Source organism: Flavobacterium sp. LC2016-12, assembly GCF_015351595.1.
Taxonomy (GTDB): domain Bacteria; phylum Bacteroidota; class Bacteroidia; order Flavobacteriales; family Flavobacteriaceae; genus Flavobacterium.
Genome location: NZ_JADKPT010000006.1, coordinates 57,672 through 288,357, shown reverse-complemented (window position 1 = coordinate 288,357; position 230,686 = coordinate 57,672). Strand labels below are relative to the sequence as shown.

Sequence of the window (230,686 nt, the reverse complement as noted above, 5' to 3'; positions counted from 1 at the left end):
AATTACCTCAATTCCACGAAATGGATTATAATGTGAATCGAAAATCAATGCCTGTAATGGCTCATCCACATTTCCTTTTGGAGCAGGAATTTTTTCGATGATGGCCGCTAAGATATTCTCAACACCAAAACCTGTTTTTCCAGATGCATGAATAATATCTTCTAATTTACATCCTAATAGATCGATAATATCATCACTAACCTCTTCTGGGTTAGCACTTGGTAAATCAACTTTATTCAAAACCGGAATAATTTCCAGGTCATTTTCTAAAGCTAAATATAAATTCGAAATCGTTTGTGCCTGAATACTTTGTGCAGCATCAACAATCAAAAGTGCCCCTTCGCAAGCTGCAATTGATCGTGAAACTTCATATGAAAAGTCAACGTGACCAGGAGTGTCAATTAAATTTAAAATATATTCCTCTCCTTTATAAGTATATTCCATTTGTATGGCGTGACTTTTAATGGTGATTCCACGCTCGCGCTCCAGGTCCATGTTGTCAAGCAATTGTGCTTTTTCTTCACGAGCTGTAACGGTTTGTGTAGCGCCCAATAATCGGTCTGCCAATGTACTTTTACCGTGGTCAATGTGTGCAATAATGCAAAAGTTACGTATCTTCTTCATTTTATTATTTCAATTCTCTTGTGCGAGTTTTAGTAATTTCCGGATATAAATTTGCCCTGTAGCAATTGCGTTAGAGCATGTTATTAAGGCGCAAAGATAGCGCAAAGTTTTGGATTCTGGAATGTAGTTGTCTGATTGTTGGATTCTCTAATTCAAAACAGTCTTTAAAATTCAAAATTAAATCCTTTTTGAGTCAGTTTCTTGTAAATATCAGGATCAAATTTGTACAATTTTGCGGCTCTGTGTGAGACATCCTGTTGTTTTTCATCTAAGGCAACCAATAATTTCATGTGCAGGATTTTTCGGCGGAAATTTGATTTTTCCAATTCAATTCCTAAGATTTCTTCATATAAATGCATCAACTGCAATAAAGTGAATTTTTCAGGTAAAAGATTGAATCCGATGGGCGCCTGACGAACGCGATTTTGAAGTTGTAGTAAACTGAAGTTTAAAATCTCGTTGTGGTCAAATATTAGATTCGGAATTTCATTTATCCTACACCATCTTGCCTCCTTTACAGCTAAGCTGGCTTTAACATCGTAATCTTCCTGATTAACAAGAGTATAATATCCAATAGTTACGATACGACGATCTAAAACCCTTTTAGGATTTGTAAATGCCTTTAGTTGCTCCAGATAAATATTATCAAGAGTCGTAAGTTCATAAAGAATTCTATGTGCGGCATCATCGGCACTTTCTTCTCTGTTCAGCCATCCACCAAGCAATCCCCAGTTTCCTTCGCTTTCTCCACTGGCATGCTGTACCAAAAGTACTTCAAGACTTCCTTTTTTAAAACCAAAAATCACACAGTCAATTGAAATCCCATCAACTGCTGGTGCCGAACTATGTAAAACATTGTCAATTTTAGAAATTTCTTTAGGATGTAATGATTTCATTCTTTGCTTGTATAAGCGTGTTATTAAAATTCAAAATTGAAACCTTTTTCAGTTAGTTTATTATAAATCTGCGGATCAAATTTATATAATTTTGCCGCTCTATGCGAAACATCTTGTTGTTTTTCATCTAAAGCAACCAACAATTTCATATGCAGAATTTTTCTTCGGAAATTTGATTTGTCCATTTCAATCCCTAAAATCTCTTCATATAAGTGCATTAATTGCAGCAGTGTAAATTTTTCCGGCAGTAAATTAAATCCAATTGGTGCCTGACGAACACGGTTGCGGAGATGCTTTAAGCTATAAGAAAGAATTTCGTTGTGATCATAAATTAAATCCGGAATAGCATCAATTTTATACCATTTGGCATCGGCCGCCGTAAAACCGGCTTTAATATTATAGTCTTCTCGTTTTACCAAAGCATAATAACCGATAGTGATAACACGTCGCAGCGGAAAACGATCCGGATCTCCAAAGGCTTTTAGCTGCTCTAAATAAATATTATCAAGGCCCGTAAGTTCATTCAGTAAACGATGTGCTGCATTATCGGTACTTTCTTTTTTATAAATCCACCCTCCGGGAAGACCCCATTTTCCTTTACTGATTCCTTCGCCATGCTGAACTAAAAGAACTTCTAAACTTCCTTTATCAAAACCAAATATGACACAGTCAATCGTGATCGCATTCATTGCGTTCTGTTCACTTTTAATGATTGCGTCGGCAGTTATATTTTTATCCATGTGCGATAGAAATTTCGACAAATTAAACAAATAAAATGCATAAGTGTCTTTGTTAATTACTTAATATTTTTTTAACATAGTAAAAATCTGATATTCAATTGTTTGAAATTCGGATAAAATGGAATTTAAAATTCAGAATTCTTTAAATGATTGATTATCAAAAATCTAATCCAGTATTTTTTTGATATTATTTATTCCATTTAGAACTATAAACTTATCAGATCAGTAAAATTGAATCTTCATAAATCCGAATTAGAAAAAAATAACCTTAATATTTTGCTAATATAGAAAAAAAGTTTTACACTTGTAGTCAAATTTACCATAAGATAAGTTCAAATTGACTATAAGTTTTAAAAGGACAATTTTAGAAGTAAAAAAATCAGTCAGAAATAGGCTATGAAGTAAGATATTTTTGGTTGTCAAACTCAAGAACACTTTAATCTGATATAACTGTAACTAACTTAATTTAACCAACTTTTATTTATTATGAAAAGCAAAAATTGTATTAAAACAACAATGTCCTCGTTTTGTACGGCACTGTTGTTTAGCTTATTTATGATACAGTCGGGCGTTGCACAGGCGCAATCCCGAGCTGTAAGTGGAATTGTGACATCGGGCGTTGACGGAATGGGGATTCCAGGCGCGAGTGTTGCAGTACAAGGAACGAAAATCGGTTCCTCAACCGATTTTGATGGAAAATATAAAATAGAAGCAAAAGCCGGTGATGTGCTGGTATTCTCTTTTATTGGATTTAAAAGCCAAAAAGTAACAGTAGGAACGCAGCAAACTGTTAATGTGAAGTTGGAGGAAGAAACTGCAGAACTTAAAGAAGTAGTAGTTATAGGATATGGCTCGCAAAAGAAAACGCTTGTAACCAATGCTGTAACGCAGGTTAGCGGTGAAAATCTTGCCAAAACAAATACTACAAATGCACTTCAGGCACTTCAGGGACAGGCAGCCGGACTTCAGATTACTTCTACTTCAGGACAACCGGGAGAAGGTTTGAATGTGGTTATCAGAGGTGCTGGTTCGATTGGAGGCAGCAGTCCGCTTTATGTTGTTGACGGGATATTGACAGGTGATATTTCTTATTTGAGCAATTCAGACATTGAATCGATTTCTGTTTTAAAAGATGCGGCTTCAGCTGCGATCTATGGTTCACAAGCTTCAAACGGAGTTATTTTAGTGACAACAAAAAAGGGCAAGAAAGGTGCTGCAGGACAAATTACATTTGATCAATACTATGGAGTACAGTCTGTTGCAAGAAAAGTAGATTTGCTTGATGCAACTGAATATGGTATCATTTTAAATGAAGCTGCAGTAAATTCAGGTAAATCTCCCTATTTTACAAATGATCAAATTGCAGCATTAGGATCAGGAACAAACTGGATGGATAAAATGTTTACTGATAATGCAGCTACTAAAAACTTCGCTTTTGGAGCATCAGGTGGTTCAGATACTTCTGTTTACTCGACTTCATTGTCTTATTTAGGACAAGAAGGAATTGTTGGAGGAAAAGATTTGTCGAATTATGACCGTTATAATTTCAGATTCAATTCAGAACATAAATTGTATAAAGATGTCGTTACTATAGGAGAAAATTTAAGTTTTGCCTACATCGACAAAAACGGAATTGGTGTTGGAAATCAATACAGCAACTCTTTGAGAAGTGCATTTCAGGTAACACCATTATTGCCAATGTATGATGCAAACGGTAATTTTTACGATACTACCAGTAACAATGAGCCTTGGTTAACGGGTGTAGCAAATCCTTATGCTTTGATGACTTACAATAATCAAAATGAAAGTAACAATCAAAAATTATTAGGAAATGTTTATCTGCAGATTCAACCGATAAAAAACCTGACACTTAGAACAACTTTGGGTCTTGATTATAATGTTAGCGAAGGGCATTCTTACTCTCCGGTATATCAATTGTCAATTTATGCGAATAGTGCTTTTGACAGAGTTAATCAAAACATGTTTAAAAGTAAAAGTATCAACTGGGATAATTTACTAACGTATAAATTTAATGTGGCTGATAATCATCATTTTGAAGCTATGGCTGGTACTTCTTATATTAAATACGATCAAAGTTCTATAGAAGCAGCCAATGCAGATTCTGTTTTTAATGATTTAGAGCACGCCTGGATCGATAATACTACAAATAAGGATGGTGCAAGAATGTCAATGAAAGGAAGTAAGTTTGAGAATATATTAATGTCTTACTTTGGAAGATTAAATTATAACTACAAAGAGACTTATTTATTAAATGCTACGCTTAGAGCAGACGGTTCTTCAAAATTTGCTCCGGGAAATCAATGGGGTTACTTTCCATCTGTATCTGGTGGTTGGGTAGTTTCAAACGAAGAGTTTTTAAGAGATTCAAAAGCACTAAACTTCTTTAAATTAAGAGCAAGTTGGGGTCAGGTAGGAAATCAAAGTATTCGTTCTTTCCAATATTTAGCGCTTGTAAAATCAAATACTACTAACTATAGTTTTGGTGATGAAGAAGGAGTTTTAACACCAGGAAGTTACCTTCAAAACATAGCAAATCCTAGTTTGAAATGGGAAACTTCAGAACAAATTGACCTTGGTTTTGATGCCAGATTTTTAGACAATGCGTTAAGTGTAAATTTTGATGTCTACAAAAAAACAAACAAAGACTGGTTAATTTTAGCTCCAATCCTGGCAACTGCAGGTGCTGATGCTCCATTTATTAATGGTGGTGATGTGGTGAACAAAGGGGTAGAGTTAAGCTTAAATTACCAAAATAAAATTGGAGATTTTAATTATACCATTAGTGCAAACGGTGCTTATAATAAAAATGAAGTGGGTAAAATTCCTAATGCAGATGGAATCATCCACGGTTTAAGCAATGAGCTTTATGATAATGCCGGTGAATTCTACAGAGCGCAAAACGGATTCCCATTAGGTTATTTCTGGGGATATAAAACAGGAGGAGTTTTTCAAAATCAGGAACAAATCAATAATTATAAATCAGCTAACGGTGTAGTGTTGCAGCCAACTGCAGCTCCGGGTGATCTTATTTATCAAAATGTTAATGGAGATGATAAAATAGATGCATCTGATAAAACAAGTATTGGAAATCCAAATCCTGATTTTACTTTTGGTTTATCAATCTCAGCTAGTTACAAAGCTTTTGATTTCTCAGCTATGGGTAATGGTGTTGCCGGAAACCAAATCGTACAATCTTACAGAAACCAATCAGGTGCTTACGGAAATTATACTTCTGCAATATTAGACCGTTGGCATGGAGAAGGTTCTTCAAACACAACACCGAGAGTAACAGAAGACAACAGAAACTTTACTCAATTTTCTGACTTATATGTTCAGGATGGAGATTTCTTCAGAATCAGTACTATTACATTAGGATTTGATTTAGCAAAAATGAAACAATCAAAACCATTTTTTGCAAGCCAGTTTAGAATGTATTTCTCGGTCTTAAATCTTTACACTTTTACAAAATATGATGGTATGGATCCTGAAATTGGATTTGGTTCTTCAAATAATGACCAAAAATTTTCATCAGGTGTTGACGTAGGGTATTACCCAAGACCAAGAACATTCATGTTGGGATTAAATGTTAAACTTTAATAAATAAAAAAATGAAAAATACATATTTATATATTTTCTGTTTTAGCTTATTGTCTCTGGGTTCTTGCAGTTTAGAAACAGAGCCTTTAACACAACAAACAGATACAAATTTTTACAAAACTAAAGATGATGCTTATGCTGCTTTAGTAGGATGTTATGATGGTATGCAAGTTGCAACTGGTGCTTCTGGTTTGGGAGTTCCTGTAATTAGTGAGGTAATGTCAGACGATTGTTTTGGCGGAACTGGTGCCTCAGATGGTTACAACTACGCAGCTATAGATGAATTTGATATCACGCGTTCTCCTTCAGATGTAGACTTGTTAAACAATAACTGGATAGCGTATTATAAAGCGCTTTATCGTTGCAATGTTCTTCTAACTAAAATGGATCAGATTGAATGGGATGGAGACACTGCATTGAGAAATACTTACGAGTCTGAAACCAGATTTATCAGAGCTTATCTTTATTTTGAAATGGTACGTTTATGGGGAAATATTCCTTTACTAACAGCGCCTTCAACGGATAATATTCCACAGGCAAATCCGGACGAAGTTTATAAAGTGATCGCACAAGATTTGGTTTTTGCTTCAGACAATTTACCTTCAGTAGCCTACAATGCTACAACAAGCGGACGTATTACTAAATGGGCAGCAAAATCATTACTAGGACGTGTCTATTTATACTATACAGGTTATTATGGAAAAGCTGATTTAGCTGGAGTAGTTACAAAAGCTCAGGCTTTAGGTCATTTAGAAAATGTTATTGCAAATAGCGGACATGGTTTATTGGCTGATTTCTCAACGCTTTGGCCAGCAGCTTCTGTTGACAAATATGCAGGTGAAAGCAATAAGGAAAACGTGTTTGCTATAAAATATACTTTTACAAGTGATTATAACGGAAATACAGATGGTAACCATTGGTTAGTAATGTTTGGAATGAGAGAATACTCTTCTTACCCTTACGGACGTGGTTGGGGAGTTACAGTAAATTCTAAATTATGGGATGCTTACAATGCCAATGATACAAGACGTGTTTCAACTATGATTGGAATTGAAGAAGAAGATATTGATTTTGATAAAATAAACAGCCAAAGAGAATACACGGGTTACTACAACAAAAAATATGCTCCAATGGTAGACAAAGATGGAAAAGATCTTCCGTTAACTATGGGTAGCCAGTTTTGGGATATTAGTCAATTTCAGGATTATGTGGTGTTGAGATATGCTGACGTATTGTTAATGGCAGCCGAATTAGGAAGCGGAAATGCTCAGGCTTATTTTGATGAAGTAAGAAAAAGAGCTTACAAAGAGAGTTTTTCAACTTTACCTGTTACTGCTGAAAATATTTTGAAAGAAAGACATTTAGAGTTTGCACTTGAAGGTGTTAGATATTGGGATTTATTACGTCAGGGAATTGGAACAGCTTCTTCGACTATTGCTGAAACTACTACTTTACTAAGTGGTGGAGTTGCCGGAACAAAAACAATTACGGCAGCTAAAATTCAGGCAACAAAAGGATTACAGCAAATTCCAAATACTCAGATTACATTGTCAAATGGAGTATTAAAACAAAATGCCGGTTGGTAATTTTAATTAAAAAATATAAGAAAATGAAAAATATTAAATTATTAATGACGTCATTTTTGATGTTGGTAATGCTACTATCATCTTGTTCTCCTGAAACTTATTCTTTGGATGGTCAGATGAACAAATCAGATATTAAATTTGAAATTACTCAGGATTTTGTAGCAGATCCGGGTGGAAATACTGTCATAATGAAAAACACAACCCCAGGAGTTATTCTAACCTGGGATTATGTGACGGGAAAATCAGATAAGGCTACTGAAACGGTTAAATATGCTTTTAAAGGAAATTATACTATAAAAATTACAGCAGTAACCGGTGGTGGTATTGTTGAATTAGATCCTGTGACAATCACTGTTACTAAAGATAATTTAAACTATGTAAACGATCCTCTGTGGAATTTACTTTCAGGTGGAGTAGGGAAATCAAAAACATGGTATTTAGATTTAAATGCTGATGGGGTTTCAAAATATTTTATGGGACCTATGTTCTTTTATGGTACTGATAACGCATGGTTAGAAGGTGGTGATAATGGATGTTATGGCGCAGATTGTTGGAATTGGAGTCCGGAATGGAAAGGAAATACGTGGATTGCAGCTCAAGGCGACTACGGAAGTATGACTTTCAGTTTAGATGGTGGTCCATTTTTAACAACTGACCATAAAATGATACCAAGTTATGGTCAGGAATCAGGGACATATTATTTAGATGCTGATGCAAAGATGTTAACTACATCGGGTGCTACTATTTTACATACTAATGAATATGAAAACTGTGTGGCCGATTGGAGAACGATGAAAATTATGTCTATCACTGAAAATACATTACAAGTTGGTGTTTTAAGAAAAGGTAGTTGTGATGGTGCAGCAACATTGGTTTATAACTTTATATCAAAACAATATAGTGATAATTGGGTACCAGCAGTTGTTGCAGATCCAAATCCGGCTATTGATTTAAATGGAGGAACAGTAGATGATTTATTATCAACTACAACTACAACCACTAAAACTTGGAGTTTAAGCAAAGACACTCCTTTTAACTGGACCGATTTGAACGGTGCATTTTTAAACAATTGGAATTCAGTTGCTGATTACGAAGCTGCAGGTTGGACAGGATATGTTGCTAGTGATCAAACAAACGTTGTTAAAAACAAAATTAGTTTCTCAAACGATGGTAAAGTATCAACTGTGGATAGCAATGGTGTAACAAAATCAGGTACTTATGCTACTGAAGCAGGTACTAACATTATTACATTTAGTGGTATTTCACCAACATTCCCGATTGGAAGTTCTTGGGCATCAGTTTCTACGACAGCAGAAAACCAATGGAAAATTGTGAAAACTGCAAAAACAGGAAATGTTGTTACTGATATTTGGTTTGGAAAAAGAGATCCAAGTAAGAGCGAATATATGGTTTTCCATTTTGTCTTAAATTAAAGATGAATTAATAGTAATACATTTTGGTTTTTAAACGGGCATCAGCTATCAAAAGTTAGGACTCATACCCAACTTTTGATAGCAATCCCTACAATATTTAGGAGCTGTTTAATAAAAGAAAATGTGCAACTAAAGTATAATGTATCGATAGGTGGTGTATTTTAAACACTTATTGATACATTTATATACTTTAAACCATTTAAGAAATAATGAAAAATTCAAACCTTTTTAAAACACTTATTATTTTTTCGCTTTTTGCACTTTTAAGTTGCAGTAAAGGGAATAATGATGTTTTTACTTCCAGAAAAATTTCTTTTAATACTAATTGGAGTTTTCATCTCAATGATAGTATCATTGATAAAGACACCATTGGATCTTCAACAAAATGGAGAACTTTAAATGTTCCTCATGATTGGAGCATCGAAGGAAAATTTGATGAAAAAAGTCCGGCAGGTTATGGCGGAGGAGCTTTAAACGGAGGTTTAGGATGGTACAAAAAAACATTCAAAGTTGCCGTTGAAGATAGTAGCAAAGTAACTTCAATCCTTTTTGATGGGGTTTACAAAGACAGTGAAGTCTGGGTAAACGGACATTATTTAGGAAAACGTCCAAACGGATATATTGGCTTTCAATACAATATGTCGCCGTATTTAAATTATGGAGACAAAAACAATGAAATAATTGTTAAGGTTGACAATTCAAAACAACCCAATTCACGTTGGTATTCGGGTTCAGGAATTTTTAGAAACGTCTGGATCGAAACTACCGATAAACTTCATGTTGGTCAATGGGGAACTTATGTTACCACTCCAAAAGTTACTGCCGAAAAAGCCTCGGTAAATTTTGAAACTACCATTCAGAATCAAAATTCGGCTTCAAAAAAAGCAACAGTAACCACTACTATTTTTAAAGAAGATACTAAAGTAACATCAGTTACTCAAAATATAACGATTGGTGCAAATACGAATCAAACCATCAAACAAGCAGCAGAAGTTCAAACTCCAATTTTGTGGTCAGTTGAAAAACCGGAATTATATACCGCAGTTACTGAAATTTCAGTTGATGATAAAATTGTAGATCAATACAAAACCAATTTCGGAATCAGAGATTTCAAATTTGATTTGAAGAAAGGATTTATTTTAAACGGAAAACAGGTTAAAATTAAAGGAGTTTGTATGCATCATGATTTAGGACCTTTAGGTGCTGCAATCAATACACGCGCTATCGAACGTCAGTTAGAAATTCTGAAAGAAATGGGTGTTAATGGAATCAGGACATCTCATAACCCTCCGGCTCCGGAACTTTTGGATCTTTGTGATAAAATGGGTTTCATTGTTATGGATGAGGCTTTTGATATGTGGAAACAAACCAAAACCAAATACGATTACGGAAATGACTGGGACAAATGGCACAAGAAAGATTTAATTGATCAATTGCTTCGCGACCGTAATCACCCAAGTATTTTTGTTTGGAGTATCGGAAATGAAATTCCGGAACAATGGAATGAAAACGGTGTTGCAATTGCAAAAGAATTAGCAGCGATTACACGTCAGTACGATAAAACGCGTCCGTTGACTGCAGCAATGAATCCGCCGGTAAACATGAATATTGATGACGTAACATTACAATTCGAAAAAAGCAATGTGCAAATTAATCCACTTGCCGCATCTGGAGTTTTAGATCTTATTGGATACAATTATGCGCATCAGACTTACGAACACCATCAAAAAAACTTTCCTAATACACCTTTCATTGCAACCGAAACTACTTCTGGTTTACAAACCCGAGGATATTATGATGCTGTTTCAGACACCATTAAAAAATGGCCGGTAAGATGGGATCTTAAATTTACAGAAGGAAATCCGGACAATACTGTTTCAGCTTACGATCAGGTGCAGACACCTTGGGGTTCTACACATGAGGCAACCTGGAAAGTAATTAAAAAATACGATTTTCTTTCCGGAATGTATATCTGGACAGGTTTTGATTATATCGGAGAACCAACTCCTTATGAATGGCCGTCAATTAGTTCGTATTTTGGAATCGTAGATTTAGCCGGTTTCCCAAAAGACGTTTATTATATGTACCAAAGCGAATGGACAGACAAAACCGTGCTGCATATTTTCCCACATTGGAACTGGAAAGCAGGACAAACTGTTGATGTTTGGGCCTACTATAATAAAGCGGATGAGGTTGAGCTTTTCTTAAACGGAAAATCTGTCGGAATCAGAAGCAAAAAAGGAGATGATCTTCATGTAATGTGGAGAATTCCTTTCCAGGCCGGAACCTTAAAAGCGGTTTCTCGTAAAAACGGGAAAACAGTTTTAGAAACCGAAATCAAAACAGCAGGAAATCCAACCAATTTAAAATTAACGGCAGACAGAGAGAATATAAAGGCAGACGGAAATGATTTATCATTTGTAACCGTTGATATTTTGGATGCAAAAGGTGTTTTGGCTCCAAATGCGAATAACGAAATCAATTTCTCTTTAAAAGGAAACGGAAAAATAGTGGGCGTTTGCAGTGGAGATCCGGTAAGTCACGAACCGTACAAAGGATCTAAACATACAGCTTTAAATGGAAAATGTTTAGTAATTGTTCAGTCTACTAATAAAACAGGAAGATTAGAATTAACCGCTAAAGCGAATGGATTAAAACCCGCAACAATTGTAATTACAGCAGAATAAAATAATAGTAAAAGATACACGATGAAAAAAATACAAATAGCTTCTTTATCTCTTTTCCTGGGATTGTTATTGACGCCAAAAGTCTCGGCACAAATTCAGAACGCAGATGTTTTGAACGCTCCAATAGATATCAGTAAAGATTTTCAGAATTACCTGAATACTTTTTATTTTGCTGATGAATTAACTGGTTTTGATCCCGCAACCGGAAAGGGAACTATAAAATATTTGAGATACAATTACAAAACACGTCAGGCTTTCAACAACATGATGATGAAACCTGATGTGGAGAAACCAAACGAATTCCCAACAACGGAATATGAAGTTTCACCTGAATTGCCTTTCCAGATTCAGTTTGTTTCAGACAGAACCATCCGAATCAAAACAACTTCAGGGCCGCAATTTCATCCGGAAAAAGAATCTTTGATGTTGATTAATGGCGTTGCGCCAAATCACCCTGAATTATGGAAATATTTTAAAATTGAAGGTGGTCACAGTTATACAAGTGAACACGGAAGAGTTGAAATTTTGACAAAACCGTGGCACGTAAAAATCTATGATGAAAACGGAAAATTACTAACCAGTACACTTCACGATACAGATTTCAAAAACACTTATACACCAACACTTCCATTTTCTTATGTGCGCAGAAACAGCGATTACTCAAGAAGTATGGGCGCTGCTTTTAGCTTAGAACCAGATGAAAAAATATTTGGTTGTGGAGAATCTTTCACACAATTCAACAAACGCGGACAAAAAGTAGTTTTATGGACGGATGATGCTAACGGAATCCAAAATGAAACGATGTACAAACCGGTTCCGTTTTACATGAGTAGCCGTGGATACGGAGTTTTCATGCACCATTCAACACCAATTACGGTTGATTTTGGAAGATACTTTGGAAGTGCCAATGAAATGTACATTGGAGATGACGAAGCCGATTTGTTTTTCTTTATCGGAGAACCAAAAGACATTTTAGATCAATATACAGATTTGACTGGAAAAGCAGCAATGCCACCACTTTGGTCTTTCGGATTTTGGATGAGTAGAATCACTTATTTTACTGAAAAAGAAGGAAGAGAAGTAGCCAAAGATTTACGTAAATATAAGATTCCAACAGATGTAATTCATTTTGATACAGGTTGGTTTGATGTAGACTGGAGAAACAACTACGAGTTTGCAAAAGCGCGTTTCCCGGATGCTCAAAAAATGATGTCGGATCTAAAAGACGATGGTTTTCATGTTTGTTTATGGCAGTTGCCGTATTTCACGCCAAAGAATACGTTGTTCAATGAAATCATGGATAAAAATTTAGCAGTAAGAGACCGTAAAGGAAACCTTCCTTACGAAGATGCTGTATTAGATTTTTCAAACCCGGAAACCGTTACCTGGTATCAAGCAAAATTGAAGAAATTATTTGATCAGGGCGTTTCTGTTTTCAAAGTTGATTTTGGAGAAGCTGCTCCGCCAGACGGAATTTACCATTCAGGAAGAACTGGTTTTTACGAACATAATTTATATCCTTTAAGATACAATAAGGCTGTAGCCGAAATTACGCAGAAAGAAAAAGGTTACACTTTAATCTGGGCGAGAAGTACATGGGCAGGATCTCAGCGTTACCCACTACATTGGGGTGGAGATGCCGAAACTTCAAATGGAGCTATGTCGGCTGAATTAAGAGGCGGACTATCCTTAGGATTAAGCGGATTCAGTTTCTGGAGTCATGATGTGGGTGGATTTGCAACAAAATCGCCTGAGAATTTATACAGAAGATGGGCACCATTCGGAATGTTTACTTCTCACGTAAGAAGCCACGGAGAACCTCCGCGCGAACCTTGGTTATACAGCAAAGATTTCTTAGAAGGATTTAGAAAAGCAGATAATATGCGTTACGAATTGATGCCATACATCTACGCTCAGGCAAAAGAAAGTTCTCAAAAAGGTTTACCAATGATGCGCGCTTTATTTGTAGAATATCCAAATGATCCGGGAGCCTGGTTAGTTGATAACGAGTATTTATTCGGATCAAGTATGTTGGTTGCGCCACTTTTTGAAGAAGTGACAGAAAGAGACGTTTATCTTCCGGAAGGAACATGGATTGATTATCAAACTAAAAAAGTTTACCAATCAGGCTGGCATAAAATCAAAGCGGGCGAAGTGCCAATTATAGTTTTAGTGAAAGACGGAACTGCCTTGCCTCATATCGCTTTGGCACAATCCACAAAAGACATGGACTGGAGCAAATTAACGCTGAAAGTATATGCAAGTGATAAAACAACTTCGGCGACAGCCAAAGTATTTTTACCGGAGGGAGATGCTGTACAAGAAATTAAAGTAAGCAAAAACGGAAACAATTTTGACGTAAATGCAAACCCATTAAACGGAAAAACCACTTTCAAAACAGAGTGGGTTAAATAAATCATTTGTTTTATCCCATAGGGATTTAATGTCGGTAGCAATATAATTATTGTCGTAATTTTTCCCGTTAGGGAATACACAAAATAAGAACATGTAGTCCCTGACGGGACATTAAAACCGGGTTTCTGTTTTTCTACCAACATTAAATCCCTACGGGATAAAAAAGTATAAAATGATTAAAGGTTGAGAATTAAAAATTAGAAATCTGCCAGATCTGTTAAATCTGCGTGAGAAAAAAATTAAAAATCATTTCGAATCTTTTATCCCGATAGCTATCGGGAGTGGCAAAAAAAAACATCCCCAAAAGGATAAAAAATAAGTTAGTTTAAGTTGAGTCTTTTTAAATCGGATGCAGTTACATCGGCATCCGATTTATAAAAGACGAATTAAGAAAAAATCATGAAAAAAAATCTAGTTCTTTCCGCCGTATTGCTTTCCATTACGATTGGATACAGTCAGAAAAATAAAAATGCTTACGAATTGGCTTCGCCGAACGGGCAGAATAAAATCAAATTCGAGCTGGTAAAAAATGCTCCAAAATATGCTGTTTCACACGGTAAGACCGAAGTGATTACACCATCAGATATGGGATTTTTATTGAAAGGAAATGAAAATTTAAGTTCTGACTTCGAAATCAAAAATGTAAAAAATACTTCATTTGATGAAACCTGGGAACAGGTTTGGGGAGAAAAGAAAAACATCAGAAACCATTACAATCAGCTTTCAGTTGAATTACAGCAAAAAAGCGGAAACAAGCGCAAATTAGAAATTCAGTTTCGTGCGTTTGATGACGGAATCGCTTTTAGATATGTCTATCCAAAACAAAATGTAAAAGACAGTATTTTCATTATGGATGAAAAAACGACTTTTAATTTGAAAGAAGATGGAAAAGCGTGGTGGATTCCGGCAAACAGAGAAAACCGCGATGAATATCTTTTTAAAGATGCTCCGGTAAGTACTTTAGATACGGTTTTGACACCACTTACAATTGAAAGTAAAAGCGGACTGGCCTTGAGTTTTCACGAAGCCAATTTGGTAGATTTTGCCAGTATGACTTTGGTTAATACAACCGGAACACAATTGAAATCAGATTTAGTGCCTTGGGCAGATGGTGTAAAAGTTCGTGTAAAAGATACCTTTACCTCTTCCTGGAGAACACTGCAAATTGGAGAAACTCCGGGAGATTTAATTACTTCTTATTTGATTTTAAATCTTAACGAACCAAACAAATTAAAAAATACAGCAAGTTATTTCCAACCCTACAAATACTTCGGAATCTGGTGGGGAATGCACATCGGAAAATATACTTTTTGGGAAAGCGACAAACAAGGAGCAACAACCAAACACGCTGAAGAATATATTGATTTTACAGCCAAAGAAGGATTTCATCATTTATTGATTGAAGGATGGAATAAAGGCTGGACACCAGCTTGGTATGAAAACCACATGCATATGTTCAGTTTCACAAAAAGCGCCGACAATTTCGACTTAGAAAAAGTGGTGGAATACGGAAACAAAAAAGGCGTAGCTCTTATTGGTTACCATGAAACGGGTTCAAACCTAATTAACTATTTAAAAGAAGTAGACGAAGGTTTTGCATTGTACAAGAAATTAGGAATGCATTCGGTTAAAATTGGTCACGTAGGTTCTAAATTGAACATGAAAGAAAATCATTTCGGACAATTTGGAGTAAATTATTTCAGATATATTTTAGAAAAAGCAGCGCAATATGATTTAGCTGTTTTATACCACGAATCGATAAAAGATACCGGAGAAAGAAGAACTTTTCCGAACATGGTTTCAAGGGAAGCGGCAAGAGGTCAGGAATACAACGCCTGGAGCGAAGGAAATCCACCGAATCACTTAACGATTATTCCTTTTACCAGATTACTTTCAGGTCCAATGGATTTTACACCGGGAATTTTTGATGTTGAGGTAAAACAAGGTTTCCCTGGAAAAAGAGTACACGGAACTGCAGCACAACAATTGGCATTGTATGTAACGATTTATGCACCAATCCAAATGATGGCCGATCTTCCTGAAAACTACGAAGGAAAACCAGCTTTGCAATTCTTAAAAGATGTTCCGACAGACTGGGAAGATACTAAAGTGTTGGAAGGAAAAATTGGAGAATACATTACTACAGCACGTAAAGACAGAAACAGTGCCGATTGGTATTTAGGAACTATTACAAATGAAAAAGCAAGAGATGTAAATGTTGCTTTATCATTTTTAGATCCAACAGCAACGTACGAAGCGCAAATTTATGCTGATGCAGAAGGAACGGATGAAACACACAATCCGGCTGAAATTGCAATTTCTAAGAAAACGGTTAAAGCTTCAGATGTATTAAAATTGCATTTAGGCGGTGCTGGTGGAACAGCAATTAGATTCAAAAAACTATAATTAATTTGATATCCTAACAGGTTTTCAAAACCTGTTAGGTATTTTTTACACCCTTATTAAATTTTCAAAAAAATATAATAAAAATTTCAACCCAAGGTTTAATAGCCACGATTTTTTAAATGAAAAACCTTTCGCTACATATCGTTTTTCTTTTGTCGGTCAATTTGATGTTGTCGCAGCAAAAACAATATCCTTTTCAGGATTCTAAATTAGATACTGAAAAGCGTATTGATAATTTGCTGTCATTGTTGACGCTCGATGAAAAAATTCAGGCTTTGAGCACAAATCCGTCTATAAAAAGATTAGGGGTTGTAGGGACAGGTCATGTAGAAGGATTGCATGGTTTGGCCTTGGGCGGACCGGCAGAATGGGGCGGAAAAAATAAACAGCCTATAACAACAACAACTTTTCCTCAGGCTTATGGTTTGGGAGAAACGTGGGATGTCGATCTACTTCAGAAAGTGGCCAATGTTGAAGGTTACGAAACTCGATATGCTTTTCAGAAATACCATCGCGGCGGATTAGTCGTTCGTGCTCCAAATGCTGATATCGCAAGAGATCCGCGTTGGGGACGTACCGAAGAAAGTTATGGCGAAGATGCTTTTTTTAATGGAAAAATGACAGTTGCTTTCGTAAAAGGATTGCAGGGAAACAATTCTAAGTATTGGCAGACGGCTTCTTTAATGAAACACTTTTTAGCCAACAGCAATGAAGACGGGAGAACCTATACGTCATCTGATTTTGATGAAAGATTATGGAGAGAATATTATGCCCTGCCTTTTCAAATGGGAGTTGTTGAAGGCGGTTCGCGAGCTTACATGGCGGCCTATAATAAAGTAAACGGAATTCCGGCAATGGTTCACCCAATGCTGAAAAACATTACCCAAAAAGAATGGGGGCAAAATGGAATAATTTGCACCGATGGAGGCGCATTCAAATTATTGCTTTCAGATCATAAATATTATGCTGATAAATATCTGGGAGCTGCTGCCGCTATAAAAGCCGGAATCAATCAGTTTTTAGATGAATATACAGAAGGTGTTTATGGTGCTCTTTCGCATGGTTATTTAAAAGAAAAAGATATTGATGCTGTTATTCGAGGGAATTACAGAGTTATGATTCAGCTAGGAATGTTAGATGTTACGGGTGAAAACCCGTATGCCAAAATCGGAACAGGAAGAGACACCATTGATCCGTGGAAAACTGAGGCGCATAAAAAAATCGCTTTAGAAGCCACCCAAAAATCTATTGTTTTGCTTAAAAACGATTCGAATCTATTGCCTTTACAAAAAGACAAATTAAAAACAATTGCGATAATCGGGAATCGCGCTGATGAAGTGCTTCTCGATTGGTACAGCGGAACACCTCCCTATACCATTACACCTTTAGAGGGAATAAAAAATAAACTAGGCAACAATGTTGAAATTCTGGTTGCGAAAAATAATATAGACGGCAAAGCGGTTGAAATAGCCAAAAAAGCAGATGCAGTAATTGTTATAGTTGGTAATCATCCGGTTTGTAATGCGGGCTGGGCAAATTGTCCGGTTCCAAGTGAAGGAAAAGAAGCTGTCGATCGTCAATCGCTGACTTTAGAGCAGGAAGATTTGATCAAAGTAGTATATCAGGCCAATCCGAAAACGGTAGTCGCTCTGATTAGCAGTTTTCCTTATGCCATCAACTGGACACAGGAACATGTTCCGGCAATTGTTCACATGACACAAAACAGTCAGGAAACAGGAAGCGCTTTGGCTGATGTTTTATTTGGAGACTATAATCCGGCTGGACGTTTAACGCAAACTTGGGTAAAGGACATTACAGATCTACCAGATTTATTGGATTACAATATCCGAAACGGCAGAACCTATATGTATTTTAAAGGAAAACCTTTATATGCTTTTGGACATGGCTTAAGTTATACCAGTTTTAAATACAATTCAATTGAAGCGAGCTCGGAAACTATTTCAAAAAATGTTGAAATAAAAATTACAGTTTCTGTTACGAATACAGGAAGCAGAGACGGAGACGAGGTAATTCAGTTATATGTAAAACAATTACAGTCAAAAGTGGAACGTCCTGAAAAAGAATTGAAGGCATTTCAGCGGATTTTCTTTAAAGCCGGAGAAAAGAAGAATGTTGTATTGACTTTAAAAGCAAAGGATTTAGAATATTGGAATACAGCAAAACAACAATTTGAACTGGAAAACAATACTATTGAAATTCAGGTAGGAAGTGCTTCAGATGTTATTCTGCTTAATAAAAAAATAATCGTGAAATAATTGAAATGAAAAGAAAAGGGATCATACTGCTTATTTTAATATCACTTTACAATGCTGAAATGTTTGGACAGCAGACCAATACTAGTTCAGACAGAGTCATAAAAGTGGATTATAATAAAACGGCCGGAAAACTAAACACCATGTTCAAAGAATGCATTGGTGCAGGTCGTGCCAATGAAGGTTTACGTGCCGACTGGCAACAGCAGCTCGCGCTTACCAAAAAAGAATGTGACTTTAAATACATCAGAATGCATGGTTTATTGTCTGATGATATGGCGGTTTACAGGGAAGATGCAAAAGGAAATCCGGAATACAATTACCAGTATATTGATGTTTTGTATGATTTTATTCTGAGTATTAAAATGAAACCTTTTGTTGAATTGGGTTTTATGCCAGAGGCTTTGGCTAGTGGAAAAGAAACGATTTTTTGGTGGAAAGGAAATGTAACCCCTCCAAAAGATTATAAAAAATGGGAAGATTTAATTCGAAACCTAACCCAACATTTCAAAGAACGTTACGGAGACGAAGAAGTAAAAACATGGTATTTTGAAGTTTGGAACGAACCTAATTTAACGCCAGGTTTCTGGACGGGAACGCAAGCAGAATATTTTAAACTGTATGAATATGCAGCACGAGGTATAAAAGCAGTAAATCCAGCTTACAAAGTAGGTGGGCCAGCAACGGCAGGTGCGGGCTGGGTTCCGGAAACAATTGATTTTTGTGTTAAAAATAATGTGCCGTTAGATTTTATTTCTACACATACTTATGGAGTAAATCAAGGTTATTTAGATGAATTTGGAACTTCGGGAACGGTTTTAAGCAAAGATGATTCCAGTATAAGCGGTGATGTAATCAAATCTCGCGATCAAATTTCGAATTCGGCTAAACCAAAATTAGAATTGCATTATACAGAATGGAGTTCTTCTTATACGCCGGCAGATCCTATTCACGACAGCTATCATTCGGCAGCTTATATTTTGCAGAAATTAAAACAAGTTGGTAACGCGGCAAACTCAATGTCCTATTGGGTATTCACTGATATTTTTGAAGAACCGGGTCCAAGGTTCACCCCTTTTCACGGAGGTTTTGGATTACTGAATACACAAGGAATTAAAAAACCAGCTTATTTTTCTTATTCTCTTCTGAATAAATTGGGAGAAACAGAACTTCAGAATAAAGACACCTCTTCATGGGCGGCTAAAAATGCAAAAGGAGATGTTCAGTTATTGTTTTGGGATTTTACGAATACACATCCAGGCGATAAGGTTTGGAATCAAACCTACTACGTTCAGGATTTGCCTTCTCAGTCTAAAGGAACGGTGAAAATTGAAGTAGACGGACTTCAAAAAGGGAAATACAATTTGGAGATTTATAAAGTGGGTTATAAAGCAAATGACGCTTACGCCGATTATTTAGCTATGAACAAACCCACTCAGCTTACCATTGATCAGGTGAAGAAAATTAAAGAACATAACAATGGAGCTCCAATTGCAATTGAAAAAGTCGTAATTGATTCAAAAGGAACTTATAGTAAAGATTTTAAGATTAACGAAAATGATGTTGTTCTATTCAATTTCGTCAAACAATAAACTATTAAAAAACCACAAAAAATAAATAATAAACATGAAAAAGAAAATGATATATCTACCGGTTTTTATGGCTTTTGCTTTGCTTACTTCTTGTAAAAAAGACGCACAAGGCGAAAATTCAAATGCTGTTCAGACCGAAGAGCATCAGGGAAAAGAAATTAGTTCAGAATTTGATGCAGAGATAGACAAGTTGGTTTCTCAAATGACATTGGAGGAAAAAATCGGAATGTTGCATGGAAACAGTATGTTTAGTACTGGCGCCGTTGAACGTTTAGGTATTCCCGAATTAAAAATGGCTGATGGACCTTTAGGAGTTCGTGAAGAAATTTCGCGTGACAATTGGGCCCCGGCAGGTTTAACAAACGATTTTGCAACTTACTATCCGGCAGGAGGTGCGTTGGCTGCAACCTGGGATGCGGAAATGGCGTATACCTTTGGGAATAGTCTTGGACAGGAAATGCGTGCACGTGACAAAGACATGTTACTTTCACCGGCCATTAATATGGTAAGAACACCACTTGGCGGAAGAACGTATGAATACATGAGTGAAGATCCGTTTCTGAATAAAAAAATTGCTGTGCCTCTAGTTGTTGGTTTACAAGACAATGATGTAATGGCCTGTGTTAAACACTTTGCAGCGAACAATCAGGAAACAAATCGTGATTTTGTTGATGTTCAAATTGACGAACGTACACTTCGCGAAATTTATTTACCAGCATTTGAAGCTGCAGTAAAAGAAGGACATGCCTATGGAATTATGGGAGCTTATAATAAATTTAGAGGCGAATACTTATGTGAGAATGATTATATGCTGAATAAAATCCTTCGTGATGAGTGGGGATTTAAAGGAATTGTAGTTTCAGATTGGGCAGCGGTACATTCAACAGCTAAATCTTTAAAAAGTGGTTTAGATATAGAAATGGGAACACCAAAACCATTCAACGAATTTTTCCTTGCTGATAAGTTAGTTGCTGCGGCAAAAGCGGGAGAAGTGTCTGAAGCAGAAATTGATATCCACGTAAAAAGAATTTTACGCACTTTGTTTCAGGTAAAAGCTATGGGACCAGATAGTAAAAATCGTGTAAAAGGAAGTATTTCTACTGAAGCACATTATCAGGATGCCTACAAAATTGCAGCAGAAGCAATTGTTTTATTGAAAAATGAAAACAACGCATTGCCTTTAAAGTTAGACGGAGTAAAATCTATCGCTGTCATTGGAAACAATGCAACAAAGAAGAATGCTTTAGGCGGATTTGGCGCAGGAGTTAAAACAAAAAGAGAAATTACACCTCTTGAAGGTTTGAAAAACAGATTGCCATCTTCTATTAAGATCAATTATGCGGAAGGATATTTAGAGCGTTATGATGAAAAAAATAAAGGTAAACTAGGAGATATTACATTAAACGGACCAGTAACAATTGACGCATTAGATCCGGCAAAAGTGAACGAAGCTGTAGAAGCTGCAAAAAAATCAGATGTTGCGATCATTTTTGCAGGTTCAAATCGTGATTATGAAACAGAAGCTTCTGATCGTCGAACTTTAAAATTGCCTTTTGGACAAGAAGAATTAATCAAAAAAGTACAAGCTGTAAATCCGAGAACTATTGTTGTCATGATTGCCGGAGCTCCTTTTGATATTAATGAAGTAAGTAAAAATACTTCGGCCTTAGTTTGGAGTTGGTTTAATGGTTCTGAAGGAGGAAATGCATTAGCAGATGTAATCTTAGGAAAAGTAAATCCGTCAGGAAAATTACCATGGACAATGCCTGTAAACATTATAGATTCTCCTGCACACGCAACAAAAAGCTTCCCAGGCGGAAAAACCGTTAATTATGCTGAAGGAATCTTGATTGGCTACCGTTGGTTTGATACTAAAAATATCGCGCCGTTATATCCTTTCGGATACGGATTGTCGTATACCACTTTTGATTTTGAAAATACTAAAACTGATAAAACTTCTTATGCTGAAAATGAAACTATCTCGGTTTCTGTTGATGTGAAAAACACAGGAAAAGTAGATGGAAAAGAAGTTGTTCAATTATATGCTTCAAAATCAGATTCAAAAGTAAGTCGTGCATCAAAAGAATTAAAAGGTTTCAAAAAAGTCTTGGTAAAAGCGGGTAATTCTGAAACAGTTACTATTCAGCTTCCTGTAAAAGAATTGGCATATTACGATGTGGCATCAAAAAAATGGGTTGTAGAAGCTGGAAAATATACTTTGAAAGTTGGAAATTCTTCAAGAGATATCAAAAAAGAAATTGCGATTACCATCAAATAAATAGATTCAAATTAACTGTGTTGGTTTTAATAGCTTAATGACAAGTGTTACTTGGAAAGTTATTTTCTCAAATGCATTTAATGATTTTTAGAATAATAATTAGAAACCACTTAATTAACTATAAAACCAAATTAAAATGAAAAGACTAATAAAAAGTTATCTGTTAAACACCGTTTTGTGTTTATCCTGGATAAGCATTTTAGCGTGTAGTTCTGATAAAGAAGCTACTCCGGAGAATCCGGGTCCAATTGCAAAAACACTTTCGGCTAATGTCGAGAAAATTGATTTTCAGAGTACGGCAAGTACTTCAGAATTTATAGTTACAGCAAATGCAACTAACTGGACGGTTGCGGCATCAGAAGCAAGCTGGTTGACATTTACTCCGGCTACAGGCGTTTCTGGCAGAACAACAATAACAGTAAAAGCTTCAGAAAATACAAGTTCTGAAGTAAGAACTGCTGTAATTACTATCAGTTCAAGCGAAGTAGCAGCAGTAAAAGTAACCGTTTCCCAAGCAGCAAATACTGGTGGTTTGTATCCAAATTATAACACTAATCCAATTGTTGCAGATGCTACAGGAATGAGCAGTACTGCAGTTCAGTTAGCAGCTAAGATGAAAATGGGCTGGAATATTGGGAATACTCTTGAAGCTACAGGAAGTGAAACGGCTTGGGGAAATCCAAAAGTTACAAAAGCATTAATTGATCTTGTGAAAGCAAATGGTTTTAATGCTATTCGAATTCCGTGTGCATGGAATCAGTATGCTAATGGTACAACTGCAAAAATCAGTGAAGTATGGCTGGATAGAGTTAAAGAAGTCGTTCAGTATTGCGTTGACAATGATATGTATGTAATTGTAAACATCCATTGGGATGGCGGATGGCTGGAAAAAAATGTTACCGAAGCCAAGAAAGTAGAAAACAATGCCAAACAAAAAGCTTTCTGGGAACAGATTGCAACTCATTTACGCGGATTTGATGAACATTTACTTTTTGCAAGTGCAAATGAGCCGGATGTTAAAGATGCTACGGAAATGGCAGTGTTAAAGTCATACCATCAAACGTTTATTGATGCTGTTCGTTCTACGGGAGGAAAAAATGCATATCGAAATTTAATTGTACAAGGGCCATCGACAGATATTGAAAAAACAAACCAATTGATGACCTCATTACCTACAGATTCAGCAGCAAACAGAATGATGGCTGAGGTTCACTTTTATCCATATCAGTTTACTTTGATGACCGAAGATGCAGACTGGGGAAAAATGTTTTACTACTGGGGAGCAGGAAATCATTCAACTACAGACCCATCACACAATCCGACTTGGGGAGAAGAGGCGGATGTCGATAAGTTTTTCTTAATGATGAAAACACAGTTTACAGACAAAGGAATTCCTGTGATTTTAGGAGAGTTTGGAGCAATAAAACGTAATTTGACCGGTGATGCACTAACATTGCATTTAAAATCAAGAGCTGCGTTTCTAAAATATGTCGTAAAACAGTCAAGAGTAAACGGCATGGTTCCGTTTTATTGGGATGCCGGAAATTTAGGTACAAATACAATGTCGTTATTTGACAGAAGCACTAACACTATATATGATTTGCAGGCATTAACTGCATTGCAGGATGGATTGAAATAAAAAGTATATATTTGATAACATAGATTGAACCGCAAAGTTCGCAAAGCAAGCGCCATGTGCGCAAAGCTTAGCGAACTTTGCGTAATTCATAGCGAACCTTGCGGTTAATTTAAATCTAAAAAAAATGAAAAAACATATAACCTTTCTTTTAGTGCTGGTGAGCATAGTAGCTAATGCCAATGTAAAAATGCCGTTATTGTTTGCTGACGGAATGGTACTGCAGCGCAATAAAGAAATTCCGGTTTGGGGATGGGCTGATGCTAATGAAAAAGTTGAAGTGCATTTCAACAAACAAACCAAATCCATAGTTGCCGATAAGAATGGAAAATGGATGATAAAATTGTCTGCTGAAAAAGCAGGAGGACCTTTCGAATTGATCATTACAGGAAAAAACAAAATCATCATAAAAGATGTTTTAGTTGGCGAAGTATGGATTTGTTCAGGACAATCTAACATGGAATTTCAGGTATCAAAAACCGTGAATGCCGAAAAAGAAATAGCCGATTCCAATTACCCTATGATTCGTCATTTTGGAGTAGCGCAGGATTTAAGTGGAAAACCAAAAGACGATCTAAAAGCCGGAAAATGGGAAGTTTCAAGCAAAGAAACAGTGGGCAATTTTACAGCAGTTGGGTATTATTTTGCTAAAAAATTATATGCCGAATTAAAAATTCCAATCGGAATTATCAATACTTCCTGGGGCGGAACCAATGTTGAAACCTGGACAAGCCGTGAAGCTTTCCAAAAAAGCGAAGATTTCAAAACAATGATCGCTGATGTTCCAACATTAAACATCGATTCTATTTCAAAGTTGTATGCCAGACAAATGAAAGAAAGAGTCGAAAAAATTCAGGGAACTCCGGTAAGTACAGAAAACGAAAACACCTTCAAAGAACCAACATTTAATGATACAAGTTGGGGCGAATTAAATACGCCAAGTTTATGGGAAAATCAACCGTTAGGCGATTTAGACGGAATTGTCTGGATGCGTAAAATCATTACACTTTCGGCAGAAGACATTAAAAACAAAGCCACTTTATATCTTTCAAAAATCGACGACGAAGATATAACTTACGTAAACGGAATTGAAGTCGGTAAAAATACGCAATGGGACTTCAAAAGGGTTTACGAAGTTCCGGCAAACGTCTTAAAAGAAGGACAAAATGTTATTGCCGTACGAATTGTCGATAACAGTGGCGGCGGCGGAATCTACGGAGATGCAGCCGATTTAAAATTAACTTTAGGCAACAAAACAATTCCGCTTGACGGAAAATGGAAGTTCAAAGTTATCGTCGTAAAAACGTCATTATCACCAAACAGTTATCCGTCATTATTGTACAATGCGATGGTAAATCCTTTAGTTCCGTATGCGATCGAAGGCGTTTTATGGTATCAGGGCGAAGCCAATGTTTGGAGAGCCAATCAATACAAAAAAGCATTTCCGTTAATGATCACAGATTGGAGAACAAAATTCAATCAGGGCGATTTCCCTTTTTACTTCGTTCAGTTATCCACTTTTGATGAGTTCAAAGGGAACAGTAAAGTGGGCAGCCGTTGGGCAGAACTTCGCGAAGCACAAGCCGAAACTTTAAAATTGAAAAACACCGGAATGGCCGTTACTACGGATATCGGAAACGCAAAAGACATTCACCCAACAAACAAACAAGACGTTGGATTGCGTTTGGCTGCAATTGCCTTAAACAATGTTTACGGTAAAAAACAAGTGTACAGCGGACCAACCTATAAATCTCAGGAAATAAAAGGAAATCAGATCATCCTGACTTTTGATAACATCGGTAGCGGTTTATCAGCTTCTGATAATTCGCAAAACGTAAAAGGCTTCGAAATCGCAGGTGCCGACAAAGTTTTTCATTCCGCGAAAGCGATAATTAAAGACAACAAAATAATCGTTTCAAGCGAAAATGTTCCAAATCCGGTTGCTGTTCACTACGGTTGGGCAGATGATGACACAGAAATCAATCTTTTCAACAAAGAAAAATTCCCGGCATCGCCTTTCAGAACAGATAATTGGGAAATGATTACAGCAAATGAGACGTATAAGGTTAGTAAATAGTTGGGCGTGACCGTACCGAGATAATAAGGCAAATAAACTTTGCGTACATACGCCTTATTATCTCGGTACGGTCGGGCTATCCGCGCTACTTCGGTAGCCAGCTTCTATCCCTCACGCGGGTGACCGGTAAACAAGAAAATATCATTTTTATAATTGATAAACATATATTATAATCGAAAATAGTTCCATAGGAACGAAATATCGGTAGCGACGGATGTAAATCCGTTGATGAAAAGTGAACACCACCATAAATAGTTCCATAGGAACGAAATGTTGGTAGCAATCCCGAGGCTTCGGGATAAATCCGTTGGTAAAAAAAGGAACATCAGCATAAAGCTCCGCAGGAGCGACATATTTTAAACGCAACAAAAATGAACGCAAACCTCACAAAAAAAACATTTTTCATTTTACTAGTCACATTGTTCTGTAAAAATGCAAACGCACAATCCAATCATGTTTTATGGTACAATCAACCCGCTGAATTTTTTGAGGAAAGCCTTGTTTTAGGAAACGGAAAAATGGGAGCAACTGTTTTTGGTGGCGCCAATTCAGATAAAATCTATCTTAACGATGCAACGCTTTGGTCGGGTGAACCCGTAAATGCCAAAATGAATCCGGAAGCCTACAAAAATATTCTGGCCATTCGTGAAGCTTTAAAAAATGAAAATTACAAACTGGCAGACGAATTAAACAAAAAAGTTCAGGGTAAAAACTCCGAGTCTTTTGCGCCTTTAGGGACTTTAGAAATCAATAATACTGAAAAAGGGAAAGCAGTAAATTATCGTCGGGAACTGGATATTTCGAATGCAATATCAAAAGTAAGCTACGAAATGGCTGGCATAAAATATACCCGTGAATATTTTGTCTCGGCTCCAGATCAAATAATGGTAATCAAATTGACAAGTGATCAAAAAGGCGCTTTAAATTTTGACATTAATTTAAAGAGTTTACTAAAGTCAAATGTTGAAGTAAGAAATAATATCCTGGTAATGACAGGTACTGCGCCAATTCATGAAAATCCGGGATATACAGTTTTACCAAAATATCTGGAAGTAAAAGAAAGAGGAACACGGTTTACAACTTTAGTCCAAATCAAAAAAACGGACGGGAAAATTACAAGTTCAAGAGAATCTATAAGTTTAAAAGACGCGACAGAAGCTATTATTTATGTTTCTGTGGCAACAAGTTTTAATGGTTTTGATAAAAATCCTGCAACAGAAGGCTTAGACGATATCGCAATTGCATCGCAACACTTGAACAAAGCATTAGCAACACCATTCGATAAATTAAAAGAATCTCATATAACAGATTATCAAAAATTCTACAATCGTGTCAATTTGGATTTAGGCAAAACAGCCGCTCCGGATTTGCCAACAGACGAAAGATTACTTAGATATTCAGAAGGAAAAGAAGATAAAAATCTGGAGATTTTGTATTTCAATTTTGGACGTTATTTATTGATCAGCAGTTCAAGAACAATGGGCGTTCCGGCAAATTTACAAGGAATTTGGAATCCGCATTTAAACCCGCCCTGGAGCAGTAATTACACTATGAATATCAATGTGGAAGAGAATTATTGGCTAGCCGAAAACACCAATCTTTCAGAAATGCATTTGCCGCTTTTATCTTTTATTAAAAATCTTTCCGTAACCGGAAAAGTTACGGCAAAGACATTTTATGGCGTAAATGAAGGCTGGGCTTCGGCACACAACTCTGATATTTGGGCAATGACAAATCCGGTTGGAACTTTCGGAAACGATGATCCAAGCTGGGCCTGCTGGCCATTATCCGGTGCCTGGCTGAGTACGCATATTTGGGAACATTATGTTTTTACACAAGATAAAAATTACCTGAAAAATGAAGGTTATCCAATCATGAAAGGCGCATCTGAATTCTTTCTGAGATGGATGATCACAGATAAAAACGGAAAATTAATTACATCTCCGTCAACTTCACCTGAAAATAAATTTATTGCACCAGACGGTTATATTGGAGCAACAATGTACGGTGGAACGGCAGATTTAGCCATGATTAGAGAATGTTTTGATAAAACTATTAAGGCTTCAAAAGTTTTAAACATTGATTCAGCTTTCAGAACAAAACTCGAAACAGCACTTTCTAAATTTTATCCGTATCAAGTGGGTAAAAAAGGAAATTTACAGGAATGGTATTTTGACTGGAATGACGAAGATCCTAAACACCGTCATCAATCACAGCTATTCGGACTCTTTCCAGGTGATCAAATTACACCTGAGAAAACACCAGATTTAGCTGCAGCATCCAGAAAAACACTCGAAATAAAAGGCGATGAAACCACAGGTTGGTCAAAAGGCTGGAGAATTAATCTTTGGGCAAGACTTTGGGACGGAAATCGTGCTTATAAAATGTACAGAGAATTACTTCGCTACGTCGATCCGGACGGAAAGAAAACCGAAAAACCAAGACGAGGAGGAGGAACATACCCGAATTTATTCGATGCGCATCCCCCATTTCAAATCGATGGTAATTTTGGCGGAGCCGCAGCCGTTGCAGAAATGTTAGTGCAATCTGATGAAAACGAAATCAGATTATTGCCCGCTTTACCTGATGCTTGGGAAACCGGAGCTGTAAAAGGAATCTGCTCCCGTGGCGGATTTGAAATTGAGATGGAATGGGAAAATAAATTACTTAAAAAAGTAACTGTATTTTCTAAAAATGGTGGAAAAACAAGTTTAATCAATGGTGATAAAAAGCAAGATATCACATTGAAAAAAGGAGAGAAATTAGAAATAAACTGGTAAAATAGTTCTAGATACAATCTTTGTCAAACCTAACAGGTTTTTAAAACCTGTTAGGTTTTGTTGTTACTGAACTCCAGCGGAGCGATATGTTTATAGCAATTAGAATATTAACGGAAATAAAGCTCCAGCGGAGCGACATATTGATTCTTACAATTAGAAAGTGCCACCCCGATGGGGTTTCTGCCAGCTGTATTCGTAAATTCCTATAAATATGTTGTCCCTCTGGGAATAATTATTCATTTTCAGAAGTTTCTGTGGATTTTTTCTCAGAATCTTTAGCATGTTCTTCTTTAAAAGATTCATACCATTTTTCAATAGACGGATACACAAAAGCTGCCACTTTTTTTACCGGATTATAAAAAATAGATTTATCTAAAGTTTCTTTTTTCGCAAAAGTATTATTGAAGTTTATTTTCTCAAAAAGAGCAATAAAAACACTCATAATCAAAATGGTTTTCAAAACTCTGAAAAAAGCTCCGCCAAGTTTATTAGGTAGGCCCAAGAAAGCGAAATCGGCAATTCCGGTAAGGATTTTTGCTAAGAAATAAACCCCAATTACAACCAGAATAAAAGTCAGAATAAAGGCAGTTATCTGAATCGTGTTTGGATTCCAGGAAACATGTTTCATGATTATTTCTTTCATCAAAGAAGAAAATTTAATCGCGATGTAAATTCCCAGCAATAATGAAATAAAAGAAGCAACTTCTACGAAAAGCCCATTTTTAAAACCTTTGTACAAACTAAAAGCCAAAAGTGCCCCAAAAATCATATCGAAAAAACTCATATGTCTGTTGTTTTATTGAGGCGCAAATATAAAAGAATTATCTGTTTATTAAGACACAGAGGTACAGAGATGCAAAGGGGCAAAGGTTTTTATTTTCTGTTGTTTTATTTTTTAATGTCATTGGATTTGAAGTCCGTATCTTTGTAACAATAATTTTAGAATTAAGATTGTAGATTTTAGATTAAAAATCTTTAAATCATTCTGCAATCTAAAATCTAAAATCTAAAATCATAAATTAAAAATGTCCAGAGATACACAATTAAAAGAGCGTTGGGAAAAGCTCGTCGATATACTATCCAATCAGTTTTCGCAAGGGGAAGACTTAGATTTAGATGCCATTATTTACTTAATCGGAGTTCAGGAACTCGGAAAAGTGCATCGCGAATTTAAAAAAGATGAAAAATTAAACTTAATGCACATCGCCATTTGCCGATTATTAGAACCTTACGGATTCTATGAATTTGAGTATTTTGATGAAGACGGATGGCCGCATTACAGAGTAAAAGAAGAATTACCGCCTTTAAAAGCAGGGGAACAATCCGTTTTGATGAAAGAAGCGATCGTGAATTATTTTTTAGAAAGAGAAGTTATAGAGTAAGAATTTTAGATTTTAGAGTGTAGATTTTAGATTTTGGTTTGAAAATAGTAACAAACTTTCCAAATAGTTATAACTTCTAACCTTTAACATCTCACTTTTTTACTTAAATTTGTATTCTCAATTATTGAAGGAAAATGATAGACAAGATAAAACAGCATATAGAGGAAGCCAAAGCCTTTAATGATAAAAATAAAGAATCTTTAGAGCAGTTCCGAATTAAATATTTAGGTAGTAAAGGGTTATTAAAAGAACTTTTTACAGAGTTTAAAAATATTCCGAATGACCAGAAAAAAGATTTTGGGCAGGTAATAAATACTTTAAAAACCGTTGCTGAAGAAAAAGTAAGAGTTATTCAGGAAGAGCTGGAAAGCAAACAGGAGACAAAAGGTATATTTGGCGATTTAACCAGATCTGCTGAACCTGTAATAATTGGTTCGCGTCATCCTATTTCTATTGTAAAAAATCAAATTATAGATATTTTTGCCAATATTGGTTTTAATGTTTCTGAAGGTCCTGAAATAGAAGACGACTGGCATAATTTTACCGCATTAAACTTGCCGGAATACCATCCGGCGCGTGATATGCAGGATACTTTTTTCATTCAGACGAATCCTGATGTGCTGTTGCGTACGCATACATCATCTGTTCAGGTACGTTACATGGAAAACAATAAACCGCCTATTCGTACTATTTCTCCGGGACGTGTATTTCGTAACGAAGCTATTTCGTCTCGTTCGCACTGTATTTTTCATCAGGTTGAAGGTTTGTACATTGACAAAGATGTTTCTTTTGCTGATTTGAAACAAACGTTACTTTATTTTACTAAAGAAATGTTCGGAAAATCTAAGATTCGTTTGCGTCCGTCATACTTTCCATTTACAGAGCCAAGTGCTGAAATTGATATTTATTGGGGGCTGAAAACAGAAACCGATTACCGTATCACAAAAGGAACGGGCTGGTTAGAAATTGGAGGCTGCGGAATGGTTGATCCAAACGTTCTTAAAAACTGTGACATCAATCCCGATGAATTCAACGGTTTTGCTTTCGGAATGGGAGTAGAACGTATCGCAATGTTACTATATCAAATTGGTGATATCCGTATGTTTTACGAAAATGACGTTCGTTTCTTAGAGCAATTTAAAGCAAATATATAATTTAAGTCGAAAGTCAAAAGTCGAAAGTCTCAAAGTTTGGGACTTTCGACTTTTCGACTTTTAAACTTTTGACTAATATGAAAAAAGATATAACAATTCCAGAAGTAGAAAACGTATTCCTTGCCGCTGTCCAGGAGTGGAGTGACGATTTTATGGAAAAAGTATGGTATGCCTACCTGGTAAACGATAGTGACTTTAATTTAGACAGCGTTATGGTTGTTTCAAAAGCGTTTGGAACAATTGATGGCGAAATGAAGAAAACTTCTGTGTTACGTCATGCCTTTGTTGAGGTTCCGGCTGTTTCTGTAGTTAAAATCGAAATGATAGAGAAAAGTCTTTTGGTTTTAAATAATGAATTTATGGTGACTTTCTTCATCGGAAACACTTTATACGACAAGAAATTCATCTTCAAATCAAATCTAATCAACGAAAATGATACTGAAGAAGTGCCGATTTTGTTTGTTGAGGGGGTTATGGTGAAGTAAGAAACAAGAGGAAAGAGGCAAGAAGCAAGAGAATAGCTTAGATAATCTAATAAAAAAAGAGTCAAGACTAATAATTTCGTCTTGACTCTTTTTTTATGTATATGGATAAGAAAGTCTATTCTCTTGCTTCTTGCCTCTTTGCTCTAAGAAAAAAAATTAATCCAAAGACTCCGTCAATTTTTTAAATACCGCTTTAGCATCCTTTCCTTCATATAAAACAGCATAAACAGCATCAATAATTGGCGTTTTAGCACCGTAACCCTGATTTAGCTTATAAGCACTTTTGGTAGCGTAATAACCTTCTGCAACCATGCTCATTTCCATCATGGCGCTTTTTACTGTGTAACCTTTTCCAATCATATTTCCGAACATTCTGTTTCTCGAGAAAACCGAGTATCCTGTAACTAATAAATCTCCCAAATAAGCTGAGTCATTGATGTTACGTTTCATTTTGTGTACTTTTCTGATGAATTTCTTCATCTCACGGATTCCGTTACTCATCATTACCGACTGGAAATTATCTCCGTAGCCTAAACCATGTGCAATTCCGGCTGCAATAGCATAAATGTTTTTAAGCATTGCCGCGTATTCAGTTCCAATAATATCGTCTGAAATTTTAGCTTTAATATAATTTCCTGAAAGTGATTTTGCTACAATAGAAGCTTTGTCAGGATCACCGCAGGCAATGGTCAAATAAGAAAGTCTTTCTAAAGCTACTTCTTCAGCATGACAAGGGCCAGTAATAACTCCAATATTGTAATATGGAATATCGTATTGAATATGGAAATGTTCGCCAACTATTAAACTCGTTTCAGGAACAATTCCTTTAATCGCGGAGAAAATAATTTTATCAGATAAAGAAACGGTCATGTTTTTCAATTCCGCATCTAAAAAAGCAGAAGGAATAGCAAAAATTACATAATCTGCGTATTCGATTGCTTCGTTGATATTGTTGGTTAATTTAAGCTTTTTGGTATCAAATTCTACCGAACTTAAATAGTTAGGATTGTGTTTGTATTTTTGAATGTGCTCTATTGCAGCGTCATTACGCATATACCATGCAATTTCGGAAAGATTCACGCAAAGCATTTTTGCAATTGCTGTCGCCCAACTACCTCCTCCAATTACTGCAAATTTTAAATTTTCGCTCATTATTTTAATAATTTGAAGCAAAAGTACTTAATAAAGTAGTAATAACACAAAATCTCATTTAAGAAATTTATAATTAACCTGCAATTGCAAGGGTTTTCAGCTGATTTAAAAAAATATTAAAAATATTTTCATCATTAATACAATAAAGTTGATATCATTACGTTCTAAGTAGTTATAAATTAGAATTTAATGAGTTTAGCAAAAAATGAGTTAGTTAGTTTTGTTTTAGTATTTTAAAAAGGCGTTCCTAAATATTTTTAAGAACGCCTTTTTTGTTAAACTCAAATTCCAAAAAATCCAAATTTCAATAATACAACTAAGATCATTGGAATTTGGAATTTAAAAAATTGGAATTTATTTCTTTAATAGCTCATTTCAACAATAGATTTCACTTTGTCCAAAGTCACCAATTGATTCTCCCCTAAACCTTTCCAGTTTCTTTCTTCAAAACGTTTTACAATAAAATCAGCGGTTTCGTGATAATCGTTTGTGTATTGCGAAAGTTTTGTGTCCATTCCCATGGTATGGAAGAATTCTACGGTTTTATTGATCGCTTCTTTTGCTACTTCATCATCAGAACCTGTCAAATTAAAGATTCTTCTTCCGTATTGTGCTAATTTTCCTTTTTTAGTGTCGAACATCACATTGTATAAACTTGGGCCAATAATAGCTAAAGTTCTCGCATGATCGATGCCATATAAAGCAGTTAATTCGTGCCCGATCATATGTGTTGCCCAATCTTGTGGTACGCCTTTCTGAATTAATCCGTTTAAGGCCATTGTACAACTCCACATGAAGTTTGAAGCCAAAGCATAATCGGCTGGGTTCTCAACAACTTTAGGGCCAACTTCAATTAACGTTTGCAAAATTCCTTCTGCAATTCGGTCTTGTAAAAAACCTTCATGCGGATAGGTTAAATATTGCTCCATTACGTGTGTGTACGCATCTACAATTCCGTTTTGCAATTGTCTTTTTGGTAAAGAGACAATTACTGTTGGATCACAAATAGAGAATTTAGGAAACAAGGCACTACCACCAAAAGCTAGTTTTTCCTGCGTTGCAGCAATAGTAACAACTGAACCCGAATTCATTTCGCTTCCCGTTGCCGGTAAAGTCAAAACGGTTCCAAATGGTACTGCGTTTTCTTTAATTAAAATTCGTTTTTGTAAAATGTCAATCGGATTTCCTTGAAAATTAACTGCTGCAGAAATAAATTTCACACCATCAATTACAGATCCGCCTCCAACTGCCAGAATAAAGTCTATTTTCTCGGCTCTGATCACGTCAACAGCTTTCATCAAAGTTTCAAAATGCGGATTTGGTTCTATCCCGCCAAATTCAACTATATCAAAACCTTTTAGATTGCTGATTACCTGTTCGTGAACGCCATTTTTAAAGATACTTCCACCACCGTAAGCCAATAGTATTTTAGCTCCTTGTGGAACTAAAGTGGAAAGTTTTTCAATTTGTCCTTTTCCGAAGATTAAGTTCGTAGGATTATATAATTCGAAGTTTAACATGTTTTTATTTTTAAGGTTCTGAGGTTTTAAGGTCCTGAGTTTCTAAGTTTTTTTGCCTTAGCAACTTAGTATCTCACAACCTTAGAACCGTTTTTTATTTTAAATTTTTATTAGTTAGTGGATAAGGGATCAGTTTTTAAGTTACTAAAAGGGAAAGCTTAGAACCCTAGTCCCTTATTTACCCAATTTTTCCAATAGTTTCCCAGCTACTAATTTTGATGAAGCCGGATTTTGTCCTGTAATTAAAAGGCCATCTTCAACAGCATAAGGCTGCCAGTTTGGTCCTTTTGAGAATTTACCACCGTTTGACGAGAGTGCGTCTTCTAATAAAAACGGAACTACTTTAGTCAAACCAACAGCCTCTTCCTCTTCATTGGTAAAACCGGTAACTTTTTTACCTTTTACTAAGTATTCGCCATTTACTTTTACGTTTTTCAAAACGGCTGGAGCGTGACAAACAAAAGCAACTGGTTTATTATGAGTGTAGAATGATTCGATTAAATCAATTGAGTTTTGATCTTCGACTAAATCCCAAAGCGGCCCGTGACCTCCAGGATAAAAAACAGCGTCATAATCTTTTTGATTAATTGTAGAAAGTTTGTGTGTGTTTTTTAGTTTTTCCTGTAATGTTTTATCAGCGTCAAAACGTTTGGTGTCTTCTGTTGCCGAAGCCGGATCAGCACTTTTTGGATCAATTGGTGGCTGACCTCCAAGCGGAGAAGCAATCGTAATTTCGACTCCCTGATCTAATAATTCATAATAAGGTGCAGCAAATTCTTCTGACCAGAATCCGGTTTTTTCTCCAGTGTTACCCAGTTTATCGTTACTGGTAACAACAAATAATACTTTTTTCATACCTTTTTTATTTGATTTTTGAGCCGTAGCTGTTATGCTGCTGGCAGTGAATGCTATAATTGCGAGTAATGCTATTTTCTTCATAGTTTTAAATTTTCATCAAATTTACGGCTTAAGTGATATTAGTAAAAATAAAATAAACTATGTTTGTAATAAATATATTTATATCATGGTAAATCTAGAATGGTACAGAACCTTTAAGTCGGTTTATAAAAACGGTAATTTTTCAGTCGCTGCAAAAGAGTTGTTTATTAGTCAACCCGCAGTAAGTCAGCAGATATCAATGCTAGAAGCGCATGTAGGTTATAAATTATTCAATCGGAAGTCAAAAGGGGTTGAAGCAACCGAATACGCTAAGTTACTTAATAATTTAATTATTGATGCACTTGACAGATTAGAAAATGTGGAAAGCGGTTTTAGGGCTAAAGCCGAAGATTCTAAGCGATTAATTTCAATTGGAGTTTCAAAAGATTTGTTCAATAGTTTCGGAAGTACTTTAATTTCGAAATTTGATCTAATCGATTTTACTTTCGCTGAAGACGACGTTCTTTTTTCTTTAGTTGACGCTAAAAAAATTGATTTTGCGGTAGTCACTAAAAAGTTTGACACGTTTGATACGATCTATGAAATCATCGGAAAGATTAAACTGGTTGTAGTTGGTTCAACAAATTTAGATACAACCGATTTTCGCCAAAAATTAAAATCAGATAATGCTACAGAAATAGAGCAGTGGCTTAATGACCAAAAATGGTACAGTCACGACGCCCGAATTCCACATGTAAAATTGTTTTGGCTACATGCATTCAATAAAAAGCGACCAGCAATAGTGCCCAATTATATCATTCCATCAGAATCTGAGATGTTGGAAATGCTGTCCAGAAATTCCGGAATTGCCATAACATGGAATTGTAATTCGAGAAAATATATCAAAGAAAATAAATTGCAGCTGTTGTGGAATAGTTTTCACGTTCCGGAGGAGTATGTGTATTTGTTGAGTGCTAAGAACAATAATTTAAACTCGTTTTTTGATACTATTTCTAAAGAATTAAAGTTGTTTTTTGGGAATAGGATGTAGGGATTGTGCTATTATGGGAGGTTTGGAATAGATTGAAATACATAAAATGAGAAATAAAATTGAATCTGGTTTATTTGGTTTAGCAATTGGAGACGCATTGGGCGTTCCTGTAGAATTTGAGTCTAGAAGTTATTTAAAACAAAATCCAGTTTCTGAAATGACTGGTTTTGGAACTCATTCTCAACCTTTGGGAACTTGGAGTGACGACAGTTCTTTGGCTTTTTGTTTGGCAGAGGTTTTATGTGGAGATTTTGACTTATCAAAAATAGCGTCAAACTTTGTGAAGTGGTACAGTGCAGGATTATGGACTCCTCACGGAAAAGTTTTTGATATTGGAATTGCGACAAGAAAAGCAATTCATAATATAGGAAAAGGACATTTGCCTGAATTATGTGGGGGTTTTGAAGAAGGTGATAATGGAAATGGATCATTAATGCGAATTTTGCCTTTAGTTTTTTATCTAAATAATGAAAAAGATATTGAAAAAATCTATCAAAAGGTAAAAGCAGTTTCTTCAATTACACATGCTCATTTTCGCTCTGTATTTGCTTGTTTTATTTATGTGGTTTATTGTTTGGAAATTTTAAAAGGAAAAGAGAAAATTGTAGCTTATAGGGATATGCAAATTATTTTATCAAATTTTATGGAAGATAAAAAGTTTAATCCGTTTGAAATTCAATTGTTTGATAGAATTTTAAAGAATGATATTTCAGCTTATCATGAAGAGAATATTCATTCTTCAGGATATGTTCTTGATAGTTTACAAGCAAGTTTTTGGTGTTTTTTAAATTCTAATTCTTATGAAGAAGCTGTTTTAAAAGCAGTTAATTTGGGTGAAGATACAGATACAACTGGTGCAATTACTGGTGGATTGGCCGGTATTTATTATAGGATGGAAAATATTCCAAATAAATGGGTTCAAAGTTTAGTCAGAACTAGTGATATTAAAGATTTAGCGGAGCGATTATCAAAAAAGCTAATTTTGTAGGTAAAGCGCTATAAGAGAAATAAAAAAAGCCTGAATTCTTAAAATTCAGGCTTTTTTTATTTCTTATAAAAATTATTGTGATCAATATATTCCCAAACCTTTGGAGGTAAAAGCGGTTGAATATTTTTACCTTTTTTAATATTGTTTCGAATAAAAGTCGAAGAGATCTCCACAACCGGTGCATCAATAATATGAACTTTTGGATGCGATTTTAATTCGACATTTTCCGGTTCTTCTGAAATACGCGGATAAACGTAGATTTCATAATGATCTAAAATCACTTCGTAGTTTTTCCACTTGTGAAGTGTTTTCAAATTATCTTCTCCCATAATGAGTGAAAATTCATTATTTGGATATTTCTCCTGCAAATGAACCAAAGTATTCACTGTGTAGTTCGGCTGAGGCAATTTAAACTCGATATCTGAAGGTTTTATCTTGGGATAATCTTCTGTTGCCAGAAAAACCATTTCAAGCCGTTGATGGTCGTCCAATAAGGTTGCTTTCTTTTTTAACGGATTATGAGGTGTAACCACCATCCAAACCTGATCTAAGTCGGCAAACTCAGCCATGTGATTGGCAATTATCAAATGACCAACATGAATGGGATTATACGTTCCGAAATAAAGGCCTATTTTCATAGTTGTTTTGTTTCACAGAGATTCGCAAAGGTTTTACGGAGATTCGCAAAGTAATATATAAAAATTTTGTGTATCTCTGCGCTTTTACTTTGTGCAGCTCTGTGTAATAACTTATTTATTTACAAAGTCTTTCACCAATTGATAGGCTTCTTCTTTAGCAGTATCTAAATCGTAGTTTTTGATGATGGTATCAAATTGCGGAGCAGTTGCCAATTCTACAGAAGCCTTTGCAATTCGCATATTGATTTTATCATCACTTTCGGTAGAACGTTGTTTTAAGCGGCGTTTTAGTTCGTCAACACTTGGTGGTTTTACGAAAACGGCTAAAGTTTGTTCCGGAAATTTATGTTTTATACGCAATCCGCCGGCAACATCAATATCAAAAATCACGTTTTTTCCTAAAGCCCAGATTCTTTCAATTTCCGCTTTTAAAGTACCGTAAAAGTTATCACGGTAAACTTCTTCCCATTCCAGAAAATCTTCTGCTTTAATGTGTTTTTTGAATTGCTCTAACGAAATAAAATAATAATCTTTTCCGTGTTCTTCTTCTCCGCGTGGGTCGCGTGAAGCCGCTGAGATTGAAAATTCTAAATTTAAATCTTCTTTCCCAAGTAAATGTCTTACTATAGTTGTTTTTCCTGACCCCGAAGGTGCTGAAAAAACAATTAATTTTCCTTTGTTCATTTTGTATGCTTTAGGCTCTAAGCAATATGCTTTAAGCTTTTATTTATGCTTTAAGCTTTAGGCTGTACGCTTTAAGCTTTAGTTTTCTGTGTTTTTTGCTTACGGCTTATAGCTTAAAGCCTACGGCTTTTTACAACACGTTTAAAACCTGTTCCTTAATCTTTTCCAATTCATCCTTCATCATCACAACTAATTTCTGCATTTGCGCATGATTCGATTTTGAACCCATCGTATTGATTTCACGACCCATTTCCTGAGTAATAAAACCTAATTTACGACCATTAGCTTCAGTTCCTTTAATGGTTTCTAAGAAATAGTCTAAGTGATTGGTCAAACGTACTTTTTCCTCTGTAATGTCAAGTTTTTCTAAGTAGTAAATCAATTCTTGTTCGAAACGATTTTCATCTACATTCACTTTCAATTCAGAAATCGCAGTTTGCAAACGATCTTTTATGGCCTGAACTCTTTCCGGATCAAGTGCCAGAGCGTCGTTCATATATTGACGGATATTTCCAATTCTAAGGTTGAATTCTTTTTCAAGTGATTCACCTTCGTCTTTTCTAAAAGTTAAGATATTTTGTAAAGCCTCTTCAATTATAATTTGGATTTGCTCCCAGTCATTTTCATCAATTTCTTCACGCTCGGTTTTTAAGGTATCAGGCATACGAATGGCCATTTTCATTAACTCCGTTTCATCAGCATCAGGATAAACTTCTCTAAGTTGTGCAATGTAATTTTTTACAACAGGAACATTTACTTTCGTCGAAGTTTGTTCAGAAGTACTTTCAATGTAAATTCCGAAATCAATTTTTCCTCTTTCCAATTTTGTAGAGATTTGAGTTCTTAAACCTAATTCCATTTCGCGGTACAGCGACGGCATTCTTACGTTTAAATCTAAACCTTTACTATTTAAGGATTTTACTTCGACCGTAATTTTTTTTGTAGGCAATTGCAAAGAAGCTTTGCCAAACCCTGTCATAGATTGTATCATATAATTGAGTATAAAGGCGCAAAGATACTAAAAAATTCACAGTGAGAGTTTCTAGTATTTTAAAGCCATAATTTTAGTTTTTTGGGCGTTCCCTCCGGGCGGGCTATCCGCTCCAATCTTTTTTTGAGCAGAAAAAGCTCAAAAAAAGGATTTCCACTGCTATCCCTAACGCAAGTCCCGATTCCTTACGAACTTTCAGGTATTATTTTTCTAAAGCTTTCATAGCTTGTAAAGTAACGGGTTGGCTGTTGCCAATGTAAATTTTGCCATCAATAATAAAAACCGGACGACTCAGGAAAGTGTAATGCTCCAGAATGTATTTTTTAAAATCAGCTTCACTCAGTGCTTTGTTTTTTAAATCCATTGATTTATACAACTGTGCTTTTTTGCTGAATAACGCTTCATAACTTCCTGCAAGTTTATACATCTCTTCCAATTCCGCTTCGGTAATCGGGTTTTGACGGATGTCATGAAACTCCAGGTTATGATTCGCCGGTAAACCTTTAATGATTTTTCTACAGGTGTCGCAAGAAGCTAAGTAATATATTTTGTTCATGATTTTTAAATTTAGTGACTACAAAGAAAATTCATTTGAAACTGAAAAATGCCTAATTTTAGAAAAAAATTATAACTATGAATTCAGTATTTGAAGTACAAAAAACCATTAGAGAAGTTCTTTTGAAGGTTTTAGACAATCATTCATTAGAACAGTTAAACAAAATCCCAGACGGATTTAGTAATAATTTGATTTGGAATATCGCGCACTGCGTCGCTTCGCAACAAGTTTTAGTTTATAAATTGTCTGGTGTGCCATCAATGGTTTCGGAAGAATTTATAACGAAATATAAAAGAGGTACAAAGCCTGAAGGTGATGTTTCTCAATCCGAAGTCGACGAAATAAGAACTTTGCTTTCAACAACTTTAGAACAGGTTCAAAAAGATTTTGCGAATAACACCTTCGTTAATTACACCGAGTTTCCCACAAGTTTAGGTTATATACTTAAAGACATTGATGGAGCTTTAAGCTTTAATAATTATCATGAAGGAATTCATACCGGAATGGTAATGAACATGAGGAAACTTGTGTAAAAAAAAGTCCCGCTCTAAAGCGGGACTTTTTTTATTCTACTATAGTCTCAATAGTAACTTTCATTGCACCGGCACCTTTGCTTCTGGTAATATCCATAAAAGCTCTTTTCGAAAGGTCTAACTCGCGGGTTTTAACAAACGGACCTCTATCAGTAATTTTAACGATTACAAATTTTCCATTGGCTTCATTTGTTACTTTTATTCTGGTTCCAAATGGAAGTTTTTTGTGCGCAGCGGTGTATTTATTGTTGTCAAATCTGCTTCCGTCTGCGGTTTTTCTGCCTGTAAATTTATCGGCATAATAGGAAGCATGTGCATTTTTTTTGTATGGTTTTAATTTTAAACCATTGTCTGTAAAAACAGAATCGGTAGGTAAAGCGATTTGGCCTGTTTTGTTGTTTTTAATAGTGTCCTGCGTAATTTTAGGCTCTGTTGGCCTGACTTGTTGACTCATAACGTAAGTAACGCAACTTAAAAAAGTTATAGTAAATGCGCTGAGTAAAATGTTTTTTTTAATTCTCATGGGTTATTCTTTTTCAGACTTGGGGAGTTTGTACAAATAATATGCCGAGATAAAAAAAGCCCTATTCTTAGGGCTTTAATTGGTTTTTTAGAACCATAGGTTCCACGGGATTCTACTCAATATAAGTAATAATCCTAATCCGTAAAAAATAGCAAATGTTTTAAATTTAGCTTCGCTATTAATTAGTTTTTTATGTTTTGACCATCCTATAGTAATTAGGATAATAGCTATAAGATTGATTAAAGGGTGTTCTAATGATGTTAATCGAAGTTCAGCATTAGACATTTCTCCAAAAGCTGCTTTTCCAAGCGGAGATACAAAATAAAGAATTAAACCAATCAATAATTGCGTGTGTGTTCCAATTAAGGCAAACAAGGCAATTTTACGGTCTTTAGCAGTAAACTCTTTTTTAGAAGTTAATCCGATAATGGCATTTACAACGGCAACCAATAAAAGTAATAATGCCAGATAAGCCCATCCAGAATGGAATTTTTGTAGAAAATAATACATAAAACTGTTTTTTTGTTCAAAACAAATATAACAAAAAAGGCTATAAAAAAACGGCATCAAACTTAAAAGTCGATGCCGTTTATGATATTTATTTAGATTCTAAATATTAGAAGTTATAACTTAAAGTCATGTTCCAAGTTCTTCCAAATCCAAAATATACTTGATTGTTTGTTGAAATACCTTTGTATGTTGCTTGAGTTGGGAAATCTTCAGCAAAGAAGTTTGTTTTTCCTTCAGCAATATAGATTTCATCAAATACGTTGTTCACGTTGAATCTGAAATTAACTGAGTTATCTTTCTTTTTACCAACTGGTAATCTATAAGATAAACCTGCGTCAACTAAACCATAATCTGGTAATTGTAAAGAACCTCTATTATCCTCTTTTGTAAAGTTAAGTGGAGCAATAGTAGAATAAAGTTTATCGTAGTAGTTGTAATTAGCATCAACAGTAAGACCTCTAACTACTTCGTAAGCTGCACCTAATGAAGCAGTAAGTTGAGCTGCATCTCCAACTTTTACACCATCTAAATATAAAACTGTATTAGCAGTTCCAGGAACAACGTTGTTTGCGGCATCGTAAGTGTTACTTATACTATTTCCGTCATACTTCCAATCTCCTACAGAGAACATAGCATTAATTTTTAATTTATCAGTCACTTTTGCGTTAGCTTCTAATTCTATACCTGAGTGAATTTCTGAAATTCCTGAATAATCAATGTATCCTCCTGGATTGTTTCCTGAACCATCATTGTTTCTTAAGTATCTGTCTTTCCATGAAGTACGGTAAACATTGACATTTGCATTTACAATTGAAGAGCGGAATCCGTATCCAGCTTCAAGACCAAATATTTTTTCGTTTGTCAAATTACCATTCAAGATATTTCTAAAGTTTGGATAAACAGCAGTAAAGAATGGTTGTTTTGAATAGTAACCAGTATTAAAGAACACATTGTGTTGCTCGTTAATATTGTAATTAGCTCCACCTTTTACGTTACCACCCAGAATATTTTCGTAGTCTGTTTCGTAAAGTGGGTTGTCTGGTGTGTAATTAAAACGATCTGTTCTTTTGAAACCTTGTTCAGATATCGCTCCTTGAATAAATGCTGTAAGATTGTCTTTTGAATACTCTAATTGTGTAAAAGCACCATACCAATTTACATTTCCATCATAATCATATCCTAATTTTTCTTCAGCTGTTGCTTTTGCAAAAGGATTTAAAGATGCTTTAGTTGGATAGATTTGTGTTAAGATTCTATTAGGATTGTTAACATCCGTTTTGTCAAGAAATGCACTTGCTCCGTAAAGGTTGTTTAGTGTTTGGTAGTGGATTCCTTTGTAAGTTCTTAGATCTACACCCAAATCTAATGTTAGGGTTTCTGTTAATTTTTTATTCATACTTACAATTCCGCCATACCAGTTATGAGAGTTGAAAGATGATATTTGAGAAATACCAGAAGTGGTGTTGTAAACATATGGTGATGTTGGTGTATTTGCTCCAGATCTCCCAGTGTCCACACCATTCACATATGGATATTCACCTGCTACTGGAGTTCTTTGGTAAGATGTTGTACCTAGAGTAATTGGTTGACCAGAGTTCCATTGTTGGATTTTATCATAATCTACTAAACCGTCAGCAGTTCTTAAAGCTGAAGCAGCATAGTTATTACCTCTAATTCCTCCAGTTCCGTTTGTTCCTGCTCCACGACCCCAAGATCCGTAAACAACTGTAGAAAGTTTTGTTGTTTCATTGATATTCCAATCCCAGTTGATAGAACCTACAGGTTTGCTGTAATAGTTTTTTCTAATGTTATAAGCTTCACCATTTAAATATCCCCAATCAGAATTGTATCTTGTATTTGGATCTCCATTAGATCCATATTTTAAATAAGTGTCAAGAGTAATGAATGTATTTCTTTGGTTGTGCCATTGTGGTGCACCAGTAAAAGTAAATTGAATATCATGTTTATCGTTTGGCTTGTAACCAAATGCGATATAATAATTTTTTCCTTCAAACTGTGTTCCGTCAATGTATCCGTCTCCAACTGTAGAACTTAATAAAACAGATGCAGAAAGACCATTTTTCATAACTCCTGTGTTGTAAGAAGCCTGAACTTTAAAGTATTGAGCATTTCCAAATCCAGAAGAGATGGTTCCGCCTTCTTTCATGTCAGAAGTTTTAGTTAAAACGTTAATAGTTCCCCCTACAGAAGCAATAGCTAATTTCGAAGATCCTAAACCTCTTTGTACTTGCATAGCAGAAGTTACATCAGATAAACCTGCCCAGTTACTCCAATATACAGTTCCACCTTCCATATCATTTACTGGAACTCCGTTTATCATAACGGCAATATTTTTTTGGTCAAACCCACGAATATTAATTCTTGAATCTCCAAAACCTCCACCGCTTTTTGTCGCATAAACTGAAGGTGTATTTTTTAATATTTCAGGAAATTCTTGAGTTCCAAGTTTTGCCTGAATTTCAGCAGCTTTAATTGTAGAAACGGCAACAGGAGTTTTTCTGTCTTTAGCAATATCTACAACGCCACTTTTTACTACAATTTCGCTTAATTCATTCGAATTTGAGTTTAAAGTAATAACTCCTAAATTTACTGTTCCTCCTTTAGCAACAGAAAAAGAGATGGTTTTTGATTCATATCCTAGATATGAAACTACAATTTCTCCAGAAGTTACTGAAGTTGTAATTGTGAATTTACCATCGAAATCACTTGAACCAGCGTCTGATGATCCTTTTACTACTGCGTTAGCACCAGGTAAAGAAAGGGCACCATCGGTAATAGTACCGGTAATTTTACTTTGAGAAAATGCGGTTGAAACTATCATGAACAACAGTCCAGTAAGTAACCAATTTTTCATTGTCTTCATTTGTTATTTAGTTTATTGTTTTTGGCAAAATTATAACAAATAACTCAGATAGTGTTATCAAAATGTTAAGAAAAGTCAGTTTTATCTATTGTGTTGCGTATTAAAATGATTTTTTCATTTTTCGTTAAATAAAACAATGTTTTCTTGAATTTTGATGCTTGTTTTTTGTTAAAATCATAATTATTCCAATGATATTGTAGGTCTAAACTTGCAATAATCAATAATTTAAAGACAAATATTGGCATGTTTATACGAAAAAACGCCTTAATTTTAGTTAAATTAAGGCGTTTCAGTTTGTTACGAAAACTGTTAAAAGTGTCTGCTATTTGTTCTTTAAAAAGTGGTTCAACAAAAATGATGTTGAACTATCATGATTTTTTACCGTTTTAGAATTTATTTCATCTAAAATTGAATTGGCTAATTGTTTTCCTAATTCAACTCCCCATTGATCAAAACTGAAAATGTTCCAAATAACACCCTGAACAAAAATCTTGTGTTCGTATAAAGCAATTAAGGATCCCAAAGATTTAGGTGTTAATTTTTGAATCAAGATGGTATTGGTTGGTTTGTTCCCTGTGAAAACTTTAAATGGCAATAAATAAGATGCTTTTTCTTCAGAAAGTCCTTGTTTGTCAAATTCAGCCTGAACTTGTGCCGGAGCTTTTCCGTTTAATAACGCTTCTGTCTGAGCAAAGAAGTTCGACATTAATTTATCATGATGATCTTCGTTTCCGTATAATGGTTTTACGAATCCAATAAAATCAGTCGGAATTAATTTTGTTCCCTGGTGAATTAGTTGAAAGAAAGCATGTTGTGAATTTGTTCCTGGTTCTCCCCAAATAATTGTTCCGGTCTGGTAGTTTACCGGTTTTCCGTCGCGGCCAACACTTTTTCCGTTACTTTCCATAGTTGCTTGCTGCAAGTACGGAGCTAATTTTTGTAAATATTGAGTATAAGGAATTAAAGCTTCGCTTTCAGCTCCAAAGAAATTATTATACCAAACATTTAATAATGCTAAGATTACTGGAATGTTTTCGTCAAATTCTGCTGACTTGAAATGCTCGTCCATTTCATTAGCACCTTTCAATAAATCATTATAATTATCAAAACCAACGGCCAAAGCGATGCTTAAACCAACAGCGCTCCACAAAGAGAATCTTCCGCCAACCCAGTCCCACATAGGGAAAACGTTGTCTGGATTAATTCCGAATTCAGTTACTTTTTGAATATTAGTAGAAACTGCCACAAAGTGTTTTGCTATATCTTCCTGAGAAGCCGATTTCAAAAACCATTCTTTGATGGTTTCAGAATTTGATAAAGTTTCCTGAGTAGTAAAGGTTTTAGAAACAATTAAAAATAAAGTTGTTTCCGGGTTTAGTTTTTTGATAACTTCGTTTACGTGATCACCGTCTACATTTGAAACAAAATGTAAATTAAGGTGATTTTTGTAAAACTGTAAAGCTTCAACGGCCATTACCGGACCAAGATCTGAACCTCCAATTCCGATATTAACAATATCAGTAAACGCTTTTCCGGTGAAACCTTTTCTTTCACCTGAAATTACTTCGTTTGTAAAGTTTTTGATTTTGTTTTTTACTTCATAAACTTCCGGAATTACATTCTCTCCATCAACTTTAATAGTTGCTGATTCGGGAGCACGTAATGCTGTATGTAAAACGGCTCTGTTTTCTGTTTGGTTGATAATTTCGCCACCAAAATATTGAGCAATTGCCTCTTTTAATCCTATAGAATTTGCTAATTCTAATAAAAGAGCAATAGTTTCCTGACTAATGTTGTTTTTAGAGTAATCTACTAAAAAGTCATTCCATTGTAAATTGAATTTTTCAACACGGGTATTATCTTGTTGAAATAATTCTTGTATCGTAGTTTCGTGAATTGCATTATAGTGGTTTTGCAGATTTTTCCACGCTTCAGTCCCGGTTGGGTTTGTTGTGTTTAAAGCCATTTTTGTATTTAATTGAGAAAGTGGTTATTTGTGGTTTTTAAAAACACAAAAATACTGAAATAACTTTTAAAAGCTTTAAGCTTCACAATTATATAACAATTAGTTACGAAAACGTTTTATAGGATTATCGCTTTTGAATTTTTGTAGTTATGATTATAGCACCATCATTTTCTTTATCATTATATATTATGCGACTGCTGTTTTTGTTTAAGAAGTCTAAGCTTAATATGTCGGATTTTTTAAGGGGCAGTAATATTGTATCTTGTTTTTTATTGTAATTAAATGGATTTCCGTCTATTACAATAAAAGGCGATCTGCCAATTTGGTCTTTCTCAAACGCGTGGTTAATTGATTCTAGGACAAAGTATTTATTTTTCTCGAAATCATTTAAAATAAAAGCATGTGGATGGGAACATCCGAGTGCTAATATCGATGAAAAAAGGAGTAAGGTTTGTTTCATGAATGGTCCGATTAGTTAAAATGAAATTTTTTCTACCAAATCTTCCACCAGGGTTTTTTATTAACTTCAATAGTTTTTTTCTCAGTATTAATTTCGATTCTTTTTGGTAACTCAATTTTGATTTTCGAATCGTCAAAAAACAATTCACCATTATCATTCATTCCAAGAGGAGACTTTGTTCTTCCTCTCCAGTCAGCTGTTTGTAATTCTGCAAGTAGTGTTGAATGAATTTTATCCTTAAATTTTTTTCGTGCTTTTTCTATAATTTCTTCTTCCAGATTTGAAGATGAGTTTTTAAAAAGTGAAATCGAGTTGTCTGGAATATTTAAAAGGAAAACCTGAGTTTTGTTTTCGATTTTCTGAATATCCAATACTTTAAAATAAGCAATAGTATCTAAAAGAAAATGACCAATTTTTGTAGAGTCAGGGTTGAATTTCGATAAATCTTTTGGATGCGCACTTGCAATCAAATACCTGATATTTCCCGAAAGCCCTCCGCCAAGTGATGACATATCAGTAAAACCTCTTTCCTGAATTATTTGTCCAATTTTGTAATTTGAGATTATATTGTCCGGCAAATCAGTATCTCTGTAGAATAGTTTTAAACCTGAAAAAGTTTCATTGTAAATTGCTTTAAGACGTGCATTTTTCATTCGACTTTGTGTTTCGGATATTTACAAGTTTCCAATACTATCTAATTCTCTTTTCAAAGGTTCCATTTGTTTCATGAAACGGTTTTTGTCATTTCCAGTCAAAGATTCTCCGGTTGGTAAGTTCAGTCGAAGCGCATCAACCTGAATTCCGTTTTTCCAGAATCTATAACAAACGTGTGGGCCGGTTGCAAGACCGGTGCTTCCAACTAGTCCAATGGTTTGTCCTTGTGTTACACGTTGTCCTCGACGAACTAAAATTCGTGACATGTGCAAATATTGAGTAGAGTAGGTTCCGTTGTGTTTTACTTTTACGAAGTTTCCATTTCCAGCTGTGTATCCGGTTGCTTCTACAACTCCGGCAGCCGTTGTCGAAATAGGTGTTCCGGTAGGAGCAGCATAATCGGTTCCTTTGTGCGCTTTCCAGGTATGTTGTACCGGGTGAAATCTGTTTGCTGTAAATCGTGATGTGATTCGGCTGAATTTAATTGGTGTTTTCAGGAAGAAGTTTTTCAGCGTTTTTCCCTGATCATCGTAATATTCTACTTTTCCTGAAAGTGTGTCTTTTTCAAAAGGAAAAGCATAAACGATTTTTCCTTTATATTCAAAAAAAGCAGCTTCAAGATCTTCAACACCATCATATGTTTTTCCGTTGATAAAGCGTTCAGTGAAAATTAAACCGTAACGGTCTCCTTTTTTAAGTTTAAAGAAGTCAATTGACCATGAAAATACTTTGGTGATTCTGCTGGCCAAAGCTGTTTCTACACTTGCATTTCCTAAAGTTTCAGATAATGAACTTTTTAAAACACCACCAATTATTTTACGTTTAAAAGTAACCGGTTTTATTTTTTTATACGCTTTTGCAATACTGTCTCTTAAGTCAACTACATAATAAGTTAGTGCATCCGGCTGATAAATAAAAACTTGTAATTTATTGGTTTTATTTTTAGCGCGAAGGAGTGTATAAGGTTTGTTGTAACGAATCGTCCTAACATTAAAAGAATCTTTTACCTGTTCTACAATAGAAAATACTTGTTTGTCACCAATATTTTGATTTTGAATGATAGATCCAAAGGAATCTCCTTTTGATATTGTATCATTAACAACATTAAAGTCGGCGTAATTAAAACCAAATTCTACTTTCTTAGTTTTTGGTTTAGTGATTTTAGTTTCAACTTTCTCATCGGTTTTATTGCATGAAAATATTGAGAATAAAACGATTATAATTACGAATGCTTTTTTCAAACTTTTATTTTTTGTGGAAAATTAAATGGTTTCTTCATTTCCCCAATTGGACAATTCATCTTCGGTCCACAATTTAGGAAAAAAGATGCGTCTTTGGTATTTTGGATGCATATATTTTTGCCAGTCACTTCCACCGGTTGCTTCTCCGTTACCTTTTCCGCTTTCCAAAATGTATTTTCTTGCAGTGTTCAAATGCTGCATAACCCAAGTAATATTCACAGTTTTGTCATAATGACGCATTGCATTTATTAGTTCTTCATTTTGCTGATCTGTTTCTGGTAATTGAGTGAATTTTTGCCAAATATTTTTAGTTTTAAAAGTAGACATTTGTCTTAAAAAGGCAACTTTATATTTGTTTTCAAATTCCTGAAGCAAGTATGATTTTTCTCCAGTCTGATAATCTTTTCCGGCAGCTTGCCAATAAAGGTGCTCAAAACTAGTTTCTAAATCAGTGTTTTCGTCAAAATTTGCTTTGTATCGGCGATCTGTTAAATTGATAACATCAGTCGATGCAAATTCAATTAATCTATATTGTGCGCTTTGAAAACCACTTGCTGGCGTAAGTGTATTTCTGAATTTCATGTATTGATCTACCTCCATTCCGTTTTCCATGATGCTAAACGAGTTGGTAAGCATGTCAAAATATCTTGTGATTCGTGACAATCTTTCGCTAAAAAAAGCAACCTGAATATTTTCAGTATTGGCAATCTGATCAATTTCCCACAAAATCATCTTGAAAATTAATTCATTTACCTGGTGATACATGATGAAAACCATTTCATCAGGAAGTGTCGTACGTTGTGTTTGTAAGCTTAAAAGTGCGTCAGTTTGAATATAGTCCCAGTAGGTAATTGGTTTTGACCAAAGTAAGCCTTCAAGCTGCACATCAGTTTTTTGATTTATAGCTTGAAATTTAAGGTCAATTTCATTTAAAATTGATTCTGAATGATCAGTAAGGTTCATTATTTTTTTGCTTTAAATGGATTTTTTAATCCTTTATATTCGTCAAGATCGGCTTTTAGCGATCCTACCGCAAGATCCGCTTTAATTCTAATCGGAACTTTGTTGTCGTCATCTGTTATCCAGAGTGTTAGGCTTTCTTTTTCTTTAAACACTCTCCCGGTTTGTACCAATGGTTTGAATACCATCGTAGAAACGGTGCCAAATTTAGTTGTAATATCCTGACGACCTATATATTTTAACTTAAATTTTGTGATTTCATCATCAAAAAACATGTCAATTGTAATAGATTCGCCCGATTTAAGTTTGTCTATATTGGGGTGATTTCGTAAAAAATAAAAAGAGGAAACAATATCTTGTACGTTATCTGTTGTAATGATTGTTTTTTCTGACTTTCGTTTGTAGTCTTTAACTAATACACGATTTTCCGCCTGATTAAAAATACCTTCCTGATTTTTAGCATAACCACCTTCGTCTATTTTTCGGATATATCTATAAGGGCTTCCGGTTTCTTTGTCAAAATAGCTTTCGTATAAATCTTCTACTTTAAAAAAGAATTTTGACATTCCGGTCGTGTAACCTTTGCCCACCGCATGGTGCACTTTTTTATTATTTATTGTAGCATCTTTAATTTCGAGTGTTGCATAACCCGCATTGACAATTCCGTAATGGATCCTGAATTTGAAAAATTCTCCCGTACCAAATGCATCTTCTTTTTGAGTGTCAAAAGCAAGAGTAGTGAGAATTAATATGATGAGAACTAGCTTTTTCATAGTACAATATTTACATTTCATTATAAAGATAATTAAATGCAAATTCTATTCCAAATGTACCAAAACAAAAAAACTCAGTCAAGTAATGACTGAGTTTTTATGCTATTAACTAACCAAAAAACTATAAATTATGAAATTTATATCAATTCAGAAGGAAACCACCCCTTCCTGATTTGCGAGTGCAAAGATATACAGAAAGTTCAAAAAAGAAATAGCAAAAGGCAAGTTTAACATAACATTTGCATAAAAAGCATGCTTTTACAGAGAATTATCCTGTTTAATGCAAAAATTTTGTGTTTTTATAATGTTCCTCTCAATTCTTGCTCTCTCTCAATCGACTCAAATAGGGCTTTAAAGTTCCCTGCGCCGAAGCCTTTTGCTCCCATTCGTTGAATAATTTCGAAAAATAGTGTCGGTCTGTCCTGAACCGGCTTGGTAAATATCTGTAATAAGTAACCATCTTCATCGGCGTCGACCATGATAGCAAGTTTCTCAATTTCGTTTAAATCTTCTTTCATCATATCCATGTGAACGCCTAATCTTTCAGGGATCGCCTGATAATAAGTATGAGGAGGAGCAGATAAAAACTCAACACCTCGTGCCTTAAGTTGCGAAACCGTTTTGATAATGTCATCTGTCGCAATGGCGATATGCTGAATTCCAGGTCCGCCATAAAAATCTAAATATTCTTCAATCTGAGATTTTTTCTTTCCTTCAGCTGGTTCATTGATTGGGAATTTAATTCTTCCATTTCCATTAGACATTACTTTACTCATCAAAGCTGAATATTCAGTATTGATTTGTTTGTCATCAAAAGATAGGAAATTCACGAATCCCATAACGTCCTCGTAGAATTTTACCCAGATATTCATTTCGTTCCAACCCACATTTCCAACCATGTGGTCAATGTATTTTAACCCTGTTGGTTCTGGATTATAATCTGATTTCCATTCTTTATAGCCTGGCAAGAAAACACCGTTGTAGTTTTTTCTTTCTACAAAAATGTGAACCGTTTCTCCGTAAGTGTAAATTCCGGAACGAACTACTTCTCCAAATTCATCTGACTCCACAGTTGGTTCCATAAAAGAACGGGCACCACGTTTCATGGTTTCTTCATAAGATTTTGTTGCATCTTCAACCCAAAGGGCAGCCACTTTTACACCGTCGCCATGTTTTTGAAGATGTGCGTGAATAGGAGAATCCTGTGTTAAAGGCGTTGTCAAAACAATTCTGATTTTATCCTGTTTCAAAACATAAGATGCTTTGTCTTTTACTCCTGTTTCTAATCCGGCGTAAGCCAAAGACTGATATCCAAAAGCAGTTTTATAATAATGTGCAGATTGTTTTGCATTTCCTACGTAGAATTCTACATAATCTGTTCCTAATAAAGGAAGGAAATCTTGTGCTCCTTCGAATATTTTTTCTAATCCGTATTCTACTGATTTTACTTCTTTTGACATGATGTTTATTTGTTTAATCGGTTAATCGTTTATTTGAAAAACCGAAGTGTTGTTTTTAAGATGTTTTTTAACCGCAAAGTTCGCAAGGATTTTACGCTAGGTTCGCAAAGTTGATTATGGCGATCTTTGCGTAAAATCCTTGCGAACTTTGCGGTTAGATCGATTCCATAAAATTATTCAGTCCAGGACTTATAGTATTTCCCATCATCAAGCCCCATAGCTTCCTCAGTAACCATAAGTGGTCTGAAAGTATCAACCATAACGGCTAATTCCTGGGTTTCTTTATGACCAATGCTGCGTTCCATTGCGCCTGGTGCGGGACCATGCGGAATTCCTTTTGGGTGTAAAGTGATATGACCTTGCTCGATATTATTACGGCTCATAAAATCGCCATCAACATAATAAAGTACTTCGTCAGAATCGATATTACTGTGATTGTATGGCGCCGGAATTGCTTTTGGATGATAATCGTAAAGTCTAGGGCAGAATGAACAAACGACAAAAGTGGCCGTTTCGAAAGTTTGATGTACCGGAGGCGGTTGATGCACACGCCCCGTTATAGGTTCGAAATTATGAATCGAAAATCCGTAAGGAAAATTATAACCGTCCCAGCCCACAACGTCAAAAGGATGTGTGGCGTAAACTACTTCGTGAATCATTCCTTCTTTTTTGATTTTAATTAAAAAATCACCTTTTTCGTCGTGCGTTTCCAATTCGCTTGGCAAAATAAAATCACGCTCGCAAAATGGAGAATGTTCTAAATGTTGTCCGGATTGGTTTTTATAACGTTTTGGAGTGTAAAAAGGAGAATAAGATTCAACGTAAAATAGTCGATTTTCTTCCGTCTCAAATTCTATTTGGTAAATAATGCCTCTCGGAATAATAAGATAATCACCATATTCAAACGGAATATTTCCTAACATGGTTCTTAATTTTCCTTTTCCTTTATGGATGAAAAGCATTTCATCAGCATCGGCATTTTTGTAGAAATAATTTCGAAGCGATTCTTTTGGAGCGGCTAAACCAATAATACAGTCTTTGTTGACTAACATCGCTTTGCGGCTGTCTAAAAAGTCATTTTCAGCTTTTAATTCAAAGCCTTTAAAAAGTAATGATTTTATGTTTTTTCCGATTGCAATTTTTGGTTCAACCGAATAAGAGTTTAAAATTTCTTTAACCTGCGTTGGTCTGTGAACATGATAAGACAACGATGAATGTCCGTGAAAACCTTCGGTACCAAACAATTGTTCGTAATAAAAACCTCCGTTTGGTTTTTCGAATTGGGTGTGTCTTTTTTGAGGGAAATCTCCAAGTTTATGATATAATGGCATGGCTTTTCAATTAGATAATTTGTAAATTAGATAATTCGAAAAAGGTGAATTGTGTGAACAGATAACCAGCTCAACTTTTGTGCTGACTAATTATCTCAATTCGATAGCTTCACTCAGGATTTCTCTTGATGAGGAATTGAAGATATTCTAATAAACCTGTCCATTTTGTTTTCATTATAACAAATGTCGTAATTTTTATTGATTTAAATTATAAATCATATCATTTAAGAGCGCAAATTAATCTAAAATTTTCGACATTACAACGATATAGTTGTGAAATAATTCAATTTTTTTCTCAATTAGAAGAAAATTTCAGTACAAAAAAATCTAACTGCAAAGAGCGCAAAGATTCTATTGTATAAAAATCTTTGCGGTTGAATTAAGTAGACTATTAAAACATAAATCCAATACTAAACCAGGTAAAACTTTTAGACAATTCAGGAGACCATGATTGTTTAATTTCAATTGGACCAATAATAGTTTCTAATCCGTAACCTACTGCATAGCCCGAATATTTAGGCATCGACACCCAATCAACAGTAGAAAAAATGTCATCACCCAGATTAGCATAATTTGCAGAAAAGTTGACGTGATTCTTTTTGAAAATTTCATAATCAAAAGTAATTCCTGCTTTGATAAAACTGTTTCCGGAAATACTCAGGAAATCATATCCGTAGAAATAATTGAAATTATTTATTTTATTGTAACCATAACCACCCAATATATAATCGAAAAATGGAACACTATCGTTTCCAAAAGTCAATCCGGCATCAGCTTCAAATTTGAAAGTTGCTTTTCTAAATAAGGTGTTAGCAACTGCAACTTCAGCTTTTGCCATAGAATATGGTTTGAAAGTATTGGTATAATCTGAAGATCCTAAGTAGGTTTGTACATCTGTAGAAAAAAACAATCCCGAATGTGGAAAGCTTTTTTTGTCAAATGAATCATATTTTAAGTAACCAAAAACACTAAAATAACTACTTTTATCAATAACATTATCTGTATTCGACAAGGTTGGCGAGTTGATTTTTAAATATTTGTATTCTAATCCTCCTCCCATTAAAAATTTCTGTACAAAAATGGTCTGGAAATAAGCCTGGTTGCTAACATCCATAAAATCAACATTTATTAAATTGATATCAGGACTTGGTGCAGTTAAATTCCCTAGATTACTAGTTACATTTCGGTTAAATTGATTTAATCTCGAACGAAATCCAAAGCTGATATTAAAGCCATTTTCCACATAATAGTTTAAATCATATCTGAAATTATCACCTAAAATTATATCTAATGAAGTAACGTCGTTTTTCAGGAATGTCTTTTTATGCGTAAGATTCAAGAGAATAGCACTTTTATAAAGTCCGTCATAATGTAATCCCAATTTTAAAAAAGTTTGAGTTGGGTTTTCTTTTAGGACAAGATCTAAATCATCTTTTTCTCCATTGGGTTGTAAGCAATAGGAGATAGTACTAAAGTTTTGGGTTGCATTTAAATTATTGATACCGGTTTTGAGATCATCATAAGTTATGGTGCTTCCTGGTTTAAAACGGAGTTTACCATTGATATATTCTTTAGTGTAATTGTCTAATTGGTCGCTATTAATTTTTTTTATTTCAATCGTATCCGTTGCGACTTTTAATTTTGGTTTTTTATAAAAATTATCTTCAGTAACTAATGATTTAATTTTTTCGTAAACTGCAAAAGTGGCTTCTTCTCCTTTTCTGATTATTTCTTCTCCTCTGTCAAATGAAATTACACCAAAGTCACGAATATCTGGTTTTACATAGACATCAGTATCTTTTATTTTACTTTTCATTTTATCAATCGACTGCAGATTGGTGATCTGAACTAAAATTCGGGTAGCGTTTTTAAGGTTTTTTCTTTTTAACAAATCGTCCTGAACATCAACACCAATTATAATATCGGCTCCAAGATTTCGGACTTCATTAATGGGATAGTTGTTGACAACACCGCCGTCGACTAGTAAATTGCCGTCAATTTCGACCGGAGTAAATAAGGATGGAAAGGCTGAACTCGCCATCATAGCCTGAACCAGATTTCCTTTGTTTAGCAAAACCTCTTCACCGGTTTCGATATTGGTTGCAATACATAAAAATGGAGTTGGGAGTTTATTAAAGTCGCGTACATGACGCACATTTCTGGTCAGACTGCTTAATAAATTATAATTGTACATTCCTTTTGAAAGTGCTTCAGGAATTCCAACTCTGAAATTACTAAAAGGTAAAACTATGGCATACAATTCATCATTTTTTTTGCCGTAAAAATTTTTAGAAGATCTTGGAATATAATCGTTTATTAATTCGTCAAAATTAGTTTGTTTAAAGATGGAATCGATTTGGGAACCATTATAGCCAGAAGCATAAAGTCCACCAATTACAGCACCCATACTTGTTCCTCCAATATAATCTATTTTTATTCCGGCTTCTTCTAGAACTTTTAAAACGCCAATGTGTGCAAAACCTTTCGCGCCACCACCACTTAAAACTAAACCAATTTTGGGACGTTTTACACTGTCTTGTTTTTGTTCTTGCGAAAAAGAATTTTCAGTATTAAATAGTAATAAAGTAAGAAACACTGTTATGCTCCAGAAAGTTCCGATAGTTAAAGGAGTAGAAAAAAATCCTTTTGACCGGGACCGTGTATTTGAAATAGACTTCTGATTTGGACGCATAAAAAATAACTAGTTGGTTTTGTAAAAGTCGACAATTTTTTTGGCTTTTGATACTCCTATAACGTCAGATATTTCTTTTTCTGAAGCTAATTTTAATCTTTTAACACTTTTGAAATGTTGGATTAAAGTCAGCATGGTTTTTTCTCCAATTCCGGGAATGGTTTCTACTGAGGAATTTAATGCAGCTTTGCTTCGTTTGTCACGGTGAAATGTGATTCCGAAACGGTGTGCTTCATTGCGTAATTGCTGAATCACTTTCAAAGTCTCTGATTTTTTATCCAGATACAACGGGATAGAATCTCCGGGATAAAAAAGTTCTTCCAGACGTTTTGCTATTCCGATAATCGCAATTTTTCCACGTAAACCTAGATCATCTATACTTTTTAAGGCAGCAGAAAGTTGTCCTTTCCCACCGTCAATAATAATAAGTTGCGGCAAAGGTTCTTTTTCATCCAATAATCTTTTATAACGGCGATACACAATTTCAGTCATCGATGCAAAATCGTCTGGGCCTTCAACTGTTTTTACATTAAAATGCCGATAATCTTTTTTGCTTGGTTTTCCATCTTTAAAAACAACACAAGCTGCAACTGGATTTGTTCCCTGAATATTCGAGTTATCAAAACATTCAATATGTCGCGGTTCAACAGGCAAACGTAAATCTTTTTGCATTTGCGCCATGATTCGATTAACGTGTCGATCCGGATCTACAATCTGTAATTGTTTTAATTGTTCAATTCTGTAAAACTTGGCATTTCTGATAGATAAATCTAAAATCTGTTTTTTATCTCCAAGTTGCGGAACGGTAGTTTTGATTTTTTCTCCTAAATCAACTTCAAACGGAACAATAACTTCTTTTGATAATAAATGAAAGCGTTCACGAAGTTCTATGATGGCTAATTCTAATAATTCTTCGTCACTTTCATCGAGTTTTTTCTTGATTTCCAAAGTATGCGAACGAATAATCGATCCATGTGAAATTTGCAGAAAGTTTACATAAGCCGCACTTTCATCAGATATAATAGAAAAGACATCGACATTGGTAATTTTCGGATTAACAATCGTCGATCTTGATTGATAATTCTCGAGAACTTCTATTTTTTCTTTAATTTTTTGGGCTTCTTCAAAACGTAAATCCTGTGCGTATTGATTCATTAAACGCTTGAAATCTTTCATGCTTTCTTTGAAATTTCCTTTCAAAATTTCGCGAATCGCATCAACTTGTCGCTGATAATCTTCTAAAGATTCTATCCCTTCACAAGGACCTTTGCAATTGCCAATATGATATTCCAGGCAAACTTTGAATTTACCCGAATTGATGTTTGATTCACTCAAATCATAATTGCAGGTACGTAAAGGATATAATTCTTTGATTAATTCTAAAATCGTGTGAACGGTTTTGAAATTAGTATACGGGCCAAAATATTCAGAGCCGTCTTTTACCATTCTTCGGGTAGAAAAAATTCTCGAAAAAGGTTCTTTTTTAATACAAAGCCAAGGGTAACTTTTATCATCGCGAAGCAACACGTTATAACGCGGTTGCAAGGTTTTGATTAAGTTGTTTTCTAATAAAAGTGCATCAGTTTCTGTAGGAACAACGATGTGTTTTATAGTCACGATTTTTTTTACGAGCACATTCGTTTTTGCCGTATCGTGAATTTTATTGAAGTAGGAGGAAACCCTTTTTTTTAAATTTTTGGCCTTCCCAACGTACAATATTTTTTCGTCTTTATCATAATATTGATACACGCCGGGATTGTCTGGCAAGGTTTGTATTTGAAGTAATAAAGACGGTTTATGCATTCTGTTTTTGTTTCTGTAGATGGTCGAAAAGCATTCTGAAAAACCATTTTGTTTTTCAGTTAAAGCTTAACATGGATTTAGATTCAAATTTACGAAATCAAAAGAATAATTTCTATATTTAGATTTTATAATTCTATATGAAAAATAACAAGCCCATGATTATTTTTGGCGAACCGGTTTTGCCAGGAGAAAATAGAACAATAAACGTTGAAATTGCACGATTGCACACGACTACAAAGCTGAATATTCCGGTTATTGTGCGTCGTTCTAAAATAGATGGTCCGGTGGTTTTGTTCTCGGCCGGAATTCACGGCGACGAGATAAACGGAGTAGAAATTGTGCGACAGCTCATCAGTAAAAAAATAAACCGACCAACACGAGGAACCATTATTTGTATTCCGATTATCAATATGTATGGTTTTGTAAATAAATCAAGAGAATTTCCTGACGGTCGTGATTTAAATCGTGTTTTCCCCGGAAGTAAAAAAGGTTCTTTGGCAAGTCGTTTTGCATTTCATATCGTGGCTGAAATTTTGCCGGTTATTGACTATGCAGTCGATTTTCATGCCGGAGGCGCAAGCAGATTTAATGCACCACAAATCAGGATAAGTGAAAACAATCCGGAATTAAAACTTTTGGCAGATGTTTTTAATGCGCCATTTACTTTGTATTCAAAAAATATTACGGGTTCTTTTAGAAATACATCTGAAAAAGCAAATGTGAAAATGTTGCTTTTTGAAGGAGGAAAATCATTGGATATTAATAATGCTATCGCCAATGAAGGTGTAAAGGGAGTGAAGCGTTTGCTTAATTACCTGAACATGCTCGATTCAAAACAAATTGTTGAAGATGCTCTTTTTCCCTCGATTTATATTAAATACTCGGTTTGGTTGCGAGCGAAATGTTCCGGTTTATTGCACGATTATAATTTGATTGGAAAATTTGTAACAAAGGGAACTATTTTGGCGATTATAACAGATCCGTTTGGTAAATTCGAGCAAAAGGTAAAAGCGCCGCACGACGGATACATTATCAACGCCAATCATTCGCCAATTGTTTATGAAGGCGATGCCATTTACCATATTTCTAAAACCCTACCTGATGGCGACGAATAAAAAAGAATTACGCTTACACTATAAAAATCTTCGAAAAGAATTGTCAATAGATGAAATTGAAGAAAAAAGCTTGGCTATAGCCAATGAATTATTGCAATTGCCTATTTGGGATAAGATTTACTATCATGTTTTTCTTCCGATTGAAGAACAAAAGGAAGTCAATACCGAATATATTCTGCATTTGCTTTCCGGAAAAGATAAAGAAATCGTGGTTTCGAAAAGTGATTTTGAAACCCGAAAAATGTCTCATTTTTTATTGACGGATAATACCAAAATCAAAAAAAACGAATATAATATTCCCGAACCTGTAAATGGTTTACCAGTTCCATCTGAAACTATTGAAGTGGTTTTTGTGCCACTTTTGGCTTTTGATGTTTTTGGAAATCGTATTGGATACGGAAAAGGTTTTTATGATAAATTCTTAGCCGAATGTAGACCTGAAACCATCAAAATTGGGCTTTCTTTTTTTGAAGCCGTAAATCAGATCGATGATGTTTTTGAATCTGATGTAAAGTTGGATTATTGTGTAACGCCTGGGCTGGTGTATAAATTTTAACCGCAAAGTTCGCAAGCAAAATTGATTTGGATTGTGTTGATTTTAAGTTCGCAAAGTTATCACTTTGGTAATTATTTGAATTGAATGATATAAATAAATTTATCTTTCAAGTTCTTGAAATTAAAACATACTTATGTCAATTGTGAAAATAAAAAATCCCAAACATCAATTTTACAATTGGAATTTGGGATTTTTATATTGTAATTTCAAGAATTTTTATTTCACTTCCTTAATTGTAGAAGCATCAATCCAGCCTTCTGTCCCGTCTGTTAATTCTATTTTTTTCCAGTTTTGAAGTGTTTCTTTTACATAAACTTTCGCACCTTCATGTAATGAAAAAATAGCTGATCCTGCTTTTTGAGGTTCGCTTCTCACTTCGCTTACTTCTGAAAAAACAATTGCCGGGCGATCGTTGTCATAATGATCTTTCTCTGACATTGCTGCTGCAACACTTAGCAACACACCAACCAGCAATACAAACATTCCAATAAAATATAATCTTTTTGAAAGCGTAAGCTGCGAAAAATAATACCCAATAAAACTCAACAAGAATAGAAAAGCAATCCCTACGGCAATTTTAGCCCAGGTATTATAATCAAAGATTCCTGTAAAGTTTTGGATCAATTTTGCAAAACCTACTTTCGGAACTTCTTTAATCTCGTCAATAGTTAGTTTTTTGGCGAATTTTAAGTTGTTTAAAGTCTGTTCATCGTGTGGTTTTAATACCAATGCCTTTTCATAATTATAAATGGAAGGAGCGACTTTATTTAGTTTGTAATAACAGTTAGCCAAATTAAAATACAATTCAGCCGAATGTTCTTTATTTTCTTTAAGAACATTTTCATATTCCTGCGCGGCCTGCTCAAACTTGTTATCCTGATACAAAAGATTCCCTTTTTCAAAGCTGCTTTGAGCAAAGAAAACCTGAGTAATTAATAAAAAGAGATATACTATATTTTTCATTCTTATTTTATTTACCTGACATTATTAGAACCCTATCAGGTTTGTTTTTTTAAACTTAGCGAACTTAAAATCAACACAATCCAAATCACTTTCCTTAGCTCCCGATAGCTATCGGGATTGCGGTAAAATAATTTGCGATTAAAATTTAAACAATCTGTTTTTCTAATTCAGAGATAATCAAAACAGCCTTATCAAAATCCTGCTGAATCGAAGCACTTGAAGCCGGAGCATAACGCGCAAATTCACAGTTTTCCGTCAAATTAATGAAATTTTGAACCGATTCCGGATTCGCATTTCTTGACAATAACAATTCACGAATATTGTCTTTGCTCATTTCTGAAGTTTCAATATGAAGTTTCGCTTTCAGGAAATTATGCATCGCTTTCTCCAAAGCAATATAAAATGGCTCTTTATTGTTAAGCTGTTTTTTAGCTTCAGATAGATATTTCTTCGCCAGCTTATTGTTCATTTTAATTCGGTTTCCGAAAACATCGCTGTCAATTGCTTCTTTCTTTTTCTTAGCCAAAACAATAATTGGTAAAATCAGGAAAGGTGCTAATAACAATCCGTAATATAAATTTGAACCATAAAAATCATTTTTAGTCATTGAGACTAAAGTAGTTTTTGGTTTGATGTATCTGAATTGCTCTGTTTTCGTAATTACATTTTTCGCTGCATTTGCCGTTGCGTTTGCTTCTGCCTGCATTGGTCCGTCTAAAACGTCAACCGTAATTTCCTGAGAAGTTATGGTTTTGTATGATCCGGAACTCAAATCAAAATACGAAAACTGCATTGGTTTTATAACATATTTCCCTTTGTACTGTGGAATGATAGTATATTTATCCGAAATTTTCCCTGACATTCCAGACAATGAAGTTGTTACTTTTTCGTCATGAACAGGATCGTACATTTCTAATGCATTTGGCACAACTGGTTTTGGAAGTGTAAATAATTTCATGTTTCCACTTCCCGCAGCACTTACAACCAAATCAAGACTTTCACCATTTTTTAAAGTAGTTTTTGAAGGAGTAACCGTAAAATTGAATTTACCAACAGCTCCTGCGAATCCTTCTGGTTTACTACCTTCTGGAAGAGCTCTCACATTAATGGTTTTTGCTCCCGCCGAAACAACTTTATTGTCCTCAGACAGAATCATTTGACCAAACATGTCACGGCGATTTGTGGGTAATTGCACCCCAATATCGAGTGAAAGAGGTTCAATTGTGAGTTTTCCTGATTTTTGCGGATACAAAATGGTCTTTTTCAAAACCACAAAATAACATCTTTGTCCTCTGTAACTTCCTTCTTCAATGGCTAACTGTTTGATTTCTATGTTCTGATTCCAGAAATCATTGTATTTTGGTTTTCCAAGTTCTTTAAAACCGGTAACATTAATGTTGTTGAAGTATAATTTATAAACAACAGTAATTGGTTCATTCAAATACGGATTTGTTTTTGAAATTTCAGCAACCAGATTCAATGTTTCACTTCCGGCACCGCCTTGTTGTCTAGGGTCACTTGGATCTCTTTCCTCAGCAACAGCGTTTGTTACAACTATTTTTTGAGGAGTTGTTTTGTATTTTTGACCATTAAACTCAATTGCAGCCTGTTTAATCGTCAAAGTTCCTTTTTGCGCCGGTTGTAATATATAAGAATATATTTTTTGAAAAGAGCTTCGTCCGTTAACCCAGGATTGACTTATTTGCTGACTTGGTCCTGCTACAATTCTAAATCCGTCAAATGAAGGCTGTTCGAAGTTATCTCCGTCAACATTCATGATAAAGTCAATACGAAGTCTCTCGTTTATACCAAGCGAATTTTTGCTTACTCTGGCTTCAAATTGAACTTGAGCCATAAGCCCTTGAAAAGTGAATAGTAATAGAATTAAATATCTTTTCATTAATTGTTTCAGTTTTGTTTAACTGTTTAATTGTTATTTGTTTAATCGGTTTTTTTAAAGTTTTATTGTCTATTCGAACAACAGTTAGACGAATAAACGATTTACCTAAAAAAATCTACCAGTCTTTTTCTGTTTTCTTAGGACTTCCTTTTACTTTTTGAGCATTTACTTTGTCCTGAATTTTCTTTTCTTCGTTGTTAACGGCATCTAATAAATTCTGAACACGTTCTTTTGAAATTCCGCCAGGCTGTGGTTTTGGTTCTCCTTTGTTGTCTGATTTGTCATCTTTCTTCGGATCATTTTTACCATCTTTTTTATCCTTGTCTTTGTCGCCTTTGTCGTCTTTCTTGTCTTTATCCTTGTCCTTGTTTTTATCTTTGTCCTTGTTCTTATCTTTGTTTTTATCCTTGTCTTTGTCTTTATTCTTATCCTTGTTTTTATCGTTTTTCGGAGGATTTTCTTTTAATTTTTGTTTGGCCAAAGCATAATTATAACGCGTTTCATCATCAGTTGGATCATTTCGTAAAGCTTGTTTATAAGCTTCAACGGCTTGTGTATAATCTTTCTCTTTCATGAAAACATTTCCTAAATTATGAAATGCCTTATGTTTTTCAGGTCTTGTTTTTGCGTTTTTAATGGCGCTTCCATAAGCGAATTTTGCTTCAGAAACCTGGTTTTGTTTGTAAATGGTATTTCCTAAATTATAAGAAGCTGCGGCTTTCTTTGGGAATTTTGAATGCGAAATTCTGTAATTTGCCTCGGCATCAACAAATTTATTCTGCTTATATTCTTCATTGGCATCAGGCAATGTCTTGTCTTTTTCCTGAGCTGAAACGGCTAAAGAAAACGTTAGTAAAATATAAAGAAGTAAATTTTTCATTCTAATTTTTTTAATTTTTTGTTCCGAAATAAATCAAAAACAATTATTTCTTTTCGTTAAATAAATTCAATTCTTTGATCCAGTTTGTTTTTCTTTCCAAAAGGAAAATATCTACAAACAGCAATAAGAATGCAAAGCCAAGAAACCACTGAAATTGCGATTGGAAATCGGCCATTTGTGTAGCTTCGAATTCTGTTTTCTGAATGTTATTTAATGCATTTTTTACGTAATCTAAAACCTCTTTGGTGCTTCCTCCATATACATAGCCACCTTTCGTTGCTTTTGCGATTGCTTTCAGCCCATCCTGATTTAGTTTTGTAATAACAACTTCTCCGTTTTGATCTCTTTGAAAGCTTTTTACAACTCCATTTTCTTTTAACGGAATAGTTCCTCCTTTTTCTGTTCCGATACCAATTGTAATGATTTTCATTCCCAATTTGTTGGCTTCTTCGGCTGCTGCAGAAGCACCTTCTGAATGATCTTCTCCGTCAGAAATCAAAATTAATAATTTGCTTGTTTTGCTTTTTTCATCAAAATAAGTAGAGGATAATCGTATCGCTTCGTCCAATGAAGTTCCCTGAGATGAAACCATATCCGGACTCATACTTTGCAGGAACATTTTGGCTACGCTGTAATCTGTTGTAATGGGTAAAACCGGGAAAGCACTTCCCGCATAGGCAACAATTCCAATTCGGTCACTTCCTAAATTATTGATGATTTGCGAGACTAGCTGTTTACTTTTTTCTAAACGACTTGGTGCCACATCTTCGGCCAACATACTTTTAGAAACGTCGACTGCAAAAACAATATCGATACCTTCTCGTTTTACGGTTTCCATCTTGGTCCCAATCTTCGGATTTACTAATCCGATAATCAAACATGCAATCGCTAAAAGCAGTATAGATAATTTTAATACAGGTTTAAAAACAGAACGTTCAGGGCTCAGTCTTTTAACCATTTCCAAATCACCAAATTCACGCTGTTTTTTTCTTTTCCAATACATATTGAAAAGGAAAATACACGCCACAATTGGGAGTAAGAATAAAAGGTATAAATATTTTTTTTCGTCTAATTCCATATAATTTTTAAAATTCCAATCCCCATCGTTGCGGGGATAAATTCCAAATTCCAATTTCTTTTGTTTGTCTAAAAAGCTAGTTTTAAATTCCAGTTTCCAATTTGTTATTTGGAATTTCAAAAATTGGAATTTTTTGATTTTTCCAAAATCAAATAAAGCTTCTGTAAACTGTATTTCTCAAACCAACTTCCAACAATAATAAAAAGGCTGCCAGTAAAACAAATCCTCTGTATTTCTCGTCGTAATCATAGAATTTTAATTCCTGAATTTCTGTTGTTTCTAATTTATTAATTGCACTGTATATTTGAGCTAATCTATCGTTGCTTGTTGCTCTAAAATAGGTTCCCTCGGTTTTACGGGCGATGCTTTTCATTAAAGTCTCGTCAATTTCAACCTTCTGCATTTTAAATAAAAAACCTCCGTTTGGAGCGTATGCATAAGGAGATGGTGCCATTCCGTTGGTTCCAATTCCTATTGTGTATACTTTTATTCCGTATTGTTTTGCAATATCAGCAGCCGTTTCCGGTTCTATAAATCCGGCATTATTAACACCGTCAGTCATTAAAATGATTACACGGCTTTTTGCTTTACTGTCTTTAAGACGGTTTACAGCTGTTGCCAATCCCATTCCAATTCCGGTTCCGTCCTGTAAAGCGGTATCATATTTAATATCTTTTATGGCCTCTAAAATGATCGCTTTATCGCTTGTAACAGGCGTTTTCGTATACGCTTCAGAAGCGTATAAAACCAATCCGATTCTGTCATTTGGTCTTTCCTCAACAAATTCTCCGGCAACTCTTTTTAAAGCCTCCATACGGTTTGGCTTTAAATCTTTTGCCAGCATACTTCCTGAAACGTCAATTGCCATTACAATATCAATTCCTTTTGTCGTTTTAGTTTGATTGCTGATGTCTACTGTTCTTGGTCTCGCCAAAGCTATAATCAACGAACTTAAAGCTATAATTCTGAATACATATAGACAAGGTTTTAATTTTGTTAATAGCGATTCGCTGTTTTTAAAACCCTGAGTTGAACTCATTTTTAAAGTAGGCGATTGCTGGTTGCGTTTCCAGAAAAACCAAGCGATTGCAATTGGAATTAAAAGAAACAACCAAAAAAATTCTGGATTTAAAAAAGTTATCTTTTCCATTAATTGCTCGCTTTTTGAAGTTCAACAGAATTTAAAATTCGGGTTGTAATGTCATTTGCATATGTATCGCCTTCCTGATGTAAAATCATAATTTGCTGTAATCCCTGATCTTGTTTAAAAAGCAAAATTTCATAATATGCTTTTGTACTTGTTTTACTAACAGGATTTAAAACTGTCATTGTTCCATATCCTTTTAGACCCTGAATACCTGAATTAGTCTGGAAATCTTCTTGTTTTACAATAATATTTTGTCCGCCCTGAGCTTCAATTATTTTTAAAGTACCTTCTAAAGTTTTTGCTAAATCAAGCTCAACAGGATTTTTAAATTTACTGGTTGAAACGGTAACATAGAAATTGTCAATCATACTTCCGTAGGCGAAAAGCTGCATTTCTTTGATCAAAGCCATCGCTTCTTTAGGTAATACTTTTTGGGTGTCCATTCGTTTTAAAACTTTTGGAGTTTCAATTTGAACAGCTGGATTTCCGTAAGCACTTTTTACCCATTCACCTTCTAATAATTCTTTTGAAGGATGACCAATAACATTATCCTTTACATAAGCGAAGCCTTTTGTTACTACGAAAAATGTTGTTGTTGCAGTTAACAAGAAGACAACAGTTGCCACGGCAAGAGTAATTCGTTTGTTGCGTTTTTTACGCAATTGAAGCTGAATTTGCTTTTGTCTTTGCGCTTCGTTCAGTAATTGATCTTCTTCTTCAGCCGGAACTTCTGTAGGAATTGCATTGTCTAGTGTTAAAATTACTTTCTGGATTTTATTTCTATCATCTGTGATTTCAAAATCCAATGGTTTAGATTTTGCAAATTTTACTAAATCCGCCTGACGTAAAACGCGTTCTAAATTCTCAACGGTTTCAGGAGTCAACGTCATTTTCTTTTTGGTAGAAGCCAATCTTATTGCCTGAATCAATTCAGAAGTAGTGCTTTCCATTGCCGGAATATGAATCGCTTCTTCAATATAATTACGCGCAATATCTGTTAATTCACTATAGTATTCTTTGATTTCACCTTTTTGAACTAATTCTTTTGATTCCAGGTTATTCAATAAACTCGTCGCTTTTTCAATCGGAGTTTTATAAACTTCTTCTTCGATTTTTTTCTTCTGATGTTTTTTAACATACCAATATACAAAAGCACCAATTGCAAGAATTACAATTACAATCAGAACATAAATCCACCAATCGTTGTTGCTGTCTGCACTGGAAATATCTTTGATGTCGTACATTTTTTGTTGTAGAGTATCCACTTTTACATTGGCAACTTCAACACGAATAGAATCTGATAAATAAGGTTTTTTATCAATTAAAATTTTGATACTTGGGATTGTATACTTTCCTGAATCAAATTGGGTTAAGCCGTATTTTTTGATCAGTTCGTAAGTGTCATTTTTCTTAACGGTATCGATTGGGTACGATTGAATTACTTCTAAAGGGCCAATGTTTTTTAGTTTAGGAAAAACAACTTTCGATTTTGAGCTTACAACCGTTTTAAGCGTTAATTTAAATTCGGCTCCAATTTTATTTTTTGTAGTATCAATACTTGTTTCAACTTGTTTTTGTTGTGCAAAAACAGCTGAAGTAAGCAAAAATAGAAATATGTAAAATTTTAATTTCATTTGATTTTTGATTCAGATTTTAGTCTAAAACGAATGCTTATTTTTGAAAATTTATTTTTGAAACTGATAATGATCGAAACCTCAAATTAACGAGACTTAAAATAACCAAGTAATTTTGTTACGTAATTTTCGTCGACTCTTGTGTTTACAACGCCAGCTCCTGATTTACTGAAAATATCTTTGAAATAATTGACTCTGTCGTGATAATGTTTTTCATAATTCATTCGCACTGATTTGGAGCCTGTATCGACCAATTGAATTTTTCCGGTTTCAGCGTCAAGCATACTTACCATTCCTAAATTCGGGATTTTTTCTTCGCGGATGTCATATACTCGTACACCAGTAATATCATGTTTTTTAGAAGCAATTTTTAAGGTCTGTTCGTAATTTTCAGACATGAAGTCAGAAATTACAAAAACGATCGCTTTCTTTTTTTGCGTTCCTGATAAAAACTTCAACGCTTGCGAAATATCCGTTTTATGGCTTTTTGGTTCAAATTCGATCAATTCACGAATGATTCTCAAAACGTGCGAACGGCCTTTTTTGGGTGGAATATACAATTCGACATTATCAGAAAATAATATTAATCCGATTTTGTCATTGTTTTGTGTAGCCGAAAAAGCCATAGTTGCCGCAATTTCGGTGACGATGTCTTTTTTGAATTGACTTTTTGAACCAAAACCTTCAGAGCCCGAAATATCAACCATTAACATCATGGTCAATTCTCGTTCTTCTTCAAAAACTTTTACGTGGGCTTCGTTATAACGTGCGGTTACATTCCAGTCGATGTTACGAATATCATCGCCATATTGGTATTGACGCACTTCGCTAAAAGTCATCCCGCGTCCTTTAAATGAAGAATGGTACTCTCCCGAAAAGATATGATTACTCAGTCTTTTGGTTTTGATTTCTATTTTCCGTACTTTTTTTAAAAGCTCTTTTGTATCCATTGGATTTGTTTAAAGTTTAAAAGTTTCAAGTTTCAGGTTTGCTTTACAACAACCTGAAACCTGAAACATTAAACAAATTTTTAAGGTACTTCAATCTCGTTTACGATTTTGTTGATAATGTCTACAGAAGTAATGTTTTCGGCTTCAGCCTCATACGTTATTCCAACTCTGTGACGTAAAACATCATGTACAACTGCACGAACGTCTTCTGGAATTACATAACCACGACGTTTGATGAAAGCGTAACATTTTGCCGCATTGGCTAAATTGATACTTCCACGTGGCGATGCTCCAAAACTAATAAGAGGTTTTAAGTCCGCAAGTTTGTACTTCTCTGGATAACGAGTAGCAAAGATGATATCTAAGATATATTTTTCGATTTTTTCGTCCATGTAAACTTCACGAACAGCTTCTTGCGCACGCAAAATTTGTTCTACAGAAACTACTGGATTTACTTTTTCGTAACTTCCTTTTAAGTTTTGACGAATTACAAAACGTTCTTCATCAATTTTTGGATAATCAATTACGGTTTTAAGCATGAAACGGTCAACTTGAGCTTCAGGAAGTTGGTATGTTCCTTCTTGCTCAACAGGGTTTTGAGTTGCCAATACTAAAAACGGACGATCTAATTTGAAAGTCGTGTCGCCAATAGTAACTTGTTTTTCCTGCATCGCCTCTAAAAGTGCTGACTGAACTTTTGCAGGAGCACGGTTGATCTCATCGGCAAGTACGAAATTAGCAAAAATTGGCCCTTTTTTAATTGAGAATTCGTTTGCCTTGATATTGTAAATCATTGTTCCAATAACATCGGCAGGTAATAAATCCGGAGTAAACTGGATACGGCTGAAAGAACCTTGAACTGCTTGCGAAAGTGTGTTGATTGCTAAAGTCTTTGCTAAACCAGGAACACCTTCTAATAAAATATGCCCTTGCCCTAAAAGACCAATTAATAAACGTTCGACCATGTGTTTCTGGCCCACAATAACTTTGTTCATTTCCATTGTAAGAAGGTCTATAAAAGCACTTTCTCTTTCAATTTTTTCATTTATCGCTCTAATGTCTAAAGTCGTTGTATTTTCTTCCATATAAATATTTTTAAAAGCCTTTTTGAACCTTTGATTTTTACGCCTTGTTTTTGAGAGTGCAAATTGAATATTTTTTGAGAAGTAAGATGTTAAAGAATGGTTAAAACTTCGACCAAAGACCTAATTTTAAGGACGAATTGTGAATCTATTTTTATATTTTTAAGAACTTTGATGATTATGCTCTACAAAAGCATATTTATTACCAAAAATAACGCAATAAAACCATGAGCAAAACAACGTTATCGCCTATAATTTCGGGCACTATGAATTGGGGAGTTTGGGATAAAAACCTTACAACTAAAGAAATGGAAAACATGATACAGATCTGTATCGAAAACAAAATTACCACTTTTGATCACGCCGATATTTACGGATCTTATACTACAGAAGCAGATTTTGGAAAAGCTTTCCAAGCAAGTAAAATTTCCAGAGAAAAATTACAGTTAATTACCAAGTGCGGCATTCAGATGGTTGCTGAAAAACGCCCGGAGAATAAAATCAAACATTATGAATATTCGAAGGATTATATTATCTGGTCTGCTGAAGAATCTCTAAAGAAATTAAAAACAGATTTTATTGATGTTTTTTTATTGCACAGGCCAAGTCCGTTAATGCAAGCCGATGAAATTGCTGAAGCGGTAGAGAAACTAAAATCAGAAGGAAAAATTATTGATTTCGGACTTTCAAATTTTACTAGTTCTCAAACCGAATTGATTCGTTCGAAAACAGAAGTAAGTTTTAATCAGGTGCAATTTTCTGCGACACATTTTGAAGCGATGACGGATGGAAGTTTAGATTATATGCAAACTCATGGAATTCGACCATTGTCATGGAATCCGCTTGGGACAGTTTTTAGAGAAGATACTAAAAAGACACGCCGTTTGAAAAAACTGCTTTCTGAATTGGTTCAGAAATACAGTTTTGGTTCAGATACACTTTTGTTGGCCTGGATTTTAAAACACCCTGCAGGCGTAATTCCGATTGCGGGAACAGTAAATGTTGCCCGAATTCAATCGTTGATGAAAGCCGCCGAATTAGAAATGGATAGAGAAGACTGGTTTGCAATCTGGACGGAAAGTATGGGCGATGATGTGCCTTAATTTTTAGTATTCAGTCGCAGTTTTAAGTATTCAGTTTGTAATACTAAACATTTGCCAAAGATTAAAAGATTCTCACAGATTGAAAAATCATTTTAATCCTTTAATCTGTGGCTTTAAAAAATTAAACATATAGAAACATAGATTTTATTGTTTAAAGAAGGTAAAAATAAACGACCAGTCATTTACATATACCTATGTGTTTTCATGCAAAGTGAAATGCCTTTTTTAAGCTTTTTAAACTATGTCTCTATGTGTTAAAATAAAACACAAGAAGAATGAAAAAAACAGTTTTAATTACTGGAGCCACGAGCGGAATTGGAAAAGCAACCGCACAAATAATGGCGAAAAACGATTATAAAATTATCCTTTGCGGAAGACGTAAAGAACGTTTAGTTGAACTGGAAAAAGAACTTTCGGCTTATACAGAAGTGCATTCCCTTTCTTTTGATGTTCGTGATAAAGAGGCTGTTTTTGAAAGTATCAATTCATTGCCAGCAGAATTTGCTCAAATTGACGTTTTAATAAATAATGCAGGTAATGCACACGGTTTAGATCCAATTCAAAACGGAAATATTGACGATTGGGATGCTATGATCGATATTAATGTCAAAGGGCTCTTATATGTTTCAAAAGCGATTATTCCGCATATGATCGAAAGAAAAGCGGGACATATTATCAATATTGGTTCAATTGCCGGTAAAGAAGTGTATCCAAACGGAAATGTATATTGTGCATCAAAACATGCTGTTGATGCTATTAATAACGGAATGCGAATGGACCTGAATCCTTACGGAATCAGAGTAGGAGCAATTCATCCGGGAATGGTTGAAACCGAATTCAGTGAAGTTCGTTTTAAAGGCGATGCCGACAGAGCATCAAACGTATACAAGGGTTTAGATGCTTTACAAGCAGAAGATATTGCAGATATTATTCATTTTGTGGTCTCAAGAAAATACCATGTAAATATTGCAGATTTAATTGTTTATCCGACGGCACAGGCCTCGGCGACAATTGTTAAAAAGAATATATAATGTAGAGACGCACAGTAGTGCGTCTTTTTTAATTAGTTGGAATTTGTGTAATTTGTGGCAAAAAAACTTAAAAAATGATCAACAAACGCCTTTTAATAAAAAACCTGCTCGCTCATAATGATGAGAGCAGTTTTTATGATAAAAAAAGGCAGTTGAATTTGCATACGCGCGAAGGAAAAGGGAAGTTTCTGAAGCACATTTGCGCTTTATCAAATTCTAACCCAACCAATAATTCTTATATCGTTGTTGGTGTCGAAGATCAGGATAATGAAATTGTTGGTGATGATTTCTTTGATGATAGCCGAATTCAAAATCTCGTCAATGCTTTTTTAGAAAATCCGCCTAAAATTCAATATGAGAATGTACCGTTTCCAAATCTTCCAAAAGACAAAGTAATCGGATTGGTAACGATCAAACCCAAGAACAAAATTTCTTATTTTAAAAAAGGAATTCATACTATTTTAGCGAATAGTGTTTTTGTGAGGCGAGGCAGTAATTCGATTCCGGTTGAAGGTGAAGTAGAGAAAAATTACCAGAATACAGAAACGGTAATTGGGATTGAAAACAGCTCCAGAAACAGCATTCAATATACACTTGATGGTGTAATCGATTTTATGAATTTCAGACATAAAGATATGTCGCCGAAATATCGTGTTTTTAAAGAATTATTTGTGATTTGCTGGGCGGGAGTTCCTAAAAAATCACGGGATAAAACCTTTCTTTCCAGAGTTGATATTGAATTGATCAACGAACAAATTAAACTTTTTTATTCGGCCCAAGATGTTGTTACTATTGTTTTTGATGATGATAGTTTTACAATTACCGAATATGTCCCGTTAGGGTTAAATGATAAAACAAGTTATTATCCATTGGAGGAACAAACCATTCGTTTCTTTGATAATGGTTATTACAAAATCGATCGAAAAATGCTTTTTCAGCCACCAGAATTTAATCGAAAAATGCTGTATCATATTTACAATTCAAATATGGCATTACTTCAAAAACTGCAAAAAGGGACTGCTTTGTCAGAACGTGAAATGGTCGATCTGGAAAATCTTCCATCCACTTTTATGATTTGTTATTTGAATGGTTTTGATGAAGCCAAGCAAAAGCTTATCGATTCAAAAATACTTTTGAAGCCTTTTTCGCAGGTCTATTTGTCTTTTAAAGAAGCCTTAAGAATTTTGCGGAAAATGAAATATGATTTCCAGGAAGGTGCAAAGTAGCAAAGGTTCAAAGCGGCAAAGGTTTTCCGTAGAGGCGCACAGCAGTGCGTCTAACTCACAGTGTATTTTTTTAAATTACTGATACAATAAAAACTTATTAACTTCATCATAAGGAAATAAAAGCTCTTTTGGACCGTCTGCATACGATGCCGCCTCATAGGAGTTGTAATATAAAAGCAAACCTTCTTCTGTATAAAAAATATTCTGTGGCAATTGAAATTTATCATTTTCGAACATTAATCCTGTTGAGTTGATGTTTGCTTTTGCTGGGATTTTATATTTGGAGCGGAATCTTTTTTCGGCGAAAGCCTTAAATTCTTTTTCATTTTTAAAAATTTGATCTGAAAAAATAATTTTTCCTGTTTTCGGATTAAATAATAAAGAGCGATATCCCTGATAACCATGCGCACCACCAGTAAATGTATAATGATCGATTTTTATATTAATGATTTGGGCGGATTCAAATTCTACATTTCCTTTAATTTTGCCTTCCCATCCAAAGGTTTCACTGGGGAATTTTTTATGCATTTCTTCATAAGATTCGATAAAAGAAACTGTTAATGCTTTGTAATCGTTTAGTTGTATTGGCTTTTCACCAAAAAAAGTAATTTCTTTTATGACCAAAAATATTTTTTTGTTGATGCTGTCTGCTACGACGGGAATATTTTTTGCAATCGGAATGTCAATAGTAATTATGGGGCAATCTGTTTTGCAGGGAAGAATAGATTTTTTCTCAAATGTTTTATTTTCAAAAGAAAGTTCTTTGCTACAGCTAGTGAATATTAAAAACAAAAAGACTAAAAAAGTATACTGTTTCATATCTAAAAGTGTTAATTATATATAAAGGTAAGAAGTTGTGTCCGGATTAGAATAAATTAAACGGTAAATTTGTACCAGAATTAAAGATTAAAAATTTGTAACTATATGAAATTCAATACTAAAGTGATTCATGGTGGTCAGCATCATGACCCAAGTACGGGAGCAGTAATGCCACCGGTTTATCAAACTTCAACTTATATTCAAACAAGTCCTGGGCAGCCTTTGGGTGATTATGAATACAGCAGAGCTTCAAATCCAACTCGTACAGCTTTAGAAAATGCTTTGGCGAGTATTGAAAACGGAACGCGCGGGTTGGCATTTTCATCTGGATTAGCGGCTACTGATTGTGTTTTAAGAGGTTTAAAAGGGGGAGATGAAGTCATTGCGATGGATGACTTGTATGGTGGTACATACAGAATGTTTTCGAGAATTTATAAAGATTCAGGTATTAAATTTCATTTTGTTGATATGACTGATATCGCAAAATTGAAATCATTAATCAATGAAAATACAAAATTGATTTGGGTAGAAACGCCAACAAATCCATTAATGAAATTGGCTGATATTGAAGAAATCTCGAAAATTACTAAGGAAAAGAAAATTTGGCTTGCTGTAGATAATACTTTTGCAACTCCATATTTACAAAAGCCTCTTGATTTAGGAGCAGATATCGTAATGCATTCGGCAACAAAGTATTTAGGAGGACATTCTGATGTTATTGCCGGAGCTTTAATTGTGAAAGATGAAGCTTTAGGAGAGCAATTGCATTTTCAACAATTTGCTACAGGTGCAACATTGGGACCAATGGATAGTTTTTTGGTTTTAAGAGGAATTAAAACACTTTCATTAAGAGTGCAACGACACTGTGAAAACGGTGAGAAAGTAGTAGAATACTTAACTAAACATCCAAAAATAAAAACAGTTTATTATCCGGGATTACCAAGTCATCCGTTTCACGAAATTGCCAAAAAACAAATGAAAGCTTTTGGTGGAATGGTTTCATTTACATTTGTTTCTGGTAAAAAAGAAGATTCTATTGCCTTTTTGGAGAAATTGAAAGTATTCACTTTGGCTGAATCATTAGGTGGAGTTGAATCATTGGCAAATCACCCTGCTTTGATGACACACGCTTCTATTCCGGCAGATAAAAGAGCAGAAGTTGGTATTACTGATGATCTGGTTCGACTAAGTGTTGGTATCGAAGATGCAGAAGATTTAATTGCTGATTTAGAACAGGCATTAGCATAAAAAGCTAAATTTTAAAATAAAAAAAATCCCAAATTCCAATTAATCATTTTGGAATTTGGGATTTTTATATTTTGAGTTTTCTTTAAAATTCTAAGTAATGAATGTAACCAACATTCAACCAAACCTGCCAGTCGTTTGCTTTGTTTTCCTTAAAAAGGTCTTTGTTTGGATTTAAACCGTCAACCCAGTCAGAACTAAAAGACTGAAAACGACATTCAAGCATTAAGTCGCTCATTGTTGTTAGTTTGTAATGTACACCTAAGCCCACTGTTGCTGATAAAACAATACCGTTTTCACTTGAAAAACCATATTGACGGCCATCAGATGGGACTAAATATTTTACAGGAGTAGTCTCAATAGTTCCTAATGGTCCAAGCTCTGAGTTCACTTTAGTAGTATAGTAACTTACTAAAAAACCTAAACTTACATACGGACTAAAACTACCAACATTGTTTTCGAAATCATGTATTTTAATAAATGAAAATTCTCCTTGTGCTCCAAGACTCAATATGTTAGATTTTCCATTCATAGCTCTCAATCGTAAAACTCCTATAGTAGGAGGAGTTTTTTCTACCCAACGACCAAAATGTTCAAGATTGGTATTAGTGTAAGTTAGCTCAGATCTGATCTTAACATGTTCTGAAAAAAAAGTTTCATGATTATTATTTGCTGAGAAGTTAATAAAGTGAACTAATCCAATACCAATACCTCTGTTTCCAACATTGGTTTCAAGGTCATGCCTTTCACCATAATCTGATTGAAGAGTAACGGGTCCGAATATTATTCCTACTTCTTGTGCAAAACTTTGCGCATTCGATACAGTTGAAATTCCGATGAAGGCGAATAATGTGAGTATTATAGGTTTAAACATATCTTTGGGGCTTTCAAATCAAGGCAAATATATAAAAAACATGTACGATTCAAAATATAATATTGTTCTATTAAAAAATAAGTAGCAAAATACTTAATTTGTTAACTTTAAGTTGGTTGTTTTGATGTAAATTTAGTAGTGTAAAATGCTATTATTGGTAAAGTTTGAAAATTACACAATTCAACGCCTCAAACTAAAAAAAATCACATTAGATTCGCATTTTGTTATATCTTTGTGTGTTGAAACGAAAACGTTTTCTTAAACGTATTTTCTTATTTAATTGAGCGAAAATTAAAATAATTTATCTGAATAATTTATTTAAAAATGGAACAAAAAATAAATGAATTTATGGCTCTTGTAGAGTCTAAAAATCCGAACGAGCCAGAGTTTCTTCAAGCCGTTAGAGAATTTGCAGAAACGGTAATTCCATTTATTGCAGAACGTAAAAAATACGATGGAAAAAACTTACTTCTGAGAATTGCTGAGCCAGAACGCTCTATAATATTTAGAGTTCCATGGGTTGATGATAAAGGAGAAATAATTGTAAACAGAGGTTTTAGAATTCAAATGAATTCAGCAATCGGACCTTATAAAGGAGGGATTAGATTTCATCACTCTGTTAACCTATCAGTTTTAAAATTCCTTGCTTTTGAGCAGGTTTTCAAAAATAGTTTGACAACACTTCCAATGGGTGGAGGTAAAGGAGGTTCTGATTTTGATCCCGAAGGAAAATCTGATGCTGAGGTAATGCGTTTTTGTCAATCTTTCATGACGGAATTATGTCGTCATATTGGCCCTGATTTAGATGTACCTGCCGGGGATATTGGTGTTGGAGCGAGAGAAATTGGGTATTTATTTGGTCAATATAAGAGAATTAGAAATGAATTTACAGGTGTTTTAACCGGTAAAGGAATTGCTTACGGAGGATCATTAATAAGACCTGAAGCTACAGGATACGGAGTTGTTTATTTTACAGATCAAATGTTGCGTACTATGGGACATGAGATTAAAGGTAAAAGAGTTGCAATTTCCGGATTTGGGAATGTGGCTTGGGGAGTGGCGCTAAAAATAAATGAATTAGGCGGAAAAGTATTGACTATTTCTGGTCCTGACGGATACATTTATGATGAAGATGGAATCTCTGGAGAAAAAATTGAGTATATGCTTGAAATGAGAGCAAGTGGTGATAATAGAGCAGAAAAATATTTGGAGAAATATCCAAATGCTGTTTTCCATAAAGGAAAAAGTCCGTGGGAAGTAAAAGTTGATATTGCAATTCCATGTGCTACTCAAAATGAGTTAAACGGCGAAGATGCTCAAAAATTAATTGACAACGGTGTTTTGTGTGTTACTGAAGCTGCAAACATGCCGTCAACATTAGATGCAATTAAGTTGTTCTTAGACAATAAAGTATTATTTGCTCCAGGAAAAGCGGCTAACGCTGGTGGTGTTGCTGCATCTGGACTTGAAATGACACAAAATTCAATTCGTCTTAACTGGACAAGTGAAGAAGTTGATTTAAGATTAAAAGATATTATGGTTGGAATTCACAACCAATGTAAAAAATACGGTGTTGGTGAAGATGGTTATGTAAACTATGTAAAAGGAGCAAACATTGCTGGATTTGTTAAAGTTGCCGATGCTATGCTTGCACAAGGTGTAGTATAATTTTTATTACAATATAAAAATGCCTTCATTTGTCTTAGGACGAATCGAAGGCATTTTTTATTTATAAAAGAACAAAATTCTAATACTTTCGTTTGTATTATATTTGTCTATCTGAATATATCAAATAATGAAGAAAAGGTTTCTCTATATTTTGTTTTTACTTTTTATGCAATTTAGTTTTGCTCAGAATTTGTCGTGGCAAGGTTATTTTTCATTTAATGAGATAAAAGATGTTTCAGAATCGTCAACAACCGTTTACGCAGCTTCAGAGAATGCTTTGTTTTCTAAAAATGCAGCTACCAGTACGGTAAAAATAACAACTACTGTTGAAGGACTTTCTGGTCAGACCATTTCTGCTGTATATTATAGTGAAGCATTCAAAAAAACAATTGTAGGCTATGAAAATGGTTTAATGATCGTAATCAACGAAACAGATGGTAGTATGCTTAAAAAAGTTGATATTATAAATAAGCAATTAGCTCCAAATCTTAAAAAAATAAATCATTTTATGGAGTATAATGGATTGGTTTATGTTTCTTGTGATTTCGGGATTGTGCAGTTTAATTTGACCACTTTACAATTTGGCGACACCTACTTTATTGGTGATAATGGTGCAGAAATCAGTGTAAAACAAACTGCTTTTTTTAACGGATTTATCTACGCTGCAACTTCAAGTGGTATTAGACGTGCAAATAGTACAAGTCCGAATTTAAATGATTTTAGCCAATGGTCAGTTGTAAATTCTGGCGAATGGTCAAGTGTTGAAACTTTAGATACTGAGCTTATTGCAATTAATACTGTTGGGTATATTCATAGGTTTAATTCAGCTACTTTTGTGGGCTTTGTACAACTTCCACAGCCTTCCGTAGATATGCGGGCAAAGAATCATAATTTGTACATTACGATTCCGAATACAGTTTACGTCTATAACAATCAAATGATTTTAAATCAGCAGATTTCAAACACGGAGGTTTTAGATAATACGCTTAACTTCACGTGTGCGACTGCTATTGGTGACATAATTTATATTGGAACAAAAGAAAAAGGATTGTTTTCGTCTTCTCTTTTAAGTAATGGTACTTTTGAAAATAACACACCAACGGGTCCTGCTCGAAACAACATTTTCTCATTAGATGTAACTCCAAATGTGCTGTGGACGGTTTACGGTGATTATGATTCTTTTTATAATCCATATCCTTTAGATAGTTATGGTGTAAGCAAATACAATACTTCCGGTTGGTTGAATATCCCTTATTCTGAAGTTTATGACGCCAAATCTATGACCAGAATTATTGTAAATCCAACAAATGAAAAGCAGGTTTATGCGAGTTCATTTTTCTCTGGATTATTAAAAATAGAAGATGATGTTCCCAATTTTTTATATGACGAAAAAAATAGTGGTTTAGAATCCATTACTACCGAGGGTCCAAATTATATCGACGTCCGAATAAATGGAACCGCCTTTGATAAAACAGGAAATCTGTGGGTAACCAATAGCCGAATCAAAAACGGATTGAAAGTTTTGAGAACCAATGGCCAATGGGGAAGTTATTCGATGACTTCAATTATTGATGATGCAGAAGCGTCAAGTTATGCTAACATTGTAATTGATAGGAATAGTGTAAAATGGATCGCTACGAATAGAGATGGTGTCGTTGGTTTTAATGAAACAACCAATACATTCAAGAAAATGACATTTGGTGCTGATGCAGGAAATCTTCCAATTGCCGATGTCAGATCAATTGCACTTGATACTAAAAATCAACTTTGGATAGGAACTACAAAAGGATTGCGTGTTTTATCTAATATAAGCAGTTTTCAGAATGATAGTCAATTAAAAGCAAATCCGATTATTATAATGGAAGATAATTTAGCTCAGGAATTACTTTATGAGCAATTCATTACTTCGATCGCCGTTGATGGAGCTAATAATAAATTGATAGGGACTGCCGATTCAGGTGTTTTTATGGTGTCGGCAAATGGCCAGGAAACAAAATATCATTTCACAATTAATAATTCGCCTTTACCAAGCAATGTTATAAACGATATTAAAATTAATAGCACAACGGGAGAAGTTTTTATAGCAACAAATAAAGGGATGATTTCCTTCAAAGGAATTTCAACTGGTGCAAATGAAGATTTAAACAATGTCTATGTGTATCCAAATCCAGTTCGTCCAACCTATTCAGGAACTGTAAAAGTGGCGGGGTTAATTGATAAAGCAAATATTAAAATTACAGATATTGAAGGTAATTTGGTTTATGAAACTACTTCAGAAGGAGGAACAATAGAATGGGACACAACGGCTTTTGGAAGATATAAGGTTGCTTCTGGCGTCTATATGATTTTTATTTCTGCTCAGGATGGAGGAGAAACAAAGGTTAAGAAGGTGATGATAATTCGCTAAAGATTTAAAAATATAGAAAACAATTAATCAAACATAAAATTTTAAACCAATAGAATGCTCTTTAATTCCATAAACTTTGCAATATTTCTGCCAATTGTATTTTTTCTCTATTGGTTTGCGACAAACAAATCATTAAAACTTCAGAATATCTTATTGCTTATATCAAGTTATTTTTTTTATGCTTGTTGGGATTGGAGATTTTTATTTTTATTAATTTTCTCTACACTATTAGATTATTTTACAGGAATCAAGATGTCAGAATCTAAAAATCAAACTGTAAAAAAAATTTGGTTTTGGTTAAGTATATCTGTAAATCTCGGTTTTCTTTGTGTTTTTAAATATTATAACTTTTTTGTTCAATCATTTGCAGATGCCATCTCTAATTTTGGTTTGCATGTAAATCCTTGGACACTAAAAGTAATCTTACCTATCGGGATTTCATTTTACACTTTTCATGGTTTGTCATATTTAATTGATATTTATAAAGGCAGAATAAAAGCCGAAAAGAATATTGTTGATTATTCTGTATTTGTGAGTTTCTTTCCTTTGCTTGTTGCAGGACCTATAGAACGAGCAACTCATCTTTTACCGCAAATTCAGAAAAAAAGGAGTTTTGATTATGATAAAGCGGTTGATGGATTAAGGCAGATTTTATGGGGATTATTTAAAAAAGTTGTAATTGCGGATCAGTGTGCACAATATGTTAATACAATTTTTAATAATTCAGATGAATATTCAGGAAGTACACTTCTGTTAGGCGCAGTGTTTTTTTCGTTCCAGATTTATGGAGACTTTTCGGGTTATTCAGATATCGCAATAGGAGTTGCACGTCTTTTTGGTATCGACTTACTTAAGAATTTTGCTTTTCCTTATTTTTCAAGAGATATTGCAGAGTTCTGGAGAAGATGGCATATTTCTCTTTCTACTTGGTTTAGAGATTACTTATACATTCCGTTAGGCGGAAGTAAAGGAGGGATATGGATTAAAGTTAGAAATACTTTTATTATTTTCTTAGTAAGCGGGTTTTGGCATGGAGCCAATTGGACTTTTATTGTTTGGGGGTTTTTAAATACTTTGTATATTATGCCGTCCATTATTTTTAATACAAATCGCAATAATCTAAATATAGTAGCTCAAGGAAAATATTTGCCAACTATTAAAGAAGTTTTTCAAATCGTTTTAACATTTAGTTTAACTATTCTTGCGTGGGTATTTTTTAGAGCAAATAATATAGAACACGCATTAAGTTATATTTCGGAAATATTTTCAGGTTCATTATTTTCAAAACCAGTAATTATACCGAAAATTTTATTTGTTTTAATTCTAATATTTATTTTAATAGAATGGCTTGGAAGAGAAGAAGAATTTGCCTTAGCAAAATTATCAAAATGGAAGTCGCCATTTAAATATGCATTTTATTATATTATAATAGTTGCAATTTTTGTATTTAGTGGTGAGAAACAACAATTTATTTATTTTCAGTTTTAATTCATGAAAAAATTTATTTTTAAAACATCCTTATTTGTGGTTCCATTTGCATTTCTTTACGTGATTACATCACTATTTTACAGCAACTCTGAATCTCCAGATTTAATACGTTTAGGTTGTTTTCCAAACGTTTTCAAAGAATACCGAAATGTGTTCCATGATGAGTTTAACCGTAAAATTTATTTTAATAAATTTTCAGAAAGAAGAAAGAAAACAGAAAAAATCCTAACTATTGGAGATTCATTTTCTGAGCAGGGTAATTATGGGTATAAAAATTATCTTGCAGAAAAATATGATGTTTTACACATGGACAGAATTATTTCCGGAAATCAAATTCAAACATTATACGGATTGTTAAATGGAGATTTTTTTGAAAAGGAAAATATTGAATATGTTATATTAGAAAATGTAGAGAGAAGTTTTGTCTCTAACGCAAAAAAGATAGATTCTTCAAAAATAATGATGACCTCTCAATTAGATAATTTAGTGCGTAATCATAAACTTCCTAAAGGTAATGATGCAGATGCTTTTTTTTCAAAAAAAACTATCCAATTTCCTTTTTCAATGCTCAGATATTACTTTAGCCAAAACTACTTATCCAATAGATATGTTTACAATGTGGTTCTAAACAGAAATGATTTATTTAGTATTAAGGAGAATAATTTATTGTTTGTTTATAAAGATTTGTCTTGTCTGGAAGAAAATAATGATTTGGTAGGAGTTCAAAATTTAAATAATGTTTTAAATGATTTGTCAAATAAATTGAGAGATAAAAAAGTAAAGCTTATTGTTTTGCCAGCACCAGATAAATATGATCTTTATTATGATTATATTGCTGATAAAACCAATTTTCCACGACCATTGTTTTTTAATCATTTAGGAACTCTTAAAAAAGATTATGTATATATAGATTCAAAGAAAATTTTATCTGCTCAATTAGAAAGTAAAAAAGATATTTATTTTTATGATGATACACATTGGTCTCCAGTTGCTTCTAAAATTATAGTCGATGAAATAAAAAAAGCAATAAATTGATCCAATACAAATCTGATAAGTTTTTGATTTTAAACAAATTACAATCAGTATAGTCGTTATTATGGAGAATTAGAATGTAAATCAATGCAAGTCAAAACAAAAGCAATAGTAATCTCATCCTTAAAATTTCAGGAAAAAAGTCTGATTGTAAAGTGTTTTACGCTTTCAAATGGACTGAAGTCTTATTTTGTGCGAGATGCTTTTTCGAGTCGAAAAGCAAGTCAGAAGATTGCTTATTTTCAGCCCTTTTCGATTTTGGAAATCGAAGCGGTTCATAAAAATAAAGGAACTTTAGAAAATTTTAAAGAAATTAAAACGGCAGTTCCTTTTCAGACTATTCATACTGATGTGGTGAAAAGTACAATTGTAATGTTTCTTTCAGAGATGTTGCATTATTCCATTCAGGAAGAAGAGAAAAACGAATCTCTTTTTGAGTTTTTAGAAACAGCATTGATCTGGTTAGATCATCATGATGAAATAGCTAATTTTCATTTGATCTTGCTTTTGGAAGCAACAAAATATCTTGGTTTTTATCCGGATACTTCTGAAAGTGATTTGCCTTATTTTGAAATGATCGAAGGTATTTTTACGCTTTTTAGCGGAGTAAATTCTTTAACAGAACACGAAACAAATCTTCTAAAAAAACTAATTGATCTAAGATTTGATAACGATCAAAAAGTTTTTCATGTGATCGAAAGACAAATACTGCTGAAAATTCTGATAGATTATTATAGTTTTCATTTGGATGGATTCAAAAAACCTAAATCTTTGGAGGTTTTAAAGGAGGTTTTCTCTTAAATCTTTAAAAAGAGTAATTTTTTTTGCGGAATATACCTGAAATTTCCTTTCAGTACTCTTTTTTCTGTCATCTTTTATCTATTTTCCTCAAAATTCCTTACTTTCGCACCTCGTTTAAGAAAAGGATAAAATGAGCACAAAATTTACTGAATACAAAGGACTTGACTTACCAACAGTAGCGTCAGAAGTTCTTGATTTTTGGAAGAAAGAAAATATATTTGAAAAGAGTGTAACTACTCGCGAAGGTGCAGAGCCTTACGTATTTTTTGAAGGTCCGCCTTCAGCAAACGGATTACCGGGAATTCACCACGTGATGGCGCGTGCGATTAAAGATATTTTTTGCAGATATAAAACTCAAAAAGGTTTTCAGGTAAAAAGAAAAGCTGGATGGGATACTCACGGATTGCCTGTAGAATTAGGTACCGAGAAAGAACTTGGAATTACAAAAGAAGATATTGGCAAAACAATTTCTATCGAAGAATATAACGAAGCGTGTAAAAAAACCGTAATGCGTTATACTGACGTATGGAATGATTTGACTGAAAAAATGGGTTATTGGGTTGATATGGAAGATCCATATGTGACTTATAAACCAAAATACATGGAGTCTGTTTGGTGGCTCTTGAAACAAATCTACGATAAAGGTTTGTTGTACAAAGGATACACGATTCAGCCTTATTCTCCAAAAGCAGGAACAGGATTGTCTTCTCACGAAGTAAATCAGCCTGGAGCTTATAGAGATGTTACAGATACTACGATTGTAGCGCAATTTAAAACTTTACCAGAAACACTTCCAAGCTTTTTACAAGGTTTTGGAGATATTCACATCTTAGCCTGGACGACTACGCCTTGGACATTGCCATCGAATACAGCTTTGACAGTTGGTCCAAAAATCGATTATGTTTTAGTAAAAACATTCAATCAATATACTTTTGAGCCAATTAATGTTGTTTTGGCTAAAAATTTAGTTGGAAAACAATTCGGAAAAGGATTTTTTGCAAGTGAAGATGATGCTGATTTCGACAAAGTAAAAAATGGCGACAAACAACTTCCGTATAAAATTTTAGCAGAAGCGAAAGGTGCGGATTTAGTAGAAATTCGTTACGAACAATTATTACCATACGTATTACCTTATCAAAATGCTGAAAATGCATTTAGAGTAATTGCCGGAGATTTCGTTACTACCGAAGATGGAACAGGAGTTGTACATACCGCTCCGACTTTTGGTGCTGATGATGCTAAAGTTGCTAAAGAAGCTAAGCCGGAAGTACCGCCAATGTTGGTTTTAGATGAAAATGGTACTGCAGTACCATTAGTAGATTTACAAGGAAAATTCACTTCTCGTTTAGGTGATTTGGCTGGTAAATATGTGAAAAACGAATATTACGATGCAGGTCAGGCGCCAGAGCGTTCTGTTGATGTTGAAATTGCTATTCGATTAAAAGAAGAAAATAAAGCCTTTAAGGTTGAAAAATACGTACATAGTTATCCACACAGCTGGAGAACTGATGAGCCGTTATTATATTATCCACTAGACTCTTGGTTCATTAAAGTAACCGATGTAAAAGATAGAATGTTCGACCTGAACGAGACTATCAATTGGAAGCCTAAGTCTACTGGTGAAGGACGTTTTGGAAATTGGTTGAAAAATGCCAACGACTGGAATTTATCTCGTTCTAGATATTGGGGTATTCCGTTGCCAATTTGGAGAACAGAAGATAAAAAAGAAGAAGTTCTTATTGGTTCTGTTGAAGAATTGTACAATGCGATTGAAAAATCTATTGAAGCTGGTTTTCAAAAAGAAAATCCATTCAAAGGTTTTGAAATCGGAAATATGTCTGAAACAAATTATGATTTAATCGACTTGCATAAAAATGTAGTAGATCAAATTACTTTAGTTTCGGCTTCAGGCCAGCCAATGAAACGTGAGAGCGATTTAATTGATGTTTGGTTTGATTCGGGAGCAATGCCTTACGCCCAATGGCATTATCCTTTTGAGAATAAAGATAAAATTGACGAGAATAAAGATTTCCCTGCGAATTTCATCGCTGAAGGTGTAGATCAGACTCGTGGATGGTTCTACACGTTACACGCTATCGGAACTTTGGTTTTTGATAAAGTAGCGTATAAAAACGTAGTTTCAAATGGTTTGGTTCTGGATAAGAATGGACAGAAGATGTCGAAACGTTTAGGAAACGCGACTGATCCTTTTGAAACAATTGCAGAATATGGCCCTGATGCCACACGTTGGTATATGATTTCAAACGCAAATCCGTGGGACAACTTAAAATTTGATATTGAAGGAATTGCTGAGGTTCGTCGTAAATTCTTCGGAACTTTATACAACACTTACTCTTTCTTTTCGTTATATGCGAATATCGATGGGTTTAAATACGCTGAAGCGGAAATTCCGTTAAACGAAAGACCTGAAATCGATCAATGGATTATCTCTGAATTACATTCTTTAATCAAATTTGTTGATGAATGTTATGAAGATTATGAGCCTACGAAAGCAGCAAGAGCTATTTCTGACTTCGTTCAGGAAAACTTAAGTAACTGGTATGTTCGTTTGTGTCGTCGTCGTTTCTGGAAAGGAGAATATGCTCATGATAAAATTGCAGCCTATCAAACGCTTTATACTTGTTTATTAACAATAAGCAAATTAAGCGCTCCGATTGCTCCTTTTTTCATGGATAAATTGTACCGAGATTTAACGAGTTCTACAGGATCTGAGCAATATAGCAGTGTTCACTTGGCTGAGTTCCCAAAATTTGTCGAAAACTTTGTTAATAAAACGTTAGAGAGTAAAATGCAGAAGGCGCAAACGATCTCTTCTTTGGTTTTATCGCTTCGTAAAAAGGAAATGATAAAGGTTCGTCAACCTTTGCAAAAGGTAATGATTCCGGTACTTGACGAAAATCAGAGAGCTGAAATTGAAGCTATTTCTGACTTGGTAAAAGCCGAAGTAAACGTGAAAGAAATTGAACTTTTAGATGATGCTTCTGGTATTTTGGTGAAGCAAATCAAGCCTAATTTTAAAGCTTTAGGTCCACGTTTTGGAAAAGATATGGGTCTGATTTCCAAAGAAATACAAGCTTTTTCAGCGGATCAGATTAACCAGTTAGACAAGCAGGGAGCGCTAGATATTGTTATTGCTGGAAAAAATGTAACTTTATCACTAGAAGACGTCGAAATAACATCGCAAGATATTGAAGGGTGGTTGGTTGCAAATTCAAACGGAATTACGGTTGCGCTTGATATTACAATCACTGAAGAATTGAAAAACGAAGGAATCGCGAGAGAATTGGTAAACAGAATTCAAAATATCCGTAAAGATTCTGGATTTGAAGTTACTGATAAGATTAAGGTTCAAATAAAAAGAAGTGGTTTATTAGAAGAAGCCATTCTTAAAAATGAAGACTATATTAAGTCTGAGACATTAACAGATGATTTGGTTTTTGTTGACGCTTTAGAAAACGGCACAGAAATTGAGTTTGATGATATTAAAACTGTGATATTAATTTCAAAATAATATAATAAAATGATAGATGAAATTACAAGATACTCTGATGCTGATTTAGCAGAGTTCAAAGAAATAATTCAAAATAAAATACAAAAAGCACAAGCCGATCTGGATTTAATTAAAAGTGCTTACATGAATGATTTGAATAACGGAACTGATGATACTTCTCCAACTTTTAAAGCATTTGAAGAAGGAAGCGAAACAATGTCTAAAGAAGCGAACTCGCAGTTGGCTATCAGACAGGAAAAGTTTATACGCGATCTGAAAAATGCATTATTCCGTGTTGAGAATAAAACATACGGTATCTGTAAAGTAACAGGTAAATTAATCAGCAAAGAAAGGCTTAAAATCGTTCCTCATGCTACAATGAGTATCGAAGCTAAAAACTTGCAACGATAATATTTGTAAATTACAAAAGAATTAACGCTCCTTTAGGAGCGTTTTTTTTGATTAAATTATTACTTTTGCGCATCAAAAACCCATAAGATGTCATTACGAAAAGCGTATCTCCTTATATTTTTAGTTTTACTTGTTGATCAGATTTCAAAAATCTATGTGAAAACCAATTTTATTTTAGGAGAAGAAGTTCAAGTTTTCAATTGGTTTAAAATTCATTTTATTGAAAATGAAGGAATGGCATGGGGAACAAAAATTCCGGGAGAATATGGGAAATTAATTTTAACTGTTTTTAGAATTTTTGCTGTTTTCGGAATTGGGTACTGGTTGGCTGATGCTATAAAAAAGCGTCATTCTACTTATTTGATTGTTGCAATTGCTTTGATCTTTGCAGGAGCAGCCGGAAACATTTTGGATTCTGTTTTCTACGGAGTAATTTTTGATGACAGCACACATAATTTGGCAACCATTTTTTCACCTACTCCATACGGTACATGGTTTCATGGTTTAGTGGTAGATATGTTTTACTTTCCAATTTGGGAAGGTAATCTGCCAGCCTGGATGCCTGTCTTTGGAGGTAAGCATTTTATGTTTTTTAATGCTATTTTTAATGTTGCCGATATGGCGATTTCTACAGGTGTTGGTATTTTGCTTGTTTTTAATAAAAGAGCATTTCCAAAACACTAAACTTACTTTTTAAAATATTAAAAATAAATAAATTCCAAATTCCAATATTTAAAGTGCTCCTTGCATGTAAATATTGGAATTTGGAATTTTGTATTATTGGGATTTGATATTTATTGGCTATTTTTACAACAGTAAAACCAAACTTATGCAAAGTCCGTCTTTCTCTATTTATGATGCCTCCGCAGGTTCTGGAAAGACTTATACTTTGGTGAAAGAATATCTTAAGATTATTCTTTCTTCTCCTAGAAATGATGCCTATCGTAATATTCTGGCAATAACTTTCACCAATAAAGCGGTTCATGAAATGAAAAGCCGTATTGTTGGAAGTTTATCTGAGTTTGCCAAAGATGATCCCTCGGCGAAAGCCATGGATTTAATGGAAGACTTATCCCGTGACACAGGTCTTTCAGTAATTAAAATCAAAATAAAATCTCAAAATATTATTAAGCACCTAATACATAATTATGCTGCTTTTGATATTTCTACAATTGATAAATTCACGCACAAAGTAATTCGGGCTTTTGCTCATGATTTAAATTTGCCAATGACTTTTGAGGTAACGCTGGATACCGAGAATTTATTGGTAGAAGCTGTTGATGCAATTATTGCACAGGCCGGTCAAGATGAAACTTTGACAAAATTGCTGATTGATTTTACGATGGAAAAAACCGACGATGATAAGAGTTGGGATGTTTCGCGTGAGATTTTAGAAACAGGAAGATTGGTTTTAAATGAAAACAATCGGAACGAAATTGTTCATTTTAATGATAAGTCGATCGAAGAATTCGTTGCCATTAAAAAGAAAATGTCAATTTTATGCGCTGATTTAGAAAAAGAGAATGCTGAATTAGCGTCTCAGGCTCTGGCTTTAATTGATAAAAATGGCATCGATTTAAAATCATTTTCAAGAGGAACTTTTCCAAATCATCTTGAAAGTATTCGCGAAGGTAAATTCAATCCAAGAAATAAAACTTTTCATGAGTTTGATGATATCGCTATTAATAAAACGGCGAGTGATCGTGCGTTGATTGAAAATATTATTCCAGAACTGCTTTTGACTTTAGAAAAGATTTATAAAAATTTTGAAAAAAGAGATTTCTATAAAGCTTTTTTAAAAAATATAACACCACTTTCGTTACTGAATACAGTAAGTAATGAGTTGTCTAAAATTCAATCAGAGCAAAATATTTTATCTATTTCTGAATTTAATGCCATTATTCATCGTGAAATTCAGAACCAGCCGGCACCTTTTATTTATGAGCGTTTAGGCGAAAGATATCGTCATTTTTTTATTGACGAATTTCAGGATACTTCTGAAATGCAATGGCAAAATTTAATCCCACTTATTGATAATGCGCTTTCGGGTCAGGATGATTTTGGTAACAAAGGAACTTTGATGATTGTCGGGGATCCAAAACAATCTATTTATCGTTGGCGTGGAGGAAAAGCAGAACAATTTATTGAATTAGGCAAGGATTCAAATCCGTTTAATAATCCGGAAAAAGTAATTAAACATTTAGATACAAATTACAGGAGTTATAGCGAGGTAATTGATTTTAATAATGCTTTTTTTAAGCTGATTTCGACTGAATTTTCTAATGAGGACTATAAAGATTTGTATGAAAATCATAGTCATCAGAAATCTAATTCAAAAAAAGGGGGATATGTCAATATTTCTTTTTTGCCAATAATTGAAAAGAATGATTTTGCTGATGAGGAAGAGGTTGTTGAAAAATCAGATTTATATGTTTTAGCAACTTTAAATACAATTCAGAAAGTGCTTCGTGATGGTTTTGAATATAGGGATATAGTAGTTTTAACCCGAAAAAGAGACCAGGGAATTGCTATTGCGAATTATTTAACGGAGCAAAATATTCCGCTTTTGTCCTCGGAAACTTTAATGATTCAGAATGCAACTGAAGTCCGGTTGATTATTCATTTATTAAAGTATCTCAATAATAGTATTGATTTGGAGGCTAAAGCTAATTTTCTTCATTTCCTGGCAACAACAAAAGAGCTTGATATGCCAATTCATGATTTTATAGCTGCCGGAATGGGGCATAGAAATGAAAATGAGTTTGAAAAATGGCTCTTGACTTTTGATGTTTCGCTTTCTTTTGAGGATGTTCGAAAAAAATCACTTTATGAAGCTGTTGAGATTATCATTTCTAAATTTGTTCTTTCGTCAGAAGGAAATGCTTATGTGCAATATTTTCTGGATATTGTTCTAGAGCGCGATATTAGAAATCAGGCTGGAATTGCAGATTTTTTAAGTTATTGGGATAAAAACGGAGAGAAATTTAGTATTCCGTCTCCGGAAGGAAATAATGCTGTTCGAATTATGACGATTCACAAATCTAAAGGTTTGGAATTTCCTGTTGTAATTATGCCTTTTGCAGAAGAAGATTATAGCAGAAAGCCAAAAGATAAATTATGGCTTGACGCGGAAGATCCTGATTTAGGCGTTCCGAAGGCTCTGATTGATAATAGCAGCGCCGTTGAAGGTTTTGGGGAAAGTGCTTCTGCTGTTTTTAATTTGAAAAAACAAGAAGAATTGCTGGATAATATTAATGTTTTGTATGTGGCATTAACGCGTGCGGAAGAGCAATTGTATGTGATTTCTCAAACTATAAAAGAAAGGAAAGATGGTAAGTTTCCTGGTAATATGGCTTCTTTTTTTATTAAATATTTGATAAACAAAGGGGTTTATGAGCCTGAAAAGCCGGAATACGAATTTGGAAGCCGAACAAAACTTTCTCCTACAGGTAAAACATTAGATTTGGTAAAGACAATCCCGATTGTTTCAGAAGTTTTGAATCCGAAAAATATTAAAATAGCTCAGAAAGAATCTTTGATGTGGGGAACGCATCAGCAAGAAGCGATTTCGTATGGAAATGTAGTTCATGAGATTTTGGCATTTGTAAAAGACAAATCAGATGTTGAGTTGGCGGTTACAAAAGCAATCGAGAACGGTTTGATAACATTTGATCAAACGGAGAAAGTTTTGAAAACACTTCATGAAATTGTTTCGCATCCTGAGTTAAGTGTATGTTTTGATGGAAACAATAATGTTCTTACCGAACAAACTATAGTTCAAAAGGAAGGAAGGATCTTAAAACCAGACAGAATTGTTTTGACTGAAAATAAAGAAGCTTATTTGTTAGATTATAAAACGGGAGCTATAAATTCGAAATATACACAGCAAATTCAAGAGTATCAGGATGCAATTGAAGATTTAGGTTATAAAGTGTTAAAAAGAGCTTTAGTATACATTGGAACCGAAATCGATGTAGTAAATTTGTGAAAAAATTAATCAGTTGTTAATGGCTTATGTGAGGTAAGTTGTTAATTTTTAACATATTAAATATAGTAAAATGTACGGTAAAATTAAAGAGCATTTGCAAAACGAATTGCAAACAATTGAAGAAAGCGGAATTTTTAAGAAAGAACGCATCATAACTTCAGAACAAGGAGCGGAAATCACTATTTCTACTGGAGAAAAAGTTTTAAATTTTTGTGCCAATAATTATTTAGGACTATCTTCTCATCCTGAGGTTGTTCAGGCCGCTAAAGATACAATGGATTCACATGGTTTTGGAATGTCATCTGTTCGATTTATTTGTGGAACACAGGATATTCATAAAACACTTGAGAAAAAAATTGCTGATTTTTATGGAACGGAAGACACCATATTATATGCTGCGGCTTTTGATGCAAATGGTGGAGTCTTTGAACCTTTATTGGGAGAAAACGATGCAATTATTTCAGATAGTTTAAATCATGCTTCTATTATAGATGGAGTGCGTTTGTGTAAAGCAGCTCGTTATCGCTATGAAAATAGTAATATGGAAGATTTGGAGCAACAATTAATAAAAGCAAATGAAGCTGGAGCTCGTTTTAAATTAATCGTTACTGATGGAGTGTTCTCTATGGACGGCCTTGTAGCGCCATTGGATAAAATTTGCGATTTGGCTGATAAATATAATGCTATGGTTATGGTAGACGAATGTCATGCTGCAGGATTCATTGGTGCGACTGGTAAAGGTACTCTGGAGGCAAAAGGTGTAATGGGGAGAGTAGATATCATAACAGGTACACTTGGTAAAGCATTAGGTGGTGCAATGGGTGGATATACAACAGCAAAGAAAGAAATTGTTGAATTACTGCGTCAGCGTTCAAGACCTTATTTGTTTTCAAATTCACTGGCGCCTGCTATTGTTGGGGCTTCAATTAAAGTTTTTGAGTTGCTGGAAAAAGACACCTCATTAAGAGATAAATTAGAGTGGAATACTAATTACTTTAAGGAAGGAATGAAAAAAGCTGGCTTTGATATTATTGATGGCGATTCTGCAATTGTTCCTGTCATGTTATATGATGCTAAATTATCTCAAAATATGGCAAACGAACTTTTAAAAGAAGGAATTTATGTAATTGGTTTTTTCTTTCCTGTAGTTCCAAAAGAGAAAGCAAGAATTAGAGTTCAGTTATCTGCCGCGCACTCTAAAGAGCACCTAGACAAGGCAATAAGTGCATTTAAAGTTGTCGGACAAAAGTTAAAAGTTATATAATTCCCATTTTAAATAATTTTTGTAGGTTTTTTTTAACATTTCATTTTGTATTTAAAAATTTTGGTGTTACTTTTGTCTGTAATTAACTAAATTGTAATTAAAAAAATTAAGTATGAAACATCTTAACAAACTTTTAGTTGCTGTAATGATGGTGATGGGTTTAAGTTCTCACGCACAAGACAGTAACAATCCATGGGCTATCTCTTTTGGAGTGAATGCAGTGGATACTAGAACAAGTGCAAGTCCTGATCACGTTGACTTTTTTCCTGCACACTTTTCTCAACCATTCGCTGTAAAAGATAACTGGAATATTCTTCCTTCTTTATCTTATATTAGTGTATCGAGATATGTAGGTCACGGTTTTTCTGTTGGTTTACAAGGATCTGTGAACAAAATTGATAAATTTGTTGTATTTGATCCATCAGCTCCAGATCATGATGGAAGAGGAATGATTGTTGAAAATCCTGGTGATTTGATGTATTATGGAATTGATGCTACTATTAAATATAGCTTCCAGGAATTAATCAAATCTAAAGTAATTGATCCTTCGTTATCTGTTGGTGGAGGTTATACATTCTTTGGAGATAGCAGCTACGGAACAGTTAATCCAGGTGCTGGAGTAACTTTTTGGTTTACAGATGCTATTGGTCTTGAGCTTGGTACAAAATACAAATGGTCATTTGGTGATAGAACAGATGCAGCTGGTGTTCCAGATGCTCCATCTCACTTTCAACACACTGCTGGTCTAGTTTTCAAATTCGGAGGTAAAGATACTGACGGAGACGGAATCTACGATAAAGATGATGCTTGTCCAGATGTTGCTGGTTTAAAACAATTCAACGGATGTCCTGATACTGACGGAGACGGAATTGTTGACGCTAGTGATGCTTGTCCAGATGTATTTGGTTTAGCTGCATTAAACGGATGTCCTGATACTGACGGAGACGGAATTGCTGATAAAGATGATGCTTGTCCAGATGTTGCTGGTTTAGCTGCTTTAAAAGGTTGTCCAGATGCTGACGGTGACGGAATTGCTGACAAAGATGACAAATGTCCTACTGTTGCTGGTCCTAAAGAAAATGGTGGTTGTCCTTTCTTAGACGCTGATAAAGATGGTGTTGCAGATAAAGATGATGACTGTCCTACAGTTTACGGTCCTGCTTCTAACAGAGGTTGTCCTGAAGTAACTACTGAAGCTTTAGAAGATCTTAAAGTTCAAGCTAGAGCGGTATACTTTAACTCAGGTAAAGCTACTTTCAAAACTGGAGACAAAGAAACTCAAGCTAGATTAGATGCAATCAAACAAATCCTTATCAACTATCCAAACGCGAAATTCAGCATTGAAGGACACACAGATAGTACAGGTTCTGCTAAATTGAATCAAAAACTTTCTGAAGACAGAGCTGCTGCTGTAATGAACGCTTTAATTGAAAGAGGTGTTAACGCAGAGAACTTAACTTCTAAAGGTTTTGGACCTTCTCAACCAGTTGCAAGTAACAAAACTGCTGCAGGTAAAGCACAAAACAGAAGAACAGAAATTAGACACATTGGTTCTAAATACCAAGGTAAACTATAATTTACTGTTTAAATAAATACTAAAAGCCATTCTTAATTGAATGGCTTTTTTTATTTTTATCAAATGATAAATACTTCTTTTTTAGAAAAAATTGCAACTGTTGTAATTCGTGATTTTTCTGCAAAACTTGCCGATACAACTATAATTTTGCCAAACAAAAGAGCTAAAGTCTTTTTGATAGAAGCTTTAAAAAAAGAAACTAACAAAACGATTCTTTCTCCTGAAATTATTAGTATTGAAGACTTCGTGCAAGATGTAGCTTCAATTCGTTCTGTAGATTCAATTGAGTTACTGTTTGAATTCTATGAAGTATATCTTTCTGTAACTGAAAAACAGAACCAACAATCATTTGAGCTATTTGCTAATTGGGCAAAAACACTTTTGCAGGATTTTAATGAAATCGATCGCTATCTTTTAGATCCATCTCATGTTTTATCTTATTTAAAAGATATTGAGGATATTAAGAAGTGGGGAATTGAAGTTGAAAATAAAACAAAACTTTTAGAGAATTATATTGATTTTTGGAAACTTCTGCCTTTATATTATACTTCACTCTATGAACATTTATTGAACAAATCAATTGGATATCAGGGTCTGATTTATAGAGAAGCAGTCAATAATTTAAATCATTTTTCGAATACAATTTCGAATCGTACTTTTATTTTCGCCGGATTTAATGCTTTAAATGCTGCAGAGGAAAAAATAGTGCAACATCTTCTTGCTCTTGACCAGGCTAAGATATATTGGGATGTAGACCAGACTTTTTTAAATGATCCTTATCATGATGCAGGTCTTTTTGTTCGGCGTTTTAAAGAAAACTGGAAACATTACAAAGCAAATCTATTTGAATGGATTGTTGATGACTTTTCTCAATCTAAAAATATTCAGATAATAGGAACTCCAAAAACTATTGGGCAAGCAAAACTTGCAGGGAGTATTATAGAAAATATAATCACTGAAAACGAAATTTCTTCACTTGATAAAGTTGCAATTGTTCTTGGGGAAGAAAATCTTCTTATGCCAGTTTTATATGCTTTGCCATCTTCTGTTGGTGCTTTAAATATAACAATGGGATATTCTGGTAAAAACAACCCATCTCAAATATTGATTGCCAAATTGTTTAAAATGCATACTAATGCGCTTTCAAGAAAAAGTGAGAGTTATGTACTTTATTACAAAGATATACTTGATGTTTTGACGCATCCTTTGGTTGAACCTTATGCCAAAGCCGGTAATCTGGTAAAGATTATCAAAGAGAATAATTATACGTTTATTACTCATAACAGGCTTGTTGAGCTTAATTCTAATCCATCAAACTTATTTCTTTTATTATTTAAAAAATGGGAGAAAGGTGCAGTGGCGGTTCTTGAGAATATTTCGACACTTTTACTTTTAATAAAAGAAAATTTCAGCAATGATAATGAAGATGAAAAAATAGCTAAGGCTTTTGTCTATGCTATTTTTAAGGTCATTAATAAGTTGACTAATTATTATCTGCAACATAAGCATATCGATAATATTGACACTTTGTACGCGATCTATAAACAAGTTATCGATGTTGCCGAAGTATCGTTTGAAGGAGAGCCTCTTCGGGGATTGCAAATTATGGGAGTGTTAGAGAGTCGCGTTTTAGACTTTGAAACCGTAATTGTAACTTCTATGAATGAGGGGAAATTTCCGGCAGGGAAATCTCAAAATTCTTTTATTCCATATGATGTAAAGAAAGAATTGGGTCTTCCAACATTTAAAGAAAAAGACGCTATTTATACTTATCATTTTTATCATTTATTACAAAGGGCAAAAAACATTTACCTGATTTATAATACCGAAAACGACGGTTTAGACGCTGGTGAACGAAGTCGTTTTATCACGCAGTTAGAAGTTGAAAAACAGCCCGGGCATAATCTTACTTTTGATATTTATAATCCAGTTTTGCCAACTACAGCTTATCAGCCAATGGTTGTTCCAAAATCAGGAGCTGTTATGGAACGTTTAAGAGAAATTGCAGTAGCAGGTTTTTCGCCATCGGCATTGACTAGTTATATTCGGAATCCAATTGATTTTTATTTCCAAAAAATACTTCGCATTAGAGAGGTGGAAGAAGTAGAAGAGAATATTGCTTTAAATACATTGGGTACCATAATTCATGAAACTTTAAAAGCGCTTTATGATCCTTTTGTAGGTAAATTTATTTCTGAAAGTGATATTTCAAATTGTTTTAAATTGTTAGATGATGAAGTTTTAAAACAATTTAAATTAGTTTATAAAGAAGGTGAAATTAAAAAGGGACGAAACCTTTTGGCTTTTGAAGTGGCAAAACGTAACGTTTCAAATTTCCTGAAAATGGAATTAGAATCAATTAAGAATGGTGATGCAATTCAAATTATAGCTTTAGAACAAACATACGGACGTGAACTCGTTCATCCAAATTTGCCATTTCCTGTCTTAATTAAAGGAAATGTAGATAGAATTGAGTTACGCAACGGAAAAATAAGAATCATTGATTATAAGACCGGAAAAGTTGAAAAGGCGAATGTGATATTGAAATCCTGGAACGGATTAACACAGGAGCTTAAAAACGATAAAATTATTCAGGTTTTGGCTTATGCGTTTATGTTTGAAGAGCAAGCGAAAGATTTTCCAATTGAAGTTGGAATTATTTCTTTTAAAAACCTAAAATCTGGATTTTTGCCTTTCGGATTTAAAGAAGAGAAAGAATTGGATATAACCATTACAAAAGAAATTCTGAATAGTTATTTGGAAGAAATTGTATTACTGTTAAACGAAATTTTTGATGTTAGTATTCCTTTTGAAGAGAAAATTAATTAATTATCAGAAAGCTATTAAACATATTTGAGTTTTTCAAGACGACGTTGCTTGTGAATTTAACGTTCTGTGCAATTTCTGTTTTAATTGGGGGATTTGATTATTTTTTTATAATGTTTGTTGGATTTGGATTTTTAATGAGTATCGTTTTTAAAGAATTGTACCGGAAAAATGATTATTTGTTTTATGCGAATAATGGTATTCCAAAATGGCAGCTTTTGTTAGTTAGTTATCTTTTTACATGTTTTACGGTTGTTATTGTCGGTTTGATAGTTTTTATAATAAGGAAGTTAATTTGAAAAAGCATATTCTGGAAGTCGATGGAATTCAAATCAGTTACAATGGTAAGGTGCTACTGTCTGATGTTTATCTGAAGTGTGAAACTAATGAAATTATTGGTTTGTTGGGGAGAAATGGTTCAGGAAAGTCAACATTATTAAAAATTATTTTTGGCTTGGTGCCAGCTCCAAATAAATGTATTAGAATTGATGGAATTTCAAAGAACAACAAAAATATGTTTACTGAAATTGGATATTTGCATCAGGACCAATTTATTCCTAATCATTTGTCTGTAAAAAAAGTAATTTTATTATCTATCGATAAAAAAGCAATCATGGATTTTTGTGAAGACAAAATGATTAATTCAATACTCGAAAAAAAAATAAAATTTTTGTCAAGTGGTGAATTGAGGTATCTTGAAATTAAGATTGTGCTTTTTAATTCTTCTAAATTTGTTTTGCTTGATGAACCTTATAATGGATTAGCGCCCTTGATGATTGATGTTGTTAATGAAATGATATTGAATAATTCACATAAGAAAGGGGTAATTATAACAGATCATAATTATCAAAATGTACTAAAGGTTTCAAATAGCTTAGTTCTAATTAAAGATGGAAAAACGCATCATCTTAAAGAAAAGAAAGAGCTTGTTGAAAAAGGATATCTGGTAAATTCTGCTTTTTTGTAATCAAGAATTTTTTAGAAGTCAGTTTTCTAATATTTCGGTTAATTTTTTGCTTTTTTCTTTCCCGAAAACTAATTTGTATGACGTTGAAGCATCTGTAAATTTTAGGAAATAACACTTAATTTCGGTGCGTAAGAGAAATTAAAGCCTAATTATCAGATTGTTAATTAAGATTAACGAATCGTAATGTTATATTTTTAAAAGAATTCTTTCTTTTTGTTAAGATTTATTATTTAGTCTATTTTAAAAATAAAGAAAACATACAGTTTAGATAAAAGTGATTTTTAAGCTAAAAATCAGGCTTTTTTTAACAAGTGTTTGTTGAACAATTACGAATATTAAAATATCTTTGGCCCATCTAAAAAAGGGTTGAACCGATTTGATAAAGAGCAATCATATCTAAATCGAAAAATATATATTATTACAATAATTAAGATTTTTTGCCCCCACAAATGATAAAAAGGCTGTTTCGAAATTTTTGAAACGGCCTTTTTTGATTTTACTTGCTAAAGAATTCCTGTAAAACGGGTTTTAACTCTTCTTTATTTTCAATCTGGCTCATATGTCCGTCGTCAAAAGAAACCAATTCGACAGTCGTATCTTCAATTTGCGAGAGACTATCTTCATAATTTAAAACAGGATCTTTTTTGCCTAATATCAATAAAACCGGAAATCTATTTTCATGTAAAAGAGCTTCGCGATCTTTTCTGATCTTCATTCCTTCCAGAGAAGCAACAATTCCTTGTAGAGACGTTTTTAAAGCCTGTTCTTTTACTTTTTCAATTTCGTCAACTAATCTTATTCTGTTATTCTCGCTGAATAAATTCGCAATCGCTAAACTAACAAAACTCACATAATTCTGTTTTACAGCTTTTATGGCACGTGTTCGGTTTAATTTTTTTTCGACACTGTCTTCTTTTGAAGTTGAATTCAGTAAAACTAGTTTTTGAATATTTTTCGGATATAATTCGGCGAAAGCCAAACCAACATAACCACCCATAGAATGTCCGAGAATAATAGCTTTTTCAATCTTTAATGAGGTTAAAACTTCTTGTACAGCATTTGCATTTTCTTCCATAGTATGAACGTAACCTAAACAATCTGATTGGCCATGTCCTAATAAATCAATTGTGATTACGTGATATTGTTTGGAAAAAAAAATAACGTATTCCTGCCACATTTTTTTGTTTTCCAAAAAGCCGTGAAGTAGTACAATTGCGTTTCCTTCGCCCGAATCGGTATACGATATTTTGGTGTTTTTATATAAAATGTTTTTCAATATGAGAATTTAAATTTTAAAGCACAAAGATAAGAAAGCACAAGCGGTATAAGAAATATATATCGTTTTGAGTTAATATTTATTCGATAGTGTTATTGTGTTTTTTATATCAAATCATATTTTGAGATAAAAAAACGGCTTTCAGAAATGAAAGCCGTTTGTAATTATCTTAGTTAAATTAAAACCGATTGTCACCATCCAAAAGATTTCCGAGTCCGCCAAGGAGGCTTCCTTCTTCACGGCTATTTCCGCCAGATCGAGGTGCCGATGCAATGATTCTGTATGCCAATCTGCTAAAGGGTAAAGATTGTATGTAAACAGTTCCGGGACCTTTTAAGGTTGCATAAAACAAACCTTCACCTCCAAAAATGGAGTTTTTGATTCCGCCTATAAATTCAATATCATAATCGACATCTTTAGTGAAACCTATAATACAGCCTGTGTCAACTTTTAAGATTTCGCCTGCCGCTAATTCTCTTTTAGCCATTGTTCCGCCAGAATGTACAAATGCCATTCCGTCTCCTTCTATTTTTTGCATGATAAAACCTTCTCCTCCAAATAAACCGCGACCGAGTTTTTGAGAAAATTCGATTCCAACCGAAACGCCTTTGGCAGCACATAAGAAAGAGCTTTTTTGACAAATAAATTTACCTTGAAATTGTGTTAGATCAATTGGAAGAATTTTTCCGGGATATGGAGAAGCAAATGAAACTTTACTTTTTGTATTACCTTGGTTTAAAAAGGCTGTCATAAAAAGACTTTCGCCGGTGAGGACTCTTTTTCCTGCATTCAAAAGTTTTTCAAACAAACCTGATTCTGATTGTTGTTGTGATCCATCTCCAAATATAGTTTCCATCTGGATGTTGTTTTCCATCATCATAAAACTTCCAGCTTCGGCAATTACGATTTCCTGCGGATCAAGTTCTATTTCTACGTATTGCATTTCTTCTCCAAAAATCTTATAATCTATTTCGTGTGCCTGCATGATTTCTAGTGTTTTAGTTTTCTGAATAAGTCGAATATGTATTTGGAATGTTACAAATGAGATATTAAATTTAAGTGAAAAGAAAATTCTCCAAAAGAAATTTTGTGCTTCCTATAATAAAAAAACGGCTTTCATTTCTGAAAACCGTTTCTATTTTATTATATAAAAAACCGCAAAGTTATTTATTACTGATAACTTTTAGAATTAGCTCTAATGTAATTTACTAGTTCATTTAACATTGCATTGTTCATGTCTTGTGGTAAATATTTAGTCCCTGCAGAAATGCCAATAACATTAGTTTTTACTTTTCCTTCGACTTCAAAAACTTTCCCTTTTATGGGATCAACTATAATTATTTGACGAATATTTTTATCGGTATTTGAAATTGTCTGAGCAATAAATATGAACTTCTTGTAATCTGTAGATATGTTTTTTACGCCTTCTTTAGTTTCCCAGTTATATTTTGAATTGTCTAATCCAGCTTTTTTTATTTCTTTTTTAAATTCATCTTCAGTCATGATTTTAGAAAAATAATTTATTTTTTCAAGTTCTTTTCTAAAATGGCCTCCGGGAATAATGGCTAATTCTTTAAAATTGTCAAGATTAATGGTGTCATTTACGGTTACGGCTGCTTTAATTTTGGTTTTGAAAAGTTGTTTGTTTTCGTCCGATTCTTGACCAAAACTAATTAAATATACAAGTAACATTAAAAGTGGAAATAGTTTTTTCATTTATTCTCTGTTTTGTTAATGTAAATTTATAGAAATAAAGGTATTATGCTAATTTTTCAAGCGTCTTTTTGTCTATTTTGATCCGCTAAGTCATATTTAAGGTCGAGAAATGAAATTTCTTTATGATTTTAAAAATGAATTTATCTCTCCAAAATATTTCTCTTTTGCATCCAGCCAACCATAATGTCGGCAGTTTTCAAGTAAAATCAGTTTTGAATTCGGAATTGTTTTTTGAGCCAGTTCTCCAATTTGATTACTGATCACGTCTTCTTTTCCCTGAATAATTAAAACCGGATTTTTAAAGGACTTTAATTTGCTTTTGCAGTCAAAATTAATCTTTTGCATATCGTCCCAAAGCAATCCATTTATGGTTGCGTTTCCCTGAGTTAATCTTTCAGCAATAATGGGAACATATTTTTGATCGTAAACATAAGCTGGCGCCATCGCTCTTCCGCGTGCTAAACGGGCGGAATAAGATGTATCGCCTTTTTCGATTTTATCATTCCAGTAATCCAAAGAATCTTTTTCGACTTTACTCAAATTTCTTTCAATCAGATTTGGCGTTTTCAATAAAGTCAAATCAATTCCGCCAGACGATGATAAAACCAGTTTATTAATGCTGTTCGGGTAAACCGTGGCATAATAAGAGGCTAGCATTCCGCCAAAAGAATGTCCCAGAATATTCCATTTTTTAATTTTCAGATGTTTTCTTAAAGCTTCAAGATCATCCGCCATAATTTTCATCGAAATAGTCTTCGAATTCAATTCCTTCAACTTCGATTTTCCAGTTCCGCGTTGATCGTAAATAATTGCTTCCTGAGTTTCGGCCAAAATCTTTGCCATACCCTCAAAACCGTTGCTGTTCATTCCGGGACCGCCGTTAATAATCAAAAGCGGTTCGCCTTTTCCGAATATTTTATAATAGGTTTTGCTCGAATCGTTGTTTGTTGAATAACCTTCGGTTTGCGCGAAAGCATTTCCTAAAACCATTAAAAAAGCAAATAGAAAAATCTTTTTCATCGTAAGATTATGAGTTCATTAAACTTTCGATCTCATCTGCTTCAATCGGAATGTTACGCATTAAGTTAAAAGGTGCGCCTTTTTCCTGAACCACAACGTTGTCTTCCAAACGAATTCCGAAACCTTCTGCCGGAATATAGATTCCTGGTTCAACCGTAAAAACCATATTGGCTTTCATTGGCTCGTGAAGTAATCCGTAATCGTGCGTGTCTAATCCCATGTGGTGCGAAGTTCCGTGCATGAAATATTTTTTATAAGCGGGCCAGTCCGGGTTTTCGTTCTGAACATCAGCCTTGTCGATTAATCCTAAACCTAATAATTCAGAAGTCATGATTTTACCCACTTCAATATGATATTGTTTCCAAAGCGTTCCTGGAGTCAACATCGTTGTTGCTTCATTTTTAACTCTCAAAACCGCATTATAAACCGCTTTTTGTCTTTCAGAGAATTTTCCAGAAACCGGAATCGTTCTCGACAAATCGCTTGAATAATTTGCATATTCTGCCGCAACGTCTAATAAAATTAAATCTCCCGCTTTACATTGTTGGTTGTTTTCGATGTAATGCAAAACATTCGCATTATTTCCAGACGCAATAATTGGCGTGTAAGCAAAACCTTTAGAGCGGTTACGAATGAATTCGTGTGCTAACTCAGCTTCAATTTCATATTCTGTAACATTTGGTTTCACAAATGATAATAATCTGCGGAAACCTTTCTCTGTAATATCACAAGCTTGTTGAATCAAATCGATTTCTTCGCTTTCTTTTACAGAACGAATGCGTTGTAAAATTGGATTGCTTTTTGCCACATTGTGCGCTGGGTAACGCTCTTTCCACCATTTTATAAAACGAGCTTCACGTGTTTCAGTTTCAATCGTTGCGCGGTAATGTTCGTTTGTATTGATGTACATCGTATCTGCATACGTCATCATTTCGTTCAAAACTTTATGAAAATCCTGCAGCCAATAAACCGTTCTGATTCCCGAAACCTGATAAGCACGTTCTTTAGTTAGTTTTTCGCCTTCCCAAACCGCGATATGATCGTTGGTTTCCTTCAGGAAAAGCATTTCTTTTTGGTTCTCATAAGGCGCATCCGGAAATAAAAGCAAAATACTTTCTTCCTGATCAACACCGCACAGATAAAAAATATCTCTATGTTGCGCAAACGGCAAAGTACTATCAGCACTAACCGGATAAATGTCATTAGAATTGAAAACGGCAACACTGTTAGGTTTCATTTCTGCCGTGAATTTTTTGCGATTTTTTACAAAAAGAGCGCTGTTTATTTGATGATATTTCATAATAATTTCGTTTTTGAACTTCGAATTTCAAAATTAGTGATTTTTGAAGAAGTGGTGCAAGATTGATTTATTAAAGTTTTCTTATTTGTTTTAGGGTTTGCCACGAAGGCGCTAGGGCACAAAGTTATTGTCATAATCTGAATCTCCAAGGTTGAAACCTTTGGCTATGCTTGAAAATTCATTACGACAATATTGAAGAAATCTCAGCAACTTAGCCTCTCAGAACCTTAGAATCTTAATAAGGGCGTGTCCCTCCGGGTCGTCCCGATAGCTATCGCGATTCGGCTATATTCCCGATTAACAAAAACTACGACTAAAAAGCCTTGTTTTTCTAAATCGGGAGATACCGCCTCTATCCCTCACGCGAATCTCGGTTTTACAATTTTCTTTGCGATTTAAATCAAAAATCGTTTTCTTAATTTTAGTATATTGTGATGGTTTTAATTGTCAAAAGAATGCATGAAGTATTATTAGAAAGCAAAGGAATAAGAACAGATCAATATTTTATACCTCCTTTTGAGCTGAGGAAAGGGGAGTTGGTTGTTATTTATTTGCAAGGAGGTCCGCATTATGATACGATGAAAGAACAGTTAGTAGCTATTTTTGCAGGGGAGGTACATCACGAAAATGTAAAGATATTTATGCCTCTAGCTTTCGCCGAATGTTTTGAAGAATCAAGGCTTAAAAGAATGTTTAATCCAACTACGGTGTTTAAATATTTAAAAAGAAATGCAGATCTAAAAAGTACAATGATTTCAAAAATTTTCGAAATAGATACATTTATCAGAAAAGACAAGATGAAAAATCTTGATTATAGTCAAAAAAAGAGGCTTTCATTATGTTCAGTTTTTTTAAGAACAAGAAATGTAGTTTTTGACCTAAGAGGAGAAGGGCCTGTAGGAGCAAAAGAAACAATTAAATTTGTAAATGACGAGATTAAAAATGATGGTGCGGCAATTTTAATTGATTGGTCAGATTACGTGAAAAATAATTGTTCAAAATTTATAGCGATTGAATGGCTGGCAGATTTTGAAGAATTAAAAAGGATCGGTAATGGAAGTGTAAAGCTTTCTGAAATGTATTAACAAATTAATATTGCTATTGTTTTGATATTTATAATATTATGAATCCAAGCACCAAAATAAGAAAAATCCAAACCTCAGACCTAGACTTAGTCTACAAATCAATATGCGAACTAGAAAACGAAGAATTAGATTTCGAAGTCTTCGCAGCAATCTTCAATGAAAATCTCGCCAACCCAAACAATTTTTATCTAATAGCAGAAAAAGACAATGAAGGAGTAGGTTTTATTAGTTTTCACACACAAAATCTATTGCATCATTGCGGACGAGTTGGTGAAATCCAAGAGTTTTTTATAAGTGAAAAGCATCGTGGCAAAGGCATCGGAAGACAACTTATAGAAAAGATTATGCAATATGCAGAAGAGCATAAGTTACAAAGCATTGAAGTAACCACAAATAAAAGAAGAGTAGAAAATGTGATGATTTACGAAAATCTTGGTTTTACTTTGTCCCATAACAAGTTTACTATTTATAAGTAATGAAAGAATTAAATCCATCAATAAAACATCATCTCGTAGTGGGGCTGCTTATGGCGGTATGGATTTTTGCTTTCGCTTTTATAATAAAACCTTTTGATGACGGAACTTTAAATTTCCGATCCTGGTTTTTCATCAGTTTTGGTTTTAGTGTTTTGGCTTTTTTGTGTTACAGTGTTTTGGCCTTTCTTCAAAAAAGTATTTACAAGAAAATCTCAAAATGGAATCTCAGTTTAGAAATCGGATGCATTGTTTTCTTTTTTATCATTTATTTGTTTGGAATTTATGTCTTTTATAAAAGCCCCATTTTAAAAGGCGGATATAATTTTGCCGAATTCTTATCTATCATTTTTATCAAAATAGCCTTGATTTTAACTCCCGTAATTCTTCTGGCAAGAAGATATTTAATCAAACTCATTCCGATAAAAGATGATGTTCTTATCTTCACAGGAGAAAATAAATTAGACATTTTGAAAATCAAAAAAGCCGACTTAGTTTGTATTTCCAACGCTCAGAATTATGTGGAGATTTTCTATCTCGAAAACGAAAAACTCCATTCAAAACTGATTCGTTCTTCGCTCAAAACAATTCTCGAAGATTTTGCTTTCCTGGTTCAAATTCACCGCTCACATTTAATAAATCCGACTCATTTTAAATCCTGGAGAAATTCAAATACAGTAATTCTAACTCAAATTGAGCTTCCGGTTTCTAAGAATTATAAAGAAAGTTTATTGAATTTGTAATTTGTATCTGAAACAATTTGTTTGTAATAACTAATAATTAATGGTAATGGAAAGTGAAATGAAATCTATATATTTGAATTGATATTTTAATCTTAAGCCAAACTAAAATTAAATATGAAGAAGATTTTTACCTTATTTGTTTTACTTTTTGTATTCAATATTTCTGCGCAAAATCAGCTTCAATTTGATAAAAAATTTGTTCAAAGTGAAGATAAATGGGTTGCATTTTCCGCGGACAGTACAGGTGCTTATCCGTATGGATTTATTTACATTGATCCGCAAGCTGGATTGACCTTTGATTATGAGGGAACATTTAAAATCGACCCAGCCGGTAAATTTATTCCAAAAAGAAGAGAGATTGACGGACAAATGAAATATCGCTTGCAGCCAAATAACAATTTAGTAGCTTTTATTTCTGAAGCAAGGTTTGAAGAATTGCATATTAATAAAATACCTGAATGGTTGAAGTTTTATAAAGAAGATGAAGGCACAGTCAAAAGACTTTACAATTGGGGTTTTATGTATAATGGTTGGAATGAATGTGAAAAAGGACTGGAATACCTTGAGAAGGCTCAGAAAATAGATCCTGAATATAAAGGTCTTCGGGTTGAGTTGGCATTTTCTTATAATTGTCTTAAACAGTATCAAAAAGCGGTTGATATTTTGAAAATTGCATTACAAAAAGAACCTCTAGATGCTTATACAAATAAAGAATTAATTTACGCTGAGACTAAAAATGGTAATTTACAAGATGCGGAAAATGTATGTCGTAAAGTTTTCAAAGAATGTACAGAAAAAACGTATAATTCTGAAAATGCCTATAATGTCTTGCAGGCATATTATATTAAAAAAGATATTGAGAAGTTTAATAGATGGTTCATAGAAGCTAATTCTTATTTGATGAATGATCAAAAAATTAAGCCTTTGGCGGAGCAAATGAAAGTTGAATTAAAACAGTAAATCCTAAGCATAAATTGAATAAACATCTAAAATATCTAATCTATATCTTTCTCGCTTTTGTCGTGATTGCGAATGATGGTATTTTGGGTTCTCAATCAAAATCGGCAGATTATTATCAGTCTTCGTTTGTAATTTTAAGACGAGAATTAGATTTTGAAAAATCTCGTTTATATGTTTTCAATCAATTTGTTTCCCGATTAAAAATTGCGTTCGCATTTCCTGTAAATTATCTCGAGTTTAAACAAGTTCGTAGTTTTCAAATTCTGATAATTCAAAAAATACAAACGCTTCTTCATCAAAATTTAACTTCATTTATAAGACAAACTGTTTTTATAAATGAAACAATCACTTCAAATAATTTATATAAAAGTTTATACAGCGCTTAGATTTTTTCCAGGCATTTATGCGCTTTAACGCATAAGATGATAAAATAATTTCTAATCATTTATTATTTTCAAAATGTATAAACACAAAAACAAAACACGTTTAGAGCAATCTAGGCGACCACTTCATTGGATAAAAAGAAAACTACTTTTAATTATAACCGCCTTTATGCTGGGAATGTCAAACGGAATGAATGTTCATGACGAGGTTTTAAAAGGAAATCAACATTATACTGAACAGCATAAGAAGGGCTAGTCTTCATTGAGGCTCTAACGTATTTTTGTCATTTCGACCGAAGGGAGAAATCACACTAGAAACTCGATAAAGATTGGCGACTTTGTCTGCGGAATTAGTTGTGTGATTTCTCCCTTCGGTCGAAATGACAAGATTGTGTGTAATTTGACTACGTATAAAAAAACCTTTGTCAAAGTTTAAAACTTTGACAAAGGTTCTGCGCATTTTATTAAATTGGAATTTGGAATTTAAAAATTTGGAATTTTATTACTTAATCCATTTATAATATCTCGCCCCAATCAAATTAGGAATCTCTTTTTCAATTCCATCTAAAACCCATTCGTTTTTAGGAGTTCGAACACTTTGTTTCTGTTGTTTTTTATGAAGACTTTCGTAAGTTTCAAAGCCAATTTCTGTACTTTCTTCCAGATTTTCAAAAAGTTTGACTTTAGCTAAAGCTAATTGCCATTCAGGTTGAATTGTTCCTTCAAATACTTTCGATTTAGATCCGCTTCCGTAAGCCAGGAAACCGAATTTAGTTCCGGCAACTTCTTGCTTTGTATCGTAATAATGAGCCAAAGTCGATAACAATCCCATGAAAATAGAACCCGTATAAAGGTTTCCAATTAAAGACGAAGCTAATTCGGCAGGCTGTAATTTCTCGGTTACAAACTTTTTATAGTCATCAGATTTTCCAACTTCTTTGATTTTATTCTGATAATCTGCAGGCTCGATATTTTCGGCAATTATTTTATCAGCACTGTCTAAAGCATAGATTTCAGATAACATTCTTCGGCCCTGAAAAGAATAGGGAAGGTGCATGATAATGCTATTCCAGGTATTGTATAAAGTTTCGGTCGTATTTTTTAATTTCTTGAAAGAGAAATAGGCATTACGCGTACGATCCATATAACATTGATTTGAATACTGACCGTCAAAAACCGGTTGGTCTTTATGGATTTCGATTTCAGCTTCTAAATTATCAAACCACGGATCGTTGTTTTCGTTTTTTGTAATCGCTTCTTTTGATATAGTTCTATAAGGTTTAAAAAAGTCAAAAACACCTTTTGTACTGGTGGCCCAATTTTCATCAAAAGCAATAATTCTAGGACTTGAAGTTACCAACATTGCCAAAGCTCCCGCCCCTTGTGTATATTCTCCTGTTGAATTTAAATCGTATTTCGCAAAATCAGTTGTAACCACAATTGCTTTTTTTGTTGGATTCAATTTTACAAAATCAATACAGTTTTGCAAAGCGTCAACACCGCCAATACAGGCAAAAGTAAAATCGACAACATCGCATTCGGCAAGAGAATCTTCGCCAAATTTCTGTTCCATTAAATTAATTAAATACGAGCTGATTGGTTTTGAGCTGTCGATGCCACTTTCGGTGCCCACGTAAATCCGGCTAATTTCATTTAGGTTTATTTCGTTCTCCAAAATAAGTTTAGTCAAAGCATTTGCTCCAAAAACTACAGCATCCTGGTGAACGTCTGGTAAGGTCATTTTAAGTAATCCGAGACCCTTTTCTAATTTTTCTGGTTCAATATTTCTGGCAACTGCCAAAGTTCTGATGGGTAAGTGTATGTTGGCTACATCAAAAGAGATAGCATCAATTCCTGTTTTCATTCTCATTTTTTTTGAAGCCGATAAAGGTAAAATTATGTTATGGAATGACCATTTTTTTCGTCTATAAAATTTCGAAGTGAAGGCACTTTTGAAGAAAACAAATTAAAAGTTTGATTAAAATAGTAATTTGATAAAGTTTTGTGACTGTCTTTAGGGCTGATATAAGTGTTAAATACTATCTGTAAAGTGTATGTTTTTAGTTTTTTATAATAAAATTATTTGATATTAAGTATTTTTTATACGTAAAAGTACGTACTACGTAGTCTATTTTAAAATGATTATAAATAACAACGAAATGGTTGTAGTTCTTTGTTAATTGCGTTATTTTTGTCTAATTTTTTAAAACAAACTACTTAAACACTTATGGCACAATCTGCACAGTTGAATGCTTCCATCTTAAAGAAAGTGGCAATGGCACTTTCGGGAATATTCTTAATCACGTTTTTAGCGCTGCATGTTACCTTAAATTTCATTTCTGTTATTAGTGAAAATGTTTTCAACGAAGCATCTCACTTTATGGGTTACAATCCGCTGATTCAATATGTAATGCAACCTGTTTTGGCATTCGGAGTAATTTTCCATTTCGTTATGGGATTTGTACTGACTGCTCAAAATACTGCAGCAAGACCAATTGCGTATGCAAAATACAATGGAGCTGCAAATGCTTCATGGAGTTCTAGAAATATGATTATTTCTGGATTAGTAATCTTGGCTTTCTTAGGATTGCACTTTTATGATTTTTGGTTTCCAGAAGTTAGTTATAAATACATTGCGGGTACTGCGCCAGATGCTACAAGGTATTATGGAGAGTTAGTGCACAAATTCCACGATCCAATTCGTACGGGATTATACTGCATTTCTTTCGTGCTTTTAGGTTTTCACCTTTGGCACGGATTCGCATCTTCTCTTCAATCAGTGGGAATGCACAATAAATACTCTAGATTTTTAAGTAAAGTAGGTTACTGGTTTGCAGTTGTAGTACCGGCACTTTTCGTAATTATCGCATTATTTCATCATTTCAATAATTAATATCAATTATAATGGCATTAGATTCAAAAATTCCAAATGGTCCTATTTCGGACAAATGGACAAATTATAAAGATCATATTAATTTAGTAAACCCTGCTAACAAGCGTAATTTAGATATTATCATTGTTGGTACAGGTTTAGCTGGAGGTTCTGCAGCAGCTACTTTGGCTGAGTTAGGATATAACGTAAAAGCATTTTGCTTTCAGGATTCACCAAGACGTGCGCACTCTATTGCAGCACAAGGGGGAATCAATGCAGCAAAAAATTATAAAGGTGACGGTGACTCAGTTTACAGATTGTTTTACGATACTGTAAAAGGTGGTGACTACCGTGCACGTGAGGCAAACGTTCACCGTTTGGCTGAAGTTTCGGCAAATATTATTGACCAGTGTGTGGCTCAAGGGGTGCCATTGGCTCGTGAATATGGCGGACTTTTAGATAACCGTTCTTTTGGAGGAACTTTGGTTTCTCGTACTTTTTACGCACAAGGACAAACTGGACAACAATTATTGTTAGGAGCTTATTCTGCAATGAACCGTCAGATTGGTCGTGGTAAAGTAAAAATGTACAACCGTCACGAGATGCTTGACATCGTAATCGTGAACGGAAAAGCAAGAGGTATTATCGCTCGTAACTTAGTTACAGGAGAAATAGAAAGACATTCTGCTCACGCAGTAGTAGTTGGTTCTGGAGGATATGGAAACGTATTTTTCTTGTCAACAAATGCTATGGGAAGTAACGCAACAGCAGCTTGGAAAATTCATAAAAAAGGAGCGTTTTTCGCAAATCCTTGTTACACACAAATTCACCCAACATGTATTCCGGTTTCCGGAGATCACCAGTCAAAATTGACTTTGATGTCAGAATCGTTACGTAATGACGGACGTATTTGGGTTCCTGCAAAATTAGAAGATGCTCAGGCAATTCGTGAAGGAAAGAAAAAAGCAACTGATTTATCTGAAGCGGAAAGAGATTATTTCTTAGAAAGAAGATACCCGGCTTTTGGTAACTTAGTACCTCGTGACGTTGCGTCTCGTGCTGCAAAAGAAAGATGTGATGCCGGTTTTGGAGTTAACAAAACAGGAGAAGCAGTTTACTTAGATTTCGCAGCAGCAATTAAACGTTACGGAACTGAAGATGCTTATGTAAAAGGTTTAGATGATAAAGATACTGCTTTGGTAACTAAACTAGGAGCTGCAATCGTGAAAAGTAAATACGGGAACTTATTCCAGATGTATTACAAAATCGTTGACGAAGATCCTTATACAACACCAATGATGATTTACCCTGCGGTTCACTATACAATGGGAGGAACCTGGGTTGATTATAACTTAATGACTACAATTCCGGGATGTTTCTCAATTGGAGAATCTAACTTCTCTGATCACGGAGCAAACAGACTTGGAGCTTCTGCATTGATGCAAGGTTTAGCTGATGGATATTTCGTATTACCTTATACTATTGGAGATTATTTAGCTCCGGATATTAAAATGGGAGAAATTTCTACAGATTTACCAGAATTCGTAGAAGCAGAGAAAGCTGTAAAAGATCAAATCGACAGATTTATCAATAATAAAGGAACTCATTCTGTAGATTATTTCCACAAGAAATTAGGAAAAATCATGTGGGATAAAGTAGGTATGGCTCGTAATGCTAAAGGTTTAACTGAAGCTATCGAAGAAATTGCTGCTCTACGTGAAGAGTTTTATAAAGATGTAAAAGTTCCTGGAAGCGCTAACGAATTTAATCAGGAATTAGAGAAAGCGACACGTGTTGCCGATTTCTTGGAGTTAGGAGAATTGTTCGCGAAAGATGCATTGCACCGTAATGAATCTTGTGGAGGTCACTTCCGTGAAGAATACCAAACTGAAGAAGGAGAAGCACTTCGTGATGACGAAAACTTTGCATACGTTGCAGCCTGGGAATACAAAGGAAAACCAAGTGATGCCGTATTACACAAAGAACCTCTGGTTTACGAAAACATTAAATTAGTACAGCGTAGTTACAAATAGCAATTAGTCAAAAGACAAAAGTCTTAAAGTCTAATGGCAAATGTCAAGACTTTCGACTTTCGACTTTATGACTTTCAAACTAAAACAGTATGAAACTTACATTAAAAATATGGCGTCAGAAAAACGCCCAAGATAAAGGAGGAATTGTTGATTACCCAATCGACGGAATTGAACCAGATATGTCTTTCCTTGAAATGCTTGATGTTCTTAACGAACAATTAATCAACAAAGGAGAAGAGCCAGTAGCATTTGATCACGATTGTCGTGAAGGAATCTGCGGAATGTGTTCATTATTCATCAATGGAGAAGCACACGGACCAGACAGAGGAGTAACAACTTGTCAATTGCACATGCGTATGTTTAAAGATGGTGACACGATTTTTATCGAGCCATTTAGAGCAAAAGCTTTCCCTGTAATTAAAGATTTAGTTGTTGACAGAAGTTCTTTTGACAGAATTCAACACGCTGGAGGATTTATCTCGGTAAATACTTCTGGAAATACAATTGATGCAAATACAATTCCAATTAACAAAGACGACGCAGACAAATCATTTGATGCTGCTGCTTGTATTGGTTGTGGAGCTTGTGTTGCAACTTGTAAAAACTCATCAGCAATGTTATTCGTTGGTGCAAAAGTTTCTCAGTTTGCTTTGTTGCCACAAGGTAAAGTTGAGGCTACTGACCGTGTATTAAACATGGTTCACCAAATGGATTTGGAAGGTTTTGGTAACTGTACCAACACTGGAGCTTGTGAAGTAGAATGCCCTAAAGGAATTTCTCTTGAAAATATTGCACGTATGAACCGTGAATATTTAGCTGCAAGCTTAAAAGGATAATTCAAAGAAAATAGTTTTAAATAAAAAAAGCATCCGTTGTAGCGGATGCTTTTTTTATGCCTTATTCGTAATACAATTGTGAAGCACTTATTTCCTGTTTGTCTTTTCCTTCCTGCTGAATAAAACAGCTTAAAGTAGTTCCGCCAATCTGATCAAAATAACTGATGTTAATTTTGTGAAACCCTTTTTCTAGTTTCGCAACTCCGTAGGCTTCATTAAGCCAATGAATACCATCGTTATTTACAATCAATTCATTATCGATAAAAAGCTTCGATCCATCATCTGAAAGCGTCGAAATTGTATAATTTGAAGTTTCTGGTATATAGATGTATCCGTCAAATTTTAATCCTATATAGCGCTCTGTTTTTGATTTCCATTTTTCGCTGCTTACTTCGCCTTCAAAAATGCCTGAATTAATTGGTTTTATTAATTCTAAATCCTGAACTTGTTGAAATAAGGTTCCGGTGTAGTAATCATATTTTAAACCTTTTTTAGTTGGTTTTGTAGCTAAAGCCGGTTTTTGCTCTGGATTTCTAATCAAAATTTTACTAATGGAACTTTTTCTGCCACTTGGGCTAATCTGAACCGTTTTTATAACTCTGAATTCTCCTTTTGGAATATTTATGGTGACAGGTTTTGTGTAAAGTTCCGCAGTTTCATCTGGATTGTAACCGTCAATAGTGTAGAAAATCTTTCCATTTCTGATTGTTGGTTTGAGATCTAATAGGTATTTTGAAGCGATTAATGCTGTTTCATTTGCTCCAACTGGTGCCGGAACTTTATATAATCTTTTTTGTAATTCTAATTTTTCAATATGATGCGGCATTCTGTTCAGGACAAAAGTATTGTAATTTTTGTTTTGAGGTTCGGTCCAGGCAATTTCTGCCAAAGCAAACATTCTGGGATAAAGCTGATAATTTAATTTTGCCGGGTTCGTCAAATATTCTGACCAAAGATTGGATTGAACACCCCAAATATATTTTTGCTCTTCAACTGTCAGGCTATCAACAGGAGTTGGGTTGTAATTATATATTTTCTCAACTGTAACTAACCGTCCAACCGTTAAAGGTTCTTGTGGAGAATATCCCTGATTGTAATCTAAATACAGATATTGTTCCGGATTCATTATAACAAGATGTTTTTGTTTGGCTGCATTAATTCCGCCCGATTCTCCTCTCCAGGACATAACTGCTGCGTTTGGTGCTAGTCCGCCTTCGAGCATTTCATCCCAACCCAAAATTTGCCTGCCGTTTACATTCAGGAATTTTTCTATTCTTTTTGTCAAATAACCTTGTAATTCATGTTCGTCTTTCAAACCTAGATCTTTGATTCTCTTTTGGCAATTAGGGCAAACTTTCCATCTCGTTTTTGGGCATTCGTCACCACCAATATGAATGTATTTACTAGGAAATAAAGCTATAACTTCAGTTAAAACATCTTCTAAAAAAGTGAAAGTTTCCTCTTTTCCTGCGCAGAAAATGTCTTCAAAAACACCCCAATATTCTACAACTTTATAAGGGCGATCGGGAAAACAGGATAAATTTGGATAAGCGGTAACAGCGGCAGTTGCATGACCGGGCATTTCGATTTCGGGAATGATATTAACATAATGCTCTTCAGCAAATTTTACAACTTCTTTAATTTCTTCCTGCGTATAAAAACCTCCGTATGGATTTCCATCAAAAAAATACGGAGATCTTTCGAATTTATTGCCAACTAAAGTCTGCGCTCTTTTAGATCCGACTTCTGTTAATTTTGGATATTTTTTTATCTCAATTCTCCAGCCCTGATCATCTGTTAAATGCCAATGAAAATTATTTAATTTATAACTGGATATTTGTGCTATAAAATCTTTTATAACATCAACAGTAAAAAAGTGCCGGCAAACATCCAGGTGCAAACCTCGATAAGCGTATCCTGGTGCATCTTCGATGGTTACGCAAGGCATTTTTATCTCTTTTGTCAATGGTTTATTTGGCAACATTTGCAATAAACTCTGAACGGCGTAGAATAATCCTTCTTCACTTCCTGTAACGGTTATTTTTTTTGTGCTGATATTTATTTTGTAAGCTTCTTTTTTTAATGAGGAAGATGGGTTTTGCGTAATAAATAATACCTCAATAGCACTCTTTTTCGAAGCAACATTTCTGTTTATAGCCGATTCGAAAATTTGAGCTGTTTTAAGTTCTTTTGGACTAAATTTATTTTTCTCAAAAGAAATTTTTATTTGCCCATTTAAATTAATACTGTCTCCAGTTGCTTTATATGAATTTGGAGCAGGAATTATCGAACCGTTTTCAGAAGATGTTTGTGCATTGCTGATGGAATAGCAAAATATCAATAGAAAGAATATATTTTTTAGCATGGCTGGTTTTCTGGGTTTGTTAAACAAAGTTATCGTTTGTAAATTAAACTGCATTTTTTTTGCAAATCTTATTTGTGTTTAAAAGTCTTTAAAATAGACTGATTAACTATTTTATTACAGTGTGTTATAATTTGTTTCGCAATAATATTGCATTTATTGTTTACATTTGTTTTCAATAAAATTGAATTTGCATGAATAATGATAATGAAGTGATAAACTACAGCAAGGAAGAACGTAAAAATCTTATTTTAAAAGAGATTAACTTGCATACCCGTGTAAGTTTTGAAACACTTTCGGCTAAATTATTTGTTTCAGAAGATACTGTGAGACGTGATATAAATGAACTTGAATCAGAATCATTATTGATTAAGGTGAAAGGCGGAGCTATGACTAAAGCATACCATCATTCTTCTTCAAATCAAACTTATGCAGGAGAATCAAAACAAATCATTGCACAAAAAACTTTAGGTTTACTCCGTGACGGAATGGTTTTATTAATTGGTGGTGGAACTACAATTCGTGAGTTCATTCGATTAATTCCTGATGCCATGAATCTGACTATTTTTACCGTTACTGTTTTATCTGCAGTCGAACTTTTAGATAAGCCTAATGTTAAAATTATCATGATTGGCGGGAGCATTTCATCATACAGCCAAATGTGCGTGAGCGGCGATGTCTATAATCAATTGGCTAATATTAAAGTTGATTTGTTGATATTAGGAACTAATGCTTTAGATATCGAAGGTGGATTCTCAGATTCTGATTGGGAAACCGTTCAGGTAAAAAAAGCAATGATTCAGGCTTCTGAGAAAACTGCTATCCTTACTATTTCTGAAAAACTAGATACTGTTCTAAAAATGAAAATTGCCAACTTATCTGAGGTTGATTATGTTGTCACAGAAGTTGATCCTAACGACGCAAAATTACAATTGTATAAGAAGGCAGTTCCAAGTTTAGTTTTTATCTAATCCCAATTTTTCATTAAGAAATTAATCCAGTTCTGATGAAAGATTTTATCTAAATCCTCATCTGAATATCCTTTGTTTTTAAAGATAAGAACGAGTTTTTGCAAATCGGCAATCGTATTTAAATCATAAGGAGATTGTTCTGTTCCAAACGCACCATCAAGATCAGAACCGATCCCAATATGGTTTGCGTTTCCGGCTAACTGGCAAATGTGATCCATGTGTTTAAAAACAGTTTCTAAATCGCACTTCATTCCCAAAGGTGTAGAAACACCTCTTTCCCAATTCGGAACCAGCATCCATGCATCTAAAGCACCGCCAATAACAGCACCTCTGGAAATTAAGGCCTGAATCATTTCGTCGCTGTATTGACGATTGTGATCTACAAGCTTTCTGCAATTATTGTGACTTGCCCACACAGGCCCGCTATAATGATCTAAAGCTTGCCAAAATACATCATCGCATAAATGGGTTGCATCTAAAATAATATTCAAACGTTCCATTTCTTTCAATAAATCAAGACCGTTTTGATTCATTTTTCCGGTTGCATCCGTTCCATTTGCATATCGTCCCGGGCCATAATGTGCGGGTCCAATGGCTCTTAATCCGTAATTGTATGCTTTTTCTAAATAAGAAACATCAATAATAGAATCGGCTCCTTCTAAACTTAAAATATATCCAATTGGTTTTTTATCGTTTGGAGTGCCATCATTCCATAAATCAATTTGTTTTTGGAGCGACTTTTTATCTGTGATGGAAACCATTTCTCCGGCTGCTTCCATAGTTTTGTACCATGTAAGTTGCCCCTGTGTTTGCGCCCAGGCTTGTTCAGGGGAATTCCAACCCGGAATAATGCTATCCGGTTTTACAAACCTTGCAATTTGAGTGGCCACCACAATCCCGATATTGCCTTTTCGTAAATCAGGAAACGAAACCGTTGCACGTTCACGATCTGGTTTGTCGGTCATTCCCTTTTCTAAATGACGTAAAGTGGCAACGTCATTTCTTAAATCTCGATTCCATTCCATTGCATTCATGCTCAGGTCTAAATGGGCGTCTATTATAAACATATTGATGGACTTAAATATTAATTTTTCTGCTGCGAGCTATAACTTTCCACTCATCGCAAATTTGATGTTCTTTGTTAATTACCTCGACCGTATCATAAAGGGCGCAGGTTGGGCAAACATGATAAGGTTGAGCATAAATTATATCACCAACTTCATATTGATTTTTGCCTCGGTTTTCTAAAATGAGATGTTCTTCTGAATGTGAGACCGGAATTAGATTTTCATCGTTTAAAATCACGAGTCTTTTATCAATCGGATTTTCTGATGAAACTGCTTTGTATCCAATATCAATACAAATTGTAGAATTTGTTGGTTTTGAAATGATGGTTCCAACAATGGCCAAAGCAGGTTTAAATTCTTGTTCCGGTAAATTAATTTGATAATTTGAATCCCAAAAAACAAATGTTCCGGGACTGCATTCTACTTTATCCTGTTTGGCATAAAATGGAAATGTATTGGATCCTCCGGCTACAATTTTTAATTCGTAACTGAACTTTGATTGTAGTTTTTCGATTTCCTTTTTAATAATTGAAAATGAAGCTGCTGCTTGTAATTCTCTCTCTTCACCACTTCCTTTTAAATGTCCGTCATAAATGTGAATTCCGGAAAAATGAATGTTTTTTAGTAGAAGAATATCACCAATTAATTCGATCCATTCTTCAGAAATTGATATTCCGGTTCTGTTCATTCCGGTATTCAGATCTAAATAAATATTTAGTTTGAGCTTGTTTTTCCCTGCAATTTCATTTAAGGCTTTCGCTGATTCTGGATTATCGACAATAGTTGAAAAATCGGTCTCGGGATATTTTTGTATTAAAGAAATCCATCGCTCTTTTTTTACACCGATAGGCTGATAGGCCAGAAGCACATCCGGAATTTTATGAAGTGCGGCAAGCTCCGCCTCAGCAATGGTAGCGCATTTTACTTTTTTGATGTTACAGATTTTAAACAACTCCAGAATTTCGCCTATTTTATGTGTTTTGATGTGAGGTCTTAATTTTTGAGTATCACCATTTACGGCGCCAATAAGCCGTTCCAGATTAAATCGGATACGATCTTCGTAAGCGGCTAAAAATGGAGTGTCAACGTTAATTTCGGAATTAATTTTCCACCAATTTGTTTGCATAATCTAGTTTCTTGTTTTTTCTACAACTTCAATCAAATTTTTAAAAGCGTTAAGTGATTGCTCATAATTTAAATTCAAAAGCATTTCTTTAGAAAATAAATTAGAACCAATTCCAACGCAAACAACACCCGATTTGAACCAGGATTTTAAATTGCTCTCTTCTAAGGTTACGCCTCCGGTTGGCATGATTCTTAAATTTGGAAACGGCGCTCTAATTGCTTTTACATATCCCGGTCCTCCAATTTTATCAGCAGGAAAAAGTTTTACAAGATCAGCACCTAATTTATTGGCGTGAAGTATTTCATTAAGAGTTGCTGCGCCGGGAATCCAGTAAATGTTATTTTTAAGGCAATAATTGCCAATTTCTAAATCGGTGTGAGGGCATACAATACAATCTGCACCTAATTTGTGATACTTTTCAGCATCGATAACACTTAAAATAGAACCAACAGCTATTCTGATATCCAGATTGTTGGTGTTTTTAAATGCAATCATTTGGGCAAATACTTCTTTGGCATCGTCTGCACGGGCTGCGAATTCGATGATTTTTATTCCAGCATCAGCCGCTGACTGCAACACTATTTTGGCTGTTTCGATATTGATTTGTGTTACTAACGGAAGTACGCCTTGTGCTTTTAAAATGCTGTACATATTCTTAATTCTAAATTATCTATTGATTCTGTTACTTGCGCCATTTGCTATAAAATGACTTATTTCTGTTGGATTGCTCATGGCAAAATCTCCGTGTATACTTTGTTTGATGACTCCGCAGGCAGTTGCCCAATCGATGCATTCTTGTGAAGATAATTTATTGGACAATCCATATAATAGCCCTGCGTTAAAAGCATCTCCGGATCCGATTTGATCGGTTACCAAATGTATTTTGTATTCTTTGGTTTCGTAAAAACGACCTTCGTGAAGTAGCATTCCTTTGTATAAATGAGCTAATCCATCAGATTTTCTAAAACTCATGGCCAGTGTTTGTAGAAAAGGCATTCTCTCGTTTAATAATTCGTATGTTTTCTGAAAACGATTTGCGTCGCTTTCGTTTTTATCGGTTTTTATTCCAAAGTAAATTTCTATAGCATCTAAATCTGCAACAGTAATGGTACTGTATTGAAGTAAATCGGGCATAATTTCAGAAGGATGTTTTCCGTATTGCCAAAGTTTGGATCTGTAATTAAAATCAGAAGAAATGGGTAATCCTTTTTCATGTGCTTTAAGAATCGCTTCTTTGCAAACCAAACCAGCTTCATTTGAAACTCCCGGACTAATTCCGGACCAGTGAAAATGAGTTACGTCGGCGAAAGCCAAATCCCAGTCAATTTCATTTTCCTTAATAGTCGCAAATGAAGAATTGCTGCGGTCGTAAATAACCTGCGATTGCCTGATTTGATTTCCGGCTTCTACAAAATATAAACCTAGACGTTCTCCGCCATATACACATTTGGATGTATTTACCTTATATTTTTGAAGTTCGTTTAAAGCCAATTGTGCCAGATCATTTTGCGGTAATCGGGTAATATAATCGGTTTGGATACCGAGTTGAGAAAGTAAAACACAAACGTTAGCTTCGGCACCGCCTACATGAACTTTTATTTCACTGGCCTGCGTAAACCGATTTCCATCTGCAACACTCATCCGAAGTAATAATTCTCCGAAAGTTGCAATTCTTGTTTGTGGTGTATTTGTATTCATGCGTTTATTTTTTTTGCCATAGATTAAATATCTTAATGATTCAATAAAAAAATCAATGTTAATCATTTAATCTGTGGCATAACTTTAATATAATTCGAAAACCGCTTCAACTTCAACCGGAATATTATCTGGTAACGATCCCATTCCTACGGCGCTTCTTACTCCAATTCCGTTTTCTTGTCCCCATACTTCTGCAAACAATTCGCTGCAGCCGTTTATCACGTAAGGATGTCTTAAGAAATCGCCATTGCAATTCACCATTCCAAGTACTTTGATAACTCTTTTTACTTTGTTTAAACTGCCAAAATTGGTTACAATTGTCGAAAGCATGGTTAAGCCAACTTGTCTTGCGGCCAATTTGCCTTCTTCGATATCCATATCGTCGCCAATCCTTCCTATGATTAAAGATTTGTCATCACGAACCGGGCCGTGACCTGAGAGGTATAAATATTTTCCATCTACTAGATAAGGTTTGTATATACCAAGAGGTTGAGGCGCTGGCGGTAAGGATAAACCAAGGGTTTCAAATTTTTCCTGAGGTAATAAATTCATGATATTAATGTATTATAGAGTTTAAAATAAAAACGAAAACAATTCCTAAAACGGAGACTAAGGATTCCATGACGGTCCATGATTTAAAAGTATCTTTCAGACTGATGTTGAAATATTCTTTGAACATCCAAAATCCCGGGTCATTTACATGAGAGCACATTAAGCTTCCGGCACCAACAGATAAAACTAATAGATTTGGATCTAGGTTGTTAGCTTGTAGTAAAGGTAGCAAAACGCTGGCAGTCATTAATCCGGCAGCTGTTGCAGAGCCAACGCAGATGCGAATAATTGCTGCCATGATCCAGGCCAATAAATACGGATGAATATTGGTTTGGGTTAGAATGGATACAATAGTTTCGCTTACGCCGCTTACAGTCATTACTTCTTTTAAGGCGCCGGCACCGCCAATAATCAAAATAATTAAAGCAACATCTTTTATAGCAACGGCATAATCATCCATTACTGATGTAATGCTTCGGTTCATTCTGAGGCCTAAAGTGTAAGTGCAGATCAGTAAAGAAATTAGCATAATCATACTTGGCTCGCCAATTGTTTTGCAAATGTTTAGCAAGGTTTCATTAGCTGAAAGTAAAGGCAATATTGAAGTTATTGTTAATCCGAAAACTGGAAATAAAGAAGAGAATAAACTAAGCGTAAAACCAGGTTGCTTTCCTTCGTTTATAACTTCTTCAACATTCAGAATTTCATGATTGGATTCAGTTTTAAAATTCTTAAGTAAATTCGAAAACAATAAACCGGCAATAAAAATAGTTGGGATTGCAATTATAATCCCGTATACTAAAACTAGTCCGATATCTGCATTCAAAATACTACTTAAAGCCATTGGAGACGGATGTGGGGGCAAAAAACCATGTGCTACTGATAGCGACGCCAACATTGGAATTCCCAGATATACTTTTGAAAGTTTAAATTGGTGGGCCACTGAAAAGATTAGAGGGACTAACAAGACAAATCCAACACTATAGAAAAGCGGTATCCCAACAATAAATCCGGTAATCATTAATCCTAAACGAACATATTTTTTGCCTGTCCATCCCATAACAGTTTTGGCAATGACATTGGCGGCGCCTGATGAGACGGTAAGTTTACCAATACAGGTTCCGAAAACAATAATCAAAGTAATAGATCCTAACATATCTCCCAAACCTTTTTGAACCGTTTGTGACAAAGTGTTTATTGGCAGGCCTAAAAATAGACCTGCTAATAAAGCTGTTATGATAAAGGCAATAAACGGATTGATTTTAAACCAGGCTATCTGAATGATTAAAAACGCAATGCATGCCGTAAGAATTAAAATGCTCATTTATCTTTTGTATTATTATTTATCCCACCAGATTTTAGTTGTAAATGTATCTTCACCCTGGCGTTTGATCGCTTCTGCTAAGTTAGTTGAATTGACTGAATATTCGCTCGTTGGGTATTTGAAACGTCTTGGAATTGTACCGTTTGTAACGTTACCAGGGAAATTTACTGGTATTAAAACAGGGTAGCCTGTTCTTCTCCAGTTGGAATAAATTTCTTGTTCATCTACAAATAATGCGATGTAAATCTGTGTGTGAATTTGGTTCATTTTTGCTTCAAAAGATCCCGCTGTATTAAACGGATTTAGAGTTAAATAAGCAGTTGCATCTGTAATGGCATAAGCTGCGCCATAAATTCCCATGTTTAAGAAGGAAGCTTTTACCCCTTTTTCGTATAAATCTTTATCTGTTTCCCCAGTATACCATCCTCTTGCAGCAGCCTCTGCCAAATATAAATTGGTTTCTGCATTGCTTATCAATACAAGTGGAGCATCATATTTAAAAACAGTACTTTGATTCGGTTCAGAATAAGTTGCCTGCTCAGCTGCTGGTGGAGCAGTTTTAGTTCCGTTAGGGAAACCTTTTTGAACGGCAAGTGTGGTGTTCTGTACTGTCCCCTGCCAGACTCCTGCATAAACACTGATTCGTGGATCGGCAGTTGCTTGTAATAGATCAATAAAAGTTTTGGCCAGTTTTCCTCCTTCAACATTTTTCTGACCGTAGGATCCTGCTGTGAAATCTTGTCTTCTTGAATCAAAACCAACAGGATTTCTATTAAAATCATTTGGCCCATCTGTGTATTTCATGATGGCATTATCAGTTCCGTTTAAAATGACACCACCCGCAATAGCTTTGGTAACCCATGTTTTTGCTAAATCTGCATCAACTTTAGTCAAACGCAATCCTAAACGAAGCATTAGAGAATACGAGAATTTTTTCCATTTTGCTACGTCGCCATTGTAAATAAAATCGGCTCCGCCAAAACTTGGTTTGGATGCGTCTAATGCTGTAGCAGCTTCGTCAAGTTCTTTTAGTAAATCTTTGTAGATAGATTCCTGAGAATCATATTTTGGAAGAAAGATTTGTTCACTGTTTGCTTTTGCAGCTTCAGAATAGGGAATATCGCCATATAAATCTGTAATTCTGTGGTATAAATAGGCTTTCCAAATTCTGGCGATATTTAATTTGTTGCTATCGTTTGGATTGCTTTTTACGGCATTAATTACAATTTCTGTCTCATTTAAGGCCAAAGGATATACCTGATTAAAATAAGCAGAATAATATACTTCATTACTTAGATATTTATCACCAACTCCTGAAGCTTCTTTATAAGTAGCATAATGCTGTAACATTCCGCCACATTCAAGAATGTTGGTAAAAAAATAATTATTGTTTAAACCGTCTAATTGTGCTTTACTGAAAATGTAATTCGGATTTGGTTTTTCAACCACATTAGGATTAGTGTTGATTTCTTCGAAATCTTTGGTACAGGAACTCATGCTTCCTAAAAGCAGGCCTGTCATATATAAAATGGTTATCTTTTTCATGTCTTTTAATTTTAGAATTTCACATTTAAACTTAAACCGAAACTTCTGGTTTTTGGTACTCCAAATTGTTCTACACCCTGAGCATTACCGGCACTAAATACAGATTCCGGATCTACATTTGGTGTTTTCTTATAAAGAATGAATAAGTTTCTTGCAATAAATGAGACAGAAGCTCCCTGAAGTTTAGATAAACCTTTGATTTTTTCAAGAGGCAATTGATAACCTAAAATTACTTGTCTTAGTTTTATGAAACTGGCATCATAAATAAAAGTGGAAGATATGTTTCTTAAACCATCGTAATAAGTTCTTAGGTTTTCAGGAGCAATTACCATATCAACAGGATTTCCGTTTGTGTCGACACCTTTTATTGGTAGTCCGTTTTCACGTCCTTCTAAGGTCAATTTTGTTAATCCCATACGTGTTCCGTATAAATCAGTTCCGGAATATAGACTACCTCCGAATTTTCCATCGATTAAAAAGCTAAATGATATGTTCTTATATTTGAATTCATTGCTGATTCCGGCCGCCCATGGATGAACCCCCTGACCTAACTCTTCAAGCGGACCTTGTGCAATAGTTGCGGAACCGCCACTTACGTTGTAAACTGTATTTCCATTTGCATCTTTACGCGGTTTGTAACCTTTGATGATACTGTACGGACGCCCTACATCACTTGTTATCGTTACATATCCGTTTACAGAAGTTGCCATTGTAATTGATGTTAACTGATCAGTAAGTGCTTCAACGGTATTTTCATTATAAGATCCGTTAAAACTTGCATCCCATGAAAAATCTTTTGAATTAATAATTTTACCGCTAAGTAAGAATTCAACTCCTTTATTTCTCATTTTTCCAAGATTTAGCAACGCCGTATTGGCTCCTGAAGCAGTTGAAATAGTAGTTTCGACAATATCATTTGTTGTTGCACGATTGTACCACGCAAAGTCAAGGTTTAAGCGATTACGAAAAAATCCTAAATCAGCTCCAACTTCAAATGTTGTTGATGTTAACGGACTTAAAGTAGAATTAGGAACTCTTGAACCTGTTGGTCCTTGTAATTGCTGACCATTGTGTCCGCCCTGACTCATTGAGTAAGATTGATTCAATGCATAAGGATCCGGTGTCGCACCTCCAACCTGAGCCCATGAAGATCTAAGTTTTGTAAATGAAATCCAGTCAGGCATTGTTACAATATCCGAAAGGATAACACTCGTTCCAACTGAAGGGTAAAACACGGTGTTGTTGTCTTTTGAAAGTGTAGAGAACCAATCCTGACGACCTGTAACGTTCAAAAATACAATGTTTTTATAATCAAAATCTGCTGCTCCGTAAACCGAATTTGTTTTCGTTTTTCCGTAAGGATAGCTATACGTCAAAGTCGATAAATTACTCAAAGCATAAAAATCATCTAATACAAAATTAGAACCTTCAACTCTTATTTCGTCTCTTAAATTAGTACGGGAGTTAACACCAACTAACGCGTTTAAAGAGAAATCGCCATAAATATTTTTCTTAGTATAATTAAGAATTGCTTCAGAATTCAGATTAGAAATTTTCAGTCTGGAACCTTGTGCATATCCCACCGGATTGTTTAAAGTTGTTTTTGGAATATATCCGAAGAACTCATAATCAGTAAAATCTTGTCCAATTCTTCCCTGTAGAAATAATTCAGGAGTAAAGTTCAATTTCACATTCAACATTCCGATAAAACGGTTTTTAGTGTCGCTGTTTTTGATTTTGTTGATCGTGTAATACGGATTTGTGGCTACTGCAACAGGATTCCAGGCTTCTTCGATACCATTTTCATCATAACCAGGAGAAAGGTTTCTAATGTCAACTGTATTAGCAATCATATAAGTTGCCCAGTTCGGATTAGCTTCAGCGTCTGATACAGTTGTTCTGTTATTTGATTTTTCAATATTGTATTGTGCCACAACGTCAAATTTTAACCAGTTCGTTAAGTTAACATCACTCGCAATATTGACGCTTTTTCGATTGAAATCAGAATTAGGAACAACTCCTTCGTTGTCCAGGTTTGTGAAGGAAAGACGTCCTGTCGCTTTTTCATTTCCACCAGCTAAAGCGATTGAATTTATAAAAGTGGTTCCGGTTTCGTAGAAGTTTTTAATATTATTTTTTTGCGCAACGTATGGTCTCGCAACGCCGTCAAACTGTATTACATTTGTTCCGTCCATTTTTTCTCCCCACGACCAGCGACCAGCTGCTATTGCTTCTGCCTGTGTGGTCGGTTTTTTTCCAAGTGCTCCTGAGCCATATTCATACTGCCAATCTGGTATGATCGATGGAGTTTCAAAAGTAAAGGAAGTATTGTATTCTACTCCAATTCCTTTTTGTGCTGAGCCTCTTTTAGTTTGAATTAAAATTACACCATTTGCGGCATTTGCGCCATACAATGCAGCAGCAGTTCCTCCTTTTAAGACCGTAATCGTTTTGATGTCATCAGGATTTATAACAGCAGTTCCGTCACCTCTGTCAACGTTGATTCTTGTGGATCCGGCACCATTTCCAATTCCTGGAAGGTTAAGTTGCGTGTTATCAATTGGTAAATCATTTACAACATACATAGGTTGGTTGTTTCCGTTTAAGGAACCGTTTCCGCGAATTACTACTCTGGTTGACCCGTTAGGGCCTGTTGCTGTACTACTCACATTCACACCGGCAATTTTACCTACTAAAGCATTGGCGATATTGGTTTCTTTCGCCTTTGTAAATTCGGTTCCTTTAAGTTCAGTTACTGCGTATGCAATTGATTTGCTGCTTTTTTTAACACCAAGAGCGGTTACTACAACCTGGTCTAAAACATTTTCTGCAGGCTTTAATCTAATCACTAAATCTGTAGTTTTAATTAGGGCAAAAGATAAAGTTTCGTAGCCCATGTAGGTTATAATAACGTGAGCTTCATTTTCTGGAACAGTTAATTTGAATTTTCCGTTTTCATCAGATATTGCTGCTAGCTTACTATTGCTTTCAGCATAAATAGTAGCTCCGGCAATTGGCATTCCGTCATCCTGGCCTAAAATCTGGCCAGTGATTTCCACTTGATTGCTTTTTTGTTCAAAAAGGTGCTTTTTAATTGCAACCTCTTTTGCATTTGCTGAGAAGATTATCCCCCCAATAAACACTAATGAAATTAGCTTTGTTTTCATAATTCTTTGGTTTTCATGTTTTTTTTGGTTTTTTATTGGCGATCAAATATAAATATTAATTTTTCTTATTTGCATTTTTTTTGCAATAATTGCATTTTTTTTGCAATTATTTTTGCTGAACGATTTTTAAATTCCAAAATAGTTGAGGTTTTTCGAGCTGGTTTGAGAAATTTTTGCAGAAAGTGATTTTAATGGAAAAAATAATTTTTATCTTAAAATTCGTATTTTTGAAGGATGAAAATTGCACTTATTCAATCAGATCTTTGCTGGGAAGACTCTTTAAAAAACAGAAATAACTTTGAATCCAAGATTAATCAAACCGATTTAAAAGCTGATTTAATTGTTTTGCCTGAAATGTTCTCTACCGGATTTACTATGAACGCTTTAGTAATGGCAGAAGCTATGAATGGTGACACGGTGTTGTGGATGAAATCGATGGCAATACAGAAAAGATGTGCTCTTACTGGTAGTGTGATTATTAAAGAGAATAATCAGTTTTATAATCGAATGTTGTTTGTTTATCCGTCAGGAGAAATACAATATTACGATAAACGCCATTTATTTTCTCTTGCCGGCGAAGATCAAACGTATACGAGCGGAAAAGAAAAAGTAATCGTTGATTATTTAGGCTGGAAAATTTGCCTTCAGGTTTGTTATGATTTAAGATTTCCGGTTTTTGTGCGAAATGTCGAGAGTTACGACCTCATTTTGTATGTGGCCAATTGGCCAAAAGTGCGCACCAATGCCTGGGATATTTTATTGAAGGCAAGGGCTGTTGAAAACCTAAGTTATGTAGTTGGAGTCAATAGAATTGGTTTGGATGCTCATAATTATGAACATATCGGACATTCGCAAGCGGTTGATTATTTGGGAAATTATATTCTGGAGCCACAAGAAATTGAAGGTGTTTTTATAGTCGACTTAGATAAAAACGCAATGTTGGAAACACGCAAAAAGCTTGATTTTTTGAGTGATAAAGATTTTTTTGAAATAAAGATTTAAAGCTCATTTACAACAACAATTTCTTCTTCATGGTTTTGTTTCGTAAAATGATTTTTTTTGTATTTCCACGCCGTTCACTTTTTTAACTGGTTTTACGTTAAAATTTAAAAGGCTTTGCTCTTTTTAACTTGCTCTTTTTTCTTTTTCTCGTCTTCTTTTTTCTCCAGTTCAGGGTTATAAGGGATGCTCATATCAACTGTTTCATCGACATCCCAATTCGTTCGGACATCAATTTCTTTTTGATAATAAAACACTTCTTCAGCGTAAGTTTTCTTTAAGAAATTTCCCGAATCGTAAACTTTATTTTTGTTATCATCGTACGTTATTCGAAGTGTAAATGAATTCGGTTCCAGTAAATCAAATGTAAGTTTAGTTTGCCCGTCAGAATACTGACTGGCAAGAACAATATCACCTTTTTTATTGGTCAATTCGACAATAATAGGGAAGCGTTTTACATTCTTTAAATTCAAAATTAAATTACCATAATCGGCATATTCTTTAGTGGTTAACCTGTACGATAAGGTATCGTTTGTCTTATCGAATAAATCCGTTAAAGCACCTGGTAAAAAAGTGAACTTGTATTTTTGTAAAGGTTCTTTCTTGAAATCAACATAGAGCTTTTGGTCGAATTCGTCATATTCAGTAGTAAAATCGACCGCAATCGAATCTTTATTGATTAAATTAATCTTTGATTTGTCAAATTTTACCAAAGGAGTAGCTGTTTCTAGCGTAAAACGGTCTCTGAAATTGAGAACTCCATTTTGCTTGGCTGTAATATTCAGCGTGTCTTTTTTCTGATCTTTAATTTTAAATGTGAATTTTTTATTGTAATTCTCATTGCTGATTTCCATCGATAAAGAGTCAACTTTTATGGGTTTATACCAAACCTGCAAAGAATCTTTTTTAGGAAATCTCGTTACAATAGATTCTAAAATTTCACCATTGTTTTTAAGGACTACTTTAGGTTTAGAGTTCGTGAAATCCTGTTTGCTGTCATACGGAAGGAATAATCGATTTCCAGAAGCTTGTATTGGTTTTAGAGCTTTTAAAGGTTGTGATTCCTTAAAAAGTTCCAATTCAAAAAGAGTATCATTTGGTACTGTAATGTAGTGTTTAATGAAGCCTATTTTGTCGTCTTTCGGATTAAATTTATTGTTGTTTCCTTTGTCTTTTAAAGCAACTAAAAGATATTTTCCAGCCTTTAGGTTTTCTAATTTAAAAGTTCGTAAACTATCTAATGTGTTTGTGATGTATCTTGGGAATTCCTTGTAAACAACAGAATCTTTAAATTTGTCATTAACTTCATAAAGCATAACTGAGACAAAGTTATCGACGTTTTTCTCGTACGCATCTTTTATTTTTCCGCCTATTGAAAGTGAATCGATATAAGACCCGGTAGAAAAAACATATTTGAATTGATTGTATGCATTTCCCTCATTGTTATCTGCAATACTTTGACCAAAATTCATACTATAAGTAGTGTTGGGCTGTAAAGTATCTAAAATTTTTATGGTAATTTCTTTACTTGCAGTAGTTGGCAAAATGATCGGTTGTTGCTTCATTGGAGGCGAAATGATCAATTGCTTATTGGTATTTTTAAGTTTTACATATTCATCAAATGTCAAAATAATCTCTTTTGCCTTAAAATCGGTGCTGAAATTTTTAGGTGTGCTGTATTTTAAAACAGGAGCCAGAGTGTCTTTTAATCCTCCGGTGATGCTTCCTCTTTTGGCGCAGCTCATCATTAAAAATACCAGTAAAAATGGAATATATTTAAAGTTGTTTTTCAACATAACAGTTTTTGAATTTGATTGCACAAAATAACGATTATATTTGCTTTAAGCGAAATTTTTTATCTATTTATTAGGATTTAGGGCATTTAAGTTTTTTTGTATTTATTAAATTCAAAACGGTTAATTTGATATAATTTCTTACTTTTGAGATCCAAAATATAATTTCTCTTCGTTTTGATTAAAAAGTCTTTTCTGATTTTCTTCGTTTTCTTAATAACCGCCTGTAGTAAAAATGATGAGCCAATTATTGCTTTTTATTATTGGAAAACGGTTTTCAGATTATCAGCAACAGAAAAAGAAGTTTTAAAAGATAATAATGTTAAGAAACTTTATATTCGGTATTTTGATATTGGTTTACATCCCAAAACGACAGAGCCAATTCCTGTTAGTCCGATACATTTTCAGGAAAACGGCAATAAATTTGATGTTGTTCCTGTAGTTTTTATTCAAAATAAAGTCCTGTTAAAATCAAATATTGAAATTGATGATCTGGCGGAGAAAACCTTTCATTTAGTAGATCAAATTAATGTCAAAAACAAAATAAATTGTCATGAAATTCAAATTGATTGCGATTGGACACTTGCTAGTAAAGACAATTATTTAAAGTTTATAGAACGATTTAAGAGGCTTTCTCATAAAAAACTCTCTGCGACAATTCGACTGCATCAGGTTAAGTATTTTAAAAAGACTAAAATTCCAAATGTTGATTCAGGTGTTTTGATGTATTACAACATGGGGACAATTGCTCCCGATTCTGTAAATTCTATTTATGATCACGAAATTGCAGAAAGATACCTCAAAAGCTTGAAAAAGTATCCTCTGCATCTGGACATTGCGCTGCCAATTTATTCCTGGGCAATTCATATCAGAAATCAAAAAGTGATTGGTCTGCGTTCTAAATTGAATGTTGCGGAGCTAAAAAAAGACAAAAATTTTGAACAGCTTAATGCTCTGTTTTTTAAAGTAAAAAAGTCAAATTACAAAAACGGATTTTTTTATGAGGAAGGCGATGCCCTGAAGATTGAAGCGATTTCTGCTGAAGATTTAAAAACAATAGGAGAGGAGTTGAATGAAAATGTGGCAAACGCTCCAAAGGAAATTATATTTTACGATTTAGATGAATTCAATTTAAAAAATTATGAAAAGAATATTTTTGAACAAGTTGTTTCTTGTTTCTAGTGTAGCCTTATTTGCTGTTTACGGAATAATTTATGCTTGCGGCGGTGGAGACGACTGGGATTTTTTCGGTTATAATTCTAATTTCACTCCTGAAACTTTTACAGATAAATCCTATTCTCCACTTTTTTTGTCAGGAGACGTTTTTTACGGAATTGGATTTGACACCCAACACAATTCAAGGTTCAATGAAGATTTAAAATCGGACTGGAATACTTATTTGAAAGCAAAAGTAGATACGGCAACCGTAAGATATTTTTTAATTGGAGATCTTACACCAAGATATTCTGATGAAGCTAAAGCTGCGAAAAATAAAGCGGAGATTACAGATCTTCACGTATTTTTTAAGACTAAAAAAGCAAATGCAGCTTCTCTAAAATGGGGGAAGAAATTAAATTTGAAAGACGATAAAATTAAGAGTTTTATCGAATTTTTGTATTTGGCACAAAAAATTGAAACGGTTTCTATTGGAGATGATTATTGGAGTTATGATCCTGTAGTGGCGAAGACTTTTAATGATTTAAAAATGATTCAGTCAATTGAGAATGTTTATAACACGACATCAGATGCTTTCTTGAAAAACAGATATTGGTTTTTAACGGTCAAAGCTTATTTTTATAGTAGTAATAAACCAAAAGCGGTTGAGTTTTTCAATAAAACAGAAAAATCAGTTCCTAAAAATATATTGTATTATCGTGCACTTTCTTATGTGGCAGGAATAAAATATCAGCAGAAAAAATATTCGGAATCGAATTATTTATATGCTCAGGTTTTTGATAAATGTCCTGAAATGAGAGTTGTGACGGCTTATAGTTTTCATCCGCAGAATGAAACGGACTGGAATAAATCTTTAGCGATGGCAAAAGATAATAAAGAGAAAGCTGCGCTTTGGGCGATTCATGGTTATTACAAAGATGAAACACAAGCTATTGAAAAGATTTACGAATTAGACCCTAAAAGTGAGCATCTGAATTATTTACTTACCCGATTGGTGAATAAACAAGAGCAGGATATCAATAATTCATTTGAAGAAAGTGCAAAAGAAAATGTTCCGGCAAAAAAGCTTACTGTTGCTGAAACTAAAGAATTAAATAAAAGTAAAATTGATAAAAAAGCTTTTGACCTGGTTTCGAAAATGACCACTGCGTCAAATACTGAAAAACCCTATTTGTGGAATATTGCTTTGGGGTATTTACAGACACTAAAAGGAGATTATGCAAATGCAGATAGTAATTTTGATAAGGCAGAAAAAATAATGCCTAAAACAGAACTGGCGAAATATCAGTTAAGATTGCTTCGTTTTGTAAATAATATGAGCAAAATTGATAAGCTGACCAATGCTAATGAAAAAACAATTTTAGCCGATTTAAATTGGTTGTATCAGGAACTTCCTAAAACATATAAAGGACAGGAGTTTCGTTATCAAAATGCTTCTTCATGGAGTAGAAGTTATTTAGCAACATTATATAAAGCCTCGGACAATCCGGTGATGACCGAGATATTTGGAGAGTCTCGTTACAGTTATTGGAATGATGGAAATGCTTTTTATGATAATGAAAAGAATCTTTTAGCGATGAAAGCCTTTTTAACGAAGACGGATAAAACGGAAATAGAAAAAATAGGAGCCGGAATATATAGTTTGAAATTAAAAGATATTAATAATTTTCAGGCGGTTCAGGCGACTTTCAAAAATAAAATTACTGAAGCAATTGCTTTTATTAAAGAAACAGATTCTGTTCAATATCATAATTTCTTAGGAAATCCATTTAATGGGAATATTAAAGATTGCCATGATTGTGAACATGCCGCGTATCAAAAGAAGAAATATTCTCAAATTGAATTTTTGAATACTATAAAGTCAATGCAGGATAAACTGGCTCAAAAAGAAGAGGTTTATACGAATAGTTTGTTACTTGGAAATGCGTTTTATAATATCACGCATTTTGGAAATGGAAGAACTTTTTATGAGATTAGTATAGTAGGTTACGGTTCAAGCCCGTACTCCTTTAGGGATTCAATGAAAAAGATGATTACCAATTGTGACGTGTCTAAGATGTACTATCAAAAAGCATTTGAAGCGGCAACTACAAAAGAGCAAAAGGCAAAATGTATTTATTTATTGGCAAAATGCGAGCGCAATTATTACTATAATAAAAAGTATAATAATGTGACCAATTGGTGGAGTGTTGAAGATGATAAAATTAATTTTATCGCCTGGAGTGGATTCAAAGCTTTAAAAAAGGATTATTCTGATACTAAATATTATCAGGATGTTATTGCTGAATGTGGTTATTTTAAAACGTACATTAATCAGTAAGCTATAGTTTATCTTTGTATTATAATAATTAAAGGAGATGGTAAATAAAATTGAACATATAGGGATTGCAGTTAAAAATATGAATGATGCCAATGTATTATTCGAAAAATTATTGGGAGTTCCGTCTTATAAAGAAGAAGAAGTAGAAAGTGAAGGTCTTTTGACTTCTTTTTTTCAAACGGGAACAAATAAAATTGAGCTTTTAATGGCAACCAATGCAGAAAGCCCAATTGCAAAGTTTTTAGAAAAAAAAGGAGAAGGAATTCATCACATCGCTTTTGATGTGGAAGATATCTACTCCGAAATAGACCGTTTAAAAAGTGAAGGCTTTGTGTTGATAAATGAAGTTCCGAAGAAAGGTGCTGATAATAAATTGGTCGTTTTTTTACATCCAAAAAACACAAATGGGGTTTTGGTTGAGCTTTGTCAGGAAATAAAGTAAAAAATCTTATTTACTTATTAAGAAATAATACATTGAAAATCAATTGCGTTTAGAAATAGTGAGGTTGAGATTTGAAATTAAATAGAAATCATATCTTAAAATATTTGCAGTGAATAAAAAATAGTAGTAATATTGCATCCTCAAACCGGTCCTATAGCTCAGCTGGTTAGAGCACCTGACTCATAATCAGGTGGTCCCTGGTTCGAGCCCAGGTGGGACCACGTAGTAAAAAAGCTTCATAAAATTTTTATGAGGCTTTTTTTTATGATTAAAGTTGTAATTTTAAGAAAAACTTATACATTTGCTTCAGAATTGTAGCAAAAAACTTGTTTTTTGTGAGAAATTTCTATAAACGACCCCAAGTCTAATTATAAACACGGTGCTAATTATTAGCATGCTAAGCTTATGAAAATCAATAAAGCTATTTTTTTTGCATTTTTTTTAATTGTGATAAATATCTCAAGCGTTTTTGCTGAAGATCCACATCCGCCTTCGCCGGATCAGTCTAAAACTGCTAAGGGTGGTGGTGCAATTAACAGAGGTATAGGAGTTCCGGGCTCGCCAATCGATCAAAGCCTTGTTTATTTGGTAGTTGCCGGGTTAGCTTTGGGAATTGGAATGATATATAAAGATAAAGTAAAAAAAGCTTCCTTATAAATGGAAGCTTTTTTTGTGGAATTCCGTTTTTATATTTTATTTATCGAATAAAGTCTTGAAATATATTTGCCCACAACATCAAATTCTAAATTTATTTTGGTTCCAACTTTAAAGTTTTTGAAGTTGGTGTTTTCAAAGGTGTAAGGTATGATGGAAACACTAAATTCATTTGCTTTAGAATTTACAACTGTTAAACTAACTCCATTCACTGTAATTGAACCTTTTTCTATAGTGATGTTGTTAAGGTTTTTGTCGTATTCAAAAGTGTAATTCCAGCTTCCGTTCGCTTCTTCGATTTTAATGCAGGTTCCGGTTTGGTCTACGTGTCCTTGTACGATATGTCCGTCAAGGCGATCGCCTAGCTTCATTCCTCTTTCCAGATTTACAACATCGCCCGTTTTCCAATCTCCAATATTTGTTTTTAAGATTGTTTCGTCAATAGCTGTTACGATATAAAGTGAATCTTTTACAGCAACAACTGTTAAGCAGATTCCGTTATGAGAAACGCTTTGGTCAATCTTTAATTCGTTTGTAATAGAAGAGTCGACTGTGATGTGAAGATTATTTTGGTCTTTTTGTATTTCGTGAATCCTTCCAAGGGTTTCTATAATTCCTGTAAACATTGTTGTTTTATTTTACTAAATTTGCACATCAAAATTAGTAATAAATAATCTGAGCTCATGAATAAAAAAGCAGAAAATATAATTGTTGGAATTTCGGTTGGAGATTTAAACGGTATTGGAAGCGAAGTTATACTTAAAACATTCGAAGATTCTCGCATGTTAGAAATGTGCACGCCGGTTATTTTCGCAAATGCTAAAATACTTTCTTTCGTTAAAAAAAGTATGACTTCTACTATTCAGTTTCATGGAGTTGATAAGTTAGATCAGGTTTTACCCGGTAAAGTGAATGTTTTTAACCTTTGGAAAGAAGGAGTTGATATTAATTTAGGGACTAACGATGAGAAAATTGGAGAATATGCCATAAAATCTTTTGTTGCAGCTACTAAAGCTTTGAAGGAAGGTACAATTGATGTTTTGGTTACGGCTCCTATTAATAAATATAATATTCAGTCAGAAGAATTTAAGTTTCCGGGTCATACTGATTATTTAGATCAGGAATTGGAAGGAAATGCGCTGATGATGATGGTTCAGGATAATTTGAGAGTGGGTTTATTGACGGATCATGTTCCATTAAATGAAGTTTCATCTCATTTAACAGAAGAATTAATTACAAGAAAAATCGAAACAGTAAGAAAATCTTTGATTCAGGATTTTAGTATTGTAAAGCCAAAAATTGCTGTTTTAGGATTAAATCCGCATGCTGGTGATGGTGGAGTGATTGGAAAAGAAGATGATTTGGTTTTAAAACCAGCTTTAAAGAAAATTTTTGAATCAGGAACGATGGTTTTTGGTCCTTTCCCTGCTGATGGTTTCTTTGGAAGTGGTCAATATGAAAAATATGATGCTATTGTAGCAACGTATCACGACCAGGGATTGATTCCGTTTAAAACATTATCTTTTGGTAAAGGAGTAAATTATACGGCTGGTTTAAACAGAGTAAGAACATCGCCAGATCACGGTACAGCCTACGATATTGCTGGAAAAGACATGGCAGATTATAATTCATTCAAGGAGGCAGTTTATCTCGCGATTGATATTTTTCGTTCGCGTAATCAGTATGAGGAGATTAGCCAAAAACCTCTTAAAATAAAAGAAAAACAGTTATAAACAAAAAAAGGTGAATAAGATTATTAGTTTTATAATAATTTTATATCTTTGCACCCCAATTCAGGTATCTGAGTTTTAGATACGAATTGGTCAAATTGATGTTAAGATGAGCAAATCAAAAGAATTTTTAATTCCTTTCATAGGATTAAAGCTGGGAAAACACCATTTTGAGTATCAAATAAGTAACGCGTTCTTTGAGAACTTTGATTACGACGAATTTCAAAGTTCGGATATCAAAGTGAGTTTAGTTTTAGATAAGAAAAGCAACATGTTAGAGTTGGAATTCAAACACAAAGGAACCGTAAACGTACCTTGTGATCTAACAGGCGAAGATTTTGATCTTCCTATAAAAGGGAAAATGAAATTAATTGTCCGTTTTGGAGATGAATTTAACAATGATAATGAAGAGTTGTTAATCTTGCCACACGGAGAGCATGAAATAGATGTTGCACAATACATTTATGAAATGATTGCCCTTTCTGTACCACTAAAACGAGTTCATCCAGGAGTAAAAGATGGAAGTTTACAAACTGAAGCCTTAAAAAAACTGAATGAGCTGACTGTAAAAGAAGTCAAAGAAGAGAAAAAAGAGAGTAAAAAAGAAGAAGATATTGACCCGCGTTGGGACAAATTAAAGCAACTATTAACGGATAAATAATATAGTAAAATGGCACATCCTAAGAGAAAAATCTCGAAAACAAGAAGAGATAAGAGAAGAACACATTATAAAGCTACTGTAGCTCAAATCGCTACATGTCCTATTACTGGAGAAGCACATTTATACCACAGAGCTTACTGGCATGAAGGTAAAATGTATTACAGAGGGCAAGTTGTTATCGATAAATCTGTAGCGGTTGCTTAATACGTTTTTGTAAATTATACTAGAACTCTCACATAGTGAGAGTTTTTTTTGTTGGTTATAATTTTCTTTTTTTAAGAAATTATCTACAAATTAATTTCGTTTTTTTTTGTAATTTTCAAGTCTTTTAAAAATTTTTCAAATATCCTGTATTTGGAAAGAAATAGTAAAATATAATGAATACAATCACAGCCGCAATTACCGCTGTTGGAGCCTATGTTCCGGACTTTGTTCTTTCAAACAAAGTGTTGGAAACTATGGTCGATACTAATGACGAATGGATCACTACTCGTACCGGAATTAAAGAAAGAAGAATTCTTAAAGATGCTGATAAAGGAACATCGTTTCTTGCTATAAAAGCAGCACAAGATTTAATAGCAAAAGCTAACATCGATCCTTTAGAGATTGATATGGTTATAATGGCAACAGCTACTGCAGATATGCCGGTAGCCTCTACAGGAGTTTATGTTGCAACAGAAATTGGAGCGACAAACGCATTTGCATATGATTTGCAGGCAGCGTGTTCAAGTTTCTTATACGGAATGTCAACGGCTGCAGCTTATATACAGTCAGGACGTTACAAAAAAGTTTTATTAATTGGTGCAGATAAAATGTCATCAATTGTAGATTACACAGACAGATCTACTTGTATTATTTTTGGAGATGGAGCAGGTGCTGTTTTATTCGAACCAAATTATGAAGGCTTAGGCTTACAAGATGAGTACTTAAGAAGTGATGGTGTAGGACGCGATTTTCTTAAAATTTCTGCAGGAGGTTCTTTAATCCCAACTACAGCAGAAACAGTTCAAAACAGACAACACAATATTATTCAGGACGGTAAAACCGTTTTTAAATATGCTGTAACTAATATGGCTGACGCTAGCGAATTGATTGTTAAAAGAAACAATTTGACTAATGAAGATGTTGACTGGTTAGTACCACATCAGGCAAATAAGCGTATTATTGATGCTACTGCAAGCAGAATGAACCTTGAAGATTCAAAAGTATTGATGAATATTGAAAAATATGGTAATACAACTTCAGCAACTTTGCCGTTAGTATTAAGTGATTTTGAACACAAATTCAAAAAAGGAGATAATATTATTTTAGCCGCTTTTGGTGGTGGATTCACTTGGGGATCTATTTACCTGAAATGGGCTTACGATACAAAATAAATTAAAACTAAAAACGAATCATTATGGATTTAAAAGAAATTCAAAACCTAATCAAATTTGTAGCAAATTCGGGAGTTGCAGAAGTAAAGTTGGAAATGGATGATGTGAAAATCACAATCAGAACAACTTTAGAAGGAAATGTAACTGAAACTACTTATGTACAGCAATTGCCAGCTCAGGCTGCATTGCCACAAGCTGTTGCTCCTCAACAAGCGGCACCAGTTGTTGTAAATGTAAATAGTGAAGCGGCAGCTCCAGCTGAAGATTCTAAATTCATTACAATTAAATCTCCAATCATTGGAACTTTCTACAGAAAACCGTCTCCGGACAAACCAGTTTTCACTGAAGTAGGAAGTGTTATTTCAAAAGGAGATGTTCTTTGTGTAATTGAAGCAATGAAATTATTCAACGAAATCGAATCAGAAGTTTCAGGTAAAATTGTAAAAATTCTTGTTGACGATATGTCTCCGGTAGAATTTGATCAACCTTTATTCTTAGTAGATCCATCATAAATAAATTTAGATTTTAGATTTTAGATTTTAGATTGATTTGCAATTTGTTAATCATCTAAAATTATCTAATTATCAAACTTGTCTAATTATCTAATTAAAATAAGATGTTTAAAAAAATATTAATTGCGAATAGAGGAGAAATTGCACTTCGTGTAATTCGTACATGTAAGGAAATGGGAATTAAGACTGTAGCGGTTTACTCTACAGCTGATGCAGAAAGTCTACATGTAAAGTTTGCTGACGAAGCGGTTTGTATCGGACCTCCTCCGAGTAACTTATCGTATTTGAAAATGTCAAATATTATTGCTGCTGCAGAAATTACAAATGCAGACGCAATTCATCCAGGATATGGATTTCTTTCAGAGAATGCTAAATTCTCTAAAATTTGTCAAGAGCACGGAATCAAATTTATTGGTGCTGCTCCTGAAATGATTGATAGAATGGGAGACAAAGCTTCTGCAAAAGCTACCATGAAAGCTGCAGGAGTTCCATGTGTACCAGGTTCTGACGGATTATTAGAATCTTTCGAACAAACACAAAAATTGGCTAAAGAATTTGGTTACCCGGTTATGCTTAAAGCTACTGCCGGTGGTGGTGGAAAAGGAATGCGTGCCGTTTGGAAAGAAGAAGAATTATTGAAGGCATGGGAAAGTGCGCGTCAGGAAGCTGCTGCTGCATTTGGAAATGACGGAATGTACATGGAGAAACTTATTGAAGAACCACGTCATATCGAAATTCAGGTTGTTGGAGATTCTTACGGAAAAGCATGTCACCTTTCTGAAAGAGACTGTTCAGTTCAACGTCGTCACCAAAAATTAACAGAAGAAACACCTTCGCCTTTCATGACAGACGAATTGCGTACTGCAATGGGAGAAGCTGCTGTAAAAGCTGCTGAATTCATTAAATACGAAGGAGCCGGAACGGTAGAATTTCTTGTAGACAAACACAGAAATTTCTATTTCATGGAAATGAATACTCGTATTCAGGTTGAGCACCCAATCACAGAACAAGTTATTGATTATGATTTGATTCGTGAGCAAATTATGGTAGCTGCAGGAATTCCAATTTCAGGTAAAAATTATTTACCACAATTACACGCTATTGAGTGTCGTATTAATGCTGAAGATCCTTATAACGATTTTCGCCCTTCACCAGGAAAAATTACTACGCTTCATATGCCAGGAGGACACGGAGTTCGTTTAGATACTCACGTTTACTCAGGTTATAGTATTCCGCCAAACTACGATTCAATGATTGCTAAGTTAATTACAACGGCACAATCTCGTGAAGAAGCGATCAGCAAAATGCGAAGAGCTTTAGATGAATTCGTAATTGAAGGTGTGAAAACTACAATACCTTTCCACAGACAATTAATGGATGATCCAAGATATATTGCAGGGGATTATACAACTGCATTTATGGATACTTTTAAAATGAATCCAATCGAATAATTATAAAGGCTGTCAATTTTGGCAGCCTTTTTTATTTTACATCATATTTTAAACCCGATAGATTTTGAAATCCATCGGGTTTTGTTATTTAAAATGCTTTAGTAAACACTTAAAGTGTATACTTTTTACACATTATTTTTCTAATTACACACTTTTTTATATTTCTCAATTTTGGCACACTGGTTATAAAGCCTTTAAAAATAAGGGTTTATGTGATTTGGTACTTAATGTTTGGCTTGCGGCATAATAATTTCATTATCTAAAGCGTAAACAACTATTAAACTAAATATCATTATGAAAAATTTATTCTTATCAGCCGCTATTGTTTTGGGAAGTTTATCTTCATTCGCTGCTACAGCTCCAATGACAAACTCTATTATAAAAACGATTTCAATTCAAGATGAATATACTGAAATTAAATTAGAGGAATTACCGGCTCCAATAACTGAAGCTTTAAAAAAATCATTTCCGGATGCAGTACTTTCTAAAGCTTATAAAAATGCAAAATCTGAATATAAACTAGATGTAACTGTAGGAGAAAAAGTAGGTTCTCTTTACGCTAATGCAGACGGAACCTGGATTAAAAAATAATTTTAAAACAGAGCGCTATGTTTATTCAGATAGCCAACACTAAAATTAAAGTACGAATACTAAAATACAACTATTATGAAAAATCTATTTTTATCAGCCGCAATCGTTTTGGGAGGTTTAACATCATTTGCTTCAACTTCTCCAATTTCAAATACAATCGTAAAAACAATTTCTATTCAGGACGAATACACAGAAATTAAAGTAGTAGAATTACCAACTGCAATTACTGATGCGCTTAAAAAAGCATATCCGGATGCAGTGCTTACTAAAGCATATAAAAATGCAAAATCAGAATATAAATTAGACGTTACCGTTGGAGACAAAGTAGGTTCTCTATACGCTAACGCAGACGGATCCTGGATTAAAAAATAATCCATCCAGAGATTCAGTTTAAATTTTAAATATTATACACACCATTAAATTAAATATCATGAAAAATTTATTTTTATCAGCCGCAATCGTTTTGGGAGGTTTAACATCATTTGCTTCAACTTCTCCAATTTCAAACACAATCGTAAAAACAATTTCAATTCAGGACGAGTATACTGAAGTTAAGTTAGAAGAAGTTCCAGCTGCAGTAACAGGTGCGCTTAAAAAAGCATATCCGGATGCAATTCTTTCTAAAGCATACAAAAATGCTGCTTCTCAATACAAATTAGAAGTTACAGTAGGAGACAAAGTTGGAGCACTTTATGCTAATGCAGACGGATCTTGGGTTAAAAAATAATCAACTAACTACTAAAAAACTATCATTATGAAAAAGTTAATCTTATCGGCAGCAATCCTGTTGGGAGGGCTGTCAATGCAGGCAGGAGTTATTGATATGAAAAATACAATAACACAATCAGTAAATATTCAGGACGAGTACAAAGAAGTTGATGCTGTTCCGGCAGCTATTAAAACAGCTTTAGACAATGCTTATCCAGGTGTTAAACTTGATAAAGCATATGTAAACGAGAAAAAAGAGTACAAAATCGAGATCACTGTAAGAGGTGAAAAATCGACTGTTTACACTGATGCAACAGGAAACATCATTAAAAAGTAACCATAAAAACCCCATAATATGAAAAAGTTAATTTTATCGGCAGCTATCCTTTTAGGAGGTTTGTCAGTGACTGCAGCAACTCCGGTTGTTACGAATCAAATTGTTTCCTCAGTAAATATTCAGGATGAATACACTGAAATTACAGCAGATGCTGTTCCAGCCGCTGTAAAATCAACAATAGAAAAATCGTTTGTAGGTTCTAAACTGGAAAAAGCATGGAAAAATGCTAAGGACGAATACAAACTTGAAATTTCTAAAGAAGGTAAGAAATATACTTTTTTTACAGATGCTTCAGGAAACATCATTAAAAAATAATTAAAAAGAACATTATGAAAAAGTTAATCTTATCAGCAGCAATAATTTTGGGAAGTTTATCAATGCATGCAACAACTACAGAAGCTGAAACTGTAAAGATTGCTGTCAATGTTCAGGATGAATATAAAGAAGTTGCTGAAGATGCAGTTCCGGCTGTGGTGAAAGCAGCTTTAGAAAAAGCTTATCCTGGCGCAAAGCTAGTGAAAGCTTATACAAATGAAAAAAAAGAGTATAAACTCGAAATATCAGTTGGTGACCAAAAGGCTACTGTTTTCTCAGATGTCAATGGCAATTGGTTGAAAATATAATTAGGTGAATTAGATTTATGTTTTTGGTAAAAAAGAGGTTGCGACGTGCAATCTCTTTTTTTTTGCATAATTTTATGAAAATACAACTTTAATAGTATTATTTTAGCAAAAAAGACCCTAAAAACAGATGTCAAAGATATTACTGATAGAAGATGATATTTCGTTTTGCAAATTATTAGAGAAATTTCTAATTAAAAAAGCTTACGATGTAACTGTTGCTTTCTCGGCAGAAGAAGCCCGATTGGCAATGAAAAAAGAATCTTTCGATTTGATTCTGACAGATCTTCGTTTGCCAGATTCTGACGGCATTGGACTTATGTCTGAATTTAAAACAGCTTACCCTGAAATTCCTGTTATACTTATGACGGGATATTCAGATGTTAATACTGCGGTTAAGGCCATTAAAAATGGTGCAGCCGATTATATTTCTAAACCTTTTAACCCTGATGAGGTTTTATTGGTCATTACAAATGCTTTGAAAAATGCTGAAGCAGAAGAAATGCCAGCAAAAGAAAAAAAAGCCCCAAAAAAGAAAGAAGCAACTTCTTCTGAAAATGAATTTGTCAGAGGTATCTCTGTGGCTTCCAAAAAATTATTAGATCATATTCACTTGGTTAGTCCAACAGATATGTCTGTTTTGATTATTGGCGAAAGCGGAACAGGAAAAGAAATCATTGCTAAAAGTATTCATCAGCAAAGCACCCGTAAAAACAACAATTTTATTGCGGTTGATTGTGGAGCTATTCCCAAAGAATTGGCTGCAAGCGAATTTTTCGGACATTTAAAAGGATCTTTCACCGGAGCCATTAGCGACAAGATGGGTTATTTTGAAGCGGCAAATGGCGGAACTCTTTTTTTAGATGAAATAGGAAATCTTTCTTATGAAAATCAAATACAGTTGTTGAGAGCACTGCAGGAACGAAAAATAAAGCCTGTTGGAAGCAATAAGGAAATTAACGTCGATATCCGCATCATAACGGCTACAAATGAAGATTTACGTGAGGCGGTAAAAAACGGCGATTTTAGAGAAGATTTATACCATAGAATCAATGAATTCTCTATTCTGTCTCCATCGTTAAAAGAAAGAGAAGAAGATTTAATGGTTTTTGCTGATTATTTTCTTGAAAAAGCCAATCAACAATTGAATAAGGAAATTATTGGTTTTTCACCTGAAGTCGTTGCTATTTTTCAAAAATACAATTGGCCAGGGAATTTACGTGAATTACAAAACTGTGTCAAACGCGCTACACTTTTATCGCGTGGCGATTTTATTGAAAGTGATGTTTTGCCTGCCGAGTTTTTCCAGGTTCAAAAAAACAATCAGCAAAGTTCAAATGAAACTTTTTCATTGTCTGACAATGAGAGAGAAACTATTATTCATGCGCTTTCAAGAACTCAAAATAATAAATCGGAAGCGGCAAAATTGCTTAAAATTACCAGAAAGACACTTTACAATAAGTTAAAACAATACAATATTGATTAAATAATCTCTTTCTGCAGGGCTTTAAAAAGTGAGTCAGTCTTAGCTTTTAAAGCTTTGAAAATGTCTTTCAAATCAGAAATTTCAAAATCATTTTTATCCAATACTTTTAAAATTCCACCAATTTCATAAGCTTCAATTTGATTGAACATTGGAGCAATTCGATGTGCAATAGCATTTATTTCTGAGACATTTTCTTGTGTAACGGCATTTTCCAAATGAGCTAAATTTTCATTGGTACTTTCTATAAATGATTTTAAAACTTCTTTCAGAGCATCATTATCATTTCCTAAAAATTCCTTTAAAGTCTCTAACGAATAAGATTTTGATGCTATTTTTTGTTCACTATCATTAATTTCAACCGTAGGCAAAGTGTCGTTTTCTAAAATGAGATGTATTGTTTCCAATAATATTTTCGGTGAATATGGTTTTTTTACCACAGTGGTAAAACCAGCTTTTGCATAGACTGAAGCGTCTAAGTCAGTTCTTCCGGTTAAGGCAATTACCGGCTGATTTTTATAAATAGCAGTATTTTTAAGTTTTTGAAGAAACATGAAACCATCCATTTCCGGCATTTGGATATCGGTAATGATAAAATCAAAATTTGTTTTCTGAATCGCTTCCAAAGCTTTAGTCGCATTGTTGAAAGATAATACCTGATGATTTTCCTGTCTTAAAACACCACTTGTTAAATTGAGAAGATTAATATCATCATCAATCACTATAAAAGTTTGTTTTTTAGTATTACGGACGGTTGGTTTTTTAATCTCAGGAATTGAATTTATGCTGGTGTCAAATAACAACGGAAGCTGTATTTCAAAAGTACTTCCTTTTCCAAAAGTGCTTTCAAGTGCTAAAGTTCCTCCTAAAATCGAAATTATTTTCTGGCAGATTGATAATCCCAAACCAGTTCCTCCGTATTTTTTTTCAATACCTTCATTAGCCTGAGCAAATTCTTCAAAAACCAATTTCTGATTTCCTTTTTCGATTCCAATTCCGCTATCTTCAATTGTAATAGTGAAAAATTGATCATTTTCGCTTAAGAAAGCGCTAATTCTGATGAAACCTTCTTCAGTAAATTTATAAGCATTTCCAATAATATTACTCAGGATTTGTTTCAAACGAAACGGGTCACCAACAATTTTGGTGTGCAGTTTTTCATCAACATTAATAATAAGCTCAATGTTTTTTTGCTTGTAAACGGTCTGAATACTTTTTGCCACTTCATCAATAATTTCAGGTAATGAAAAGGGGACTTTTTCAATCGTAATTTTTCCAGCTTCAATCTTCGAAAAATCCAATAAATCCTGCACTAATTGCGTAATATATTCAGAGGAGTTTTTAATGTTTTTAATGAAATAGGATTGCTTCGTATTCACATCAGAATTGCCCAAAAGTTCCGAATAACCTACAATGGTACTCAAAGGTGTTTTTAAATCGTGACTTACAGTGGAGATCAGTTGTTCACGGCTTTTAAGAAGGTTTTTTGTTTTGAAATTCGCAATTTCAAGCTGTCGTTTATAGACTTGCGACTTCGAATAATCGCTGACAATTAAAATCGAGAAAAACAGCGTCAACACCAAACCAATAATGGCAGATGCCGTAACAATCTCGTTAACTTTTTTAAGGGATTTTTCTTTTAGGGAATTGTTTTTTATGGAGTTGATAATAATCTCTCGCTCAATAATTCGAAGTACTTTTCGAAGTTGTTCCGAAATCGCGATTTCATTTTTCAGTAATTTGTTTTCCTGAAAATTCAAAGACTCTTTTTTCTTTTCAGCTCTTTGTTTTACGGAACTTAAAAGCTTTTTTGAATTGGCCAGGATAGAATCGGAGGCTTGTTTGCTTAACGTATTGGTGCTGTCATCAGGAATATTCTGATTCAGATAATCAACATATTGCTGAAGTACATTTTTTTGATAACTCCCTAATTGGTTTGGGCTTTTAGTAAAATCCTGCAGCTCCAATTTACGAAGTTTAAACTCCATTTTGGTAATTTCATCAATGGCAGAATTTACTGAAACTTCGTCATCGGCTTTATTTTTTATGGTCTTTAATTGCTGAATGTTTTTGGTTTTTTCAGATAAGTAATAGTTAACACTATCCAGTAGTGTTTTTTGATATTGTGTAGTTACAATTTGTTTTAAAGTGTCAATTCTGGAGCGTAAGGAATCGGTTTCAATAAGATAACTTTTAAAGTCGCTTTCAGAGTTGGTCTGAATTGTTTTTCGGGCTAAACTTTCCGTTTTATAAACATTTGAAAATAATTTACTGACTCTTAAAATCTTGGTTTTTTCGAAGGCAATTTTATCTTCCAATTTGTTATAAACCACATTTTCAGAATATAAAAACCATCCCACTGTTACAACCAAAGCGAGTAATGCAACATAGCTGAAAAGCACTTTGATAGCTGTGTAACTTCTTTTACTCTCCATATATTGTAATTGTTGGGATTGGGGTATTTTTCAATTCGAATTCCCTGCAATTTATTCAAAAAAAACTATTTTAAAAAGGGAATCAAAGTGAATCTGTTACATAATTCAAACATCTAAAAAATAAAATAGCCGCAAATTATATAACAATTTGCGGCTATTAAATATTTAAGATACTTAGCTTATAGTGTTTCGTTCAGCCATTTGAAAAATTCACCTTGCCAAACCTGAGCATTTTGCGGTTTTAAAACCCAGTGATTTTCATCTGGAAAATAAACAAATCTGCTTTTGATTCCTCTTAACTGAGCAGCCTGAAAAGCTTCTTGTCCTTGTCCGATTGGCACACGGAAATCTTTTCCTCCCTGAAAGATTAAGATTGGTTTGTTCCACTTCTCAACCATAGTTGCAGGATTAAATGTTGTATACGCTTTTTGAGCAACAGCATTGTCTTTTTCCCAATAAGCACCACCAAAATCCCAGTTGTTAAAGAAAACTTCTTCAGTTGTTCCCAACATACTTACGGTATTGAAAACACCATCGTGTGCGATAAACGTTTTGAAACGGTTGTTGTGAATTCCTGCTAGATAAAATACAGAGTATCCACCGTAACTTGCACCCACGCAACCTAAACGGCTTTTATCAACATAGCTTTCTTTGGCAACATCATCAATCGCAGAAAGGTAATCGTCCATAACTTGTCCGCCCCAGTCTTTACTGATTTTCTCATTCCACTCCACTCCGTGTCCTGGCATACCGCGACGGTTTGGCGCTACAACTACGTAACCTTTAGCAGCCATTAAAGAGAAATTCCAACGGAAAGAATACGATTGTGTCAACGCGCTTTGTGGTCCACCTTGACAGAATAACAAGGTTGGGTATTTTTTTGTAGCATCAAAATTTGGAGGTAAAATTACCCAAACCAACATTTTTTTACCATCAGTTGTCGTAACATAACGTTTTTCTGTTTTGCTTAACGCTAATGTTTTGTACGTATCTGTATTTACATTTGAAAGTTGTTTCCAGTTGTTTTTCTTCAAATTAAAAGAATAAATCTCCGGAGCATGATTCATGTCATTTCTGGTTACGATAATATCATCTCCCGCGAAACCAACTAAATCATTAACATCAAAATCACCTTTTGTAATTTGACGAACCTGAATGGCAATTCTGGTCAATCCTGGAAAGTTTACTACAAAAAGTTGTTTTGTACCGTCAACTGGTGCTACAAAATAAACGTTTTTACCATCTTTACTCCAGATGAAATTGTCTACAGTTCCGTCCCAGTTTGCAGTAAGATTCGTTTTGATTCCTTTAAACTCAACAATAATATCATTTTTGTCCGCTTCGTAACCATCACGTTTCATTTGCAGCCACGTTAAATTTCCTGTTGGAGAAAATTGCGGAGCTGTATCGTAGCCTAAATTATCTTCGGTTCTGTTGATTGTTTTTTGAGTCTCTAAATTGTACTCATAAATATTGGTGTTTGTCGAAATCGCATAATCAGTTCCTGCTTTTTTCTTGCAAACATATAAGATGCTTTTTCCGTCAGGAGACCAGATATAATCTTCGTCGCCACCAAAAGGTTTTTGTGGAGAATCAAAATTCTCCCCTTTTAAGATGTCAATTCCGGCAGCACCTTCTTTGTTGTCTTTATAAAAAACGTGGTTGAATTTCCCTTCATTCCAAGTGTCCCAATGACGGTAATCTAAACCATCATAAATTTGAGCGTCAGATTTGGTAAGGCTTGGGTAGAAATCTTTTCCTAAAACTTTCTCCAGTTTCACTTCTTCATTGTACACTAAAAATTTTCCGTCAGGCGAAACATTTTTGTCGGCCAAAACATCTTTTGTTTCTTTAATTTCAGTTGCAGTTCCGCCATTTACTGGCAAGATGTAAAATTTTGAAGACGATTTGTTTTCTTCTACCGAAGGAGTAGAAACTTTAAAAACAACATTTTTTTCATCTTTCGAAAGTCCAAGTGCAGTCACTCTTCCTAATTTCCATAACAATTCTGGTGACATCACATTCTGTCCGATAGCGTTTAAACTCATCATTATTAAGGTTGTAAATAATACTTTTTTCATAATAAAATTCTAATATTCGTGGGGCTAAAAGTACAAATATATTTTAGCAACTAAATGTTAAAAAAGTTGAACCATATAAGTAATATAAGTTCATTTAATTAGATATATCTGCAGAAATTGGTTTCTTTTCAAACTTCGATGTGCTTGACCTGACAAAGAACTAATTCATAAAGTTTAAATGAACTTACATTACTTATATGGTGAAAAAAAAATCATTATTTTTATAAAAATTTGACAAATGGAATTAAGTTATTGGGAGCTTAAAAATTGGTTCACAAATGTTGACTATACAATTGTAGGCAGTGGCATTGTAGGCTTGCACGCCGCATTGCGCTTACGCGAAAGATTCCCGACGGCGAAAATTCTAGTGTTGGAAAAAGGAATGTTGCCGCAAGGTGCGAGTACAAAGAATGCGGGTTTTGCCTGTTTCGGGAGTATTTCTGAAATTATCGAAGATCTAAAAACACATACAGAAGAAGATGTGATTGCCTTAATTGAAAAACGCTGGCAGGGTTTACAATTGCTTCGAAAAAGATTGGGAGACGCTGCAATAGATTTTAAACCTCATGGCGGATACGAACTTTTTTTGAAAGAAGACGAAAGAGGTTTCAATGAATGTGTCGCGCGATTGCCTTTTATCAATGAAATTTTAAAATCCCTTTTTAAGGCCGATGTTTTCACCAAAGAAATTGACCGTTTTGGATTTGAAAACATTCAGGAATATTTAATTTTTAATCCGTTTGAAGGGCAGATTGATACCGGAAATATGATGCAGGAATTACTGAAACAAGCTGTTGCTGCTGATGTTTTAATTTTGAATCAGCAAACAGTAACGGGATATGCCGATTTAGGAAATCAGGTTGAAATTGCATTGAATGACTTTAGTTTTACATCCAAAAAAATATTGTTCGCAACAAATGGCTTTGCCAATACGTTAACAAAAGGAGCAGTACAACCCGCAAGAGCGCAGGTTTTGATAACCGAACCAATTCCGAATTTAGATATTCGAGGCACTTTTCATTTAGATCGCGGATATTATTATTTCAGAAATATAGGTGACAGAATCCTATTGGGCGGTGGCCGAAACTTAGATTTTGAAACAGAAAACACCACCGAATTTGGTCAAACCAAAATTGTGCAAAATAAGTTGGAAGATTTGCTGAAAAATGTAATTTTACCGAATCAGGAATTCCAGATTGCGCACCGTTGGAGCGGAATCATGGGAGTAGGAAATAGTAAAAAACCTGTTGTGTCTCAACTGACTGAAAACGTGTTTTGTGGAGTGCGTTTAGGCGGAATGGGCGTCGCAATTGGGAGTTTAATAGGAACAGAATTAGCAGATTTAATATAATGGCAGCAACCAAGAAACCAGCACCAAAAAAACCAGCCGCAAGCAAAGCGAAACCAATTGCGAAAAAGAAAACCAATCGTTCGTTTGGCGAGAAAGTAAAATGGTTTTTTATTAAACTGTTTTTATGGTTCTTCGGACTTTCGATCGGATCCGTTATATTTTTTAAATATGTACCGGTACCGTTTACACCTTTAATGCTGATTCGTGCTATCGAAAATAAAATGGCTGGCAAAGAAGTTTATTTTGATCACGATTGGGAACCAATTGATAAAATTTCGATGAATCTTCAAAAAGCGGTGATCGCCAGCGAAGACGGAACTTTTTTATATCACAATGGTTTCGATTTCAAAGCGCTTCAAAAAGCGTATAAAAGCAACGAACGCGGACGCCGAATTCGTGGTGGAAGTACAATCTCACAACAAACCGCCAAAAATGTCTTTTTGTGGCAAGGGAAAAGTTATTTCCGAAAAGGCTTGGAAGCTTACTTTACCGTTTTAATCGAAATTATTTGGGGCAAAGAACGTATTATGGAAGTTTACTTAAATAGTATCGAAATGGGGGATGGTGTTTACGGAGCTTATGCCGCAACAGAACATTGGTACCGCCGCGACGCTTCGAGTTTAACACAAATGCAGGCTGCCGGAATTGCCGCAATATTACCAAACCCAAGAAAATTTAAAGCCACTGGTTCTTCAAGTTATATCAATCGACGCAAAGAACGAATTGTTCGCGAAATGCGTGCTGTTGGAAAAATAAATTATAATGGGAAATAGAAACGCCCTTCTTGCGCTTTTCCTATTGACAACAGTTTTAGGTTTTGGTCAGTCAAAAACGAAAGAGTTTGGTTTTATTACCGATAATGATTTATACACTTCGTCTAAAAACGATATGTATTATACAAACGGTTTAGAGCTTTTCTTCAGATATCTTTCCAAAAACGAAAACGAAAAAATCAATAAAAAGATTACTGAATTTCGCGTTGGACAATACATTTATAATCCGAGATTTATTAATGAAACAGCTGTTGATATTAACGACCGTCCTTTTACCGGATATCTTTTTGCCGAAGGCGGACGCAGTTTTTTCTATAACAGTGAATCGGTTTTAAAGACTGATTTTCAATTGGGTTATATGGGGCCAAATGCTTTTGGCCGCGAAACTCAGGAAAGTTTTCATCATATCATTGGGTATAAAAAGGTGTATGGTTGGGAAAACCAACTTCATAATGCATTGGCTGTACAGGCACATGTTATGTATTCGAAGAAATTATTCCCGGGTAAACACAACGATTTTGTAGATCTTCATTTTCAGTCAGAAGCTAATTTGGGGACTATTTTCGATGGTGTATCAACCGGTTTTTTGGCCCGAGTTGGTTTTAAGAAATTACTCCCTGTTTACGATTCTAATTTGCACGACGCTTCTGTGAGTGCTCAACCGCAATTTGATATTAGAGAATTTTACTTTTATGCGATGCCAAGCGTCAATTACCAATTTTATGACGCTACCATCGAAGGCAGTATGTTCAGCGACACCAGTCCGGTGACTTTTGAGTTGGAACCACTTCGTTTCAACGCCGAATTTGGTTTGAAATACCGCCACAACAATTTTAATATTTCTTATTCTTTTCTATACCGTGGTCGAGAATTAAAAGATCCTGAAACGAATACGAATTCAGGTTATTTTTATGGATCGATTCGATTGGGGTTTTTGATTAAGTAGGGGGTATTTGCCACGAAGGCGCTAAGGCACTAAGTTTTTTTTAACGGCAATGTACGCTAAGGGTTTACGCAAAGAGCACGAAGTTTCTTTGTCGGTGAGGTCGCAAAGCCGTTAAGTTTTACCACAATCTTGTCATTTCGACGAAGGAGAAATCCTCGCAAGTAGCTCGACAAAGTTACCACAATCTTTTCATCCTGATCCCGAAGTCTCGGGAGAAGGAACATACTAGAAACTCGACAAGTTATGTCGCAATATTGTCATTTCGACGAAGGAGAAATCCTCGCAAGTAGCTCGACAAAGTTTTTAATTCAATTCAATTATGAAAAAAAATTACTCTTTCACTCTCCTCGCATTAATAATGTCAAGCCTCCTCCAAGCACAAACAGAAACCTACCTCCCATTTTAAAATCGTGAGCTAAACACTTTCTAATACCGTGACTCTAATACCGTGACGTTGTGCAAAACATTAAAGCTAACAATACTAAAAAATAATGAAGAAAAAGTATCAAATATTTGTTTCGTCTACATATACAGATTTAATAGATGAAAGACAATCTGCGGTCCAGGCTATTTTGAGGGCTGGACATATTCCTGCTGGAATGGAATTATTTTCTGCGGGAGATAAAACTCAATTAGAGATAATAAAAAAATGGATTCAAGAGTCTGATATTTATGTTTTAATACTTGGAGGTAGATATGGTTCCATAGAAGCTGAAAGCCAATTAGCATACACTGAGATAGAATACAGATATGCTATAGAATTAGGCAAACCGTTTTTCTCATTAATTATGGAAGACGAGCTTCTAAATGCAAAAACAAAACAATTTGGACCAAGTGTGCTTGAGCTAGAAAATCAAAACAAGTATCAAGAATTCAAAAAGACTGTAAAGTCTAAAGTTTGTAGATTTTTTAATAATTCAACAGAAATTAAATTATCTGTTTTAGAATCAATAATGGATATTCAATCTCAATCCCAACTAGTTGGTTGGATAAGATCAGATGAAATTCAAGATAATAGTCAATTATTAAATTTGATAGAGGATTTAAAGAATGAAAAAGAAGATTTAATGGAAGAAGTTAAAAAACTAGAAGCATTAACAAAAAAGACAAAGCATAACAATCAAATTGGAGAATATACATACGAAGAAATAAAAAATGTTTTAATAAAGAAAAAAGTTGTTGTTCCAGCGTCATTAAATACCACCGGAAAAGATGTTGAACTTGAAATGATCAACTTATTTTATAAGTATAGAGGATTGTTGACTACTGGAGTTACAAATTTTTTATCGAATCCCACTCAAATTTATATTTGTAATACATTAGTACCCACATTGTTGAATTTTAATTTAGTTGAAAGAATTTCACACAAAAAAAACACTACTTATGAAACAAATAAATTTTTCATTTCAGCACTAGGCAACAAATTTTTATCACTATTTGAACTAGAAAAAGTCAAATAAAAGCTTTACACAACTCTATTATAACGGATTTAGGCAATAGGCTTAATGGAAAGTTGGTTTTGTAATTTGGGATAATATGTTAAATCCGATTAATGGGCTTAATTTAATACCCAACCAGCTGACTAGAATTTTGTAGGTAATTATTAAGCGTTCGTTATTTAAGAAATTAACTTTAACTCCAAACATTGTATTTTAATGGACGAATTATTGAAATTATACACTGAACTTCTTAGAGTTTATACTGAACAAGTTCAAAAACTTGAAGCATTAAAAACTGAGCGCTCAAAAGAACACAGAATGGAATGGGTTCCACAAATGGCATTAAATTCAAGGATATTCACATATGACGAATATTTACAAAATTCATTTCATGGAGGTTTTTGCTATGAAGAAAAAAATCTTATAATGCCACATTTGGTCAAATTTATAGCTAATTATGATTATAGCTCAGATGAAGTTAAAAAAGAATTTGAAAATCAGAAACCGAAAAATGATTACCAACGTCATTTAGATGATGTTTTATACAAAAATATTTTATTCATAGACTTTTTAAAATATCAACTGCGTGAATTACAAGAATTACAATATACTTTTAAAATTCCTTCTCAACCATCTAGAAAAAATGCTACTAGACAATTTGCAAAATATAAAACTGATAGAGATGAATATTTTGAAAAAATAAACGGCCTAAACAGATGTCGCGACGAAGTAAATGAAAGGATAAAAATTGTAGAAGGGATAAAAAAGGAAGTTGAAAAATAACCCCCGATAGCGCGGATTTTTAATCCGTGCCCACAAAGAAATAAATCTAAGAAATCCCGAAATTTTAGTTTCGGGAATTCTTATTTAAGGACTTAAGTAAATCCGTTTAGGTTCAATCATAAAGCGTTGACCTTCTTTCATGAAATTTTTACGTCAGGAACCTAAAATTTTAGGGACGACAAGGTAAAGCTTTAGGTTCTAAACATAAACGTTAACGTTGATGACGTCAAATTTGACGTCGTGAACCTATAAAATGGAGTCTGATAGAGTAAAAATATCATGATAGAACCTAAATGATGGAGTTGAGAACCTCAAAGTAAATCTACAACCCAACTTCAAACATCTTATAAAAACAAAACCCTCTAATCTAGCCCCGATAGAACTGGAAATCCTTTTATGCTGGGGTTCAGCATAAAAGATTGGAAGGGATAGCGGGACAGGTGGTCTTTTGAAAACGAAATTTTCTGCTCCAGATTCAAATAAAAAACAGATCACTGTCTCAAAATTAAAAGTGACTTTAATAAGTATTATATTAGCATTCTTAAAAATACCAAGAAAATCCTAAATCTATTGTAAATCAGTAAATATGAAGAGAAAATTACTTAGCCTTTCACTTGTTATAATTGCTTTGTTTCAGCTGACTATGATTAGCTGTTCGAGCGATGAAACTGAACCGGAAAAACCTGTGGTTGTTGTACCGGAAGAGCCTAAACCGGAAGAGCCTGAAGTACCAGTTTCGACGGTTCCAAAATCTGAAATGATGAAGGCAGCGATTCGAAATATCAGTGCTTCGACAAATAAAATGGGAAAGAGAGCTGCCGAGCAAAAACGTTTGGTGCGATCAATTAAATATGCGCAAAATATTGGAACTAATATTTATACCTACCATTTTAATACTGATTTAATAAACGATTACAGAGCTTTGCCGTCGGAGAATTTATATGATCCGGGCGAAAAGGCATTAAATGTAGATACAGAACGCGATAATGTAATAGTTTATAAATACAATACTTTAGGACAATTAACCAATATTGAAGCAGAGACTGTTTATACCAACAACGGACATACTAATCCACCTGAGGAATTTAGTTTTGAATACAATGCGGATGGGACATTAAAAAAGGCAGTAGGTTCTTTTGACTTTGGAGCCAGTTACAGTTATAATGACAAAGGATTAATTGATAAGAGAATAGAAGCGGATGGATCTGTGAGTTATACTTATGAGTATGATGATAAGGGCCGAATTGTAGATTCGTATTTTTATGTAAATACAATAAGTAATGGCAGAATTCCGCAAATGCATTTCAAATATCTCTATCCTGATGAAACGTCTTATGTTAAAACTTTGTATGAAATTAATGCAGATCAAACGGAGACCAATAGAAATTATGTGATTTATACTTATGATCCGGCAAAAGCAGGGGTTTACAATAAAGAGCCTTATTACCAAATAGACAATCAATACCTGCATGTGGTAAAATTGGAATCGCATATATTATATAACGGAGCCTGGCAGTTGCAGTTTGAAAGTGTTCCTAAATATTTTTATGATGCAGATGGATACTTAATTAAGTACGACTCGGCTGGATTTAATTATACTACAGATATTAGGGTATTTGAGTATGAATAAGAAATGATTTTCTTTATAGAAATAAAAAAGACCGTATTACAATTGAGTAATACGGTCTTTTTGTGGAGAATATCATATTTGAATTTCCTAATATACCACTTGTTTTGCTGAGTAAATTTATTTAGAAAGTACTTGAAAACCAAGTGATATTTTTTTTTAAACTAATACGTGAAGCCGTAATCAAAGTATTCTTTTTAATAATACATTTACTCCATTAACTAAAAAACTAAATATGAAAAAAACAATTTTGGGGTTAGTCCTATTTTTAAGTCTTGTGGGTTGTTCTAGCGACGATTCTGGTTCTACTGGAACTGGCGAAGCGAAAGAAGCAAATATGAAAATTGGCTTTGTAAATCCTAATGTGAAAATGACAGGAAAGGATGTTTTGAGAAATACATTACCTGTTGAGATACAAAGTGTAATTGTTACTTCTGTTAATGCGGGTGTTTCCTACGATAATGTATTTAATTTGGTCGAAAATGGTACAATAGGAGCAGAGAAAGATTTTATTCTAAGAAATTTGAAAACAGGAACTTCGGATTTTACAGTATTGACTACAACAAATGCACCATCAGAAGCTTGGTACGAGAGATCACCGGTCATCGAGGATGAAAATGAATCTTTAAATTCTATATCGCAAAGACTTTTAAATAAAATTCCTTCAGTTGTTTATAAATCTAAACAAACTATTAGTAGAAATGTTGTTGCGGGAGAAAATGACGCAATTCAGTTTGAATTAGAACCAATAAACGGAAGATTAATTTCGCTATTTGCGTTTGCAGAAGATTTAAAAGGACAAGGATATACTGCTAAATTGTTTTGTGGTCAGATTTCTTATACTCTTGGTGATTATGAGTGGAATAAAACACCTAATGCGCTTGTCTTTACCAGCGAGCAAGTTGTAAGTGATTATTTATGTTCTGGTACGAAAGTTAATGATGGTTATTTTTGGACTACGAATACCGGAAATGGAAGAACCTATAGAATAGAAGTTTATGATGTTGACGGTGAATTGGTAAAAATCACAGAATTTCAAGTACCATATGAAAATGGTGTTTCATTGAATAATCTTTACACTATAACTTCTGACGGAATGTTAGACAAATCGAGTACACAATCTACTTTTGTGATCACAGAGTTGAATAATCTTCCATTTGTTACTGTTACTAAATAATTAAAACTTATAACATAAGGTTTAATTTACAATCATAAAAACCGTATTACTTAATTGTGATATGGTTTTTTATTTTTTAGGAGCAGAAGTTTTCTTTTTTTAAAGACGACCAGTCCCGCTATCCCTTTCAATCTTTTATGCTGAACCCCAGCATAAAAGGATTTCCAGTTCTATCGGGGCTAGTTTAGAAGGTTTTATTTTCAAAAGGTTCTAGTATTTCCCATAAAAAAAACCGTATCACAATTAAGTAATACGGTTTTTTTGTGGAGAATATCGGATTCGAACCGATCACCTCTTGCCTGCCAGGCAAGCGCTCTAGCCAAATGAGCTAATCCCCCAAAGCGTTAGCAAATAAAGTCAATTAATTGGCAAAAAACAAATTTCAAAAGGCTTCGGGTGAAATTATTTTTCAAAACCGTAACTTTACGTTCAAATCTATTTTTATGAGTTTAGAAAATCAAAGCGGTTCTTTATGTACGAGTTTTCAAAATGCCGTTGCGACGGTGCAATTTGGTCATCCGGCGAGTAATTCTTTTCCGCGTGAATTGTTGAATCGATTGACATTGGAAATTAACGATTTATGCCGAAATGAAGCAGTTTCGGTAATTGTTTTGCAGAGCGAAGGTTCAAAAGCTTTTTGTTCCGGCGCTTCGTTTGATGAACTTTTGCAAGTGGAAAATGAGGAGCAGGGAACGGAGTTTTTCTCGGGTTTTGCACATTTGCTAAACGCCATGCGAAACTGTTCTAAATTAATTGTGGGCCGCGTTCAGGGAAAAGCCGTTGGCGGCGGCGTTGGAATTATTGCGACTTGCGATTATGTTTTGGCTACGACTGAAAGTGCGATTAAATTATCGGAACTGGCTATCGGAATTGGACCGTTTGTGATCGAGCCGGCTGTTTCGCGTAAAATTGGTAAAACGGCTATGACAGAAATGACATTGGCAGCAACTGATTGGAAATCGGCAACATGGGCTTTGGAAAAAGGACTTTATGCTTCATTACATACTGCAGAAGAATTGGATGCTGCGGTAGAAAATTTTGCTCAAAAACTGAGTTCGTACAATCCGGAAGCTTTATTCGAAATGAAGAAAATTATTTGGGAAGGCACAGAACAATGGGAATCGATATTGATTGAACGCGCTGCCATTACGGGGAAATTGGTTTTGTCTGATTTCGCTAGAAATGCTTTGACACAGTTTAAAAAATAAAATATTGCGAATAGTTTAAACACATAGAGACATAGTTTGGATTGTGTTGAGAGGAGGCGTTTCACTTGCTTTAAAACACATAGCTATGTGTGAAAGCTAGCTTTTTTAGTTATCTTTTTTTAAAGCTGAGAATCTATGTTTCTATGTGTTTAATTTTTTTGGCACAGATTGCACAGATTAAAAGGATTAATCTTTTTAGTCCTTTAATCTGGAACAAATATTTTTAAGATATTTTATGCTATGTGTGAAAAGCGAGCTTTTTTCAATTTCCTCTTTACAAAGTATAAAACCTATGTTTTCTATGTGTTTAAATTAAATTTCACTCCATAATAAATTAAGTATGAGAATTATTCCTTTAGTTGTTCAGGTTGATGTTGCGGAGAAAATGAAGAACGCTCCCGATGGCGGTTATCAGATAGGAGTGATCATTGGATCGTTTATTCCTTTCGTGATTTTAATCGGAATTGCGTACTGGATGTATAACCGTGCCAAAAAAAGAGATGAAAACGGTTATTAATTCGTAAATTTGCAACCTAAAATTCAAATCGATGAGTAATATCAGAATTACAAAACAATTTAACTTCGAAACCGGGCACGCTTTGTACGGTTACGACGGAAAATGCAAGAACGTTCACGGGCACAGTTATAAATTATCGGTAACGGTTATTGGTTCGCCAATCACGGACCGGTCGAATGTGAAATACGGAATGGTAATTGATTTTTCGGATCTAAAGAAAATTGTAAAAGAAGAAATCGTCGATCAGTTTGATCATGCAACCGTTTTTAACGAAACAACTCCGCATATCGAACTGGCAAATGAATTGAAAAACCGCGGACATCACGTAATTTTAGTAGATTACCAACCAACCAGCGAAAATATGGTGGTTGATTTTGCAGACAGAATTATCGCAAGACTTCCTGCCGGAATTACATTATTCTCTCTTAAACTTCAGGAAACAGAATCGTCGTTTGCAGAATGGTACGCTTCAGACAACTAGTCGAAAGTCTAAAGCCTAAAGCCTAAAGCCGAAAGTCGAAAGTTTCCAAACAGAAATCAAAAAAGTCTAAGACCTAATATTCTAAGAAGTCTCACAATCTAAAAATCTAAATGAAAAAAATATATTTTGCTTCTGATCAGCATTTTGGTGCTCCAACTCCGGAGTCTAGTTTACCGCGCGAAAAGAAATTCGTGGCCTGGCTTGATGAGGTAAAGGAAGATGCAGAAGCTATTTTTTTGTTGGGTGATTTGTTTGATTTTTGGTTCGAATACAAAACCGTTGTACCAAAAGGTTTTGTGCGTATTTTAGGCAAACTGGCTGAGATTCGCGACAGCGGAATTCCGATTTACTTTTTTGTTGGAAACCATGATTTATGGATGAATGATTATTTTGAAACCGAGTTGAATATTCCGGTTTATCATGATAATAAAGAATTTACTTTTAACGGGAAAACCTTTTTAATTGGTCACGGCGACGGAAAAGGTCCTGGTGATAAAGGCTATAAAAGAATGAAAAAGGTATTTACGAATCCATTTTCAAAATGGCTTTTTCGTTGGCTGCATCCTGATGTTGGTGTTAGTTTGGCGCAATATTTATCCGTTAAAAATAAACTGATTTCAGGTGACGAAGATGTGAAATTCTTAGGAGAAGAAAACGAATGGCTGGTGTTATACGCCAAACGTAAACTCGAGACCAAACACTACAATTACTTTATTTTCGGTCACCGCCATTTACCTATGATTATTCCGGTTGGAGAAGAATCCAAATATGTGAATTTGGGCGACTGGATTGGTTATTTTACTTACGGTGTTTTTGACGGCGAAACTTTTGAATTGAAGAAATTCGAAAAGTAAATCTTTATTTAGCCGGATAAATTCCAATTTTATGCGTTCTCAAAATATAGTTCGACAATTGTTTGCTATCTGAAAGCTGAAATTTAATCGCACCCGATGATTTTTTCGGCATATGACATTCTACACAATTATTGGCCAATAGACTTCCCGACATTGTTTTAAGTGTTTTATCAGAATGTTTTCCACCTGCTTGGTGACAACTCATGCAAATTTTAGAGTAAGAAGTTAAGTTTTTAGAAGCATTTTCGTGTGGATTATGACAGGTAATACAATCCATTTTTTCGCTGTTGATGAAACATTTACTTTGCGCCATCAAACGAAATTGATTTCCGTGAACGTCAAACGTAGCGGTGTCTGTAACGCTTCTTGTACTTCTGTAAAATTCCGATAAATTATCTCCTGGTTTAAAATCAAAACGCGATTTCAATTTCATTCCGTCATTTCCGCCGTGACATAAGGCACAGGCATCTAATTTTTGTTGTCTGTTTAAGGTTTTCAAGCTGGTAATGCTGTTGGCCACTTTTACGTTTGGATTTTTAAGATGAAATTCGGCGTGTTGTTTGGCCGGGCCATGACAACGTTCACAATCAATTCCATAAACTATAGTTTTAGGATCAATTATATCTTCAACATCCATTGACATAAAATTTCTTTCAGCAGAATTTTGCTCAACACTACGACTGCTGGCATTTGAAGCATGACACGAATAGCAATCTTTAACCACCATTCGGTCAAAGTAAGGTTTGTTAGCAGGAAATCCCGGGCTTGTGGCCCAGCCTTTTATAGAATGGTAATAAGAAATGGGTAGTTCGTAGGTATTCTTGTTTCGCCAATAAACAGATGTTTGGGCATGTTTAGCGCCAAAAACAATATCAAAACGATGTGCTTCAACTTCTTTTCCGTTTTTGTATAAAACCTGATAGAGGCTGTCGTTGCGTTTTTCTATGACTAATTTGGTGTTTTTATCGTAGATGAAAGTATGATTTCCTTTGTCGAAATCACCCAGAACATTTTCTAAAGAGGCAGGAGCAGTTGCTTTGAAATGCGAACTTTTTAAAGCCATGTCATATTGGGTCTGATGACACTGAATACAGCTTTCGGAGCCGGCATAATCGGTCCCGCGAGGGTCAATATACTCATCTGATTTGTTGGAGCAGTTGGATAGAAAAACGGCTAAAACAGTAATGGCAAAAAGAATTCGTAATTTTTTCATTGCTGTAAATATACTTTTTTCTGAAGAAAATAAAAATATATCTCAATTATGAAAAAAAGGAGTTAAAATCTTTAGAATATTTCTTAATTCATCCCAACACCGTAAACATATTCATCCAGTTCAATTCGGAATAAAGAGCCTTCAACCAAATCTTTTATCGATTTCAATTCTTTTATAGAAACAGCTAAATCAATTTGGGCGCAAGGCGTTTTGAGTAAGAATTTGTGACAGGAGTTTTTTAGTTCACAAGCTTCGCAACAGGCATTTTCGATCATGCTGTCTTCGATCAAATCACAAAAGTAATTCAGTTCCTGAACTGTAAAATAGAATCCGGTTTCTTTAAAAACCAATTGTACTTTATCAGTAATGGTTTCGTTCTCCTTTTTCCAGTAAAAGGAAATTCCAAAATTGTTATGGTATAATTGTTCTATTTCTCTCATTGCCATCCATTATTTCAACAAATATAAATATTATTTATATTAATTCTAAATAGAAAATCATAAAATTTGGAAAAAATGTTTCACCATATAAGTCATGTAAGAAAATTAAGTTTGGCTTTAAATGCTTATATGACTTATATGGTGAAGTAAAATTATTGGCACATAGTATTGAGGTAGAAGGTAAGGCTTTGGCCGCTTTTGTACCAGGTGCTCCTATTTCTTTCTCTGGAAAAACTGGTTTCAGTTGGTGCTACCGCAGTTGAAATCGCGAAGAATTTGCTTTTTTCATCTTTCTTTACGCTTTCTATCCATTGGATGGTTACGGCAATTTCTCCCATTTCTTTATCTAAATAAATATCATACGGTTTTAGATCTAAGGTATATAATCCTCGAAATCCATCCTTTACTTCAAAGAGAATGTCTTTTTCGACAATAATTTTTGATGGTAAATCATTTTCGACTTTGTAAAAGTTTAATCTGAATTTGACTGTTTTAAAGTCATTTGCTGTAATGTTGAAATTAAAATCATTGACCTTACAATCTTTTTTAATTTTGAATTGCATTCCTTTTTCTCTGCTCAATCGGTCATCAATGGTTTTATCCATTGCGTAGAAAAAATTAGCATGCATAAGGGAAAGACCTTTTGCGCTTCGGCCAAATTGTTTCGATCTTGGTTTTTTGAATTGTACTACCACTTCTTTTAAAGTGTTTTCAGAAGGTTCCAGAATTATTTTATTATGGTCTGATTTCAGTTGACTGACCAGTATTTTTTTAGTCTCAAAACCAATATGCGAAAATACAATCGTATCGTTCGGAGTGACTTTGTCATTCAATTTTAAATTGAAATTTCCTTTTGCGTCTGAAATCGTTCCGGTATTTTTATTCGAAATACCGATATTGACATAATCTAAATTTGAGTTGTTTTTGGCATCTTTTATTTCGCCGGAAATTGAATTTTCCTGAGCCGTTATTCCAAAAGTAAGCAAGAAGAATAGGAGAGTAATGTTATATTTCATTTACAATTAATTTTCTTATAAAGAAATGAAATAAGTTGGCTGTTCAAAATTACTTTATCCTAAGTTTAACATTTTCAATGATTTGAATTTATTAAGCATAAATAAAATGATTCCGAAAGACTGTTTGTTATAAATTTTATAATAGGATAATGGGTTTGTAGAATTTTATTTAAGCCATTTCTTAATATTTTGAAGAAACTCATTTTGCTGATCGACAAATAAATAATGCGAACAGTTTTCCAATAATACAAAATGATTTTGCCCGGCTATACCTTTTATAGAATTGATTTGTGCCGATGAAAAAACACCATCTTCTTTTCCGTAAATCGCATAAATAGGAATTCCGTTTTTCTTTATTTTATTTAAAGATTGTCTGGTTTCAATGTTGTTTTGCTTTTCATTTTTGTAGAAAAGGAATGGGGCGTTTTTGTTTCGAATATTCGTTTTGAAGAAATCGCTTGCTTCATAATCACTGTACAGTTTTTTTGAAGCTTCCGTTGGATTGGGCATCTTGAAATAATTATTTTCACTTGCCAAATCAAAACAAGCTTTTCGATATTCAGCAGAATTTTTACTGAGCTTTTCGATTGCCTTTATTTTCGATAACTGAGTTGTATCTTTTTTAGCGGTTGCAATTTTTGTAACCGAATTTAAAATATGATCATAGGTTTCCTGTTGGGAAAATAAGGCCCCAACCATGATGAGGTTACTCACGTTTTGAGGATATTTCTCTGTATAAAGTGTGGCGACCAAACCGCCAAAACTGTGCGCCAGAAGTGTGGCTTTTTTGAGATTGTACTTTTTGTAAATCAAATTTAAATCGTCAAAGGCTTCTGCATAGGTAATTTTAGCTTCAGGATCAGCAGATCTTCCTTCGCCTCTTCGGTCATAGATAATCACGTAAAATCCTAAGTCAGCTAATTTTTGAGCAGTTGTACCTTCAAATAAAGTGGAGTTCCCGCTTGGACCGCCATGAATAAAAATTAGGACTTTCTCTCTTTGGTTTCCGTACGTTTTGATGTAGAGGTTTTGTCCGTTTGCGAAAAGGGAAATGGTGAAAAAGAAAGCCAATAATAATTTTTTCATTATTCCATATTTTGATGATCTTCCATATCTTTTTGAAGATCTAAGTTTCTAAAAGTAGGCGATGCTACTCCAAAGCCTAAAACAGTCAATAAGGTCATACTTCCTCCGAAAACTACCGAAGTCACTGTTCCCATTAATTTGGCTGTTAAACCGCTTTCAAAAGCGCCTAATTCGTTTGATGAACCCACGAACATAGAGTTTACTGCGGCAACACGCCCACGCATATGATCGGGTGTTTTAAGCTGTAAAATCGTTTGGCGTATTACTACTGAAATTCCATCAGCAACTCCGCTTAAAAACAGCGCCACAACAGATAACCAGAAAATAGTTGAAACTCCAAAAACAATAATACAAAGTCCGAAAATAAAAATAGCAATCAAAAGTTTCATTCCGGCTTTTTTATATAACGGAACGTAAGCTGAAATCAGCATCGTAATAAAAGCACCAATCGCCGGTGCAGCTCTTAAAACACCAAAACCTTCCGGGCCGACTTTTAAAATATCCTGTGCAAAAACAGGTAATAAAGCCACGGCACCACCAAAAAGAACAGCCACCATATCAAGAGAAAGTACTCCCAGAATAGTTTTATTATTGAAAACGAATTTGATTCCTTCTTTTAAACTTTCCATAACCGGTTCACCAATCTTTGGATTCAAAATAGGTTTTTTCTCGATTTGAGTTAAAGCAATTAAGGCTGAAACAGAGAAACCAACAACAAGACACATTGACCAGTGAACTCCTATCCAATTGATAGAAAACCCAGCAACTGCTGGTCCTAATACCGCACCAATTTGCCAAACTGAACTACTCCAGGTTGCAGCATTTGGATAAGCTTTTTTTGGTACAATTAAAGATAAAAGCGAGAATATCGTTGGGCCAAGAAAAGCACGAACCAATCCGCCAAGAAATACTAGAAAGTAAATCGAGTATAAAATAAGATCATGTGATGCATCTCCGACAACTGCAGGCCAGGTCAATAAAAACAATCCGAAACTGATGATTGAAAATCCTAAAATACACCACACCAACATTCCTTTTTTCTCTCTTTGGTCGACAATATGTCCGGCAAATAAGGCCATCGAAACTGCTGGAATTACTTCCATCAAACCAATTATTCCAAGTGAAAGCGGATTCTTGGTTATGCTGTAAACTTCCCATTCAATAACAATAAATTGCATTGACCAGGCAAAAACCATGGCAAAACGCAATAATAAAAACATATTAAATTCTCTAAAACGCAGTGCCTGATACGGGTCGGCTTTTTTTATTTTATCTTTCATTTGGTCTAATATCTTTTAGCATAAGTTGAGTAGACACATTTCCGTTCCACTCGTTTTCAGCAATGGTATAAGCTAGCTGAAAAGTATTTTGATTTTTTGTAATATTTAATTTTTTTCCAAGTCCGAAGCCAATTGCAGCAATTCCTTCTGAGTTATATTGTTTCGCAAAAAGCCTCAAATGTTCATCCTCAGAACCCAGTGTTTTGGCATAACCTGTATCTTTTATATCGGTAGTCATAAAAACGGGTGTCATATTCTGAGGGCCAAAAGGCTCGAATTGTTTTAAAATCCGAATGAGTTTTGGAGTAATGTCTGAAAAATTAATCTCGGCGTCGATTTCAATTTCCGGAGTTCGCATTTCAGGTAAAATAGTTTCTTCGACCTGTTTTTCAAAAGCTTCTTTAAAAGTTTTATAGTTTTCTGCTTTCAACGTCATTCCGGCCGCGTACATATGACCTCCAAATTGTTCCAAATGGTGAGCACAGGCATCCAAAGCATTGTAAACATCAAAACCTTTTACAGATCTTGCCGAAGCTGCGTATTTATCACCGCTTTTAGTGAAAACCAAAGTCGGACGATAATAGGTTTCGATCAGTCTTGAGGCGACAATTCCGATAACACCTTTGTGCCAGTCTTCCTGAAAAACCACCGTTGAAAAACGTTCCTCTTCCTGATTTTCTATAATTTGCTGAAAAGCTTCTTTGGTGATTTTCTTGTCTAAATCTTTTCGGTCAGCGTTGTATTGTTCAATTTCTGAAGCAAATTGCTGCGCCTGATCAAAATCAAATTCGGTTAACAATTCAACAGCATGATTACCGTGTTTGATTCTTCCTGCCGCATTTATTCTTGGAGAAATAATAAAAACTACATCAGTAATATCTAAAACTTTCTTTTTTACCTGATGCACCAAAGCTTTAATTCCCGGTCTTGGATCGCTGTTAATTACCTGCAATCCGAAGTAAGCCAAAACTCGGTTTTCACCTGTTATCGGAACAATATCTGCCGCAATGGCCGTAGCCACCAAATCCAGATACGGAACCAGATCTTCGATGGTTTCGTCTCGATTTTGACCTAAAGCCTGAATCAATTTAAAGCCAACACCGCAACCGCACAATTCATCGTAAGGGTAGGAGCAGTCTTCTCGTTTTGGATCCAGAATAGCAACAGCATCCGGCAGCGTATTTCCAGGTCTGTGGTGATCACATATAATAAAGTCAATGTTTTTTTCTTTCGCGTAGGCGATATGATCAATCGATTTTATTCCACAATCCAATGCAATAATCAACGAAAATCCGTTATCATCGGCAAAGTCAATTCCTTTAAAAGAAATTCCGTAACCTTCGTCATAACGATCCGGAATATAAGTGGCAATATTGGGGTAATGCGATTTCAAATAGGATGAAACCAAAGAAACAGCCGTTGTTCCGTCAACATCGTAATCGCCAAAAACCAAGATATTCTCCTGATTTTCAATCGCCGACTCGATTCGGGCAACTGCTTTATCCATATCTTTCATTAAATATGGATTGTGAAGATGATCTAATGAAGGGCGAAAGAAATTTTTGGCATCTTCGAAAGTTTCAATGCCACGCTGAATCAAAAGGGTTGCTACAAAATCTTCTACATTTAAGGCCTGCGCCAAATGTTTGATTTTATCTTCAGAAGGTTTTGGTTTTAATGTCCAACGCATTGTCGATTTTAGATTTTAGAGTGTTGATTTTAGATTTCTGAAATCAACAATATTGTTTGTCAAATCGAGCGGAGTCGAGATTCTTATTAGTATAAAAGGGCTTCGACTCCGCTCAGCCTGACAGACATAATGATATTTTATTTTAGCTCAAGCGCATTCCCTTCAAACTTAATCCCGTCCCAGCCTAAGTTGATGAAGTTTCTGATGTTTTGGTGGTTAATTCCGTTTGGATCTCCTAAAACTTCTTCGAAATAAAAAGCACCGAAACACGCTAAAGTTTCTTCTTTGTTTAAGTTTTGCAATTTTGCGAAAGAAAATAATTTACAAGAACCTGAGTTTTCTCCGGCTGCATTGTGCTGGGTTCCGTTTTGAAAAGTAGTTGGAGTAAAATTGTAGTTTTCTTCAATTACTGCAATAGTTTCCGGGAATGTTATTTCGTTTGGAGTTTGTTTTACTTTTTCTAAAAAGGCTTGGATGCTCATGATATTAATGCTTTTTTGGTATTTTTTTATAATGAAATATGATATTTGTCCAAAGTATTTAAAAACCAACTTGAATGGTTTTTCCAATTTTTGTCTTTGTTCAATTTGTTAATTACTATTTGATTGTATTTTTTGTTTCTCTGTTCTAAAAGTAATTCAATAAAAGAATGAAAATAGAAAATTTCGTTTTCTGTTTTGAATATAGTTTTCGGAAACTGATTTTCTAAATAATAGTTTAATTTGTCACTGTAAATCGCAGAATAATTTTTTTTAAGGTATTCAAAAGCATAAAAATTGTTTTTTTGCAATGCTAACGTTTCAATTCGGTTTAAATAACTTTCTTCAAATTCTCTGTTTTGAAAACATCTACTATATAAAAGCCAATAAATATCTTTATCACTATAGATAACCAAACTATCGATTTTTTTCATAATCACGTCAGTTTTAACCGCTTTTGCCATAGCAATTTCTCGTTCATTTTCAGTAGTAATTCCATCTAAAGCATTGATCCTGATTTTATTCCAATATTCATGATAGATTATTGAAGAAATTGGTTCATTGTCTATTTGACAACCTTCAAATGTTTCAACATATTGATTACGATTTAGTTCATTTCGAAATAGTTTTTGAACATCTACTTTATTAGTAGTAATGGCTTCTATACTTACATAAGTTCTAATAACAGGATTTTCACTTTCGGTCAATTCTATAAGTTCCGATTCAGATAATATATTTTTTAATTTTTGAAAATTCAGATATTGTATTGATTTCTCGCAAGCAATACCAACACAATCTGAATGTACTGAATTAACTTTTATAATGGAATTAATCAGTTGTTGCTTTGTTTGACTAAAGCAAAAATTAATTAAAAAAAGTAATCCAATTAGAGATAATTGTTTCATGATATTTTGACTAAAGAATAGTAACAGTTACTCTTCTTCATCCTTAGAAAACTTACTTTTCTTAGGCTCTTTTATTATTGTTTTTCCGGCAACCACCACAACGATTTCACCGCGTGGTGCTGTTTTTTCAAAATGGGTTAAAACTTCTCTTGCGGTTCCTCTCACATTTTCTTCGTGCATTTTTGATAATTCTCTTGAAACGCAAACTTGTCTGTCTTCCCCAAAATACTGAATAAACTCCGCTAAAGTCTTAACGAGTTTGTGTGGAGAAACGTATAAAATCATCGTTCTTGTTTCTTCGGCTAAAGCCAAAAAACGGGTTTGACGTCCTTTTTTATCAGGCAGGAAACCTTCAAAAACAAATTTGTCATTTGGCAGTCCGCTGTTGACCAAAGCCGGAACAAAAGCTGTTGCTCCCGGTAAACATTCTACTTCGATTTTATTTTCGACACAAGCGCGCGTCAATAAAAATCCAGGATCAGAAATTGCCGGAGTTCCCGCATCTGAAATTAAAGCGATGGTTTCGCCGGCTTTCAAACGCGCAATTAAATTTTCGGTTGTTTTGTGTTCGTTGTGCATATGATGGCTGTGCATGTGCGTGCCAATTTCAAAATGCTTCAACAGTTTTCCACTCGTTCTGGTATCTTCGGCCAAAATCAAATCGACTTCTTTAAGAATCCGAATAGCACGAAAAGTCATGTCTTCAAGATTGCCAATTGGCGTTGGAACGATATATAATTTAGACATAGTTATTTATTTATAACACTAATTTCACGAATTTACACGGATTCTTAGTGTTTGTAAAAATTTCACAAATAAAAAATTTGTGCTAATTCGTGAAATCTGTGTTTTATTTTTATGAGAATTTTTTCTCTACAATTCCAAGAAAACGCTCAGCATAATCGTCTTTTCCTTCCCAATTGTTATAATCTGGTTTTACCATATTTTCGATAAATTCCTGCGCTTCTCCGTAAGTATCAAAAGTCAATAATTGATTTAAAACACGGCTGTAATCTTCAGCACTGTTTCCGAAAAGGTTTTTAGTGAAAGCAATTCGGTCGTTCAAATCAATATGAAAACCTTTTGCCAGTTTTTCGTTTAATGTTACCGCTTTTGGTTCAGCCGGTGTTTCCAGGATCTCTGTTTCAATTGTGGTCTCTTGAATTTCATTAAGTGATGGAAAAGAAGATGAAGGAACCGCTTCAAAACTGTCCACTTTTACAAACTGCGCATCGGCATAATTAATTCCGAAATCTTCAAATGCAAGAGGAAGCGGATTTGATTTTGATGTAGTTTGAATTTTTGGTTCTTCTTTCTCTTCAATTTTTTCTTCTGACTTATCTAATTCAAAAGCGGGTTTAAAATCCGGAATTGGGTTTATATCACTGCTTGTTTTAAACGAAAGATCTCTATTTGCTTCGATTGTCTTTTTAGCTTCAAGAACAGCTTCGTTGATTTTTTCAATAATTGGATCTTTAACACTTTCGACAGTTTTAGTTTCCTCAATTGTTTCAACTTCCTCCGTTTCAGTAACAGCTTCCGGCTCTTGAATTGTTTCAGCAATCGGTTCTTCGATAGCTTCTTCAGCAGGTTCCGGAGTTATTTCTTCCGGAATTTCAGCAACTATTTCTTCTGCAATCACTGGTTCAGGAGTTTCTTTAACTACAGTTTCTTCAGCAATAATTGGTGCATCTTCTTTAATTTCCGTCGGAGTTATTTCTTCTTTTTCAAAAATAGTTTCAATTTGAGAAGTGATTTCACCGTGGCTGATTGTTGGTTTTGCGCCTTCGAAGTTTTCGTCTATAAATTTTAAAACCGCCAGTTTCTCATATAATTTCTGCGTTTCAAGATACAATTGATTGATATCGGATTTGTTTTTAAGTTTTAAAATTCGATGTGCAATGCTGATTAAATCGGCTTCCAATTTTTTTTTCATAGCTGTTGAAATTATAGTGAATAGGGGTAATTTATATGTTTTGTAATTGAATGTCTTTATTACGGAAAGAAATCAACAAGATTTTTTTTTATTTCTGTTAATAAGCGATTGCGAATCTCCGATTTGATAAAAATTTTCTACTTTTGAAAAAGTGTAAAAACAGCAATTTTTCACGTCGATTTATTACCAGTACAAAGTAATAAAAACTATTCATTTTTAAAGGTAGAAAAATACAAAATGTTTCTCGAAAATACAGTAAATCACAAAGAACAATTTGGTTGGATTGAAGTTATTTGTGGATCAATGTTTTCGGGTAAAACCGAGGAGTTAATCCGCAGATTAAAACGCGCCCAATTTGCCAAACAAAAAGTCGAAATCTTTAAACCTGCTATTGATACCCGCTATCATGACGAAATGGTGGTATCGCATGATTCCAACGAAATTCGCTCGACTCCCGTTCCGGCAGCAGCCAATATTGCTATTTTAGCACAAGGATGCGATGTTATCGGAATTGACGAAGCACAGTTTTTTGATGATGAAATTGTTACCGTTTGTAATGATCTTGCCAATCAGGGAATCCGTGTGATAGTAGCAGGACTTGATATGGACTTTAAAGGAAATCCTTTTGGACCCATGCCGGCACTTATGGCTACAGCCGAATATGTGACTAAAGTTCACGCTGTTTGCACGAGAACCGGAAATTTGGCCAATTATAGTTTCCGTAAAACGGATAATGATAAATTGGTGATGTTGGGCGAAACGGAAGAATACGAGCCGTTGAGTCGTGCTGCCTATTATAATGCAATGAAAAAGAGTCAGGAGAAATAGATTTTAAGCCACAATCAACAATGCAGGACAAGAAAAATAGAAGAAAACAAAATATCCTAGTAGTAGGTGTAATTGGAGTTGCAGTGGCTTTAGCGGTTTATTTTCAGTTTTTTCTTTCTGAAACAACCGTTGAAACAAAAACTGAAGTAAAAGAAATAGTTTCAAAATACAATAAAAATTGTCCGCTGAAAATTCAGGAAGGCATTCGGTTAGATAGTGTAAGCTTGCCTAATTTACCTGACGAAAAAACGGTTCAATACAATTTGACATTGCTGAATGTAGAAAAAGAATCTGCAGAGATTGAGGTAATAAAGATTGAAATCGAAAAAAGTTTGATCAGTACTGCAAAAGAAAATCCAGGACTTCAGGTTTTTCGTGACAATGATTATACACTGGTTTATAGTTACAAAGACAAAAAAAATGTTTTTTTGTTTGATGTGAAAATATTACCGGATCAATATAAATAATTTAGAGATTTAGATATAAAAAACAAATCCGACAGATTTTAAATTTGTCGGGTTTTTGCTTTGTCTAAACTGGACTGAAGTCCAGCTCTACAATATAATATGTTCCTCCGGAACTATAAAGAGCCTTCGGCTCGAACCATATTGTAGGGCTGGACTTCAGTCCAGTTTATTTAGGGAAATTGATTTTTAAAATTTTCCGAATGATATAATAATTATACAAATTCTTGTAAATAACAAACCCGACAAATTCAAAAAATTGTCGGGTTTTGTTTTTGTATGCAAGTCACAAAAAAACCTAACAGGTTTTCAAAACCTGTTAGGTTTGCTATTTGGCATAATAAACTTAATTTATCTTAATCTCTTAATGTTAGAATAAACCTAAATCTTCTTCCTCATTCTCGCAACCGGAATATCCAATTGTTCACGGTATTTTGCAATCGTTCTTCTCGCAATCGGATACCCTTTTTCTTTTAAGATTTCTGCTAATTGATCGTCTGGCAAAGGTTTCTTTTTGTCTTCTTCTTCAATCGTATTTTTAAGGATTTTTTTGATTTCTAAAGTCGAAACATCTTCACCCTGGTCATTTTTCATTGCTTCAGAGAAAAACTCTTTAATCAGTTTTGTTCCGTATGGCGTCTCCACATATTTACTGTTGGCAACACGAGAAATCGTCGAAATATCCAATCCAACCATATCCGCAATGTCTTTTAAGATCATTGGTTTTAGTTTGGTTTCGTCGCCGTCTAAAAAGTATTCTTCCTGATAATGCATAATCGCATTCATCGTAACAAATAACGTTTCCTGACGTTGTCTGATCGCATCGATAAACCATTTAGCCGAATCCAGTTTTTGCTTGATAAACTGAACTGCATCTTTCTGAGCCGACGATTTATCACGAGAATCTTTGTACGTCTGCATCATTTCCTGATAATCCTTAGAAACGTGCAACGACGGAGCATTTCTTCCGTTTAAAGTCAGTTCCAGTTCGCCATCCACAATTCTGATGGCAAAATCAGGAACTACATTTTCTGTAACTTTATTGTTTCCGGTATATGATCCGCCCGGTTTTGGGTTTAATCTTTCAATTTCGTGAATCGCTTTTTTAAGCTGTTCGTTCGAAACCGCATATTTCTGCAATAATTTATCGTAATGTTTTTTGGTAAAAGCATCAAACTGATTCTCGATAATATCAATCGCTAAATCAACATATTCCGTTGGTGTTTTGTGCTTTAACTGCAATAACAAACATTCCTGTAAGTCACGCGCACCAACTCCCGAAGGTTCCAGTTCGTGAATAACATGCAGCATTTTTTCAACCATTGCTTCATCAGTATAAATTCCCTGAGTAAAGGCCATGTCGTCCACCATATCAGCAACGCTTCTGCGGATGTAACCCATATCATCAATACTTCCAACAAGGAATTCAGCGATTTCACGCTCTTCATCGTTCAGAATAAAAGTATTCAACTGATTGATTAAATCCTGATGAAAACTAATTGGCGATGCAAAAGGCGTTTCGCGTTCCTCGTCTTCACTATAATTGTTAACCTGAGTTTTATAATCCGGAGTATCGTCGTCGCTTAGATATTCGTCTATATTAATGTCGTCTGCTTCGATTCTGTCTGATTCTGCATCATCATAATCGTCGTAGTCTTCATTAGCGAATTCATCGGCTTCGTATTCGTCTTCTTTACCAGCTTCCAAAGCCGGATTTTCGTTCATTTCTTCTAATAAACGTTGCTCAAAAGCTTGCGTAGGCAATTGAATTAACTTCATCAGCTGAATTTGCTGTGGAGATAATTTTTGTGATAATTTTAAATTTAAAAATTGCTTTAGCATTTATTTTTGTTAAAAGTTTCAAGTTTCAAGTTTCAGGTTGCTGAACGTCGAACAACCTGAAACCTGAAACCTGAAACAAATATTATTATTTTAGTTCAAGTTCCAATAACTTGAAACCTGAAACTTGAAACTTTTTTAAACAAAAGATTAAAACTCTGCGTTTCCTGGAGTTCTCGGGAAAGGAATTACGTCTCTGATGTTGGTCATACCTGTTACAAACAATACCAAACGCTCAAATCCTAAACCGAAACCTGCGTGTGTTGCAGAACCAAATCTTCTGGTGTCTAAATACCAGTATAATTCTTCTTCGTCGATATCTAAGGCTTTCATTTTCTCTACCAAAACATCGTAACGCTCTTCTCTTTCAGAACCACCAACGATTTCTCCAATTCCTGGGAAAAGGATATCCATTGCACGAACCGTTTCTCTTCCAGGTTCTGTGTTGTCATTCAGACGCATGTAAAACGCTTTAATGTTTGCCGGGTAATCGTATAAAATTACCGGACATTTAAAGTGTTTTTCCACTAAATAACGCTCGTGTTCCGATTGTAAATCAGCTCCCCATTCTTCAATGATGTAGCTGAATTTTTTCTTTTTATTTGGAGTTGAATCTCTTAAAATATCAATTGCTTCTGTATAAGAAACACGTTTGAAATTGTTCTCCAAAACGAAATTCAATTTCTCTAACAAAGCCATTTCGCTTCTTTCTGCCTGAGGTTTTGATTTTTCTTCTTCTAAAAGCCTTCCTTCCAAAAATTTCAAATCGTCTTTACAGTTGTCTAAAGCATATTTAATTACGTACTGAATAAAATCTTCAGCCAAATCCATGTTGTCGTCAAGGTCGTTGAAAGCAACTTCCGGCTCGATCATCCAAAACTCTGCCAAGTGACGAGAAGTGTTTGAATTCTCTGCCCTAAAAGTTGGTCCAAAAGTATAAATCTGACCCAAAGCCATTGCGAAAGTTTCTCCTTCTAATTGTCCAGAAACCGTTAAGTTCGTTTCTTTTCCGAAGAAATCTTCTTTGTAATTTACTTTTCCGTCTTCCGTTCTTGGTGTATTGTCGAAAGGCAACGCCGTAACTTTAAACATTTCTCCTGCACCTTCAGCGTCAGAACCCGTAATGATTGGCGTATTTACATACACAAAACCTTTATCCTGAAAGTATTTATGAACTGCAAATGACAATACTGAACGCACACGCATAATGGCTCCAAAAGCATTAGTACGAACACGTAAATGTGCATTTTCTCTTAAAAATTCTAAAGAGTGTTTTTTAGGCTGCATTGGGAATTTCTCAGCATCAGAATCTCCAAGGATTTCAAGCGTTTTAACCTGAATCTCATATTTCTGACCCGCACCTTTGCTTTCAACCAAAGTTCCAATTACAGAAACTGCAGCTCCGGTTGTGATTCTTTTTAAAGTTTCTTCCGGTGTATTTTCAAAATCAACAACACATTGTATATTATTAATGGTAGAACCGTCATTAAGCGCGATGAACTGATTATTTCTAAAAGTTCTCACCCATCCTTTTGCATTCACTTCCTGTAGCGTCGTCGTACTGTTTAATAAGTCTTTAACTTTTGTGTGTTTCATTTTATATATAATGTTGAAATTAAATTATTTGTTGTGCAATAACTGCAAATATAAACGATAATTATTAAAATTAGAAGCTGTTTCCTGCTATCCGCTATATCTTTTTAGGCAGAACGTCTACGGTAAACGAGATATTTCCAATTGCCTAAAAAGGATACCGCTGCTATCAGGGCTAGGGCTCCAGTTTTCAAAAGAAGCAATTTTTGTTTTTTTGTCATTTCTCTCATTTTTGTCATTCCTCGTTCCTTGGAATGACAAGATTGTATTTCAATTCTTGTTTAACCTTCAAAATAGAAATAAAAAATCATTACAAAAAACATCACTGATAAAAAGGTTATTACTGCTGTGGTTAGAAAAGTACTATTGTTTATTTTTTTACCAAAAACTATTATCGTCTTTTTTGTCAATATCAATTTTAAAATAAATCTTGAAATTATGATATAGCAAACAATACTGATTAAAATAACAATAGAGCGAACCAGATTCATAATATTGGCTAATTCATTCAATCCAATGTCTTGTCCTTCAGCGTGACAATTTGTATTGTACAAAAATAAAAATGCAAGAGTTATTATACTTTTCTTCATCAATTTTTGTAGCCTTTTAAATCCGTGCTAATTCGTGAAATTAGTGTTTCCTTCCAATCCTTCCAAATCCTCTTTCTTAGCCTTTTTCTTCTCAAAAGTCAAAACCAAAGCCGGTAAAACCAATAAATTCGCAAACATCGCAAATGCCAGTGTACAGGAAATTAATCCACCAAGGGCTATCGTTCCGCTGAAACTGGAAAGCGTGAAAGTAGCAAATCCTAAAATTAAAACTACTGATGTATAGAAAGTACTGATTCCTGTTTCTCTAAGCGCACTGAAAACCGATTTTTTTACTTTCCCGTTGCTTTGAATTAAATCATGTTTGTATTTCGCCATAAACTGAATCGCATTATCAACCGAGATTCCAAACGCAATACTGAATACTAAAATGGTTGAAGGTTTTAACGGAATTCCGAAATAACCCATTAATCCGGACGTAATACAAAGCGGTAAAACATTCGTAATAACCGATGCAAAAACCATTTTGAACGATCTAAATAAATAAAGCATCAAAATAGCAATCACTAGAATCGCAAAAATCAGCGATTCAATTAAATTGTCAACCAGGTAAGATGTTCCTTTCTGGAAAACCAATGCTTTTCCGGTAACGGTAACTTCGTAACGGTCTTTCGGGAAAATTTCATCAATTTTTGAATGTAATTTTTTCTCGACTTTCGCCATTTCATCGGTACCAATATCTTTCATGAAAGTGGTGATTCGGGCATATTGTCCAGTCGAATCAACATAAGCTTTCATTAAATTTTCTTTGCTGTTTTTTGTTGCATTTTTAGCATAACCCAAAATAAAAGTCTGCTCTTGCGAAGTCGGTAATTGATAATATTCCGGGTTTCCGTTATAAAAAGCCTGTTTTGAATATTTAACCAAATTCACAATCGAAACTGGTTTTGCCAGTTCAGGCATTTCCTCAATTGTATTTTGCAACTCATCCATTTTACGAATGGTTGACGCCTTCATAACACCTTTTTTGTGTTTAGTATCAATCATGATTTCAAGCGGCATTACTCCGTTGAATTCTTTTTCGTAGAATAAAATATCTTTAAAGAAAGAAGCGCTTTTTGGCATTTCACCAATCAAACTTCCTGAAACTTTCATTTGTGAAACTCCAATAACACTGAAAACCAAAAGCAAACCGTAAATGGTATAAATTACTTTTCGTTTGTTTTTTACCACATTTTCTACGAAATCCAATAAAGTAGAAATGTACGTTTTAGTCAGGTGATAAAGGTGTTTTTCTTTTGGAAGCGACATGAAACTGTATACAATCGGCACAATTAAAAGTGTCAATAAATACACTGAAATCACATTGATCGAAGTGACCAAACCAAATTCAAAAAGCAAATCGTTTCCGGTAATCATAAACGTTGCAAAACCTATCGCCGTAGTTAAATTCGTCATTAAAGTCGAAACTCCAATTTTAGAAATAATACGCTGTAAAGCTTTTGCCTGATTGTTATGCAATTTAATTTCCTGCTGGTATTTATTGATCAGGAAAATACAATTCGTAATTCCGATTACGATAATTAAGGGCGGAATAATAGCCGTTAAAATCGTGATTTTATAATGAAACAATCCAAGTGTTCCAAACGACCAGATTACACCAACGATCAAAATACAGATTGAAATAAATGTTGCTCTGAACGAACGGAAAAAGAAAAAGAAAATCAAAGAAACCGTAAATAAAGCCGCGCCAATAAAAAGACCAATTTCGCCTTTCATATCTGCTGCGTTGATCGTTCTGATGTATGGCATTCCCGAAACTTTCAAATCGATTCCGGTTGTTTTCTCGAATTTATCAATCTTTGGAACTAAATTTTCAAGGATAAAAGTCTTTCTTTCAGCTGTATTTACAAGTGCTTTGTTTATGTAAATTGCCGAACGAACACTTCCGCTTTCTTTATTAAAAAGTAATCCTTCGTAAAAAGGTAAATTGTTGAATAAATCATGCTGAACCGTTTTCAAATAAGCCGGATCAACAGTTTTACTTTGATCAATAAAAGGTTTAAGAACAAACTTTTGGTTTATTGTATCTTTCTCTAATTTTTTCAAATCATTTAAAGAAACTACCAGATCAACTTCTTTTGAGTTTTTCAAACCTGTCATCAATTCATTCCAGGCAGCATAATTCTTTGGTGTGAAGAATTTTTTATCCTGAAAACCAATAACAACAAGGTTTCCTTCTTCTCCAAATTTGTCAAGGAATTTTTGATAATCTTTATTTGCAATATGATTTTTAGGAAGTAAGTTGGCTTCAGTATACGTCATAGCAAGGTTTTTCCATTGAAAACCAAGGAAAACCGTTAAGGCAGCAACCAAAACTAATATTGTTATTCTGTTTTTAAGAATGATTCGGGCTACTTTTTCCCAAAAACCAACGTGAATCGCGTTTTTCATAAAATCTTTAAAAATGGTTGCAAATGTAGTGAAAACTGCTCTAAATCATAAACAATCGATTGTATTTTACTTAATGTTAACACAAATTTTCAAGTTGTGGATTTGGGATAAATTCCTGCTTTTTGCTGTTTAATCGTTAGCTTTTCTCATCTTTGTACTTAATTTAAAAATGAAACGAAAATGAATTGGATTTTATTAATCATTGCTGGCCTTTTTGAAGTAGGTTTTGCATCGTGTTTAGGCAAAGCCAAAGAAACCTCAGGAATTATTTCAACCTATTGGATGGCAGGATTTTTTGTCTGTCTTTCCATTAGTATGATTTTATTATATAAAGCCACGCAGGAATTACCAATTGGAACCGCTTATGCCGTTTGGACCGGAATTGGAGCTGTTGGAACCGTTTTAGTCGGAATATTTATTTTTAAAGAACCGGCAACTTTTTGGAGAATATTTTTTCTTTCAACATTAATTGCTTCGATTATTGGGTTGAAGTTTGTGTCTAGTCATTAAAAATATGGCACGCGGATGACGCGGATTGAACGGATTTACACTGTTTATTATTTAAGTTAAACTCTTGATGAAAAAATCTGTGCGAACCCGTTTTATCCCTGTCATCCGTGAGCAAAAAAAAACACTATTTATATAAATAATTATCAATGCAGGAAAACAATACCATCACTTTTATTTTTTTAGCGATAATTTTATTGCTGGTCATCATCATTTGTTTTATGGTGTATCAATTAATGCAGGCCAAAAAATCAAAAGATGACGCCGAAAAAAGTTTTTATGCTTTGGAAAGAAAAGTGAATGACTTGCAGTTAGAAACTTTAGAGTCAAAACTGAATCCGCATTTGTTTAAGAATATTCTAAATTCAATTCAATCGCACGCGTATCAGACGTATTTTGCTTTGGATAAACTGGCGAATGTTCTGGATTATATTTTATACGAAAGCAAAAAGAAGTTCGTCACGGCAAAAGAAGAAATTGATTTTGCACTGAATCTTATCGAAATCAATAAAATTAAAATCAGTCCGCTTTTTGAATTAAAGATCAAGACCAATATCAACAAAGAAGATAAATTATATGAACAGCCTTTACTGGCGCCTTTAATTTCGATTGACTTAATTGAAAATGCCTTTAAACATGCCGATCTTCAAAGTGCAGATGCCTTTATTTCGGTTGTTTTTGAGTTCAAAGACAATGCTTTTTTTATGACGGTTTCGAATAAGATATCTGATAAAAAGGTACTGAAAAAGGAGCGAAGCGGTTTAGGAAAAACAACTTTGGAACATCGTTTGAAAATCATTTATAAGAATAATTTCAAACTCGACAGATTTGTCGAAAACGACATTTATATCGCTCATCTAAAAATAGATTTACTTGAATACAAAACTGAAATGCTTGCTTCTGGACGATGAGTTGCCTGGATTAATGTACCTGAAAATGCTTTGCGAACAAGTTCCCGAAGTAGAAATCGTAAAAACATATAATAATCCAGAGAAACTACTGACTGAAATTCCGAACCTCGATTTTGATTTATTAATATCAGATATCGAAATGCCGGGCATTGACGGCTTGCATTTGGCTGAAATGCTTGAGAATAAATTAGTAATTTTCTGTACGGCCTACAAAGAATATGCTGCTGATGCTTTTAATATTGATGCGGTAGATTATATTACAAAACCCGTAAAATTAGAACGTTTGCAAAAAGCAATCGCAAAAGCTTACGAACGATTCAATAAACCTGATACAGCAAAGCAATTTATTCAGCTGAATACAGACAAAGGAAAAACCTTGTTGTATTTTAATCAGATTCAATACATCAAAACGGCAATCAGCGACAGTCGTGATAAAAGCGTTTTGCTTTCTGATGGAAGTTTTCTGAACTTAAAAAATGTTAAATTTGATACGCTTTTAAAAGAATTACCGGAAGCTGATTTCTGTCGAATAAATAAAAAAGAAATCGTAGCGGTAAAGGCAATAAAATTCTTTAATCATAATGAAATTGTTTTGCATCACTTGGAAGAAAACAATAAAAATACGACCTTAATTTTGAGCGAAACCTATCGTTCTGACTTTTTGAAAAAGGTAAAAATCTAAACTTTACAATATGTCAGGCTGAGCGAAGTCGAAGCCTTTTTTAGTAATGAAAGCCTTCGACTTCGCTCAGGGTGACAGTTGTTTTTATAACTTATTACAAAGTTTTTCGGACTTGTTACATAGATTGAAAATTAGGTGTAAATTTACTTTTTCACTAGACTTTCAGTGCTGATATTTGCAGCAATAAATCAAAAAAATGAGTTATGAATAACATTAAAAACTCTTTATTTTACGTTACTGTAATAGGTGGTTTTACTGCATTAATATATTGGGTAATCTCAAAAGGCGCTTCGCTTGAAGTGGGTCGGGGAATTGTTCAGAAAAAAATAGAAAGCAATCATTGGAATGATTTTCTGCATTCAATGATTGAAAATTTACAGCATCCTTTAGCAATTCTTTTGGCTCAGATTGTGACTATTATTTTGGTGGCACGTTTGTTTGGCTGGATTTTTAGAAAAATCGGACAGCCATCTGTAATTGGCGAAATGATTGCCGGAATTGTTTTAGGACCCTCTTTGGTCGGAATGTATTTCCCGGAGTTTTCTGCCGCTTTATTTCCAAAAGAATCTTTAGGGAATTTACAATTCCTGAGTCAGATTGGTTTGATACTTTTTATGTTCGTGATTGGAATGGAATTGGATTTAAAAGTCCTTAAAAATAAAGCACACGAATCAGTTGTAATCAGTCACGCCAGTATTGTAATTCCGTTTGCATTAGGGCTAACTCTGGCTTATTTTGTTTATGGCACTTTTGCGCCACAGGGAGTAGCTTTTTCTTCTTTTGGATTATTTATGGGAATTGCCATGAGTATTACTGCTTTTCCGGTCTTAGCCAGAATTGTGCAGGAAAGAGGCATGCAAAAAACAAAACTTGGCACTATTGCCATTACATGTGCTGCGGCTGATGATATCACAGCCTGGTGTATTTTGGCGGTTGTCATTGCGATCGTAAAAGCGGGTTCACTTACAAGTTCATTATATGTTATTGGGTTGGCTATTTTGTATGTTATTATCATGCTCAAAATAGTTCGTCCTTTCTTGAAACGTGTAGGTGATTTGAATTCAACCCGCGAAAGTTTGAACAAGCCGGTTGTTGCTATTTTCTTTATAACACTTTTGTTTTCTGCTTATGCTTCGGAGTTAATTGGAATTCATGCTTTGTTTGGTGCATTTTTAGCCGGAGCCATTATGCCGGAAAACAATAAATTCAGAAATATATTTATCGAAAAAGTAGAAGATGTTTCCATTATCGTTTTATTGCCATTATTCTTTGTGTTTACTGGTTTGCGTACGCAAATTGGTTTGTTGAATGATCCGTATTTATGGAAAGTTACTGCTGTAATTATTGCAGTTGCCGTTGTTGGGAAATTCTTTGGAAGTGCTTTCGCTGCTAAATTTGTGGGGCAAAACTGGAAAGACAGTTTAGCTATCGGAGCTTTGATGAATACAAGGGGTTTAATGGAACTTGTAGTATTAAATATCGGTTATGATTTAGGTGTTCTTTCTACTGAAATCTTTACAATGATGGTTATTATGGCCTTGGTAACGACATTTATGACAGGGCCGGCTTTGGATTTCATTAACTTTATATTTAAAGATAAGGTTACAGCTGTTCCCGAAGAAATTGGCAACAAGAGCAAATACAAGATTCTGCTTTCGTTTGCAACTCCGGAAAAAGGTAAAAAACTATTGCAGATTGCTAATAGTTTAGTGAAAAAACAAGGAGACAATTCAATTGTAACGGCGATGCACTTATCGTTGAGTACTGAAATACATTCATTTGATGTTAAAGATCATGAACGCAAAATGTTAGTTCCGGTAATTGAAGAATCACATCGTTTGAACCAGAATATGCTGAGCGTTTTTAAAGTGACAAACGATATTGATACCGAAATTATAGACACAGCTAATCAAGGCGAATATGACTTATTGTTAGTAGGTTTAGGACAGTCTATTTTTGACGGAACTTTGCTTGGAAAGATTCTTGGTTTTACAACCCGAATAGTAAATCCGGATCGTTTGATTGATAAGTTTACAGGAAAAGAAGGTTTGTTTGAAAATTCTCCTTTTGATGAAAGAACACGTCATATTATTGCCAAAAGTAAAATGCCGGTTGGAATTTTTATTGATAAGGATTTAGAAGAAGTCAATCAGATTTTTATGCCGATTTTTAGTAAGGAAGATGCTTTTTTAATTGAATACGCCAAGAAATTAATCAACAACAACGGATCACAGATTACGGTTTTAGATGCCAGTGGAGAGGTAAAAAGCACTCGCGATATTCAGGAAAGCATTCGCTCAATCGAACAAATTGCACCAAATCATATTATGATTATGCATGACAGAACGATTAAAAAAGAATTTTTAGAAAGTCAAAATTTAATGATTATTAGTTTAGACAGCTGGAAAAAATTGATTGAATCACAAAGTATCTGGTTGAATAATACACCTTCTGTTTTGATTTTGAAGCCATAGAGTTTAAAAAAAAACCAATTTAAAAACCTAAATTTCAATTTGTAATAATTGGAATTTGGGTTTTTTTATTTCGTTCCGGAGGAACAGATTATATTGAAGGGATGGATTTCAATCCATCCTTCGCAATCAAAATCGCCAATCTTTGTCGAGTTCCGTGTGTGATTTCTCCTTCGTCGAATTGACAAACTGGGCGTTTGCTTGGAATTTGGAATTTATCCCGAGGCTTCGGGATTGGAATTTAATTTACAATCCCAAATCAATTACATAAGAAATCTTTACCGCAATATTATCTTCAAATCTCAACAATTGATTTGGTCCATAACGGTAAAATCCTCCTAAACCAAAACCTTTAAAGATTCGGTTTAATTCGATTCCTGATTCAAAGAAACCTTTGTCTAAAGTTTTATAAGCCGGCCCAACATGCTGTTCTGGTTTTTCCATATTTCCCCATGCCATTCTTGTTACTAATACCAAGGAAGGACGGACTTTTTTCATAATTTTAATTCGGTCAAAACCGTGCTTAACCTGAAAAAATACATATTGACTTGAAAAGAATTCATTAAAAAACATGGTTTCAAAACTGTTTCTTCCGGCAAAAGTAATACGCTGGATAATGGTTTCTTTAGTCAGGTTATTTGGCATTGTGTTGTATAAGTGAGTAATAGGAACATCTCCCATTGCAATGCCTCCTTGTAAAAGCAAACTAGTTTTTTGCCCGTTTAAGTATTTTTTTTCATACTCGGTTTTAAAATCTATTTTGCTGAAAGTAAAATCATTATCTAAAACATTTGGTAAAGATTGCGTGTATTGAAAAGTAAATCTCGGAAACCTTTTTTCAGTTTCCGTTCTTCCGGTTGGTGTTTGCATGAAATCGCTAAATGGTGCCCAAACAATTGAGGCCATAGCCGTTGTCATAACATAGCTCGAGTAAAGCTGTCCATTTAAATTGTATAAATAATCAAATTTTGGTTCAACATCTGTTCGCGCTAATTCAAAAACAGCTTCGGTTTTCGGAATTATTTTTGTCTGTACATTCGCTTTCCAGCTGATGTATTTATAAAATGTACTGATATTGATGGGGCGCGGATCGTAAATTTTGAAAACACGTTTATCAACAGCGAAAACCGTACTTGCAATCTCTCGCACATCATCTGTGTACGATCCGTTAAGCCATGTATTGGTTGATTTATCCAATAAAACTCCGGAGCCTAAGCTATATTTGAAATTACCATCTTTTGTTCCATATGCGGTATAACCTTCGATTCTAAAGTTTTTAGAAAAACGGTCATTTGTAATTCCGCCAGCACCCAAACGAAATCCTTCGTAATTATTGTAACTGATGATTTTCTTTAAATCAAGATCAATCGGGCCAATAGGCAAATAACCGTTTATAATTTTTCGTCCCAGGCCTAAACGTTTTTCAATTCTCTTACTTATTGAGATACTATCTAATAATTGATATGTTTTCTGGCTTTTTAAGTCTAAACTTTCTTTTCTGTAAGTATTCCAGAATTCTTCTGGCTTTTTGCTGGCATCGTCTTTAATTTCGATATAAAGTGATGGATCTTTTATTGAAGAATTGGTGTTGTAATGAATATCAAAATTATTACTTTCAGAAAGCAAATAAGTGAAATCTGAAGCCACTTTTTTTCTTGGTTCAAAATTGTCTTCCACATCTCCGTCAAACTGAATAGTTCCGCCTAAGATTTTGATATCATCGTTACTTTTTCCCTTTACAATTTTGAAAGTAGTATTGCTTTGAAACCAAATTTTTTCATTGGGTACATATTCAAATTCGTGAATACCGCTAATATCCAAAACACCTTTTATTCGCATTACCGCTTTCGCGACAGCGAAATTTTCCTGATCGATGTACAAAACGCCTTCAAGTCCGTTTGATTTCCTTTTTTTCTTATTTTTAAAGTAAATCATGTAGGTGTTTCTTCCTTTTATCGGAACGGTGTCCAATAATTTATAGTTGTAATCGGCAAAGGCATTGTCTGCAATCGGACTCTGGTGCTTGGTTTCGAATAATTCATATTTCGAACCATATACTGAAATAGATTGTAAATTGAAGGCAATAATTTCATAAACCGGTTGTTTGAAACCGGCCATTTTGGTACCGAGAATAGTTTCTTTTAATTGATTTTTTCCAAACTGATATTGTGAAACTTTTTCAGTTTGAAATAAATGCTGTTTGCTGATGATTTCCTTAAACTTATAATCTGATGAATCTATGTTTATCGTTTTTTTATTGAAATCTTTATAGGCTGCAGAGGAATCAATTCGGCCATCAATAGAATCCGGATTGGCTGTAACAATAAGTTTATTGTAGGTTTTGTATTCGAAACTACTGAGTTTCTTCTGTGGATTGTTTAGATTCTTATTCGCAATAACTTTCTTTATAATAGTTAGAGCCGGATTTTCATTAGAAACAACAACTTCCTTCAAATCATCTGTTTTTTCAGAAAGTGAAATTGAATAAAACTTTTTATTAGCTGTTAAAGCAATAATTTTAGTTTGAAAGCCAATATAAGAAACGGCAAAAGTGCTGGTTTTTGCATTGATTTTGAGGTCAAATTTTCCATCAACATCTGTAATAGTATTGTTATTATCTGAAGTAGTGATTGTGGCAAACGGAAGAGGTTTTCGGTTTGAATCGGTTACAATTCCGTTTATTTGAAATTGCGCTTGAATAGTAAGCGTAAAAAACAAAGTCAATAAACAAAATAGCTTCATACTGAGGATTATAGTTTCAAAAACGAAAACATTCTAATTTTGGTATGCAAAAATAAGAATAAAAAAATCCGTCTGGTATAATTTAACCAAACGGATTTTTAATTTATGTCGAATAAAAATTACACCTTCATGATTTCAGCTTCTTTCGCAGCCAATAATTCATCGATTTTTTTGATGTAAGCATTCGTTAAGTTTTGAACTTCTTCTTCAGCCGATTTACAAACATCTTCAGAAGTTCCTTCTTTTTCTAATTTTTTAATATCAGTGTTAGCATCTTTACGTACATTACGAACACCAATTTTTGCATCTTCCGCTTCAGATTTAGCTTGTTTAGCTAATTCTCTACGACGATCTTCTGTTAAAGGCGGAACACTGATGATAATCATGTCTCCATTATTCATTGGGTTGAAACCAATGTTAGCGATCATGATCGCTTTTTCAATAACATGAAGCATGTTTTTTTCAAACGGCTGTAAGGTAATTGTTCTTGCGTCCGGAACACTAATTTTTGAAACTTGCGAAAGCGGCGTTGCAGATCCGTAATAATCTACAAAAACACTTCCCAACATCGCAGGAGAAGCTTTTCCTGCACGAATGTTTAGGAATTCTTTCTCTAAATGCGCAATTGAGCCATTCATTGATTCTTCAGTACTCTCTAATATAAAATCTATTTCTTCACTCATTTTTTTAGATTTTTAGATTTTTAGACAATTGGATTTTAAAATCGCAATCCTCTAATTTACTAACTAATATAATTTTATTTTTTTTAATTACTTTAAAGATTATCAGGATTTCGGAAAAATCTAATGATCTAACATCTAATAATCTAAGTAGTTTAAATATTAACTACAGTTCCGATGTTTTCTCCTTCGCAGATTTTCAATAAGTTTCCAATTTTGTTCATATCAAAAACTACGATTGGCAATTTATTCTCCTGGCTTAATGTGAAAGCTGTAGTATCCATTACGTTTAATCCTTTTTTAATAACATCGTCAAACGAAATGAAATCAAATTTTACTGCCGAAGCATTTTTTTCAGGATCGCAGTCGTAAACACCATCAACACGAGTTCCTTTCAGGATAACATCAGCATTAATTTCGATTCCTCTTAAAACAGCAGCAGTATCAGTTGTGAAATATGGATTTCCGGTTCCGGCTCCAAAGATTACGATTCTTCCTTTTTCAAGGTGACGATCCGCTCTTCTTTTGATGTATGGTTCTGCGATAGATTCCATTTTCAAAGCAGTCTGCAAACGTGTTTTCATTCCTTTGTCTTCAAGAGCGCCTTGTAAAGCCATTCCGTTAATTACGGTAGCAAGCATTCCCATATAATCGCCTTGTACTCTGTCCATACCGGCACTTGCACCAGCAACGCCTCTAAAAATATTTCCTCCTCCAATAACAATAGCAATTTCTACTCCTTTACTGTGAATCTGCTTAATTTCTTCAGCATATTCGGCTAATCTTTTAGGGTCAATTCCGTATTGTAAATCACCCATCAAGGCCTCGCCGCTAAGTTTTAGAAGAATTCTTTTATATTTCATGTTCGTGTTGCGTTAATTTGTGCAAATATAGACATATTCTGATTTTTAAAAATAATGTTTACAAAAAATTAATTGCTCTTTTGGATTTAAATTCTGAAAGACTTTTAGACTTTATTTTGATTGAATCTGATAAAAGTCATTTGGTTGTCTTTTTAAATTGCTTAAATTTATAAAACCAAAATGAAAGAACTATGAAAAGTATTGTAGCTAAAGCATTATTCAACAGTCATTCCTATGCCGAATATCGAAAATTAGTAACCGATTTATTATCTGAAGGAAAATCAACCGGAGCGGAACAATCTGAAAGTTTAACGCACTATACAAGTCTCAATGAAGCGCGAATGAATCGTTTGGAAAAAACGATTAAAATTTCTGAAGAGATAATAGCAAAACTTCAAAATTTAGACAACCATTATATTTGGCTGGTTATCTCTGAAGGCTGGTGCGGAGACGCTGCTCAAATACTTCCTATTATACATAAAATGGCAAATGAATCAAATAAAAAAGTTGATCTGCGAATTGTTTTACGAGATGAAAACGATGAATTAATGAGTCACTATTTGACAAACGGCGGAAGAGCGATTCCAAAAGTTATTGTGATTTGCAAAGAAGCCGGAATTGTTCGTGCAGATTGGGGACCAAGACCAAAAGGGGCCACCGAATTAATGGCGAATTATAAAAAAGAATTTGGAGTTATTGATGAAAAAATCAAAACTGATTTGCAATTATGGTATCTGGCTGATAAAGGGATTTCTGTTCAGGAAGAATTAGTTCAGATTATGGAAAATATAAAGTATGACCGATTTTAAGTTTTATATGAAATAAATCGATGAAACTCCTTATTTTTGGGGTAATCAACTGAAAACAAGAATTTTAGTAATAAATAATCCGTTAAAATATTTTTTTCTGATTATTATATTTTGTACCTTGTTGTCATAATCCCACTTCTATTATTTATTTTTTGATTTACTCTGTTTACTGGTGTTTATTTAATGTTTAACTATTAAAAATACACTGCCATGATGAAGTTATTCGACAAATTTTACGATTTTATTTCAGGTTTATTGTTTGGAGGAAAAAATATGACGCACTATTAAACTCAAAAACAAGTACGGAAAGCAAAATTATTTTAGAAGCTGGCACATTACTATCGCCTCATTCCGTAATGTGCTATTTTGTTTTTACTCCAATTTGAGGATTTCTTAATATGACTTATTGATAAAAGCCAAACTTAATCTAATTTTATTTTTTTGGTTTTGATAATAGATTTAGGAGATCGGCTTCCGTGAAAAGCTCTTAAAACTTCAATTCTGGTTTTTTGAAATTCTGTAAATTATCAGATAAGACCCTAGAATAATATTTCGATATTTCTGAGTTTTAGTTTTCAGATGTCGACATTCCGGGTGCAATAAGTAATGTGATTTTAGTTGTTCAACATCAGCAAAAATTTCTTTAAAAAACGCTAAAGCAGCATTTTCACCAAAAGTAGTTTCTCCGTATTCAAAAATTTCCTGAATGTCTTTGTAGTAATAGATAGATTTAACTACTTCTTTCTTTGAAATCTCTATTCTTCAAAGCGAACTTTAAATTCCTTAATAGATAAAAATTCACCTTCTTCAGCTTCTTTAATCATCGAAGTGAATTTTTTTTGAGACATTGGTTTTCCAGGTGTCGCGAGATTGTTGGAGTTGTTTTTTTGAGTCTTCATAATTGTAAAGTTAAATAAAAAATTTGAGAATGAGTTTGTCATCAAATAATTATTCCTTTTTCAAATTCAGACTTTCTTCAAACAAAGTAATATCAATCGCATCCTTTACATCGTAATCACCAATTTTAGTTCGGCGTAAAACGGTTAAATGTGAACCTGAATTCATTGCTTTTCCAAAATCAAATGCTAAAGAACGAATGTATGTTCCTTTACTACAAACTACTCTAAAATCAATTTCAGGTAATGCAATTCTGGTGATTTCAAATTCATGAATTGTAGTTTTTCTGCTGGCAATTTCTACTGTTTCTCCAGCACGTGCGTGCTCATACAAGCGAATTCCGTCTTTTTTTATGGCTGAAAAAATAGGTGGTTTTTGATCAATTTCTCCTAAAAACTGTTTTACGGTTTCATGAATCAAAGCTTCGTCAATATGATCCGTTGGAAAAGTTTGGTCGATTTCGGTTTCTAAATCATACGATGGAGTAGTAGCTCCAATGTGGAAAGTTCCCGTGTATTCTTTCGCCTGACCCTGAAGTTCAGAAATTCTTTTGGTAAATTTTCCGGTACAAATCAATAATAGCCCAGATGCTAAAGGATCTAAAGTTCCCGCATGTCCAATTTTGAACTTTTTTGGAAGCCCAACTTTATTGATTAAAAGGTATTTTAATTTATTGACAGCTTGAAACGAACTCCATTTTAAAGGTTTGTCTATCAGTAAAACTTGTCCGTCTAAATATTCTTCAGTTGTCATTATATAATGGTAAGCGGGTGAATGAAAAAGTGGATAATCAATAAAATGATTCCGGCAAGAATTCGGTAATAGCCAAAAACTTTAAAACCATTTTTGGTCAAAAATCCAATGAAGGTTTTAATGGCTAAAAGGGCTACAATAAACGCTACTACGTTTCCAATAACTAATAGGTTGATCTGATCATGAGATAACTCAAATCCAGCCTTGTAATAATCGTAGCATTTTTTAACCGTTGCGCCCAACATCGTCGGAACAGCTAAGAAGAATGAAAATTCAGCGGCAGTTGTTCTCGATAATTTTTGAGACATACCTCCCACAATACTCGCACCACTTCTTGAAACTCCGGGAATCATAGCTATACATTGGAATAATCCAATTTTAAAAGCTTGTAAATAGGTGATTTCCTGAGATGTTTCTGCAGTATTTGGATTGTTGAACCATTCGTCTACTTTCAATAAAATCAAACCTCCGATTAAAAGAGAAATCGCAACTGTAACCGGATTTTCTAATAAACCATCGATAAAATCACTCAATAATAATCCTAAAACTACCGCAGGAATAAAAGCGACTAAAAGTTTAAAGTAAAAATCAAGTGTTTGAAAGAAACGTTTGAAATATAAAACTACAACTGAAAGTATAGCGCCAAGCTGAATAACAATTGTGAAAAGTTTTGTAAAGTCTTCGTGTGCAATTCCGAAAAAAGAAGAGGCAATAATCATATGTCCAGTTGAAGAAACAGGTAAAAATTCTGTAATTCCTTCAATAATGGCAAGAATGATAGCTTGTAATGTATTCATGTAGAATTTTAGATTTTAGATTTCAGATTTTAGATTATTATCCTTCGACTATGCTCAGGATGATAATCAAAATTCAAAAAATCTATTATTTAGATTTTTTGAAGATCGAGTAAATCGTGATTCCAAAACCAATTAAAACCGTTGTTGGAGCTAAACGAATACGTCTGAAGCTAAAAACATCTTCATTAAAAACATTCGGGTTATCACTTCCTCCACCAGACATTAAGATAAATCCAAGCGCGATTACACCAATTCCAATCAATAAGATTTTGTAATTGATACCGTCAAAAAGAAATTCTTGTTTTTGAGGTTGTTGTTCTTCTTTAATATTGTTTTTCATTTTGTCATTGCGAGGAAAGAAGCAATCTCATCCTCTGTTTTATGAGTTTGTTTTTAATCTAATATCTTAAATCTACAATCTAAAATTTAATAAAGATCGTCTGTTCTTAAATTCAGGAAACGTTGTGTTGCAAAATGCGTACTTACCCAGGTAATCAAAACTCCTAATCCGAAAACAGCCAATAAAACCAATCCGATTAAAACTTTGTCTTCTAAAATGCCTAATCCTGGGAAATTAGTTTCTACATAAAGCAATAGTGCAATTAGAGCAACAATAGCCAATCCGGCACCTAACATTCCTAATTTCACACTACGCATTACAAAAGGTTTACGTATAAACGATTTTGTTGCCCCAACCATTTGCATGGTTTTAATGATAAAACGATTAGAGTGAATGGATAAACGTAATGAACTATTGATCAATAAAACAGCAATTACCGCAAGGAACCCGCTGATAATCAAAATCCACATACTTACTTTTTTGATGTTGTCGTTTACCAGATTTACCAATTGTTTGTCATAAACAATATCTTCAATCATGGTATTTTGACGCAGACTGCTTTCAATTTTAGAAATACTGTCTCGCTCAACATAATCTGCTTTTAGGTGAATGTCGTACGAATTCAATAATGGGTTTTCGCCCAAAAAGGTCAGGAAATCTTCTCCGATAATATCAGTATGTTCTTTTGCTGCTTTTTCTTTAGAAACATAAGCATAAGATTTTGCGAAAGGCGCTCTTTTCAATTCGGTATTGAATGCTTTAATAACACTATCATTAGCTTCATTTTTAAAGAAAACCGTCATGGCGATTTTTTCTTTAAAATCATTAGCCAGTTTTTTAGAATTGATAATGAATAATCCTAGTACTCCCAAAAGGAATAACACCAGAAAAACACTTAATACAACTGAAAAATAAGAGGAAATTAACCTGCGCTTTTGAAATTTATCAAAGTTAGAACTCATAGTATGCTTAAATTATGTGGTAAAAATAATAAAGTATTTCTTTATTTGAAGTTAATAACGTTCAAAGTTTTAACTTTCTTACCATAAATATACGATTCAAAGATGAATAAATCAATATAAAAATCTTAGCAACTCAGTTCGGGGGCTTCGGAATTGCAACTTAGAGTCTAAATTTTAGATTTTGGGTTTCTTTTAAAGCAAACTCCTTAATGCGTTTTTCGATTTCGTAGAAAACAACAATCGCTCTTTCTCCGGCTTCTGTCAATTTTGCGCCGCCGCCTCCTTTTCCCCCAAGTAATTTTTCAACCAAAGGACTTTCAGCACGCTGATTCATTTCTTCTACTAATTGCCAGGCCTGACGATACGCCATTTTCATTTCTTTGGCAGCATTGGTTATAGAACCCGTTTTTCGAATATTTTCAAGCAGCCATATTTTTCCAATTCCTAAAAAGGCTCCTTCAGTTTCTTCAATCCAAACCCGAACTTCAACTTTGTATTTTTTGCTGTCAGCCATTTTTATTTTTTTAATGCTATTCAAAAATAGGCATTATTATTCTTTATTTTAAACTGGACTGAAGTCCAGTCCTACAATATAAGTCGTTCCTCCGGAACTTTTTAGATTTTTACAATCTTAAACAAAAAGATTTTTTTCTAAGTATTAGAGTGTAGAAATACGTGTTTTTACTTAATTGAAAATACGTATTTTGTTATTTTATTTGTTTGTCAACGAAATAGCTTTGGTACAAACGACAATAAATGTAAATTTGCGCTCTAAATTAGGTGACAAACCTTTGAGCCTTTGTCACTCTGAACCTTTGAACCTTAAAGAAAGAATGAAATACAATCCAAACGAAATCGAAGAAAAATGGCAAAAATATTGGGCTGAAAACCAAACTTTTGCTGCAAGTAATAATTCTGAAAAACCTAAACATTATGTTTTAGACATGTTTCCTTATCCATCGGGAGCAGGATTACACGTAGGGCATCCGCTGGGTTATATTGCTTCAGATGTTTATTCTCGTTTCAAAAGACATCAGGGTTTCAATGTTTTACACCCAATGGGATATGACAGTTTTGGATTGCCTGCAGAACAATACGCGATTCAGACAGGACAACGTCCGGAGGATACAACACGTGTAAATATTGATGGTGGAGTTGATAAAGAAGGAAAACAAATTGCCGGATACAGAAAACAATTAGATAAAATCGGATTTTCATTTGATTGGAGTCGTGAGGTTCGTACTTCAAATCCGGATTATTACAAACATACACAATGGATTTTTATTCAGTTGTTCAATTCGTGGTATTGCAGAAAACAAGGAAAAGCTTTTGATATTTCAGAACTTGTAACTGTTTTTGAAGAAAGTGGAAATGCATTGGTTGAAGCAGTTTGCGATGATAATGTTGCGATTTTTACTGCAGCGGAATGGAATTCTTATTCTGAAGACCAAAAAGAAAAAATCCTTTTACAATACAGAATGACGTATTTGGCAGAAACAGAAGTAAACTGGTGTCCTGGTTTAGGAACTGTTTTGGCTAATGACGAAATAGTGAACGGTGTTTCTGAGCGTGGAGGATATCCTGTTATTAGAAAAAAAATGACACAATGGAGTATGCGAATTTCTGCTTATGCAGAGCGTTTGTTGCAAGGTTTGAATGATATTGACTGGAGTGAATCTATAAAAGAATCACAAAGAAACTGGATCGGAAAATCAGTTGGTGCTATGGTTTCTTTCAACGTGAAAAATCATGATGAAGTAATCGACGTATTTACAACTCGTCCTGATACTATTTTTGGAGTGACTTTTATGACTTTGGCTCCGGAACATGATTTGGTAGCTAAAATTACAACTCTTGAACAAAAAGCGATTGTTGAAGCTTATATCGAAAAAACAGCAAAACGTTCAGAGCGTGAGCGTATGGCCGATGTAAAAACCATTTCTGGAGTATTTACAGGAGCTTATGCTGAACACCCTTTTACCAAAGAAGCAATTCCGGTTTGGATTGGAGATTACGTTTTGGCAGGTTACGGAACAGGTGCTGTAATGGCGGTTCCTTGTGGAGACGAGAGAGATTATGCTTTTGCAAATTTCTTCAAAGGTCAAAACGGAATGCCGGAAATCAAGAATATTTTTGCCAATGTTGACATTTCTGAAACGGCTTACGGTTCAAAAGACAATGTTGAAATTGCAAATTCTGATTTCTTAAACGGATTAAATTATAAAAATGCAACTCAGGCTGTAATTACAGCTTTAGAAAAAATAGGGCAAGGAAGCGGAAAAACAAATTACCGTTTGCGTGATGCTGTTTTTTCCCGTCAACGTTATTGGGGAGAGCCATTCCCTGTTTATTACGTAAACGGATTGCCAAAAATGATCGACGCGCAACATTTACCAATCATTTTGCCAGAAGTTGAGAAATATTTACCAACCGAAGATGGTTTGCCTCCGTTAGGAAATGCAGCTGTTTGGGCTTGGGACAGTGTTAAGTGTTCAGTAGTTAGCACGCAGTTGATTGACAATGTGACTATTTTTCCTTTAGAATTAAACACAATGCCAGGTTGGGCAGGAAGTTCATGGTATTGGATGCGTTATATGGATGCACACAACGAAAACGAATTTGCAAGTAAAGAAGCTTTAGCTTATTGGGAAAGTGTCGATTTATATATTGGAGGAAGCGAGCACGCAACCGGACACTTATTGTACTCTCGTTTTTGGAATAAATTCTTAAAAGACAAAGGTTTTGCTCCAACAGAAGAACCATTCAAAAAACTGATCAATCAGGGAATGATTTTGGGAACTAGTGCTTTTGTTTATAGGATTGAAGGAACGAATAGTTTTGTTTCAAAAAATAAAATAGGAGACCATAAAGTACAGCCAATTCACGCTGATGTTTCAATGGTTAATTCTTCTGATGAATTAGATGTTGAAAAATTTAAAGCATGGAGAGAAGATTATGCTGATGCTGAATTTATCACAGATGATAACGGAAAATATATTGTAGGTCGCGAAGTCGAAAAAATGTCGAAGTCAAAATACAATGTAGTAACGCCGGATGATATTTGTGCTGAATATGGTGCTGATACCTTACGTTTGTACGAAATGTTTTTAGGTCCTTTAGAGCAGGCAAAACCTTGGAATACTGCCGGAATTTCTGGAGTATTTGGTTTCCTGAAAAAACTATGGCGTTTGTATATTGATGAGAACAACGGTTTAATCGTAAACAACGACGAACCAACAAAAGACAACTTAAAATCACTACACAAAACCATCAAAAAAGTGGCAGAAGATATTGAGAATTTCTCTTTCAATACTTCGGTTTCTCAGTTTATGATTTGTGTAAACGAATTGTCGTCTCAAAATTGTCATTCACGAGCGATCTTGGAACCTTTAGCAATTTTGGTTTCGCCTTATGCACCGCATATTGCAGAAGAATTATGGGCGCAATTAGGGCATACCACTTCAATTGCGACAGTTGATTTTCCTGTTTTTGAAGCGAAACACTTGGTAGAAAGCAGTAAAGAGTATCCAGTTTCTTTCAACGGAAAAATGCGTTTCACTATCGAATTGCCTTTAGATTTAACAGCTCCGCAAATCGAGGAAATTATCATGAAAGACGAAAGAACATTACGTCAATTAGATGGAAGAACTCCAAATAAAGTGATTGTTGTTCCTGGAAAGATCATTAACCTTGTGGGGTAAATAAAAATTCCAATATTTTAAAAATTCCAAATTCCAATTTTACGATTGGGGTTTGGGATTTTTTTTATCCAGTTGTCATCCTGAGCGAAGTCGAAGGATCGCATTATAAATCAATTGAGAATTAAAACTTTTTTAGTAATATAAGATTTTTCGTAAGTTCGTTCTTTTAATTTAAAACCAAAAAAAGAGAATGAAAAAACATGAAGTGCATATTTTAAAAAAGACAGCTGGTTTTTCTGGGATGAAAGATGAATTAGCGAGTGAGGTTGAAATCTTCTTAAATAAAAAATCTTCGGAAGGTTATGAAATTATAAATGTATCTTTTACTTATTATGAAAGCGCAGAATTAATAGCTTTTATAACGATTTGCAAATAAGAATAGTACTCGAAGTATAAAGTCCAAATTCCAATTTTATTATTTAGGTTTGGCTTTTTTTGCCACGAATTACACAAATTTCCACAAATTCAATTCGTGCTAATTCGTGAAATTTGTGGCGAAAACTTCCGTATTAATTGGAATTTGGATTTTTTTTATTGAAATTTTCATTTTAGTTGTAACATTTTAAATCTTCTCGTATCCAAAGGGCGGATCCGATTATTTAACAACTTAAAATTTATAAAAATGAAAAAGTATATTTTGATTATCGCCCTTTTATTTTCTGCATTATGTTTAAATGTTTTTGCACAGACAAAACAATACCCGTTTGAAGTTTCTAAAACCGGAAAAGGCAAGCAAGCTCTTATATTTATTCCCGGATTTGCTTCTTCCGGAGCGGTATGGGATGAAACTAAGGCAGTTTTCGAAAAAGACTACACTTGCTACACCTTAACAATGGCCGGTTTCGCCGGAGTAAAACCACAGCCAAATCCTTCTTTTGAAAATTGGAAAAATGAAATCGCTAATTACATTAAAAACAATAAAATCGAAAAACCAATCTTAATTGGTCACAGCATGGGAGGCGGTTTGGCGCTTGCTATTGCGGCTGATTATCCTGATTTAATTGGAAAAATTGTGATTGTCGATGCGCTTCCTTGCCTGGCGGCTTTGAGTGATCCTTCTTTTAAATCAAAAGAAAACAACGATTGTTCTGCAATGGTTACTCAAATGACGGCAATGAATGAAACTCAGTTTTATGATATGCAAAAACAGATGATGCCGAGACTTTTAGCAGATACTTCTAAGTTAGAAATGGTAGTAGATTGGAGTGTGAAATCTGATCGCGTAACGTTTGCACAAATGTATTGTGATTTCTTCAATGTTGACCTGAGAGAGAAAATTGCAGCTATAAAATGTCCTTCATTAATTTTATTAGAATCTTATTTTATAAATTTAAAACCAGCAATTGAAGGACAATATAAAAATTTAAAAACAGCTAATTTTCAATATGCCACTAAAGGAATGCATTTTATTATGTACGACGACAAAGATTGGTATTTAGGACAATTGAACAATTTTTTAAAATCTTAATAATGGAATTTGAACAAATTTATAAAACCTATTGGGATCGAATATTCAGACTTTGTATGGGTTTTGTCAATGATTATGACATTGCACAAGATCTCGCTCAGGAAACTTTTATAATTGTGTGGCAAAAGCTGGACACTTTTAGAAATGAGTCAAGTATTGGAACCTGGATTTTCAGAATAGCTTCTAATAATTGCCTCAGACAGATTGAGAGAGATAAACGTTTTCTTAAATCAGATTTACCGCATCATCTTACGGAGGAAAAACAACAATCATTAGAGCCGCAGATTCAGTTTTTGTATAAATGTATAGCTGAATTGCCGGAAACAGAACGTATTATTATTTCGCTGGAGTTAGAAGATGTCAGGCAAGCAGAAATCGCTACAATTGTAGGGCTTTCAGAAGCGAATGTACGAGTGAAAATCCATAGGATAAAAGAAAAATTGACTCAAAAATTTAAAGAAAATGGACAACAATAATATAGATTTCAAAGATTTATGGAAAAAACAAACCGTAAGTCAGCCTAATATCGAAGATTTGAAGGCAAGGTTAAAACAGTTTAAAAAAGCAGGTTTACGAAGTTTATGGATTACTAATGTTTTGCTTTTTGCAACTTCTGCTTTTATTGGTTTTGTTTGGTACTATTATCAGCCGCAGTTTATTTCCACTAAAATCGGAATTGTTTTGGCGATCCTGGCAATGGTAATGTATGTGGCATTTTATAATGGTTTATTACATATTTATAAAGAAATTGATACAACTCAAAGTAATCATGAATATTTACAAAAACTGGTTTTAATTAAAAGAAAGCAACAATTTATGCAGTCTACAGTATTAAGTTGGTACTTTGTTTTACTTTTTTTAGGAATAGGTTTGTATATGTATGAATATGTTTCAAGAATGACTGTTTTTTATGCTTCGGTTACCTATGGTGTAACGTTGCTTTGGATAGGTTTTAACTGGTTTTATCTTCGTCCCAAACAAATCAAAAAACAGCAAACTAAAATAAATGAGCTAATTGCAAAATTTGAGGATGTCAATGCGCAATTGAAGTAAGGAAATTCCAATACAGAAAATTCCAAATTCCAAATTCCAAATTCCAAATTCCAAATTCCAATTTTAAGATTGGGGTTTGGGATTTTTTTTGCGCCAAGTTTGTCAATCCTGACGGAGGAAGGATCACGCTAGAAGCTCGACAAAGATTGGCGAATTAGTATGAGGAGTTACAAGTGTGATCCTTCCTCCGTCAGGATGACAAGATTGTCGAATTTCTTTGATTTTTCAGCCACAAATTTCACGAATTGAATTTGTGGGAATTCGTGAAATTCGTGGCGAACACTTTCCTGTTAATTGGAATTTGGAATTTTCTATATTGGAATTTAATCTAAATTTAGGATGTCATTTTGGCATTTTAGAAAAATGGTTCGTAAATTGTAGATTATTTCGAAAACATATTCTAAAAAAAAAACAATTTAAAAAATATAAAAACATGGGAAGTGGATATTTAATCATCGCCGGAGCAATTATGTTGTTCAGTTGGTTAGTGAGTTCGAAGTTGAAAAGCAAGTTTGAGTTGTATTCTAAACTACAATTAAGAAACGGAATGAGTGGTGCCGAAATCGCAGAAAAAATGTTAGCCGATAACGGAATCACCGATGTTCGTGTAATCTCGACTCCGGGTCAATTAACAGATCACTATAATCCGTCAGATAAAACGGTTAATTTAAGTGAGGCAGTTTACAATCATCGTAATGCGGCGGCGGCTGCAGTTGCAGCGCACGAATGTGGCCACGCAGTACAACATTCGATAGGTTATGAATGGCTGACAATGCGTTCTAAGTTAGTGCCTATCGTTAGTGTTGCGTCTAATTATGTGCAATGGATTTTATTGGCAGGAATCTTAATGATCAGGACTTTTCCGCAGCTATTGTTAATAGGAATCGTCATTTTTGCGGCTACAACATTATTTACAATCATTACTTTGCCTATAGAATACGATGCAAGCAACAGAGCATTAGCCTGGTTAGAAAATAAACACATGCTTACTCAAGAAGAGCAGGCAGGAGCAAAAGATGCTTTAAAATGGGCTGCAAGAACTTATGTTGTTGCGGCTATTGGTTCAATTGCAACGTTACTTTATTATATTTCGATTTACTCTGGAAACAGGAGAAATTAATGTGTCAATTAGATAATTAGTCAATTAGATAATTTATAGCAAACCCGACAGGCAAACCTGTCGGGTTTTTATTTTGTCTTAATTATTAAAGTTTAATGTTATAAATATTAAAACCCATATTCCGGAAATTAAGTAAATAGAATTTAAATATTCTTTGTTTTGAGATCTATGATATTTAAAGAAAAGTATTAAGGTGTAAATTATACTTACTGGAATTGAAAGCATAAATAAAAGAAAACCCAGACCAGGTGTGCATACCCCACTTGGACTTGTTTTCTCAAAAATAAATGCAATTGTAAAATATGTTATAAAAAAAAGTAATGTCTTAAGTTCGGGTCTAATACTTATCATGAAGTTTTTAAAATTATCTAATTGACTAATTGTCTAATTGGCACATTATAATTGAATCTGCCTGTCAATTTGCTGATCTAACGAAATAAAAGTTTCTGTTCTTGAAACTCCTTCGATAGCCTGAATTTTAGTATTCAAAAGTTGCATTAAATGTTCGTTGTCGCGACAAATAATTTTAATCAAAACCGACCAGTTTCCTGTGGTATAATGACATTCTAGGACTTCAGGAATTTTTTTTAAGTCTTTTACGGCTTCTGAGTTTCTGGAAGCTTTGTCCAGATAAACACCGATAAACGCCATAGTGGTATAACCTAAAACCTTCGGATTTACAGTAAACTTCGATCCTGAAATTACACCTGATTGCTCCAGTTTTTTCAAACGCTGATGAATCGCGGCTCCGGAAATGCCTATTTTATTAGCAATTTGTAAAATAGGTTTTCGGGCATCGTCCATTAAGTCACGAAGAATTTCTTTGTCGATACCGTCAATTTCAATTAAAAGAGAGTTGATTTTCATTAGAGTTGTAATTTGAAACTAATTTAGTTGTTTAGGTTTTAGTTAGAAATCAAATTTAGTAATTAAACTTTAAAATATGCAAAAAAATGAAGATTTGAATTGTCTGCGCTTTGTGTTGAATTTTTTACCATTAAGAGATTAAGAAAATAAAGTAAGAATGCTTAATGTTTGCTTTAAAAGATTCATTAAGGCATGGCTTAATTTTCTTAATCTCTTAATGGTAAAATTAAAATTTAGGCACAAAAAAAAAGCTGCAAATTTTGCAGCTTTTTTTGATATGTTTGGTAGTAAGGAATTTATTTCCCTTTGTTTGCTTCACTAATGTATTTTTCTAAAGCCATTGTCATAGAAGGTGTTTCAGGTGTTGGAGCAAGAATATCGATTCTTAAACCATGATCTAAAGCTTCTTTTTGAGTTGTGCTTCCAAAAACAGCAATTCTGGTGTTGTTTTGTTTAAAGTCCGGGAAGTTTTTAAATAATGATTTAATTCCCGTTGGACTAAAAAATGCTAAAACGTCATAATAAACATCTGCCAAATCAGATAAGTCACTCATTACAGTTTTGTAAAAAACAGCTTGTGCCCAATCTACTTTTAAGTTGTTTAATGTAACAGGTGCATCAGCATTCAATTGATCAGAAGCTGGTAACAAGAATTTTTCATCCTTGTATTTTTTAATAAGAGGAGATAAGTCTGCAAAATCTTTTGCTCCCACGTAAATTTTACGTTTTCTGTAAACTACATACTTTTGCAGATAAAATGCAACAGCTTCAGATTGACAAAAATACTTCAATCCTTCAGGAACTTTGTAACGCATTTCATCAGCCACTCTAAAAAAATGATCTACAGCATTTCGACTTGTTAAAATGATCGCAGTGTAATGATTAAGATCGATCTTTTGCAATCGAATCTCTTTTGCGCTAACCCCTTCCACATGAATAAATGGTCTGAAATCAATTTTTATTTTGTGTTTTTGTTGGAGCTCAAAGTAAGGAGAATTCTCCACTTTAGGTTCAGGCTGTGACACCAAAATTGTTTTCACTTTCATATTATAAACATTTTCTAAGCACTCCCTTTTGTAATCCAATAATAAAGAAAATAATAAGGGGCTATTTCAAGTGCGCAAAGATATAAAATAAAATAAAATAACTTGCCGAATATTACGTTTTGATATGTTTTTATCGAAATAAAATATGAGTAGAGGCTCAGACACAGCGAAACGCCTATTATTGCTAGTGGAATAATTTTGGGAATATTGTCATAATAGAACAAAACAGCATTGATTGGTAGAATTAAAACACCAATATAGGTTCTATAGGTTACTTTTTGTAAGTTAAAAAGGTCTGCAAAGTCATCAATATTGAAAGAAGTCGCTACAATTTTCTCAATTAAATACTTCGCAAGAATGAAATAAAGTAAAAAGGTCGCGATTTGAATGAATAAAATCCAGTCGGTTTTTGAGGCATATCCAAAAATATGCATCGTAAGCTGAATGAAAAAAGCGAACGAAATAACCTGAACGAAAAACAGGCCAATGGTAAAACTGCTTTTTAAATTGTTATTGTCACGATAAATTTTTGCGTATTTATCCGAAAAAATAAGCTTACTAAATTCGCTAAATCTGGTTTCGTAAGCTGATTTTGTCATTGCCACAACAGCAAAGGTCACCACAAATAAAAGTGTTGCCCAATCTTTGTTTTCTAGAATTCTGGGAGTAAGTTGTTCAATCATAACGACACAAAATTAGTAATTTTTTGTCTCAATACTTTTATTATATATTTATTATGAATCAAATGCTATAAAAAGTTTACTTTTGCGGTGAAATTACCGAGAAAAATGAATGATTGTATTGTCATAATTCCCACTTACAACGAAATCGAAAATATTGAAAGTATAGTTAGAGCTGTTCTTTCGCAACATAAACCTTTTCATCTTCTAATTATTGATGATAATTCACCAGATTTCACTGCCAATAAAGTGATTGCATTACAGGACGAATATCCTGGAAGATTGTTTTTAGAAAAAAGGGCCAAAAAATCAGGTTTAGGAACAGCTTATGTTCATGGTTTCAAATGGGCTTTGGAACGTAATTATGATTTCATTTTTGAAATGGATGCCGATTTTTCCCACAACCCCAATGATCTTGAAAAATTATACGACGCCTGTCATTTTGGAGGCGCATCATTAGCTATTGGGTCTCGTTATGTAACGGGTGTAAATGTGGTAAACTGGCCGCTAAGCCGTGTGTTAATGTCTTATTTTGCTTCGGTTTATGTGAAATTCATTACCGGAATGAAGATTCATGATGCAACGGCGGGTTTTGTTTGTTATAAGAGAGAGGTTTTGGAGAAGATAAATCTGAACAAAATTAAATTTGTTGGGTATGCTTTTCAAATTGAAATGAAATATCGAACATATTGTGGTAAATTTGAAATAACAGAAGTTCCGATAATTTTTACGGATCGAACTAAAGGAGTTTCAAAAATGAGCAATGCCATTATCAAAGAAGCTATACTTGGAGTAATTTCTCTTCGATTAAAAAAATTATTCAATACATTATAAAGCCAGGGCGATGAACAGGATTTTAATTAAAAATGCTAAAATTGTAAACGAAGGATCAATTTTTGAAGGTGATGTATTGATCGAAAACGACTTAATAGTTGAGATTTCAGATAGCATCAGCCTAAAAACATCTGATTGCAAAGTAATAGATGCCGAAGGAAGTTATTTAATGCCGGGAGCAATCGATGATCAGGTTCATTTTAGAGAACCGGGATTAACACACAAAGGAGATATAGAATCAGAATCAAGAGCGGCAGTTGCGGGAGGAATTACTTCTTTCATCGAACAGCCAAATACGGTTCCAAATGCCGTTACTCAGGAAATTCTTGAAGATAAATACGTGATTGCTTCCGAAAAATCATTTGCGAATTATTCATTTATGATGGGTGCGACCAACGATAATTTGAAAGAAGTTTTAAAAACAAATCCAAAGAATGTTGCCGGGATTAAAATATTTCTTGGTTCTTCAACCGGAAATATGCTGGTTGATAAAGAAGAAACTTTAGAGAAAATTTTCTCAAGTACGCCAATGTTAATTGCGGTTCATTGTGAAGATGAAACTACAATCCAAAACAATCTTGCTGAATTTAAAGAAAAATATGGTGATGATATTCCGGTAACGGCGCATCATTTAATTCGTAGTGCAGAGGCTTGTTATATTTCGTCTTCAAAAGCGGTTGCTTTGGCGAAAAAAACAGGAGCAAGACTTCACATTTTTCACCTTTCGACTGCGAAAGAAATGGAATTGTTCACGAATAAAATTCCATTAGAAGATAAAAAGATTACAGCTGAGGTTTGTGTGCATCATCTTTGGTTTACCGATGAAGATTACAAAACAAAAGGAAATTTCATTAAATGGAATCCGGCTGTTAAAACCGCTGAAGATCGTGCTGAACTTTGGAAAGCTTTGAATGATGGACGAATTGATGTTATAGCAACAGATCACGCGCCTCATACCAAAGAAGAAAAAATGCAGTCGTATTTAAAAGCGCCATCTGGAGGCCCGTTAGTACAGCATGCGGTTGTAGCAATGTTTGAAGCGCATCATCAGGGGAAAATTACAGTGGAAAAAATCGTAGAAAAAATGTGTCATAATCCGGCTAAAATTTTCAAAATCGAAAAAAGAGGTTTTATCAAAGAAGGTTATTTTGCCGATTTGGTAATCGTGAATCCGAGTTTGCCATGGAGTGTTAAACCAGAGAATATTTTGTATAAATGTGGTTGGTCACCGTTTGAGAATTTTACTTTTAAATCGAGAATCACCCATACTTTTGTAAACGGAGAAATGGTTTATAATAATTTCAAAGTAAAAGATATCCGCGCCGGAAAAAGATTATTGTTTGATAGATAAAAAAGATAAATGAAGAATTTTGTATTTATAATATTGGTATTGTTTCTTTCTGTAAGTTGTAAAAAAGAATTGGTCAAAGAACCAAAAAGACTTATTGAGAAAGGGAAAATGATTGATATTATGTATGATTTGTCTCTTATGGATGCAATGAAATATCAAAATCCATTGTCTTTAGATTCGATTGATGCAGATCCGAAGAAATTTATTTTAAAAAAATACAAGGTTGATAGTTTACAGTTTGCACAAAGTAATATTTATTATGCAGCTGATTATGATACCTACAAAGATATGTTTGATGAAATTAGCAAACGTTTAGCGGTACAGCAACAGGCAGCCGACTCAATTGTAAAAATTGAAGAGAAGAAAGCGGCGAAAGCTGCTGCTAAAAAGCCTAAAGTAAAAACGAATGTAAACGATTCTATAAAGAAGCCTTCAAGACGTATAAATATTGATTCAATAAGAAGAACAAGACAATTAAGATAGTTTTTTACAACTTCGAAGTGTCTTTTATATATTGATGAACATCTAGAAAAACCGCTCCCAGAGCGGTTTTTATTTTTTCATTGGAATACAGATTTTTAGAATAAGAAGCTTTTGCAGTCGCTTTTGTCATGTGTCTTTTCTGGAAAAACAAAGTCGAAAATATTCCATCGGCTATCCATAAAAAGTTCATAAAAAAAGGATTTGCATGAATGTGTGGCCTTTTTACCTTTAGCGTATCAGCAATTGTGTTTAGAATATCTTGAAAGACAATATTATCTGAAATTAAGGTAAAGCGCTCGTTTTTGATATCGCTTTTCATCAACTCAACGGAAATCTTTACGACATCATTTACAGTAATAAAACCTGTACTTCCAAGTGTATAAAAGGAAAGTCCGTTGGCAACTCTTCGATATAGCTCATTGCTTCCTTCAAGAAAAATCTTTGTTGTTGCAATTGGCCCTAAAATTACACCGGGATTTACAATAATAATATCTAAGCCTTCCTGAACAGCACGCCAAACTTCCATTTCGGCACCATATTTAGAAATGGCATAATCGCTGTGTGGTTTTTCGGGATTCCAGTCGGTTTCTTCCGTAATATAGGTTTCGTGTGGAGCGATATCTCCTAATGCGGCGATGGAACTTACAAAACAGAATTTTTTTATTCCTTTGGCTAAAGAAAAATTAACCATGTTGGCCGTTCCTTCAATATTTGTTTTTCGGAGGATATCTTCATCTTGTGGATCAAATGAAATAAAAGCGGCACAATGGTAAACATATTCAATATCAATAAAAGCAATTTCGAGTGAAGGAACGTCTAAAATATCGGCTTCAAGCCAATTAATTTTTTCAAACAAATTAGCTTTTCCATAAAGTTCAAAAACCGATTTTGTTTTCTGAATGTTATTTGGGTTTCGGTAAATTGCCCTAACATTTTCTCCATTTTCAATTAAATGAAGCAATAAATGCGCGCCAACTAAACCTGTTCCTCCAGTTACTAATACCATTTTGTAAAGATAACTTTTTTGGGTTAAAGGTGCAAAGGTGAAGAGGTTCAAAGGGACAAAGTTTTTTAATTGTTTTTTGAAATTGGCATTGCTTTTTGATATTCATATTGACATTGATTACATTTGCACAAATTATTTTAAAAAATGAAGAATCTAGTTGAAGAATTAAAGTGGCGTGGGTTATATCATGACAGTATGCCTGGAACGGAAGAACAATTACTGAAAGAAGTAACAACGGCATATATAGGCTTTGATCCAACGGCAGATTCGCTGCATATTGGTAGTATGGTTCAGATTATTTTATTGGTTCATTTAAACAGAACTGGTCATAAAGCAATTGCCTTAGTTGGTGGTGCGACTGGAATGATTGGTGATCCATCTGGAAAATCTGACGAAAGAAATTTATTGAACGAAGAAACTTTGGCTAAAAACGTAGCTGGAATCAAAAGTGTTTTATCTCGTTTCTTAGACTTTAATTCAAAAGAAGCAAATGCTCCGGTTATGGTGAACAACTATGACTGGATGAAAGAATTTTCTTTTATTGATTTTGCCCGTGAAGTTGGAAAACGAATCACGGTAAATTATATGATGGCGAAGGATTCTGTTAAAAAGAGATTGAGTGGAGAAGGAGAAGGAATGTCTTTCACGGAATTCACTTATCAATTAATTCAGGGTTACGATTTTTATCACTTATATAAAAACAACAACTGTGTTTTGCAAATGGGAGGTTCTGACCAATGGGGAAATATTACTACTGGAACAGAATTAGTCCGCAGAATGGGTGGAGAAAGTGCAAAAGCATTTGCTTTAACAACGCCATTAATTACAAAAGCAGACGGATCTAAATTCGGAAAATCTGAAGGTGGAAATGTTTGGCTGGATGCTGATAAAACTTCAGTATATAAATTCTACCAATTTTGGGTAAACGCAACAGATGTTGATGCAGAAAAATATATCAAAATCTTTACTTTCTTAGATAAAGAAACAATTGATGTTTTAATCGAAGAGCACAAAGCGGCTCCACATTTAAGAGTATTGCAAAAGAAACTAGCTGAAGAAATCACGATTTTTGTTCACAGCAAAGAAGAATTGGAAAAAGCGATTCAGGCTTCGAATATTTTATTTGGAAACTCAACTTCAGAAGATTTGAAACAATTGGATGAGGCTACTTTTTTAGAAGTTTTTGACGGAGTTCCTCAGGCAGAAATTGCAAAAGCTGATTTGGAAAATGGATTGGATATCGTTTCGGTTTTAAATGAAAAAACAGGTTTCTTTAAATCAAATGGAGAAGCGAGACGTGCTTTAACAGCAAATTCTATTTCTGTAAACAGAGAAAAAATAAAAGAAGATTTTGTTCTAACAGCAAATGATTTAATCAACAATCAGTTTGTGTTATTGCAAAGTGGGAAGAAAAACTATTTTGTGATTAGAGTGGTTTAATTACAAAACCATTAAGTTACAACCACGAATATCAGAATTATCAAAACGTCCCAATACCTCGAAAGAGTTGTTGGGATATTTTTTGCCCAAATCCTGCGTGGCGATAAAAGAACACGAATTGATATTAGCTAAATCAATAACATTAATTCCACCAGTTTTTCCATCTTTTACATAAGTGAGCGCATCTTCAGGATCGCGAACTAAAATATGCATCCAGGATGGACATTCAAATACACCTTCGCCTAAAGAATAGGCTTGCGCCAAAAGCTCCGTCATTCCATATTCAGAATGAATGGCATTTACACCAAAACCTTTGCAAAGTTGTTCGTGTAATTCTTCGCGAATCATTTCTTTGCGTTTTCCTTTCATTCCTCCGGTTTCCATAATAATGGTATTTTGAAGGTTGAATTGATGCTTTTCAATCAAATCTAATAAAGCATAGGTAACGCCAATTAAAATCACATTTTGCCCGGATTCATCTAAAGCGGTTAGTTTTTTAATTAAGTCATCGTGGTTGTGTAAATAAAACCCGCTCTCAGCCTGATTGGATAGTTTTATCAGGTCTTCGACCATATAAATTAACGAAGAGCCATCGCGCTCCAAATAAGACGGCAAAAGGGCTAAAACAACGTAATCTTCGATATTTCCGTAAAACTGCGAAAATCCATTTCGGTAGCTTTCTTCATAAAGAGAAACATTCGTTACTAAATGGCGGCTAGTGATCATTCCGGTTGTACCGCTGCTGGTAAAAGTAACCTGAGGAGAATCTGAATTAGAAACGACTTTGTGGCTTTTAAAAAATTGTATGGGTAAAAATGGAATTTGTTCCAAAGATTTTACCTGTTGTGGATTCACTTTTAAAAAATCACAGAAATCACGGTATACCTTATTGTTCTCGTGTTGAAAACGAAACACTTTTAGTGCTATTTTTTCAAATTGTTTCTGACTCGAAATGGTAAAGATATCGTTGGCTGTGATCAAAACTTTTTTTTGCAAAGATATTGTTTTTTAGTTTTCAGTCTCGGTTTTCAGTCTCAGTTTTAAAATGCAATGTGCTTAACTGAATACTGCGACTGTAAACTGAAAAAAGCTCCCAAATAGGAGCTTTTTTTATGTTTTACCGAATAATGAGCTTTCGGGTTGCTGATGCATCTTGTTCGTATATTTTGATGATATAAACGCCGGGAACCAGATCAGAAACGTTTAATTCTTTTGAAGACAGATGTGTTTGGATTACTTTTTTTCCTAAAACATCAAAAACAATCACCTCTTTCTCTAAGTCATTTTTAGAAGAGATATAAACCTTTCCGTTTGTCACTGGATTAGGGTACAAGCTTAAACCCTCAATAGTTGTAGGCTCTTGAGGTTTTGGTAATTGCTTACTGTCTTGTGCCGAAACACTTACAGTAAAGAAAAATGCCAATAAGAATGTAATATAAAAGTAGTTTTTTGCCATCGCGTAATTTTGGTTACAGTAAATATACAAAAAAGTTTTCAAAAATTACGCCAAAAAAAAACATCCTAAATATTTAGGATGTTTTTAACATTTTATATATCAACTAATTATTTAGTCAAATCAACACCATCAACTGTAGCCCAAGCTCCAGCTGTAAGCGATGCTCCTGTTGCAGTAGCGTCGATTACAAAATTTGCAGCTGGGAATGTAACAACACCATCCCAAGGATCTACTACTACACCTAAGATATTTTTAGAAGTATTAGTGATTTTAACTTTAGTGATTTTAATTTTACCACCAGTTACCTGGTTAGTATTTGTTGAAGCATCTTGTATTTTTACAGCAGCTCCAGTATATACTTTACTAGCTTCAGTATAATCACCATAACCATCTATGATAATGTTGCTGAAATCACCATTTCCTTCATTTTTAAATTGAAATGCATCAACTTGAACATCTCCAACTGATTCTGGAGTTGTACCAGGCATTCTTTTTAAAGTGATGTTTGTAACTTTAGGGTAGTAATCATTGTTATTTTTAGAAGATTCGATTTCAACTCCGAAGTTTCCTTTAGCATTTTGGTGCGCATACCAGTTAGTGTTAACCTGACCTTGCCATCCATCTTGCCAGTCAAAAGAATCATCTGTATTGTCATAAGAAATTGCATTAGTCAAACTTGCAGTTCCTCCGTAAAATTCGAATCCGTCATCAGCACCTTTGTAAGATACTAAGTGGTCTAAAGTTGTTCCTGATCCTACAGAGTAGAAAGAGAATCCGTTTAATTCTTTAGTTCCGTCAGCTAATTTAGAACCAGCGTACTCAACTCTTACATATTTCAAAGATCCACCGTTGTGAGCAGCATTTGTTCCACCGTAAGGTAAAGCATTTCCGTCTTCTGAAGTAGAAGTTTTTACACCTTTAACAGCGTTGATTGGAGCGTCTCCGTACATGATGATACCTCCCCAAGAACCAGCGACTTTAGATTTTTCAGTAAATACAACTGGTTTGTCAGCTGTACCGTTGATTACTAATTTACCACCGTTTAATACAACTAAAGCATTGTCTCCAGTAGTTTTGTCAACTGTAATAGTTGAACCAGCTTCGAAAGTTAATGTTACACCTGAATTAATTTTTACAACACCTTTCATAGTATAATTACCTAAAACATAAGTTTTATTGGCAGTAATTGGACCAGTAATTTCTCCAGTAGCAACTGGTTCAGCAGTCACAGTTACAGTTCTAGTAACAGAAACAGATTGTACAGTATAAGTAATAACAGAAGTACCAACAGAAACCCCTGTGATAACTCCAGTTGCAGGCACAACAGTTGCAACAGCAGGCGTAGCACTTGTATAAGTACCACCTGTAGTTGTACTGCTAAAAGTTGTAGTTCCTCCTACAGTAATAGTTTCAGTTCCTGTTAACGGAGCTACAGTAAATGGAGCCGGATCGTTGTCGCTACTACATGATGAAAATAATAAGCCAATAGATAAGGCTAAAGCGAAAAATTTAGTTTTCATAATTGTTGTTTAATAGTTTATTTCTTTGTTGACAAAAGTAGGACGGGAATACTTTTTATGTGTTAGCTCAATATTACAATACCGTTATATTAAAATCTCTTTAATGTCAAGGGAATGTTAAGAGGTTTGGATTGCGGGTATAAAAAAAGCCCTATAATAAATAGGGCTTTATATGTTTGATTTTTAATACATTAGAATGTGTACCCTAAGCTTAAAGAAAATCCTCTGCTTTTTTTGTAACTTCTTGTCAATGGATCTCCAATAACAGGTGTTTCACTGTTGTTTCCAATTTCAAATTGACGAGCTGGATCTAATAAGTTATCTGCTGAAAACTTTAGATCAATATGGTCAGATAATTTGCTGCTCCAGATAAAATCTAATTGACTTACAGGTAGTTCATAAATATGGTCTAATCCATTTGTTCCTACTGCATAAATTCTTTTTCCAAATACTGAATATACTAACGAAAGTGTATTGCTCCAGTTTTTGTTAACGTTAAATTGGTATTTTAAATCTGAATTGATCAACCATTTTGAAGCTCCTTGCAAGTCTCTTGACTGATGAGTTTCGATTGATTCTGAAGTACTTCCGTCAGGATTTGTAATAAAAGGTTTTACTTCTGCTTTAGTACTCATTAATGAGGTATTAAATCCTAAAGAGAAATCTTTAAAAGTATCAGTAAATCTTCCTAAGTCATAAATGAACTCAATTTCTGCACCGTATATTACAGCATTATCTGAATTTAAATAAGTAATAATTGTAGAACCAGCTGCATTGGCAGTTAATGTTCTTTCGATAGGATTTTTCATTTGCTTTCCGAAAATACCTACTGCAAACATTTCTTTTGCGGTTGGGAAAAGCTCATATTTAAAATCAACATTGTAATTATCACTATTTACTAAGTATGGATTTCCTTTCATAGAAGTTCCATCGGCATTAATATATTCAATAGGATAAGCTTCCATAATTACTGGTTTGGTATAAGTTACACCACCTGCTAAACGGATATTTGATTTTTCTGTAATACCGTATTTTGCATTTACAGACGGTAAGAAATATACTTTGTCGTAATTCAACGTTGTGAATGGTTCATCAAAAGAACCTTGTTGTCTGTATTGTGTTTCTCTGTTTGTACTTTCTACTCTTACACCACCATTTACCTCAAGTTTTTCATTGAATTTGTAAAGTAAGTTTGCGTATCCGGCATTAGCACCTTCTTTAAGTATTGCTTTATAAGTAGAGTTAGAAGTCTCTCTGTAGTTAAAAGCACCACCAGCGATATAACCGTTCAATTGGTCATCGATACTGTTAAGCGGAGCATCGACATTTGGACCAGTAGTAGGAGAAATAAAACGGTAAGATGACTCCATGTCTGATAGATTTCCGTTGTATCCAACGGTTAATCTGTGACCTTTATCTTCTCCGAATTTTAAATTGTATTCTGCTAAACCAGAGAAATAAGAATTTCCTGTGATTTCTAAGTATTGTTTGATAAAGTTGTTACCTGCAATAGAAGCAAGAATCCCATCATTATCAGTTTTAACACCTGAAAATGCTTTTCTGTCCGGTTGGTCATATTTTGTTACAGCATAAGAAACACCAGCTTTTACAGTTTGACTTTTGTCTTCTGCTATTGCATATTCACCTACCAATTGATTGTTCCAATAATCAGACTGATCTAATTGGTTTGTACGGATAAGTGTTTTGTTTGTTCCTGTTCCAGTTTCAGCATTTGCAACACCGTATTGATCTTTAATTAAGTTATCAGTTGTTCTGATAAAAAGACTGTTGTATGCTAATTTGAATCTATTCGTATTATAGTTTAATCCTAATAAACCAGTTAACGAAGTTTTATAGTGATTGTCAGTAGTTATAAAGTCAGTTTTGTAACTGATTCCGGTACTTTGATAAGCAAAAGTTCTGTCAACTCCTTCCTGAATTCCGTAGCTGTTCTCAGCATTAAGCGAAAATATATAAGAAAAACTTCTGTCTTTTTTTAAATCGAATCTTTCTGAATGTAAGAATCCGATACTTGTGTTTAATGGGCTTCTTATTGGAGAAACATCAAAACCACTTTGAAAATTGTTTAATGATTCCTGAGGAGTGAAAACATGACCAGATGGTGTATCACCTAGTAATGAAGGTAGTTTTCTGTTATCACCAGTTAATCCGAAAAAACCTTCTGCTGAATCAGCATCTTTAGAAAGAGAAAAGGTTTTTAAGTTACTGTTTACAATATAACTTGTTCCAATATTAATTTTTGTGATGCTTTTTGTGTTTTTTGAAGTTTGGATGTTGAATGTTCCTCCTGCAAAATCACCATAAATATTTGGGCTAAATGTTTTGTAAACTTCGATTACACCTACAATATCTGTTGAGAATAAATCAAGTGGAATGATTTTTAAAAATGGATTGTTTGTTGGAGCAGCAAGATCATTAATTAATAAGTTGTTGTATCTGTCTTCAAGACCACGTACAAATAAACCTCTTGATCCTACTTTAGTGATTCCGGTAATTTTAGTCAAACCTTCTTCAACATCACTTACACCTTTTCTGGACATTTCTTGTGCACCAATACTTTGTTTGATAACAACAGCATTTTTTTGGTCTAGTAATAAGGCAGTTTCTTTTTCTCTGTTAGAAGTAGATTTTACTACAACATCTTTAAGAGTATAACCTCCTGAAGAAAGAACCTGATCCAACGTAACAGTTTCATTAGCTTTAACCGTTACAGGTTTTTCTACAGATTCATATCCTACGAAGCTAAAAATAATAGTATAAGTTCCAGGATTTACGTTTAACGAATATTTTCCGTCAATGTCAGTGTTAGCGCTAATGTTGGTTCCTTTAAGAAGGACATTTGCAAATGGTAAAGGCTGATTGTTAGATTCTTTGTCTGTTAATAAGCCAGAAATTGTACCTTTGTTTTGTGCGATTGAAATCGTACAGATAAATAATGTGAATAATAGAAATTTTAAATTGAATTTCATTTCAGTGTTGTGTTTAATTTATTTTTGTGCAAAGAAATGACCGTACTGTAAAGTTCATGTTAGCTACTTGTTATGTTTTTGTTCCTTGAAGATTATCAAATTGTTACCAAATTAAATTACCGTTAACACGAATTTTTAACCGTTGATTTATTGTTATATTTACCATCGCAATTACAAATCATCGGATTTAGAAGAATAGAATTTGATGAAAAAAACTCAATTTTTGCTATTTTATGAAAAAAACACAAACCAAGATCTTATTAGTTGACGATGAACCGGATATCCTGGAAATTGTAGGCTATAACCTTGCTCAGGAAGGCTACCAAATTGTAACAGCTTCAAATGGAAAAGACGCCATTGCAAAAGCTCAAAAAGAATTGCCGGACTTAATTATTATGGATGTGATGATGGCTGAAATGGATGGAATGGAAGCCTGCGAACACATCAGAAAAATTCCTGAATTAAATAATGTTATCATAACATTTTTAACAGCAAGAAGTGAAGATTATTCTCAAGTTGCTGGCTTTGATGCAGGTGCAGATGATTATATTACCAAACCAATAAAACCAAAATTATTGGTAAGCAAAGTAAAGGCTTTGTTAAGAAGGTTAAAAGAACAAGAAGTAGTTAGCGATACCTTAAACGTTGGCGGCATCGAGATTAACCGTGAAGAATATAAGATCATTAAAGGTAATGTCGAAATTGCGTTGCCAAGAAAAGAATTCGAATTGTTCTACTTATTAGCTTCAAAACCAGGAAAAGTTTTTAAAAGAGATGAAATCCTTGATAAAGTTTGGGGTAATGAGGTAGTTGTAGGAGGAAGAACAATCGATGTTCACATCAGAAAACTACGTGAAAAGATTGGAGAAGATCTTTTTAAAACAATAAAAGGAGTAGGGTACAAATTTGAAGTTTAGTTTTTTTAAAGGCACTAAGGTTCTAAGGTACTAAGTCGCTAAGGTTTTAGTACAACACTGGAATTTTGGTTAAGATTTAAACGGATTCAAATTGTTTTAAAAACATTCAATAAATTTAAACCATATAAGAAATTGAAGTTCATTACATTTATATGATCTTCAATTTCTTATATGGTTTTTGAGTTAAGCTTATTTTTTCTTAATCTCTTAATGGTTAAATAATATCAATGAAAATTAATTTTAAAAAAACATACAAGTTTGCTGTAAAATCGGCATTATACATAAGCCTTTTTGCAACTGGATTTGTACTGATGTTAATGTCATTATTTTATAAAGGTCAATTGAATCATCAGATTGCTTTTGGAATAATTTTTATTATATCCATTTATATTTTCTCTTTTTTGGTTCTTCAATATCGTGTAGAGCGTTTCATTTATAGAAGAGTGAAAAAAATCTATGATGAGGTTTCCTTATTAGAATCAACCACATTGATTAATCAACCGATTACTACGGATATGGAGACGCTTTCACGAGAAGTGAAAAAGTTTGCTACCGATAAAAAGCTGGAAATCGAAATGCTCGAAATTCGTGAACAATACCGAAGAGAGTTTTTAGGAAATGTTTCGCACGAACTTAAAACGCCTTTGTTTACTGTTCAGGGTTATGTTTCTACCTTATTGGATGGAGCAATGGATGATAAAAACATCCGAAAAAAATATTTAAAACGTGCCGAAAAAGGAGTAGAGCGTCTTATCTATATAGTGGAAGATTTAGATATGATTACCAAACTTGAATCTGGCGATCTGGATTTGAATATGACTGATTTTGATATTGTAGAATTGATTCAGAATGTTTTTGATTTATTAGAAATGAAAGCTGATAAAAAGAAAATCAAACTGGCTTTCGAAAGTCGAAATGTCAAATCAGTTATTATTCGTGGAGATCAGGACAGAATTCAGCAAGTTCTGGAAAACTTAATTGTAAATTCTATTAAATACGGAAAAGATGGTGGTCTGACCGAAGTTGGTGTTGTAAATTTAACTAAGAAAAAAGTCCTAATTCGTATTAGTGATAATGGTGAAGGTGTTGAAAAACAAAATATTCCAAGACTTTTTGAGCGTTTTTACAGAGTAGACAAAAGCGGAACCCGCTCTGAAGGTGGTTCTGGTTTAGGTTTAGCAATTGTAAAACATATTATTGAAGCGCATAAAGAAAAAGTTTATGTAGAAAGTGAGTTCGGAATTGGCTCAGAATTCTCATTTACACTAGAAAAAGCTAATAAAGCAATAAAAAGTGAGGTTAAATAATTGTAAGTTCAATTAACATAAAGTCGCGTAGAATAAGGCATATAGATCTCAATAATAATTCCCTAACTATTCCGAAACAAATATTCTTATAATGGTAACATCCTGTTAATGATTTCTTAACATAGGAGGTTACATCTTTGCACTCGAAATTTAGTGTCAAAGAAAAAAGAAATAATGAAGATAAAATTTTTAGCAATCTTGTTGCTATTTACTTGTGTTTCAAATGCACAGGAGCTGAGTAAAGAAGATGTGAAAAAAGAAGTAGTTCGACTTCTTGATTCAATTAATAAAGCAAAACTTCCTGAAACTAAATCTGGAGGTGGTATCGAAGAGCATTGGTATGATAAAATATCATTAAGAGGTTATGCTCAAATTCGTTACAATGGTTTGTTTTCGACAAACGATAAAGTTGCTTGCGACCAATGCGACAGATCTTGGGGAACAACTTCAACCGCTCCAGACGCAAAAGCAAACAACGGACTTTTTATTCGTCGTGCTCGTTTAGTATTTTCGGGACAGGTTCATCCAAATGTGTTTTTCTATTTTCAACCTGATTTTGCCAGCTCACCAGTAACTGGAATTCAAAATTTCGTTCAAATTCGTGATTTATATTTTGATCTTTCTTTTGATAAGAAAAGGGAATACCGTGTTCGAGTAGGGCAAAGTAAAATTCCGTATGGATTCATAAACATGCAGTCTAGTTCGCAACGTTTAACTTTAGATCGTGCTGATGGAATAAACAGTTCAATAGCAAATGAACGTGATTTAGGAATTATTTTTTATTGGGCGCCAGCCGAAATCCGTAAGCGTTTTGAAATGCTAGTAAAAGATGGTTATAAAGGTTCAGGCGATTTTGGTGTATTTGCCTTTGGAGTTTATAATGGACAAATTGCTAATAAAATTGATGCCAACAGAGATTTGAATGTAGTAGCCAGAGTATCTTATCCTTTTGTAATTGGCAGCCAGATTATTGAGCCCGGTATTCAGGCTTATGATGGAAAGTGGGCTTTTACAGACGAAATTTCTACAGGCGTTACTGTCAATAATCCAAAATACGTAAAGGATGAAAGAGTAGGTGCAACTTTTGTTTTGTATCCTAAACCTTTCGGAATCCAAACCGAATATAATATTGGTAAAGGCCCCCGATATAATACTGTTACAAAAACAGTTGATGTATCTAGTTTGAATGGAGGATATGTTTTACTGAATTATAAATGGGATATCAAAAAACAGCATATTTATCCCTATGCCCAATTTCAATATTATGATGGAGGTAAAAAATATGAAAAAGATGCCAGAAGTTACGTCGTGAGAGATTATCAATTTGGTATCGAATGGCAACCAATCAAAGCATTTGAATTAACTGCAGAATATGTTATCGCCGACAGGACTTTTGAAGACAGTGCGCGCCCTATTAACAGACAAGAAGGAAATTTATTGCGTTTACAAGCGCAGTTTAATTTCTAAGCTAGTCTTCGAAAACAGAAAATAACTTGTCCCAATCAATATCATTTTTAAATTGAGACAAACCTTTAAACGACTTTACTTTTGAAAGATCTTCAATGGTAAAGTCGTCTTGCATTGCATACGGTACCAAATTCTCTTCCTGAAGTTTTATCGCCAGATATTCTTGTTCGTATTGTCCTGGAGTCGGGATAAAAAAAGCTTTTTTACCCAATTTTGCCAAATCCATTACTGTTGTATAACCAGAGCGGCATAGAACAAATTCACTCTCATTAAAAGTTTGTTCCAGTTGTTTTGAGTTCATAAAATTGTAATAGGTAACGTTTCCGGCTTGCCATTTGTTTTGTGTTTTCTCCACAATTCCCTGTACAAAAACAACTTTGCCATTAAAGTTTACAATTTCCTTTTGCAGTTTCTCATCCAGATAAGTACGTTGAGGTTCCGGCCCGGACAAAATAACCATTAAATCATACAATTTCGGCGTTTCCTTTTGACGCATTCTGCTTAACGGCCCAATATATTTTAAGTTCAGGTGATTGGTTTTCAAATGTCCCAATTCGCCCGTAAGATTGGCACCCTCATTGGTGTCAGGAACCCAGCATTCGGTGTATTTTTTAATAATATGCTGATGACATTTACTTGTAAACCAAGTCGTGTTTCCAGTCATCACATTCAATTGATGCGTCATAAAAACAGATGGAATTCTTCGGCTAAAAACACCCAAACGATTGTCTGAAATAATGCCGTCAATTCCGTGTTTTTTAATCCACGAATTCACTATTTTTTTTTCGTCCAAAATGGCTGTAATCATTTTTGGAAGGTTCTTTATCAGTTTCCATTTAAAATTTTTACCATTTTTAGCATATTCAATATGATAAGATGGTAATTCTAAAGTTTGTATGTAAGGAAATTCTTTTCGAAGTAACGCAAGCGCAACTCCATCAGAAGCTATAATCGGAATAAAATTATTTTCCTGAAGCGCTTTTATAATCGGGATACATCTCGTGGCATGTCCTAATCCCCAGTTTAACGGAGCAACTAAAATTGTTTTGTTCGCAGAGTAGTCAATGCTCATAGTTTAACGCTTTTTAAAAACGAAGATAAAGAAATATGTTTTTTATGCTATTTCGCACACATTACTAAATTATTAACTGTATATTTTATTTAAGGTTCTGAGGTTCTAAGTTTTTTTTGCTTAACAAACAAAAAAGCCGAACTTATGTTCGGCTTTCCAGTATTGTATCTTACAATCTCAGAACCTTAGGACCTTAGTATCTCAGCGCCTTAGTACCTTTCTCTAATCCTGAATATACGTTTTATTTCCGTTTTTATTAATATAGTATTTTCCGCCTCTTGGGCCTGTATATACTTTTTTACCATTGTACTCTCCCGTTACTTTGTCCGGAACTGATGGCGCTTTTTCGTTAGTTTCTTTTAAAGTTTTGCTAGCTGTTTTTGAAGCATTTTTTTTTGTTGCAGTTGCGTCTTTTTTAGCGGCTTTTGATGCTGCATCGGCAGTGGCTGCACTTTTTGTAGCTTTATCAGCACTGCTTTTTGCTTTTGTGGCTTCTTTATCTGCTGATTTTTTAGTTGCGCTTGCTGATTCTTTTTTCGCTTTTGATGCCGCTACAGTTGCAGCATCTGCAGATTTTTTTGCTTTTGCGGCTTCTTTATCTGCTGTCTTTTTAGTGGAGGTTGCTGATTCTTTTTTAGCTTTTGATGCTGCTGCAGTTGCGTCATCTGCCGATTTTTTTGCTTTTGTTGATTCTTTTTTTGCATCGGCTGCCGCTTTATCGGCATCAGCTTTTTTCTTTTTAGCCGTTGCTTCACTCTTGGCTTTGGTTGTTGTGGCAGTTTCCTGCGCGTAAAAATTACCAGACAAAACAACTAGAAAACATAATAAAAATAATTTTTTCATGAGGTTAAGAGTTTAAATTTCAATTAAAATTAATCAATTTATTTGTAGCTTTTTCGTAAAGCATTAAAAATAAGCACGAAGTTGGACGTTTCCTGTGTGAACTGTTGCGCCGGTCTCGCTTTTACGCCCTTGGTAATTTAAATTCACATCTAAAAACTGTGTGATGTTTTTTTGCAAAAGCAACTTCCATACTAAATTTTGTCCGGCCTGAAGTCCTTCCAGCATTTGAAAACCTACGGATGAAAATTCATTTCCGTCAAATTTGTTTTCATAGAAAGAAAACTCTCCGTTTACCGTTACTTTCTTTTCACCTGCATAAGAAAATGAAGTTCCGAGTCGGTTTTGGCGCAAAGTTTCTAAATTTCCAATTTGATTTTCCTTATTCTGAAATTCATAAAAGAAATCTAAACTGGTGTTTTTTGAAAACAAATAACTGATTTTTGGTGCCACCTGATACCCTTTTAAATCATAGTTTTTTTCGATAAAATCTTCCGAAACCAAATCGGTTTTAATGGTTTTGGTAAAGAAATTAAACAACCAGCTTTTTTGATACAAATGTGTGTATTGTAATTGATGTGAGCTGTTTTTGACTGTTTGAGAACCAACCGAAAGCAGATTTTTTCCTTTATTTACAAGATAAGAATACGTAACCGAATGTTTCTGTTTTCCCCGATTGTAAAATAAACTGTTTCTGAAACTCGAATTTAATCCTAAGATATTTTCTTCAGAAGAAGCAAACGGATTTAGTTCTAAACGCTCGCCCTCACTTTTTACTTTTCGATCCATTATAAAGGAAGTCTGATTGTAAAAATAGGAGGCCAATTTTTTGAATCCTTTTTCATTTTGCCATTGCAACGGATTTAAAGCAACAGATTGTGAAAATTTATTTTGATTGGTTTTGATATAAACCTGATTCGGTAAAAAGATCCTGATAAATCTGGCCTGATCTGAGAATTGGGCAATTTCAAATTCTTCCAGTTCCTGGATTCCATTGCCGTTATAATCGTTCCAGGTATAAACGCCCTGACCAGTTGGGACTTCAACATAAGTGAATTCCTGTTGTGCAATAGTTCCGGAACTCGTTTCGTAAGCAGTTCCGAGTTGTATCAACTGATTAAAAAAACGATCATTGTACAGAATCCTGGAATTTAAAGAAGGTTCATTTTTTCTCGTAGCATCTGTAAAATCTAAAGTTCTGTAACTCGCATAAACAGCTAAATCTGTTTTTTTATTCTGTATCAGTTTTGATTTTAAAAAATAGGTTTGCGAGTTGTTGACATGTTGCAATAATCCATTTTGCAAACTATCATTGCGGCGTTGCAGAAAACCTAACTCTACAAAAACTTTCGTACTGTCTCCACGACCGATAAAGGCACCATATTCTGAAAATCTTTGGCTCAGCGCCGAAAACTGATTGTTAATTTTATCTTTTTCCTGATTGTCTTCAATTTGAAAACTTCCTCCAATCCAGTTTTTTCCAAAATGATATTTAGTTCTGGCCTGATTTCTAATGAATTTTGAAGTCGAAGTTGTGGCATCAGAATTCAAAAAACTGCCTTGATTTTCAATCGTCCATTTATTCAATTTAAAAAAGGCGGTTGTGGTATGTCGCGCTCCCGAATAACTTTCGGTATAATCTAATTTTTCAAATTGATAAGTAAATAAACCAATGTTTGAAGTTTCTTTTTTAGCAAACAGATTAAAATTCAAACCAGTTACCAAAAGACTTTGATTGCCAAATAGAGTAGTATTCAAATTCCAGTCACGATTAAATTCAATGTTATACAAACGCTCCACAGATCTAAAATCTTCTTGTACAAATTGATAATTCGCAAATCCGTCTAAAGTCCAGCTTCGGGTAAAAAGTCGTTTTTTGATATTAGTTTTAAGCGCGATTCCATCGTTATTGGCATCGTCAATACCAGAAAATAAATTTTTATCGTTGTTGCTCATGGCAATTTCAAAATCAACATTGGTTTTTTCGTCAGGATTGTATTTTCCTAAAAAAGTGGCAACCTGAATTTTTATAGGAGAGACTAATTGTACAATAGGTTCATAATTTCCTTGTGGAATACCGTTTACCGGAGCAATATATTCGAAAATTCGTTCGACTGTATTACTGTTTTGAATGATGTAATTCCCGAGATTATTTCCGACAAGACTAAATTTTACATTATACAGAACTTCATTAGGATCGCTTGAATATTCATAAATTTCAACTGAATTGACAAATGTTTTTCTGTACAGAATTTTGTTGTCTGCATATTTGTCAACGTAGGCAGATGGTGCTGTCATGAGTGTCGGATCATCTCCGGCCCGACTCAAAATTTGTACCTGTTCTGGTGAAAGATTCTGTTGTAAAGGCTGATTTTTTAAATCATTTTCAGAATATAAATAACCTCCAAAACTCCAGTTTTTGTTTTCATGTGTGGCTCCGGCATAAGTGACCAATCGATTATAATTTCGTTCTGAATATTGATATTCAATATTAATTCTCATTTCAGAAGTAATCGTAAAAAGAGAGGTAAACACAATTTCTCCGGCATTATAATCAATCACATAATCATTGTTTTCGCCACGTTTAAGCAAAACACCATTGACATAAACCCGCTCTGAACCGGAAATAACCAAAACATACAATTCGCCATTTTGTCCTTTTAGTTTATAAGGTCCCTGATTGCCTTCCTGTCCGGTAAAAGTACTTTTAGCATATTGACCTTTTACAAAAGCAACTGATGCAAAGACATTGGTTTTATTTTCGTCATTCCCAAAGTTAAAACTGGTTGAAAGCCCCTGAACCTTTTTATTGAAACTTAAAAATTGTGTTTTTCTGTTTTCTAAAAATACATCTCCTGCACGGATGTTCCAGTCATCGCTAAAAAGTTCCATGAAAATATTATCGAACTGATCCAGCTTTTGAGAATATCCACCATCCTGCAGCGGAATATTGCTATCCTGAAGTGAGGCTCTTAAACTGACTTTGTCTGATATTTTTCCGGTAATCTGAAGATCAAGATTGGAGTTTAAAACGGTATTCTGATTGTTACCAACAGTGACGCCACGCGTAATACTTCCGGAGGTGTTCAAGCCATCAAACGGGGTGACTTTTTTCGCGTTTGGATTTTCTATTTTATACAATTTCTCCATTCCAACATCATTGCTGACCACTTGGCTTTCCTTGTAAAGACCATATTCTTTGGTTAAGAAATCAGGATATTTTAGGTAATTGACAATTAAAGTATCTGAAGTTGATGAGAATTTTTCGTTTAAAAGTAGCGTTCCTTTTTGGAAATCAATTTTATAAGAGGTCGAATCAATAGGTTCGTTTTTGGTATTTAAAAGCTGAAAAAAACTGGAATTAATGCTGAATTCTTCGAGATGAATAGTATCCCGGGTTACAATTACTTTTTTGGTTTTATACGCTGATTCTGTTTCCTGGGCATGAAGTCCAGAAAACCAGAGGATAACCGTTAAAAACAGTAATTTTTTCAACATAAATACTTTAACTCTAAAAAGCCAAAAGTAGTATTTATAATTGGGAAATTTTGGCTGTACAGTTTAGCTCTTTCACAGGGAATGCTATTTGTAAAAATTAAAAACTCTAATCAAAGATTATCTTGTATTTCTTATTCCATTAATCATTAGAATAGAAAAAGAAACTACCAAGGTAATTGAAATTATCATTTTAATATTATTACAATCGTTATTGGAGTGGAAAAAAAAGTAAGCCAAGTAGATGCAGAAAAGAATCGCAACACTATATTTTAAAAGATGTAATTTCATGTTTTCAGGAATGACAGTGGCTTACTTATATGACATTTATGAAAAAATAAAAGCGATGGCAATTATTACGATGATTAAAAAGACAGAATTTGGATTGGCAAAATTAATCGTCCATCCTAATTGTTTGATTCTCTTCGGAGGAAAAAGTCGGCTATCTTCAGGGTTATAATAAAAAATTCCCCAGATCCAGTTGTCCGGATCGTTTTGCCATTTGTCTTGATTTTCATGTTCGTTATTAAAACTCATGGTTTAACTTTTAAAGTGTTCTGTAAGGCTAAATTACAGTTTTGTAAGTGCTTGTATTATGCGATTATCGGGTAAATATTCTAATTGGTTTATTTTTTATTTGATATTAATGTTGTTTTTTGTGAGTATATATTTATAAAAGTGTCCTCTGTTGTTTTAAGTGGAAAACAATGTGATTATGAATATTCTGATAGGGAATAAACTAAAAATACTGAGAAAAAATAAAGGCATGTCACAAGAAGAAGCGGCAGACTATCTCCATATATCCCAATCGGCTTACGCCCGAATGGAAAGTGGGGAAAGTAGTTCGTGGGTAAACCATATTTTTAAGATCTGCAAAATTTTTGATATAGCTCCGGAAGAATTATTAAAAATAGAGAGGAATCCAAAAGAAGCCGCGTCTTCAGATGGTACCATTCAAATATCGGGTACTGTAATTGAGCAATACGAAGAACGAATAAAAGATCTGAAAAAGATAATTAAAGATTTGAAAGCGAATAAAAAACTCCAATAGCCGTACTTTTTTTTTAGCTTTGTTGTGATAAAATAAACTTAAATCATGGATACAGGTAAGGAGCTTTTATTCTTTTTTAGTGCTTTGGGAGTTTTCAACGGAATTATTTTAGGCGTTTATTTTTTCTTCTTTACCAGAAAAAAATACCTGACCAATTATTTTCTGGGAGCACTTTTATTTGCCTTAAGCATACGAATCGGGAAATCTGTATTTGTGTATTTTGATTCGGCTTTGCCAAAAATGTATTTGCAATTTGGACTTACGGCTTGTTTTTTTATTGGTCCTTGTTTGTATTATTTTCTTAAATCGGCAATTGAAGAAATCAATATAATGCCAAAATCCTGGAAACTCACACTTTTATTCTGGGCAATTCTTATTATTACTGTAGGTGTCATATTTCCATATGAACATTATCCAAAACTTTGGCGCGGTTATTTTATACGAATTATTTATTTTCAATGGTTTGTTTACATTGTCCGTTCTAGTCTTGCAATCAAAGATATATTGGTAAAAATAATAAGCAGAAAACACAAAACAACGCCCGCAGAAACGTGGTTTGGAATGCTTTTTCTAGGGAATTTTTTATTATTTCTTTTTTATTTTCTCTCCATAATGGGGGCTCCCGGAGCAACTTATATAAGTGGAGCAGTAGTTTTTTCTTTTATTTTGTATTTAATTATTTCGATTCTGTTATACCGAAAAAAGACGGATGATTTGTTTCTTTTGAATAATCAGAAGTATTCTGGAAAGAAAATAGATTCGGCAGGAGTTGCAATTTTATCCCAAAAATTGGAAAATGTAATGATTGAGAAAGAATTGTTTAAAAACTCTAATTTAACTTTACAGGATTTGGCTAAGGAAGTAAACATTTCAAGTCACCAACTCTCTCAGTTTTTAAATAATAATCTGGGGAAGAATTTCACGAGTTTTATCAACGAGTTCAGAATAAACGAAGCCTGCGAAATTATAAAAGCAAGTGATAAATTTACTTTAGAAGCTGTAGGTTATGATGTGGGTTTTAATTCTAAGTCGGCTTTTTTTGCTGCTTTTAAAAAACATACTGGAAAAACACCTTTAAACTACCAATTGCAGGTATTATAACTATTAAACAGAGTATCGATTTATAAATCCGTACTCCTGATTTCTCTTTCGGGGACTTGATTTAGCGATTTTCAATTGACTTTTGCCTCATAAAAGTCAAATTTATAATCGCTAAAATTTATGAAATTCCAAGTTTCAGTTTTCTTCTCTATTTACGGTCTGTTTTTATATTCGACAGGCGCAAATGCACAGGCGGCAAAAGCTACTTCAGAAAAGATTGTTGTCAAGAATAATGAGTTAAATGAGGTCGTCATTAAAAGACAGACAGCATTAGTAAAGTATTCTTCAAACGGAACAATAGAAGTGAATGTGGCCAATACATTGCTTTCTACAAGTAGTTCTGTAAATGAATTATTAAGCAGGGTTCCAAATGTAACTATTGCTGAAGGGCAAATTAGTGTCCTCGGAAAAGGAGAAGCGATCATTTACCTTAACGGAATATTGATTAACTACGAAAGGTTTGCTGCAATCCCGGTTTCGCAAATTTCGAAAATTGAAGTAATTCCAAATCCTTCAGCAAAGTATGATGCCGAAGGGAAAGCGGTAATTAATATTATTACCAAAAAAAATATTGAAAATGGAATTATGGGAACGGCTACTCAGCAAGTAACTGTTTCTGAATTTGCAGGAACAAGTACCAATACACTACTTGACTTTAATTACACGAAAGGAAAAATTTCTTTTATAACCAATTATGGCTTGCAATTAGGAAAGGGGAGAGAACTCTTACACACGACCAGAACCCGGCCAAATCCCGAAGAGTTTATGAAATCAGAATTGACCACAGATTGGAAGCGTCAGTTTAATAATTATTCTAATTTTGGATTTGGAGTACAATACACTTTTTATGAAAAGAATTACATCTCGCTTGCCTATAGTGGTAATATTGAAGATTTGGGCGGAGTTGTTGAAAGTCGAAATTCAATAGAAAGTAGTACAGGGAATAGCTTTTATGTTACTGATATTGATAAAAATGACGTTTTGCTGAATCAGTTTGTGAATTTGAATTACAATGCAATAACGGATAAAAAAGGGTCATCCTTATTTATTGGATCTCTATATTCTAATTATAACGGAACTATAAAAGATTTTATTGATGAAAAGGGCTTGGTAAATGACGACATTACACAAAAGTATCTCAAGAACAATGTTGGTAATACTATAAATATACTAGCCACGCAGGTAGATTATTCTAAAAAAATTAAAGAAGACAGCAGATTAGAAACGGGAGGTAAGTATAGTTATGCGACCATAAAATCTGCTACAGACTTTTTGATTGCAGATGCAGCTGATATGAACTTTGAGTTTGATGACGAACTATCTAGCGATTTTAAATATCAGGAGCGTATTGGTGCGGCCTATTTAAATTACGGAAGTTCAATTGGCGGCAAGTTTGATTTTTCTATAGGAGCAAGAGGTGAGTGGACCAAATATAATTTGTATACGAATGCAAATGGGGTTCAAAAATTTGAGAAAAGCTATGGAAATCTTTTTCCCAACGTACTTTTAAACATGAATTTTTCTGAAGATTGGAAAGCTCATTTTTCGTACGTCTCAAGAATTACAAGGCCAAGATACCAAGCCCTAAATCCGTATGTTATTTATCAGGATCCATTTACGACCATCGAAGGAAATCCTGATTTGCTTCCGGAAAAAATTCATGCATTTGAAATTGGCACAATGTATAAAAAGTTTGATTTTAAAATAGGTTACACGTATAAAATTGACCCTATTTCTGGAGCTGCTTTGCGGGGAGATACTCCAAACAGTTATATTTTACGATCGTTAAATCTTGATAAAGGACATGTGTTTTTCACTTCACTTTCAAGATCTTTTAATGTAAAATGGTGGAATTCTACTAATACAGTAAGCATGAATTTGACCAAATTCGTAGATGATTTTTATGAGTTTGAATTGGGTCCGGTGAAACCTCAGATTTATTTGTACTCGAATAATACATTTGCGATTCCGAATCTTTTTAAGCTGCAGGTGCTTGCCTGGTATTTGGGAGACAGAAGTTATGGTTTGGGAAGTGATAACAGCCGTTCAACAATAACAGTAGGAATCGAAAGAAACTTTTTTAAAGATGCCTTAAAATTGAATTTTACCGCAAATGATATTTTTCATGACTTTATGGTTTCCGGAGATTATAATGTTGGGCAAACTCAGATATATTATCATAGAACCTATACAACAAACTACTTTAGACTTATGGCAACCTATAGTTTTGGAAATTCGAAGAAAACAAATTATAAGAAATCAGAAATTGAGCAGACTGAGAATAACAGGGCACGTTAAGATTCAAAAAAAGGCTTCACGATTCGTGAAGCCTTTCTATAAATATATTTGAATTGAAATAATTACCTTTTATGAAGCAATATTAATTGAGTTCTTTAGTTACAATCTGCATTGTTTCTCTACTCACTTGTTTTAATAAAACTTCTTTATTGTCTTCAACGGTTTGTGCAGCTTGTTCTGTAAAATGACGAATAGTGTACAAAGTCACATTTTCATTAAAATCGACTTTGAATTTTTTCGAAAGAATGGCATTCAAGTCATTAAAATTCCCAAATTTATCTTCTACACAAACAGAAAAACTAATCGCAGAATTCTGAATTAAATTTACTTTGATTTTGAATTCGTGGAATAAACCAAAAATCTCACTGATGTTTTCTTCCATGATAAAAGAAAAATCAATTGAAGAAAGCGAAATCAAAAGCTGTTCTCTTTTTACGATAAAACAAGGATATTGTGGTTCAAGATCAACACCTTTAGAAACGCAAGTGCCTTTTAGTAATGGGTTGATGAATGATTTTACATATAAAGGAATTTCTTTTTTCTGTAAAGGTTGTAATGTTTTTGGGTGAATTACCGTCGCTCCGTAAAAAGCCAGCTCGATTGCTTCGCGATATGAAATTTGATTCAACAAACTTGCATTTTCAAAATAACGCGGATCCGCGTTCATAACTCCGGGAACATCTTTCCAGATTGTTACACTTTCGGCATTTAAGCAATAAGCAAAAATTCCTGCTGTATAATCAGATCCTTCACGACCTAGAGTGGTTGTGAAATTGTTTTCATCGGCACCTAAAAATCCTTGCGTGATATTTAATTGTTTTCTTGGTACATTTTTGCTGATAAGTTGCTGTGTAGTTTCCCAGTCAACTTCTGCATCACGGTAGTTTGCGTTGGTTTTAATGAAGTTACGAACGTCAAGCCATTGCGTTTTAATTCCCATGAAATTCATGAAATGACTTAAAATTGTAGTCGAAATCAACTCTCCAAAACTCACAATCTGATCGTAAACAAAATTGTAATTTGGAGATTTATTATGTGCTAAAAAATATTCTAATTCTGTGAATTGATCCTTTACAGCTGCAAAAACTGCATGTTTTTCATCTTCAAATAAATCTAATAATATTTGATTGTGATATTTCTTGATTTCCTGTACAGATGAATTCAACTCTGCCGATTTATCAAAATAATTCTTGATCACAACCTCAAGAGCATTTGTTGTTTTTCCCATCGCCGAAACAACCAAAATCACATCTTCGTAACCTACTTTTTGTAAAACGTCATAAACGTTTTTAATTCCATCTGCATCTTTTACAGATGCTCCTCCAAATTTAAATACTCTCATTGTTAATTTTAGATTTTTAATTTTAGATTTCAGATTAATGAAATCTGCTATTTTTTTATGTTTTTGTTGCCACAGATTAGAATGATTTTCTAGATTTTTTTAGCCACTAATTCTCACTAATTAATTCGTGGCAATTTGTGAAATTCGTGGCAAACTGATAAAGATTTTAAATTATTTTAATCCTGTAGTCTGTGGCAGAATAGTTTTAATTTTTCTCTAAGAAAGAATTAATTCCTGCTTCATCCATCTGAACAACTTGCCAGCCATCAAGAATTCTTGCGCCTGAATTCTTATAAAAGTTAACTGCGGGTGTATTCCAGTCTAAAACGTTCCATTCAATTCTTCTCACATTATCTCTTTTTCCCTGTTTCATGATTTCAGCATAAAGTGCAGAACCTAAGCCTGTACCACGCATTTTTTCTTTCACAATTAAATCTTCAAGATGTATTGTTTTTCCTTTCCAGGTTGAGTAACGATAATAGTATAATGCTATCCCAACAATTTCTTTCTGTTGTTCATTATTGTCAATCTCTGCAACAAAGACATGAAATAATGGTTTTTCACCAAAACCATCACGTACTAAATCGGCTTCGGTTATTACGACAGCTTCAGGTTCTTTTTCGAATATTGCCAACTCCTGTATCAATCCTAAAACTGATTTCATATCCTCAGGATTTCCTTTTCTAATATTCATATTTATTTAAAATTTATTTTTATCATTCTATTTTAAGCTCCCTTTTTTGATTTTGAAAACACCTTATTTTCAGAAGCTTTTTATGATATGCAATTTTCGTGTATTCTTATTAATATGTATTTATTAACCAAATTTTTTTGTTATTACAGCGTTCTTTCTGCATTTAATTAGCAAATATACAATAGTAGCAAACTAACAAAATAATTTTTAAATCATTCTCACAAAATAAACGATATTTGTGACTTAAAAATAAATCTACAACGATATAGTAATGGAAGAACGCAATAAAACACTGGGAGAGTTTATTATTGAGAACCAAAAAGCATTTCAGTATTCGTCGGGGGAGCTTTCCCGAATTATCAACTCTATACGTTTGGCAGCTAAGGTTGTCAACTATAAAGTAAATCAGGCTGGATTGGTCGATATTATTGGCGCCGCAGGCGAACAAAATATCCAGGGCGAAGACCAGCAAAAATTAGATGTCTATGCAAACGAAGTATTTATTCAGACGTTAATAAACCGTGAGATTGTCTGTGGTATTGCTTCAGAAGAAAACGACGATTTTATAACTGTTCAGGGGAGCGACAACAGTCATAATAATAAGTACGTGATCTTAATGGATCCGCTTGACGGATCTTCAAACATTGATGTAAATGTTTCAGTAGGGACTATTTTTTCTGTTTTTAGAAGAATTACACCAATTGGAACACCGGTAACAAGCGAGGATTTTTTACAACCGGGAATCAATCAGGTAGCAGCAGGATATGTAATTTATGGAACGTCAACAATGCTGGTTTATACAACCGGGCATGGTGTGAATGGTTTTACGCTGAATCCGGCAATCGGAACATTTTATCTTTCACATCCAAATATGAAGTTTCCTCAAAGCGGAAATATTTATTCGGTAAACGAAGGGAATTATGTTCATTTTCCGCAGGGAGTAAAAAATTATATTAAATATTGTCAGCGCGAGGAAGAAGACAGACCTTATACTTCACGATATATTGGAAGTTTAGTGGCAGATTTTCATCGAAATATGATCAAAGGCGGAATTTATTTGTATCCAACAAGTTCAAAAGCTCCAAAAGGGAAACTACGTTTATTATATGAATGTAATCCGATGGCTTTTATTGCTGAACAAGCGGGAGGTAAAGCAACAGATGGTTTTGGTAGAATTATGGAAATTCAGCCGACAGAATTGCATCAAAGAGTTCCGTTTTTCTGCGGAAGTTATAATATGGTAGAAAAAGCAGAGGAATTTATGGCTGAAGCAATAAGCTAGCAGTGTTCAGTTTTTAGTATTCAGTCTCACTCGGAACTATAAAACAAAACCCGATAATAATAGTATTATCGGGTTTTGTTTTAAATCTCAGTTTCAATTTTTTGTCTCAGTTCGAAACTGAGTACTAAAAAAGGGAACACTGTTTCTTACTTATTCATATTTTCCATTTCGAAAAGGAAAGTATCTAAATCTACTTTTTTATCCACTAAAGACAATGCTTTTCTAATAATATGGTTTACGTTTCCTGGCGTAAATCCTAGAGCTAATCCCATACGGGTTAACATAACTTCTTGTTGGTCTCCTAAATGGTGGTCAACGTGAACCATTCTCGCTAAGTCGTACAAACGCTCTAAACGCTGCGCATATAAATAAGGAGGGTTTATAGAATGTTGCCAAGGATCTTTAAGGATTTCTGTATATTCTTCTTCTGAAATTTCTAATCTTGAAGCTAGTTTGTCTAAAAACGATTTTTCCTCGTCATTAATTTTTCCGTCAGCATAAGCTACACGCACAATTGCAGAGAAATGACCTCTGTTTCTTTGTTTGAATTCGTTATCAAATAATTCTGAAAATGGCATAATTAATAGGGTTTTATATAGAACAAAGATAAATCTTATTTTAATTTAACATTTTAAATTTCTCATAAAATTTAACTTATTTTTCTGCGTTGTTTTAATAGTACGGTTTCTTTACTTTTCAAAATAAATCGTAAGTTTACATCCCCTTAATCAATTAATACCATTGCCCCTATGTCAGAATTTTGGATTTATTTTCAGATAGGATTAAAACACGTTTTAGATATCCACGCCTACGATCACGTTCTTTTTTTAATCGCCTTAACTATTCCGTATTTGTTTAAAGACTGGAAACGCATTTTGCTTCTGGTTTCACTTTTTACGATCGGTCACACTTTGGCTTTGTTGCTTTCAGTTTTTGGAATCATCGCTATAAAAGTAAATATAGTGGAGTTTTTAATTCCGATTACCATCTTGATAACCGCCATATTTCATCTTTTTACGGCAGGAAAAGCGACCAAAAATGAAGGTGTGAATTTAATTTTTATGGTAACCCTGTTTTTCGGAATAATACACGGACTTGGTTTTTCTAATTATTTTAAGACTATTTTAGGAGGGTCGCCAAGCTCAAAATTATTACCTTTAGGCGAATTTGCGTTAGGAATCGAAGCAGCGCAGTTAGTTGTTGTTTTTGTAGTTTTGATACTATCCTATATTGTGCAGACCGTATTTCGTTTTTCAAAACGAGATTGGGCACTTGTAATGTCGGCTTTTATTATCGGAGTTGTGATTCCGATGATTATTGAAAGCCCAATTTGGAACAGATAAAATAAATGGATTTAAAAAAAATAAATAAGTACGATAAAGCGTACCTTCGTATTGCAAAAGAATGGGGTGCCCTTTCTTACTGCAAACGTAAACAGGTTGGTGCCATTATTGTAAAAGACCGGATGATTATTTCTGATGGTTATAACGGAACACCATCCGGATTTGAGAATTGCTGCGAAGACGATGAAGGATTAACCCGCTGGGAGGTTCTGCATGCCGAGGCAAATGCAATCCTAAAAGTAGCCCGATCAACACAATCTTGTGAAGGCGCTACTTTGTATATTACACTTTCACCCTGTAAAGAATGTAGTAAATTAATACATCAATCGGGGATAAAGAGAGTGGTTTACCAAAACGGATATCGCGATGATGCCGGAATTCAATTTTTATTAAAAGCAGGTGTTGAAGTTGAACATCTTCCTGTTTTAGAAGAGTAAATGAAATTTAATTCGAAATATTTGCCAATTGTAATCGGAGCTACTTTTGCTCTCGGAACTGTCCTCGGAAGCCTAATGAATGCTCCCGTTGATGACGGACTTTTGGCTAAAAATTACTCCAAAACAAAACTCAATAAACTGATCGATTTTATCAATAATGAATATGTCGACAGTATTAATACCGATTCAATTGTAAACCTTACAGTTGATAATATCTTATCCAAATTAGATCCACATTCTGTTTACATTCCGCCTAGTGAACAGGCAGAAGTGGCGGAAAGCATGAAAGGTGATTTCGTTGGAATCGGAATCAATTTTTATATGTATAAAGATTCGGTTGCGATTATAAAACCAATTGAAAATGGTCCTTCGGCGAAAGCCGGGATAAAATCAGGAGACCGAATTCTATTTGCTGGAAAAACAAAATTATATGGTAGAAAATTGCCTTCAGATAGTTTGTTTTCGAAGTTAAAAGGATTGCAGGGTTCTGAAATTGAATTGACTGTTTTTAGAAAATCGGAACAAAAGAAATTAAAGTTTAAAGTAAAAAGAGATGTTATTCCGATAAAAAGCGTTGATGCTTCTTTATTACTTGGAAATAATGTCGGTTACATCAAAATAAATCGTTTTGCCGAGACTACTTTTAATGAATTCAAAACCGGTTTAACAAGATTAAAACAAAGCGGAATTCAGTCGCTTGTAATCGATCTTCGTGATAACGGCGGTGGTTATATGGAAGAAGCGGTCGCTATTGCCGATGAATTTTTGAGAGACAAACAATTGATCGTTTTTACTAAAAATAAAAACGGAACAACAGAGAAAACATACGCCACAAAAGCCGGAAGTTTTGAAACCGGAAAAGTGTATGTTTTGATTAATGAAAACAGTGCCTCTGCAAGTGAAATTTTGGCAGGAGCATTACAAGATAATGATCGTGGAATTATTGTGGGGCG

At 34.1% G+C, this 230,686-nt stretch carries 195 protein-coding genes and 2 tRNA genes (2 of these 197 only partly in view); 104 read left to right on the top strand and 93 right to left on the bottom strand.

Going from position 1 to position 230,686, the window contains the following annotated elements; all coding sequences use genetic code 11:
* The 3 genes from lepA to IRZ99_RS12455 all read right to left on the bottom strand — a co-directional run.
* Nucleotides 1-624, bottom strand: partial view of a translation elongation factor 4 gene (gene lepA / locus IRZ99_RS12465; RefSeq protein ID WP_194657568.1) — the 5' end (the start) only. Its footprint begins 1,173 nt before the window's first position; only the first 624 of its 1,797 coding nucleotides appear in the window; it begins with the start codon at nucleotides 622-624; the stop codon falls past the left edge of the window.
* Between the two features lie 164 nt (nucleotides 625-788).
* Nucleotides 789-1,520 carry an NUDIX domain-containing protein gene (locus IRZ99_RS12460; protein ID WP_194657567.1) on the bottom strand — a complete coding sequence of 244 codons (732 nt, stop codon included), beginning with the start codon at nucleotides 1,518-1,520 and terminating at the stop codon, nucleotides 789-791.
* Nucleotides 1,521-1,543: 23 nt separating this feature from the next.
* A complete protein-coding gene (locus tag IRZ99_RS12455) occupies nucleotides 1,544-2,260 on the bottom strand; it encodes an NUDIX domain-containing protein (RefSeq protein ID WP_194657566.1) in 717 nt (238 codons plus the stop codon).
* Between the two features lie 486 nt (nucleotides 2,261-2,746).
* On the opposite strand from IRZ99_RS12455, the gene IRZ99_RS12450 reads away from it, so the two are divergent.
* The 12 genes from IRZ99_RS12450 (at nucleotide 2,747) to IRZ99_RS12395 (ending at nucleotide 29,041) form a co-directional block, all read left to right on the top strand.
* A complete protein-coding gene (locus IRZ99_RS12450; RefSeq protein ID WP_194657565.1) occupies nucleotides 2,747-5,878 on the top strand; it encodes a TonB-dependent receptor in 3,132 nt (1,043 codons plus the stop codon).
* A gap of 11 nt (nucleotides 5,879-5,889) precedes the next feature.
* Nucleotides 5,890-7,464, top strand: a complete 1,575-nt coding sequence (locus IRZ99_RS12445; RefSeq protein ID WP_194657564.1) for a RagB/SusD family nutrient uptake outer membrane protein — start codon at nucleotides 5,890-5,892, stop codon at nucleotides 7,462-7,464.
* A gap of 23 nt (nucleotides 7,465-7,487) precedes the next feature.
* Nucleotides 7,488-8,897 carry a hypothetical protein gene (locus IRZ99_RS12440; RefSeq protein WP_194657563.1) on the top strand — a complete coding sequence of 470 codons (1,410 nt, stop codon included), beginning with the start codon at nucleotides 7,488-7,490 and terminating at the stop codon, nucleotides 8,895-8,897.
* A gap of 209 nt (nucleotides 8,898-9,106) precedes the next feature.
* The gene (locus IRZ99_RS12435; RefSeq protein ID WP_194657562.1) at nucleotides 9,107-11,584 is read left to right on the top strand and encodes a glycoside hydrolase family 2 TIM barrel-domain containing protein; all 2,478 of its coding nucleotides are present in this window, start codon (nucleotides 9,107-9,109) and stop codon (nucleotides 11,582-11,584) included.
* Between the two features lie 21 nt (nucleotides 11,585-11,605).
* Nucleotides 11,606-13,999: an alpha-xylosidase gene (locus IRZ99_RS12430; RefSeq protein WP_194657561.1), complete on the top strand. Its 2,394-nt coding sequence runs from the start codon at nucleotides 11,606-11,608 to the stop codon at nucleotides 13,997-13,999.
* Between the two features lie 399 nt (nucleotides 14,000-14,398).
* Nucleotides 14,399-16,405, top strand: a complete 2,007-nt coding sequence (locus IRZ99_RS12425) for a glycoside hydrolase family 97 protein (RefSeq protein WP_194657560.1) — start codon at nucleotides 14,399-14,401, stop codon at nucleotides 16,403-16,405.
* Nucleotides 16,406-16,524: 119 nt separating this feature from the next.
* Nucleotides 16,525-18,681: a glycoside hydrolase family 3 C-terminal domain-containing protein gene (locus IRZ99_RS12420; protein WP_228519079.1), complete on the top strand. Its 2,157-nt coding sequence runs from the start codon at nucleotides 16,525-16,527 to the stop codon at nucleotides 18,679-18,681.
* A 5-nt stretch (nucleotides 18,682-18,686) separates the two neighbouring features.
* Nucleotides 18,687-20,270, top strand: coding sequence for a glycoside hydrolase (locus IRZ99_RS12415; protein ID WP_194657559.1), 1,584 nt, complete (start codon nucleotides 18,687-18,689; stop codon nucleotides 20,268-20,270).
* 34 nt (nucleotides 20,271-20,304) lie between these two features.
* On the top strand, nucleotides 20,305-22,548 hold the full coding sequence (locus tag IRZ99_RS12410; protein WP_194657558.1) for a glycoside hydrolase family 3 C-terminal domain-containing protein: 2,244 nt from the start codon (nucleotides 20,305-20,307) through the stop codon (nucleotides 22,546-22,548).
* A gap of 136 nt (nucleotides 22,549-22,684) precedes the next feature.
* Nucleotides 22,685-24,187 carry a cellulase family glycosylhydrolase gene (locus tag IRZ99_RS12405; RefSeq protein WP_194657557.1) on the top strand — a complete coding sequence of 501 codons (1,503 nt, stop codon included), beginning with the start codon at nucleotides 22,685-22,687 and terminating at the stop codon, nucleotides 24,185-24,187.
* 124 nt (nucleotides 24,188-24,311) lie between these two features.
* Entirely contained in the window at nucleotides 24,312-26,261 is a 1,950-nt protein-coding gene (locus tag IRZ99_RS12400; protein WP_194657556.1) for a sialate O-acetylesterase, read from the top strand.
* A gap of 371 nt (nucleotides 26,262-26,632) precedes the next feature.
* The gene (locus IRZ99_RS12395; RefSeq protein ID WP_194657555.1) at nucleotides 26,633-29,041 is read left to right on the top strand and encodes a glycoside hydrolase N-terminal domain-containing protein; all 2,409 of its coding nucleotides are present in this window, start codon (nucleotides 26,633-26,635) and stop codon (nucleotides 29,039-29,041) included.
* A 232-nt stretch (nucleotides 29,042-29,273) separates the two neighbouring features.
* Here the strand turns inward: IRZ99_RS12395 and IRZ99_RS12390 are convergent, their stop codons facing one another.
* Nucleotides 29,274-29,825 carry a CvpA family protein gene (locus IRZ99_RS12390; RefSeq protein WP_194657554.1) on the bottom strand — a complete coding sequence of 184 codons (552 nt, stop codon included), beginning with the start codon at nucleotides 29,823-29,825 and terminating at the stop codon, nucleotides 29,274-29,276.
* Between the two features lie 241 nt (nucleotides 29,826-30,066).
* On the opposite strand from IRZ99_RS12390, the gene IRZ99_RS12385 reads away from it, so the two are divergent.
* The 3 genes from IRZ99_RS12385 (at nucleotide 30,067) to IRZ99_RS12375 (ending at nucleotide 32,062) form a co-directional block, all read left to right on the top strand.
* A complete protein-coding gene (locus IRZ99_RS12385; protein WP_026983668.1) occupies nucleotides 30,067-30,423 on the top strand; it encodes a hypothetical protein in 357 nt (118 codons plus the stop codon).
* A gap of 134 nt (nucleotides 30,424-30,557) precedes the next feature.
* On the top strand, nucleotides 30,558-31,577 hold the full coding sequence (pheS, locus tag IRZ99_RS12380; protein WP_194657553.1) for a phenylalanine--tRNA ligase subunit alpha: 1,020 nt from the start codon (nucleotides 30,558-30,560) through the stop codon (nucleotides 31,575-31,577).
* A 77-nt stretch (nucleotides 31,578-31,654) separates the two neighbouring features.
* Nucleotides 31,655-32,062 carry a hypothetical protein gene (locus tag IRZ99_RS12375; RefSeq protein WP_072969826.1) on the top strand — a complete coding sequence of 136 codons (408 nt, stop codon included), beginning with the start codon at nucleotides 31,655-31,657 and terminating at the stop codon, nucleotides 32,060-32,062.
* Between the two features lie 156 nt (nucleotides 32,063-32,218).
* Here IRZ99_RS12375 and IRZ99_RS12370 read toward each other — a convergent pair whose 3' ends face one another.
* The 3 genes from IRZ99_RS12370 to IRZ99_RS12360 form a co-directional block, all read right to left on the bottom strand.
* Entirely contained in the window at nucleotides 32,219-33,214 is a 996-nt protein-coding gene (locus IRZ99_RS12370) for an NAD(P)H-dependent glycerol-3-phosphate dehydrogenase (protein WP_194657552.1), read from the bottom strand.
* Between the two features lie 362 nt (nucleotides 33,215-33,576).
* Entirely contained in the window at nucleotides 33,577-34,734 is a 1,158-nt protein-coding gene (locus IRZ99_RS12365; RefSeq protein ID WP_194657551.1) for an iron-containing alcohol dehydrogenase, read from the bottom strand.
* A gap of 174 nt (nucleotides 34,735-34,908) precedes the next feature.
* The gene (locus IRZ99_RS12360) at nucleotides 34,909-35,673 is read right to left on the bottom strand and encodes a type 1 glutamine amidotransferase domain-containing protein (protein ID WP_194657550.1); all 765 of its coding nucleotides are present in this window, start codon (nucleotides 35,671-35,673) and stop codon (nucleotides 34,909-34,911) included.
* Nucleotides 35,674-35,758: 85 nt separating this feature from the next.
* Here IRZ99_RS12360 and IRZ99_RS12355 point away from each other — a divergent pair, with 85 nt between their 5' ends.
* Nucleotides 35,759-36,664, top strand: coding sequence for a LysR family transcriptional regulator (locus tag IRZ99_RS12355; protein ID WP_194657549.1), 906 nt, complete (start codon nucleotides 35,759-35,761; stop codon nucleotides 36,662-36,664).
* A gap of 46 nt (nucleotides 36,665-36,710) precedes the next feature.
* Nucleotides 36,711-37,652 (top strand): ADP-ribosylglycohydrolase family protein, encoded by a 942-nt coding sequence (locus IRZ99_RS12350; RefSeq protein ID WP_194657548.1) that lies wholly within the window; start codon nucleotides 36,711-36,713, stop codon nucleotides 37,650-37,652.
* 56 nt (nucleotides 37,653-37,708) lie between these two features.
* Here IRZ99_RS12350 and nadD read toward each other — a convergent pair whose 3' ends face one another.
* The 4 genes from nadD to IRZ99_RS12330 form a co-directional block, all read right to left on the bottom strand.
* Nucleotides 37,709-38,290: a nicotinate (nicotinamide) nucleotide adenylyltransferase gene (nadD, locus tag IRZ99_RS12345; protein WP_194657547.1), complete on the bottom strand. Its 582-nt coding sequence runs from the start codon at nucleotides 38,288-38,290 to the stop codon at nucleotides 37,709-37,711.
* Nucleotides 38,291-38,401: 111 nt separating this feature from the next.
* Nucleotides 38,402-38,974, bottom strand: a complete 573-nt coding sequence (gmk, locus tag IRZ99_RS12340) for a guanylate kinase (protein WP_194657546.1) — start codon at nucleotides 38,972-38,974, stop codon at nucleotides 38,402-38,404.
* 130 nt (nucleotides 38,975-39,104) lie between these two features.
* Nucleotides 39,105-39,965, bottom strand: coding sequence for a YicC/YloC family endoribonuclease (locus tag IRZ99_RS12335; protein ID WP_194657545.1), 861 nt, complete (start codon nucleotides 39,963-39,965; stop codon nucleotides 39,105-39,107).
* Between the two features lie 202 nt (nucleotides 39,966-40,167).
* Nucleotides 40,168-40,521 carry an arsenate reductase family protein gene (locus tag IRZ99_RS12330; protein WP_194657544.1) on the bottom strand — a complete coding sequence of 118 codons (354 nt, stop codon included), beginning with the start codon at nucleotides 40,519-40,521 and terminating at the stop codon, nucleotides 40,168-40,170.
* A 77-nt stretch (nucleotides 40,522-40,598) separates the two neighbouring features.
* Between IRZ99_RS12330 and IRZ99_RS12325 the strand changes: the two genes are divergently transcribed.
* A complete protein-coding gene (locus IRZ99_RS12325) occupies nucleotides 40,599-41,054 on the top strand; it encodes a DinB family protein (protein ID WP_194657543.1) in 456 nt (151 codons plus the stop codon).
* Nucleotides 41,055-41,085: 31 nt separating this feature from the next.
* Here IRZ99_RS12325 and IRZ99_RS12320 read toward each other — a convergent pair whose 3' ends face one another.
* From IRZ99_RS12320 to uvrC, 13 genes are all read right to left on the bottom strand, one after another.
* Complete coding sequence (locus tag IRZ99_RS12320; RefSeq protein ID WP_194657542.1) at nucleotides 41,086-41,577, bottom strand: septal ring lytic transglycosylase RlpA family protein; 492 nt, start codon at nucleotides 41,575-41,577, stop codon at nucleotides 41,086-41,088.
* A gap of 87 nt (nucleotides 41,578-41,664) precedes the next feature.
* Entirely contained in the window at nucleotides 41,665-42,087 is a 423-nt protein-coding gene (locus tag IRZ99_RS12315) for a hypothetical protein (protein WP_194657541.1), read from the bottom strand.
* A gap of 106 nt (nucleotides 42,088-42,193) precedes the next feature.
* On the bottom strand, nucleotides 42,194-44,971 hold the full coding sequence (locus IRZ99_RS12310) for a TonB-dependent receptor (RefSeq protein WP_194657540.1): 2,778 nt from the start codon (nucleotides 44,969-44,971) through the stop codon (nucleotides 42,194-42,196).
* A 322-nt stretch (nucleotides 44,972-45,293) separates the two neighbouring features.
* Nucleotides 45,294-46,937 (bottom strand): glucose-6-phosphate isomerase, encoded by a 1,644-nt coding sequence (gene pgi, locus IRZ99_RS12305; protein WP_194657539.1) that lies wholly within the window; start codon nucleotides 46,935-46,937, stop codon nucleotides 45,294-45,296.
* Nucleotides 46,938-47,061: 124 nt separating this feature from the next.
* Nucleotides 47,062-47,397, bottom strand: coding sequence for a hypothetical protein (locus IRZ99_RS12300; RefSeq protein ID WP_194657538.1), 336 nt, complete (start codon nucleotides 47,395-47,397; stop codon nucleotides 47,062-47,064).
* Nucleotides 47,398-47,429: 32 nt separating this feature from the next.
* The gene (locus IRZ99_RS12295; protein ID WP_194657537.1) at nucleotides 47,430-48,050 is read right to left on the bottom strand and encodes a hypothetical protein; all 621 of its coding nucleotides are present in this window, start codon (nucleotides 48,048-48,050) and stop codon (nucleotides 47,430-47,432) included.
* Nucleotides 48,051-48,071: 21 nt separating this feature from the next.
* Nucleotides 48,072-49,292, bottom strand: coding sequence for a peptidoglycan DD-metalloendopeptidase family protein (locus tag IRZ99_RS12290; RefSeq protein ID WP_194657536.1), 1,221 nt, complete (start codon nucleotides 49,290-49,292; stop codon nucleotides 48,072-48,074).
* Between the two features lie 21 nt (nucleotides 49,293-49,313).
* Entirely contained in the window at nucleotides 49,314-50,255 is a 942-nt protein-coding gene (locus tag IRZ99_RS12285; RefSeq protein ID WP_194657535.1) for a tryptophan 2,3-dioxygenase family protein, read from the bottom strand.
* Nucleotides 50,255-51,025, bottom strand: coding sequence for a DUF3108 domain-containing protein (locus IRZ99_RS12280; RefSeq protein ID WP_194657534.1), 771 nt, complete (start codon nucleotides 51,023-51,025; stop codon nucleotides 50,255-50,257). Before IRZ99_RS12280 ends, IRZ99_RS12285 begins: the two co-directional genes overlap by 1 nt.
* Nucleotides 51,026-51,324: 299 nt before the next feature.
* On the bottom strand, nucleotides 51,325-52,485 hold the full coding sequence (hppD, locus tag IRZ99_RS12275; protein WP_194657533.1) for a 4-hydroxyphenylpyruvate dioxygenase: 1,161 nt from the start codon (nucleotides 52,483-52,485) through the stop codon (nucleotides 51,325-51,327).
* A 173-nt stretch (nucleotides 52,486-52,658) separates the two neighbouring features.
* A complete protein-coding gene (locus tag IRZ99_RS12270; protein WP_194657532.1) occupies nucleotides 52,659-53,816 on the bottom strand; it encodes a homogentisate 1,2-dioxygenase in 1,158 nt (385 codons plus the stop codon).
* Between the two features lie 391 nt (nucleotides 53,817-54,207).
* A complete protein-coding gene (locus tag IRZ99_RS12265; RefSeq protein WP_194657531.1) occupies nucleotides 54,208-56,508 on the bottom strand; it encodes a patatin-like phospholipase family protein in 2,301 nt (766 codons plus the stop codon).
* Between the two features lie 9 nt (nucleotides 56,509-56,517).
* On the bottom strand, nucleotides 56,518-58,311 hold the full coding sequence (gene uvrC, locus IRZ99_RS12260) for an excinuclease ABC subunit UvrC (protein ID WP_194657530.1): 1,794 nt from the start codon (nucleotides 58,309-58,311) through the stop codon (nucleotides 56,518-56,520).
* A gap of 137 nt (nucleotides 58,312-58,448) precedes the next feature.
* Here uvrC and IRZ99_RS12255 point away from each other — a divergent pair, with 137 nt between their 5' ends.
* Nucleotides 58,449-59,426, top strand: a complete 978-nt coding sequence (locus IRZ99_RS12255; protein WP_194657529.1) for a succinylglutamate desuccinylase/aspartoacylase family protein — start codon at nucleotides 58,449-58,451, stop codon at nucleotides 59,424-59,426.
* Complete coding sequence (locus IRZ99_RS12250; RefSeq protein ID WP_194657528.1) at nucleotides 59,413-59,982, top strand: 5-formyltetrahydrofolate cyclo-ligase; 570 nt, start codon at nucleotides 59,413-59,415, stop codon at nucleotides 59,980-59,982. The genes IRZ99_RS12255 and IRZ99_RS12250 overlap by 14 nt, the downstream gene beginning before the upstream one ends.
* A gap of 216 nt (nucleotides 59,983-60,198) precedes the next feature.
* Here the strand turns inward: IRZ99_RS12250 and IRZ99_RS12245 are convergent, their stop codons facing one another.
* From IRZ99_RS12245 to IRZ99_RS12210, 8 genes are all read right to left on the bottom strand, one after another.
* On the bottom strand, nucleotides 60,199-60,945 hold the full coding sequence (locus IRZ99_RS12245; protein WP_194657527.1) for a tetratricopeptide repeat protein: 747 nt from the start codon (nucleotides 60,943-60,945) through the stop codon (nucleotides 60,199-60,201).
* 145 nt (nucleotides 60,946-61,090) lie between these two features.
* Nucleotides 61,091-62,845 carry a BatD family protein gene (locus IRZ99_RS12240; RefSeq protein WP_194657526.1) on the bottom strand — a complete coding sequence of 585 codons (1,755 nt, stop codon included), beginning with the start codon at nucleotides 62,843-62,845 and terminating at the stop codon, nucleotides 61,091-61,093.
* A gap of 115 nt (nucleotides 62,846-62,960) precedes the next feature.
* Nucleotides 62,961-63,725: a tetratricopeptide repeat protein gene (locus tag IRZ99_RS12235; RefSeq protein ID WP_194657525.1), complete on the bottom strand. Its 765-nt coding sequence runs from the start codon at nucleotides 63,723-63,725 to the stop codon at nucleotides 62,961-62,963.
* Nucleotides 63,726-63,768: 43 nt separating this feature from the next.
* Nucleotides 63,769-64,803: a VWA domain-containing protein gene (locus IRZ99_RS12230; protein WP_194657594.1), complete on the bottom strand. Its 1,035-nt coding sequence runs from the start codon at nucleotides 64,801-64,803 to the stop codon at nucleotides 63,769-63,771.
* Nucleotides 64,804-64,951: 148 nt separating this feature from the next.
* Nucleotides 64,952-65,953, bottom strand: coding sequence for a VWA domain-containing protein (locus IRZ99_RS12225; RefSeq protein WP_194657524.1), 1,002 nt, complete (start codon nucleotides 65,951-65,953; stop codon nucleotides 64,952-64,954).
* Complete coding sequence (locus tag IRZ99_RS12220) at nucleotides 65,953-67,584, bottom strand: hypothetical protein (protein ID WP_194657523.1); 1,632 nt, start codon at nucleotides 67,582-67,584, stop codon at nucleotides 65,953-65,955. The genes IRZ99_RS12225 and IRZ99_RS12220 overlap by 1 nt, the downstream gene beginning before the upstream one ends.
* Before the next feature lie 86 nt (nucleotides 67,585-67,670).
* Nucleotides 67,671-68,534: a DUF58 domain-containing protein gene (locus IRZ99_RS12215; RefSeq protein ID WP_194657522.1), complete on the bottom strand. Its 864-nt coding sequence runs from the start codon at nucleotides 68,532-68,534 to the stop codon at nucleotides 67,671-67,673.
* An 80-nt stretch (nucleotides 68,535-68,614) separates the two neighbouring features.
* Complete coding sequence (locus tag IRZ99_RS12210) at nucleotides 68,615-69,619, bottom strand: MoxR family ATPase (RefSeq protein ID WP_017497457.1); 1,005 nt, start codon at nucleotides 69,617-69,619, stop codon at nucleotides 68,615-68,617.
* A gap of 224 nt (nucleotides 69,620-69,843) precedes the next feature.
* Between IRZ99_RS12210 and IRZ99_RS12205 the strand changes: the two genes are divergently transcribed.
* From IRZ99_RS12205 to IRZ99_RS12195, 3 genes are all read left to right on the top strand, one after another.
* Nucleotides 69,844-70,719, top strand: a complete 876-nt coding sequence (locus IRZ99_RS12205) for an aldo/keto reductase family oxidoreductase (protein WP_194657521.1) — start codon at nucleotides 69,844-69,846, stop codon at nucleotides 70,717-70,719.
* A gap of 275 nt (nucleotides 70,720-70,994) precedes the next feature.
* Nucleotides 70,995-71,750, top strand: coding sequence for an SDR family NAD(P)-dependent oxidoreductase (locus tag IRZ99_RS12200; RefSeq protein ID WP_194657520.1), 756 nt, complete (start codon nucleotides 70,995-70,997; stop codon nucleotides 71,748-71,750).
* 74 nt (nucleotides 71,751-71,824) lie between these two features.
* Complete coding sequence (locus tag IRZ99_RS12195; protein WP_194657519.1) at nucleotides 71,825-72,976, top strand: ATP-binding protein; 1,152 nt, start codon at nucleotides 71,825-71,827, stop codon at nucleotides 72,974-72,976.
* A gap of 75 nt (nucleotides 72,977-73,051) precedes the next feature.
* Here the strand turns inward: IRZ99_RS12195 and IRZ99_RS12190 are convergent, their stop codons facing one another.
* Nucleotides 73,052-73,795 carry a DUF3298 and DUF4163 domain-containing protein gene (locus tag IRZ99_RS12190; protein ID WP_194657518.1) on the bottom strand — a complete coding sequence of 248 codons (744 nt, stop codon included), beginning with the start codon at nucleotides 73,793-73,795 and terminating at the stop codon, nucleotides 73,052-73,054.
* Nucleotides 73,796-73,900: 105 nt separating this feature from the next.
* Between IRZ99_RS12190 and IRZ99_RS12185 the strand changes: the two genes are divergently transcribed.
* Nucleotides 73,901-75,043: a cystathionine gamma-synthase gene (locus IRZ99_RS12185; RefSeq protein ID WP_194657517.1), complete on the top strand. Its 1,143-nt coding sequence runs from the start codon at nucleotides 73,901-73,903 to the stop codon at nucleotides 75,041-75,043.
* An 82-nt stretch (nucleotides 75,044-75,125) separates the two neighbouring features.
* Here IRZ99_RS12185 and IRZ99_RS12180 read toward each other — a convergent pair whose 3' ends face one another.
* Nucleotides 75,126-75,914 carry a glutamate dehydrogenase gene (locus IRZ99_RS12180; protein ID WP_194657516.1) on the bottom strand — a complete coding sequence of 263 codons (789 nt, stop codon included), beginning with the start codon at nucleotides 75,912-75,914 and terminating at the stop codon, nucleotides 75,126-75,128.
* Between the two features lie 324 nt (nucleotides 75,915-76,238).
* On the opposite strand from IRZ99_RS12180, the gene gdhA reads away from it, so the two are divergent.
* From gdhA to IRZ99_RS12115, 13 genes are all read left to right on the top strand, one after another.
* Nucleotides 76,239-77,582: an NADP-specific glutamate dehydrogenase gene (gene gdhA / locus IRZ99_RS12175; RefSeq protein WP_194657515.1), complete on the top strand. Its 1,344-nt coding sequence runs from the start codon at nucleotides 76,239-76,241 to the stop codon at nucleotides 77,580-77,582.
* 127 nt (nucleotides 77,583-77,709) lie between these two features.
* Nucleotides 77,710-79,989 (top strand): T9SS type A sorting domain-containing protein, encoded by a 2,280-nt coding sequence (locus IRZ99_RS12170; protein ID WP_194657514.1) that lies wholly within the window; start codon nucleotides 77,710-77,712, stop codon nucleotides 79,987-79,989.
* A gap of 54 nt (nucleotides 79,990-80,043) precedes the next feature.
* Complete coding sequence (locus IRZ99_RS12165; protein WP_194657513.1) at nucleotides 80,044-81,477, top strand: MBOAT family protein; 1,434 nt, start codon at nucleotides 80,044-80,046, stop codon at nucleotides 81,475-81,477.
* A 3-nt stretch (nucleotides 81,478-81,480) separates the two neighbouring features.
* Complete coding sequence (locus tag IRZ99_RS12160; RefSeq protein WP_194657512.1) at nucleotides 81,481-82,512, top strand: hypothetical protein; 1,032 nt, start codon at nucleotides 81,481-81,483, stop codon at nucleotides 82,510-82,512.
* An 84-nt stretch (nucleotides 82,513-82,596) separates the two neighbouring features.
* A complete protein-coding gene (gene recO / locus IRZ99_RS12155; protein ID WP_194657511.1) occupies nucleotides 82,597-83,310 on the top strand; it encodes a DNA repair protein RecO in 714 nt (237 codons plus the stop codon).
* Between the two features lie 130 nt (nucleotides 83,311-83,440).
* A complete protein-coding gene (gene ileS / locus IRZ99_RS12150; protein ID WP_194657510.1) occupies nucleotides 83,441-86,842 on the top strand; it encodes an isoleucine--tRNA ligase in 3,402 nt (1,133 codons plus the stop codon).
* A 9-nt stretch (nucleotides 86,843-86,851) separates the two neighbouring features.
* Entirely contained in the window at nucleotides 86,852-87,232 is a 381-nt protein-coding gene (locus IRZ99_RS12145) for a TraR/DksA C4-type zinc finger protein (RefSeq protein ID WP_026983623.1), read from the top strand.
* An 87-nt stretch (nucleotides 87,233-87,319) separates the two neighbouring features.
* On the top strand, nucleotides 87,320-87,916 hold the full coding sequence (locus tag IRZ99_RS12140; RefSeq protein ID WP_194657509.1) for a lipoprotein signal peptidase: 597 nt from the start codon (nucleotides 87,320-87,322) through the stop codon (nucleotides 87,914-87,916).
* Nucleotides 87,917-88,061: 145 nt separating this feature from the next.
* On the top strand, nucleotides 88,062-91,220 hold the full coding sequence (locus IRZ99_RS12135; RefSeq protein WP_194657508.1) for an exodeoxyribonuclease V subunit beta: 3,159 nt from the start codon (nucleotides 88,062-88,064) through the stop codon (nucleotides 91,218-91,220).
* A 70-nt stretch (nucleotides 91,221-91,290) separates the two neighbouring features.
* Entirely contained in the window at nucleotides 91,291-92,484 is a 1,194-nt protein-coding gene (gene kbl / locus IRZ99_RS12130) for a glycine C-acetyltransferase (RefSeq protein WP_194657507.1), read from the top strand.
* A gap of 112 nt (nucleotides 92,485-92,596) precedes the next feature.
* Nucleotides 92,597-94,060: an OmpA family protein gene (locus tag IRZ99_RS12125; RefSeq protein WP_194657506.1), complete on the top strand. Its 1,464-nt coding sequence runs from the start codon at nucleotides 92,597-92,599 to the stop codon at nucleotides 94,058-94,060.
* A 63-nt stretch (nucleotides 94,061-94,123) separates the two neighbouring features.
* Entirely contained in the window at nucleotides 94,124-96,889 is a 2,766-nt protein-coding gene (locus IRZ99_RS12120; RefSeq protein ID WP_194657505.1) for a PD-(D/E)XK nuclease family protein, read from the top strand.
* A 292-nt stretch (nucleotides 96,890-97,181) separates the two neighbouring features.
* Nucleotides 97,182-97,853, top strand: coding sequence for an ABC transporter ATP-binding protein (locus IRZ99_RS12115; RefSeq protein WP_194657504.1), 672 nt, complete (start codon nucleotides 97,182-97,184; stop codon nucleotides 97,851-97,853).
* Nucleotides 97,854-98,349: 496 nt separating this feature from the next.
* Here IRZ99_RS12115 and IRZ99_RS12110 read toward each other — a convergent pair whose 3' ends face one another.
* From IRZ99_RS12110 to IRZ99_RS12090, 5 genes are all read right to left on the bottom strand, one after another.
* Nucleotides 98,350-99,129 carry an alpha/beta fold hydrolase gene (locus tag IRZ99_RS12110; protein WP_194657503.1) on the bottom strand — a complete coding sequence of 260 codons (780 nt, stop codon included), beginning with the start codon at nucleotides 99,127-99,129 and terminating at the stop codon, nucleotides 98,350-98,352.
* 178 nt (nucleotides 99,130-99,307) lie between these two features.
* Nucleotides 99,308-100,114 carry a TIGR00266 family protein gene (locus tag IRZ99_RS12105; protein ID WP_194657502.1) on the bottom strand — a complete coding sequence of 269 codons (807 nt, stop codon included), beginning with the start codon at nucleotides 100,112-100,114 and terminating at the stop codon, nucleotides 99,308-99,310.
* A 185-nt stretch (nucleotides 100,115-100,299) separates the two neighbouring features.
* Nucleotides 100,300-100,845: a hypothetical protein gene (locus IRZ99_RS12100; RefSeq protein WP_194657501.1), complete on the bottom strand. Its 546-nt coding sequence runs from the start codon at nucleotides 100,843-100,845 to the stop codon at nucleotides 100,300-100,302.
* A 120-nt stretch (nucleotides 100,846-100,965) separates the two neighbouring features.
* Complete coding sequence (locus tag IRZ99_RS12095) at nucleotides 100,966-101,865, bottom strand: alpha/beta fold hydrolase (RefSeq protein ID WP_194657500.1); 900 nt, start codon at nucleotides 101,863-101,865, stop codon at nucleotides 100,966-100,968.
* Between the two features lie 7 nt (nucleotides 101,866-101,872).
* On the bottom strand, nucleotides 101,873-103,165 hold the full coding sequence (locus IRZ99_RS12090; RefSeq protein ID WP_194657499.1) for an aminopeptidase P family protein: 1,293 nt from the start codon (nucleotides 103,163-103,165) through the stop codon (nucleotides 101,873-101,875).
* Between the two features lie 455 nt (nucleotides 103,166-103,620).
* On the opposite strand from IRZ99_RS12090, the gene IRZ99_RS12085 reads away from it, so the two are divergent.
* The 6 genes from IRZ99_RS12085 (at nucleotide 103,621) to IRZ99_RS12060 (ending at nucleotide 107,065) form a co-directional block, all read left to right on the top strand.
* A complete protein-coding gene (locus IRZ99_RS12085) occupies nucleotides 103,621-104,250 on the top strand; it encodes a hypothetical protein (RefSeq protein WP_194657498.1) in 630 nt (209 codons plus the stop codon).
* A 38-nt stretch (nucleotides 104,251-104,288) separates the two neighbouring features.
* Nucleotides 104,289-104,726, top strand: a complete 438-nt coding sequence (locus tag IRZ99_RS12080; RefSeq protein ID WP_194657497.1) for a GNAT family N-acetyltransferase — start codon at nucleotides 104,289-104,291, stop codon at nucleotides 104,724-104,726.
* Complete coding sequence (locus IRZ99_RS12075; protein WP_194657496.1) at nucleotides 104,726-105,466, top strand: LytTR family DNA-binding domain-containing protein; 741 nt, start codon at nucleotides 104,726-104,728, stop codon at nucleotides 105,464-105,466. The genes IRZ99_RS12080 and IRZ99_RS12075 overlap by 1 nt, the downstream gene beginning before the upstream one ends.
* 114 nt (nucleotides 105,467-105,580) lie before the next feature.
* Complete coding sequence (locus IRZ99_RS12070; protein WP_194657495.1) at nucleotides 105,581-106,426, top strand: tetratricopeptide repeat protein; 846 nt, start codon at nucleotides 105,581-105,583, stop codon at nucleotides 106,424-106,426.
* A gap of 14 nt (nucleotides 106,427-106,440) precedes the next feature.
* Nucleotides 106,441-106,812, top strand: a complete 372-nt coding sequence (locus tag IRZ99_RS12065) for a hypothetical protein (RefSeq protein WP_194657494.1) — start codon at nucleotides 106,441-106,443, stop codon at nucleotides 106,810-106,812.
* 73 nt (nucleotides 106,813-106,885) lie between these two features.
* Nucleotides 106,886-107,065: a hypothetical protein gene (locus IRZ99_RS12060; protein WP_194657493.1), complete on the top strand. Its 180-nt coding sequence runs from the start codon at nucleotides 106,886-106,888 to the stop codon at nucleotides 107,063-107,065.
* A gap of 246 nt (nucleotides 107,066-107,311) precedes the next feature.
* Here IRZ99_RS12060 and IRZ99_RS12055 read toward each other — a convergent pair whose 3' ends face one another.
* Entirely contained in the window at nucleotides 107,312-108,673 is a 1,362-nt protein-coding gene (locus tag IRZ99_RS12055; protein WP_194657492.1) for a hydroxymethylglutaryl-CoA synthase family protein, read from the bottom strand.
* A gap of 363 nt (nucleotides 108,674-109,036) precedes the next feature.
* Between IRZ99_RS12055 and IRZ99_RS12050 the strand changes: the two genes are divergently transcribed.
* From IRZ99_RS12050 to IRZ99_RS12040, 3 genes are all read left to right on the top strand, one after another.
* The gene (locus IRZ99_RS12050; protein WP_194657491.1) at nucleotides 109,037-109,702 is read left to right on the top strand and encodes a succinate dehydrogenase cytochrome b subunit; all 666 of its coding nucleotides are present in this window, start codon (nucleotides 109,037-109,039) and stop codon (nucleotides 109,700-109,702) included.
* Between the two features lie 11 nt (nucleotides 109,703-109,713).
* On the top strand, nucleotides 109,714-111,714 hold the full coding sequence (locus IRZ99_RS12045) for a fumarate reductase/succinate dehydrogenase flavoprotein subunit (RefSeq protein WP_194657490.1): 2,001 nt from the start codon (nucleotides 109,714-109,716) through the stop codon (nucleotides 111,712-111,714).
* Between the two features lie 89 nt (nucleotides 111,715-111,803).
* Nucleotides 111,804-112,550 (top strand): succinate dehydrogenase/fumarate reductase iron-sulfur subunit, encoded by a 747-nt coding sequence (locus tag IRZ99_RS12040; protein WP_072969772.1) that lies wholly within the window; start codon nucleotides 111,804-111,806, stop codon nucleotides 112,548-112,550.
* Nucleotides 112,551-112,611: 61 nt separating this feature from the next.
* On the opposite strand, the gene IRZ99_RS12035 is transcribed toward IRZ99_RS12040, so the two are convergent.
* Nucleotides 112,612-114,915, bottom strand: coding sequence for a family 20 glycosylhydrolase (locus tag IRZ99_RS12035; RefSeq protein ID WP_194657489.1), 2,304 nt, complete (start codon nucleotides 114,913-114,915; stop codon nucleotides 112,612-112,614).
* A 191-nt stretch (nucleotides 114,916-115,106) separates the two neighbouring features.
* Between IRZ99_RS12035 and IRZ99_RS12030 the strand changes: the two genes are divergently transcribed.
* Complete coding sequence (locus tag IRZ99_RS12030) at nucleotides 115,107-115,883, top strand: DeoR/GlpR family DNA-binding transcription regulator (protein ID WP_194657488.1); 777 nt, start codon at nucleotides 115,107-115,109, stop codon at nucleotides 115,881-115,883.
* Here IRZ99_RS12030 and IRZ99_RS12025 read toward each other — a convergent pair.
* From IRZ99_RS12025 to IRZ99_RS11990, 8 genes are all read right to left on the bottom strand, one after another.
* On the bottom strand, nucleotides 115,880-116,950 hold the full coding sequence (locus IRZ99_RS12025) for a dipeptidase (protein WP_194657487.1): 1,071 nt from the start codon (nucleotides 116,948-116,950) through the stop codon (nucleotides 115,880-115,882). The genes IRZ99_RS12030 and IRZ99_RS12025 overlap by 4 nt on opposite strands.
* A 10-nt stretch (nucleotides 116,951-116,960) precedes the next feature.
* Complete coding sequence (locus IRZ99_RS12020; RefSeq protein WP_194657486.1) at nucleotides 116,961-118,076, bottom strand: D-TA family PLP-dependent enzyme; 1,116 nt, start codon at nucleotides 118,074-118,076, stop codon at nucleotides 116,961-116,963.
* A 3-nt stretch (nucleotides 118,077-118,079) separates the two neighbouring features.
* Nucleotides 118,080-118,727 carry an aldolase gene (locus IRZ99_RS12015; protein ID WP_194657485.1) on the bottom strand — a complete coding sequence of 216 codons (648 nt, stop codon included), beginning with the start codon at nucleotides 118,725-118,727 and terminating at the stop codon, nucleotides 118,080-118,082.
* 15 nt (nucleotides 118,728-118,742) lie between these two features.
* Complete coding sequence (locus IRZ99_RS12010) at nucleotides 118,743-119,774, bottom strand: sugar kinase (RefSeq protein WP_194657484.1); 1,032 nt, start codon at nucleotides 119,772-119,774, stop codon at nucleotides 118,743-118,745.
* 84 nt (nucleotides 119,775-119,858) lie between these two features.
* The gene (locus IRZ99_RS12005; protein WP_042565550.1) at nucleotides 119,859-120,326 is read right to left on the bottom strand and encodes a RidA family protein; all 468 of its coding nucleotides are present in this window, start codon (nucleotides 120,324-120,326) and stop codon (nucleotides 119,859-119,861) included.
* 4 nt (nucleotides 120,327-120,330) lie between these two features.
* Complete coding sequence (locus IRZ99_RS12000) at nucleotides 120,331-121,650, bottom strand: GntP family permease (protein ID WP_194657483.1); 1,320 nt, start codon at nucleotides 121,648-121,650, stop codon at nucleotides 120,331-120,333.
* Nucleotides 121,651-121,665: 15 nt separating this feature from the next.
* Nucleotides 121,666-123,195: a SusD/RagB family nutrient-binding outer membrane lipoprotein gene (locus IRZ99_RS11995; RefSeq protein ID WP_194657482.1), complete on the bottom strand. Its 1,530-nt coding sequence runs from the start codon at nucleotides 123,193-123,195 to the stop codon at nucleotides 121,666-121,668.
* Between the two features lie 11 nt (nucleotides 123,196-123,206).
* Nucleotides 123,207-126,362, bottom strand: coding sequence for a SusC/RagA family TonB-linked outer membrane protein (locus IRZ99_RS11990; RefSeq protein ID WP_194657481.1), 3,156 nt, complete (start codon nucleotides 126,360-126,362; stop codon nucleotides 123,207-123,209).
* Between the two features lie 234 nt (nucleotides 126,363-126,596).
* Between IRZ99_RS11990 and IRZ99_RS11985 the strand changes: the two genes are divergently transcribed.
* The gene (locus IRZ99_RS11985) at nucleotides 126,597-127,364 is read left to right on the top strand and encodes a nitrilase family protein (protein WP_194657480.1); all 768 of its coding nucleotides are present in this window, start codon (nucleotides 126,597-126,599) and stop codon (nucleotides 127,362-127,364) included.
* A 104-nt stretch (nucleotides 127,365-127,468) separates the two neighbouring features.
* On the opposite strand, the gene IRZ99_RS11980 is transcribed toward IRZ99_RS11985, so the two are convergent.
* Nucleotides 127,469-129,157, bottom strand: a complete 1,689-nt coding sequence (locus tag IRZ99_RS11980; RefSeq protein ID WP_194657479.1) for an Ig-like domain-containing protein — start codon at nucleotides 129,155-129,157, stop codon at nucleotides 127,469-127,471.
* 174 nt (nucleotides 129,158-129,331) lie between these two features.
* Here IRZ99_RS11980 and IRZ99_RS11975 point away from each other — a divergent pair, with 174 nt between their 5' ends.
* The 5 genes from IRZ99_RS11975 (at nucleotide 129,332) to IRZ99_RS11955 (ending at nucleotide 133,749) form a co-directional block, all read left to right on the top strand.
* Nucleotides 129,332-130,336 (top strand): hypothetical protein, encoded by a 1,005-nt coding sequence (locus IRZ99_RS11975; RefSeq protein ID WP_194657478.1) that lies wholly within the window; start codon nucleotides 129,332-129,334, stop codon nucleotides 130,334-130,336.
* Nucleotides 130,296-132,650 (top strand): hypothetical protein, encoded by a 2,355-nt coding sequence (locus IRZ99_RS11970; RefSeq protein ID WP_194657477.1) that lies wholly within the window; start codon nucleotides 130,296-130,298, stop codon nucleotides 132,648-132,650. The genes IRZ99_RS11975 and IRZ99_RS11970 overlap by 41 nt, the downstream gene beginning before the upstream one ends.
* Before the next feature lie 37 nt (nucleotides 132,651-132,687).
* Nucleotides 132,688-133,092, top strand: a complete 405-nt coding sequence (mce, locus tag IRZ99_RS11965) for a methylmalonyl-CoA epimerase (protein WP_194657476.1) — start codon at nucleotides 132,688-132,690, stop codon at nucleotides 133,090-133,092.
* A 147-nt stretch (nucleotides 133,093-133,239) separates the two neighbouring features.
* A tRNA-Ile gene (locus tag IRZ99_RS11960) sits at nucleotides 133,240-133,313 on the top strand.
* 184 nt (nucleotides 133,314-133,497) lie between these two features.
* The gene (locus IRZ99_RS11955; protein WP_194657475.1) at nucleotides 133,498-133,749 is read left to right on the top strand and encodes a hypothetical protein; all 252 of its coding nucleotides are present in this window, start codon (nucleotides 133,498-133,500) and stop codon (nucleotides 133,747-133,749) included.
* A gap of 29 nt (nucleotides 133,750-133,778) precedes the next feature.
* Here IRZ99_RS11955 and IRZ99_RS11950 read toward each other — a convergent pair whose 3' ends face one another.
* Complete coding sequence (locus IRZ99_RS11950; protein WP_194657474.1) at nucleotides 133,779-134,372, bottom strand: riboflavin synthase; 594 nt, start codon at nucleotides 134,370-134,372, stop codon at nucleotides 133,779-133,781.
* Between the two features lie 57 nt (nucleotides 134,373-134,429).
* On the opposite strand from IRZ99_RS11950, the gene pdxA reads away from it, so the two are divergent.
* The 13 genes from pdxA (at nucleotide 134,430) to IRZ99_RS11885 (ending at nucleotide 143,218) form a co-directional block, all read left to right on the top strand.
* Nucleotides 134,430-135,479, top strand: a complete 1,050-nt coding sequence (pdxA, locus tag IRZ99_RS11945; protein WP_194657473.1) for a 4-hydroxythreonine-4-phosphate dehydrogenase PdxA — start codon at nucleotides 134,430-134,432, stop codon at nucleotides 135,477-135,479.
* A 106-nt stretch (nucleotides 135,480-135,585) separates the two neighbouring features.
* Nucleotides 135,586-136,137, top strand: coding sequence for a DUF177 domain-containing protein (locus IRZ99_RS11940; RefSeq protein WP_194657472.1), 552 nt, complete (start codon nucleotides 135,586-135,588; stop codon nucleotides 136,135-136,137).
* Between the two features lie 9 nt (nucleotides 136,138-136,146).
* A complete protein-coding gene (rpmF, locus tag IRZ99_RS11935) occupies nucleotides 136,147-136,341 on the top strand; it encodes a 50S ribosomal protein L32 (protein WP_007137315.1) in 195 nt (64 codons plus the stop codon).
* A 173-nt stretch (nucleotides 136,342-136,514) separates the two neighbouring features.
* Entirely contained in the window at nucleotides 136,515-137,513 is a 999-nt protein-coding gene (locus IRZ99_RS11930; RefSeq protein WP_194657471.1) for a beta-ketoacyl-ACP synthase III, read from the top strand.
* A 23-nt stretch (nucleotides 137,514-137,536) separates the two neighbouring features.
* Entirely contained in the window at nucleotides 137,537-138,025 is a 489-nt protein-coding gene (gene accB, locus IRZ99_RS11925) for an acetyl-CoA carboxylase biotin carboxyl carrier protein (RefSeq protein ID WP_194657470.1), read from the top strand.
* 104 nt (nucleotides 138,026-138,129) lie between these two features.
* The gene (accC, locus tag IRZ99_RS11920; protein ID WP_072969753.1) at nucleotides 138,130-139,476 is read left to right on the top strand and encodes an acetyl-CoA carboxylase biotin carboxylase subunit; all 1,347 of its coding nucleotides are present in this window, start codon (nucleotides 138,130-138,132) and stop codon (nucleotides 139,474-139,476) included.
* Between the two features lie 294 nt (nucleotides 139,477-139,770).
* Nucleotides 139,771-140,067 carry a hypothetical protein gene (locus IRZ99_RS11915; RefSeq protein WP_194657469.1) on the top strand — a complete coding sequence of 99 codons (297 nt, stop codon included), beginning with the start codon at nucleotides 139,771-139,773 and terminating at the stop codon, nucleotides 140,065-140,067.
* A gap of 75 nt (nucleotides 140,068-140,142) precedes the next feature.
* Nucleotides 140,143-140,439 (top strand): hypothetical protein, encoded by a 297-nt coding sequence (locus IRZ99_RS11910; protein WP_194657468.1) that lies wholly within the window; start codon nucleotides 140,143-140,145, stop codon nucleotides 140,437-140,439.
* Between the two features lie 58 nt (nucleotides 140,440-140,497).
* Nucleotides 140,498-140,794, top strand: a complete 297-nt coding sequence (locus tag IRZ99_RS11905; protein ID WP_194657467.1) for a hypothetical protein — start codon at nucleotides 140,498-140,500, stop codon at nucleotides 140,792-140,794.
* Nucleotides 140,795-140,821: 27 nt separating this feature from the next.
* Nucleotides 140,822-141,112 (top strand): hypothetical protein, encoded by a 291-nt coding sequence (locus IRZ99_RS11900; RefSeq protein ID WP_194657466.1) that lies wholly within the window; start codon nucleotides 140,822-140,824, stop codon nucleotides 141,110-141,112.
* An 18-nt stretch (nucleotides 141,113-141,130) separates the two neighbouring features.
* Nucleotides 141,131-141,427: a hypothetical protein gene (locus tag IRZ99_RS11895; protein WP_194657465.1), complete on the top strand. Its 297-nt coding sequence runs from the start codon at nucleotides 141,131-141,133 to the stop codon at nucleotides 141,425-141,427.
* A 14-nt stretch (nucleotides 141,428-141,441) separates the two neighbouring features.
* The gene (locus IRZ99_RS11890; RefSeq protein ID WP_194657464.1) at nucleotides 141,442-141,735 is read left to right on the top strand and encodes a hypothetical protein; all 294 of its coding nucleotides are present in this window, start codon (nucleotides 141,442-141,444) and stop codon (nucleotides 141,733-141,735) included.
* Between the two features lie 127 nt (nucleotides 141,736-141,862).
* On the top strand, nucleotides 141,863-143,218 hold the full coding sequence (locus IRZ99_RS11885) for a sigma-54 dependent transcriptional regulator (protein WP_194657463.1): 1,356 nt from the start codon (nucleotides 141,863-141,865) through the stop codon (nucleotides 143,216-143,218).
* Here IRZ99_RS11885 and IRZ99_RS11880 read toward each other — a convergent pair.
* Nucleotides 143,215-145,650, bottom strand: a complete 2,436-nt coding sequence (locus tag IRZ99_RS11880; protein ID WP_194657462.1) for a hybrid sensor histidine kinase/response regulator — start codon at nucleotides 145,648-145,650, stop codon at nucleotides 143,215-143,217. The genes IRZ99_RS11885 and IRZ99_RS11880 overlap by 4 nt on opposite strands.
* A 179-nt stretch (nucleotides 145,651-145,829) precedes the next feature.
* Entirely contained in the window at nucleotides 145,830-147,731 is a 1,902-nt protein-coding gene (locus tag IRZ99_RS11875; protein ID WP_194657461.1) for a S9 family peptidase, read from the bottom strand.
* Between the two features lie 238 nt (nucleotides 147,732-147,969).
* Here IRZ99_RS11875 and IRZ99_RS11870 point away from each other — a divergent pair, with 238 nt between their 5' ends.
* The 7 genes from IRZ99_RS11870 to IRZ99_RS11840 all read left to right on the top strand — a co-directional run bounded on the left by IRZ99_RS11870 (nucleotide 147,970) and on the right by IRZ99_RS11840 (nucleotide 155,827).
* Nucleotides 147,970-149,082 carry an FAD-binding oxidoreductase gene (locus IRZ99_RS11870; RefSeq protein WP_194657460.1) on the top strand — a complete coding sequence of 371 codons (1,113 nt, stop codon included), beginning with the start codon at nucleotides 147,970-147,972 and terminating at the stop codon, nucleotides 149,080-149,082.
* Nucleotides 149,082-149,855 carry a monofunctional biosynthetic peptidoglycan transglycosylase gene (gene mtgA, locus IRZ99_RS11865; protein WP_194657459.1) on the top strand — a complete coding sequence of 258 codons (774 nt, stop codon included), beginning with the start codon at nucleotides 149,082-149,084 and terminating at the stop codon, nucleotides 149,853-149,855. The genes IRZ99_RS11870 and mtgA overlap by 1 nt, the downstream gene beginning before the upstream one ends.
* Nucleotides 149,845-150,801 (top strand): lipid A deacylase LpxR family protein, encoded by a 957-nt coding sequence (locus tag IRZ99_RS11860; protein WP_194657458.1) that lies wholly within the window; start codon nucleotides 149,845-149,847, stop codon nucleotides 150,799-150,801. The genes mtgA and IRZ99_RS11860 overlap by 11 nt, the downstream gene beginning before the upstream one ends.
* Before the next feature lie 491 nt (nucleotides 150,802-151,292).
* A complete protein-coding gene (locus IRZ99_RS11855) occupies nucleotides 151,293-152,261 on the top strand; it encodes a DUF4062 domain-containing protein (protein WP_194657457.1) in 969 nt (322 codons plus the stop codon).
* Nucleotides 152,262-152,456: 195 nt separating this feature from the next.
* Nucleotides 152,457-153,023, top strand: a complete 567-nt coding sequence (locus IRZ99_RS11850) for a hypothetical protein (RefSeq protein ID WP_194657456.1) — start codon at nucleotides 152,457-152,459, stop codon at nucleotides 153,021-153,023.
* Between the two features lie 586 nt (nucleotides 153,024-153,609).
* Nucleotides 153,610-154,653, top strand: a complete 1,044-nt coding sequence (locus IRZ99_RS11845) for a hypothetical protein (RefSeq protein WP_194657455.1) — start codon at nucleotides 153,610-153,612, stop codon at nucleotides 154,651-154,653.
* 232 nt (nucleotides 154,654-154,885) lie between these two features.
* The gene (locus IRZ99_RS11840; protein ID WP_194657454.1) at nucleotides 154,886-155,827 is read left to right on the top strand and encodes a hypothetical protein; all 942 of its coding nucleotides are present in this window, start codon (nucleotides 154,886-154,888) and stop codon (nucleotides 155,825-155,827) included.
* A 264-nt stretch (nucleotides 155,828-156,091) separates the two neighbouring features.
* Here the strand turns inward: IRZ99_RS11840 and IRZ99_RS11835 are convergent.
* Nucleotides 156,092-156,165, bottom strand: a tRNA-Ala gene (locus IRZ99_RS11835).
* A 105-nt stretch (nucleotides 156,166-156,270) separates the two neighbouring features.
* On the opposite strand from IRZ99_RS11835, the gene IRZ99_RS11830 reads away from it, so the two are divergent.
* The 4 genes from IRZ99_RS11830 (at nucleotide 156,271) to IRZ99_RS11815 (ending at nucleotide 158,887) form a co-directional block, all read left to right on the top strand.
* Entirely contained in the window at nucleotides 156,271-157,035 is a 765-nt protein-coding gene (locus tag IRZ99_RS11830) for an enoyl-CoA hydratase/isomerase family protein (RefSeq protein WP_194657453.1), read from the top strand.
* A 340-nt stretch (nucleotides 157,036-157,375) separates the two neighbouring features.
* The gene (locus IRZ99_RS11825) at nucleotides 157,376-157,552 is read left to right on the top strand and encodes a hypothetical protein (protein WP_194657452.1); all 177 of its coding nucleotides are present in this window, start codon (nucleotides 157,376-157,378) and stop codon (nucleotides 157,550-157,552) included.
* A 31-nt stretch (nucleotides 157,553-157,583) separates the two neighbouring features.
* Entirely contained in the window at nucleotides 157,584-158,033 is a 450-nt protein-coding gene (locus IRZ99_RS11820) for a 6-carboxytetrahydropterin synthase (RefSeq protein WP_194657451.1), read from the top strand.
* A gap of 110 nt (nucleotides 158,034-158,143) precedes the next feature.
* Nucleotides 158,144-158,887 carry a UDP-2,3-diacylglucosamine diphosphatase gene (locus IRZ99_RS11815; protein ID WP_026983567.1) on the top strand — a complete coding sequence of 248 codons (744 nt, stop codon included), beginning with the start codon at nucleotides 158,144-158,146 and terminating at the stop codon, nucleotides 158,885-158,887.
* 4 nt (nucleotides 158,888-158,891) lie between these two features.
* On the opposite strand, the gene IRZ99_RS11810 is transcribed toward IRZ99_RS11815, so the two are convergent.
* From IRZ99_RS11810 to IRZ99_RS11765, 10 genes are all read right to left on the bottom strand, one after another.
* The gene (locus IRZ99_RS11810; protein ID WP_194657450.1) at nucleotides 158,892-160,100 is read right to left on the bottom strand and encodes a cytochrome c3 family protein; all 1,209 of its coding nucleotides are present in this window, start codon (nucleotides 160,098-160,100) and stop codon (nucleotides 158,892-158,894) included.
* An 83-nt stretch (nucleotides 160,101-160,183) separates the two neighbouring features.
* Nucleotides 160,184-160,540, bottom strand: a complete 357-nt coding sequence (locus tag IRZ99_RS11805) for a hypothetical protein (RefSeq protein ID WP_194657449.1) — start codon at nucleotides 160,538-160,540, stop codon at nucleotides 160,184-160,186.
* 152 nt (nucleotides 160,541-160,692) lie between these two features.
* On the bottom strand, nucleotides 160,693-161,556 hold the full coding sequence (locus IRZ99_RS11800) for a carboxypeptidase-like regulatory domain-containing protein (protein ID WP_194657448.1): 864 nt from the start codon (nucleotides 161,554-161,556) through the stop codon (nucleotides 160,693-160,695).
* A gap of 165 nt (nucleotides 161,557-161,721) precedes the next feature.
* Nucleotides 161,722-162,642 (bottom strand): alpha/beta fold hydrolase, encoded by a 921-nt coding sequence (locus IRZ99_RS11795; protein WP_194657447.1) that lies wholly within the window; start codon nucleotides 162,640-162,642, stop codon nucleotides 161,722-161,724.
* The gene (locus tag IRZ99_RS11790) at nucleotides 162,642-163,922 is read right to left on the bottom strand and encodes an MFS transporter (protein ID WP_194657446.1); all 1,281 of its coding nucleotides are present in this window, start codon (nucleotides 163,920-163,922) and stop codon (nucleotides 162,642-162,644) included. The genes IRZ99_RS11795 and IRZ99_RS11790 overlap by 1 nt, the downstream gene beginning before the upstream one ends.
* On the bottom strand, nucleotides 163,912-165,612 hold the full coding sequence (gene recJ, locus IRZ99_RS11785; protein ID WP_194657445.1) for a single-stranded-DNA-specific exonuclease RecJ: 1,701 nt from the start codon (nucleotides 165,610-165,612) through the stop codon (nucleotides 163,912-163,914). The genes IRZ99_RS11790 and recJ overlap by 11 nt, the downstream gene beginning before the upstream one ends.
* Nucleotides 165,613-165,749: 137 nt before the next feature.
* The gene (locus IRZ99_RS11780) at nucleotides 165,750-166,094 is read right to left on the bottom strand and encodes a HopJ type III effector protein (RefSeq protein ID WP_194657444.1); all 345 of its coding nucleotides are present in this window, start codon (nucleotides 166,092-166,094) and stop codon (nucleotides 165,750-165,752) included.
* A gap of 26 nt (nucleotides 166,095-166,120) precedes the next feature.
* Complete coding sequence (locus IRZ99_RS11775) at nucleotides 166,121-166,996, bottom strand: hypothetical protein (RefSeq protein ID WP_194657443.1); 876 nt, start codon at nucleotides 166,994-166,996, stop codon at nucleotides 166,121-166,123.
* Nucleotides 166,997-167,023: 27 nt separating this feature from the next.
* Nucleotides 167,024-167,743 carry a 16S rRNA (cytidine(1402)-2'-O)-methyltransferase gene (gene rsmI, locus IRZ99_RS11770; RefSeq protein WP_026983559.1) on the bottom strand — a complete coding sequence of 240 codons (720 nt, stop codon included), beginning with the start codon at nucleotides 167,741-167,743 and terminating at the stop codon, nucleotides 167,024-167,026.
* 109 nt (nucleotides 167,744-167,852) lie between these two features.
* Nucleotides 167,853-168,932: a hypothetical protein gene (locus IRZ99_RS11765; RefSeq protein ID WP_194657442.1), complete on the bottom strand. Its 1,080-nt coding sequence runs from the start codon at nucleotides 168,930-168,932 to the stop codon at nucleotides 167,853-167,855.
* A 237-nt stretch (nucleotides 168,933-169,169) separates the two neighbouring features.
* Between IRZ99_RS11765 and IRZ99_RS11760 the strand changes: the two genes are divergently transcribed.
* Together IRZ99_RS11760 and IRZ99_RS11755 are read left to right on the top strand one after the other, a co-directional pair.
* Nucleotides 169,170-169,760, top strand: coding sequence for a thymidine kinase (locus tag IRZ99_RS11760; RefSeq protein WP_026983557.1), 591 nt, complete (start codon nucleotides 169,170-169,172; stop codon nucleotides 169,758-169,760).
* 20 nt (nucleotides 169,761-169,780) lie between these two features.
* Nucleotides 169,781-170,227 (top strand): hypothetical protein, encoded by a 447-nt coding sequence (locus IRZ99_RS11755; RefSeq protein ID WP_194657441.1) that lies wholly within the window; start codon nucleotides 169,781-169,783, stop codon nucleotides 170,225-170,227.
* Between the two features lie 378 nt (nucleotides 170,228-170,605).
* Here IRZ99_RS11755 and rpoN read toward each other — a convergent pair whose 3' ends face one another.
* The 4 genes from rpoN to IRZ99_RS11735 all read right to left on the bottom strand — a co-directional run bounded on the left by rpoN (nucleotide 170,606) and on the right by IRZ99_RS11735 (nucleotide 176,658).
* A complete protein-coding gene (rpoN, locus tag IRZ99_RS11750; protein WP_072969726.1) occupies nucleotides 170,606-172,066 on the bottom strand; it encodes an RNA polymerase factor sigma-54 in 1,461 nt (486 codons plus the stop codon).
* A gap of 147 nt (nucleotides 172,067-172,213) precedes the next feature.
* Nucleotides 172,214-173,659 (bottom strand): asparagine--tRNA ligase, encoded by a 1,446-nt coding sequence (gene asnS, locus IRZ99_RS11745; RefSeq protein WP_072969724.1) that lies wholly within the window; start codon nucleotides 173,657-173,659, stop codon nucleotides 172,214-172,216.
* 278 nt (nucleotides 173,660-173,937) lie between these two features.
* Nucleotides 173,938-174,246 carry a hypothetical protein gene (locus IRZ99_RS11740; protein ID WP_194657440.1) on the bottom strand — a complete coding sequence of 103 codons (309 nt, stop codon included), beginning with the start codon at nucleotides 174,244-174,246 and terminating at the stop codon, nucleotides 173,938-173,940.
* A 27-nt stretch (nucleotides 174,247-174,273) separates the two neighbouring features.
* On the bottom strand, nucleotides 174,274-176,658 hold the full coding sequence (locus IRZ99_RS11735; protein WP_194657439.1) for an RND family transporter: 2,385 nt from the start codon (nucleotides 176,656-176,658) through the stop codon (nucleotides 174,274-174,276).
* A gap of 180 nt (nucleotides 176,659-176,838) precedes the next feature.
* Here IRZ99_RS11735 and IRZ99_RS11730 point away from each other — a divergent pair, with 180 nt between their 5' ends.
* The 4 genes from IRZ99_RS11730 (at nucleotide 176,839) to IRZ99_RS11715 (ending at nucleotide 181,232) form a co-directional block, all read left to right on the top strand.
* The gene (locus tag IRZ99_RS11730) at nucleotides 176,839-177,168 is read left to right on the top strand and encodes a multidrug efflux SMR transporter (RefSeq protein WP_194657438.1); all 330 of its coding nucleotides are present in this window, start codon (nucleotides 176,839-176,841) and stop codon (nucleotides 177,166-177,168) included.
* A gap of 146 nt (nucleotides 177,169-177,314) precedes the next feature.
* Entirely contained in the window at nucleotides 177,315-178,076 is a 762-nt protein-coding gene (locus IRZ99_RS11725) for a sensor histidine kinase (RefSeq protein ID WP_194657437.1), read from the top strand.
* Complete coding sequence (locus tag IRZ99_RS11720) at nucleotides 178,039-178,758, top strand: LytTR family DNA-binding domain-containing protein (protein WP_194657436.1); 720 nt, start codon at nucleotides 178,039-178,041, stop codon at nucleotides 178,756-178,758. Before IRZ99_RS11725 ends, IRZ99_RS11720 begins: the two co-directional genes overlap by 38 nt.
* 203 nt (nucleotides 178,759-178,961) lie before the next feature.
* A complete protein-coding gene (locus IRZ99_RS11715) occupies nucleotides 178,962-181,232 on the top strand; it encodes a cation:proton antiporter (RefSeq protein ID WP_194657435.1) in 2,271 nt (756 codons plus the stop codon).
* Nucleotides 181,233-181,475: 243 nt separating this feature from the next.
* On the opposite strand, the gene IRZ99_RS11710 is transcribed toward IRZ99_RS11715, so the two are convergent.
* The 3 genes from IRZ99_RS11710 to pyrH all read right to left on the bottom strand — a co-directional run bounded on the left by IRZ99_RS11710 (nucleotide 181,476) and on the right by pyrH (nucleotide 185,514).
* The gene (locus tag IRZ99_RS11710) at nucleotides 181,476-183,971 is read right to left on the bottom strand and encodes a DUF5686 family protein (RefSeq protein WP_194657434.1); all 2,496 of its coding nucleotides are present in this window, start codon (nucleotides 183,969-183,971) and stop codon (nucleotides 181,476-181,478) included.
* A gap of 119 nt (nucleotides 183,972-184,090) precedes the next feature.
* The gene (gene frr / locus IRZ99_RS11705) at nucleotides 184,091-184,654 is read right to left on the bottom strand and encodes a ribosome recycling factor (protein WP_026983544.1); all 564 of its coding nucleotides are present in this window, start codon (nucleotides 184,652-184,654) and stop codon (nucleotides 184,091-184,093) included.
* 152 nt (nucleotides 184,655-184,806) lie between these two features.
* Nucleotides 184,807-185,514: a UMP kinase gene (gene pyrH, locus IRZ99_RS11700; protein ID WP_194657433.1), complete on the bottom strand. Its 708-nt coding sequence runs from the start codon at nucleotides 185,512-185,514 to the stop codon at nucleotides 184,807-184,809.
* Between the two features lie 191 nt (nucleotides 185,515-185,705).
* On the opposite strand from pyrH, the gene IRZ99_RS11695 reads away from it, so the two are divergent.
* Nucleotides 185,706-186,323 (top strand): thioredoxin family protein, encoded by a 618-nt coding sequence (locus IRZ99_RS11695; protein ID WP_194657432.1) that lies wholly within the window; start codon nucleotides 185,706-185,708, stop codon nucleotides 186,321-186,323.
* Between the two features lie 495 nt (nucleotides 186,324-186,818).
* Here the strand turns inward: IRZ99_RS11695 and IRZ99_RS21295 are convergent, their stop codons facing one another.
* The 7 genes from IRZ99_RS21295 to IRZ99_RS11660 all read right to left on the bottom strand — a co-directional run bounded on the left by IRZ99_RS21295 (nucleotide 186,819) and on the right by IRZ99_RS11660 (nucleotide 190,586).
* A complete protein-coding gene (locus IRZ99_RS21295) occupies nucleotides 186,819-187,031 on the bottom strand; it encodes a type II toxin-antitoxin system RelE/ParE family toxin (RefSeq protein WP_370527662.1) in 213 nt (70 codons plus the stop codon).
* Nucleotides 187,032-187,078: 47 nt separating this feature from the next.
* Entirely contained in the window at nucleotides 187,079-187,222 is a 144-nt protein-coding gene (locus IRZ99_RS11685; RefSeq protein WP_194657431.1) for a hypothetical protein, read from the bottom strand.
* A gap of 49 nt (nucleotides 187,223-187,271) precedes the next feature.
* Nucleotides 187,272-187,973: a tRNA pseudouridine(55) synthase TruB gene (truB, locus tag IRZ99_RS11680; RefSeq protein WP_194657430.1), complete on the bottom strand. Its 702-nt coding sequence runs from the start codon at nucleotides 187,971-187,973 to the stop codon at nucleotides 187,272-187,274.
* Nucleotides 187,973-188,770: an undecaprenyl-diphosphate phosphatase gene (locus IRZ99_RS11675; protein ID WP_194657429.1), complete on the bottom strand. Its 798-nt coding sequence runs from the start codon at nucleotides 188,768-188,770 to the stop codon at nucleotides 187,973-187,975. Before IRZ99_RS11675 ends, truB begins: the two co-directional genes overlap by 1 nt.
* Before the next feature lie 85 nt (nucleotides 188,771-188,855).
* Nucleotides 188,856-189,110 (bottom strand): DUF3098 domain-containing protein, encoded by a 255-nt coding sequence (locus tag IRZ99_RS11670; protein ID WP_072969714.1) that lies wholly within the window; start codon nucleotides 189,108-189,110, stop codon nucleotides 188,856-188,858.
* An 86-nt stretch (nucleotides 189,111-189,196) separates the two neighbouring features.
* Nucleotides 189,197-190,072, bottom strand: a complete 876-nt coding sequence (locus IRZ99_RS11665; RefSeq protein WP_194657428.1) for an ABC transporter permease — start codon at nucleotides 190,070-190,072, stop codon at nucleotides 189,197-189,199.
* Nucleotides 190,073-190,232: 160 nt separating this feature from the next.
* Nucleotides 190,233-190,586 (bottom strand): winged helix-turn-helix domain-containing protein, encoded by a 354-nt coding sequence (locus tag IRZ99_RS11660; RefSeq protein WP_194657427.1) that lies wholly within the window; start codon nucleotides 190,584-190,586, stop codon nucleotides 190,233-190,235.
* Nucleotides 190,587-190,905: 319 nt separating this feature from the next.
* Between IRZ99_RS11660 and leuS the strand changes: the two genes are divergently transcribed.
* The 6 genes from leuS to IRZ99_RS11630 all read left to right on the top strand — a co-directional run bounded on the left by leuS (nucleotide 190,906) and on the right by IRZ99_RS11630 (nucleotide 197,414).
* The gene (leuS, locus tag IRZ99_RS11655; protein WP_194657426.1) at nucleotides 190,906-193,773 is read left to right on the top strand and encodes a leucine--tRNA ligase; all 2,868 of its coding nucleotides are present in this window, start codon (nucleotides 190,906-190,908) and stop codon (nucleotides 193,771-193,773) included.
* A 190-nt stretch (nucleotides 193,774-193,963) separates the two neighbouring features.
* Nucleotides 193,964-194,149: a hypothetical protein gene (locus tag IRZ99_RS11650; protein WP_194657425.1), complete on the top strand. Its 186-nt coding sequence runs from the start codon at nucleotides 193,964-193,966 to the stop codon at nucleotides 194,147-194,149.
* 246 nt (nucleotides 194,150-194,395) lie between these two features.
* Entirely contained in the window at nucleotides 194,396-195,241 is an 846-nt protein-coding gene (locus IRZ99_RS11645; RefSeq protein ID WP_194657424.1) for an alpha/beta fold hydrolase, read from the top strand.
* A 2-nt stretch (nucleotides 195,242-195,243) separates the two neighbouring features.
* Nucleotides 195,244-195,717, top strand: coding sequence for an RNA polymerase sigma factor (locus IRZ99_RS11640; protein WP_194657423.1), 474 nt, complete (start codon nucleotides 195,244-195,246; stop codon nucleotides 195,715-195,717).
* Nucleotides 195,704-196,294 carry a hypothetical protein gene (locus IRZ99_RS11635; protein WP_194657422.1) on the top strand — a complete coding sequence of 197 codons (591 nt, stop codon included), beginning with the start codon at nucleotides 195,704-195,706 and terminating at the stop codon, nucleotides 196,292-196,294. The genes IRZ99_RS11640 and IRZ99_RS11635 overlap by 14 nt, the downstream gene beginning before the upstream one ends.
* A gap of 433 nt (nucleotides 196,295-196,727) precedes the next feature.
* Nucleotides 196,728-197,414, top strand: a complete 687-nt coding sequence (locus IRZ99_RS11630; protein WP_194657421.1) for a zinc metallopeptidase — start codon at nucleotides 196,728-196,730, stop codon at nucleotides 197,412-197,414.
* 396 nt (nucleotides 197,415-197,810) lie between these two features.
* Here the strand turns inward: IRZ99_RS11630 and IRZ99_RS11625 are convergent, their stop codons facing one another.
* From IRZ99_RS11625 to IRZ99_RS11615, 3 genes are all read right to left on the bottom strand, one after another.
* On the bottom strand, nucleotides 197,811-198,281 hold the full coding sequence (locus IRZ99_RS11625) for an Lrp/AsnC family transcriptional regulator (RefSeq protein ID WP_194657420.1): 471 nt from the start codon (nucleotides 198,279-198,281) through the stop codon (nucleotides 197,811-197,813).
* A 296-nt stretch (nucleotides 198,282-198,577) separates the two neighbouring features.
* Nucleotides 198,578-199,327, bottom strand: a complete 750-nt coding sequence (locus IRZ99_RS11620) for a uroporphyrinogen-III synthase (protein WP_194657419.1) — start codon at nucleotides 199,325-199,327, stop codon at nucleotides 198,578-198,580.
* 14 nt (nucleotides 199,328-199,341) lie between these two features.
* Complete coding sequence (locus tag IRZ99_RS11615) at nucleotides 199,342-200,010, bottom strand: DUF4271 domain-containing protein (RefSeq protein WP_194657418.1); 669 nt, start codon at nucleotides 200,008-200,010, stop codon at nucleotides 199,342-199,344.
* A gap of 105 nt (nucleotides 200,011-200,115) precedes the next feature.
* On the opposite strand from IRZ99_RS11615, the gene IRZ99_RS11610 reads away from it, so the two are divergent.
* The 3 genes from IRZ99_RS11610 to IRZ99_RS11600 are packed head-to-tail and all read left to right on the top strand — an operon-like array spanning nucleotide 200,116 to nucleotide 202,675.
* The gene (locus IRZ99_RS11610; protein ID WP_194657417.1) at nucleotides 200,116-200,841 is read left to right on the top strand and encodes a polyprenol monophosphomannose synthase; all 726 of its coding nucleotides are present in this window, start codon (nucleotides 200,116-200,118) and stop codon (nucleotides 200,839-200,841) included.
* 10 nt (nucleotides 200,842-200,851) lie between these two features.
* Entirely contained in the window at nucleotides 200,852-202,192 is a 1,341-nt protein-coding gene (locus IRZ99_RS11605) for a dihydroorotase (protein WP_194657416.1), read from the top strand.
* A 9-nt stretch (nucleotides 202,193-202,201) separates the two neighbouring features.
* Nucleotides 202,202-202,675, top strand: a complete 474-nt coding sequence (locus IRZ99_RS11600) for a DUF4296 domain-containing protein (protein ID WP_194657415.1) — start codon at nucleotides 202,202-202,204, stop codon at nucleotides 202,673-202,675.
* Nucleotides 202,676-202,679: 4 nt separating this feature from the next.
* On the opposite strand, the gene IRZ99_RS11595 is transcribed toward IRZ99_RS11600, so the two are convergent.
* Nucleotides 202,680-203,681, bottom strand: a complete 1,002-nt coding sequence (locus tag IRZ99_RS11595) for an NAD-dependent epimerase/dehydratase family protein (RefSeq protein WP_194657414.1) — start codon at nucleotides 203,679-203,681, stop codon at nucleotides 202,680-202,682.
* A gap of 144 nt (nucleotides 203,682-203,825) precedes the next feature.
* Between IRZ99_RS11595 and tyrS the strand changes: the two genes are divergently transcribed.
* Entirely contained in the window at nucleotides 203,826-205,121 is a 1,296-nt protein-coding gene (gene tyrS, locus IRZ99_RS11590; RefSeq protein ID WP_194657413.1) for a tyrosine--tRNA ligase, read from the top strand.
* Here the strand turns inward: tyrS and IRZ99_RS11585 are convergent, their stop codons facing one another.
* From IRZ99_RS11585 to IRZ99_RS11570, 4 genes are all read right to left on the bottom strand, one after another.
* Nucleotides 205,122-206,102, bottom strand: a complete 981-nt coding sequence (locus tag IRZ99_RS11585; protein ID WP_194657592.1) for an acyl transferase — start codon at nucleotides 206,100-206,102, stop codon at nucleotides 205,122-205,124.
* A gap of 136 nt (nucleotides 206,103-206,238) precedes the next feature.
* A complete protein-coding gene (locus IRZ99_RS11580) occupies nucleotides 206,239-206,577 on the bottom strand; it encodes a T9SS type A sorting domain-containing protein (protein ID WP_072969701.1) in 339 nt (112 codons plus the stop codon).
* A gap of 107 nt (nucleotides 206,578-206,684) precedes the next feature.
* The gene (locus tag IRZ99_RS11575) at nucleotides 206,685-208,097 is read right to left on the bottom strand and encodes a hypothetical protein (RefSeq protein WP_228519078.1); all 1,413 of its coding nucleotides are present in this window, start codon (nucleotides 208,095-208,097) and stop codon (nucleotides 206,685-206,687) included.
* A gap of 191 nt (nucleotides 208,098-208,288) precedes the next feature.
* On the bottom strand, nucleotides 208,289-211,087 hold the full coding sequence (locus IRZ99_RS11570; protein WP_194657412.1) for a TonB-dependent receptor: 2,799 nt from the start codon (nucleotides 211,085-211,087) through the stop codon (nucleotides 208,289-208,291).
* A gap of 233 nt (nucleotides 211,088-211,320) precedes the next feature.
* Between IRZ99_RS11570 and IRZ99_RS11565 the strand changes: the two genes are divergently transcribed.
* The 3 genes from IRZ99_RS11565 to IRZ99_RS11555 all read left to right on the top strand — a co-directional run bounded on the left by IRZ99_RS11565 (nucleotide 211,321) and on the right by IRZ99_RS11555 (nucleotide 214,778).
* The gene (locus IRZ99_RS11565) at nucleotides 211,321-212,004 is read left to right on the top strand and encodes a response regulator transcription factor (RefSeq protein ID WP_026983516.1); all 684 of its coding nucleotides are present in this window, start codon (nucleotides 211,321-211,323) and stop codon (nucleotides 212,002-212,004) included.
* A gap of 227 nt (nucleotides 212,005-212,231) precedes the next feature.
* The gene (locus tag IRZ99_RS11560; RefSeq protein WP_194657411.1) at nucleotides 212,232-213,311 is read left to right on the top strand and encodes a cell wall metabolism sensor histidine kinase WalK; all 1,080 of its coding nucleotides are present in this window, start codon (nucleotides 212,232-212,234) and stop codon (nucleotides 213,309-213,311) included.
* Between the two features lie 171 nt (nucleotides 213,312-213,482).
* Nucleotides 213,483-214,778, top strand: a complete 1,296-nt coding sequence (locus IRZ99_RS11555) for a porin (RefSeq protein WP_194657590.1) — start codon at nucleotides 213,483-213,485, stop codon at nucleotides 214,776-214,778.
* 1 nt (nucleotide 214,779) lies between these two features.
* On the opposite strand, the gene IRZ99_RS11550 is transcribed toward IRZ99_RS11555, so the two are convergent.
* The 4 genes from IRZ99_RS11550 to IRZ99_RS11535 all read right to left on the bottom strand — a co-directional run bounded on the left by IRZ99_RS11550 (nucleotide 214,780) and on the right by IRZ99_RS11535 (nucleotide 220,722).
* A complete protein-coding gene (locus IRZ99_RS11550) occupies nucleotides 214,780-215,850 on the bottom strand; it encodes a glycosyltransferase (protein ID WP_194657410.1) in 1,071 nt (356 codons plus the stop codon).
* A 222-nt stretch (nucleotides 215,851-216,072) separates the two neighbouring features.
* A complete protein-coding gene (locus IRZ99_RS11545; RefSeq protein WP_194657409.1) occupies nucleotides 216,073-216,693 on the bottom strand; it encodes a hypothetical protein in 621 nt (206 codons plus the stop codon).
* A gap of 63 nt (nucleotides 216,694-216,756) precedes the next feature.
* Nucleotides 216,757-220,188 carry a hypothetical protein gene (locus IRZ99_RS11540; RefSeq protein WP_194657408.1) on the bottom strand — a complete coding sequence of 1,144 codons (3,432 nt, stop codon included), beginning with the start codon at nucleotides 220,186-220,188 and terminating at the stop codon, nucleotides 216,757-216,759.
* 324 nt (nucleotides 220,189-220,512) lie between these two features.
* On the bottom strand, nucleotides 220,513-220,722 hold the full coding sequence (locus tag IRZ99_RS11535) for a DUF5808 domain-containing protein (protein ID WP_194657407.1): 210 nt from the start codon (nucleotides 220,720-220,722) through the stop codon (nucleotides 220,513-220,515).
* 178 nt (nucleotides 220,723-220,900) lie between these two features.
* Between IRZ99_RS11535 and IRZ99_RS11530 the strand changes: the two genes are divergently transcribed.
* The 3 genes from IRZ99_RS11530 (at nucleotide 220,901) to IRZ99_RS11520 (ending at nucleotide 224,635) form a co-directional block, all read left to right on the top strand.
* Nucleotides 220,901-221,236: a helix-turn-helix transcriptional regulator gene (locus IRZ99_RS11530; protein ID WP_194657406.1), complete on the top strand. Its 336-nt coding sequence runs from the start codon at nucleotides 220,901-220,903 to the stop codon at nucleotides 221,234-221,236.
* Nucleotides 221,237-221,281: 45 nt separating this feature from the next.
* Nucleotides 221,282-222,337, top strand: coding sequence for an AraC family transcriptional regulator (locus tag IRZ99_RS11525; protein ID WP_194657405.1), 1,056 nt, complete (start codon nucleotides 221,282-221,284; stop codon nucleotides 222,335-222,337).
* 120 nt (nucleotides 222,338-222,457) lie between these two features.
* Nucleotides 222,458-224,635, top strand: a complete 2,178-nt coding sequence (locus IRZ99_RS11520; protein ID WP_194657404.1) for an outer membrane beta-barrel family protein — start codon at nucleotides 222,458-222,460, stop codon at nucleotides 224,633-224,635.
* Between the two features lie 82 nt (nucleotides 224,636-224,717).
* On the opposite strand, the gene IRZ99_RS11515 is transcribed toward IRZ99_RS11520, so the two are convergent.
* Together IRZ99_RS11515 and IRZ99_RS11510 are read right to left on the bottom strand one after the other, a co-directional pair.
* Entirely contained in the window at nucleotides 224,718-225,977 is a 1,260-nt protein-coding gene (locus IRZ99_RS11515; protein ID WP_194657403.1) for an aspartate kinase, read from the bottom strand.
* A 205-nt stretch (nucleotides 225,978-226,182) separates the two neighbouring features.
* Nucleotides 226,183-226,671 (bottom strand): GNAT family N-acetyltransferase, encoded by a 489-nt coding sequence (locus IRZ99_RS11510; RefSeq protein ID WP_194657402.1) that lies wholly within the window; start codon nucleotides 226,669-226,671, stop codon nucleotides 226,183-226,185.
* Nucleotides 226,672-226,942: 271 nt separating this feature from the next.
* Between IRZ99_RS11510 and fbp the strand changes: the two genes are divergently transcribed.
* Nucleotides 226,943-227,953 carry a class 1 fructose-bisphosphatase gene (gene fbp, locus IRZ99_RS11505; protein ID WP_194657401.1) on the top strand — a complete coding sequence of 337 codons (1,011 nt, stop codon included), beginning with the start codon at nucleotides 226,943-226,945 and terminating at the stop codon, nucleotides 227,951-227,953.
* Between the two features lie 146 nt (nucleotides 227,954-228,099).
* Here the strand turns inward: fbp and IRZ99_RS11500 are convergent, their stop codons facing one another.
* Nucleotides 228,100-228,531, bottom strand: a complete 432-nt coding sequence (locus IRZ99_RS11500; RefSeq protein ID WP_194657400.1) for a TerB family tellurite resistance protein — start codon at nucleotides 228,529-228,531, stop codon at nucleotides 228,100-228,102.
* A gap of 171 nt (nucleotides 228,532-228,702) precedes the next feature.
* On the opposite strand from IRZ99_RS11500, the gene IRZ99_RS11495 reads away from it, so the two are divergent.
* The 3 genes in view from IRZ99_RS11495 to IRZ99_RS11485 are tightly spaced (at most 5 nt apart) and all read left to right on the top strand, a layout consistent with a single transcriptional unit that may run on beyond the window.
* Nucleotides 228,703-229,296 (top strand): HupE/UreJ family protein, encoded by a 594-nt coding sequence (locus tag IRZ99_RS11495; RefSeq protein ID WP_194657399.1) that lies wholly within the window; start codon nucleotides 228,703-228,705, stop codon nucleotides 229,294-229,296.
* Nucleotides 229,297-229,301: 5 nt separating this feature from the next.
* The gene (locus IRZ99_RS11490) at nucleotides 229,302-229,733 is read left to right on the top strand and encodes a dCMP deaminase family protein (RefSeq protein ID WP_194657398.1); all 432 of its coding nucleotides are present in this window, start codon (nucleotides 229,302-229,304) and stop codon (nucleotides 229,731-229,733) included.
* Nucleotides 229,734-230,686 carry the 5' portion of a S41 family peptidase gene (locus IRZ99_RS11485; protein WP_194657397.1) on the top strand. It continues 625 nt past the right edge of the window, so only the first 953 of its 1,578 coding nucleotides appear in the window; the start codon lies at nucleotides 229,734-229,736; its stop codon lies off the right edge, out of view.

What these genes read in the sequence shown, in the direction of transcription:
- IRZ99_RS12335 (WP_194657545.1), bottom strand. Translation starts at nt 39,965, where the DNA reads ATGATACAATCTATGACAGGGTTTGGCAAAGCTTCTTTGCAATTGCCT.
- IRZ99_RS11870 (WP_194657460.1), top strand. Translation starts at nt 147,970, where the DNA reads ATGGAATTAAGTTATTGGGAGCTTAAAAATTGGTTCACAAATGTTGAC.
- IRZ99_RS12245 (WP_194657527.1), bottom strand. Translation starts at nt 60,945, where the DNA reads ATGAAAAATATAGTATATCTCTTTTTATTAATTACTCAGGTTTTCTTT.
- IRZ99_RS11495 (WP_194657399.1), top strand. Translation starts at nt 228,703, where the DNA reads ATGTCAGAATTTTGGATTTATTTTCAGATAGGATTAAAACACGTTTTA.
- IRZ99_RS11530 (WP_194657406.1), top strand. Translation starts at nt 220,901, where the DNA reads ATGAATATTCTGATAGGGAATAAACTAAAAATACTGAGAAAAAATAAA.
- IRZ99_RS11755 (WP_194657441.1), top strand. Translation starts at nt 169,781, where the DNA reads ATGCAGGACAAGAAAAATAGAAGAAAACAAAATATCCTAGTAGTAGGT.
- IRZ99_RS12455 (WP_194657566.1), bottom strand. Translation starts at nt 2,260, where the DNA reads ATGGATAAAAATATAACTGCCGACGCAATCATTAAAAGTGAACAGAAC.
- IRZ99_RS12045 (WP_194657490.1), top strand. Translation starts at nt 109,714, where the DNA reads ATGGCATTAGATTCAAAAATTCCAAATGGTCCTATTTCGGACAAATGG.
- IRZ99_RS12120 (WP_194657505.1), top strand. Translation starts at nt 94,124, where the DNA reads ATGATAAATACTTCTTTTTTAGAAAAAATTGCAACTGTTGTAATTCGT.
- IRZ99_RS11900 (WP_194657466.1), top strand. Translation starts at nt 140,822, where the DNA reads ATGAAAAAGTTAATCTTATCGGCAGCAATCCTGTTGGGAGGGCTGTCA.
- IRZ99_RS11915 (WP_194657469.1), top strand. Translation starts at nt 139,771, where the DNA reads ATGAAAAATTTATTCTTATCAGCCGCTATTGTTTTGGGAAGTTTATCT.
- IRZ99_RS11725 (WP_194657437.1), top strand. Translation starts at nt 177,315, where the DNA reads ATGCAGGAAAACAATACCATCACTTTTATTTTTTTAGCGATAATTTTA.
- IRZ99_RS12010 (WP_194657484.1), bottom strand. Translation starts at nt 119,774, where the DNA reads ATGAATACAAATACACCACAAACAAGAATTGCAACTTTCGGAGAATTA.
- uvrC (WP_194657530.1), bottom strand. Translation starts at nt 58,311, where the DNA reads ATGCATAAACCGTCTTTATTACTTCAAATACAAACCTTGCCAGACAAT.
- IRZ99_RS12410 (WP_194657558.1), top strand. Translation starts at nt 20,305, where the DNA reads ATGAAAAAGAAAATGATATATCTACCGGTTTTTATGGCTTTTGCTTTG.
- frr (WP_026983544.1), bottom strand. Translation starts at nt 184,654, where the DNA reads ATGAGTGAAGAAATAGATTTTATATTAGAGAGTACTGAAGAATCAATG.
- IRZ99_RS12080 (WP_194657497.1), top strand. Translation starts at nt 104,289, where the DNA reads ATGAATCCAAGCACCAAAATAAGAAAAATCCAAACCTCAGACCTAGAC.
- IRZ99_RS12325 (WP_194657543.1), top strand. Translation starts at nt 40,599, where the DNA reads ATGAATTCAGTATTTGAAGTACAAAAAACCATTAGAGAAGTTCTTTTG.
- IRZ99_RS12095 (WP_194657500.1), bottom strand. Translation starts at nt 101,865, where the DNA reads ATGAAAAAGATTTTTCTATTTGCTTTTTTAATGGTTTTAGGAAATGCT.
- recO (WP_194657511.1), top strand. Translation starts at nt 82,597, where the DNA reads ATGCAAGTCAAAACAAAAGCAATAGTAATCTCATCCTTAAAATTTCAG.
- IRZ99_RS12135 (WP_194657508.1), top strand. Translation starts at nt 88,062, where the DNA reads ATGCAAAGTCCGTCTTTCTCTATTTATGATGCCTCCGCAGGTTCTGGA.
- IRZ99_RS11570 (WP_194657412.1), bottom strand. Translation starts at nt 211,087, where the DNA reads ATGAAATTCAATTTAAAATTTCTATTATTCACATTATTTATCTGTACG.
- IRZ99_RS11775 (WP_194657443.1), bottom strand. Translation starts at nt 166,996, where the DNA reads ATGAAACAATTATCTCTAATTGGATTACTTTTTTTAATTAATTTTTGC.
- IRZ99_RS12085 (WP_194657498.1), top strand. Translation starts at nt 103,621, where the DNA reads ATGCATGAAGTATTATTAGAAAGCAAAGGAATAAGAACAGATCAATAT.
- IRZ99_RS11710 (WP_194657434.1), bottom strand. Translation starts at nt 183,971, where the DNA reads ATGAAGCTATTTTGTTTATTGACTTTGTTTTTTACGCTTACTATTCAA.
- IRZ99_RS12285 (WP_194657535.1), bottom strand. Translation starts at nt 50,255, where the DNA reads ATGAACCTTACTGATCATTCAGAATCAATTTTAAATGAAATTGACCTT.
- IRZ99_RS12295 (WP_194657537.1), bottom strand. Translation starts at nt 48,050, where the DNA reads ATGAAAAATGCACGTCTTAAAGCAATTTACAATGAAACTTTTTCAGGT.
- IRZ99_RS11675 (WP_194657429.1), bottom strand. Translation starts at nt 188,770, where the DNA reads ATGAATACATTACAAGCTATCATTCTTGCCATTATTGAAGGAATTACA.
- IRZ99_RS12460 (WP_194657567.1), bottom strand. Translation starts at nt 1,520, where the DNA reads ATGAAATCATTACATCCTAAAGAAATTTCTAAAATTGACAATGTTTTA.
- IRZ99_RS11800 (WP_194657448.1), bottom strand. Translation starts at nt 161,556, where the DNA reads ATGAAATATAACATTACTCTCCTATTCTTCTTGCTTACTTTTGGAATA.
- fbp (WP_194657401.1), top strand. Translation starts at nt 226,943, where the DNA reads ATGGAAGAACGCAATAAAACACTGGGAGAGTTTATTATTGAGAACCAA.
- IRZ99_RS11795 (WP_194657447.1), bottom strand. Translation starts at nt 162,642, where the DNA reads ATGAAAAAATTATTATTGGCTTTCTTTTTCACCATTTCCCTTTTCGCA.
- pheS (WP_194657553.1), top strand. Translation starts at nt 30,558, where the DNA reads ATGATAGACAAGATAAAACAGCATATAGAGGAAGCCAAAGCCTTTAAT.
- IRZ99_RS12360 (WP_194657550.1), bottom strand. Translation starts at nt 35,673, where the DNA reads ATGAAGAAAATAGCATTACTCGCAATTATAGCATTCACTGCCAGCAGC.
- gdhA (WP_194657515.1), top strand. Translation starts at nt 76,239, where the DNA reads ATGGAACAAAAAATAAATGAATTTATGGCTCTTGTAGAGTCTAAAAAT.
- IRZ99_RS11970 (WP_194657477.1), top strand. Translation starts at nt 130,296, where the DNA reads ATGAAAAGAATATTTTTGAACAAGTTGTTTCTTGTTTCTAGTGTAGCC.
- IRZ99_RS12025 (WP_194657487.1), bottom strand. Translation starts at nt 116,950, where the DNA reads ATGTTTATAATAGACGCCCATTTAGACCTGAGCATGAATGCAATGGAA.
- IRZ99_RS11630 (WP_194657421.1), top strand. Translation starts at nt 196,728, where the DNA reads ATGGGAAGTGGATATTTAATCATCGCCGGAGCAATTATGTTGTTCAGT.
- IRZ99_RS12240 (WP_194657526.1), bottom strand. Translation starts at nt 62,845, where the DNA reads ATGAAAAGATATTTAATTCTATTACTATTCACTTTTCAAGGGCTTATG.
- IRZ99_RS12355 (WP_194657549.1), top strand. Translation starts at nt 35,759, where the DNA reads ATGGTAAATCTAGAATGGTACAGAACCTTTAAGTCGGTTTATAAAAAC.
- IRZ99_RS11545 (WP_194657409.1), bottom strand. Translation starts at nt 216,693, where the DNA reads ATGAAAAAATTATTTTTATTATGTTTTCTAGTTGTTTTGTCTGGTAAT.
- IRZ99_RS11940 (WP_194657472.1), top strand. Translation starts at nt 135,586, where the DNA reads ATGAGCAAATCAAAAGAATTTTTAATTCCTTTCATAGGATTAAAGCTG.
- accB (WP_194657470.1), top strand. Translation starts at nt 137,537, where the DNA reads ATGGATTTAAAAGAAATTCAAAACCTAATCAAATTTGTAGCAAATTCG.
- truB (WP_194657430.1), bottom strand. Translation starts at nt 187,973, where the DNA reads ATGACAACTGAAGAATATTTAGACGGACAAGTTTTACTGATAGACAAA.
- IRZ99_RS11890 (WP_194657464.1), top strand. Translation starts at nt 141,442, where the DNA reads ATGAAAAAGTTAATCTTATCAGCAGCAATAATTTTGGGAAGTTTATCA.
- IRZ99_RS11695 (WP_194657432.1), top strand. Translation starts at nt 185,706, where the DNA reads ATGAAAAGTATTGTAGCTAAAGCATTATTCAACAGTCATTCCTATGCC.
- IRZ99_RS11605 (WP_194657416.1), top strand. Translation starts at nt 200,852, where the DNA reads ATGAACAGGATTTTAATTAAAAATGCTAAAATTGTAAACGAAGGATCA.
- IRZ99_RS12450 (WP_194657565.1), top strand. Translation starts at nt 2,747, where the DNA reads ATGAAAAGCAAAAATTGTATTAAAACAACAATGTCCTCGTTTTGTACG.
- IRZ99_RS12145 (WP_026983623.1), top strand. Translation starts at nt 86,852, where the DNA reads ATGATAGATGAAATTACAAGATACTCTGATGCTGATTTAGCAGAGTTC.
- IRZ99_RS12220 (WP_194657523.1), bottom strand. Translation starts at nt 67,584, where the DNA reads ATGAAATTAAAATTTTACATATTTCTATTTTTGCTTACTTCAGCTGTT.
- IRZ99_RS12000 (WP_194657483.1), bottom strand. Translation starts at nt 121,650, where the DNA reads ATGAGCATTTTAATTCTTACGGCATGCATTGCGTTTTTAATCATTCAG.
- IRZ99_RS12215 (WP_194657522.1), bottom strand. Translation starts at nt 68,534, where the DNA reads ATGGATACAAAAGAGCTTTTAAAAAAAGTACGGAAAATAGAAATCAAA.
- kbl (WP_194657507.1), top strand. Translation starts at nt 91,291, where the DNA reads ATGTACGGTAAAATTAAAGAGCATTTGCAAAACGAATTGCAAACAATT.
- nadD (WP_194657547.1), bottom strand. Translation starts at nt 38,290, where the DNA reads ATGAAAATAGGCCTTTATTTCGGAACGTATAATCCCATTCATGTTGGT.
- IRZ99_RS11565 (WP_026983516.1), top strand. Translation starts at nt 211,321, where the DNA reads ATGAAAAAAACACAAACCAAGATCTTATTAGTTGACGATGAACCGGAT.
- IRZ99_RS12100 (WP_194657501.1), bottom strand. Translation starts at nt 100,845, where the DNA reads ATGAAAAAACTATTTCCACTTTTAATGTTACTTGTATATTTAATTAGT.
- IRZ99_RS12040 (WP_072969772.1), top strand. Translation starts at nt 111,804, where the DNA reads ATGAAACTTACATTAAAAATATGGCGTCAGAAAAACGCCCAAGATAAA.
- IRZ99_RS12440 (WP_194657563.1), top strand. Translation starts at nt 7,488, where the DNA reads ATGAAAAATATTAAATTATTAATGACGTCATTTTTGATGTTGGTAATG.
- IRZ99_RS12230 (WP_194657594.1), bottom strand. Translation starts at nt 64,803, where the DNA reads ATGGAATTAGACGAAAAAAAATATTTATACCTTTTATTCTTACTCCCA.
- IRZ99_RS11990 (WP_194657481.1), bottom strand. Translation starts at nt 126,362, where the DNA reads ATGAAAACAAAGCTAATTTCATTAGTGTTTATTGGGGGGATAATCTTC.
- IRZ99_RS11820 (WP_194657451.1), top strand. Translation starts at nt 157,584, where the DNA reads ATGAGTAATATCAGAATTACAAAACAATTTAACTTCGAAACCGGGCAC.
- IRZ99_RS12370 (WP_194657552.1), bottom strand. Translation starts at nt 33,214, where the DNA reads ATGAGCGAAAATTTAAAATTTGCAGTAATTGGAGGAGGTAGTTGGGCG.
- IRZ99_RS11730 (WP_194657438.1), top strand. Translation starts at nt 176,839, where the DNA reads ATGAATTGGATTTTATTAATCATTGCTGGCCTTTTTGAAGTAGGTTTT.
- IRZ99_RS12300 (WP_194657538.1), bottom strand. Translation starts at nt 47,397, where the DNA reads ATGAAACAAACCTTACTCCTTTTTTCATCGATATTAGCACTCGGATGT.
- IRZ99_RS11670 (WP_072969714.1), bottom strand. Translation starts at nt 189,110, where the DNA reads ATGAAAAACAATATTAAAGAAGAACAACAACCTCAAAAACAAGAATTT.
- IRZ99_RS12415 (WP_194657559.1), top strand. Translation starts at nt 18,687, where the DNA reads ATGAAAAGAAAAGGGATCATACTGCTTATTTTAATATCACTTTACAAT.
- IRZ99_RS11650 (WP_194657425.1), top strand. Translation starts at nt 193,964, where the DNA reads ATGAAAAAACATGAAGTGCATATTTTAAAAAAGACAGCTGGTTTTTCT.
- IRZ99_RS12405 (WP_194657557.1), top strand. Translation starts at nt 22,685, where the DNA reads ATGAAAAGACTAATAAAAAGTTATCTGTTAAACACCGTTTTGTGTTTA.
- IRZ99_RS12160 (WP_194657512.1), top strand. Translation starts at nt 81,481, where the DNA reads ATGAAAAAATTTATTTTTAAAACATCCTTATTTGTGGTTCCATTTGCA.
- IRZ99_RS11815 (WP_026983567.1), top strand. Translation starts at nt 158,144, where the DNA reads ATGAAAAAAATATATTTTGCTTCTGATCAGCATTTTGGTGCTCCAACT.
- accC (WP_072969753.1), top strand. Translation starts at nt 138,130, where the DNA reads ATGTTTAAAAAAATATTAATTGCGAATAGAGGAGAAATTGCACTTCGT.
- IRZ99_RS12280 (WP_194657534.1), bottom strand. Translation starts at nt 51,025, where the DNA reads ATGAAAAAGCTAGTTCTCATCATATTAATTCTCACTACTCTTGCTTTT.
- IRZ99_RS11830 (WP_194657453.1), top strand. Translation starts at nt 156,271, where the DNA reads ATGAGTTTAGAAAATCAAAGCGGTTCTTTATGTACGAGTTTTCAAAAT.
- rsmI (WP_026983559.1), bottom strand. Translation starts at nt 167,743, where the DNA reads ATGTCTAAATTATATATCGTTCCAACGCCAATTGGCAATCTTGAAGAC.
- IRZ99_RS11620 (WP_194657419.1), bottom strand. Translation starts at nt 199,327, where the DNA reads ATGAAAGTGAAAACAATTTTGGTGTCACAGCCTGAACCTAAAGTGGAG.
- IRZ99_RS11895 (WP_194657465.1), top strand. Translation starts at nt 141,131, where the DNA reads ATGAAAAAGTTAATTTTATCGGCAGCTATCCTTTTAGGAGGTTTGTCA.
- pgi (WP_194657539.1), bottom strand. Translation starts at nt 46,937, where the DNA reads ATGGCTTTAAACACAACAAACCCAACCGGGACTGAAGCGTGGAAAAAT.
- IRZ99_RS12390 (WP_194657554.1), bottom strand. Translation starts at nt 29,825, where the DNA reads ATGAGTTTTTTCGATATGATTTTTGGGGCACTTTTGGCTTTTAGTTTG.
- IRZ99_RS12395 (WP_194657555.1), top strand. Translation starts at nt 26,633, where the DNA reads ATGAACGCAAACCTCACAAAAAAAACATTTTTCATTTTACTAGTCACA.
- IRZ99_RS12435 (WP_194657562.1), top strand. Translation starts at nt 9,107, where the DNA reads ATGAAAAATTCAAACCTTTTTAAAACACTTATTATTTTTTCGCTTTTT.
- IRZ99_RS11905 (WP_194657467.1), top strand. Translation starts at nt 140,498, where the DNA reads ATGAAAAATTTATTTTTATCAGCCGCAATCGTTTTGGGAGGTTTAACA.
- IRZ99_RS12270 (WP_194657532.1), bottom strand. Translation starts at nt 53,816, where the DNA reads ATGCCATTATATCATAAACTTGGAGATTTCCCTCAAAAAAGACACACC.
- IRZ99_RS11535 (WP_194657407.1), bottom strand. Translation starts at nt 220,722, where the DNA reads ATGAGTTTTAATAACGAACATGAAAATCAAGACAAATGGCAAAACGAT.
- IRZ99_RS12185 (WP_194657517.1), top strand. Translation starts at nt 73,901, where the DNA reads ATGAAATTCAATACTAAAGTGATTCATGGTGGTCAGCATCATGACCCA.
- IRZ99_RS12005 (WP_042565550.1), bottom strand. Translation starts at nt 120,326, where the DNA reads ATGAATTTATTACCTCAGGAAAAATTTGAAACCCTTGGTTTATCCTTA.
- IRZ99_RS11515 (WP_194657403.1), bottom strand. Translation starts at nt 225,977, where the DNA reads ATGAGAGTATTTAAATTTGGAGGAGCATCTGTAAAAGATGCAGATGGA.
- IRZ99_RS12225 (WP_194657524.1), bottom strand. Translation starts at nt 65,953, where the DNA reads ATGGAAAAGATAACTTTTTTAAATCCAGAATTTTTTTGGTTGTTTCTT.
- IRZ99_RS11790 (WP_194657446.1), bottom strand. Translation starts at nt 163,922, where the DNA reads ATGAAAGATAAAATAAAAAAAGCCGACCCGTATCAGGCACTGCGTTTT.
- IRZ99_RS12090 (WP_194657499.1), bottom strand. Translation starts at nt 103,165, where the DNA reads ATGAAATATCATCAAATAAACAGCGCTCTTTTTGTAAAAAATCGCAAA.
- IRZ99_RS12255 (WP_194657529.1), top strand. Translation starts at nt 58,449, where the DNA reads ATGAAAAATAACAAGCCCATGATTATTTTTGGCGAACCGGTTTTGCCA.
- IRZ99_RS11615 (WP_194657418.1), bottom strand. Translation starts at nt 200,010, where the DNA reads ATGATTGAACAACTTACTCCCAGAATTCTAGAAAACAAAGATTGGGCA.
- mtgA (WP_194657459.1), top strand. Translation starts at nt 149,082, where the DNA reads ATGGCAGCAACCAAGAAACCAGCACCAAAAAAACCAGCCGCAAGCAAA.
- IRZ99_RS11625 (WP_194657420.1), bottom strand. Translation starts at nt 198,281, where the DNA reads ATGAAAATCAACTCTCTTTTAATTGAAATTGACGGTATCGACAAAGAA.
- IRZ99_RS12320 (WP_194657542.1), bottom strand. Translation starts at nt 41,577, where the DNA reads ATGAGAATTAAAAAAAACATTTTACTCAGCGCATTTACTATAACTTTT.
- IRZ99_RS11860 (WP_194657458.1), top strand. Translation starts at nt 149,845, where the DNA reads ATGGGAAATAGAAACGCCCTTCTTGCGCTTTTCCTATTGACAACAGTT.
- IRZ99_RS12075 (WP_194657496.1), top strand. Translation starts at nt 104,726, where the DNA reads ATGAAAGAATTAAATCCATCAATAAAACATCATCTCGTAGTGGGGCTG.
- IRZ99_RS12315 (WP_194657541.1), bottom strand. Translation starts at nt 42,087, where the DNA reads ATGTATTATTTTCTACAAAAATTCCATTCTGGATGGGCTTATCTGGCA.
- IRZ99_RS11840 (WP_194657454.1), top strand. Translation starts at nt 154,886, where the DNA reads ATGAAAAAAACAATTTTGGGGTTAGTCCTATTTTTAAGTCTTGTGGGT.
- IRZ99_RS11520 (WP_194657404.1), top strand. Translation starts at nt 222,458, where the DNA reads ATGAAATTCCAAGTTTCAGTTTTCTTCTCTATTTACGGTCTGTTTTTA.
- IRZ99_RS11560 (WP_194657411.1), top strand. Translation starts at nt 212,232, where the DNA reads ATGAAAATTAATTTTAAAAAAACATACAAGTTTGCTGTAAAATCGGCA.
- IRZ99_RS11575 (WP_228519078.1), bottom strand. Translation starts at nt 208,097, where the DNA reads ATGAAAACTAAATTTTTCGCTTTAGCCTTATCTATTGGCTTATTATTT.
- IRZ99_RS12430 (WP_194657561.1), top strand. Translation starts at nt 11,606, where the DNA reads ATGAAAAAAATACAAATAGCTTCTTTATCTCTTTTCCTGGGATTGTTA.
- IRZ99_RS12195 (WP_194657519.1), top strand. Translation starts at nt 71,825, where the DNA reads ATGATCAACAAACGCCTTTTAATAAAAAACCTGCTCGCTCATAATGAT.
- IRZ99_RS11500 (WP_194657400.1), bottom strand. Translation starts at nt 228,531, where the DNA reads ATGCCATTTTCAGAATTATTTGATAACGAATTCAAACAAAGAAACAGA.
- IRZ99_RS12265 (WP_194657531.1), bottom strand. Translation starts at nt 56,508, where the DNA reads ATGCGTCCAAATCAGAAGTCTATTTCAAATACACGGTCCCGGTCAAAA.
- IRZ99_RS12330 (WP_194657544.1), bottom strand. Translation starts at nt 40,521, where the DNA reads ATGAACAAAATATATTACTTAGCTTCTTGCGACACCTGTAGAAAAATC.
- IRZ99_RS11600 (WP_194657415.1), top strand. Translation starts at nt 202,202, where the DNA reads ATGAAGAATTTTGTATTTATAATATTGGTATTGTTTCTTTCTGTAAGT.
- IRZ99_RS11955 (WP_194657475.1), top strand. Translation starts at nt 133,498, where the DNA reads ATGAAAATCAATAAAGCTATTTTTTTTGCATTTTTTTTAATTGTGATA.
- pyrH (WP_194657433.1), bottom strand. Translation starts at nt 185,514, where the DNA reads ATGAAATATAAAAGAATTCTTCTAAAACTTAGCGGCGAGGCCTTGATG.
- tyrS (WP_194657413.1), top strand. Translation starts at nt 203,826, where the DNA reads ATGAAGAATCTAGTTGAAGAATTAAAGTGGCGTGGGTTATATCATGAC.
- IRZ99_RS11825 (WP_194657452.1), top strand. Translation starts at nt 157,376, where the DNA reads ATGAGAATTATTCCTTTAGTTGTTCAGGTTGATGTTGCGGAGAAAATG.
- IRZ99_RS11780 (WP_194657444.1), bottom strand. Translation starts at nt 166,094, where the DNA reads ATGAGCATCCAAGCCTTTTTAGAAAAAGTAAAACAAACTCCAAACGAA.
- IRZ99_RS12235 (WP_194657525.1), bottom strand. Translation starts at nt 63,725, where the DNA reads ATGAAAAATTTACTTCTTTATATTTTACTAACGTTTTCTTTAGCCGTT.
- IRZ99_RS11980 (WP_194657479.1), bottom strand. Translation starts at nt 129,157, where the DNA reads ATGTTGAAAAACAACTTTAAATATATTCCATTTTTACTGGTATTTTTA.
- IRZ99_RS11910 (WP_194657468.1), top strand. Translation starts at nt 140,143, where the DNA reads ATGAAAAATCTATTTTTATCAGCCGCAATCGTTTTGGGAGGTTTAACA.
- IRZ99_RS11510 (WP_194657402.1), bottom strand. Translation starts at nt 226,671, where the DNA reads ATGAATATTAGAAAAGGAAATCCTGAGGATATGAAATCAGTTTTAGGA.
- IRZ99_RS11660 (WP_194657427.1), bottom strand. Translation starts at nt 190,586, where the DNA reads ATGGCTGACAGCAAAAAATACAAAGTTGAAGTTCGGGTTTGGATTGAA.
- IRZ99_RS11995 (WP_194657482.1), bottom strand. Translation starts at nt 123,195, where the DNA reads ATGAAAAAGATAACCATTTTATATATGACAGGCCTGCTTTTAGGAAGC.
- IRZ99_RS11640 (WP_194657423.1), top strand. Translation starts at nt 195,244, where the DNA reads ATGGAATTTGAACAAATTTATAAAACCTATTGGGATCGAATATTCAGA.
- leuS (WP_194657426.1), top strand. Translation starts at nt 190,906, where the DNA reads ATGAAATACAATCCAAACGAAATCGAAGAAAAATGGCAAAAATATTGG.
- IRZ99_RS11875 (WP_194657461.1), bottom strand. Translation starts at nt 147,731, where the DNA reads ATGAAAAAAGTATTATTTACAACCTTAATAATGATGAGTTTAAACGCT.
- IRZ99_RS12060 (WP_194657493.1), top strand. Translation starts at nt 106,886, where the DNA reads ATGTATAAACACAAAAACAAAACACGTTTAGAGCAATCTAGGCGACCA.
- IRZ99_RS11850 (WP_194657456.1), top strand. Translation starts at nt 152,457, where the DNA reads ATGGACGAATTATTGAAATTATACACTGAACTTCTTAGAGTTTATACT.
- IRZ99_RS12210 (WP_017497457.1), bottom strand. Translation starts at nt 69,619, where the DNA reads ATGGAAGAAAATACAACGACTTTAGACATTAGAGCGATAAATGAAAAA.
- rpmF (WP_007137315.1), top strand. Translation starts at nt 136,147, where the DNA reads ATGGCACATCCTAAGAGAAAAATCTCGAAAACAAGAAGAGATAAGAGA.
- IRZ99_RS12200 (WP_194657520.1), top strand. Translation starts at nt 70,995, where the DNA reads ATGAAAAAAACAGTTTTAATTACTGGAGCCACGAGCGGAATTGGAAAA.
- recJ (WP_194657445.1), bottom strand. Translation starts at nt 165,612, where the DNA reads ATGCGTTGGACATTAAAACCAAAACCTTCTGAAGATAAAATCAAACAT.
- IRZ99_RS11580 (WP_072969701.1), bottom strand. Translation starts at nt 206,577, where the DNA reads ATGGCAAAAAACTACTTTTATATTACATTCTTATTGGCATTTTTCTTT.
- IRZ99_RS11525 (WP_194657405.1), top strand. Translation starts at nt 221,282, where the DNA reads ATGGATACAGGTAAGGAGCTTTTATTCTTTTTTAGTGCTTTGGGAGTT.
- IRZ99_RS12425 (WP_194657560.1), top strand. Translation starts at nt 14,399, where the DNA reads ATGAAAAAAAATCTAGTTCTTTCCGCCGTATTGCTTTCCATTACGATT.
- IRZ99_RS11490 (WP_194657398.1), top strand. Translation starts at nt 229,302, where the DNA reads ATGGATTTAAAAAAAATAAATAAGTACGATAAAGCGTACCTTCGTATT.
- IRZ99_RS12020 (WP_194657486.1), bottom strand. Translation starts at nt 118,076, where the DNA reads ATGCAAACAAATTGGTGGAAAATTAATTCCGAAATTAACGTTGACACT.
- ileS (WP_194657510.1), top strand. Translation starts at nt 83,441, where the DNA reads ATGAGCACAAAATTTACTGAATACAAAGGACTTGACTTACCAACAGTA.
- IRZ99_RS12170 (WP_194657514.1), top strand. Translation starts at nt 77,710, where the DNA reads ATGAAGAAAAGGTTTCTCTATATTTTGTTTTTACTTTTTATGCAATTT.
- IRZ99_RS12385 (WP_026983668.1), top strand. Translation starts at nt 30,067, where the DNA reads ATGTCCAGAGATACACAATTAAAAGAGCGTTGGGAAAAGCTCGTCGAT.
- IRZ99_RS11665 (WP_194657428.1), bottom strand. Translation starts at nt 190,072, where the DNA reads ATGAGTTCTAACTTTGATAAATTTCAAAAGCGCAGGTTAATTTCCTCT.
- IRZ99_RS11685 (WP_194657431.1), bottom strand. Translation starts at nt 187,222, where the DNA reads ATGAAGACTCAAAAAAACAACTCCAACAATCTCGCGACACCTGGAAAA.
- IRZ99_RS11855 (WP_194657457.1), top strand. Translation starts at nt 151,293, where the DNA reads ATGAAGAAAAAGTATCAAATATTTGTTTCGTCTACATATACAGATTTA.
- IRZ99_RS11735 (WP_194657439.1), bottom strand. Translation starts at nt 176,658, where the DNA reads ATGAAAAACGCGATTCACGTTGGTTTTTGGGAAAAAGTAGCCCGAATC.
- IRZ99_RS12365 (WP_194657551.1), bottom strand. Translation starts at nt 34,734, where the DNA reads ATGTTAAACTTCGAATTATATAATCCTACGAACTTAATCTTCGGAAAA.
- IRZ99_RS12180 (WP_194657516.1), bottom strand. Translation starts at nt 75,914, where the DNA reads ATGTTTAAACCTATAATACTCACATTATTCGCCTTCATCGGAATTTCA.
- IRZ99_RS11885 (WP_194657463.1), top strand. Translation starts at nt 141,863, where the DNA reads ATGTCAAAGATATTACTGATAGAAGATGATATTTCGTTTTGCAAATTA.
- IRZ99_RS12015 (WP_194657485.1), bottom strand. Translation starts at nt 118,727, where the DNA reads ATGTACAGCATTTTAAAAGCACAAGGCGTACTTCCGTTAGTAACACAA.
- IRZ99_RS12140 (WP_194657509.1), top strand. Translation starts at nt 87,320, where the DNA reads ATGTCATTACGAAAAGCGTATCTCCTTATATTTTTAGTTTTACTTGTT.
- IRZ99_RS12165 (WP_194657513.1), top strand. Translation starts at nt 80,044, where the DNA reads ATGCTCTTTAATTCCATAAACTTTGCAATATTTCTGCCAATTGTATTT.
- asnS (WP_072969724.1), bottom strand. Translation starts at nt 173,659, where the DNA reads ATGAAACACACAAAAGTTAAAGACTTATTAAACAGTACGACGACGCTA.
- IRZ99_RS11810 (WP_194657450.1), bottom strand. Translation starts at nt 160,100, where the DNA reads ATGAAAAAATTACGAATTCTTTTTGCCATTACTGTTTTAGCCGTTTTT.
- IRZ99_RS12310 (WP_194657540.1), bottom strand. Translation starts at nt 44,971, where the DNA reads ATGAAGACAATGAAAAATTGGTTACTTACTGGACTGTTGTTCATGATA.
- IRZ99_RS12420 (WP_228519079.1), top strand. Translation starts at nt 16,525, where the DNA reads ATGAAAAACCTTTCGCTACATATCGTTTTTCTTTTGTCGGTCAATTTG.
- IRZ99_RS12400 (WP_194657556.1), top strand. Translation starts at nt 24,312, where the DNA reads ATGAAAAAACATATAACCTTTCTTTTAGTGCTGGTGAGCATAGTAGCT.
- hppD (WP_194657533.1), bottom strand. Translation starts at nt 52,485, where the DNA reads ATGTCAAAAGAAGTAAAATCAGTAGAATACGGATTAGAAAAAATATTC.
- IRZ99_RS11550 (WP_194657410.1), bottom strand. Translation starts at nt 215,850, where the DNA reads ATGAGCATTGACTACTCTGCGAACAAAACAATTTTAGTTGCTCCGTTA.
- IRZ99_RS11765 (WP_194657442.1), bottom strand. Translation starts at nt 168,932, where the DNA reads ATGAAAAAAAAATTGGAAGCCGATTTAATCAGCATTGCACATCGAATT.
- IRZ99_RS12050 (WP_194657491.1), top strand. Translation starts at nt 109,037, where the DNA reads ATGGCACAATCTGCACAGTTGAATGCTTCCATCTTAAAGAAAGTGGCA.
- gmk (WP_194657546.1), bottom strand. Translation starts at nt 38,974, where the DNA reads ATGAACAAAGGAAAATTAATTGTTTTTTCAGCACCTTCGGGGTCAGGA.
- IRZ99_RS11715 (WP_194657435.1), top strand. Translation starts at nt 178,962, where the DNA reads ATGAATAACATTAAAAACTCTTTATTTTACGTTACTGTAATAGGTGGT.
- rpoN (WP_072969726.1), bottom strand. Translation starts at nt 172,066, where the DNA reads ATGCTAAAGCAATTTTTAAATTTAAAATTATCACAAAAATTATCTCCA.
- mce (WP_194657476.1), top strand. Translation starts at nt 132,688, where the DNA reads ATGGTAAATAAAATTGAACATATAGGGATTGCAGTTAAAAATATGAAT.
- IRZ99_RS12375 (WP_072969826.1), top strand. Translation starts at nt 31,655, where the DNA reads ATGAAAAAAGATATAACAATTCCAGAAGTAGAAAACGTATTCCTTGCC.
- IRZ99_RS11540 (WP_194657408.1), bottom strand. Translation starts at nt 220,188, where the DNA reads ATGTTGAAAAAATTACTGTTTTTAACGGTTATCCTCTGGTTTTCTGGA.
- IRZ99_RS11985 (WP_194657480.1), top strand. Translation starts at nt 126,597, where the DNA reads ATGAAAATTGCACTTATTCAATCAGATCTTTGCTGGGAAGACTCTTTA.
- IRZ99_RS11740 (WP_194657440.1), bottom strand. Translation starts at nt 174,246, where the DNA reads ATGAAGAAAAGTATAATAACTCTTGCATTTTTATTTTTGTACAATACA.
- pdxA (WP_194657473.1), top strand. Translation starts at nt 134,430, where the DNA reads ATGAATAAAAAAGCAGAAAATATAATTGTTGGAATTTCGGTTGGAGAT.
- IRZ99_RS12250 (WP_194657528.1), top strand. Translation starts at nt 59,413, where the DNA reads ATGGCGACGAATAAAAAAGAATTACGCTTACACTATAAAAATCTTCGA.
- IRZ99_RS11635 (WP_194657422.1), top strand. Translation starts at nt 195,704, where the DNA reads ATGGACAACAATAATATAGATTTCAAAGATTTATGGAAAAAACAAACC.
- IRZ99_RS11645 (WP_194657424.1), top strand. Translation starts at nt 194,396, where the DNA reads ATGAAAAAGTATATTTTGATTATCGCCCTTTTATTTTCTGCATTATGT.
- IRZ99_RS12105 (WP_194657502.1), bottom strand. Translation starts at nt 100,114, where the DNA reads ATGCAGGCACACGAAATAGATTATAAGATTTTTGGAGAAGAAATGCAA.
- IRZ99_RS12125 (WP_194657506.1), top strand. Translation starts at nt 92,597, where the DNA reads ATGAAACATCTTAACAAACTTTTAGTTGCTGTAATGATGGTGATGGGT.
- IRZ99_RS12055 (WP_194657492.1), bottom strand. Translation starts at nt 108,673, where the DNA reads ATGAAAACAGGAATTGATGCTATCTCTTTTGATGTAGCCAACATACAC.
- IRZ99_RS11880 (WP_194657462.1), bottom strand. Translation starts at nt 145,650, where the DNA reads ATGGAGAGTAAAAGAAGTTACACAGCTATCAAAGTGCTTTTCAGCTAT.
- IRZ99_RS12205 (WP_194657521.1), top strand. Translation starts at nt 69,844, where the DNA reads ATGAGCAAAACAACGTTATCGCCTATAATTTCGGGCACTATGAATTGG.
- IRZ99_RS12035 (WP_194657489.1), bottom strand. Translation starts at nt 114,915, where the DNA reads ATGCTAAAAAATATATTCTTTCTATTGATATTTTGCTATTCCATCAGC.
- IRZ99_RS12350 (WP_194657548.1), top strand. Translation starts at nt 36,711, where the DNA reads ATGAGAAATAAAATTGAATCTGGTTTATTTGGTTTAGCAATTGGAGAC.
- IRZ99_RS12030 (WP_194657488.1), top strand. Translation starts at nt 115,107, where the DNA reads ATGAATAATGATAATGAAGTGATAAACTACAGCAAGGAAGAACGTAAA.
- IRZ99_RS11610 (WP_194657417.1), top strand. Translation starts at nt 200,116, where the DNA reads ATGAATGATTGTATTGTCATAATTCCCACTTACAACGAAATCGAAAAT.
- IRZ99_RS11760 (WP_026983557.1), top strand. Translation starts at nt 169,170, where the DNA reads ATGTTTCTCGAAAATACAGTAAATCACAAAGAACAATTTGGTTGGATT.
- IRZ99_RS11595 (WP_194657414.1), bottom strand. Translation starts at nt 203,681, where the DNA reads ATGGTATTAGTAACTGGAGGAACAGGTTTAGTTGGCGCGCATTTATTG.
- IRZ99_RS11950 (WP_194657474.1), bottom strand. Translation starts at nt 134,372, where the DNA reads ATGTTTACAGGAATTATAGAAACCCTTGGAAGGATTCACGAAATACAA.
- IRZ99_RS12070 (WP_194657495.1), top strand. Translation starts at nt 105,581, where the DNA reads ATGAAGAAGATTTTTACCTTATTTGTTTTACTTTTTGTATTCAATATT.
- IRZ99_RS11805 (WP_194657449.1), bottom strand. Translation starts at nt 160,540, where the DNA reads ATGAGAGAAATAGAACAATTATACCATAACAATTTTGGAATTTCCTTT.
- IRZ99_RS12190 (WP_194657518.1), bottom strand. Translation starts at nt 73,795, where the DNA reads ATGAAACAGTATACTTTTTTAGTCTTTTTGTTTTTAATATTCACTAGC.
- IRZ99_RS11930 (WP_194657471.1), top strand. Translation starts at nt 136,515, where the DNA reads ATGAATACAATCACAGCCGCAATTACCGCTGTTGGAGCCTATGTTCCG.
- IRZ99_RS11845 (WP_194657455.1), top strand. Translation starts at nt 153,610, where the DNA reads ATGAAGAGAAAATTACTTAGCCTTTCACTTGTTATAATTGCTTTGTTT.
- IRZ99_RS12445 (WP_194657564.1), top strand. Translation starts at nt 5,890, where the DNA reads ATGAAAAATACATATTTATATATTTTCTGTTTTAGCTTATTGTCTCTG.